At 29.7% G+C, this 230,686-nt stretch carries 196 protein-coding genes, 2 tRNA genes and 1 riboswitch (1 of these 199 cut by a window edge); of the genes, 112 read left to right on the top strand and 86 right to left on the bottom strand.

The genetic code is table 11. The annotated features are described in order from the left end of the window. The 3 genes in view from SY27_RS09825 to SY27_RS09815 are tightly spaced (at most 56 nt apart) and all read left to right on the top strand, a layout consistent with a single transcriptional unit that may run on beyond the window. Positions 1 to 95, top strand: the end of a protein-coding gene (locus SY27_RS09825; RefSeq protein WP_045969727.1) for a Crp/Fnr family transcriptional regulator. 487 nt of this gene lie to the left of the window's left edge; the window shows 95 of its 582 coding nt (coding positions 488-582); its start codon lies off the left edge, out of view; its stop codon occupies positions 93 to 95. Between the two features lie 56 nt (positions 96 to 151). Then, positions 152 to 490 (top strand): hypothetical protein, encoded by a 339-nt coding sequence (locus tag SY27_RS09820; protein ID WP_045969725.1) that lies wholly within the window; start codon positions 152 to 154, stop codon positions 488 to 490. 5 nt (positions 491 to 495) lie between these two features. Further along, complete coding sequence (locus SY27_RS09815) at positions 496 to 1,074, top strand: NAD(P)H-dependent oxidoreductase (RefSeq protein WP_045969723.1); 579 nt, start codon at positions 496 to 498, stop codon at positions 1,072 to 1,074. Positions 1,075 to 1,389: 315 nt separating this feature from the next. Here SY27_RS09815 and frr read toward each other — a convergent pair whose 3' ends face one another. The 3 genes from frr to SY27_RS09800 all read right to left on the bottom strand — a co-directional run bounded on the left by frr (position 1,390) and on the right by SY27_RS09800 (position 3,571). After that, positions 1,390 to 1,953 (bottom strand): ribosome recycling factor, encoded by a 564-nt coding sequence (gene frr, locus SY27_RS09810; protein ID WP_045969721.1) that lies wholly within the window; start codon positions 1,951 to 1,953, stop codon positions 1,390 to 1,392. A 60-nt stretch (positions 1,954 to 2,013) separates the two neighbouring features. Beyond that, complete coding sequence (pyrH, locus tag SY27_RS09805) at positions 2,014 to 2,721, bottom strand: UMP kinase (RefSeq protein WP_045969719.1); 708 nt, start codon at positions 2,719 to 2,721, stop codon at positions 2,014 to 2,016. 70 nt (positions 2,722 to 2,791) lie between these two features. Then, the gene (locus SY27_RS09800; protein WP_045969717.1) at positions 2,792 to 3,571 is read right to left on the bottom strand and encodes a patatin-like phospholipase family protein; all 780 of its coding nucleotides are present in this window, start codon (positions 3,569 to 3,571) and stop codon (positions 2,792 to 2,794) included. A gap of 65 nt (positions 3,572 to 3,636) precedes the next feature. On the opposite strand from SY27_RS09800, the gene SY27_RS09795 reads away from it, so the two are divergent. Continuing rightward, positions 3,637 to 4,248: a thioredoxin family protein gene (locus SY27_RS09795; protein ID WP_045969715.1), complete on the top strand. Its 612-nt coding sequence runs from the start codon at positions 3,637 to 3,639 to the stop codon at positions 4,246 to 4,248. On the opposite strand, the gene truB is transcribed toward SY27_RS09795, so the two are convergent. Beyond that, positions 4,245 to 4,949 carry a tRNA pseudouridine(55) synthase TruB gene (gene truB, locus SY27_RS09790; RefSeq protein ID WP_045969713.1) on the bottom strand — a complete coding sequence of 235 codons (705 nt, stop codon included), beginning with the start codon at positions 4,947 to 4,949 and terminating at the stop codon, positions 4,245 to 4,247. The genes SY27_RS09795 and truB overlap by 4 nt on opposite strands. Continuing rightward, positions 4,949 to 5,734, bottom strand: a complete 786-nt coding sequence (locus SY27_RS09785) for an undecaprenyl-diphosphate phosphatase (protein ID WP_045969711.1) — start codon at positions 5,732 to 5,734, stop codon at positions 4,949 to 4,951. Before SY27_RS09785 ends, truB begins: the two co-directional genes overlap by 1 nt. A 191-nt stretch (positions 5,735 to 5,925) precedes the next feature. Here SY27_RS09785 and SY27_RS09780 point away from each other — a divergent pair, with 191 nt between their 5' ends. Next, positions 5,926 to 7,509 (top strand): T9SS type A sorting domain-containing protein, encoded by a 1,584-nt coding sequence (locus SY27_RS09780; RefSeq protein WP_161794146.1) that lies wholly within the window; start codon positions 5,926 to 5,928, stop codon positions 7,507 to 7,509. A gap of 60 nt (positions 7,510 to 7,569) precedes the next feature. Here SY27_RS09780 and SY27_RS09775 read toward each other — a convergent pair whose 3' ends face one another. Further along, positions 7,570 to 7,806, bottom strand: coding sequence for a DUF3098 domain-containing protein (locus SY27_RS09775; RefSeq protein WP_045969707.1), 237 nt, complete (start codon positions 7,804 to 7,806; stop codon positions 7,570 to 7,572). 30 nt (positions 7,807 to 7,836) lie between these two features. Then, on the bottom strand, positions 7,837 to 8,712 hold the full coding sequence (locus tag SY27_RS09770; RefSeq protein ID WP_045969705.1) for an ABC transporter permease: 876 nt from the start codon (positions 8,710 to 8,712) through the stop codon (positions 7,837 to 7,839). 483 nt (positions 8,713 to 9,195) lie between these two features. Between SY27_RS09770 and SY27_RS09765 the strand changes: the two genes are divergently transcribed. Continuing rightward, positions 9,196 to 12,279, top strand: coding sequence for a leucine--tRNA ligase (locus SY27_RS09765; RefSeq protein ID WP_045969703.1), 3,084 nt, complete (start codon positions 9,196 to 9,198; stop codon positions 12,277 to 12,279). 377 nt (positions 12,280 to 12,656) lie between these two features. On the opposite strand, the gene SY27_RS18880 is transcribed toward SY27_RS09765, so the two are convergent. Then, the gene (locus SY27_RS18880; RefSeq protein ID WP_161794145.1) at positions 12,657 to 12,827 is read right to left on the bottom strand and encodes a hypothetical protein; all 171 of its coding nucleotides are present in this window, start codon (positions 12,825 to 12,827) and stop codon (positions 12,657 to 12,659) included. 280 nt (positions 12,828 to 13,107) lie between these two features. Between SY27_RS18880 and SY27_RS09760 the strand changes: the two genes are divergently transcribed. Both SY27_RS09760 and SY27_RS09755 read left to right on the top strand, forming a co-directional pair. Beyond that, a complete protein-coding gene (locus tag SY27_RS09760; RefSeq protein WP_045969701.1) occupies positions 13,108 to 13,707 on the top strand; it encodes a hypothetical protein in 600 nt (199 codons plus the stop codon). Between the two features lie 138 nt (positions 13,708 to 13,845). Then, the gene (locus SY27_RS09755) at positions 13,846 to 14,544 is read left to right on the top strand and encodes a zinc metallopeptidase (protein WP_045969699.1); all 699 of its coding nucleotides are present in this window, start codon (positions 13,846 to 13,848) and stop codon (positions 14,542 to 14,544) included. A 40-nt stretch (positions 14,545 to 14,584) separates the two neighbouring features. On the opposite strand, the gene SY27_RS09750 is transcribed toward SY27_RS09755, so the two are convergent. From SY27_RS09750 to SY27_RS09740, 3 genes are all read right to left on the bottom strand, one after another. Beyond that, positions 14,585 to 15,055, bottom strand: a complete 471-nt coding sequence (locus tag SY27_RS09750) for an Lrp/AsnC family transcriptional regulator (RefSeq protein WP_045969697.1) — start codon at positions 15,053 to 15,055, stop codon at positions 14,585 to 14,587. 97 nt (positions 15,056 to 15,152) lie between these two features. Continuing rightward, positions 15,153 to 16,523 (bottom strand): saccharopine dehydrogenase family protein, encoded by a 1,371-nt coding sequence (locus SY27_RS09745; protein WP_045969695.1) that lies wholly within the window; start codon positions 16,521 to 16,523, stop codon positions 15,153 to 15,155. 176 nt (positions 16,524 to 16,699) lie between these two features. Further along, positions 16,700 to 19,306 (bottom strand): zinc-dependent metalloprotease, encoded by a 2,607-nt coding sequence (locus SY27_RS09740; RefSeq protein WP_045969693.1) that lies wholly within the window; start codon positions 19,304 to 19,306, stop codon positions 16,700 to 16,702. 225 nt (positions 19,307 to 19,531) lie between these two features. Here SY27_RS09740 and SY27_RS09735 point away from each other — a divergent pair, with 225 nt between their 5' ends. Next, a complete protein-coding gene (locus SY27_RS09735) occupies positions 19,532 to 19,921 on the top strand; it encodes a DUF423 domain-containing protein (protein ID WP_045969691.1) in 390 nt (129 codons plus the stop codon). Positions 19,922 to 19,987: 66 nt separating this feature from the next. Then, positions 19,988 to 21,613 carry a phosphoenolpyruvate carboxykinase (ATP) gene (pckA, locus tag SY27_RS09730; RefSeq protein WP_045969688.1) on the top strand — a complete coding sequence of 542 codons (1,626 nt, stop codon included), beginning with the start codon at positions 19,988 to 19,990 and terminating at the stop codon, positions 21,611 to 21,613. A gap of 98 nt (positions 21,614 to 21,711) precedes the next feature. On the opposite strand, the gene SY27_RS09725 is transcribed toward pckA, so the two are convergent. Both SY27_RS09725 and SY27_RS09720 read right to left on the bottom strand, forming a co-directional pair. Beyond that, a complete protein-coding gene (locus SY27_RS09725) occupies positions 21,712 to 22,470 on the bottom strand; it encodes a uroporphyrinogen-III synthase (protein WP_045969686.1) in 759 nt (252 codons plus the stop codon). A 10-nt stretch (positions 22,471 to 22,480) separates the two neighbouring features. Next, a complete protein-coding gene (locus SY27_RS09720; protein WP_045970233.1) occupies positions 22,481 to 23,149 on the bottom strand; it encodes a DUF4271 domain-containing protein in 669 nt (222 codons plus the stop codon). Between the two features lie 104 nt (positions 23,150 to 23,253). Between SY27_RS09720 and SY27_RS09715 the strand changes: the two genes are divergently transcribed. Genes SY27_RS09715 through SY27_RS09705 form a run of 3 tightly spaced genes read left to right on the top strand, consistent with a single transcriptional unit; the run spans position 23,254 to position 25,745 of the window. Further along, on the top strand, positions 23,254 to 23,979 hold the full coding sequence (locus tag SY27_RS09715) for a polyprenol monophosphomannose synthase (protein ID WP_045969684.1): 726 nt from the start codon (positions 23,254 to 23,256) through the stop codon (positions 23,977 to 23,979). Beyond that, the gene (locus SY27_RS09710) at positions 23,979 to 25,322 is read left to right on the top strand and encodes a dihydroorotase (RefSeq protein ID WP_045969682.1); all 1,344 of its coding nucleotides are present in this window, start codon (positions 23,979 to 23,981) and stop codon (positions 25,320 to 25,322) included. The genes SY27_RS09715 and SY27_RS09710 overlap by 1 nt, the downstream gene beginning before the upstream one ends. 15 nt (positions 25,323 to 25,337) lie before the next feature. Then, positions 25,338 to 25,745: a DUF4296 domain-containing protein gene (locus SY27_RS09705; RefSeq protein WP_045969680.1), complete on the top strand. Its 408-nt coding sequence runs from the start codon at positions 25,338 to 25,340 to the stop codon at positions 25,743 to 25,745. Here SY27_RS09705 and SY27_RS09700 read toward each other — a convergent pair. Next, complete coding sequence (locus tag SY27_RS09700) at positions 25,720 to 26,712, bottom strand: NAD-dependent epimerase/dehydratase family protein (protein WP_045969678.1); 993 nt, start codon at positions 26,710 to 26,712, stop codon at positions 25,720 to 25,722. The two genes, SY27_RS09705 and SY27_RS09700, sit on opposite strands and share 26 nt — an antisense overlap. A 107-nt stretch (positions 26,713 to 26,819) precedes the next feature. Here SY27_RS09700 and tyrS point away from each other — a divergent pair, with 107 nt between their 5' ends. Next, positions 26,820 to 28,127 (top strand): tyrosine--tRNA ligase, encoded by a 1,308-nt coding sequence (gene tyrS / locus SY27_RS09695; RefSeq protein WP_045969676.1) that lies wholly within the window; start codon positions 26,820 to 26,822, stop codon positions 28,125 to 28,127. 1 nt (position 28,128) lies between these two features. Here the strand turns inward: tyrS and SY27_RS09690 are convergent, their stop codons facing one another. The 5 genes from SY27_RS09690 to SY27_RS09670 all read right to left on the bottom strand — a co-directional run bounded on the left by SY27_RS09690 (position 28,129) and on the right by SY27_RS09670 (position 35,702). Further along, positions 28,129 to 29,109 (bottom strand): acyltransferase, encoded by a 981-nt coding sequence (locus SY27_RS09690; RefSeq protein ID WP_045969674.1) that lies wholly within the window; start codon positions 29,107 to 29,109, stop codon positions 28,129 to 28,131. Between the two features lie 106 nt (positions 29,110 to 29,215). Continuing rightward, the gene (locus SY27_RS18210; RefSeq protein ID WP_052705253.1) at positions 29,216 to 31,096 is read right to left on the bottom strand and encodes a T9SS type A sorting domain-containing protein; all 1,881 of its coding nucleotides are present in this window, start codon (positions 31,094 to 31,096) and stop codon (positions 29,216 to 29,218) included. A 104-nt stretch (positions 31,097 to 31,200) separates the two neighbouring features. After that, complete coding sequence (locus tag SY27_RS09680) at positions 31,201 to 31,539, bottom strand: T9SS type A sorting domain-containing protein (protein WP_045969672.1); 339 nt, start codon at positions 31,537 to 31,539, stop codon at positions 31,201 to 31,203. 108 nt (positions 31,540 to 31,647) lie between these two features. Next, positions 31,648 to 32,790, bottom strand: a complete 1,143-nt coding sequence (locus tag SY27_RS09675; RefSeq protein ID WP_045969670.1) for a hypothetical protein — start codon at positions 32,788 to 32,790, stop codon at positions 31,648 to 31,650. A 143-nt stretch (positions 32,791 to 32,933) separates the two neighbouring features. Next, positions 32,934 to 35,702, bottom strand: a complete 2,769-nt coding sequence (locus SY27_RS09670; RefSeq protein WP_045969668.1) for a TonB-dependent receptor — start codon at positions 35,700 to 35,702, stop codon at positions 32,934 to 32,936. Between the two features lie 182 nt (positions 35,703 to 35,884). Between SY27_RS09670 and SY27_RS09665 the strand changes: the two genes are divergently transcribed. Beyond that, positions 35,885 to 36,568 (top strand): response regulator transcription factor, encoded by a 684-nt coding sequence (locus SY27_RS09665; protein ID WP_045969666.1) that lies wholly within the window; start codon positions 35,885 to 35,887, stop codon positions 36,566 to 36,568. After that, positions 36,568 to 37,608 carry a cell wall metabolism sensor histidine kinase WalK gene (locus SY27_RS09660; protein ID WP_045969664.1) on the top strand — a complete coding sequence of 347 codons (1,041 nt, stop codon included), beginning with the start codon at positions 36,568 to 36,570 and terminating at the stop codon, positions 37,606 to 37,608. Before SY27_RS09665 ends, SY27_RS09660 begins: the two co-directional genes overlap by 1 nt. Here the strand turns inward: SY27_RS09660 and SY27_RS09655 are convergent. Together SY27_RS09655 and SY27_RS09650 are read right to left on the bottom strand one after the other, a co-directional pair. Continuing rightward, positions 37,582 to 38,637 carry a glycosyltransferase gene (locus SY27_RS09655; RefSeq protein ID WP_045969662.1) on the bottom strand — a complete coding sequence of 352 codons (1,056 nt, stop codon included), beginning with the start codon at positions 38,635 to 38,637 and terminating at the stop codon, positions 37,582 to 37,584. The genes SY27_RS09660 and SY27_RS09655 overlap by 27 nt on opposite strands. Positions 38,638 to 38,658: 21 nt before the next feature. After that, complete coding sequence (locus SY27_RS09650) at positions 38,659 to 39,477, bottom strand: UDP-2,3-diacylglucosamine diphosphatase (RefSeq protein ID WP_045969660.1); 819 nt, start codon at positions 39,475 to 39,477, stop codon at positions 38,659 to 38,661. A gap of 102 nt (positions 39,478 to 39,579) precedes the next feature. On the opposite strand from SY27_RS09650, the gene trmB reads away from it, so the two are divergent. The 3 genes from trmB to SY27_RS09635 are packed head-to-tail and all read left to right on the top strand — an operon-like array spanning position 39,580 to position 41,226. Then, complete coding sequence (gene trmB, locus SY27_RS09645; protein WP_045969658.1) at positions 39,580 to 40,254, top strand: tRNA (guanosine(46)-N7)-methyltransferase TrmB; 675 nt, start codon at positions 39,580 to 39,582, stop codon at positions 40,252 to 40,254. A 1-nt stretch (position 40,255) separates the two neighbouring features. Next, positions 40,256 to 40,882: a LysE family transporter gene (locus SY27_RS09640; protein ID WP_045969656.1), complete on the top strand. Its 627-nt coding sequence runs from the start codon at positions 40,256 to 40,258 to the stop codon at positions 40,880 to 40,882. Between the two features lie 2 nt (positions 40,883 to 40,884). Continuing rightward, on the top strand, positions 40,885 to 41,226 hold the full coding sequence (locus tag SY27_RS09635; RefSeq protein WP_045969654.1) for an MGMT family protein: 342 nt from the start codon (positions 40,885 to 40,887) through the stop codon (positions 41,224 to 41,226). 15 nt (positions 41,227 to 41,241) lie between these two features. Here the strand turns inward: SY27_RS09635 and SY27_RS09630 are convergent, their stop codons facing one another. Both SY27_RS09630 and SY27_RS09625 read right to left on the bottom strand, forming a co-directional pair. After that, positions 41,242 to 42,573, bottom strand: coding sequence for a PAS domain-containing sensor histidine kinase (locus SY27_RS09630; RefSeq protein ID WP_045969652.1), 1,332 nt, complete (start codon positions 42,571 to 42,573; stop codon positions 41,242 to 41,244). A 1-nt stretch (position 42,574) separates the two neighbouring features. Further along, positions 42,575 to 43,924 carry a sigma-54 dependent transcriptional regulator gene (locus SY27_RS09625; RefSeq protein WP_045969650.1) on the bottom strand — a complete coding sequence of 450 codons (1,350 nt, stop codon included), beginning with the start codon at positions 43,922 to 43,924 and terminating at the stop codon, positions 42,575 to 42,577. A 226-nt stretch (positions 43,925 to 44,150) separates the two neighbouring features. On the opposite strand from SY27_RS09625, the gene SY27_RS09620 reads away from it, so the two are divergent. The 9 genes from SY27_RS09620 to SY27_RS09580 all read left to right on the top strand — a co-directional run bounded on the left by SY27_RS09620 (position 44,151) and on the right by SY27_RS09580 (position 53,861). Then, positions 44,151 to 45,392, top strand: a complete 1,242-nt coding sequence (locus SY27_RS09620; RefSeq protein ID WP_161794144.1) for an efflux RND transporter periplasmic adaptor subunit — start codon at positions 44,151 to 44,153, stop codon at positions 45,390 to 45,392. 37 nt (positions 45,393 to 45,429) lie between these two features. Beyond that, positions 45,430 to 46,131 (top strand): ABC transporter ATP-binding protein, encoded by a 702-nt coding sequence (locus SY27_RS09615; protein ID WP_045969646.1) that lies wholly within the window; start codon positions 45,430 to 45,432, stop codon positions 46,129 to 46,131. Positions 46,132 to 46,147: 16 nt separating this feature from the next. Then, positions 46,148 to 46,945: a head GIN domain-containing protein gene (locus tag SY27_RS09610; protein WP_045969644.1), complete on the top strand. Its 798-nt coding sequence runs from the start codon at positions 46,148 to 46,150 to the stop codon at positions 46,943 to 46,945. 50 nt (positions 46,946 to 46,995) lie between these two features. Then, entirely contained in the window at positions 46,996 to 49,422 is a 2,427-nt protein-coding gene (locus SY27_RS09605) for an ABC transporter permease (RefSeq protein WP_045969642.1), read from the top strand. Continuing rightward, positions 49,415 to 50,713 carry a TolC family protein gene (locus SY27_RS09600; RefSeq protein WP_045969640.1) on the top strand — a complete coding sequence of 433 codons (1,299 nt, stop codon included), beginning with the start codon at positions 49,415 to 49,417 and terminating at the stop codon, positions 50,711 to 50,713. Before SY27_RS09605 ends, SY27_RS09600 begins: the two co-directional genes overlap by 8 nt. Positions 50,714 to 50,901: 188 nt before the next feature. Continuing rightward, on the top strand, positions 50,902 to 52,044 hold the full coding sequence (locus tag SY27_RS09595) for an Mrp/NBP35 family ATP-binding protein (protein WP_045969638.1): 1,143 nt from the start codon (positions 50,902 to 50,904) through the stop codon (positions 52,042 to 52,044). 1 nt (position 52,045) lies between these two features. Then, positions 52,046 to 52,285, top strand: a complete 240-nt coding sequence (locus SY27_RS09590; RefSeq protein WP_045969636.1) for a NifU family protein — start codon at positions 52,046 to 52,048, stop codon at positions 52,283 to 52,285. A gap of 188 nt (positions 52,286 to 52,473) precedes the next feature. After that, positions 52,474 to 53,532, top strand: coding sequence for an NAD(P)/FAD-dependent oxidoreductase (locus SY27_RS09585; RefSeq protein ID WP_045969634.1), 1,059 nt, complete (start codon positions 52,474 to 52,476; stop codon positions 53,530 to 53,532). After that, positions 53,532 to 53,861: a 2Fe-2S iron-sulfur cluster-binding protein gene (locus tag SY27_RS09580; RefSeq protein WP_045969631.1), complete on the top strand. Its 330-nt coding sequence runs from the start codon at positions 53,532 to 53,534 to the stop codon at positions 53,859 to 53,861. Before SY27_RS09585 ends, SY27_RS09580 begins: the two co-directional genes overlap by 1 nt. Before the next feature lie 37 nt (positions 53,862 to 53,898). Here the strand turns inward: SY27_RS09580 and SY27_RS09575 are convergent, their stop codons facing one another. The 3 genes from SY27_RS09575 to SY27_RS09565 all read right to left on the bottom strand — a co-directional run bounded on the left by SY27_RS09575 (position 53,899) and on the right by SY27_RS09565 (position 56,939). Then, on the bottom strand, positions 53,899 to 54,798 hold the full coding sequence (locus tag SY27_RS09575) for a metallophosphoesterase (RefSeq protein ID WP_045969629.1): 900 nt from the start codon (positions 54,796 to 54,798) through the stop codon (positions 53,899 to 53,901). A 54-nt stretch (positions 54,799 to 54,852) separates the two neighbouring features. Then, positions 54,853 to 55,635 (bottom strand): DUF3050 domain-containing protein, encoded by a 783-nt coding sequence (locus SY27_RS09570; protein ID WP_045969627.1) that lies wholly within the window; start codon positions 55,633 to 55,635, stop codon positions 54,853 to 54,855. Positions 55,636 to 55,760: 125 nt separating this feature from the next. Beyond that, on the bottom strand, positions 55,761 to 56,939 hold the full coding sequence (locus tag SY27_RS09565; protein ID WP_045969625.1) for an acyl-CoA dehydrogenase family protein: 1,179 nt from the start codon (positions 56,937 to 56,939) through the stop codon (positions 55,761 to 55,763). A 472-nt stretch (positions 56,940 to 57,411) separates the two neighbouring features. Between SY27_RS09565 and SY27_RS09560 the strand changes: the two genes are divergently transcribed. The 4 genes from SY27_RS09560 to SY27_RS09545 all read left to right on the top strand — a co-directional run bounded on the left by SY27_RS09560 (position 57,412) and on the right by SY27_RS09545 (position 61,080). Beyond that, the gene (locus SY27_RS09560) at positions 57,412 to 57,597 is read left to right on the top strand and encodes a hypothetical protein (protein ID WP_045969623.1); all 186 of its coding nucleotides are present in this window, start codon (positions 57,412 to 57,414) and stop codon (positions 57,595 to 57,597) included. Between the two features lie 83 nt (positions 57,598 to 57,680). Further along, entirely contained in the window at positions 57,681 to 57,884 is a 204-nt protein-coding gene (locus SY27_RS09555) for a hypothetical protein (RefSeq protein ID WP_045969621.1), read from the top strand. 219 nt (positions 57,885 to 58,103) lie between these two features. Beyond that, positions 58,104 to 59,999 carry a LodA/GoxA family CTQ-dependent oxidase gene (locus SY27_RS09550; RefSeq protein ID WP_052705251.1) on the top strand — a complete coding sequence of 632 codons (1,896 nt, stop codon included), beginning with the start codon at positions 58,104 to 58,106 and terminating at the stop codon, positions 59,997 to 59,999. Then, positions 59,980 to 61,080: an NAD(P)/FAD-dependent oxidoreductase gene (locus SY27_RS09545; RefSeq protein WP_052705249.1), complete on the top strand. Its 1,101-nt coding sequence runs from the start codon at positions 59,980 to 59,982 to the stop codon at positions 61,078 to 61,080. Before SY27_RS09550 ends, SY27_RS09545 begins: the two co-directional genes overlap by 20 nt. Positions 61,081 to 61,185: 105 nt before the next feature. On the opposite strand, the gene SY27_RS09540 is transcribed toward SY27_RS09545, so the two are convergent. Next, on the bottom strand, positions 61,186 to 63,357 hold the full coding sequence (locus tag SY27_RS09540) for a carboxy terminal-processing peptidase (protein WP_045969620.1): 2,172 nt from the start codon (positions 63,355 to 63,357) through the stop codon (positions 61,186 to 61,188). 145 nt (positions 63,358 to 63,502) lie between these two features. Between SY27_RS09540 and surE the strand changes: the two genes are divergently transcribed. From surE to SY27_RS09505, 7 genes are read left to right on the top strand one after another with little or no spacing between them, the layout of a single operon-like run. After that, positions 63,503 to 64,273: a 5'/3'-nucleotidase SurE gene (gene surE / locus SY27_RS09535; RefSeq protein WP_045969618.1), complete on the top strand. Its 771-nt coding sequence runs from the start codon at positions 63,503 to 63,505 to the stop codon at positions 64,271 to 64,273. Beyond that, a complete protein-coding gene (locus SY27_RS09530; protein ID WP_045969616.1) occupies positions 64,270 to 64,542 on the top strand; it encodes a hypothetical protein in 273 nt (90 codons plus the stop codon). The genes surE and SY27_RS09530 overlap by 4 nt, the downstream gene beginning before the upstream one ends. Before the next feature lie 2 nt (positions 64,543 to 64,544). Next, complete coding sequence (locus SY27_RS09525; RefSeq protein WP_045969613.1) at positions 64,545 to 65,075, top strand: phosphoglycerate mutase family protein; 531 nt, start codon at positions 64,545 to 64,547, stop codon at positions 65,073 to 65,075. 9 nt (positions 65,076 to 65,084) lie between these two features. Beyond that, on the top strand, positions 65,085 to 66,200 hold the full coding sequence (gene lpxB, locus SY27_RS09520; protein ID WP_045969611.1) for a lipid-A-disaccharide synthase: 1,116 nt from the start codon (positions 65,085 to 65,087) through the stop codon (positions 66,198 to 66,200). Between the two features lie 31 nt (positions 66,201 to 66,231). Beyond that, entirely contained in the window at positions 66,232 to 66,876 is a 645-nt protein-coding gene (locus tag SY27_RS18205) for a C40 family peptidase (RefSeq protein WP_152640746.1), read from the top strand. A 6-nt stretch (positions 66,877 to 66,882) separates the two neighbouring features. Continuing rightward, positions 66,883 to 67,500 (top strand): C40 family peptidase, encoded by a 618-nt coding sequence (locus tag SY27_RS19080; RefSeq protein WP_045969609.1) that lies wholly within the window; start codon positions 66,883 to 66,885, stop codon positions 67,498 to 67,500. Positions 67,501 to 67,505: 5 nt separating this feature from the next. Next, positions 67,506 to 69,521, top strand: a complete 2,016-nt coding sequence (locus SY27_RS09505) for a ComEC/Rec2 family competence protein (RefSeq protein WP_045969607.1) — start codon at positions 67,506 to 67,508, stop codon at positions 69,519 to 69,521. A gap of 4 nt (positions 69,522 to 69,525) precedes the next feature. Here the strand turns inward: SY27_RS09505 and SY27_RS09500 are convergent, their stop codons facing one another. From SY27_RS09500 to SY27_RS09480, 5 genes are read right to left on the bottom strand one after another with little or no spacing between them, the layout of a single operon-like run. Continuing rightward, positions 69,526 to 69,993: a thioredoxin family protein gene (locus SY27_RS09500; RefSeq protein WP_045969605.1), complete on the bottom strand. Its 468-nt coding sequence runs from the start codon at positions 69,991 to 69,993 to the stop codon at positions 69,526 to 69,528. Positions 69,994 to 70,048: 55 nt separating this feature from the next. Further along, positions 70,049 to 71,854, bottom strand: a complete 1,806-nt coding sequence (locus SY27_RS09495) for a peptide MFS transporter (protein ID WP_045969603.1) — start codon at positions 71,852 to 71,854, stop codon at positions 70,049 to 70,051. Between the two features lie 4 nt (positions 71,855 to 71,858). Beyond that, positions 71,859 to 73,403, bottom strand: a complete 1,545-nt coding sequence (locus SY27_RS09490) for a peptide MFS transporter (RefSeq protein WP_045969601.1) — start codon at positions 73,401 to 73,403, stop codon at positions 71,859 to 71,861. Positions 73,404 to 73,438: 35 nt separating this feature from the next. Further along, complete coding sequence (locus SY27_RS09485; protein WP_045969599.1) at positions 73,439 to 74,968, bottom strand: peptide MFS transporter; 1,530 nt, start codon at positions 74,966 to 74,968, stop codon at positions 73,439 to 73,441. A 1-nt stretch (position 74,969) separates the two neighbouring features. Then, positions 74,970 to 77,141, bottom strand: coding sequence for a S9 family peptidase (locus SY27_RS09480; RefSeq protein ID WP_045969597.1), 2,172 nt, complete (start codon positions 77,139 to 77,141; stop codon positions 74,970 to 74,972). Between the two features lie 133 nt (positions 77,142 to 77,274). Here SY27_RS09480 and SY27_RS09475 point away from each other — a divergent pair, with 133 nt between their 5' ends. The 3 genes from SY27_RS09475 to SY27_RS09465 all read left to right on the top strand — a co-directional run bounded on the left by SY27_RS09475 (position 77,275) and on the right by SY27_RS09465 (position 85,606). After that, positions 77,275 to 83,232, top strand: coding sequence for a PAS domain S-box protein (locus tag SY27_RS09475; protein ID WP_045969595.1), 5,958 nt, complete (start codon positions 77,275 to 77,277; stop codon positions 83,230 to 83,232). Positions 83,233 to 83,264: 32 nt separating this feature from the next. Further along, positions 83,265 to 84,581, top strand: coding sequence for a hydroxymethylglutaryl-CoA reductase, degradative (locus SY27_RS09470; RefSeq protein WP_045969592.1), 1,317 nt, complete (start codon positions 83,265 to 83,267; stop codon positions 84,579 to 84,581). Positions 84,582 to 84,688: 107 nt separating this feature from the next. Continuing rightward, complete coding sequence (locus SY27_RS09465) at positions 84,689 to 85,606, top strand: GYDIA family GHMP kinase (protein ID WP_045969590.1); 918 nt, start codon at positions 84,689 to 84,691, stop codon at positions 85,604 to 85,606. Between the two features lie 46 nt (positions 85,607 to 85,652). Here the strand turns inward: SY27_RS09465 and SY27_RS09460 are convergent. Beyond that, positions 85,653 to 85,725 (bottom strand) — tRNA-Phe (locus SY27_RS09460). Positions 85,726 to 85,829: 104 nt separating this feature from the next. Here SY27_RS09460 and SY27_RS09455 point away from each other — a divergent pair. From SY27_RS09455 to SY27_RS09425, 7 genes are all read left to right on the top strand, one after another. Next, a complete protein-coding gene (locus SY27_RS09455; RefSeq protein ID WP_045969588.1) occupies positions 85,830 to 86,567 on the top strand; it encodes a type III pantothenate kinase in 738 nt (245 codons plus the stop codon). After that, positions 86,560 to 87,816 carry a hypothetical protein gene (locus SY27_RS09450; RefSeq protein ID WP_045969586.1) on the top strand — a complete coding sequence of 419 codons (1,257 nt, stop codon included), beginning with the start codon at positions 86,560 to 86,562 and terminating at the stop codon, positions 87,814 to 87,816. The genes SY27_RS09455 and SY27_RS09450 overlap by 8 nt, the downstream gene beginning before the upstream one ends. A 23-nt stretch (positions 87,817 to 87,839) precedes the next feature. Further along, on the top strand, positions 87,840 to 89,213 hold the full coding sequence (locus tag SY27_RS09445; RefSeq protein ID WP_045969584.1) for a hypothetical protein: 1,374 nt from the start codon (positions 87,840 to 87,842) through the stop codon (positions 89,211 to 89,213). Positions 89,214 to 89,220: 7 nt separating this feature from the next. Then, complete coding sequence (gene lptC, locus SY27_RS09440; RefSeq protein WP_045969582.1) at positions 89,221 to 89,778, top strand: LPS export ABC transporter periplasmic protein LptC; 558 nt, start codon at positions 89,221 to 89,223, stop codon at positions 89,776 to 89,778. A gap of 54 nt (positions 89,779 to 89,832) precedes the next feature. Further along, positions 89,833 to 90,015 (top strand): hypothetical protein, encoded by a 183-nt coding sequence (locus SY27_RS09435; RefSeq protein ID WP_045969580.1) that lies wholly within the window; start codon positions 89,833 to 89,835, stop codon positions 90,013 to 90,015. Positions 90,016 to 90,018: 3 nt separating this feature from the next. Beyond that, complete coding sequence (locus SY27_RS09430; RefSeq protein ID WP_045969578.1) at positions 90,019 to 91,287, top strand: hemolysin family protein; 1,269 nt, start codon at positions 90,019 to 90,021, stop codon at positions 91,285 to 91,287. Between the two features lie 99 nt (positions 91,288 to 91,386). Then, positions 91,387 to 93,489: a peptidylprolyl isomerase gene (locus SY27_RS09425; RefSeq protein WP_045969576.1), complete on the top strand. Its 2,103-nt coding sequence runs from the start codon at positions 91,387 to 91,389 to the stop codon at positions 93,487 to 93,489. Positions 93,490 to 93,547: 58 nt separating this feature from the next. Here SY27_RS09425 and SY27_RS09420 read toward each other — a convergent pair whose 3' ends face one another. Further along, positions 93,548 to 93,979 (bottom strand): hypothetical protein, encoded by a 432-nt coding sequence (locus tag SY27_RS09420; RefSeq protein ID WP_045969574.1) that lies wholly within the window; start codon positions 93,977 to 93,979, stop codon positions 93,548 to 93,550. Positions 93,980 to 94,134: 155 nt separating this feature from the next. Between SY27_RS09420 and greA the strand changes: the two genes are divergently transcribed. Together greA and SY27_RS09410 are read left to right on the top strand one after the other, a co-directional pair. Further along, positions 94,135 to 94,611 (top strand): transcription elongation factor GreA, encoded by a 477-nt coding sequence (gene greA / locus SY27_RS09415; protein WP_045969572.1) that lies wholly within the window; start codon positions 94,135 to 94,137, stop codon positions 94,609 to 94,611. A gap of 4 nt (positions 94,612 to 94,615) precedes the next feature. Further along, positions 94,616 to 95,005, top strand: coding sequence for an HIT family protein (locus SY27_RS09410; RefSeq protein ID WP_045969569.1), 390 nt, complete (start codon positions 94,616 to 94,618; stop codon positions 95,003 to 95,005). A 124-nt stretch (positions 95,006 to 95,129) separates the two neighbouring features. On the opposite strand, the gene SY27_RS09405 is transcribed toward SY27_RS09410, so the two are convergent. The 3 genes from SY27_RS09405 to aspS all read right to left on the bottom strand — a co-directional run bounded on the left by SY27_RS09405 (position 95,130) and on the right by aspS (position 97,431). After that, positions 95,130 to 95,330 carry a cold-shock protein gene (locus SY27_RS09405; RefSeq protein WP_045969567.1) on the bottom strand — a complete coding sequence of 67 codons (201 nt, stop codon included), beginning with the start codon at positions 95,328 to 95,330 and terminating at the stop codon, positions 95,130 to 95,132. Positions 95,331 to 95,405: 75 nt separating this feature from the next. Further along, a complete protein-coding gene (locus tag SY27_RS09400; RefSeq protein ID WP_045969564.1) occupies positions 95,406 to 95,639 on the bottom strand; it encodes a hypothetical protein in 234 nt (77 codons plus the stop codon). Positions 95,640 to 95,685: 46 nt separating this feature from the next. Next, positions 95,686 to 97,431, bottom strand: coding sequence for an aspartate--tRNA ligase (aspS, locus tag SY27_RS09395; RefSeq protein WP_045969562.1), 1,746 nt, complete (start codon positions 97,429 to 97,431; stop codon positions 95,686 to 95,688). 95 nt (positions 97,432 to 97,526) lie between these two features. On the opposite strand from aspS, the gene SY27_RS09390 reads away from it, so the two are divergent. Together SY27_RS09390 and SY27_RS09385 are read left to right on the top strand one after the other, a co-directional pair. After that, positions 97,527 to 98,531 (top strand): TlpA disulfide reductase family protein, encoded by a 1,005-nt coding sequence (locus tag SY27_RS09390; protein WP_045969560.1) that lies wholly within the window; start codon positions 97,527 to 97,529, stop codon positions 98,529 to 98,531. A gap of 155 nt (positions 98,532 to 98,686) precedes the next feature. Next, positions 98,687 to 99,031: a toxin-antitoxin system YwqK family antitoxin gene (locus SY27_RS09385; protein ID WP_045969559.1), complete on the top strand. Its 345-nt coding sequence runs from the start codon at positions 98,687 to 98,689 to the stop codon at positions 99,029 to 99,031. 84 nt (positions 99,032 to 99,115) lie between these two features. Here the strand turns inward: SY27_RS09385 and SY27_RS09380 are convergent, their stop codons facing one another. Then, a complete protein-coding gene (locus SY27_RS09380; protein WP_045969557.1) occupies positions 99,116 to 100,261 on the bottom strand; it encodes a PAS domain-containing sensor histidine kinase in 1,146 nt (381 codons plus the stop codon). Positions 100,262 to 100,433: 172 nt separating this feature from the next. Here SY27_RS09380 and SY27_RS09375 point away from each other — a divergent pair, with 172 nt between their 5' ends. From SY27_RS09375 to aat, 3 genes are all read left to right on the top strand, one after another. Then, positions 100,434 to 101,309: a flavin reductase family protein gene (locus SY27_RS09375; RefSeq protein ID WP_045969555.1), complete on the top strand. Its 876-nt coding sequence runs from the start codon at positions 100,434 to 100,436 to the stop codon at positions 101,307 to 101,309. 9 nt (positions 101,310 to 101,318) lie between these two features. Continuing rightward, positions 101,319 to 101,693, top strand: a complete 375-nt coding sequence (locus SY27_RS09370; RefSeq protein ID WP_045969553.1) for a DUF3127 domain-containing protein — start codon at positions 101,319 to 101,321, stop codon at positions 101,691 to 101,693. A gap of 108 nt (positions 101,694 to 101,801) precedes the next feature. Continuing rightward, positions 101,802 to 102,452 (top strand): leucyl/phenylalanyl-tRNA--protein transferase, encoded by a 651-nt coding sequence (gene aat, locus SY27_RS09365; protein ID WP_045969551.1) that lies wholly within the window; start codon positions 101,802 to 101,804, stop codon positions 102,450 to 102,452. Here aat and SY27_RS09360 read toward each other — a convergent pair. The 16 genes from SY27_RS09360 to rplM form a co-directional block, all read right to left on the bottom strand. Next, positions 102,436 to 103,146 carry a HesA/MoeB/ThiF family protein gene (locus SY27_RS09360; protein WP_045969549.1) on the bottom strand — a complete coding sequence of 237 codons (711 nt, stop codon included), beginning with the start codon at positions 103,144 to 103,146 and terminating at the stop codon, positions 102,436 to 102,438. The genes aat and SY27_RS09360 overlap by 17 nt on opposite strands. Positions 103,147 to 103,194: 48 nt before the next feature. Then, positions 103,195 to 104,331, bottom strand: coding sequence for a 2-iminoacetate synthase ThiH (gene thiH / locus SY27_RS09355; RefSeq protein WP_045969547.1), 1,137 nt, complete (start codon positions 104,329 to 104,331; stop codon positions 103,195 to 103,197). A gap of 53 nt (positions 104,332 to 104,384) precedes the next feature. After that, the gene (locus tag SY27_RS09350; RefSeq protein ID WP_045969545.1) at positions 104,385 to 105,155 is read right to left on the bottom strand and encodes a thiazole synthase; all 771 of its coding nucleotides are present in this window, start codon (positions 105,153 to 105,155) and stop codon (positions 104,385 to 104,387) included. Beyond that, entirely contained in the window at positions 105,142 to 105,765 is a 624-nt protein-coding gene (locus SY27_RS09345; RefSeq protein WP_045969543.1) for a thiamine phosphate synthase, read from the bottom strand. Before SY27_RS09345 ends, SY27_RS09350 begins: the two co-directional genes overlap by 14 nt. Next, on the bottom strand, positions 105,758 to 106,513 hold the full coding sequence (locus SY27_RS09340) for a hydroxymethylpyrimidine/phosphomethylpyrimidine kinase (protein WP_045969541.1): 756 nt from the start codon (positions 106,511 to 106,513) through the stop codon (positions 105,758 to 105,760). Before SY27_RS09340 ends, SY27_RS09345 begins: the two co-directional genes overlap by 8 nt. Next, complete coding sequence (locus SY27_RS09335; protein WP_052705295.1) at positions 106,486 to 107,076, bottom strand: thiamine phosphate synthase; 591 nt, start codon at positions 107,074 to 107,076, stop codon at positions 106,486 to 106,488. Before SY27_RS09335 ends, SY27_RS09340 begins: the two co-directional genes overlap by 28 nt. An 82-nt stretch (positions 107,077 to 107,158) precedes the next feature. After that, positions 107,159 to 108,982 (bottom strand): phosphomethylpyrimidine synthase ThiC, encoded by a 1,824-nt coding sequence (thiC, locus tag SY27_RS09330; RefSeq protein ID WP_045969539.1) that lies wholly within the window; start codon positions 108,980 to 108,982, stop codon positions 107,159 to 107,161. A 65-nt stretch (positions 108,983 to 109,047) separates the two neighbouring features. Continuing rightward, complete coding sequence (gene thiS, locus SY27_RS09325; protein WP_045969537.1) at positions 109,048 to 109,254, bottom strand: sulfur carrier protein ThiS; 207 nt, start codon at positions 109,252 to 109,254, stop codon at positions 109,048 to 109,050. 71 nt (positions 109,255 to 109,325) lie between these two features. Continuing rightward, positions 109,326 to 109,423: riboswitch (TPP riboswitch) on the bottom strand. A gap of 278 nt (positions 109,424 to 109,701) precedes the next feature. Then, on the bottom strand, positions 109,702 to 111,702 hold the full coding sequence (locus SY27_RS09320; RefSeq protein WP_045969535.1) for a T9SS type A sorting domain-containing protein: 2,001 nt from the start codon (positions 111,700 to 111,702) through the stop codon (positions 109,702 to 109,704). A gap of 137 nt (positions 111,703 to 111,839) precedes the next feature. Beyond that, complete coding sequence (locus SY27_RS09315; RefSeq protein WP_045970221.1) at positions 111,840 to 112,055, bottom strand: VF530 family DNA-binding protein; 216 nt, start codon at positions 112,053 to 112,055, stop codon at positions 111,840 to 111,842. A 29-nt stretch (positions 112,056 to 112,084) separates the two neighbouring features. Further along, on the bottom strand, positions 112,085 to 112,645 hold the full coding sequence (locus SY27_RS09310) for a DNA-3-methyladenine glycosylase I (protein ID WP_045970219.1): 561 nt from the start codon (positions 112,643 to 112,645) through the stop codon (positions 112,085 to 112,087). Further along, on the bottom strand, positions 112,635 to 116,285 hold the full coding sequence (locus tag SY27_RS09305) for a TraB/GumN family protein (protein ID WP_045969533.1): 3,651 nt from the start codon (positions 116,283 to 116,285) through the stop codon (positions 112,635 to 112,637). Before SY27_RS09305 ends, SY27_RS09310 begins: the two co-directional genes overlap by 11 nt. Positions 116,286 to 116,390: 105 nt before the next feature. Then, the gene (gene tsf / locus SY27_RS09300; RefSeq protein ID WP_045970217.1) at positions 116,391 to 117,215 is read right to left on the bottom strand and encodes a translation elongation factor Ts; all 825 of its coding nucleotides are present in this window, start codon (positions 117,213 to 117,215) and stop codon (positions 116,391 to 116,393) included. Positions 117,216 to 117,351: 136 nt separating this feature from the next. After that, on the bottom strand, positions 117,352 to 118,110 hold the full coding sequence (rpsB, locus tag SY27_RS09295) for a 30S ribosomal protein S2 (protein WP_045969531.1): 759 nt from the start codon (positions 118,108 to 118,110) through the stop codon (positions 117,352 to 117,354). Positions 118,111 to 118,286: 176 nt separating this feature from the next. Then, entirely contained in the window at positions 118,287 to 118,673 is a 387-nt protein-coding gene (rpsI, locus tag SY27_RS09290; protein ID WP_045969529.1) for a 30S ribosomal protein S9, read from the bottom strand. Then, a complete protein-coding gene (gene rplM, locus SY27_RS09285) occupies positions 118,673 to 119,128 on the bottom strand; it encodes a 50S ribosomal protein L13 (protein ID WP_045969527.1) in 456 nt (151 codons plus the stop codon). The genes rpsI and rplM overlap by 1 nt, the downstream gene beginning before the upstream one ends. Positions 119,129 to 119,346: 218 nt before the next feature. On the opposite strand from rplM, the gene SY27_RS09280 reads away from it, so the two are divergent. Further along, positions 119,347 to 120,372: a LacI family DNA-binding transcriptional regulator gene (locus tag SY27_RS09280; protein WP_045969525.1), complete on the top strand. Its 1,026-nt coding sequence runs from the start codon at positions 119,347 to 119,349 to the stop codon at positions 120,370 to 120,372. Here the strand turns inward: SY27_RS09280 and SY27_RS09275 are convergent. From SY27_RS09275 to polA, 3 genes are all read right to left on the bottom strand, one after another. Beyond that, complete coding sequence (locus SY27_RS09275) at positions 120,367 to 121,098, bottom strand: nicotinamide mononucleotide transporter family protein (protein WP_045969523.1); 732 nt, start codon at positions 121,096 to 121,098, stop codon at positions 120,367 to 120,369. The genes SY27_RS09280 and SY27_RS09275 overlap by 6 nt on opposite strands. Further along, entirely contained in the window at positions 121,098 to 122,411 is a 1,314-nt protein-coding gene (locus SY27_RS09270; protein ID WP_045969521.1) for a serine hydrolase, read from the bottom strand. Before SY27_RS09270 ends, SY27_RS09275 begins: the two co-directional genes overlap by 1 nt. A 632-nt stretch (positions 122,412 to 123,043) precedes the next feature. Beyond that, positions 123,044 to 125,866 (bottom strand): DNA polymerase I, encoded by a 2,823-nt coding sequence (polA, locus tag SY27_RS09265; RefSeq protein WP_045969519.1) that lies wholly within the window; start codon positions 125,864 to 125,866, stop codon positions 123,044 to 123,046. Positions 125,867 to 126,062: 196 nt separating this feature from the next. Here polA and SY27_RS09260 point away from each other — a divergent pair, with 196 nt between their 5' ends. The 3 genes from SY27_RS09260 (at position 126,063) to SY27_RS09250 (ending at position 129,285) form a co-directional block, all read left to right on the top strand. Further along, complete coding sequence (locus SY27_RS09260) at positions 126,063 to 127,526, top strand: hypothetical protein (RefSeq protein WP_045969517.1); 1,464 nt, start codon at positions 126,063 to 126,065, stop codon at positions 127,524 to 127,526. Positions 127,527 to 127,604: 78 nt separating this feature from the next. After that, entirely contained in the window at positions 127,605 to 128,837 is a 1,233-nt protein-coding gene (locus SY27_RS09255; protein WP_045969515.1) for a metallophosphoesterase, read from the top strand. 151 nt (positions 128,838 to 128,988) lie between these two features. Then, a complete protein-coding gene (locus tag SY27_RS09250) occupies positions 128,989 to 129,285 on the top strand; it encodes a co-chaperone YbbN (RefSeq protein WP_045969513.1) in 297 nt (98 codons plus the stop codon). A 1-nt stretch (position 129,286) separates the two neighbouring features. Here the strand turns inward: SY27_RS09250 and SY27_RS09245 are convergent, their stop codons facing one another. Both SY27_RS09245 and SY27_RS09240 read right to left on the bottom strand, forming a co-directional pair. Beyond that, the gene (locus tag SY27_RS09245; RefSeq protein WP_045969511.1) at positions 129,287 to 129,922 is read right to left on the bottom strand and encodes a polysaccharide deacetylase family protein; all 636 of its coding nucleotides are present in this window, start codon (positions 129,920 to 129,922) and stop codon (positions 129,287 to 129,289) included. A gap of 70 nt (positions 129,923 to 129,992) precedes the next feature. Beyond that, positions 129,993 to 133,199, bottom strand: a complete 3,207-nt coding sequence (locus SY27_RS09240) for a DUF2723 domain-containing protein (RefSeq protein WP_045969508.1) — start codon at positions 133,197 to 133,199, stop codon at positions 129,993 to 129,995. A gap of 149 nt (positions 133,200 to 133,348) precedes the next feature. Here SY27_RS09240 and SY27_RS09235 point away from each other — a divergent pair. Beyond that, positions 133,349 to 133,419 (top strand) — tRNA-Gln (locus SY27_RS09235). A 49-nt stretch (positions 133,420 to 133,468) separates the two neighbouring features. Here SY27_RS09235 and SY27_RS09230 read toward each other — a convergent pair. Next, positions 133,469 to 134,293: a universal stress protein gene (locus tag SY27_RS09230; RefSeq protein ID WP_045969506.1), complete on the bottom strand. Its 825-nt coding sequence runs from the start codon at positions 134,291 to 134,293 to the stop codon at positions 133,469 to 133,471. Between the two features lie 166 nt (positions 134,294 to 134,459). Between SY27_RS09230 and rimP the strand changes: the two genes are divergently transcribed. The 3 genes from rimP to infB are packed head-to-tail and all read left to right on the top strand — an operon-like array spanning position 134,460 to position 139,093. Next, entirely contained in the window at positions 134,460 to 134,927 is a 468-nt protein-coding gene (gene rimP / locus SY27_RS09225) for a ribosome assembly cofactor RimP (RefSeq protein ID WP_045970215.1), read from the top strand. Between the two features lie 13 nt (positions 134,928 to 134,940). Next, a complete protein-coding gene (gene nusA, locus SY27_RS09220) occupies positions 134,941 to 136,179 on the top strand; it encodes a transcription termination factor NusA (protein WP_045969504.1) in 1,239 nt (412 codons plus the stop codon). Positions 136,180 to 136,231: 52 nt separating this feature from the next. Beyond that, the gene (gene infB / locus SY27_RS09215) at positions 136,232 to 139,093 is read left to right on the top strand and encodes a translation initiation factor IF-2 (protein WP_045969502.1); all 2,862 of its coding nucleotides are present in this window, start codon (positions 136,232 to 136,234) and stop codon (positions 139,091 to 139,093) included. Positions 139,094 to 139,306: 213 nt separating this feature from the next. Here infB and SY27_RS09210 read toward each other — a convergent pair whose 3' ends face one another. Both SY27_RS09210 and SY27_RS09205 read right to left on the bottom strand, forming a co-directional pair. Continuing rightward, positions 139,307 to 141,508 carry a TonB-dependent siderophore receptor gene (locus tag SY27_RS09210; RefSeq protein WP_045970213.1) on the bottom strand — a complete coding sequence of 734 codons (2,202 nt, stop codon included), beginning with the start codon at positions 141,506 to 141,508 and terminating at the stop codon, positions 139,307 to 139,309. Positions 141,509 to 141,931: 423 nt separating this feature from the next. After that, positions 141,932 to 142,324, bottom strand: coding sequence for an SPOR domain-containing protein (locus tag SY27_RS09205; RefSeq protein WP_045969500.1), 393 nt, complete (start codon positions 142,322 to 142,324; stop codon positions 141,932 to 141,934). Between the two features lie 217 nt (positions 142,325 to 142,541). Between SY27_RS09205 and SY27_RS09200 the strand changes: the two genes are divergently transcribed. From SY27_RS09200 to SY27_RS09145, 12 genes are all read left to right on the top strand, one after another. Further along, entirely contained in the window at positions 142,542 to 143,846 is a 1,305-nt protein-coding gene (locus tag SY27_RS09200; protein ID WP_045969498.1) for a c-type cytochrome, read from the top strand. 36 nt (positions 143,847 to 143,882) lie between these two features. Continuing rightward, entirely contained in the window at positions 143,883 to 146,918 is a 3,036-nt protein-coding gene (locus SY27_RS09195; RefSeq protein WP_045969496.1) for a TAT-variant-translocated molybdopterin oxidoreductase, read from the top strand. 30 nt (positions 146,919 to 146,948) lie between these two features. Next, positions 146,949 to 148,358 (top strand): NrfD/PsrC family molybdoenzyme membrane anchor subunit, encoded by a 1,410-nt coding sequence (nrfD, locus tag SY27_RS09190; RefSeq protein WP_045969494.1) that lies wholly within the window; start codon positions 146,949 to 146,951, stop codon positions 148,356 to 148,358. A gap of 4 nt (positions 148,359 to 148,362) precedes the next feature. After that, positions 148,363 to 148,887 (top strand): DUF3341 domain-containing protein, encoded by a 525-nt coding sequence (locus SY27_RS09185; RefSeq protein ID WP_045969492.1) that lies wholly within the window; start codon positions 148,363 to 148,365, stop codon positions 148,885 to 148,887. An 8-nt stretch (positions 148,888 to 148,895) separates the two neighbouring features. Continuing rightward, positions 148,896 to 149,441: a cytochrome c gene (locus tag SY27_RS09180; protein WP_045969490.1), complete on the top strand. Its 546-nt coding sequence runs from the start codon at positions 148,896 to 148,898 to the stop codon at positions 149,439 to 149,441. A 30-nt stretch (positions 149,442 to 149,471) separates the two neighbouring features. Continuing rightward, positions 149,472 to 150,827, top strand: coding sequence for a hypothetical protein (locus tag SY27_RS09175; protein WP_045969488.1), 1,356 nt, complete (start codon positions 149,472 to 149,474; stop codon positions 150,825 to 150,827). A 19-nt stretch (positions 150,828 to 150,846) separates the two neighbouring features. Then, a complete protein-coding gene (locus tag SY27_RS09170; protein WP_045969487.1) occupies positions 150,847 to 151,995 on the top strand; it encodes a cytochrome c oxidase subunit II in 1,149 nt (382 codons plus the stop codon). A 40-nt stretch (positions 151,996 to 152,035) separates the two neighbouring features. After that, positions 152,036 to 153,805 carry a cbb3-type cytochrome c oxidase subunit I gene (locus tag SY27_RS09165; RefSeq protein ID WP_045969485.1) on the top strand — a complete coding sequence of 590 codons (1,770 nt, stop codon included), beginning with the start codon at positions 152,036 to 152,038 and terminating at the stop codon, positions 153,803 to 153,805. 78 nt (positions 153,806 to 153,883) lie between these two features. Further along, on the top strand, positions 153,884 to 154,906 hold the full coding sequence (ruvB, locus tag SY27_RS09160; RefSeq protein ID WP_045969483.1) for a Holliday junction branch migration DNA helicase RuvB: 1,023 nt from the start codon (positions 153,884 to 153,886) through the stop codon (positions 154,904 to 154,906). 9 nt (positions 154,907 to 154,915) lie between these two features. Then, positions 154,916 to 156,250, top strand: a complete 1,335-nt coding sequence (locus SY27_RS09155) for a cytochrome P450 (protein WP_045969481.1) — start codon at positions 154,916 to 154,918, stop codon at positions 156,248 to 156,250. A gap of 10 nt (positions 156,251 to 156,260) precedes the next feature. After that, a complete protein-coding gene (gene queG, locus SY27_RS09150; RefSeq protein WP_045969480.1) occupies positions 156,261 to 157,187 on the top strand; it encodes a tRNA epoxyqueuosine(34) reductase QueG in 927 nt (308 codons plus the stop codon). A 55-nt stretch (positions 157,188 to 157,242) separates the two neighbouring features. Further along, on the top strand, positions 157,243 to 160,245 hold the full coding sequence (locus SY27_RS09145; protein ID WP_045969478.1) for a T9SS type B sorting domain-containing protein: 3,003 nt from the start codon (positions 157,243 to 157,245) through the stop codon (positions 160,243 to 160,245). Positions 160,246 to 160,364: 119 nt separating this feature from the next. Here SY27_RS09145 and SY27_RS09140 read toward each other — a convergent pair whose 3' ends face one another. From SY27_RS09140 to SY27_RS09120, 6 genes are all read right to left on the bottom strand, one after another. Beyond that, positions 160,365 to 160,763 carry a hypothetical protein gene (locus SY27_RS09140; RefSeq protein ID WP_045969476.1) on the bottom strand — a complete coding sequence of 133 codons (399 nt, stop codon included), beginning with the start codon at positions 160,761 to 160,763 and terminating at the stop codon, positions 160,365 to 160,367. Between the two features lie 22 nt (positions 160,764 to 160,785). Further along, entirely contained in the window at positions 160,786 to 161,172 is a 387-nt protein-coding gene (locus SY27_RS09135; RefSeq protein ID WP_045969474.1) for a GreA/GreB family elongation factor, read from the bottom strand. Between the two features lie 34 nt (positions 161,173 to 161,206). After that, positions 161,207 to 162,487 carry a Glu/Leu/Phe/Val dehydrogenase gene (locus SY27_RS09130; RefSeq protein ID WP_045969472.1) on the bottom strand — a complete coding sequence of 427 codons (1,281 nt, stop codon included), beginning with the start codon at positions 162,485 to 162,487 and terminating at the stop codon, positions 161,207 to 161,209. Position 162,488: 1 nt separating this feature from the next. Next, on the bottom strand, positions 162,489 to 162,635 hold the full coding sequence (locus SY27_RS18875; protein ID WP_161794143.1) for a hypothetical protein: 147 nt from the start codon (positions 162,633 to 162,635) through the stop codon (positions 162,489 to 162,491). Positions 162,636 to 162,836: 201 nt separating this feature from the next. Beyond that, the gene (locus SY27_RS09125; protein ID WP_045969470.1) at positions 162,837 to 164,159 is read right to left on the bottom strand and encodes a sigma-54 dependent transcriptional regulator; all 1,323 of its coding nucleotides are present in this window, start codon (positions 164,157 to 164,159) and stop codon (positions 162,837 to 162,839) included. Next, positions 164,159 to 165,256: a sensor histidine kinase gene (locus tag SY27_RS09120; protein WP_045969468.1), complete on the bottom strand. Its 1,098-nt coding sequence runs from the start codon at positions 165,254 to 165,256 to the stop codon at positions 164,159 to 164,161. Before SY27_RS09120 ends, SY27_RS09125 begins: the two co-directional genes overlap by 1 nt. Before the next feature lie 209 nt (positions 165,257 to 165,465). On the opposite strand from SY27_RS09120, the gene SY27_RS09115 reads away from it, so the two are divergent. The 17 genes from SY27_RS09115 (at position 165,466) to SY27_RS09035 (ending at position 186,325) form a co-directional block, all read left to right on the top strand. Continuing rightward, entirely contained in the window at positions 165,466 to 167,760 is a 2,295-nt protein-coding gene (locus tag SY27_RS09115; protein ID WP_045969466.1) for an NADP-dependent malic enzyme, read from the top strand. A 38-nt stretch (positions 167,761 to 167,798) separates the two neighbouring features. Beyond that, the gene (ruvA, locus tag SY27_RS09110) at positions 167,799 to 168,380 is read left to right on the top strand and encodes a Holliday junction branch migration protein RuvA (protein WP_045969465.1); all 582 of its coding nucleotides are present in this window, start codon (positions 167,799 to 167,801) and stop codon (positions 168,378 to 168,380) included. Between the two features lie 3 nt (positions 168,381 to 168,383). Further along, the gene (gene sprA, locus SY27_RS09105) at positions 168,384 to 175,604 is read left to right on the top strand and encodes a cell surface protein SprA (protein ID WP_082084332.1); all 7,221 of its coding nucleotides are present in this window, start codon (positions 168,384 to 168,386) and stop codon (positions 175,602 to 175,604) included. A gap of 166 nt (positions 175,605 to 175,770) precedes the next feature. Continuing rightward, positions 175,771 to 176,151 (top strand): glycine cleavage system protein GcvH, encoded by a 381-nt coding sequence (gcvH, locus tag SY27_RS09100; RefSeq protein WP_045969463.1) that lies wholly within the window; start codon positions 175,771 to 175,773, stop codon positions 176,149 to 176,151. After that, the gene (locus SY27_RS09095; protein WP_161794142.1) at positions 176,129 to 176,497 is read left to right on the top strand and encodes a VanZ family protein; all 369 of its coding nucleotides are present in this window, start codon (positions 176,129 to 176,131) and stop codon (positions 176,495 to 176,497) included. Before gcvH ends, SY27_RS09095 begins: the two co-directional genes overlap by 23 nt. A gap of 56 nt (positions 176,498 to 176,553) precedes the next feature. Beyond that, positions 176,554 to 177,300 (top strand): energy transducer TonB, encoded by a 747-nt coding sequence (locus SY27_RS09090; protein ID WP_045969459.1) that lies wholly within the window; start codon positions 176,554 to 176,556, stop codon positions 177,298 to 177,300. Positions 177,301 to 177,396: 96 nt separating this feature from the next. Beyond that, positions 177,397 to 178,176 (top strand): energy transducer TonB, encoded by a 780-nt coding sequence (locus tag SY27_RS18200; protein ID WP_052705244.1) that lies wholly within the window; start codon positions 177,397 to 177,399, stop codon positions 178,174 to 178,176. Between the two features lie 85 nt (positions 178,177 to 178,261). Next, positions 178,262 to 178,999, top strand: a complete 738-nt coding sequence (deoC, locus tag SY27_RS09080) for a deoxyribose-phosphate aldolase (protein WP_045969457.1) — start codon at positions 178,262 to 178,264, stop codon at positions 178,997 to 178,999. 6 nt (positions 179,000 to 179,005) lie between these two features. Continuing rightward, positions 179,006 to 181,114: a gliding motility protein RemB gene (locus tag SY27_RS09075; RefSeq protein WP_045969455.1), complete on the top strand. Its 2,109-nt coding sequence runs from the start codon at positions 179,006 to 179,008 to the stop codon at positions 181,112 to 181,114. Positions 181,115 to 181,209: 95 nt separating this feature from the next. After that, the gene (gene cyoE, locus SY27_RS09070) at positions 181,210 to 182,112 is read left to right on the top strand and encodes a heme o synthase (RefSeq protein ID WP_045969453.1); all 903 of its coding nucleotides are present in this window, start codon (positions 181,210 to 181,212) and stop codon (positions 182,110 to 182,112) included. A gap of 1 nt (position 182,113) precedes the next feature. Then, positions 182,114 to 182,701, top strand: coding sequence for a cytochrome c oxidase subunit 3 (locus SY27_RS09065; RefSeq protein ID WP_045969451.1), 588 nt, complete (start codon positions 182,114 to 182,116; stop codon positions 182,699 to 182,701). A gap of 43 nt (positions 182,702 to 182,744) precedes the next feature. Further along, positions 182,745 to 183,713, top strand: a complete 969-nt coding sequence (locus SY27_RS09060) for a cytochrome c oxidase subunit 3 (protein ID WP_045969449.1) — start codon at positions 182,745 to 182,747, stop codon at positions 183,711 to 183,713. Positions 183,714 to 183,732: 19 nt separating this feature from the next. Beyond that, positions 183,733 to 184,083, top strand: a complete 351-nt coding sequence (locus SY27_RS09055; protein ID WP_045969446.1) for a cytochrome C oxidase subunit IV family protein — start codon at positions 183,733 to 183,735, stop codon at positions 184,081 to 184,083. Between the two features lie 88 nt (positions 184,084 to 184,171). Continuing rightward, positions 184,172 to 184,879 carry a hypothetical protein gene (locus tag SY27_RS09050; RefSeq protein WP_045969445.1) on the top strand — a complete coding sequence of 236 codons (708 nt, stop codon included), beginning with the start codon at positions 184,172 to 184,174 and terminating at the stop codon, positions 184,877 to 184,879. An 8-nt stretch (positions 184,880 to 184,887) separates the two neighbouring features. Continuing rightward, positions 184,888 to 185,514, top strand: coding sequence for an SCO family protein (locus tag SY27_RS09045; protein WP_152640745.1), 627 nt, complete (start codon positions 184,888 to 184,890; stop codon positions 185,512 to 185,514). Beyond that, a complete protein-coding gene (locus SY27_RS09040) occupies positions 185,515 to 186,048 on the top strand; it encodes a DUF420 domain-containing protein (RefSeq protein WP_045969441.1) in 534 nt (177 codons plus the stop codon). 16 nt (positions 186,049 to 186,064) lie between these two features. Then, positions 186,065 to 186,325, top strand: a complete 261-nt coding sequence (locus SY27_RS09035) for a hypothetical protein (RefSeq protein ID WP_045970207.1) — start codon at positions 186,065 to 186,067, stop codon at positions 186,323 to 186,325. Between the two features lie 67 nt (positions 186,326 to 186,392). Here the strand turns inward: SY27_RS09035 and SY27_RS09030 are convergent, their stop codons facing one another. Continuing rightward, a complete protein-coding gene (locus tag SY27_RS09030) occupies positions 186,393 to 187,784 on the bottom strand; it encodes a DUF4403 family protein (RefSeq protein ID WP_045969439.1) in 1,392 nt (463 codons plus the stop codon). A gap of 104 nt (positions 187,785 to 187,888) precedes the next feature. Here SY27_RS09030 and SY27_RS09025 point away from each other — a divergent pair, with 104 nt between their 5' ends. From SY27_RS09025 to tsaB, 3 genes are all read left to right on the top strand, one after another. After that, positions 187,889 to 189,208 carry a TolC family protein gene (locus SY27_RS09025; protein ID WP_045969437.1) on the top strand — a complete coding sequence of 440 codons (1,320 nt, stop codon included), beginning with the start codon at positions 187,889 to 187,891 and terminating at the stop codon, positions 189,206 to 189,208. Positions 189,209 to 189,214: 6 nt separating this feature from the next. Then, entirely contained in the window at positions 189,215 to 190,522 is a 1,308-nt protein-coding gene (locus tag SY27_RS09020) for an efflux RND transporter periplasmic adaptor subunit (protein ID WP_045969435.1), read from the top strand. A 111-nt stretch (positions 190,523 to 190,633) separates the two neighbouring features. Further along, a complete protein-coding gene (tsaB, locus tag SY27_RS09015) occupies positions 190,634 to 191,293 on the top strand; it encodes a tRNA (adenosine(37)-N6)-threonylcarbamoyltransferase complex dimerization subunit type 1 TsaB (RefSeq protein WP_045969433.1) in 660 nt (219 codons plus the stop codon). 7 nt (positions 191,294 to 191,300) lie between these two features. On the opposite strand, the gene SY27_RS09010 is transcribed toward tsaB, so the two are convergent. Together SY27_RS09010 and SY27_RS09005 are read right to left on the bottom strand one after the other, a co-directional pair. After that, the gene (locus SY27_RS09010; protein ID WP_045969431.1) at positions 191,301 to 192,119 is read right to left on the bottom strand and encodes a mechanosensitive ion channel family protein; all 819 of its coding nucleotides are present in this window, start codon (positions 192,117 to 192,119) and stop codon (positions 191,301 to 191,303) included. Positions 192,120 to 192,334: 215 nt separating this feature from the next. After that, on the bottom strand, positions 192,335 to 192,535 hold the full coding sequence (locus SY27_RS09005; protein WP_045969429.1) for a dodecin family protein: 201 nt from the start codon (positions 192,533 to 192,535) through the stop codon (positions 192,335 to 192,337). Positions 192,536 to 192,794: 259 nt separating this feature from the next. On the opposite strand from SY27_RS09005, the gene SY27_RS09000 reads away from it, so the two are divergent. Continuing rightward, positions 192,795 to 195,035 carry an inorganic phosphate transporter gene (locus SY27_RS09000; protein ID WP_045969427.1) on the top strand — a complete coding sequence of 747 codons (2,241 nt, stop codon included), beginning with the start codon at positions 192,795 to 192,797 and terminating at the stop codon, positions 195,033 to 195,035. 164 nt (positions 195,036 to 195,199) lie between these two features. Continuing rightward, positions 195,200 to 197,455, top strand: coding sequence for an inorganic phosphate transporter (locus SY27_RS08995; RefSeq protein WP_045969425.1), 2,256 nt, complete (start codon positions 195,200 to 195,202; stop codon positions 197,453 to 197,455). A gap of 64 nt (positions 197,456 to 197,519) precedes the next feature. Here the strand turns inward: SY27_RS08995 and SY27_RS08990 are convergent, their stop codons facing one another. Continuing rightward, positions 197,520 to 198,419: a NifU family protein gene (locus SY27_RS08990; protein ID WP_045969423.1), complete on the bottom strand. Its 900-nt coding sequence runs from the start codon at positions 198,417 to 198,419 to the stop codon at positions 197,520 to 197,522. A 521-nt stretch (positions 198,420 to 198,940) separates the two neighbouring features. Here SY27_RS08990 and SY27_RS08985 point away from each other — a divergent pair. Both SY27_RS08985 and SY27_RS08980 read left to right on the top strand, forming a co-directional pair. Continuing rightward, positions 198,941 to 199,945 carry a type IX secretion system membrane protein PorP/SprF gene (locus SY27_RS08985; protein ID WP_045969422.1) on the top strand — a complete coding sequence of 335 codons (1,005 nt, stop codon included), beginning with the start codon at positions 198,941 to 198,943 and terminating at the stop codon, positions 199,943 to 199,945. Positions 199,946 to 200,010: 65 nt separating this feature from the next. Then, on the top strand, positions 200,011 to 200,526 hold the full coding sequence (locus SY27_RS08980; RefSeq protein ID WP_045969420.1) for a gamma carbonic anhydrase family protein: 516 nt from the start codon (positions 200,011 to 200,013) through the stop codon (positions 200,524 to 200,526). Between the two features lie 82 nt (positions 200,527 to 200,608). Here the strand turns inward: SY27_RS08980 and murI are convergent, their stop codons facing one another. From murI to SY27_RS08940, 8 genes are all read right to left on the bottom strand, one after another. After that, positions 200,609 to 201,388 (bottom strand): glutamate racemase, encoded by a 780-nt coding sequence (murI, locus tag SY27_RS08975; protein ID WP_045969418.1) that lies wholly within the window; start codon positions 201,386 to 201,388, stop codon positions 200,609 to 200,611. A gap of 72 nt (positions 201,389 to 201,460) precedes the next feature. Then, positions 201,461 to 201,970 (bottom strand): OmpH family outer membrane protein, encoded by a 510-nt coding sequence (locus SY27_RS08970; RefSeq protein WP_045969416.1) that lies wholly within the window; start codon positions 201,968 to 201,970, stop codon positions 201,461 to 201,463. 27 nt (positions 201,971 to 201,997) lie between these two features. After that, entirely contained in the window at positions 201,998 to 202,990 is a 993-nt protein-coding gene (locus SY27_RS08965; protein WP_045969414.1) for an OmpH family outer membrane protein, read from the bottom strand. A gap of 119 nt (positions 202,991 to 203,109) precedes the next feature. After that, complete coding sequence (gene bamA / locus SY27_RS08960) at positions 203,110 to 205,761, bottom strand: outer membrane protein assembly factor BamA (protein WP_045970205.1); 2,652 nt, start codon at positions 205,759 to 205,761, stop codon at positions 203,110 to 203,112. Positions 205,762 to 205,768: 7 nt separating this feature from the next. Then, positions 205,769 to 206,509: an isoprenyl transferase gene (locus tag SY27_RS08955; RefSeq protein WP_045969412.1), complete on the bottom strand. Its 741-nt coding sequence runs from the start codon at positions 206,507 to 206,509 to the stop codon at positions 205,769 to 205,771. Positions 206,510 to 206,511: 2 nt separating this feature from the next. Further along, positions 206,512 to 207,195 carry a DUF6089 family protein gene (locus SY27_RS08950; RefSeq protein WP_045969409.1) on the bottom strand — a complete coding sequence of 228 codons (684 nt, stop codon included), beginning with the start codon at positions 207,193 to 207,195 and terminating at the stop codon, positions 206,512 to 206,514. Positions 207,196 to 207,319: 124 nt separating this feature from the next. After that, positions 207,320 to 208,198 (bottom strand): NAD kinase, encoded by an 879-nt coding sequence (locus SY27_RS08945; RefSeq protein ID WP_045969407.1) that lies wholly within the window; start codon positions 208,196 to 208,198, stop codon positions 207,320 to 207,322. 31 nt (positions 208,199 to 208,229) lie between these two features. Continuing rightward, positions 208,230 to 208,889, bottom strand: a complete 660-nt coding sequence (locus tag SY27_RS08940; protein ID WP_045969405.1) for a CBS domain-containing protein — start codon at positions 208,887 to 208,889, stop codon at positions 208,230 to 208,232. Between the two features lie 96 nt (positions 208,890 to 208,985). Between SY27_RS08940 and SY27_RS08935 the strand changes: the two genes are divergently transcribed. From SY27_RS08935 to clpX, 8 genes are all read left to right on the top strand, one after another. Next, entirely contained in the window at positions 208,986 to 209,699 is a 714-nt protein-coding gene (locus SY27_RS08935; RefSeq protein WP_045969403.1) for a pyridoxine 5'-phosphate synthase, read from the top strand. Then, positions 209,699 to 210,460, top strand: a complete 762-nt coding sequence (locus SY27_RS08930) for an alpha/beta fold hydrolase (protein ID WP_045969401.1) — start codon at positions 209,699 to 209,701, stop codon at positions 210,458 to 210,460. The genes SY27_RS08935 and SY27_RS08930 overlap by 1 nt, the downstream gene beginning before the upstream one ends. Before the next feature lie 118 nt (positions 210,461 to 210,578). Beyond that, positions 210,579 to 211,811, top strand: coding sequence for an OmpP1/FadL family transporter (locus tag SY27_RS08925; protein WP_200894148.1), 1,233 nt, complete (start codon positions 210,579 to 210,581; stop codon positions 211,809 to 211,811). A 17-nt stretch (positions 211,812 to 211,828) separates the two neighbouring features. Continuing rightward, a complete protein-coding gene (locus SY27_RS08920; RefSeq protein ID WP_045970203.1) occupies positions 211,829 to 213,490 on the top strand; it encodes a lipase in 1,662 nt (553 codons plus the stop codon). An 84-nt stretch (positions 213,491 to 213,574) separates the two neighbouring features. After that, positions 213,575 to 213,919, top strand: a complete 345-nt coding sequence (locus tag SY27_RS08915) for a phage holin family protein (protein WP_045969397.1) — start codon at positions 213,575 to 213,577, stop codon at positions 213,917 to 213,919. A gap of 100 nt (positions 213,920 to 214,019) precedes the next feature. Next, complete coding sequence (gene tig / locus SY27_RS08910; protein ID WP_045969395.1) at positions 214,020 to 215,345, top strand: trigger factor; 1,326 nt, start codon at positions 214,020 to 214,022, stop codon at positions 215,343 to 215,345. Between the two features lie 166 nt (positions 215,346 to 215,511). Continuing rightward, positions 215,512 to 216,171 (top strand): ATP-dependent Clp endopeptidase proteolytic subunit ClpP, encoded by a 660-nt coding sequence (clpP, locus tag SY27_RS08905; protein WP_045969393.1) that lies wholly within the window; start codon positions 215,512 to 215,514, stop codon positions 216,169 to 216,171. 69 nt (positions 216,172 to 216,240) lie between these two features. Then, positions 216,241 to 217,473, top strand: a complete 1,233-nt coding sequence (gene clpX / locus SY27_RS08900) for an ATP-dependent Clp protease ATP-binding subunit ClpX (RefSeq protein ID WP_045969391.1) — start codon at positions 216,241 to 216,243, stop codon at positions 217,471 to 217,473. A gap of 109 nt (positions 217,474 to 217,582) precedes the next feature. Here clpX and SY27_RS08895 read toward each other — a convergent pair whose 3' ends face one another. Next, positions 217,583 to 219,148, bottom strand: a complete 1,566-nt coding sequence (locus SY27_RS08895) for an OmpA family protein (RefSeq protein WP_045969389.1) — start codon at positions 219,146 to 219,148, stop codon at positions 217,583 to 217,585. Between the two features lie 344 nt (positions 219,149 to 219,492). Continuing rightward, positions 219,493 to 221,019: a GH3 auxin-responsive promoter family protein gene (locus tag SY27_RS08890; protein WP_045969388.1), complete on the bottom strand. Its 1,527-nt coding sequence runs from the start codon at positions 221,017 to 221,019 to the stop codon at positions 219,493 to 219,495. 100 nt (positions 221,020 to 221,119) lie between these two features. Between SY27_RS08890 and SY27_RS08885 the strand changes: the two genes are divergently transcribed. The 3 genes from SY27_RS08885 (at position 221,120) to SY27_RS08875 (ending at position 223,001) form a co-directional block, all read left to right on the top strand. After that, positions 221,120 to 221,911 carry a DUF2797 domain-containing protein gene (locus SY27_RS08885; RefSeq protein WP_045969386.1) on the top strand — a complete coding sequence of 264 codons (792 nt, stop codon included), beginning with the start codon at positions 221,120 to 221,122 and terminating at the stop codon, positions 221,909 to 221,911. A gap of 96 nt (positions 221,912 to 222,007) precedes the next feature. Beyond that, positions 222,008 to 222,367 carry a hypothetical protein gene (locus SY27_RS08880; RefSeq protein WP_045969384.1) on the top strand — a complete coding sequence of 120 codons (360 nt, stop codon included), beginning with the start codon at positions 222,008 to 222,010 and terminating at the stop codon, positions 222,365 to 222,367. Positions 222,368 to 222,473: 106 nt separating this feature from the next. After that, positions 222,474 to 223,001, top strand: a complete 528-nt coding sequence (locus SY27_RS08875) for a ferritin (RefSeq protein WP_045969381.1) — start codon at positions 222,474 to 222,476, stop codon at positions 222,999 to 223,001. Positions 223,002 to 223,053: 52 nt separating this feature from the next. Here the strand turns inward: SY27_RS08875 and SY27_RS08870 are convergent, their stop codons facing one another. The 4 genes from SY27_RS08870 to sppA form a co-directional block, all read right to left on the bottom strand. Further along, positions 223,054 to 223,311, bottom strand: a complete 258-nt coding sequence (locus tag SY27_RS08870) for a (2Fe-2S) ferredoxin domain-containing protein (protein WP_045969379.1) — start codon at positions 223,309 to 223,311, stop codon at positions 223,054 to 223,056. Between the two features lie 192 nt (positions 223,312 to 223,503). After that, positions 223,504 to 226,119, bottom strand: a complete 2,616-nt coding sequence (locus tag SY27_RS08865) for an AsmA-like C-terminal region-containing protein (RefSeq protein ID WP_045969377.1) — start codon at positions 226,117 to 226,119, stop codon at positions 223,504 to 223,506. A gap of 86 nt (positions 226,120 to 226,205) precedes the next feature. Further along, positions 226,206 to 226,916 (bottom strand): queuosine precursor transporter, encoded by a 711-nt coding sequence (locus SY27_RS08860; RefSeq protein WP_045969375.1) that lies wholly within the window; start codon positions 226,914 to 226,916, stop codon positions 226,206 to 226,208. 88 nt (positions 226,917 to 227,004) lie between these two features. Next, positions 227,005 to 228,771 carry a signal peptide peptidase SppA gene (gene sppA / locus SY27_RS08855; RefSeq protein ID WP_045969373.1) on the bottom strand — a complete coding sequence of 589 codons (1,767 nt, stop codon included), beginning with the start codon at positions 228,769 to 228,771 and terminating at the stop codon, positions 227,005 to 227,007. 116 nt (positions 228,772 to 228,887) lie between these two features. Here sppA and folK point away from each other — a divergent pair, with 116 nt between their 5' ends. Next, on the top strand, positions 228,888 to 230,027 hold the full coding sequence (gene folK, locus SY27_RS08850; protein WP_045969371.1) for a 2-amino-4-hydroxy-6-hydroxymethyldihydropteridine diphosphokinase: 1,140 nt from the start codon (positions 228,888 to 228,890) through the stop codon (positions 230,025 to 230,027). Positions 230,028 to 230,686 lie beyond the last annotated feature (659 nt).

Raw genomic sequence — 230,686 nt, 5'->3', positions numbered from 1 at the left:
TAACAAACAGAATCCCTTTAACGCATATTGCTTCTTATTTAGGAATTACGCTTGAGACTTTGAGTAGAATAAGAAATCCTAAAAACCGAATTTGATTTATATCAAATGATAACTCTTCCATTAAGAGGATTTTTGTAAAAAAAATAAAAAAATGGAAGAAAAAAACAAAAAATTAAAATCAATTTGGGGAAAATGGTGGGAATCAATTAGAAAATGGTTTTATCCAGTTTGGTTAGTGTACGAAACTTCAATTCGTTTTTATGATTATGCGCTAGGGGTTTATAATTATTTGGAGATGTATCAAGATGATATATTGCCTTATATTGGAAATATTGGAGTTTTAACTTTAGCTATTTTTTGTAGTGTTGTTACTTTTGTTGTTTGTACAATATTTTTAACAGTACCTACTTGTTTTGTTCTGTATAAATTCTTCAAAGTAGGTAATTTAACAGGGACTTCATTTGAAGAAAAAATAAAAATTTATTTCTAGAACAAATGAGAAAAATACTAATTATTAACGGACATCCTGATAAGGAAAGTTTCAATTTTGCACTTTCAAAATCGTATAAGTTAGGTGCTGAAAAAGTAGGTGCTGAAATAAAGGAAATTAATATTAGAGAATTGAATTTTAATCCAAATCTTCAATTTGGATATCGGAAAAGAACTGAGTTGGAACCAGATTTATTAGATGCGCAGGATAAAATAAAATGGGCTAATCATTTGGTTTGGATATATCCTGTTTGGTGGAGTTCTGTACCTGCAATAATGAAAGGCTTTTTAGATAGGATTTTACTTCCGGGATTTGCTTTTAATAAAAGAAAAGACTCATTGTGGTCAGATAAATGTTTGACAGGTAAAACAGCAAGACTAATTTGTACGTTGGATCAGCCTGCTTGGTATTACAAATGGATGTATAGAAATCCTAGTCATAATGCGATGAAAAAAGGAACAATGAATTATATTGGAGTGAAAAAGGTAAGAATTACAACTATTGGACCTATAAGGCTTTCTAAAGAAGAGTTTAGAATAAAATGGCTAAAAAAAGTGGAGAGATTAGGTGAAATGAATAAATAATAACAATTGTAAACAGGAAAAATCAGTTGACGATATGTTTTACAAGCATCTTTATGGATTTTCCTCTGGTTTGTTCTTTATTTAAGTAATAGAGGGTTTTAAAAAATAAACTTTCTTTTTTTTAACCATATTGCGTGTTAATTATAACAAAGCGTATAATGTTTTCAGTGTTATGATTTTTTTAATATAGAATATTATTTTCAATTTCTAGAATTGAAAGAGAATAGTTATCGGTTAAGAATATACTAATATAAAAGGGTTGTCTTTAATTAAGAACAACCCTTTTGTGTTATATTTATGTCTATTTTATAAATACTATACTTTCATTATTTCAGCTTCTTTAATAACTAAGTGTTCTTCAATTTTTTTAATATAAGTATCAGTTAGCTTTTGAACGTCTTCTTCTGCTTTTTTGCAAATATCTTCAGATGTTCCGTTTTTTTCTTCTTTTTTAATATCAGTGTTAGCATCTTTACGAGCATTACGAACACCTATTTTTGCATCTTCAGCTTCAACCTTTGCTTGTTTTACAAGATCACGTCTTCTTTCCTCAGTTAAAGCAGGGATGTTTATAATAATGTTGTCTCCGTTATTCATTGGGTTTAACCCTAAGTTTGCAATCATAATTGCTTTTTCTATAGGTTGTAACATTGGTTTTTCCCATGGAGTAACCGTTAATGTTCTTGCATCTGGGGCATTTATATTAGCTACTTGAGATAGAGGTGTTTGAGAACCATAGTATTCAACAAAGACACCGCCTAGCATTTGCGGAGAAGCTTTACCTGCTCTAATGTTTAAAAATTCTTTTTCTAAATGCGCTATAGAACCTTCCATTGATTCTCTTGCACTGTCAATTATAAAATTAATTTCTTCAGTCATCGTATGTCTTTTTTTTATTTTTAGACTTTCTGAATTCTAAATTCTGAATTCTAAATTTTGTTATATTGTTACAGTTGTTCCTATAGTTTGTCCTTCGCAAACTTTTAATAAATTCCCTTCTTTGTTCATGTCAAAAACAATAATAGGTAATTTGTTTTCTTGACTAAGAGTAAACGCAGTTGTGTCCATAACGTTTAATCCTTTTGCTAATACATCTTCAAATGAAATATAATCAAATTTCGTTGCATTTGTATCTTTTTCTGGATCAGCACTATATACTCCATCAACACGTGTTCCTTTTAATATAACATCAGCATTAACTTCTACTCCTCTTAAAACTGCTGCTGTATCTGTTGTGAAATATGGATTTCCTGTTCCAGCTCCAAAAATAACAATTCTTCCTTTCTCTAAGTGTCTTGTTGCTTTTCTTTTAATATAAGGTTCAGCGATTGCTTCAATTTTTAAAGCTGTTTGTAAGCGCGTTTGCATTCCTGCTTCTTCAAGTGCACCTTGTAATGCCATTCCATTAATAACGGTTGCAAGCATTCCCATGTAATCTCCCTGAACACGATCCATTCCATTACTAGCACCTGCTACACCTCTAAAAATATTTCCTCCTCCTATAACGATAGCAATTTCAACTCCTTTATCATGAATTTCTTTAATTTCTTGAGCATATTCGGCTAAACGTTTAGGGTCAATTCCATATTGTCTATCTCCCATTAAGGCTTCTCCGCTCAGTTTTAGAAGAATTCTTTTGTATTTCATCAGGTTGTTTCTATTTATATTTGTGATGCAAATATAATTATATATCTACAGAAAAAAAATGTTGTTTAAATTATGGGCTTAATTCTTCAAAAGTCTTTTTGGCTTCATCATAACCAATTTGAAAAATAGTTTTCATTTTTGTTTTGCTCGTTTCAAAAGTACTATAGTTTGCTAATTCTTTTGGCTCAATAATTATATCGCATAAACTAAACTTTTGATAATTTCCTTGCGCTGATAGTAAATCAAAGGCTCTTGATGTGATCGATTTTATTGAATTTAAATCTTTTGCTTCAATATTTTGAATAGGACTTACGTAAACCCCAATAATGCTGTCGCAGTTTCCTAAAAGCAAGTCGGTCGGAAAATGGTTTAAAATACCTCCATCACTATATAGTTTGTTGTTTATTTTATATGGGGTTAACATTCCAGGAAAAGAGGCTGATGCTAAAACGGCATCTGTTACTTTTGTGTCATCATTAAAAATTTTTAATTTCCCTTTTACTAAATCGGTTCCTGTAATTTTAATAGGAATGGGTAGTTCACCTATTTTAGTATCTCCAAATATTTGATTGAAATAAACTTTAAAAGAATCAGAATCAATGATACCTGGTTTTTTTAGGGTAAAATGTTTCCAATTAAAAAAGTAAATAGATTGAAAAAAACGCAGAATTTCATCTGGAGATTTTCCAAAAGCATATAAGGCAGCAATAATGGCTCCTGCACTTGTGCCAGATAATATGCTTGGCTTTATACCTTGGTCTTCTAAAAACTGAAGCGTTCCTGCATGAGCAATTCCTTTAGAGCCTCCTCCAGATAATGCAATCCCAATATTTTTTGATTTAAAATCCATTTGTAACTAAACTAACATTTAATATTCAAATTTAGTTTTAAATTTGTCAAATAAATATTATAAAGATGAAAAAAATAATAGAAAACGCACTTTTAAATTCATATACATACGTAGAATATAGAGAATTAGTTAGTCAATTAATAAGTGAAGGAAAATCTACAGGGCATACGCAGTCTGAAGATTTGTTAAAATATTCAGAGTTGAATGAAACAAGGTTAAAAAGATTAGATAAAACAATTGTTGTTAATGAAGAGTCTCTTTTTAGATTAGAAAATTTAGATAAGAAATATACTTGGTTGGTTCTTTCAGAAGGATGGTGTGGTGATGCAGCACAATTACTGCCTATAATAAATAAAATGGCAGAGTCTTCAAAAAATATAGATTTAAAGATAGTTTTGAGAGATGATAATGAAGAGTTAATGAATCTTTTTTTAACAAATGGAGGGAAAGCAATTCCAAAGTTGATTGTTTTAGACGCTGAGACGCATGATGTAATTGCAGATTGGGGGCCAAGACCAGAACCTGCTCGTAAATTAATTGCAGATTATAAAGCGGCTAATGGAGTAGTAGATGAGCCTGTGAAAATTGAATTGCAAAAATGGTATTTAAATGATAAAGGAAATACAACTCAAAATGAAATTATAAGTTTATTAAAAAAGGAAAAAGCACTTGTTTAAGTGCTTTTTTCTTTTAGAATATGCTGTTCAAATTGTTCTGGAGAAATAGCTTTATCAACTGAATAATCACCAATTTTTGTTCTACGTAAAGCTGTTAAATGCCCACCCGATTTTAGAGCTAATCCAAAATCATAAGCTAAAGAACGAATATAAGTCCCTTTACTACATTGTACTCTGAAATCAATTTCAGGTAAATCAATTCTAGTGATTTCAAATTCGTAAATAGTTGTTTTTCTCGATTGAACTTCTATCTCTTCACCAGCTCTAGCATGTTCATACAGTCTTTTTCCATCTTTTTTTATAGCAGAAAAAACGGGAGGTTTTTGGTCTATTTCTCCTAAGAATTGATGGGTAGTTTCGTTAATTAATTCTGGAGTAATGTGATTCGTTGGAAATGTAGCATTTATTTCGGTTTCTAAATCATAAGAAGGAGTTGTTGCTCCTATAGTTATTGTACCTGTGTATTCTTTGACTTGGCTTTGAATGTCAGAAATTGTTTTGGTAAATTTACCTGTACATATAATTAATAAGCCTGTAGCTAAAGGATCTAACGTTCCTGCATGACCTATTTTAAATTTTTTAGGTAAATTATAATGATGTTTTAATAAGTATTTCAGTTTATTTACTGCCTGAAATGACGACCAGTGTAATGGTTTGTCAATTAGTAAAACTTGTCCAGCTAAATAATCTTCTGCTTGCATTAAATAATAGTTAGTTTTTGCACAAAGAAATGAATAATTAAAATAGCAACTCCTGCAATGATTCTATAGTAGCCAAATATTTTAAAACCGTGCTTGGTTAAGTATCCAATAAAAGATTTTATAGCAATTAGAGCGACTATAAAACCTACAATATTTCCAATAATCAATAAGTTTAATTGATGATCTGTTATTTCAACTCCTAATTTGCTGTAGTCATATAATTTTTTAACAGTTGCGCCAAGCATTGTTGGAATAGCAAGAAAAAATGAAAATTCTGCGGCAGTTGTACGAGATAGTTTCTGGCTCATTCCACCTACAATACTAGCACCACTTCTAGAAACTCCAGGAATCATAGCTAAACATTGAAACAACCCGATTTTTAAAGCAGTAAGATAGGATATTTCTGTGTTTTCAGCATTACCAAACCAATCATCTACTTTTAAAAGTAAAAATCCACCAATAATAAGAGAAATGGCCACAACAATTGGACTTTCTAATAAATCATCTATAAAATCGTTTAGTAGTAGTCCAAAAAATACTGCTGGAATGAAAGCAACAAATAGTTTAAAATAGAAATCAATGCTTTGAAAGAAACGCTTAAAATACAGAACCACAACAGAGAGAATTGTCCCTAATTGTATAACAATGGTGAATAATTTTGTGAAATCATCTCCGGCAATTCCAAAAAAGGAAGAGGCAATAATCATGTGGCCTGTTGAAGAAACAGGTAGAAATTCAGTTATTCCTTCAATAATGGCAAGAATAATAGCTTGTAATGTGTTCATGCTACAAAAGTATATTTTTTTATAGAATAAAGATAATTGAAAAAAGGTTAATTGTTTTTTATAAATTTGTGACACCAGTTGATAAGAATCATTGTATTTTTTTGGCATTTAAAATTACTGCTATTAACCCCTGTTTTATTGATTTGTATAAAGTAAAACATGTAGGTTTTAAACATAACTTAAATATCATAATGAAAACAACTATCACGTTATTTGCACTTTTACTAAGTGTGCCTTTTTTTTCTCAAACACATTCGTTTAATAATCCAATTGTATTGGCTTATTTTCCATCTTATTCAGAAAATTGGACAACCACAAATCAAAATTCTAAATTAAGAGAAATACCGTCTTTTGTGAATTATGTTTTTCTTGCATTTGCAAAGCCAAATTTAACTTATACAAAAGATTCATTTGATATATCAGGAACAGGAATAGAAGTGCCTTATGATGGTTGTACTTTGAAAGAAAGTGTTTCAGCATTAAAGCAAAAAGGAGTTCATGTCATTTTATCTATTGGAGGAGAAACTTATTGGAATTCTAATGTTTATTCAGCTATTGATTATCAACAGATAAAAGATTTGGTCGATGACATAGGTTTTGTTGGTATCGACTGGGATTTTGAACCTAATGGTTCTTTTGGGGAAATAGGAAACGCAACAAATGTTCAACATTTTATCAATTTTTTCACAAATTCTAGAGCTATAATGCCTAAAAGTGAGGGGTATATTTTGGCATGTGCTCCAGCAGGAGTAGGAGCTTTAGGAGGACAAACAAATAATGATGTAATGTCTCCGTTTGCTTATGAAAATAGAAATATAGTAACAGGAGAAACAGATGCTAATTTATATAATGGAACAGCAGCTACAAATGGAATAAATCTTTTTGGATTTGCTTCTACAGGACACATGATTCCTGTAATTGAAGCTGTTGGAGATAAAATTGACATTATTGCGTTTCAAGGCTATAATACTGGAGGAAGTACTAATAGAAGTATAATGTATGACGCTTATGCATATTATGCAGAACAATATGGTTTTAAAGTAGCAGCAGGAGTGCATTATCCAAATGAACCTTGGGGACCTTATTATACTTACACACATCAAAATGTTGCAGATTTAGCAAGTCATATTCGTAATTATTCCACAAGAATAGGAGATCAAGATGGGATTATGTTATGGCAGCTATTGTTGGCCAATACAGGATTAAATAGTTCAGGTTATTCTTATATGAACGTTGCAAATAAGGTTTTAAACGGTATTCCAGTAAATACAGCTATTTCTGAAGCGAATGATTATTCTTTATCTCCTTATACAGGTGGAGCAGAAGGATGTTCTGGTCAAGGAGGAACACTTTTTTGTGGTTTTTCAGAATACATGTCCAATCAGTCATATCCAACTGCAAACACAACAGTTTACTATCAATGTAAAATTTGGGCAAATCAATGGTGGGCAAATGCAGGTGAAATTCCGGGAGAAAATTCAGTTTGGCAAGAAATTAATGATTGTCATGAAGGAACAGGTTGTACTTTAGATTTACAAGATTTTATAAATCAAGATATACAAATTGCAGTGAAAGAAACAATAATTGTTTTTGAAAGTCAAAATCAATATATAAACCAATTGTCAATATTTGATATTACTGGAAAAGAAATTTTTAAATTGAGAAATAAAACAAAACGAATAGAAATAGACAAAGCACATTTAGCAAAAGGAATATATATTGTTAAATGTGAAATAGAAGGAAAAACATTAAACAGTAAGTTTGTGTTAAACTAAATTGTATAAAATAAACAAACCTTTTTACTCTCAGAATAAAAAGGTTTGTTTCATTATTTCTTAGTCTTTTTTAAAGATAGAATAAATTGTAATTCCAAAACCAATTAAAACAGTAGTAGGTGCTAAACGAATTCTTCTAAAATCAAAAATAGCATCACTCCATACATTTGGGTCATCACTTCCACCACCAGTCATCAATATAAAACCTATTCCGATTACGGCTAAACCAATTAAAAGAATTTTATAATTTGCTTTGTCAAATAAAAATTCTGGTTTGTTATTTTCGTTGTTTTTCATCTTGTGTTGAAAATATTTTTTATAAATTATTTAATATAAATCGTCTGTTCTTAAATTTAGAAAACGTTGTGTTGCAAAAAATGTACTTACCCATGTAATAATGATTCCAATAAGTAATACACCACCAAAAACAATTCCTAAAGAAACATAATCTTTAGACAGTTTCAAAGAAGGCAATAGTTGATCAATGTAATAAACAGCTCCCATTAAAGCAATAATAGCTAGTAATGAACCAACAAGCCCTAGTTTTATACTTCTCCAAATAAAAGGTTTTCTAATAAATGATTTTGTAGCGCCTACCATTTGCATAGTCTTAATAGTAAAACGATGCGAATAAATAGAAAGTCTAAGCGAACTATTGATTAATAACATTGCTACAATACCTAAAAAACCACTAATAACAAGAATCCAAAAACTTATTTTTTTAACATTATCATTTACTAAGTCTACTAATTGTTTATCATAAATGATTTCAGAAACCATCTCATTCTTTTTAATATCTCTTTCAATTTTTTTAATGCTATCTGCTACAACATAATCTCCTTTTAAATTAATATCGAAAGAGTTTTGAAGCGGATTAAAGCCTAAAAATTCCATAAAATCTTTCCCTACAATATCAACATTGTTTTTTGCAGCACTATCTTTATGTACAAAAGCATATTCTTTTATGAATCGAGCATTTTTCATTTCAACATCAAAAGCCTTTAAAACACTGTCATTAGCTTCATTTTTAAAAAATACGGTCATAGGAATATTTTCTTTAAAATCATTTGTTATTTTTTTAGAGTTAATAACAAACAATCCTAAAGCTCCTAGTAAAAAAAGCACCAAAAAGATACTTACAATTACAGAAAAATAAGAAGAAATCAATCGTCGTTTTTGATAGGTCTCAAATGAAGATGCCATATAAATTTATAAATTATGCTGTAAAAATAAAAAAGAATTTTGGTAAATATAGAATATAACGTTCAAAGTTTTGACTTTCGTACAATAAACGTAAATTTGCAGCTTAATTTTTAAAAGCGAATGGATTAAGAATTTTACAAATCCATTTTCCCGCTTTCTGCTTTATCTTTTGATTGGCTCTATTATTTAACAAAAACAAATCAAAAGGATATCGCTACAATCGGGGCTAAAAAGAAACAAAAAGAATTTTTGTAATTAGAATAAAAAATGAAATTATTAGCGCTTGCAATAATAGCAAGACTTCTAATTAAAAAATAATAAAGGCGAATGACTTAAGCTTGCGACAGCATGAGTCCTTAGGCAAAAATAATAAAGACGAATGACTTAAGCTTGCGACAGCATGAGTCCTTAGGCAAAAATAATAAAGACGAATGACTTAAGCTTGCGACAGCATGAGTCCTTAGGCAAAAATAATAAAGACGAATGAAATACAATCCAAACGAAATCGAAGCCAAATGGCAACAATATTGGGCAGAAAACCAAACATTTGCTGCTACAAATAATTCAGAAAGACCTAAATATTATGTTTTAGACATGTTTCCTTATCCATCAGGAGCCGGATTACATGTTGGACATCCTCTAGGCTACATCGCTTCAGATATTGTAGCTCGATACAAACGTCATAAAGGATTTAATGTATTGCATCCACAAGGATATGATTCGTTTGGTTTGCCTGCTGAACAATACGCTATTCAAACAGGGCAACATCCAGACAAAACAACTAAAGAAAATATTGCTCGTTATAGAGAGCAATTAGATAAAATCGGATTTTCATTCGATTGGAGTAGAGAAGTACGTACATCAAATGCTGATTATTACAAGTATACACAATGGATTTTTATTCAATTATTCAATTCTTGGTATAATAACGAATCGGATAAGGCAGAAGACATCTCAACTTTAATTTCAATTTTTGAAAAAGAAGGAAACGCTACTGTAAATGCAGTTTGTGATGATAATATTATTTCTTTTTCGGCAAGCGAGTGGAACGCATTTTCATCGTCAGCACAACAAAAAATACTATTACAATATAGATTAACGTATTTAGCAGAAACAGAAGTAAACTGGTGTCCAGCTTTGGGAACTGTTTTAGCCAATGACGAAATCGTAAACGGAGTTTCAGAACGTGGTGGTCATCCTGTTATTCGTAAAAAAATGACTCAATGGTCGATGCGAATTTCTGCCTATGCAGAAAGGTTACTTCAAGGGTTAAACGATATCGATTGGACAGAATCGCTAAAAGAATCTCAAAGAAACTGGATTGGAAAGTCGGTTGGAGCAATGGTTTCTTTCAATGTGAAAAATCATGATGAGGTAATTGATGTTTTCACAACTCGACCTGATACTATTTTCGGAGTTACATTTATGACTTTAGCACCAGAACATGATTTGGTAGCTAAAATTACAACTCCTGAACAAAAAGCAGCCGTTGAATCTTACATTGAAGCAACTGCTAAACGTTCGGAAAGAGAAAGAATGGCTGATGTGAAAACTATTTCAGGAGTTTTCACAGGGGCGCATGCTGAACACCCTTTTACAAAAGAGCTAATTCCAGTTTGGATTGGCGATTATGTTTTAGCAGGCTATGGAACAGGTGCAGTTATGGCAGTTCCTTGTGGTGACGAACGTGATTATGCTTTCGCGAATTTTTTCAAAGGAACTAATGGAATGCCTGAAATTAAAAATATTTTTGACCAAGATATTTCGGAAGAAGCTTTTGGAGCTAAAGAAGGTTTCCAATTAGTAGATTCGGATTTCTTAAATGGTTTAGGTTACAAAGAAGGAACGAAAAAAGCGATTGAAGCTTTAGAAAATATAAAACAAGGTAACGGGAAAACAAATTATCGTTTGCGTGATGCTGTTTTTTCGAGACAAAGATATTGGGGTGAACCTTTTCCTGTATATTATGTAAATGGTTTACCACAAATGATTGACAAAAAATATTTGCCAATTGCTTTACCAGAAGTAGAAAAATATTTACCAACAGAAGATGGGCAACCACCTTTAGGTAATGCAACAGTTTGGGCTTGGAATACTGAAACCAATCAAGTGGTAAGTAATGACAAAATAAATAACACTAGTGTTTTTCCTTTAGAATTAAATACGATGCCAGGTTGGGCTGGTTCTTCTTGGTATTGGATGCGTTATATGGATGCTCACAATAAAGAAGATTTTGCAAGTAAAGAAGCTTTAGCCTATTGGCAAAACGTAGATTTATATATAGGAGGAAGCGAACATGCAACTGGACATTTATTATATTCCCGTTTTTGGAACAAATTCTTAAAAGATAGAGGTTTTGCCCCAACAGAAGAACCATTCAAAAAATTAATCAATCAAGGAATGATTTTGGGAATGAGTGCTTTTGCTTATAGGTTGAATCCATCAAGAATTTCAATTTCTACAATTGAAAGTTTAGAAGCTAAAAGCATATTTATTTCTAAGAATGATTATGTAAGTTTTACTAAAATAACTTCAAAACATAACATTAGAAGTTTAGAATTTGAATTTGCAGAAAATTCTTTTAAAATAATTTTATTAGATGACAATTTAAAAACTATAAATTCAGACAAGTTTTCAAGTGAAGAAATTAATTTAATTGAAAGCTTTGGTAATTCAATTAAAATTTTATCTGACACGAAAGTTATAAAAATAACTATTGATGTAGAATTTTTGTTTTTACCTATTCACGTTGATTTATCTGTAATAAATGATATTACAAATGAGTTAGATATTCAAAAATTTAAAGCACATCCGTTAAATAAAGATTATTCTGATGCAGAATTTATTTTAGAAGATGGAAAATACATTGTAGGTCGCGAAGTAGAAAAAATGTCAAAATCAAAATACAATGTTGTCAATCCAGATGATATTTGTAATGAATATGGTGCAGATACTTTGCGTTTGTATGAAATGTTTTTGGGACCATTGGAACAAGCAAAACCTTGGAATACAGCAGGTATAACAGGTGTTTTTGGTTTCCTTAAAAAATTATGGCGTTTGTATTTTGATGATAACGGTTCAATTGTAACCAATGAAGAGCCATCGGCTGAAATGTACAAATCGTTACACAAAACCATCAAAAAAGTTACAGAAGATATCGAGAATTTCTCATTCAATACTTCAGTGTCACAATTTATGATTTGTGTAAATGAGTTGGTCACTTTAAAATGTCATCATAGAGCCATTTTAGAACCGTTAGCAATCGTAATTTCTCCTTATGCACCACATATTGCAGAAGAGTTATGGAGTGCTTTAGGTAATGAAGGTTCAATAGCAACGGTTGCTTTTCCAATTTTCGAACCCAAATATTTAGTAGAATCTGAGAAAGAATATCCAGTTTCTTTTAATGGTAAAATGCGATTTAAAATTAATTTGCCTTTAGATTTAACAAAAGAGCAAATTGAAGAAATTGTAATGGCAGATGAAAGAACACAAGCACAATTACAAGGAAGAACACCTAATAAAGTAATTATTGTTCCTGGAAAAATTATCAATTTAGTGGGATAATAAAAGAGTTTTATAAAGCAAAGAGACTGTCTGGAAATTACTTTTTGGACAGTCTTTTTTTGTTTTAATCAGCATAATATAATCTTTAAAGTACGTGTGCAAAGAGAAGGAGAAACATTAAAACGGGTTAAAAGCATAAAACGCATAGATTTACAATTTGAGATTTCTAAAAAAGACAAATAAATTTCCATTAGCTCTAAGCTGCTATTTTTTTAAGAAATTAATCTTGTGATTTTATTTTCTTTTTGAAAAAAAATCACAAAAATATTGGACTTCTAAAACATTCCTAAAACGAAATGAACATAGTTAGAATATAAACATAAAAAGAGGCTGTCTTTTTAGACAGCCTCTTTTATTCTTGTTAAGAAATTACAAGATTAAAATTCAGCACATAATTTCCAATACTCACATCCGTATGGAGGATAAGGAGGAGAATCTGGTTTTATACAACATTTGTCCCAATCTCTAATGACACCACCTTGTATTTGTTTTTGCTCATTAGACGACAATTCTTTTGTCCCTTTTAAATTTAAAACTGTTTTTTTCATGTTTGTTTGTTTTATTGTTTCAATAAAGATAATAAATAAAATAGAAATAAATACATAATAATTGTCGCTCTTTTTTATAAAAATATCTTGTTTCTATATTCTTGTGCCTAGGATATTAATATGTTATTGATAATTTTTGTTCGATTTTTCTTCTTAATAAGTAAAAAAGATTTATAAAAAGCGTTAAAACTAAAATTTAATACAATAAAATCGGGTTTTTTACTTTCTTGTAAAGAAACAAACCAAATAAATTTTTATTAATTCCCCCAAATTTAAATCAATGAAGAAAATAACAAGAAAATCAGTTTTAGTAATGTGCCTTTTTTGTGCTAGCTTATTATCGTTAAATGCACAAGAAAAGAGTAAAAAAGTATCAAATGACTTAACTAGATTGCTAGATGTATCATCAAGCTATAAAAATTATAAAGTAATTGAAAAAGGAGCAATTAGTAATTTTCAATCTACATTAAATAATTATATACGACAAGAACAAAATACACAAGCTTCACTTAGAAAAGAATTAAAGGTGAATGAGGATAAAATTTTAGGATTGCAAAATCAAATGAATGAACTTAAAAAATCAAATGAAGTATTGTTGAATGAAAAAGCAAGTATTAGTTTTTTAGGTTTCTTAATAGATAAGAAAAACTATTCCATTGTAATGTGGACATTGTTTATTGGAACGTTGTTAGTATCTCTTGTTTTGCTTTTTAAATTTAAAGCAGCTAATAAAATAACGAATAATTCTAAATCGCTATTGAAAGATTTAGAAAAAGAATATGACTCTTATAGAAGGGTTTGTATTGAACGTGAGCAAAATTTAAGAAGACAGTTATTTGAGGAAGCAAAAAAGAACAAAGAACTTATGAACGCTTCATAAATTGAAACAGTCGCAATTGAGAGATTAAAAAACAAATAAATTTTAACATTTTTTTAAAAATGACAAACTGACATCTTTAAAATATTGGAATACAATTTGTTATTTATTTTGTAATTTTAAGAAATAAAAACAAAAACTATGGATTTTACATATTTAATATTAATTGGAGGAATAGCTCTTTTTAGTTGGTTAGTTAGTTCAAAATTGAAAAGTAAGTTTGCACATTATTCTAAAATTCATTTGAGAAATGGAATGAGTGGTGCTGAAATTGCAGAAAAAATGTTAGCTGATAATGGGATTAGAGATGTAAAAGTAATTTCTACTTCAGGGCAATTAACAGATCATTATAACCCGATTAACAAAACAGTAAATTTGTCAGAAGCTGTTTATAATCAAAGAAATGCTGCGGCTGCGGCTGTTGCTGCCCATGAATGTGGACATGCTGTTCAGCACGCACAAGCCTATAGTTGGTTAACCATGCGATCAAAAATGGTTCCTATGGTAAATGTTTCCTCAAGTATGTCACAATGGTTGATAATGGGAGGATTAATTTTAGGTTTTGCTTCAAAATCAAGTATCGGATTTTATGTTGCAGTTGCAGGATTAATATTAATGGCAATTGCTACAGCGTTTAGTTTTGTTACCTTGCCAGTAGAATATGACGCTAGTAATAGAGCATTAGCTTGGTTGAAAAATAAAAACATGCTAAGTCAAGAAGAATATGCAGGAGCAGAAGATTCATTAAAATGGGCAGCTAGAACTTATGTAGTTGCAGCGCTTGGAGCTTTAGCATCACTTTTATATTGGGCATATAGAATTTTAGGATCTAGAGATTAAAAATAAAGTAAAAACTCCGATTTTAAAATCGGAGTTTTTTTTATAATTGTATTTGTCGATCAATTTGCTGATCTAAGGAAATAAAAGTTTCAGTTCTTGAAACTCCTTTTATAGCTTGAATTTTTTTGTTTAGTAATTGCATTAAATGCTCATTATCTCTACATATTATTTTTATAAGAATACTCCAATTTCCAGTAGTATAATGACATTCTAATACTTCGGGTATTTTTTTTAATTCGCGAACAGCTTCTGCATTGCTAGATGCTTTGTCAAGATAAACACCTACAAAAGCCATGGTTGAATAACCCAAAACTTTGATATCGATAACGAATTTTGAACCAGATATTACGCCTGCTTGTTCTAATTTTCTTAATCGTTGATGTATTGCTGCTCCAGAAATACCAATTTTATTTGCGATTTGCAAAATGGGTTTTCGAGCATCATGCATTAAATCTCGTAGAATTTCTTTGTCAATTCCATCAATTTCAATTTGTAACTGATTTATCTTCATATTCTTTTATTTGTAAAGTAAAATTAAATAAAAGAATACTGTTTTAAAACAAAAATCCGAGAATTAATTGAAATTTTCGGATTTTAATGATTTTTAATTAGCTGCTAACATTTAAAGGATTGTAGCCCATATATTCTTTCTCAGTTTCATTAAATAGAACACCATATTCTTCTAATTCTTTTAAAATGGGAATATAAACTTCTTTAGCAATAGGTAGTTGTACACCAGGTGTTTTAATTTCTCCATTTAAAATTTTGATGGCTGCAATTGCAACAGGTAAACCAACTGTTTTAGCCATTGCGGTATAGGTTTGGTCATCTCCTATGCAAACCATTGTAGAATCTATTTGTTTTTTCTCACCATTTATTTCATATCCAAATTTATGATACATCACAATCATGTCTTTATCTTCTGGTTGTAATGTCCATTTTTCAGAAAGAATTTTTTCTAAAATTTGAGCAGGAGTCGCGTTTTTTAATTCTACTTTTTTGTTTCCGTTAAAAATGTCTAATTCTAAAAGTTTGTCCCAAATAATATCATCTTGGTCAATTTTTTGAGCATGTCTAAGTTTAATTTCAACAGTGTCAGTAGGATGATAAGGTAGAAATGAGTTTGTGAATTCACGATATGTCATCTCTTCAGAATTTTCAATGATATAAGAATCATCAGTCATTCCAAGTTGAACTAAAATATCCCAAGCTCTTGAATATCCTACTCTTCTAATAGTTCCTCTATAAACTGTTAAGGCATTGTCTAATTTGTAAACACTTCTATATTTTAGAGAGTCTCTATTCGCATATCCTTCAAAACGACCATATCCTTCAATTTCAAGAAACTCAGTTCTTCTAAATAATTTATTATATGGAATATATTTATAAGTTCCTTCTTGAATAAATTTTGCGGCACCACCTTGACCTGCTAAAACCACATTTCTTGGGTTCCAAGTGAATTTGTAGTTCCAAAGGTTATTATCGCTTTCTGGAGCAACAAGTCCTCCACAAAATGATTCAAAAAGCATTATCTTTCCACCATTGTCTCTAATCTCATCAATTACTTTCATGGCACTCATGTGATCTATACCAGGATCAAGTCCGATCTCATTCATTAGAACTAATCCATTTTCTTTGGCTAAATCATCTAATTCTTGCATTGCAGGACTAATGTAGGAAGCTGTAACCATATGTTTTTTATATGTAATACAGTCTTTTGCTACTTCAATATGCATGTGAGCAGGTAACATTGATATGATTATTGTAGCTTTTTGAATTTCTTCATGGCGCTGTTTTTCATTAAAAATATCAAATTCTATTGCTCTAGCATTTTTATGATTGTTCGCTTTTTTTTCGGCTAATTCTAGTGATAAATCAGCAATAGTAAGTTGTAATTGCTCTTTCTCTGACTTATCTAATAAATATTTTATTAATGAGGAAGCAGATCTTCCCGCACCTATTATTAATATGTTTCTCATGGTAGGTTTTGTAAAAATATCACACGAAGGTAGTGAAATGTTATATTTATAAAAAATATTTTAAGAATTACAATTGAAATATTTTTATTAAAAATAAGTTTACAATTGATAAGAGAATAAATAAAAAAACCGACTATCTTTTTTGATAATCGGTTGTCTTTTTTATAGAATATTGTTTATTTAACCTCTTCTAAGTTGTTATTGATTAAAGTAGTGATATATTCTTTATGTGCTTTTGTAGAGATGTCTACAGGAGTAGAAGGAGACATCATTCTTTTGATGTTTTTAATGTTATATAAAGCCATAGATTTTACAACATTAGAATACATGTTTTTCTTATCATCTTTTAATATGTTGATAAGTCTATTAGTATATTCAATTTGTAAATTCTGTCTAAATGTATTGATGTTACTATTAGTGTCTGCTTTAAATATTGCATTGTTTAAATCAGTCATAAACATTGATAGTTTGTATTGATTTCCATATAATTCAGAATCAACAATACGCTGTAGAGTATTAGGATGTAAAATATGGTTTAAAATATTATTTTGATAGTTTAATACTTGACTATGAATTTTCGGATCTTCAGGACCATTGAAAAAATTATATCCTCTTCTTTGTAAAGCTAAATAATTGTAAAGTTCATTAGGTGCTTTAAATGCATCAGGAGCAAATACGTATGTTTCCAATGCGTTCATTGCTCTTTTTTGGTCATCTAAGCTTACAGGAGTATAAGGTTGTGTAGCATTTATTTGCCCAGACATTGCTCTGTCAACATATACGCCTCCAATAAATCTAGAAATAACACCAGCGGAAACATTTTTCTGATTACTAAGTATATAATAAATTCTTCTTAACTCTTGATACGATTCTCCTGTTTTTGAAAATTTTGTTTTAGCATTCTTCATCATATTGTCAACAAGTTTGAATCGACCAATTGAATAAGAAATAGGATCATTTGATAAATCACCTATCATTACCCTTGGGTCAATGGCTTTTCCTGGTGCGCGCATATCATCTGCATCATTTCCGAAAATTAATTCAGGTTGAGTCGATTTATTAAGCAAATTAACTTTTTCTGATTCCGATTTGAAAGGAGTGTAACCAAATTGTATTGCCCAAATATCATAAGGCCCAACAGAAGTATCGTAGTATTGTCCTTGTTTTGTTCTGTCTAAAGTTATATTAATGTCAGCATAATCCATTACAGAACCCGTTAAAGCTTTCCCTTTTATAAAATCAGGATTACTTAATTCTTCAGGAGAGAATAAATGACTTGCTTTCATATTATGATTTAATCCTAAAGTATGACCAACCTCGTGCATGATTAATGCTATCATTGACTCTTTTTTCATTCTAGCCATTTCTAAATCAGAAGTAGCTGCTGAAGATAATAAGGCTTGACCAAACATTCTGTTTTCATGCATAACATGCCCTAGAGAACACATTTTTGGATTGTTTTTTTGAGAAGATATAGGATATGCTTCTGCTGAAGACGAAGATAAATCAAATATTTTATCATATAGTACTCTGTTTGTAAAGTGAACATATTCAAGCATGATATCGGCACCTAAGATTTCTCCTGTTTTTGGATTTACAAAACTTGGTCCGTAACCACCAAATGGAGGATTAGGAGATGAAGTCCATCTTAATACATTATATCTAATGTCTCCAGCATCCCATGTAGCATCATCAGGTTGCACTTTCACAACCATAGCATTTTTAAATCCTGCTTTTTCAAAAGCGATATTCCATTTTAATACACCTTCTGTTATGGTTTCTCTCCATTCAATAGGCGTTGTGTTTTCAATCCACCATGTTATTGGAGTTACTGGTTCAGATAATGCTGCATTAGGATCTTTTTTTACTAAATTCCATCTGTGAACTAAATCTCTATATGCTGTTGAAGAGGTAGACGTTTGATCGTCAACTTGAGTAGTGAAAAAACCAACTCTTGGGTCGTCAAATCGTACTTCATAATTGTTTTCTGGCATTGAAATTAAACTATGATATACTTTTATGCTTACGTTTCTTGCGTCAGACACAGCATTAGAACCGCCATTTAATACAGATTGATTGCTGTAAATATATTCAACTGCTATGTCTGTATTTTCAGGATAATTTCTAATTGAATTTATCTTTGTTTTGTCTTTATCTAAATTTCCAAGAGAAAAGGAATGTGGAGATGCTAATGGAGATCTTGAAGGTTTAATTTGTGAAAGTGTTTCTTTAAGGAATAGATCATTGGCTGATATTAAATATAATTTTTTATCACTATCATGAGCTAAAATCTTTTCACTAGACATATTTCCTTCACTCAAATTAGCCTTTTGTGATTTTGAAATAGGATTGTTTGGGTCAAAATAATAAGAAGTGTTTTGTGTGATAAATTCTATCTTATCGAAGTATTTTTGAATCTTAAATACCTTTGAGTCATTATATGAACCTCTAAAGCTTCCCGCATCAGATACACCATCTGCAATTTGATTAAAGTAAATATATTCTTTGTCAATTTGGTCTTCGTTAATTAACATTTGAATGCTACCTGTTACAGTGTCTTGATAAATAGTAAACAAGCCTTCAATTTTTTTGCTTTGTTTTACTAATTCTTCAATAGTCTTTTTTTCGGGCTTTTTTGCTTTTGCAGCTAATAAGCTCGCTTCTTTCTCCTTCTCTTTCTTTCTTTTACTTTGTGCTTCTATAGTTTGATTTTGGAATAAAAACAAACAAATTAAAAGTGTAGGGAAAAGGACTTTTTTTGTTTTAACAAAATTAATTTTCATTGTAATGTATTAGTTAATTTTAAATAGGTCACAATTTAGAAAAAAAGGATATGAGAATGAGTGCCTAAAAGTTAAAGTTTATTTAAAAAAAGAATCGTTAATTTTTTAGAGAGAGTGGAGTTATAAAGGATCTCTTATAGTTGGTGTTTAAAATAGAATTATTGCTTTTCTTTAACTTTAAAATACTCATTTATTATTTTTTATCTTTACACGAAAATAGAACTAATGGATAAGAAAATTCTTTTAACGGCACTTGTATTAGGATTGGTAGCAATAATATTAGGAGCGTTTGGTGCTCATGGATTAAAAAAAAGTTTAACAGCGGAAGCTTTGTCTACTTTTGAAGTAGGAGTAAGGTATCAAATGTATCATGCATTGTTTCTATTGTTTGTTTCCACTGCTAATTTTTTAAGTTTAAAAGAGAAAATGATTATTTTTTATTTAGTATTAATAGGTGTTTTGCTGTTTTCAGGGTCAATATATTTATTATCAACAAGTAGCATAACATTAATAAAAACAAAAGTATTAGGGCCTATAACACCTATTGGGGGACTTTTTTTAATTGCTTCATGGGGGTACATGTTTTATAGTGTTTTGGTAAAAAATAGCATTTAACACTTGATTCTAAAATTAAATTTATAATTTTACACCTTTAAATAAACACAACATAACTCATTTTTTATGAACAGTTACACCCAACCTGCGAAATCGATTTCGTTAGAGAAATATGGAATTAAAAATGTATCACAAGTTATTTATAATCCTTCGTATGAATTTTTATATAAAGAAGAGCTTGCAGAAGAATTAAAAGGCTTTGAAAAAGGACAATTGTCTGAATTAGGAGCTGTTAATGTAATGACTGGAGAGTTTACAGGTCGTTCTCCTAAAGATAAGTATATTGTAAAAGATGATACTACAAAAGATACTATTTGGTGGACTTCTGATAAAGCAGTTAATGACAATAAAGGAATTTCTCAAGATACTTGGAATGCATTAAAAGAAACTACAATCAATCAATTATCAGATAAAAAATTATATGTTGTTGATGCTTTTTGTGGTGCAAATGAGAATACTCGTTTAAAAGTTCGTTTTGTAATGGAAGTTGCTTGGCAAGCACATTTCGTTAAAAACATGTTTATTAGACCTACAGCAGAAGAATTAGAAAATTTTGGAGAACCAGATTTTATAGTTATGAATGCGTCTAAAACGTCTTTTAAAGATTATGAAAAACACGGATTGAATTCTGAGGTTTATGTGGCTTTCAATTTAACAGAAAGAATTCAGTTAATAGGAGGTACTTGGTATGGAGGAGAAATGAAAAAAGGAATGTTCTCTATGATGAACTATTACTTGCCTTTACAAGGAGTTGCATCAATGCACTGTTCTGCAAATAAAGGGAAAGATGGTGATGTTGCCGTTTTCTTTGGTTTGTCTGGAACAGGAAAAACAACACTTTCTACAGATCCTAAACGTGAATTAATTGGAGACGATGAACATGGATGGGATAATGATGGTGTTTTTAATTTTGAAGGAGGTTGTTATGCTAAAACAATTGATCTAAGCGCTGAAAATGAGCCAGATATTTATAGAGCAATTCGTAAAGATGCTTTGTTGGAAAATGTGACTTTAGATGCTAATGGTAAAATCGATTTTACAGATGGTTCTGTTACTCAAAATACACGTGTTTCATATCCAATCAATCATATTGATAATATTGTTAAACCCGTTTCTAAAGCAGGTCATGCAACAAAAGTAATTTTCTTAACAGCAGATGCTTTTGGAGTAATGCCTCCAGTATCTAAATTAACTCCAGAACAGACTAAATATTATTTCTTGTCTGGGTTTACAGCTAAATTAGCAGGAACGGAAAGAGGAGTTACAGAGCCTCAACCTACTTTTTCGGCATGTTTTGGAAAAGCATTCTTGTCTTTACATCCAACAAAGTATGGAGAAGAATTGGTTAAGAAAATGGAAGAGCATAATGCTACAGCATATATGGTTAATACAGGATGGAATGGAACAGGGAAACGTATTTCTATAAAAGATACAAGAGCTATTATTGATGCTATATTAGATGGTTCTATTGAAGAAGTTGAAACGAAAACAGTACCGATATTTAATTTTGAAGTTCCTGTTGTGTTAAATAAAGTTAACCCTGCAATTTTAGATCCAAGAGACACTTATGAATCGGCTTCTAAATGGGAAGAAAAAGCAAATGATTTAGCTGCTAGATTTATTAAGAATTTCGAACAATATACAGATAATACCGAAGGGAAAAATCTTGTTAAAGCAGGACCTCAATTATAATAATTATATTAGATTCTGTCTATAAAAAAAGCGTTCTAAAATTTTAGAACGCTTTTTTTGTATTATATAATATACTCTGTATAGGATAAACTTTTTGATTACTTTCCTTTGTTAACTTCAAGAATGTATTTTTCTAAAGCTCCTGTCATAGAAGGTGTTCCAGGAGTTGGAGCCATAATGTCAACTCTTAATCCGCTATCAAGAGCTTCTTTTTGAGTTGTAGTTCCAAAAACAGCAATACGAGTATTGTTCTGTTTAAAGTCTGGAAAATTTTTGAAAAGAGATTTAATACCTGTAGGACTAAAGAATGCTAAGATGTCATAATATACATCTTTTAAATCTGATAAGTCGCTCATTATTGTTCTGTAAAAAATTGCTGGAGTCCATGAAACTTTCAAGTTGTCTAAAGTTTGTGGAATATCATAATTTAGCTGATCTGAAGCAGGTAATAAGAATTTCTCATCTTTATACTTTTTGATTAAAGGTGCTAAATCAATAAAATCTTTCTGACCAACGTATATTTTACGTTTTCTGTAGACAACATATCGTTGTAGGTAAAATGCGACAGCTTCAGATTGACAGAAATATTTCATGTCCTCAGGAACTTTATAACGCATTTCCTCTGCAACTCTAAAGAAGTGATCAACAGAATTTCTGCTAGTTAATATAATAGCGGTAAAATTTTTTAAATCTATTTTTTGCGCTCTTACTTCTTTTGCAGGGACACCTTCTACGTGAATAAAAGTTCTGAAGTCAACTTTAACTTTGAGTTTATTTTGTAGTTCAAAATAGGGAGAGTTCTCTACCTTAGGCTCTGGTTGTGAAACCAATATTGTTTTCACTTTTAAATTTGACATACGTTTTGATCTAGTTTTTTGTAATAAAATAATACATAAAATAGTAAGGTGCTATTTCAAGGGTGCAAAGATATAAAATAAAATAAAATATTTTACGAATTACCAAATTTTGATATGTTTTTAGGGTTATAATGTAAATAATAAAATTTGTAATAATTATAATGGCAGCCAATGAAAGATAAACCCAACTTTTATTTGTTTCGGGGTTATAAAAAAGAATGATATTTATTGGTAAAAGTAGTAAACTGAAATAAGTTCTATAACTTACTTTTAAAAGATTAAATTGATCTACAAACTCTTCCATTTTAAAGGTTGTAGCTATGATTTTCTCAATTAAATATTTTGATAGGATAAAAACACCTAAAAAAGTAAAAATTTGTAAAAAAACTATTTTGTCACTGTTTTCGTGAAATATAAAGTGTTTTAGGAATAGTAATATAAAAAAAGAAAAAGAAAATAACTGCACAAAAAACATGGAAGCAGTGAAAGTGCTTCTCACATTATTACTGTCTTTGTAAATTTTAGTATATTTGTTAGATATTGCAAGTCTTATAAATTCGTTAAAACGAACTTCAAATATGTTTTTGTTAATTGCAATTATAACAAAGCTAAGGACAAACAATATCGTTGCCCAGTCTTTAAAATTTATAATCCTATCTTGAAATTGAATTGCTAACATGTTTGGCAAAATTACAAAAATTAATGTCATTAATATTATTATAATATTATTATGAAATAAACTTGATAAATAGTTTATTTTTGCATTCGAAAAAGTGTTGTAAAATGACAAAAGCAATAGTAGTAATACCTACGTATAATGAAATTGAAAATATTGAAAGTATTATAGATGCTGTTTTTTCTTTAACGACATCTTTTCATATTTTAATTGTAGACGACAATTCTCCTGATGGAACTTATGTAAAAGTTAAAGAGCTACAAACTAAATATAAAGATAGATTATTTTTAGAAGTCAGAAATAAAAAATCAGGATTAGGAACAGCCTATGTTCATGGATTTAAATGGGCTTTGTCAAATGAATATGAGTATATTTTTGAAATGGATGCCGATTTTTCTCATAATCCAAATGATTTAGAACGATTATTAGAAGCGTGTAAAGATAAAAATGCAGATGTAGCCATTGGATCAAGGTACTCAACAGGAGTTAATGTAGTTAATTGGCCATTAAATAGAGTATTAATGTCTTATTTTGCTTCTATATACGTGAAGCTTATTACAGGTATGAAAATTCACGATGCGACTGCTGGATTTATCTGTTATAAAAAAAATGTTTTAGAAAATATTAAGTTAGATAGAATAAAGTTTATAGGTTATGCGTTTCAAATAGAAATGAAATATAGAGCTTATGTTCAAAAATTCAATATTGTTGAAGTGCCAATTATCTTTACAGATAGGACAAAAGGAGTTTCGAAAATGAGCAGTTCTATAATCAGAGAAGCTGTTTTTGGAGTAATAATGTTACGTATAAGAAAATTATTTAATAAATTATAATGAGTACCTTTTTAATTAGAAATGCAAAGATTGTAAATGAAGGAGTTGTTTTTGAAGGAGATGTGTTAATTGAAGACGAATTCATTAAAGAAATAGCAGATAAAATTAGCCCTAAATCGTCAGAATGTATTATTATTGACGCAGAAGGAAGCTATTTGATTCCAGGGGCTATTGATGATCAGGTTCATTTTAGAGAACCAGGTTTAACACATAAAGGAACAATCGCATCGGAAAGTAGAGCAGCAATTGCAGGAGGAATAACATCTTTTATTGAACAACCGAACACTGTTCCGAATGCTGTTACGCAAGAACTTTTAGAAGAAAAATATCAAATAGCAGCCGAAACATCATTTGCGAATTATTCTTTTATGATGGGAGGAACAAATGATAATTTAGAAGAAGTATTAAAAACAAATCCTAGAAATGTTGCTGGAATTAAATTGTTTTTAGGATCTTCAACAGGAAATATGCTAGTTGATAATCAAGAAGTGTTAGAAAAAATATTTTCTTCAACTAAAATGCTTATCGCAGTTCATTGTGAAGATGAAGCTACTATAAAAAGAAATTTAGAAAAATATAAAGAAGAATATGGTGATGATATACCCATGAAGTATCATCATTTAATAAGAAGTGATGAAGCTTGTTATCTGTCTTCATCAAAAGCAATTGAATTGGCTAAAAAGACAGGAGCAAGACTTCATGTTTTTCATTTGTCAACTCAGAAAGAAATGAGTTTGTTTACAAATAAAATTCCGTTAGAAGAGAAACAAATCACTGCGGAAGTTTGTGTACATCATCTTTGGTTTTCAGATAAAGATTATGATACTAAAAAGGCTTTTATAAAATGGAATCCTGCTGTGAAAACAGAAGCAGATAAAGATGCTTTGTGGGAAGCGCTATTAGATGATAGAATAGATGTTATAGCAACAGATCATGCTCCTCATACATTAGAAGAGAAAAAGAATCCATATACTTCTTGTCCTTCTGGTGGACCACTTGTTCAACATGCTGTTGTAGCAATGTTTGAGGCTGTTCATAAAGAGAAAATATCAGTAGAGAAAGTAGTGGAAAAAATGTGTCATAATCCAGCTAAGATATTTAAGATTGAAAAAAGAGGCTTTATTAAAGAAGGATATTATGCCGATTTAGCTATTATAAATCCACATTTGCCATGGAATGTAATGAAAGAAAATATATTGTATAAATGTGGATGGTCTCCATTTGAAGGGACTAATTTTAAATCTAGGGTTACACATACTTTTGTTAATGGGAAATTGGTTCATGTAAATGGGAAAATAAAAGAAGTAAAAGCAGCAAAACGTTTGTTATTTGAAAGAGAATAAATAAAAGAATGTTAGATGAAAAAAATAACTTTTTTAATTTTTAGTATTATCCTTTTCTCTTGTTCAGAAAAACCAGTACCTGAACCTGATACTCTTTTGGATGAGAAAGTAATGGTGGATATCTTGTTTGATACAGCAATACTTCAAGCTTCGGAATCGTATTTACCAGATAAACTAACAGAGAATAACGTTAGAATAAAAAATTATATTTATACAAAATACAGTATTGATAGTACTACTTATTATCAAAATCAACGTTATTATGCTTCAGATTCTAGAAAATATCGAGACATGCATAAAGAGGTCTTAGAAAGAATTGATCAGTTAAAAGCGGAAACAGATACTTTGATTAAACACGAAGGAGTTAAAGGTGGGTTATTGAAAGAAAAGAACTTGACTAAAACTCTTGAGACAAAAGAGTAAGATAATTAGTCATGTCTAAAAAATTATAATCAAGCGTTTCAGTTATTTTTGAGTTACTGTAAATAGTAGTGGAATGTGATGATTTTGATGAGGTTTTTGTGAAGCCTCTTTTTCTTCCTGTTATTTTAGATAATAGCCAGTCTAATTTACAAGCAATGTTTGTAACTGTTTTATTAGCATACAAAAAAGGTCTTTTTGTATTCATTGCATCAGCAATTGTAAATAAAATAGATTCTAATGTAATGTTTTCAGAAACTATAGTATATCGTTGGCCGTTATAATTCTTATTTGTTAGTATTACAGCACAGTTTACGACATCTTCAACGGCAACAATTCCTATTTTTCCTTTTGTATAAAATGCAAGCCCTTTTTTTATAGAATTAAAGAAAGCACTACTTCCTTGTTTTGGAAAACCATAGCCAAAAATTACTCCAGGATTTAGAATAACTACTTTTAATCCTTCTTGAAAACCTCTCCATATTTCCATTTCTGCTCCATATTTTGAGATAGCATAATCACTATGAAATTTTTCCGAATTCCATTCAGTTTCTTCTGTTATAGTGTACTCGTTCTCTTTTGCGTCTCCAAGAGCTGCGATAGAACTTATGTAACAAAGTTTATCAACTTTAAAATCAATGCAACAGTTTACAATATTTGCTGTTCCTTCAATATTTGTTTTTCTTAATTCTTCCTCATCATTTGGATCAAATGAAATAAGAGCAGCACAATGGTATACTTGTCTTATGTTTTCAAAGGCTTTGTTAAGTGATGGAATGTCGTTTATATTGCCTTCTATCCAATTAATTTTATCAAATAAGTTCAATTGATTTTTATATCGAAAAACATTTCTTACTTTTTCTATATTTTCCTTATTTCGATATAAGGCTTTTACTACCTCATTCTCTTGAAGTAATTTCACAAGTAAGTGAGAACCTACTAATCCTGTAGCACCTGTAACTAATATCATTTTGTAAAGATAATTAGATTTTTTATTTAATGAAATTTCAATATCGCAATTACAATTGAATATTGTCAATGCTATTCAAATTGTTATATTTGTACAAATTTTAAAGAATGAAAAATCTAGTAGAAGAATTACGTTGGAGAGGGCTTATCCATGATATGATGCCAGGAACAGAAGAACAATTAGTAAAAGAACCAACAACGGTTTATATTGGTTTTGATCCTACTTCAGATTCACTACACATTGGAAGTTTAGTTCCTATTATTTTATTAATGCATTTAAGGAAATTTGGACATAGGCCTATTGCATTGGTTGGTGGTGCAACAGGAATGATTGGAGATCCATCAGGAAAATCAAATGAGCGTAATTTATTAGATGAAGTAACGTTAAATCATAATGTTAATGGTATAAAGGGTGTTTTATCTCGCTTTTTAGATTTTGATGCGAAAGATGAAACAGCGCCTATACTAGTAAATAATTATGATTGGATGAAAGATTTCTCTTTTATCAATTTTGCCCGTGATGTAGGTAAACGTATTACGGTTAACTATATGATGGCTAAAGATTCTGTAAAAAAACGTTTGAGTGGAGAAGAAGGAGGAGAAGGAATGAGTTTTACAGAATTTACATATCAATTAATTCAAGGATATGATTTCTATCATTTAAATAAAGAGTATAACTGTTTGTTGCAAATGGGAGGAAGTGATCAATGGGGAAATATTACAACAGGAACAGAACTGGTTCGTAGAATGAACGTAGATAACGAAGAGCGTTCTAAAGCATATGCTATGACTTGTCCTTTAATAACTAAAGCAGACGGTTCAAAATTCGGAAAATCAGAAGGTGGAAATGTATGGTTGGATGCTGATAAAACATCACCATATAAATTTTATCAATTTTGGTTAAATACGACTGATGTTGATGCTGAAAAATATATTAAAATCTTCACATTTTTAGATGAAGAAACGGTAGTTAAGTTGATTGCAGAACATAATGAAGCTCCACACTTGAGAGTGTTGCAAAAAAGATTAGCAGAAGAACTAACATTATTAGTGCATTCAAAAGAAGATTTGGAGAGTGCTATTTTTGCTTCTAATGCTTTTTTTAGCAAAGATATGGATGGATTAAATGCTTTATCTGAAAAAGCTTTATTGGAGGTTTTTGAAGGAATTCCAATGGCAGAAATTTCAAGAAAAGATTTTGAAGAAGGATTAGATATGGTTGCTGCATTGGCAACTAAAACTAATTTTTTAGCTTCAAATGGTGAAGCTAGAAGAGAACTAAAGCAGAATGCAGTTTCTTTAAATAAAGAAAAAGTAAAAGAAGAACGAGCTATAACAACAGATGATTTAATTAATAATCAGTTTTTGTTATTGCAAAAAGGGAAAAAGAATTATTATGTAATTAGAGTAGTATAGTTTACAAAACCATCAAATTACAACCTCTAATATCAGAATTGTCAAAACGTCCCAACACTTCGAAAGAATGGTTGGGATATTTTTTTCCTAAATCTTGTGTGGCAATAAAAGAGCATGAATTAATATTTGCTAAATCTATTACATTTACACCGCCAGTTTTTCCATAATCAATATAAGATAAAGCATCTTCGGTATCTCTAATTAAAATCTGCATCCATGGTGGACATTCAAAAATACCGTTTCCTAAAGAGTAAGCTTGTGATAATAATTCGGTCATGCCATATTCAGAATGAATCACAGGAACTCCAAATCCTTGACATAAGATTTCATGTAGCTCTTCTCGAATAATCTCTTTTCGTTTGCCTTTCATACCACCAGTTTCCATGACAATCGTGTTATTTAACTCAAATTGATGTAGTTCAATCAAATCTAATAAGGCATAAGTCACACCAATTAGAATTACATTTTGACCCGATTTATCTAGTTCAGCTAATTTGATTGCTAATTCGTTAAGATTATTTAAATAAAATCCTGAATCTGGATGGTTGCTACTTTTAATTAAATCATCAATCATGTAGATTAGTGAAGAGCCTTCACGCTCTAAATAAGATGGAAGTAAGGCTAAAACGCAATAATCTTCAATATTGCCATAAAATTCAGAAAAGGCATTGCGATAACTTTGCTCATAGATTGAAACATCTGTAACAAAATGATTGCTGGTTTGCATTCCAGTTGTTCCACTACTTGTAAATGTTTCTTGTATGGCTTCTCTGGAGCTTATGATATCATGACTTTTAAAAAACTGAATGGGAAGAAATGGAATATCTAATAATGATTTCACATTAGATTTATCTTTTTTTAGAAGATCACAAAAGTTCTTATAAAGAATATTGTTGTCATATTGATGTCTGAAAACTTTGAGCGTTAGTTTTTCAAAATCTTTTTTGCTTGAAATGGTAAAGATATCTTCTGTTGAAATCATAGTGTTTTTGTGTTGCTAAATAATTTTTAGAACAATGCAAAAATATAAAATAAAAAAAGCACCAACGATATGTTGATGCTTTTAAGAATGTATTTTTTAAGAAAAATTATTTAACAACTAATTTTCTAGTAGCTGTTTTTCCTTCTTCTGTAATTTTTACAATATACATACCAGCATTTAAGTTAGCTGTATTTATTGTGTTATTGATTACTTTAGTATTGATTACTTCTTTTCCTACGATATCAAAAATTTGAACACTCATGTTAGCATTTGCTGTAGAAGAAAAATGTAAAACATTTCCAGAAACTGGGTTTGGATACATTGTTAAGCCTTCAATTGTATTGAAAGAATTTGTTGATAAAAAGTCAGTATCATTAACTGTTATCTTTAATTCGTCAAATGTAATTGCAGGAGTATTTACATCAGCTTGTTGTCTCAATAAAAAACCTCCTAACTCAGTGATTGCAGCAGTAGGTGTATTTGTTAATGTTGCAGGTGTACTTGAGTTAAATGTTGATAAATCAGGATTAATCCATGCATTTAAAACATTACCTGTAAAATCATATCCAATAATGACATAGACCACATCGCCTTCATTTCTTAATGTTACATCATAATTTGTAGTTGTTGATGCTGAATCAAATCCTACTTGATATTGAGTACCTACTTTTTTTGTAAATAATCTTGCTTGGAATGATTGCGCTGCATCGGTCAAAACAGCAAAATATGTTTCATTAGTATCGGTTACACCAGATAAATCAGTTACGCTAAACATAAAACCAGCATAAAGTGTTCCATTTGTTGTACTCGTAAATGGTGTGAAACAGTCTATACCAGTTCCAGCAAATGATGCAGAGTTACCAGTACCAACTAGGCTTTCATAAGTTAAACTTCCAGAAGCAATTACTATATCATCACCAGTATTAACATTTGTCCACATTTGTTCTAAACCTAATGAGTTTCCAACTGTGTAATTGAATGGTTCATTGTAAGGAAGGGTGTTAATAGGTTTGCATTCCGGAGAAGAAATATTTTTCACTATATTGCAACCGCCAGAAATAGTTAATGTTATATCTGTAGTTTCTGTTACGCCACTTATGATGATGTTGCCTGAAGTAGAAGAGCTAGGATCATCACCACTAATTGTACCACTTGTCGTATTTAATGTATATGAAGCTGTTCCACCTCCTGTAAACGGGATGGTTGCTGTGTAAGTATCTAATGAAGTTGTTATTGCATCACAATTAGTTGATTCTGCATCAAGAACTAAATCACAAGGCGTCGTGTTAAACCAAGTTGAATACATTCTTAGACCATCTATAGTTAAATTTTGTGTAGCTGAATATTGTCTAAAAAAGAATCCAGAAATTGTTGCAGAACCCGATCCAGAATTAGTTACTTCAGGTGAGCCAGCAGCAACTTCAGTAGCAGGAACTCCAGAAGTTTTTACCCACATACTGTAACTCCCAGTAGTAGTTACATCATATTTTACAATAATTAAATAAGTTGTATTTAAATCGAAATCTGTTGTTGAATAATTAGCTGTTGAGGTGTTTGAAATACCAAAGTTTATTTTACCTGCTGTAGAAGATGGTTTTACAAATACTCTATTACCAAAAGTGGTTCCAGTGGTGTTTAAACCTGCAAAGTATCCAGTTGTTCCAGAATTTACATTTACAAGAAATGAATAATAAATAGCTCCACTTGTAACTGCGGTAAATGTTTTGTTGACATCTTCTCCAGTATTATCTAATTGAGCAGCATTTCCCTCGACAGCAGCAGTAAATCCTGTAGTTCCAGAATAATCTGAGTAAACAAGACCATTCGCTGTTCCTACATCAATTGATTGAGTTCCTGTACCACTAAATGCACTCCAGCCATTATTAGTTAGTAAATCCCCATCTGTATAATTGAAATCGTCTGATAATATTTGACTATAAGACAAAGAGGATATAAGAATTAAAGATAAAAAGTAAAGTTTTTTCATTTTTTTAAGTTTAAATTTTAATACAAATATAATAACTAATTTTCTTTTGAAAGAAAATAGCGATGTAAAATAAAGGTTAAGGTTTATATGGTTGTAAAACGTAATTAATTGATAATTAGTTTTCGTGTAGCAGAAGCTTCTGCTTCTCTTATTTTTACAATATACACACCAGGATTTAGTGTGCTAATGTTTATTTCTTTTGTAGTGGTAATTGTTTCAAACACTTTTTTTCCTAGTACATCAAAAATTTCTACTTTCTTTTCTAAAGAAAGTTTTGATGAAATATTTATTTTTCCTGTATTTGTAGGGTTTGGATAAATAGTTAAACCCTCAATAGTTAGCTCTTGAGTTCTGGTTGTGCCATTTTTTGAATCCTGAGAATAAGTATTCACAGAAAATAGAAAAGCACCGAAAAGAATAATATAAAAGTATTTTTTTATCACTGACGTAAGTATTTAAGTGTAAATATAATGAATTTTTTAATTACAATAACAATGCCAAATAAAAAAATCCCTCAACTGAGGGATTTTTAACTTTTTATATAGATTTTATTATAATCCTGTAGTCCAACCTTGTGCCCAAGAAGGTGTTTCTGCACCATTTCCTGCACCAGTATTATTCCCTTCTGTAAGGTATGTTGTGTTTGTTCCTGAATATTCAGATTTAGAACCAGCAACATTTACAAATTGTATTGGATTGAATATTACAAAACCATTATCTACATTTGTGTTTGCAGGAGCATCTTCAGCAGCAGGCTTGATTTTTATACCTTTACTAAAATCTTGAATATAAATATTTTGAGCATTCCATTTTCCTCCACCTTCTTTGATATACATTCCATGTTCCTCACCGTTTAAAGAACCTTTTAAGATTGTGAAGTTCTTTAAAGTTGCATTTGTAGTTGGTAATGCATCTCCATTATCTCCATTGTTAGAACCTTCAACACCAGCTTTTGCAACATCTTTTATGAAAACATTTTCTAAAGTTCCAGAATATCCGTCTGCAAAGTCAACAGCATCATCTTCACTATGTAAAGCGATTAAATATTTAGCGTTTACAGATCCACCGAAAAATTCGATTCCATCATCACCACTTTTGTAAGCTTGAACATATTCAACAGTTGTTCCAGAACCTACACCAAATAATGATAATCCGTTGAATTCTTTTTGATTTGTAAATGCAGCACCAGTATATTCAATTCTTAAGTAGCGAATGATACCAGAACTATCATTGTTGTCAGAACCACCATAAGTTAAATCAGAAACTTCTGCAGTTGCTGTTTCTCCATTAGCTCCACCTTTATTTGTTCTTGCTTTTCCGCAAACTACTAATCCACCCCAATCACCAGGAGCAGGATTTGTTTTTCCACTTGTCATAATAACTGGATTAGTCTCTGTTCCGTTGATGTATATTAAAGCATCTTGTGCTACAGCAATGTAAGAAGATGTTCCTCCTGTTGCTTCAATTCTAGTTCCTGCTGGTATTGTAAGAGTAGCATCTGCTTTAACTACTAAAGAACCTGTTAATTTGTATGTAACGGCTGGGTCTAATGTTAAAGACTGACCTGCTGTTAAAACACCTTTAAAGTTGCTTGGATCAAATGTTTGTGTAGTTTCATTAGAATCATCATCTCTTGAACATGAAGTCATCAATAAAGCTGTAATAGCTAAGGTTGATAAAAGTAATTTTTTCATTGTAATTGTGTTATTTAATATTTGAATCAAAAGTAGTAGGTATATGCTACTTGAATTTTATCTCAATGTTATTAGTGTGTTAAAAAGAAATAGGCTAGTTTTTATAAAAACTAGCCTATGTTTCTTTAATGTTAAAAAGATGTTTAGAATTCGTATTTTAACGAAAAACTATAATTTTGGCCTTTCTTATATGAATCTACTACTACGTTTTGAATGTCTTGGTAACGCTCAATTGTAGGGTTTGTAATATTTTTGACAGTAAAACCTAGGCCTAAGTTTTTGTTTAATTTATATTTTAAAACAAAATCGAATGTTCCTACTTTACTATCAATAAGATTCCCTTTTCCATAAGAACCAATAGCAAAGTTTCTATCTGAAAAATAACTAAAAGCTAATGTTGATTGTAGTCCAGAATCATTTTTAAAATCTTTACTAAAACTAATGTCTGAATTTATTAATAGATCTGAGGCACCTGTTAGTTTTCCTTCTTTTTCTGTGAACGCAACATTGATAGTTCCTTCTGTTTCATTTAAAACTTTTTCTTTATCAAAATCTTGATTTGTATTCATGTATGATATATTTAATCCAAAAGAAAGATCTGTTTTTTCATTTGTAGAAAGGTTTTCTCTTGAAAGAATATTTTTTCTGAATTCAATTTCAGCTCCTAATCCAATTGCTTTTTCGCCAGAGTTTACATAAGAAATATCATTTGTAGCAGAAGCAACAGTTACTTCGTTTATTGGATTTTGAATGTATTTTCCAAAAGTTGTTAAAGAGATAATTTCTCCGCTTTTAGGAAAAAATTCCCATTTTAAATCGAAATTGTAATCTGTAGAGTTATATAAATATGGATTACCAAAATATACTTGATTTACTTCTTCAAATTGGAAAGGAGCTCTTTCTTTAAACTGTGGTAATGTATATGTTTTACTTGCTGCAATTTTTAAGTTTTGTTTTTCATTAAGTTCATATTTTGCAGTAATCATTGGCAAATATTCCATTGTGTCAAAGTTCTTTTTTCCTCCTTGTGGAGCAAGAGCTGTTTTGTATTTGATATCTTGAATGATAAATTCAGAACGGAAACCTGCAATTACATATAGTTTTGGATTGAATTGATATTCAATAGCTCCATAACCAGCAGAAATAATTTGTTGGCCATTAAAATTTTGAGGGTTAAGAGCATTAGGATCTCCTAATCCACCATTAAACGTTTCTATCACAAATAACCCAGCATTGAAGTTGTTTTGATTGAAATAGCCATCAATGTTATTTAAGTCGATTGTTGGTTGCGCGACGGTTTGAATGTCAAAGTTAAATTGTGTTGCATCAAAATTTAATTTCTTATATCTTATACTATATCCTGCAATTACTTTTCCTTTGTATTTATCACCATCTTTACTGAATTTATAAGATAAATTAGCATTAGCAGCAACTTCATCATCAGTCATTTCTTGATAATATCTGTGGTTTTCAGATTGATTATTTTCAGCAACTTTTATATTTGACAAATCTCCATTATCATTAACAGGAATAAAAGTATTCTGCATTCTGTCTGGAACAATATTTTTCATCATGTTGTATGATGTTCCCCAGTTTAAATCAATTCTATCTGAAAATGTATGTTCTCCAAGTAGTTGATTTACTAATAAAGATGTTCTTTCAAAAGTAGAACGTCTAATAAATCCACCACCATTTGCAGCAATATCAAAAATGTCAATTATTCCTGTATATTCTTCGTGTTTTTGATTAGAAGAATTAATATACATGGAATTAAAGCGTAAATTGTTATTGTTGTTTATTTTATAATTGACGTTAGCCATCAAATTAGTGTTTGTTTGATAATTGTATGATTGCTTAAATAAATCTCTTTTTGCAACTCCTTGTACATTAACACTTCCTCTTGAAACTCCTTCTTTGAATGTATATCCATTGTCGAAAGAAGAATTGATAAAGAAGCTTAATTTTCCATTTTCACTTACTGAATATGAATCGCCTCCTCTTAAATAAAATGAGCTATTTATTGGTGTTTGAGCTCTTTTGTCCCAACTGGTATTAAAATTGTAACCACTAAAAGGGTTGTTAGGATATTTTTGATTGCTGAATCCATGAAAACTTGGACCATCTTGTAAATAGAATTTATCTTGTTTAATTGCATTTGAGTTTACTCCAAAACCAGTTCCTATTTCTAGTGTTCCGCTACCTTTGTAATTTTTAGAAACAATATCAATATTTGCTCCTGCAAAATCACCATAATTTTTGTAATTGAATGTTTTATCAATGCCAATATATTCAACAATATCTGTAGAGAAAATATCTAAGCTAATATTCTTTTTAGTTGGATTGTTAGATGGTAATGGCAATCCATTCATTGTAGTAGTATTATATCGATCTCCTAATCCACGAACATAAATGTTTCCTGAACCTTCTTGTTTTGTAATTCCTGTTGTTTTAGTTACTGCCGATGCTACATCGCTAATACCTTTTTTAGAAATCTCCTCAGCTCCTATCGCTTGTTTGATTTCAACCGCTTTTTGTTGCTCTTGTAGTAAAGCTTGCTCGCTTTCTTTAGTTACAGAATGTGTTATTACTACATCTTGTAATTGAACACCACTTGCTTCAAGTGTGTGATTAATTACTTTTTTTTCTCCAGCTTTAATTGTAAAAGGGATTTCTTTTGTTTCGTAACCTAGATATCCAATTTCTAAAACATAACTTCCTGGCTTAACAGATAGTGTATATTTTCCCATGTCATCTGTTGAAGTGCCAATTGTTGTTCCTTTTATTACTATATTAGCAAAAGGTAATGGCTCGTTGTTGAATTCTTTATCTAAAATAACTCCTGTTACTGTTCCTGTTTGGCCGAAAGAGTAAAGGCTAATAAATAAAAAGCTTAATAAAAATTGTAGTTTCATTATTGTGTTGTTGAAATTTGGTGCAAAGGAACTCTAACAAGATTATCAAACTGTTACTCTCAAGTTATAAAAAAGTTTTATAAACGTTACTTAAATGTTAAGTCATTAAATTATCGTTAAGAGCTTGATAGGTTTCATATTATATTTACCTTTACAATCAATAAAGAGAACTTTATTATATTATGAAAAAAAGAGAAATTAAGATTTTATTAGTTGATGATGAGCCAGATATCTTAGAGATTATTGGTTATAATTTGTCACAAGAAGGCTATCAAATTGTAACTGCTTCAAATGGAAAAGAAGCTGTTGCTAAGGCAAAAAAAGAGCTTCCACATTTAATAATTATGGATGTTATGATGCCTGAAATGGATGGTATTGAAGCATGTGAAAATATTAGAAAATTTTCAGAATTAGAGAATACAATCATCACTTTCTTGACTGCTAGATCTGAAGATTATTCTCAGGTTGCAGGCTTTGATGCAGGTGCGGATGATTATATTGCAAAGCCTATAAAGCCTAAAGTTTTGGTTAGCAAAGTAAAAGCGCTTTTAAGAAGGTTGAAAGATGATGTTTCTGCTACTGATACTTTAAAAGTAGGTGATATTGAAATTAATAGAGAAGAATATAAAATCATTCGTCAAGATGAAGAGATAGTACTTCCTAGAAAAGAATTTGAACTGTTTTACCTTTTAGCGACTAAGCCTGGAAAGGTTTTTACAAGAGAAGAAATTTTAGACAAAGTTTGGGGTAATGAAGTTGTAGTAGGAGGAAGAACAATAGATGTTCATATTCGTAAATTAAGAGAAAAAATAGGGGATGATTTCTTTAAAACTATAAAAGGAGTTGGTTACAAATTAGAGTTTTAATGGTCATTAATTTTAAAAAATCATACAAGTTTGCTGTTAAATCAGCAGTATATATAACCCTTTTTTCTTCAGGGTTATTGTATTTATTAAACTTTTTTTATTTAAAGGCAAGTGTTTGGTTCGTGGTTTGCTTTTCTTTTTCAGTATTTTCTTTTTCTTTTTTTGTTTTACAATATCGAGTTGAAAGATTCATATATAGAAGAGTAAAAAAAATCTATGACGATGTATCGCTATTAGAAAACGCATCTTTTAGAAATCAGCCTGTAACAACAGATATGGCTACTTTAACGAGAGAAGTACAAAAGTTTGCGAAAGATAAAAAGTTAGAAATAGAAACATTAAAGATTAGAGAAGAATACCGTAGAGAATTTTTAGGAAATGTATCACATGAATTAAAAACACCATTGTTTACTGTTCAAGGTTATTTACTAACTCTTTTAGATGGAGCAATGGATGATAAAAACATTCGAAAAAAATATTTACAAAGAGCAGAAAAAGGAGTTGAAAGACTTATCTATATTGTTAAAGATTTGGATTTAATAACAAAACTAGAAACAGGAGATATAAACTTAGAGCTTTCAGAATTTAATATTGTAGAGGTAGTTCAAAATGTTTTTGAACTATTAGAAATGAGAGCTTCAAAGAAAAACATATTACTGACTTTTGATGCCAAGTATAAACCCATTACAGTAATAGCTGATCAAGAAAAAGTACAACAAGTAGTTACAAATTTGGTTATGAATTCCATCAAATATGGAAAACAAGGAGGAACTACTGAGGTAAGTATTGAAGATTTAGTGAATAATAAAATAATTGTTAGGATTACAGATAATGGTGAAGGAATAGAGAAGCAACATATTTCTAGACTATTTGAAAGATTTTATAGAGTTGATAAAAGTGGTGCTAGAAGCGAAGGAGGATCTGGTTTAGGATTAGCAATTGTAAAGCATATTATTGAAGGACATAATGAAAAGATATACATAGAAAGCCAATTTGGAATTGGATCTGAATTTTCATTTACCTTGGAAAAGACTAAATAATTTTTTCCAGCTTATTTCAGTAGAAAAGTTTAAAAATCCTTTATAGCTATTTATTTGTTCAAGTTTTTCAATGCTAAAGTTATCTTGATTACAACTCGGAGCTATATTTTCTTGTTTAAGTTTCTTAGCTAAATATTCTTGTTCATATTGTCCTGGTGTTGGAATGAAAAATGCTTTTTTCCCTAATTGAGCTAAATCCATGATTGTTGTATAACCAGATCGACATAAAATAGTAGAACTTTCATTAAAAGCTATCTCAAGTTGCTCACTATTCATGAAGTTATAATAGGTAATATTTTTTTCCTCATAAGTGCTTTGTTTATCTTCAATAATACCTTTTATAAACAACGTTTTATGAGTATAGTTTTCTAACTCTGTTATCAGTTTTTTTTCTAATAATGTTCTTTGCGGTTCAGGTCCTGAAAGAATTACCATTAATTCATACTTGTTTTTAGTAACTTTTTTATGTAATCTGCTTAATGGACCAATATATTTTAAAGAACTGAAAGGATCTTCTAAATGGCCTAATTTTCCAGATAAATTTGGTTTTTTTTCCATATCAGGAACCCAGCATTCATTGTATTTTTTTATGTAATGATGATGTATTTTTGTACTTATCCAAGTAGTATTGCCTGTTAAAACATTTAATTGATGAGTAATGAAAACAGAAGGAATGTTTTTAGAATAAACACCTAATCTATTATCCGATATTAATCCAGAAATATTATATTCTTTAATTATATTTTCAGTGGCTATTCTTTCCGCTTTTATTGCTTTTATAATAGTAGGAAGTTGAGAGAAAAGTTTTATTTTAAAATTTTTTCCTTTTTCTGAATATTTTATTTGATATGAAGGTAATTCAAGTGTAATTAGATGAGCAAATTCTTTTTTTAATAATTCTAATGCAATTCCATCAGAAGCAATTACAGGTTCAAAGCCACTTTTTTCTAAAGCTCGAATTATGGGTATGCATCGAGTTGCATGACCCAATCCCCAGTTTAATGGTGCAACAAGGATTCTGTTTTTCATTGATGAAATCTTATAAATTTATTATTTTAGAACAGAAATAAATTGTTCAGCGAGTTTGTTTTCATATTCGAAAAAGGATTCTTCATTAGAAAAATCTTCAGTTGTCTTATGTTTATATAGCTTCCACTTTTTATTATTATATTCAAGTGAAGTTAGATTTTCTACCCAATCTCCGGAGTTTAAATATACAGTTTTTCCTTTAGTTGTTTCTATGTGCTCTATTTTGGGCTCATGAATGTGTCCGCAAATAACATACTTATAATTGTTTTCTATAGCTAACTCAGTGCAGACTTTTTCAAAATTAGAAATAAATTTCACAGCAGACTTTACATTGTTTTTTATTTTTTTAGATAGAGAATAAGGCTCTTTCTTCGCTTTGGCTAAAATCCAATTTAAAAAACGATTTATTAATATTAATAAATCATAACCCCAACCTCCTAATTTTGCAAGCCATTTTGCATGAGTTATTGAAGAATCAAATACATCTCCATGGAAAAACCAAGCTTTTTCTCCATCTAATTCTAAAACTAATTTATTTAATAAGCTTAGGTTTCCAAGATGCAAATCAGTAAATTTTCGTAAAAATTCGTCATGATTTCCTGTTAAATAATATACTTTTGTTCCTTTGGAGCTTAAAGAGATTATTTTTTTTATGACTTTTAGATGATTAGCAGGAAAATAAGACTTTCTAAATTGCCAAATATCTATAATATCTCCATTTAGAATTAAAGTTTTGGGTTTTATAGATGATAAATAGGCAAGCAATTCTTTTGCATGACAACCATAGGTTCCTAGATGAACATCAGAAATGACAACAACCTCAACTTTTCTTCTTTTCAAAATAAAATGTTTTTACAAAATAAAAAATTTTATCTTTAATTAAAGTTAATCAAAGATTATTAAAACTTTATTTCATTAATTTTACCAAAAATTATAAAACACGTGGGAAGTAAGAATAAACTTAAAAGATTTAAAGAGAATGAAACATTTACGAATGTTTTTCAACCTACAAGAGAAGAAGTAGTTTCAGATAGTTTTCCGTTAAAAGGAAAATGGAATAGTGAGTTTTTTAAAAATGATAATCCAATTGTGTTAGAATTGGGTTGTGGAAAAGGCGAGTATTCAGTAGGTTTAGCAGAAAAATATCCAAATAAAAATTTTATCGGAATTGATATAAAAGGAGCTCGTTTTTGGAGAGGAGCTAAGACTGCTGTTGAAAACGGAATGAAAAATGTAGGTTTTTTAAGAACGCAAATTGAACTTATCGAACATTGTTTTAATGAAAATGAAGTAGATGAAATATGGATTACATTCCCAGATCCGCAAATAAAATATAAGCGTACAAAACATAGAATGACAAATACTGAGTTTTTACAAAGCTATAAAAAAGTATTAAAAGCTGATGGGTTGATGCATTTAAAAACAGATAGTGAATTCATGCATGGTTATACATTAGGACTTTTACACGGAGAAGGACATGAAGTTTTATATGCGAATCATAATGTATATAAAAATGAAGGAGCTCCAGATGAGGTAATTAAAATTCAAACTTTTTATGAAAGTCAATATTTAGAGCAGAATAAGCCTATTACTTATATTCAATTTAAAATAAAATAGTATGACTTATTTGCTGCCTTTATTATTAGGCTTTCTAATAGCGTTTATAGGAATTATTCCGCCTGGTATGCTTAATATGATGGTGGCAAAAATAAGTGTAAATGAAAGTAAAAAAACAGGATTATTATTTGGATATGGAGCAGGATTCATTGTTTTAATTCAATGTTTTTTAGGATTATATTTTGCAAAATTTTTAGAAAGTCATCCTGCTATCAGTGATAATTTGAAGAAATTTGCAGTAGTTATCTTTATAGCTCTTACTTTGTTTTTTATATATGGAGGCTTTAGAGCAAAAAAGCCTAAAAAAGAAGTAGAAATTAAAAGTAAAAAAAACCGTTTTTTTTATGGAGTAATGCTATCTTCTTTAAACATGTTTGCTATTCCATATTATGTTTTTGCAAGTTTAACATTGTCATCCAAAAATATTTTTGATTTTTCAACCATTTCAAACTTGCTTTTTATTTTGGGTGCTGGTTTAGGCACTTTATTAGTTTTTTATATCTATGCTTCATTATTCAGAAAAATAGAACATAAAGTAGGTTTCTTAATTAGAAATATTAATTTTTTCATAGCTGCAATTACTGGAATTGTAGCAATTTCATCAATTTATAAAATGATATCAGGATAAAATTGACTAAAGAAAAATCAAATAAAGATAATTTTTTTGAACGAGTTTATGATATTGTTCGGCAAATTCCAGAAGGGAAAGTAACATCTTATGGAGCAATTGCAAAAGCAATTGGTGCTGTTCGATCTGCTAGAATGGTAGGTTATGCTATGAATGCAAGTCACGATATGGAAGATGTGCCAGCACACAGAGTTGTAAATAGAAAAGGGTTGCTCACTGGAAAACATCATTTTGACGGTACAAACTTGATGGCACAATTGCTCGAAAATGAAGGTGTAAAAGTTATAGATAATCAAATTATCAATTTTGAAAAGCATTTTTGGGAACCTGAAATTAGCAGTTAATAATTAGACTTGTAATTATTCCATCAGGCAAATTACAAAAGTAGTTTTACCATCATTATTCTGATACGTTAAATAACCACCATGAGCTTCAATTATATTTTTAGATAAAGTGAGCCCAATTCCTGCTCCTTCTTTTCGAGTAGTGAAAAAAGGTAGGAAAATTTTATCTTCAATTTCGGGCTCAACACCATTTCCTGTGTCAGTTATTGTAATAAAAAGTCTTTTTTCTTTAGTTTCGGCAGAAAGCGTAATTAGTCTGTTTGTTTTGTTAGACAAAGCATACATACTATTGGTTAATAGATTAATAAGAACTTGTTCTATTTGTAATTTATCAACAAAAAGCCAACGGTTAAATGAGACTAAATTTTGAACTTCAATGTTCTCTTTTTTGAATAATGGAGCCATAAGTTGTAAACCATTTTGAATAATTTCAGTTAACGCTACTTTTTCTTTCTGTGGAGTAGGTAACATAGCTAGTTTTCGGTAGCTTTCCACAAATTGTTGTAGATGATTACTTCTATTTAGCATTGTTTGTACACTTTGTTTCATGTCATCTAAATCTTCATTTGAAAGAGTTTCTTGTTGTACTAATTCATGTAAGTTTTGTGATAATGAACGAATAGGAGTTAATGAATTTAATAACTCATGAGAAATAACTTTCATTAAATTAATCCATGCCTCTTTTTCTTTTTTCTCCACTACTTTTTGAATAGAATCTAATAAAACTACATAATATTCTTGTTGAAAGGTTCTAGTTCGAGAAGATTGCATTACAAAGGTTTGCGTGTCTTGTTTGTTAACCCTAATCTGTAATGAAGTTTTAATTTCATTGAAATTTTGTTCTTCAATTATACTACAAAGTGAAGGTAGTTGATTTTTAAGATAATGCCATTTGGAAACTTTTGGGACTTTGAAATGAGTAGAAAAATAATCATTCATTAAAAAAATATTCCAGTCTTCCTTTTCCTTTTGTAATATTAAAATACCTGTTTCAATATTGTTTAAAATAGAACGATAAATAATATCTTTTGAAATTTGTTCGTTCTGGTTTTCTTTTAAATTTTCATATAATTTGAATAAACTAGCATAACTAGTAAAGGATTTGTGTTTTGAAAAATCAGCAGAAAAATCATTTTGTAAAATAGCCTGAATTGTCTTGTCGTAAAAAACAAAAGCATTTTTTATGTATAAATAAAGCTCTACAATAATTAAGAAAGTAACTACGCAAATGAAAATAGAAGTATATATTAAACCATATTGAAACACATAAGCACTACAACCAAAACAAATTAGAATAATTAATATTCGAACAAAGATTTGATTATATATTTTAAAGTTTGAGAACATATTAAGGTATTATTATGTTGTATTTTTCTATTCTTCTATACAAAGAAGCTCTTGATAAGCCTAATTCTTCAGCAGATTTACTTATATTATATTCATTTTTAAACAGTGCTTTTTCAATAGTGTTTTTTTCAATATCAGAAAGATGAAAATCATCCTGATTGTTATCATAAGGAGTAATTACTTCTAAATCTAAATCCGAAACTTTAATATTGTTGTTTTCACAAAGTATAATAGCCCTTTCAATACGATTTTCCATTTCTCGAATGTTTCCATTCCAAGCATGCTTTTTTATTTGTTCTAAGGCATTCTCTTCAAATGTGATATTGCTTTTTTCATACTTTATCATCATTTTTTCTAATAAAAATTGGGCTAATGGAATTTTGTCTACAACACGTTCTCTTAAAGGAGGTAATAAAATTTCCATAGTATTAATGCGATAAAACAAATCTTCTCGGAAATTTTTCTCTGTAACTTCTTGTTTCAAATCTAAATTAGTTGCAGTAATAATTCTTACATCCAAAGGTCTTGATTTAGATTCTCCAAGGCGAGTTACAGTTTTGGTTTGAATTACTTGTAATAATTTAGCTTGTAAATGAATTGGAACATTACCAATTTCATCTAAAAAAATAGTTCCTTTTTGAGCAGATTCAAATCGACCAGCAGTATCATTTTTAGCATCTGTAAAAGCACCTTTTGCATAACCAAATAATTCGCTTTCAAAAATATTCTCGTTTAATGATCCTAAATCTACATGGATGAAAGGATTGTCTTTTCGACTAGAAGTTAAATGGATATGATGTGCTAAAACATATTTTCCAGTTCCATTTTCTCCTAAAACCAGAACATTTGCATCTGTTTTAGCTACTTTTTCAGCTAAAGAATATGCTTTTTTAATAACTGGTGATGTGCCAATGAAATAACTAGAAACTTCATTTTTTTGAATATCTCTTTTTTGGCGTTTTCTCGATTCGTCAACTCCTTTTTTTACTGATTCTAATAATTTATCATTATCCCAAGGTTTTAAAACATAATCAAAAGCACCTGATTTTAAACCTTCAACAGCCGTTTCAACTTTTCCAAAAGCTGTCATTAAAATAACAATCGTTTTAGGAGATAATTTTTGTATTTCTTTTAAAAAAAATAAACCTTCTTTTCCATCTTCAAAACCAATACGATAATTCATGTCTAATAAAACTACATCAATAGTGTTGTTAGCTAAAAGTTGAATCACATTCTTAGGATCGTTTAGTGTATAAATAGTTTCAAAATGCTTCTTTAAAAGAATTCTTGCAGCAAAAAGAATGTCATCTTGGTCATCAATTATTAATATATTGGCTTGTGTTTTCTTCATTTTTATTGTTTTTCATCAGTCAAATGTTTCCATATTAATCTTTTATTAATGATTATTTTATAAAAGGACTGTTTTTGCAATTTTATAAAGTGTTCAGTATCGTACAAATGGTGTTCGAAAACGAACATTTTGTTTTTTGATTTAAATACAATATGTTTTAAATCAGTATGTTGTGGTCTTTAAATTTTTGGCACGAAATTGCTTCTGTTTTTAGAAAATTTAAATAATGGACACAGTCATTAAGCGTAAAAATAATAAAAAAAAGAAGTTACTTGTAGTTATACCAATAATTTTACTTTTGATTTATTTTGTGTTTACATCAATTACTAAAAAGAGAAGTTTGAATGTAAAAAAAGCAGAAATAACCATTAAAACAGTTTCATCTGATTTTTTTGAGGATTTTATTGTTTTTCAAGCCAAAGTAACTCCATTAAATGCAATGTTAGTTAATGTTATTGAAGGTGGAGCTGTTCAGGAAATTTATGTTGAAAATGGCGATTTAGTTAAAGAAGGGCAGCCTTTAGTTCGCTTGTATAATCCAAATACAGAATTGAATTATATGCAACAGGAAACAGCTATAATTGAGCAAATTAATAATTTAAACAAAGCAAAGCTCGATTTGCGCAATCAAGAATTAAATTTAGCAAAAGATTTAATTAGTATAGAACACGATTTTCAAGATGCAAAAAACTTATATGAATTAAATAAAAAACTATTCAATCAAGAAATTATTGCTAAAAATGAATGGATAGTAACACAAGAAAATTATCGATTTCAAAAAGAACGAATGGATATCATTAAGCAAAGTGTTACGAAAGAAAAACAAGCTAATCAAATTCAAATTAGTCAACTGAACCAATCAATTGGCATTATGAATCAGAGTTTATCTATTTTAAGAAAAAACAAAAACAATTTTTTAATTACAGCACCACTTTCAGGTCGATTATCATCGTTTGAGCCAATATTAGGAAAAACGTTTATACAAGGAAATAGTATTGGAACTATAGATGTAATGAAAGGATATAAATTGGTAGCTGATGTAGATGAATTTTATTTAAATAAAGTGTCAGAAGGTCAAAAAGGGTCAATAGATTTTAAAGGAAAACCTGTTGAAGTTCAGATTTCTAAAGTGATTTCTGAAGTGAAAGAAGGTAGATTTATAGTAGAATTGAATTTTATAAATAATGATAATCTAGAATTAAATCAAGGAATTTCTTTTGGAGTACGTATTAATTTATCAGAGAAAAATAAAACAATGGTGCTTTCTAAGGGAAGTTTCTATCGAGAAACTGCTGGGAAATGGGTTTTTGTAGTGAATGGGAATAAAGCTGAAAGAAGAACAATAAGCTTAGGTAGAGAAAACCCATTGTATTATGAAGTTCAAGAAGGATTACAACCAGGAGAAAAAGTAATTACATCTTCTTATAAGGATTATAAAGATGTAGCAATATTAAATATTGAGAATTAAGAAAAAGCTATAATTAACTAAAAACTAATTACTAAAAATGATACAAATACAAAATCTTTCTAAAGTTTTTCAAACAGAAGAAGTAGAAACAAAAGCATTAAACGAGGTTTCAATCACAATCAATCAAGGAGAGTTTGTAACTATAATGGGTTCTTCAGGAAGTGGAAAATCAACACTTTTAAATATAGTAGGGCTTTTAGATAGTGCATCGAGTGGTAATTATCAATTATTAAATCAGGAAATGATTGGTTTAAAAGAACAAGAAAAAGCAAAAGTGAGAAAGCAAAATATCGGATTTGTATTTCAAAATTTTAATCTTATTGATGAACTTTCGGTATATGATAATATAGAATTGCCTTTAATTTATAATGATATTCCAGCTTCTGAAAGAAAGAAAAAAGTGGAGAAAATTGCAGAAAGATTAGGAATCTCGCATCGATTAAAGCATTATCCTCAACAACTTTCTGGTGGACAACAACAAAGAGTAGCAGTTGCAAGAGCATTAATAAATGAACCTAAAATTATTCTAGCAGATGAACCAACAGGAAATCTGGATTCTAAAAACGGAAATGAAGTAATGGAATTATTGACTGATTTACACGCTCAAGGGGCAACTATATTAATGGTAACTCACTCTGAATATGATGCTTCATTTTCTCAAAAAACTATTTTCATGAAAGATGGTGTTATCCTTTCCGAGAAAAACAATAGTAAAAATGTAGATGTTTTCATTTCTTAATTAAAAATATAATACCATGATAAAAGTAATTACAACCATAGCTGTTTTTTTAATTGGATTGTTTTCAATAGCACAAGTTTCAGAAAATAGAAACGTAGGAAATTTTTCAAAGTTAAAAGCATCACATGCAATTGATGTGTTTTATACAGTTTCAAATGAAAGAAGTATAACTGTTACTTCGGATAATTTAGAAAAGGTAAGTTTTATTAAAACTGAGATAGAAGGTGAAACACTTAAAATTTATGTTGAAACAGGAGATAAAAAAGAAAAAATAACTAAAAAACAGACTAAGAAAAAATATGTTAATTGGGTAAATGGAGTTGAATTCCAAGTGCTAAAAGTAACTGTTTCAGGCCCTGCATTGAAAGGAATTAAAGTAAGTTCATCAGCCGATGTGAAACTTGAAAATGAAAATACAGTAGATAACTTAGAAATAGAATCTAGTTCATCTGGAAGCGTAACAGGAACTTTTAATTGTACAATGTTAACTGTTGATGCATCATCAAGTAGCACACTTGATGCAACAATTAAATCAAAAGAAATAAAAATCAAGACAAGTAGTTCAAGTGACGTTAAATTACAAGGGAAAGCTCAAAACATAGAAGTAAAGAGTAGTAGCTCATCTGAATGTGATTTGGAAGGATTGTATGTGGAAAATGCAAAAGTAGAAGCGAGTAGCTCTTCTGATATTATATTAAATGTATCAAAATCTATAAATGCAAAAGCATCATCAAGTGCGGATATTGTTTTTTATGGTAACCCAACCCAAATAAGTACAGAAAAGAGTTCGTCAGGTTCAATAACAAAAAAATAAAGTGGTATCATCAATCTAAAAAATCATATTAAATCAAAAAACGAATAGTTATGTTTAAAAATTGGACAAACCTTTTTATATATCATGCAAAAAACAATAAGCTTTTTACTTTTCTTAATATTTTAGGATTAAGTATTGGTATAGCTGGATTGATTTTCGCCATTTTATATTGGAACGATGAGCAAAGTTATAATGATTGGAATCCAGATAAAGATAAAATACATCAAGTAATTAGTGATTTGGGAGAAGATTTAATATGGGGTTACACAGCAAGTCCGTTATCACAATATCTAGATGAAATACCAGAAGTAGAATCATATTGCTACTTTAATACATGGTATTATAATGAAATAATAAATTATAAAGACAAAAAAGAATTAGTAGCGAAAATATTTGATGCTCAAAATAATTTTTTTGAATTTTTCCCTTTTGAATTTGTTAAAGGAAGTTCAAATATTAAAAATCATGATAACACAAGTATATATCTTTCAGAAGAAGTTGCTGAAAGAATATTTGGTAATGATGATCCAATAGGAAAGCAAGTTCAGTATTCTGGAAGAACATTAGTTGTAAGAGGTATTTATAAAATTGAAGGAAAATCATCAATTGCTCCAGAGGCAGTTACAAATATTATAGACAAGAAATTAGAAGAGAATAAAGATCAATGGGGTAATTTTAATTTTGGATTATTGTTAAAATTAAAAGATCCATCTCAAAAGACAAAAGTTGAAAAAGCACTAAACTCTCTTTTTCTTAAATATAAAATGTCTAAAGAAGCAGAAAGCGAAGGGATTTCAATAGAAGAATATCTAAAATTATATGGATCAATAAAAAATATTTTAGAACCACTTTCTACCTCAAGACTACATTCGAAAGCACATGGATATCCTGAAGGAAACGGGAATTATCAAATGTTATTAATTCTGATGGGATTATCTATTTTAATATTAATCCTGTCAGTAGTAAACTATATTAATTTAGCTACGGCTAATGCTGTTAAAAGAGCAAAAGAAGTAGGTATACGAAAAATAATAGGCGCTTCAAAAATGAATATCATTAAACAGTTTGTTTTTGAAACCATAATAATGGTGCTATTGTCAATACTATTGTCATTAGTAGTTGTAGAACTATCATTACCATATTACAATGAGTTTCTAGGAAAAGAATTAGTTATATATGGAAGTCAGTTCTATCAACAGTTAATAGTTGTTTTTCTATTAACAGTCTTATTCGCAGGTATTTTTCCAGCTATTTATGTGTCTAATTTCGAAACATTAAAAGTTTTAAAAGGTAATTTTGGACGTAGTAAAAGTGGTGTTTGGATTCGAAATGGGATGCTTATTCTTCAGTTCTCAATTGCTACATTTTTTATAATAGGATCATATATTGTATATGAACAAGTTCAATTTATGTTAAATAAAGATTTAGGATTTAAAGGCGAACAAGTATTAGAAATTTCGTATAGAAATTCATATGATTATAAAGAAAGAGATTATAGGCAAAAACTTATTACGCGCTATAATACAGTAAAACAAGAAATTTCTAAAATTAAAGGAGTAAAGCAAGTTTCTACAGGAGCGTTTAAATTTGGAGATGGAGCATCATCATCATCAAGTTTTAGATATAATGATGCAAATATTCAAGGGCAAAACATGGCAATCGATTTTGGAATGTTAGAAATGATGAAAGTAAATGTAAAAGAAGGACGACTGTTTTCTGAAAAATACGCATCAGACACTATAAATTCAATTATGATAAATGAAACAGCATTGAAGATGATGAATGAAAAAAATCCGATTGGAAAAGAAATAGATTGGAATGGTAATAAACTTAAAATTGTAGGAGTGGTAAAAGATTTCCATTTATATGGGCCACAAGCAGAAATTCCACCAATGTCATTTTTTCATTTCAAAACAATAGATTGGATACTTCAAAATGTAAACACAATTTATGTGAAAGTAGATGCAAATAATATGGAGCAAACTATTAATGATATTGAAAAATTTTGGGTAAATAAAGTAGACACAGAATATCCATTTGCGTATGATTTTGTAGATAAAAGCTATGCAAGAACTTTTGATCGTTTTGTTAAAATGAAAAACTTATTTTCATTGTTAAATATAGTCGTTATTCTCATAGCACTTTTTGGACTTTTCGCATTAGCATCTTATTCTATTCAAAGAAGAATGAAAGAAATTGCTATTAGAAAAACATTAGGAGCTAATACTAATACATTACTTAAAGAATTATCAAAACAATATATTACATTCTGTGTTATAGGATTTTTAATAGCGCTTTTCCCTATTTATTATCTTTTAAATTTATGGCTAGAAGATTTTGCCTATAGAATAAGAATTACAGTGCTACCTTTTATAATCGGTTTTATTGTTCTACTGTTGTTAACATTAGGAATAGTGCTATCTAGAGCTTATCAAGGAACCAAAGTAGATGTTTTAAAATACTTAAAATATGAATAAGAAAATAATTGTATGTCTCTTTTTCATAACAATAAGCTTTTTTGTAAAAGGCCAAGAAAATACTTGGTCTTTGCAAAAATGTATAGACACTGCTTTGGAGAATAATATAGAAATAAAGATAAGACAATTAGAAATAAAAAGAACTCAGAAAGCAAGAAATTCAATGCTGAATGAAATATTGCCTGTTGTGAATTTATTTGGAAGTCAGAGTTATAATTTTGGTTCCACAATTGATCCATCAACAAATGGAAGAGTAAGTTCAAACATTCAATACGATAACTTTTATTTAAATGCACAAATGAACCTTCTCGATTTTAATGCTATTGTTAATTCAAAAAGGAATAAAATTAGTATTGAAATAGCTAAAGCAGAAAAAGAAATTATTGAAAATGAATACAAATTACAAATTTTAGAAAGCTACTATCAAGCTCTTTTTACACAAGAGTTATTGAAAATTCAAAAAGAACAGCTTAAAAATACCATTTTTAATTTTGACAGAATATCTAAAGAAGTAAATACAGGAAGTAAACCTAAAAGCGATTTATATGATATTCAATTTAACTTGTCTCAAGAAGAAAAACAAGTTATCGAAACAGAACAATTATTTACAATACAGAAAACACAACTATTTCAATTGATAAATTATTCAAATATTATAATTGAAAATGTATCTTTAGAAAAAGCATTAGCAAGTAATGTTGAAACTGAAAAAGAGATAAATAATCCAAAAATTATTTCAGCAAAACTCAATTATGAACGAGATTTAAAAGAAGTAAGTCTACAAAGATCAAATAATTTACCTGTATTATCTGCTTTCTATCAAATATCATCGTTTTATTATAAGCCTTTAAATCAGCCCGACGTAATTGTAGATAGTTTTAATAATCAAATGGGGAATAATAAAAACCAACAAGTAGGATTACAATTAAATATTCCCATTTTAAACGGTTTCAAGAACAATAGAAAAATTAACGTGGCTAAAATAGAAAGTGAAAAATCAAATTTAAAAATAGAACAAGAAAATCAAAAAGTAGCACAACAATTAGAAATAGAAGAAAAAAATAAACAAAACTATTTAGCGCTACAGAAAAAATTAGATGAAGTACTAGCATTTGCTCATGCCTCATTTATTACTACACAAGCAAAATTTGTAGTAGGCAAAGTAGATACTTTTATTTATTCGTCAGTTAAAAATAACGTACTCACATCAGAATATAATGTTTTAAAAAACGATTTACAATTACAATATATTAATTTCAAAATGAATTTAATACGCTCAAATAACCTGTAAGTAGCGATTATAATTTTTTTCTATCTCACTATTAACAAACTTTAAACATATAAACTTTTAAACTTTTAAACTTCTGCCTATCTTTGCAATTCAGATTCAGTTTAAATAACGAAAAAATATTTAAACTTTTAAAAAATGACATCCTTGATAGTTTAGTTAAATAGTTAAAGGATTTAAACGTTAGTATAATGAAATTAGATAGAAAAGAAATTCTGGGAGCTTTAGAAACCATTTCTGTTGCAGGAGAAGGAAAAAATATGGTAGAAAGTGGAGCGGTTAAAAACGTAATTACATTTGGAGATGAGGTGGTTGTAGACGTTGTTTTAACTACACCAGCATTACATATAAAGAAAAGAGCTGAAGTTGATATTATTAAAGTTATACACGAAAAAGTGTATGAAAAAGCGAAAGTAAAAGTTAATATTAAAGTAGAAGCTCCAGAAAAGCCAGAAAATCCAAATCAAATTAAAGGGAAAGCAATTCCAGGAATTAGTAATATTATAGCAGTTTCATCAGGAAAAGGAGGAGTTGGGAAATCTACTATTACTGCAAACCTTGCAGTAACATTAGCAAAAATGGGCTTTAAAGTAGGAGTATTAGATGCTGATATCTATGGTCCATCAATGCCAATAATGTTTGATGTTGAAAATGCAAAACCAGTTTCAGTAGAAGTAGAAGGAAAATCTAAAATGCAACCTGTCCAAAGCTATGGAGTTGAAATATTATCTATAGGTTTTTTTACAAAACCAGATCAAGCTGTAATATGGAGAGGACCAATGGCAGCAAAAGCTTTAAATCAAATGATATTTGATGCTAATTGGGGAGAAATTGATTTCATGCTAATTGATTTGCCACCAGGAACAGGAGATATTCACTTATCAATTATGCAATCACTACCAATTACTGGAGCAGTAGTGGTAAGTACACCTCAAGCAGTAGCACTTGCAGATGCTAAAAAAGGAGTTTCTATGTTTGCAAATGAAAGTATCAATGTGCCTGTTTTAGGAATTATTGAAAACATGTCTTATTTTACACCAGAAGAACTACCAAACAATAAATATTATATCTTTGGAAAAGAAGGTGCTAGAAATTTAGCAATAGATTTACAAGTTCCATTCTTAGGAGAAATTCCATTAGTACAAAGTATTAGAGAAGCAGGTGATTATGGCCGTCCAGCGGCACTACAAACATCAACTCCTTTAGAAAAAGCTTTTGAAGATTTAGCTAGAAATGTAGTGCAAGAAACAGTAAGCAGAAATGAAAGTTTGCCTGCTACTGAAGCAATAAAAATAACGACAATGGCAGGTTGTTCTGCTGTTAAAGGAAAATAAGATGAATAAAGAAGAAATAATAGTAAATATCGAAAAAGCATTAGATGAAATTCGCCCATTCTTAAATTCGGATGGAGGAGATATTTCTCTAGTTGAGGTAATCGATGAGAAGCATGTAAAAGTCCGTTTAGAAGGAGCGTGTACAAGTTGTAGTTTAAGTGTGAGTACTATGAAAGCAGGTGTTGAAACTACAATTAAAAAATATGTTCCACAAATTGAAACGGTAGAAAATATTGCGTAACTATTTCAAAAAAGATTAATTACAAACTAAATATTTATTAGTTGATAATGCCTTTAAGGTTGGTTTTTGTTGTGTTTTTTATTTTAATAATAGAATATGCCTTCAACCTTTTTAAAATAGCTAAAACTGATAAAAATCATATTAAAAATCAAAGTAACTTCGTTATTTTGTAGCTTACAATTATAAACATGATAGAAACTGATATATTAATAATAGGAGCTGGTCCTACAGGACTTTTTACTGTTTTTGAAGCAGGATTATTAAAATTAAAATGTCACATTATTGATGCCTTACCTCAGCCAGGAGGTCAATTAGCTGAACTATATCCTAAAAAACCCATTTTTGATATTCCAGGTTATCCGGAAGTATTAGCAGGAGATTTGGTGACTAATTTGATGGAACAAATTAAGCAATTTCAACCTGGATTTACTCTTGGTGAGACAGCCGAAACTATCGATAAGTTAGAAGATGGAACTTTTATTGTCACAACAAAAGAAGGAACGAAACATAAAGCAAAAGCAATTGCAATTGCTGGAGGATTAGGAACATTTGAACCTAGAAAACCTCTACTAAAAGATATAGAGTTCTATGAAAAAGAAGACAGAGGAGTTGATTATTTTGTAAAAGATCCTGAAAAATATCGTGGAAAAAATATCGTGATTGCTGGAGGAGGAGATTCTGCATTAGATTGGAGTATTTTCTTGTCAAATGTAGCAAAATCAGTTACTTTGGTACATAGAAGAAATGAATTTAGAGGTGCTTTAGATTCTGTTGAAAAAGTTCAGGCGCTGAAATCTGAAGATAAAATAAAATTAATTACACCAGCAGAAGTGGTTGGTTTTAAAGGGGATGAACGTATAGAGTCTATAGATATTGAGGTTAATGGAGCTCGTATGAATGTGGAAGCGGATTATTTTATTCCTCTTTTTGGATTAACACCTAAATTAGGACCTATTGCAAATTGGGGATTAGAGATTGAAAAAAATGCAATCAAAGTAAATAATGCGCTAGATTACCAAACTAATATTGAAGGAATTTATGCTATTGGTGACGTTAATATTTATCCTGGTAAGTTAAAATTAATTCTTTGTGGTTTTCATGAGGCAACCTTGATGTGCCAAAGTGTATACAATAAGTTAAATCCAGGAAAACGATATGTATTGAAATATACAACAGTATCTGGTGTTGATGGTTTTGACGGTACACGAAAAGAAGCAGAAAAAGCAGTTGTAAAAGCTATAGACTAATGACAGACATTACTATAAAGATTACAGATCGTAATGGTATAATTCATGAAGTACAAGCTCCAACAGACATGAACATGAATGTTATGGAGCTTATTCGCTCTTATGAATTAGCAGAGGAAGGAACAGTAGGCGTTTGTGGAGGTATGGCAATGTGTGCTTCATGTCAATGTTATCTTTTAAATGACGTTTTGAAAACAGAACGGAATGACGATGAAGAAGCAATGCTTTCCGAAGCCTATCATGTTAAAGAAAATAGTAGATTAGGTTGTCAAATTCACCTTACTGAAGATTTAGATGGTCTTGAAATAGAAATTGCACCAGAGCAGTAAAAATAATAAAGCGAAGAATATTCTTCGCTTTATTATTTTATTTATAATCTTCCAAATTAGCCGGTCCTTCTAAGTATTCTTTCTTAATTTGTAATGTTCCATCTTCTTTAGTATCGATAAACCATTTTATTAAAGCAATTGCTCCATTTTCTATTTCGATGCCAGTTATGCTTCTAGGATGTACGCAACTTCCATCATTAAAATAGTGTAAGGCATTTTCACTAGGACTTGGAAAACGTGGTCTATGGGTATGTCCAGTAATTGTTATTTTATTGTTATTTTCAGCAATCCATTTTTTGATTCTACGTTCTACCTTTATAAGTTCAATATAATTTTTAGCAGGACTTGTGGGGTCTTTTATTCCCCAAACTTGTAAAGGTTTCCAAAGAATTCTAACTAAAAAGCGATTAATTTTCCACCCGACATAATTCATAAAATCAGCTTGATGTCCGTGTGTTAAAAACAACTCTTGGTTATCATTATCTGCGTTTTTTAAGACAATTCCTTCGTGAAATTTAATATTTGGGAATAACGGTATTTTTTCTCCTTTTCGTTGATCAAAATATTCACTTAAAGTTTTTTTTACAACATTTTGATTACGATATACCATGTCATGATTTCCGTAAATCATATGTAACCTATTGTTGTTGAAAAATTGCTGAAGAAGCATATAAACATTCTTATTTGCTTCAAAAATATCTTTAAAGAATAAGTTTTCCCATAATTCATCTCCATCTCCAAGCTCTATATATGTAAAGCCTTCTTTGTAATAATGTTGGAGTGCATGAAAATAAATGTTTCTATTATTAGCAAAATCATCTGCAAAACTAGAATCACCTCTGTGACAATCACTAAACAAAATAAATTTGTCCTTCTTTGTAAAGGATACTCTTTTAGCTTCTTTATATGCTTTTGTTAATCGAGTTTGTGAAGACATTTAGCATTTGTTTGTTTTGTAAAGATAAACAAAAACCACTTTTGTATTGTTTTGTTACAATGCTAATTCTTTTTTTCGAATTTGTTCTTCAATGGCATCCCATAATTTAATTCTCTTTTGAAGCGCTAATATGGCTGTTTCTTCAACTTCTTGCCATTTTTTATCATCATTTTCACATAATTCCTCAATCATTTTCATTGCCATTGGTCCATGTTCATCTGCATCTAATTCAATATGACGTTCAAAATAATAGATTAATTCAGATAAATCTATTTCAGGGAAGTTTTGTTGAAATTTAGTAAGAATTGCTGAAAACATATCAGGAATAAGATCTTCTCTTCCAAAGGTGAAAGCAGAAGCTATTTGATGAGGTTTTCCTTCCTCGATTACTCTAAATGTAAAATCTAAGAAAGCTTTTATATCATCATGTAAATCACTTTGTTTAATACTTACAAATATATTTTTCGTAGTGACAACATCTTCTAAAAAGTTTTTGATTATAGCTGTATTTGCTCCACAAGTTGCCATTGCGTCAATATATAGCTCATAATGACTTTTTCTATTTCCATTTATATCAACATCGGTTTCTTCTGCAACAACTATCTCATTTATTAAGTAACGAATTTCAGGATTACCAACAGGTAGCCAAGGAGTTGTTGTACAAGTTAATTTGTTTTGTAAGGCTTTTAATAAAGACATAAAATCCCATACAGCAAACACATGATTTTCAAGAAAACAATGTAAATCTTCAATGTTTTTTATTTCATTGTATAAAGAGTGATTTAATAATTGGTCTTTATACGATTGAATTCTACGGTTAATAGTTTGGGTTTTCATAATATTTTGTTTTTAAAATTATTTACGAAATCTATCTAAATATAGTTTTAGCAAATAATGTTCCAAAAATAAAAATGCTTCATCAAATAATGAAGCATTTTATATTATTTTTATCTATTATGGTATTATTTAAATGCTGAAAACCCAGTTACATCCATTCCAGTAATTAATAAATGTATATCGTGAGTTCCTTCATAGGTAATTACTGATTCTAAATTCATCATGTGGCGCATAATAGAATATTCTCCTGTTATACCCATTCCACCAAGCATTTGTCTGGCCTCACGAGCAATATGTATTGCCATATCTACATTATTACGTTTTGCCATAGAAATTTGAGCAGAAGTAGCTCTTCCTTCATTTCTTAAAACACCAAGTCTCCATGTTAATAATTGAGCTTTTGTGATTTCGGTAATCATTTCAGCTAGTTTCTTTTGTTGTAACTGAGTTGCACCAATAGGTTTGTCAAATTGAATACGCTCTTTAGAATATCTTAAAGCAGTATCATAACAATCCATTGCTGCTCCAATTGCTCCCCAAGCAATACCGTAACGAGCGGAATCTAAACATCCTAGCGGAGCTCCTAATCCAGATTTATTTGGTAATAAATTCTCTTTTGGAACTTTTACATTATCAAATATTAATTCTCCTGTTGCAGAAGCACGAAGTGACCATTTATTATGAGTTTCAGGAGTAGAAAATCCTTCCATTCCTCTTTCTACAATAAGACCATGAATTCTTCCTTCTTCATTTTTTGCCCAAACAACAGCAATGTCAGCAAATGGTGCATTTGAAATCCACATCTTTGCGCCATTTAAAAGATAGTGATCTCCCATGTCTTTATAATTTGTTGTCATTCCTCCTGGATTTGAACCATGATCAGGCTCGGTAAGTCCAAAGCAACCTATAAATTCTCCAGAGGCTAATTTTGGTAGATATTTCATACGTTGTTCTTCATTTCCATATTTCCAAATAGGATACATAACTAATGAAGACTGAACAGATGATGTTGAACGAACACCGCTATCACCACGTTCAATTTCTTGCATAATCAAACCATACGAAATTTGATCTAAACCCGCTCCTCCATATTCTACAGGAATGTATGGGCCAAAACCACCTATGTCGGCTAATCCTTTAATTATTTGTTTTGGGAATTCTGCTTTTTGAGCATATTCTTCTATAATTGGAGAAACTTCTCTTTTTACCCATGCACGAGCTGCGTCTCTTACTAATTTGTGCTCATCTGATAATAAATCATCTAATTGATAATAATCTGGAGCTTGAAATAAGTCTGGTTTCATAATTATGTCATTGCAAGCAACGCAATTAAGCGAAGCATTTGGTTATATTTTCTAACAAAAGTAGGTAAAGATTTTTAACAAATCAATCCTAAAATGTTATAATTTTAAATTTTATATCATAAAATAATTATAATCTTTCTGATTGAATAATCCTTAATTTAAAAACTTAGATGTAGGATTAATATTTGTCTTTGGTTTGATAAAATTATTTTGTGATTAAAAATAACAGAGGTTTTAATTATTAATAATATGTTAATTATTTTACAAAATTAATTTTTGTAAAGAAGATATTTTATATTTTTAGGTTAAATTTTATTTATAATATAACATTTTTATTAGTAATATCGTATTTGAATGTAAGATATATTGATGATAATTACTATTGTATTTTTTTAAATAGAGCAAATAAACAGACAAAAAATCCAAGTGTCTTTAAATGATTGGATATTAAACAATTTTTAAACCTAGTATTATGTTAAAAAGTATCTTAGAATTAAAAGGAACTCAAAAGTTAAGTAAAAAAGAACAAAAAACAATTAGTGGTGGAATTGGACCAATTTATGAAGATAAACGTTGTGGAGGAGACGGAAGCTTCATTTTTGTTAATGGAGTAAAAACATGTTGTTATATTCCTTCTCAGAATAATTATATCTGTTAATTTATAGTTATAAGAATTTTAATAAGAACTAATTTAATTAAAAACCTCTCTATTTAGTAAATGGAGATAAATAAAAATAAACAATGAAAAAATCAATTTTAAAATTAAAAGGATCTCAAGAGCTAACTAAAAAAGAACAAAAAAGCATTAATGGAGGTATAAGAATTCCAATTCCTGGAGACCCAATAGAAGAACCAAAATCTTGCGGAGGTGATGGAAGTTTTATATATGTAAATGGAGTAAAAACATGTTGTTATATTCCTTATAACAACACCTATTTCTGTTAATTAAAAAAATCAGTTTATTAAAAATAATTTACTGAAAGCAAACTAAATAAAATGAAAGAATTACTCTTATTGTTGCAATAAGAGTTTTGTTTTAAGGCTATCTAATTTAAAAGATAGCCTTTTGTGTATAAATAATTTAAGTAAAGAAAACAGGTATAATTACCTGTTTTTTTAATTCTCTATTTAGGTAATTTTGAAAAGAATCAAACAAACAAAAAGATGGAAAAAGATCAAGTTATTCAAAGTGTAGCAATTTATCCACCACTAGGAATTGCTAGAATTGGAAATTCTTCGGAATATTATTTTGCTTCAGATTTACCAAATACTATGGAAACACCAGATGGGGGATTTAAAGATAAAGAAGGGAAAGTTAAAAAGCAAGTTGCTCGGTTTAGAGTATACGGATTTAATGCTGCTGGAGAAGTTGTTAAAGAAATAGTAGCAAGTGAAGCACAAATAAATTGGAGAGTACATGTTGCCAATGTAAAATCAGCTTGGTATGAGTTCAATAATGCTTTAGATTTAGAAGGATATGCTATTCCTTCAACATATAGAAATGGAAATGTTAAAGGAGGTGATAGGGATGAATTGGTTATAAATCCAGGAGTCAAAAAGATAAATGGAATAAGTCAAAAAGATAAACCAGAATATGAGTTAACAGGAGGGAAGTTTTATGGGAAAGAAGTACCACTAGGAAAAATAGAAACAGATGATAAAGGAAGGCTTTTGTTTTTTGGTGGAGATGGAAACTCTGCTTCTTATGATAATAAACCAGCAACAACCTTTGCAAATAACGTAGGTTGGCATGATGATACTTCTGATGGTACAATTAGGGCAACTATTGTTCTCAATGGCAAAACATTTGAAGCAGAACCAGCAATGGTTGCTGTAACTCCTCCAAATTTTGGACCAGGGTTATTTGGAGTTGTAACCATGTATGATGTAGTGTTGAATTTATTTATTGAAAAATTCAATTATCCAGATCCAACTTCTAATGGTGTAAATTTTTGGGAGCATATTTATCCAGTTTTAGAACGTATGACAAATACACAATGGGTAAATCATGGATTTTTCATGCTTTTTGGGAAAAACTCTCCTTCTGATTTCACTAATCCAGAGTTATTGAATAAGTTGTCTGATCCTTCTGAATCTTCAAAAGAAGAAAGGGAAAGAATCTTTAATTGGTTAAGAAACCCAAATAGTAATGTAGCAGAACCTAAAAAAGTACCTCCTTTTTATGGGGATGGTTTTGGAGATTATACAAATATTGCCTTAGATGATTTACCAATTACAAATACACAATATAAATGGTTTGAAAAATGGGCGAAAGGAGATTTTAATAATGTCAAAGTAGATAAAATAAAATCTTTTAATGAATTATCTCTGGAAGAACAAATAGAGGCTTTAAATATAGCTCCATTTGAAGAATGTTTAGGAGGTCCTTTTCATCCAGGAATTGAATTAACATGGCCAATGCGTAATGCTTTGATGTGGGAAAAACCTTTTAGATTGAAAGTATTACCTGAAAATGAGATGCCAAATTTAGATTATGGAAGCTTATTAAGTCCTGCAATTGCTTTGTCTGAAGACGGACCATTGTCGGCAAGTGGACCAGGTTCTTTGACTAGATGGTTAGGTGTGCCTTGGCAAACAGATGAGGCAAGTTGCTTGTCTGGATATGATACTACAACTTATTTGCCTTTACCATCATTTTGGGCAGCAAGAGTGCCTAATCAAGTATTAAGTGAAGATAGTTATGGTAGAATGAGTGATACAAAAGTAAATATTGCACAGCGATTGAAACATTTTGATTATCGTCAAGATTGGTTACGTGAATTTGGTACACAATATTTACCAAAAATAAATAAAATGATTAGTGAATGGCATGATTTAGGAATTATTGCAGAGACAGAATATAAGAATCAAGAAAGTGATTTTTTACCAAATAGAGTTTGGAAGGAAACAAGAATGGCTTATACTTCAATTGATCCAACAATGGAACAAGTTCGTTATGCGGAAAGAGTAACAGTAGATGAAAAAATGTTAAAAACAACATTTGCTGAATCTACTAAAATAGCTAAGAAAAGACCATTTTATGGTAGAAATGAAAGATAATAACTTTTTTAATGTAATTATTATTGGAGGAGGTCCTGCTGGTATTGCAGCAGGATTAACTCTTAATTCTAGGAATATTTCAACTGTTATTGTTGAAGCAAATCAGTTAAGTAATCAAAAAGTAGGAGAATGTATTCCTCCTAACGCTTATCCATTATTTCAAAAAATGGGTTTAGAATCATTGCTTGTAGATGAAAAACATCATTTGTATTATGGGAATAAATCTGTTTGGGGAACGTCTGTTTTACATGAAAAATTATTTCTTTTTGATAGGTATAATAAAGGGATTCTTTTAAATAGAACTTATTTCGAAAAACAATTACAAGACATTTCTAAAAGAAATCAAATAAATTGGTTGGTAGATTATACATTATATACTATTAATAAAGAAAAGAATTTTACAAAAGTAGTCTTGAAATCGAAAACAGATGAGTTAACTCTTTTTTGTAATTATGTTGTAGATGCAACAGGAAGAAAAGCTTCTGTGTGTAGAAAATTAGGAATAGAAAAGAAAACACTAGATCAGCTTGCATCATTAAGTTTTAAATGTCAGATTAAAACAACTATCCCGTTTTATGTTCATACAGAAAGTTTTGAAAATGGATGGATATACGTGTCGCCATCAGAAGGGGATAATGTGATAGTCATGATTTTTACGGATTTAGATTTGATTCCGTCTAAGAATAAAGGAAAAGATTTTATTTTGGATATTATGAATAATTCTCAATTAGGTCAAAAAGTATTTAAAACTAGATTAGAGGAAGATAATATTTTTGATATAACAACAAGAATAGCAAATACAACATATTTAGAAAAACCTTTTGGAGGAAATTGGTTAGCTATAGGAGATGCTGCTTATTCATTTGATCCATTGTCTTCTTATGGTATTACCTCGGCTCTTGCTTCAGGATATTATGGCGGACATGCATTGGCAGATATACTCTTGAAAAAAGAAGAAGCATTAGATGTTTATCATTATATTATGAGAGATGTATTTGAAAACTATAAAGTTCAACTTCATGAACAATATGCTCTTGAGAGCAGATGGGCAAATTCAATTTTTTGGAGTAGAAGAAATTAATAAAACATTTTTGAGGTTATTATGTTTTGTTTATACAAGAATTATAGTTGAATTTAATGTATAAAAAAAATGAGGTTGTTAAACCTCATTTTTTATTTATAGTTTTTAATCTAATCTTTCAAATTTTCCCTTTTTGTTTCTAGAGTAAACAACACTTCTGAAATCAAGTTTTTCAATATCGCTTAAAACATTTAAAGCTTCGTCAACATAGATATCTTTTTGAAGTTCTTCATGCCAACGCTCTCTTTTCTCCTTTAAAATGTTGTCTTTTTGAGTAGCTTCAATTTCATAAGGAAGTGAATTGAACGTTAGATTGTTTTTATAATCAGCAAGTGATTTAAACTTTCTAAGTTTATTGTCAATAATCTCCATTTTTATTTCAAATTTTTCTAAGCTAAGTTCAAAATCATTATCATCTTTTCTTTCAAAAATCCATTTTGCATTTTCATCAATCAACTTAAATTGTTCGTTATTAGCTATTCTATCATTGCTTTTAGAAATAACAGATTCAAATCCTGAAAAAATAGGTTTGTATGGAGCAGCGTCAATTTTGTCCCAAGGTAAAGAATTTTTCTCATCTCTTTCTCCCATATCTAAATAAGCAAAACGATCTGGTAAAATAATATCGCTTAATACACCTTCTCTTTGAGTTGATCCACCATTAATTCTATAGAATTTTTGAGTAGTAGTTTTTAATGCTCCTAAATCTCCATAAGAATTACTTCTTACGAACTGATTTAAATCAATAAGGTTTTGAACTGTTCCCTTTCCATAAGTATGTTTACTACCTATAACAAGACCTCTTTTGTAATCTTGAATTGCTGCTGCGAAAATTTCAGAAGCAGAAGCAGAAAAATTATCAACCATTACTACAAGCGGGCCAGTCCATTGAACACCAGGATCTTTGTCGGATAAAATATCCTTTTTACTTCCGGATGATTTTACTTGTACTACCGGACCTTGTTCTATAAATAATCCCGTCATATTTACAACAGTTTCAAGAGAGCCTCCTCCGTTTCCTCTTAAATCCATTATAATACCTTCAATGTTTTCTTTTTTAAGTCTCTCAATTTCAAGAGCAACATCTTTGTATGCATCTCTTTCGTCTTTGTTGTCAAAACTAATGTAGAATTTTGGAAGATAAATAATTCCGAATTTTTTACCATCTTTTTCAACTACAGAAGATTTAGCAAATGTTTCCTCTGTTTCTACTTCATCTCTAATGATAGAAATTACAGAAATTGTACCATCTACTTTTTTAACAGTTAAACGAACTTCGGTTCCTTTTGCTCCTTTGATCTTTTTTACAACATCATCAAGTCTCATTCCTGCAATATCAAGAGGATCTTCACTTCCTTGAGCAACTTTTAATATTATATCTCCTGCTTCAAGTTCTTTTCCTCTCCATGCTGGTCCACCAGAAATTAATTCTGATATTTCAACTACTTCATTTTTCTTTTGAAGTTTTGCACCAATTCCTTCGAATTTTCCGCTCATACTAATGTCAAACTTGTCTTTTTCTTCAGGAGAAAAATAAAAAGTATGAGGATCAAATTGCTCAACAATTGAGTTTATAAATATTGAATACCAATCATTGCTATCAAGTTCTTTTTCAATAAAATCAAAATAATCATTTAATGATTTTAAAGAGCTTTCACGTGCTTCTTTTTCAATTTCTGAAAAACGCTTTTTAGTATAATTGGGATCTTTTTCTTTTTTGTCTTTTTCTAATTTTTCTTTATCAACGATAGTTGAAAGAACAGATAATTTTAATTGTCTACGCCATCTATTCTTTAATTCTTTATCATTTTTAGCATAAGGCTGTTTTTCATAATCAGTATTGATAACTTCATCAATAGTGAAATCAAAAGGTTTAGATAATATAGATTTATAAATAGATTCCGATTCTTTAATACGTTTTAATAATCGCGTATTAGTTAAGTAAAAAAACGACAAGTCTTTATTTTTGATCATGTCATCAATTACTTGCTTATATTGATCGAATTCTTTTATATCAGATTCTAAAAAGAAGCGTTTTGTAGGATCAATTCCATTCAAATACTTATTGTACACTTGTTTTGAGAAGCTGTCATTAATTTCAACAGGGCTATAATGTCCTTTTTCCAAGACATAAGTTAGTAGTTCCAAAAGTAATTTGTCTTTCTCTGGATCTTCGGTTTTTTTCGTAGGTATAAAACTCCATAGAACTGCTGATAAGGCAGTTATTAACAAAATAACCTTATAATTTCTTTTCATAAAATTAACAATTTGGGTCATTAAAAAAATTTTCAACTAAATTACATAAAAAATCATGCCATATCTCGCAATTTACGACAATTTTTTGTTAAAAATTAAAAACTTTATATTTATATTATTGAATTTGGTTTCCATTTAAATTATTTAAATTAGCAGAAAAAAATAAATGAAAAAACCACTTATACTTGTAACTAATGATGATAGTATAGTAGCACCTGGTATCCGTTTCTTAATTGATGTAATGAAAGAAATTGGAGAGGTAATAGTTGTAGCGCCTGATAGTCCTCAAAGTGGAATGGGACATGCGATAACAATAAATAATACACTACACATTGATAAAGTAAATTTAGATAAAGAAATTGAACATGAATATAGTTGTTCTGGAACACCAGTTGACTGTGTTAAAATGGCTGTTCATGAAATTTTAAAAAAGAAACCAGATTTATGTGTTTCTGGAATTAATCATGGATCAAATTCTTCTATAAATGTTATTTATTCGGGTACAATGAGTGCTGCTGTTGAGGCAGGTATTGAAGGAATTCCAGCTATTGGTTTTTCACATTTAGACTATAGTTGGGAGACAAATTTTGAACCGACAAGAGAATATGTTAAAAAAATAACACAAGAAGTTCTGAAAAATGGGTTACCTGAAGGTGTTGTTTTAAATGTTAATTTTCCTAAAGCTTCAAAAGGAGTAATAAATGGAATTAAAGTTTGTCGACAAGCAAAAGCAATGTGGGTTGAAGAATTTGATAAAAGAACAAACCCACAAGGAAAAGAATATTACTGGTTAACAGGGGAATTTGTAAATAAAGATGAAGGAGAAGATACAGATGAATGGGCTTTAGAAAATAATTATGTTTCTGTTGTACCAGTTCAATTTGATTTAACAGCTCATCAGGTAATAAAAACGCTAAATAATTGGGATTTAAAATGAAGAAAAAAGATTTATTCATAGGGTTAATAATTGGTTTATTAGGAGCTTTAATAGGAACTTTTATAGCGCTTCAGTTTTTTACAGAACAAGGTTTTGTAGAAGGATTTAAAATAATGAAAAGTGCAGGAATGATAGGAAAAGTTATAACACTAGGTGCAATACCAAATGTTGTTGTTTTTTTCTTATTATTGAAAAAGAATAAAGATTTGATGGCAAGAGGAATTATCTTGGCAATGTTTATTATAACAATTACAACATTACTTTTATAACAATGAAAAATATTATTTTTTTACTTATTATTAATTTTTGCTTTGCAAGCTTAGTTCATTCGCAAAATAATGTAAACTCTAAAGACTTTTCAAAAGAAAAGACGATAACAAAAATAATATTAGTTCGTCATGCTGAAAAAGAAAAGGACGGAACTAAAAATCCTGCTTTATCAATAGAAGGAGAAGAAAGAGCAAAAAAGTTAGCGTTTATGCTTAATGATTTTTCTATTGACAGATTGTATGCAACACCTTATCTAAGAACGCAAAAAACATTAGGAGTAATTTCAGATAAAAAGAAAATAGAAATTACTAATTATGATGCTAGAGATGTTGAATTTGCTAAGAATATAGTAAAGAAAGAACAAGGAAAAACCATAGTAATAGCAGGACATTCAAATACAATTCCTGCTTTGGTTAATCAATTTATAGGAAGTTACAAATATAAAGAGTTGAGCGAAGAAGAGTATGGCAAGTTGTGGATTATAACTTTTGTAAATAACGAATTAGTAGATTGTAGCTTATTTAATTATTAGAATTAAAGAATGAAATATTACATAATTGCAGGTGAAGCATCAGGAGATTTGCACGGTTCTAATCTGATGAAATCTATTTTTAAAGAAGACCCAAATGCCGAAATTCGTTTTTGGGGTGGAGATTTAATGCAAAAAACAGGAGGAACATTAGTAAAGCACTATCGTGATCTTGCTTTTATGGGATTTATAGAAGTAGTAATGAATTTGCAAACGATTTTGAATAACATCAAAGTATGCAAAAAAGACATCGAACAATTTCAACCAGATGCTATAATTTTTATCGATTATCCAGGTTTTAATATGAGAATTGCTACTTGGGCAAAGGAGAGAAAAATACCAACACACTACTATATTTCACCTCAAATATGGGCTTGGAAAGAAAATAGAATTAAAGCTATAAAACGAGACGTAGATTTTATGTACGTAATTCTTCCGTTTGAAAAAGACTTTTATGAGAAGAAGCATCATTTTCCAGTAAAATTTGTAGGTCATCCATTAATTGATGCTATACATAATAGAACAGAAGTAAATGAAGTTAATTTTCGAAAGGAAAATAACTTAGATGATAAACCTATAATTGCACTTTTACCAGGTAGTAGAAAGCAAGAAATTACAAAAATGCTTTCAGGAATGTTATCAATAGTAAAAGATTTTCCAGATTATCAATTTGTCATTGCAGGAGCTCCTAGTCAAGAATATTCTTTCTATCAAACGTTTTTAAAGAATGAGAATGTTCATTTTATATCAAACAAAACGTATGATTTATTGAGTGTTTCTCGTGCTGCATTAGTTACTTCTGGAACAGCAACATTAGAAACGGCACTTTTTAAAGTCCCTGAAGTAGTTTGTTATAAAGGAAGTTGGGTGTCATATCAAATTGCAAAACGTATTATCACTTTGAAATACATTTCTTTAGTTAATTTAATTATGGATAAAGAAGTTGTTACTGAGCTTATTCAAGATAAATTTAATTCCAAAAATTTAAAGAAAGAATTGAGTAAAATTCTTGATGAAAAAGGCAGAAAGAAAATGATTGAAGCGTACTCTGTTTTAGAAGAAAAGTTAGGAGGAACAGGCGCTAGTGATAAAACTGCTCAATTAATTGTTTCCTCATTAAAGAAATAATCTTTATTTTAGCAAAAATACACACTTAGGTTTGAAAAAAGGATTGCTATTACTATGCTGCTTGTTTATAATTAGTGGAAAAGCACAATCTGTTTTAACAGATGAAACTGCTGATAATGAGATTAAAAAAGTAGTTGTTTTTGATGATTATTTAGGTTTATTAAATCCTAAAAATAATATCAAAGCAGATAAGTCTGCCGTTAAAACCGAAAAATCATTTTTTCTAAAAAAACGATTTAAAGAAAAAGAGAAAAAAAGATTTGCAGAAGTTGTAAAAGATATTGACATTTTTCTTACTCGTATTAAAATTATAGATAGCGCAAGAGTTTATATTGGAACTCCATATCATTATGGTGGAATGAGTAAAGACGGAATAGATTGTTCTGCTTTGATTTATAAAGCCTATAAAAAAAATAATTTTTTACTTCCAAGAACATCTATAGAGCAAAGCAAATTAGGTGAAAAAATTAAAAGAGAAAAAGCAGATATAGGAGATTTAATTTTCTTTAAAACCAATAGGAGAAGAAGTATTTCACATGTAGGAATAGTAATTGAAAATTGTAAAGGTGATATTAGATTTATCCATGCGTCTTCAAGTAAAGGTGTTATGATTTCATCACTGATGGAAACCTATTTCAAGAAAAAATTCGTAAAAATTAAAAGATTAATATTATAATATATTTTGAAAAAAATACTCGTTTTTATCGTTTTAATTAGCATTGTAAGTTGTAAAACGCAATCAAATATTATTACTTCAAAAAAAGAAGCAAAAGAAAAAGGGATTTATAGTTATTCTGAAGATGGAAGAACTAAAACTGTAAAATCAAACAGAACTAAATCATCAGAAAAGAGAGAGAATGAAGAGATTGTTGATAAAGATGACAAAGGAAGAAAGCTAGAAAAAAAAGCTACAAATTCTTTAGCGAATAAAATTATTAATGATGCATTAGATAATTTAGGTGTTAAATATAGAACTGGAGGAACAACAAAAACAGGGATGGATTGCTCAGGACTTGTTTTTAGTACTTATGGGAATTATGATATTTCTTTGCCAAGAACATCTATTGATATGTCTAGACATGGTCAAAAAATTAAAAAAAATGAAGCACAACCTGGTGATTTAATTTTTTTCAAAACAAATGGAAGAAGCGTTATTAACCATGTAGGAATTATTACGGAAATTGTAAATGATGAAATTAAATTCATCCATTCATCTACAAAAAGGGGTGTTATTGTTTCTTCAACTTTGGATGCATATTATTCTAAAACATTTGCTCAAATAAATCGTGTTTTAGACTAATAAAGATGAAGCTACTTAAGTTCCCAATAATAACAATTACGGTCAGCTTTGTATTAGGAATTTTAGCAAATCATTTTTTAAGGTTACCATTTTTAGTAATCTTAATTTTTCTTTCAATCTCTTTTTTAGTTTTTGTTTATGCCTTTCTAAGAGCAAAAAAACAACTTTTTCAAAACATATTATTTGGAATTTGTTGTTATTCATTTGTAATCTCCTTAGGAGTGTTTTCTCATTATTTACATGAAGAAATACATTATAAAAATCATTATTCTAAGATAATGAAAAGTGAAAATAATGAATTGAGAGGTACTATCACTTCTGTAATAAAACCAAATAGTAAATACAATAAATATCTTTTAAAAATAAACCAGTGTAATAAAACAGAAGCATTAGGTAAAATTCTTTTATATTATTCAAAAGAAAACAAAGAACAACTCAGTGTAGGTCAGGAAATATGGATTAATAAAAAGATTCAACCGATACAAAAATCTCGTAATCCATATCAATTTGATTATTCAGAATATTTAGAAAAGCAAAACATATTTCACCAAGTATTTTGTAATAAAGGAGAGATTGTGAAAATTAAACTCACTAAGAACTTTGATTATTATATACAAAATTTAAGATTAAACTTAAGGAATAGTTTCACTGATCGCAAATATGATGAAACTATAAGATCAATATTAGATGCTTTATTATTAGGACAACGAAGTTATATGGATAGAGAAACTATTGATAAATATTCTAAGGCTGGAGTTATACATGTTTTAGCTATTTCTGGACTTCATATAGGTATTCTTTATTTCTTTCTAGCATTTGTTCTAAAACCGATTGAGAAGATTAAATATGGGAAAACTCTCAAAATGATAGCTATTTTAAGTTTTTTGTGGCTATTTGCTTTTTTAACAGGTTTGCCAGCTTCGGTAACAAGAGCAGTTACTTTGTTTACATTTGTTAGTATTGGTAGTTATTATAATCAACAAAATAATGTTTACAATGCAGTAGCAGTTTCAGCTTTAATATTACTCATTTTTAATCCAAATTTTGTTTTTGATATAGGATTTCAATTAAGTTATGCTGCTGTAATATCTATACTTTTGTTTCAACCATTTTATAAGAGATGTTATTTTACAAAGAATAAAATAGGAATTTATTTTATAGATATTATTCTAGTTTCATTAGCTGCTCAAATAGGTGTTTTGCCACTAAGTTTGTATTATTTTAATCAATTACCATTATTGTTTTTAGTAGCAAATATTGTTGTTATTCCTTTGGCTAGTTGTATACTAATTTTTGGAAGTTTCACATTGTTGTTGAATTTTATTTTTAAACCATTTGCATTGCTTTGCGGTAAATTACTTGTCATTTTTATATCTATAATGAATAGTTATATTACCATGATTTCAAAAATAAAGAATGGAATTGTGGAAAATATTTCATTTTCAGCATTTTTAACAGTTTTATTATATTTATTTATTGGGACTTTGATTTATTGGATATATAACCCAAAATGGAATACTTTTAGGAATTGTGCTTTTGCAATTTTAATTTTTCAATTGTCTTTCATTTTTATAAAAACAGAAGAGAACAAGGCTGATGAATTATTAGTTTTTAATAGTAAAAAAAGTTTAATATCTATAAAAGAAGGAAACAAAATAAATGTATTTACTAATTCTATAGAAGAAAATAAGGGATTAATAAACGATTATTCTCGTGGAACATTTACAGATAGTGTTCATATAATTCCATTACAAAATGTATTAAATTATAATGAAGAAAGGATATTAATTATTGATAGCATGTCTATTTATAAAACAAAATTGAAACCAGATGTAATTGTTTTAATTCAAAGTCCAAAAATTAATTTAAGAAGATTAATTAAAGAGGTAAAACCAAAGGTAATTATTGCAGATAATAGTAATTCTTTTTACAAAATAAAGAAATGGAAAGAAACATGTGAACAAGAAAAAATCCCTTTTCATACAACGGTAGAAAAGGGATTTTATAGGTTATTAAAATGATAGATTATTTTTCTTCTGTTTTAGAAACAATTCCTTTTGCCACAGTTAACCATTTTTCTGGTCCTCCAGCAACATAGCCAGTATTTCCAAGACCGCTTAAGTTCATTTTTCCTTCCTTTTTTTCAGGAGTAACAAACCAAACAGTAGGATAGCCCCTTACTTGAAACATATTTTGTAGTTGATGGTTTTGAGCTTTAATTGTTTCATCTTGAGGTGTTCTTTTTGGAAAATCTAGTTCTACTAAAACTACATTTTCTTTTGCCCATTTTTCAAATTCGGTCGTTTTTAAAACCTCTTTCTGTAAACGAATACACCAACCACACCAATCTGAACCAGTAAAAAACAAGAGCATAGGTTTTTTCTCTTTGATTGCTAATTCAGATGCTTTACTCATATCAGTATGCCATGTTAATTCCTGAGCATTGCTAATACTGAAACTTATAAAAAAGAGTATTAAGAGTATTTTTTTCATAATCATTTAATTTATTATAACAAAATTAGACAAAAAAGATGCCAAATTTTGTTTGTTATCTAACACCGTGCATTAGTTTTTTGATAACTGGCGTCATTAATATTGACAAAGCAGCCATTACTAAAGAAATTATTGTTAACATCCAGAAGAAAGAACTTAACCCTGATTCATTAGCAATTTTATCAATTTTTTCTCCAAACATACCCGCACCTTTCATACCAATTGCTACAGCTAAATACCAAACACCAAACATAAAAGCAATCATTCTAGCTGGAACTAATTTACTCACGTAAGACAATCCTACAGGAGAAATACACAGCTCACCCATTGTATGGAATAAATATACTAAAATTAACCAAATCATACTTACAGAAGCAGTTTTAGCACCTGGCTCAATTCCTGTTGCTCCAATTGCAACACAAGCCATTCCTAATGCTAATAATCCCATTCCAATACCATATTTCATATTTGCATTTGGATTGTATTTACTTTCCCACCATTTAGAAAATAATGGAGCTAATGAAATAATGAACAAAGAGTTTAATGTTGAAAACCATGTTGCAGGAACTTCTGTAATTGCTTTTGTAACTTTTTCAATTTTTAGCATCTCTAAAGTTGAATCTGACAATGTTATAAACCCTGCGGTGTAAAAATCTTTAATCAACATCCAAATTGCGATTGTCCAAATAATAACAAAACTGGTAGCTAAAATAATATTTGCAATTGCGTAATTTTTGAATGTTTGTTTGAATAATAAATATAAAACCCACGTTATAATTGCTAAAGGGACAATTGTAATTAATGTGTTAATAAATAGAAAGAATGTACTCCAATTACCTTCTAATACTCTATCTGTATAATCACTAGCAAAGATTGTTAATGAGTTTGGAGATTGTTCGAAAATTGCCCAAAAGAAAATGGTTAAAAAAGCAAAGAAAGTTACTGCAATTAATTTTTCTCTTGTAATTTGAGAATACTTCATTAAACGAGTCACTAATAAGTAAATAAACAATAATAGTGCTGTTACTATAGCAATGTTGTTTCCATTTTCTCCTAAAAATCCGAATATATTTACAGCTCCACCAGAAATTTTAGAAGCAGGATCGTTAATGATCCATAATAGACCTAATATTGAACAAACAGCAATAATACCTAATTCTAACTTAGTGAATGGGTTTCTTGCATCTGTGTCAGCAGCTTCAGATTTTGCTTTACTTTCTGCTGTTGGTTTTAATCCAATGTCTCCAAAGATGTTTTGAGATAACCAAAATTGTAACATTCCAAAGAACATAAAAATTCCAGCTAAACCGAAACCATAACTCCAACCTACTTTTTCACCTAAATAACCACAAAGTAGAATTCCAAAGAATGCACCAGCATTTACACCCATATAGAATAATGTGTAAGCACCATCTTTCTTTTCCGGTCTGTCTTTGTACATTTCAGAAATTATTGAAGTCATATTTGGTTTAAAGAAACCATTTCCGAAAACTAATAAAATAAGTCCTAAATAAATTGAAAATTCCGTTTCAACAGCCATAGAAGCATGTCCTAAAGTCATTAAAACAGCACCAACTACAACAGCCCATCTAAAACCAATAATTTTATCAGCAAAATATCCACCTAACATGGTTGATAGGTAAACTAAACCTACATAAGAACCAAAAAGTGCAGACGCATTTTCTCTTGTCCATTCCCAGCCACCACTAGTAAAAGAAGCTGTTAAAAATAATATTAATAGTGAACGCATTCCATAAAAAGAAAAACGTTCCCACATTTCTGTGAAAAATAATACAAATAGCCCTGCTGGATGTCCTAGGACAGGATTTTTAAAAAATTGATCTGTTGAATTTTGACTCATAATATTAATTGTTTAATTCTTTATCTACTCCGTGCATTAATTTTTTGATAACTGGAGAAAGAGCTAGTAATAAAACTCCAAATCCAAGTCCTGTATAAAATAAATATTCAAATAGTTTCAAATAACTTTGTTTTGCTAAATTTAAATCTGGTGCGGTTCCGTTTGTAGTATCTACAGAAGCTATGTTTGCTAATACAGAAGCTATAAATTCTGAACTAGCAGTTGCTAAGAACCAAACCCCCATCATGAAACCAACAATTTTTACTGGGGATAATTTAGTAACCGCAGAAAGTCCAACAGGTGATAAACTTAATTCTCCGCATGTATGTAAAAGGTAAGCTAAGATTAACCATATAGCAGCTACTTTTCCTAATCCAGAGACATTGATCCCCATTACTAAAGCGCCAAAACCTAATCCTACTAACATTAATGCTAATGAAAATTTAACGGCTGTATTTGGGTTATATTTTCCTAATTTTACCCATAACCAAGCAAAAACAGGTGCTAATGAAATTATGAATAAGGAATTGAAACTCAGGAATTGTCCTGCTGATAATTCAAAACCAAAGATATGTCGATCTAAAATTCTATCAGCAAAAAGGTTCATAGAAGTATAGGCTTGCTCAAACAGAGCCCAAAAGACAATAGTGAAAATGATTAAAATAGTTAATGCTATTAATTGTTCACGAGCTTTTCCGTCTAATTTTGTTGCAGCATAATATACAATATATAAAAATGAAACAGCACCAGCGACTTGTAAAGCTATTGAAACAGCATCATGATTTTGTACCATTTGCCAAAATATTAATGTAGATAAAATACTTCCAATATAAATTAACCACTCGTTTTTAAGTCCAAATGATTTTTGTTCTAAAAAGGCTGGATTGTTAGATTCTCCTTTACCCATTAATAATTTCTTACCTGAGATAAAGGTTAATAATCCGAAAAACATTCCAATTCCAGCAGCACCAAATCCATAACTCCAACCATAAGCTTCTCCTAACCATACACAAACAATTGTTGCTAAGAGAGAACCTAGATTTATACCCATGTAGAATAGTGTGAACCCAGAGTCTCGTCGTTTATCTCCAACAGTATATAATTCTCCTACTAAAGAAGAGATATTAGCTTTTAGAAACCCTACACCTAAAATAATTAAGGCTAGTGAAAAGTAAAAAATTTGTAAGGCCGTGTTATCTCTTATAATTTCTCCTGTAATAGATTGTGTGGCAGCATTTCCCTCATAAGCCATTCCTAAATGTCCTAAAACAAGCATAATTCCACCAAAAACAATAGCTTTTCTAAAACCTAAATATTTATCTGCAATAAATCCTCCAATAACAGGAACTGCATAAACTAATGCTGCATAACTTCCAATCAATAAATTTCCAGAATCATCAGAAAATAAGTGATACTTTGTTAGGTAAAAAATTAATAAAGCTTTCATTCCGTAAAATGAGAATCGCTCCCACATCTCTGTAAAAAATAAGATGAATAAAGCTCTGGGATGTCCAAAAAAAGTTTTCTCTTTTATTGTTGTATTGGTCATATTATGGTTTTTCTGGTTAAATTGTAGTTGTTTGATTAATGAACATTGCCCATTAATTTTTTCATTAATGGTGAAAAGATAAGGACTAATAATCCAGCTCCAAGAGAATATTTTGCTATTAAATCAAATCCATTAGTATAAATAGAAAGTGTTTCTAATCCTCCTACGTTAATATCTGTACTTTCAACAGCTAGTTGTTTTGAAATAAATCCTACAATTTGAAATGCGTAGGCAGAAGATAGAAACCAAATTCCCATCATGAAAGCGACAATGCGTTTTGGTGATAAATCGGTTATTTTGGATAGTCCAACAGGAGACATGAATAATTCTCCAATTGAAATTATAAAATACATTATTAAAAGGTATGAGAAAGGAACCATTCCATTCTCATCTGCACTTGCGCCACTTAATGAAAGAATATAGAAACTTAATCCAGCTAAGATTAGTCCAAAGCCAAATTTATAAGGTGTTCTAGGATTAAGGTTTTTCTTAGATAGATAAGCCCAAAGTAGTGAAATTGGAATAGAGAGGGCTATAATAACTAATGAGTTTAATGAATTTGTTTGACTAGCATTCATGATGCCATTTAAATTTACATTTCTGTCTGCAAATAGAGTGATTACACTTCCAGACAACTCATGGAATCCCCAAAAAAGAGTCATGAAAAATGTAATTAAGATAGCCATAATTAATTTTTTTCTTTCTTCTATACTTGAATTCTTAAGAATAATGAATAGGTAAATAAAAATTAATACTCCAATAACTTTAAATAAGATATTTACGATATTTTGGTCTCCTAAAAAAGAATCTTCTTTTCCAATAGATTTATAACTAGCTAATAAAAATGCTATTATAGGTGCGCATAAAAAAGCAACGATTGGGATAAATGTTTTTTGAGGAATTCCTAAAATTTTCTTTTCATAGATTTCTTTATTTGGTGGTAATCCTTTGTCTCCAAAAACATTCTTTTTTATTCCGCTCCAAAAGAAAAGTAATCCAGTAAGCATTCCTAATCCTGCTAAACCAAAACCATAATGCCAGCCATACGTTTGTCCTAGCCAACCACATAGTAGTGGTGCAGCAAATCCTCCAATGTTAATTCCCATATAAAAAATGGTAAATCCAGAATCTTTTCTTCTGTCTCCATCTTCGTATAATGAACCAACGAAAGTTGAAATGTTTGGTTTAAAAAAGCCATTTCCTACAACAATGAATGCTAATGCAAGGAAAAAAGCAATGTCATTTTCAATTGCTAAGACAAAATGACCTAGAGACATTAAAATTCCACCAAGAAAAATAGAGCTACGCATTCCTAAAATTTTATCAGAAATACGACCACCTATAACAGTTGAAGCGTAAACTAGTGAGCCATATGAAGCATAAACAGCAGCAGCAGCTACATCTCTTTCGGCTAAAGCTTTAAAGATTTCGTTAACCATGTAAAGCATTAGTAATGCTCTCATTCCATAAAAACTAAATCTTTCCCAAAGTTCTGCGAAGAACAAATAAAATAAACCTTTAGGATGTCCAAATAATTCAGGCTGTTTATCAGTAATACTGTTCATGTTATAGCTTTTCTAAGATAAAGTTAGTCATTTTTGTATATAGTTGAAGTCTAGTTTTTCCACCATAAATTCCATGATTTTTATCAGGATATATAGCCCAGTCAAATTGTTTATTTGCTTGTACTAAAGCTTCAATCATTTTCATGGTATTTTGTACATGTACATTGTCATCCGCAGTTCCATGAATTAATAGATAATTTCCTTTTAGTTTTTCAACATGATTAATAGGGGAATTGTCGTCATAACCACTTGCATTTTCTTGAGGAGTTTGCATGTATCTTTCTGTGTAAACACTATCATAATATCTCCAACTAGTAACTGGAGCAACAGCAATTGCTGTTTTAAATACATCATTTCCTTTTAATATACAATTACTACTCATAAAACCACCATAACTCCAGCCAAAAATACCAATTCTTGATTTGTCCACGTATGAATAGTTTCCAATTATTTTCGCAGCGTCAATTTGATCTTCTACTTCATATTTGCCTAATTCTTTATACGTAACTTTTTTAAATTCGGCTCCTTTGTAACCAGTACCTCTTCCATCTACGCAAACTATTATGTATCCTTTTTGGGCTAACATGTAATACCAATAATCATTTGATGAATTCCATTGATTCGCTACAGATTGTGATCCTGGTCCTGAATATTGATACATAAATACTGGATATTTTTTTGAAGTATCAAAGTTTTTAGGTTTAATCATCCATGCATTTAATTCATTTCCTTTAGAAGTAGTTAGAGTGAAAAATTCTTTTGGAGCAATATTGTATTGCGCTAGTTTTTCTTCTATTTCATTGTTTATTACAATTTGCTTTATTAATGCTCCTGTTTTTGATTCATTTAAAGTAAATGTAGGGGCATTTATTGCGCTAGAATAAGTATTTATGAAATATTGAAAATTAGGGCTAAAAATAGCATTGTTTGTCCCTGTTTTAGAAGATAATCTTGTTTTAGATTTTCCATTTATTTTAATGGAATAAACATCGCGATTAATTGATCCATTTTCAACGGATTGATAATAAATAGTTTTGTTTTTTTCGTCAAAACCATAATAATTGGTTACTTCCCAGTTTCCAGAAGTAATTTGTTTTTTTAGTTTTCCATTTTTATCATAATGATAAATGTGGTTATATCCATCTTTTTCAGAAGTCCAGATGAAACTATTATCTTCTAAGAAAGTAAGATTGTCAGTAACGTCTATATATGCCTTATCCTTTTCGTTTAGAATTATCTGAGTATTTCCAGAATTTGCATCAACAAAATGTAAATCTAGGTTGTTTTGATGGCGATTCATCACATGAACGCTTAGAGTATTATTGTCATTTGTCCATTTAATTCTTGGAATATAAAAGTCTGTATAATTTCCTAAATTAATTTTTTTAGTTGTATTTGTTTTTAAATCATAAATGTGTAGTGAAACAATTGCGTTTTTTTCTCCTGCTTTAGGATATTTGAAAACAGATTGCGTAGGATATAGTCCTTCGTTGTATAAATCCATTGAGAATTCAGGAACATTTGTTTCATCAAATCGAATAAATGCAATTTTTTCACCTGAAGTATTCCAGTCATAAGCTTTTACAAAAGCAAATTCTTCTTCATAAACCCAATCAGTTATACCATTGATAATAGCATTTTTCTTGCCATCATTTGTGATTTGTAAATGGGTTTGAGAAATTACATCATAAACATATAAGTTGTTTTCAAATGCATAAGCTATTTTTGAACCATCAGAAGAAAAAGTAGGCTCTTGAATTTTTTTATCAGTAAATTTTGTTAGTTTTTTTGATGAAATATCATACACAAAATAATCAGCGGTAAAAGAATGTCTAAAAATTGGATTAGAATTTGTAGCAATAAGAATTTTATTCTCTGTCTTATCAAAAGTGTAGCTATCTATAGATTGAAGTTCTTTGTGGTTTTTTGTGTCAATTATGTTGTTTACTTTTTCAAGAGTTCCAAAATCATATAAATCTATTTGCATCGACCTTGAACTTCTATCAAAATTTAAGATTGTATATTGATTTGTGTTTTTCATTGCATGAAGTTCATCCATCCCTTTTGTTCTAAAGGCTCCAGACCAAATTTCTTCAAGCGTAATGTTTTGTTGTGCAACAATTGAAAACGAAGCGACTAACAATAAAAAAGTAGTAATTTTCCTTAATGACATATTAAATCTTTTATTAAAAAACCCCCAATAATAGGGATTTTTTATGACATATGCATGAAATTTAACTTATTTTGGTGTCTATGCTTTTTTTTTATACTTTTATAGGGTTAACTGCCCCTACTATTTTCCAAATATGATTAAACTTTACCATTTAATTTTATTTTCATTTTTTTTGCTTTCTTGCCCTATACAAAGTCAGCAATATAATTTTGAAATAATTAATCAAGAGAAAGGATTTCCTTCTTCTTCTGTCAACAAAATATTTAAGAGTAGTGATGGGCTTTTTTGGTATGGAACCGAAGGAGCAGGATTAATACGTTATGATGGTAACCAATTTGTAAATTATAATAAATTTAAAGGCTTAGAAAATTTTTTCATTACAGATATAATTGAAAGTGATGACAAGAATTTAATACTTACCACAAAGTTTAGAGGGTTGTTGGTTTTTAATGGAAAAAAAATTATAAAAGGAATCAAATATCCTAGTTATAATGGTAGGTTAGATGTATTTAAAAAAATTATAAAAACAGATACTAAAATATATGGTATTACAACTAATCGTATTTATGAAATTGATGAAAATCTAAGAATTCATCCAATAATCGATATTGTTGATAAAAAAATATCTAGTATAAATACAGTAACACAATTAGACGAGAATAATCTTCTTGTTGCTACCAATAATGGACTCTATCAATTTTCAGACAGTAAATTTTTTATTTTAGATTTTACAGATAACGATGTTTGTATTTCAGGAAATAAAAATACATTTTATTATTTAGGAGATAATAAAGGAAATGTTTTTATAATTCAATTTGATAAGGGGAAATATAGATATAAACATAAGATTACAACAGTTAAGAAAGCAGATAATTCTAATTTTTATATTAATAATATTTATAAGACTAATTCTGGTGATATATGGGTATCAGGTAAAAACCTAGGAGGAATAGGGATTGTCTATGGAAAAGATAGTTATTTAATTATTGATGAAGAAAAGGGGTTTCCACAATCTGAAGTAAATACCATTTTTGAAGATAATGGGTGTTTGTTTTTAGGATCAAATTATTTAGGCGTAATTCAGTTTAGTGATCAGACATTTGTAAAATACAACCATCATTCTGGATTAAGTTCAAAGTCAATATTTGCAATTACGGAAAAGGGAAATGATTTATTTGTTTATAGCAGAGAAAATGGATTAAATATATTTACAGAAGAAAACACCTCTACATTAAAACATAAGAAGAAAATAGAATTTAATGAAAGGGTAAGTGTTTTAAAAAAGGCTAAAAATGATGTAATCCTTATAGGGGCTGAAAACGGATTATATAAATATCATGACAATAAAGTTATATCGCTTATTCCAAAAATTAATGTATTAGCAATTACTCAAGATAATCAAGATCGATTTTGGATTGCAACAAATGGAGATGGATTATTAATTGTTGATTCAAAATTTAATCTAGTTGCAAAATTATTTAAAAATTCAAAAGGAAGTGTTTGTTATAATTCAATTCAAATTGGAGACAATTCATGGCTGGTTTCTACATCATTAGGTCTTTGCGAAGTAAGTTATGATAAAAAACATTTTAAAGTTAAAAAAAAAATTATACATGATTTATTGTTTTTAGTAACAAAAGACAAATACAATACAATATGGTATAGTGGTACAAATAAAGTTTATTCATATAATAATGGCGTTGTAAAATCATTTGGAACAAATGACGGATTATCATCTACATTAATATATACTTTAACAGCAATTGAAGATAATGTATTGATTGGTTCTAATTTAGGATTAGAAAGAATTATTGCGGATAAAAACGGGAACATTCTTAATATAGAAAATTTGAGTTCAAGCAATATGTTTGATGGTATCGAAACGAATACAAAATCAGATTTTATAGATAAAAATGGGAATGTCTATTTAGGAACAGTAAAAGGGCTTTATAAGTATTATTTTAAAAACAGAAAATCTAAAATAGCAACACCAATTTTTATCACAAATTTATTAGTTAATAATAAAGATTACGTTGCTGAAGAAAATAAATACTTTAACGTTCCTAGAGAGAATATTAGTTTTACTCATAAAGAAAACACACTTTCTTTTCAAATAGGACAAATAAATAACTCTTTAGCAGAGAATAATTATTATTCGTATAGGCTAAAGGGATTAAATAAAATATGGACAAAACCAACAAAAAGCAAAGAAATTAACTATCATAATCTTCAACCAGGGAACTATACTTTTTATGTAAAAGAAGTTGATGCTCTAGGAAATGATTTAGGACATAAAACATCTTACACTTTTAATATTACACCACCTTTTTATACTTCTTGGTGGTTTGTTTTTCTTTTATGCTCATTAACAATAATTGCTTTTAATTATTTGATAAAAGATTCATCAAAATACAATAAAGATTTTGTTAAGAATATTTCTGAAAACGAGATGCAGTTCGACTTAAAAAGTTATTTTTTATATTTTGGAATTATTATAATTTTCACTCAAATTGCATATTATATATTTGAAACATATGATGAAAAAGAATTAATTGTTAAAACAATTTTAGGGTTCATATCGTTGTTTATTTACTTTCTTTCATCAATAAAAATAGTTAAAGGAAATCTAGATAAAATATTCACTTTCTTTTTTATAGCAATAACAGTTATTGTATTTAATAATCTAATTTATTCAGAAATCTCATTTGTCAACTTTTCAGAGTTTCTGTTGTTAGTGTTCTTTTCATACAATGTCTTTAAAAAATTCAGGAACTATATTATTTACATTCTTATTGTTTTGGCAACTCTATTGTGTTTTTTTATTATTGAAACAGAAAATAAAGGAGTTTACATTCAACTAATAAGCGCTACATTCATAATTGTAATAATCAATTTTTCTAGACGAATTAATTTTTTAAATACGTATGATAAATTAGTTTTTACAAACGATATTATTAATCAATCAAACTTTATTACCATAGCTTGTGATAAGTTTGGGAATGTTGTTTTTTGTAGTGATTCAATTATTAAGGTATTAGGTTATCAAATTGAAGAAGTAATGGGTAAAGGCTTCTGGAGCCTAACAAAGGATAGTGATTTTGAAGATGTCGACTATAATATAAAATATATTCCTAATTCTGTTTATACAAGAAAACTTAGAGCAAAATCAGGAGATTATAAATATATTCAATGGAGCGATTTTAAGTATTCTAGTAATTTATTTATTGCCACAGGACTCGATGTTACTCAGAAAATTATAGCAGAAAAAGAATACCAAACATTAATTGAAAATGCACCTGATATAATATATGATGCCAATAAAGAAGGAATTATTACGCTGATTAATGATGCTTCAAAAAGAGTTTTAGGCTATGATCAAAGTGAAATTGTAGGAAGGCATTTTGCAGAATTTTTATCTCCAAAGGAAAAAAAGAAAGTACAAGAGTTCTATAGACAAAAATTAGACAATCAAACAGATTTTGATTCTTATGTAATTCCTATAAGAAATAAAGACAAAGAGCTTTTATGGTTTTCGCAAAAAGTGAGGATTAAATATGATTTAGAAAACAAAGTATCTGGTTTTTCATGTGTTTTAAGAGATATTACAAAAACAAGAAAATTAGAAGATAGAATTATTTATAAAAACAATATTCTAACACAATTATCGCGATATACGAATAAATTAATTCAAAAAGAAAGTATAGATGATATTTTTGATGAATCATTAGGAAGTTTAACAAAAGCTATAAATGCAGATAGAATATGCTTCTACAAATATGAGCAAATAAATAATGTAGTGAATCAAAAATTTGAATGGTTTGTAAAAGGTAATGTTTTAAATTTAAACAATCCCAATTTTCAAAATTTTCAGGCAGATGAGTATGCAGATATGTTTAATACATTATTAGAAAACAAATCATTTAAAATTATTACAAGTAAATTAGAGAATACACTTTTGAAAGAAAGATTAAGAAAAAGAGGTATTCAATCAGTTCTATTAGTTCCTGTGTTTCATGTTGATGGGTTAATAGGTTATTTAGGTCTTGATAATTTTCATATAGATAGAAACTGGGATGATGAGGAAATCACAATTTTGGAAACATTGGCAAATAATATTGCAACAACTATAATAAGAATTAATAACGAAAAAGCGCTACAAGAAAGCGAAGAAAAGTTTAAACTATTAGCGAATAATATCCCAGGAGCAGTTTATTTAGTAAAATTTGACAAAAACCGATCTAAAGTATATTTAAACAAAGAAATTGAAAAATTAACAGGCTACTCAATGGCTGATTTTTTTGAAGGAGATGTTAAACTTTTAGACTTATATCATCCAGAAGATAGAGAAAAGGCTATAAAAGAAATTGATATCGCAGTAAAAAACCAAAAAGCCTTTTTAGTAACATCAAGATTAATTAAAAAAGATGGTACAATAATATGGGTTGAAGAGCACGGAGAAGCCATTCTAATAGATAATAAAATTGAATATCTAGAAGGAGTATTAATAGATGTTACAGAACGGAAAAAAGCAGAAGAAGCCATTTTAGCCAAAGAGTTGGCAGAAACTTCAAATAAAGCAAAATCAGAATTCTTGGCAAATATGAGTCATGAAATACGAACCCCTTTAAACGGAATAATAGGGTTTAGTAAATTATTGCTTAATACAAATATAACAGAAATACAAAGTCAATATTTGCAAACAGTAAATCAATCTGCCGAATCATTATTAGATGTTGTTAATGATGTGTTAGACTTGTCAAAAATAGAAGCAGGAAAACTAACATTAGATGAGAGTAAAACAAATCTGTATAATATAATTAATCAGTCTGTAGACATGGTTAAATTTACAGCACATCAAAAAAATATTGAAATAATTGTAAATGTAGAAGAGAATATTCAGTGCGTAATTTGGACAGATGAAGTTAGGTTAAAACAAATATTACAAAACTTATTAAGTAATGCTGTTAAGTTCACATTAAAAGGTCAAATAGAATTAAATGTAACAGCACAAAAAACAGAAAATGATACTTCAATTATCAATTTTCAGGTAAAAGACACAGGGATAGGGATAAAACCTGAAAATAAAGATAAAATATTAGAAGCGTTTTCTCAAGAAGATAGTTCTACAACAAGGAATTTTGGAGGAACAGGATTGGGTCTTTCAATCACAAATAGTTTGTTAAAATTAATGAATTCTCAACTACAAATAGAAAGCGATATTAAGAAAGGAAGTACTTTTAATTTTGAAGTAGAATTAAAAACAGAACTTTGTGAAAATCATACCATATTATACAACAATAGATTTAAAAACGCACTTGTTGTAGAAGATAATAGATTAGTATGTGATGTTATTAAGAGAATGTTCAAAAGTTTAGATATACCATGCAAAACAATATCTACAAAAAGTAATGCTGTAGAAATAATAAGAGAAGGAAAAGAATACGATTTAATCTTAGTTGATTATGAGTTTTTGTCAAGAAAAACCATTCTGGAAATTATAGATATTGTTAACCTTAGAAAGAAAACACACCTGTTGATAATGCAAAATTCAACATCAGACTTTATTGCAAGTAAAAACTTTAATAATATTCAAAATATAATAAAGCCATTAAAAATTCATGTTCTTCAAAACTATTTAAATAAAATAAATAACCCAATTAAAAGGAACGTTAAAGAAAAGCTAATAAACAAAGAATCATTAATAAACAAAATAAGCATCCTAGTTGTAGAAGACAATAAAGTTAATATGCTGCTTACAAAAACGTTAATCAACAGAAACTTTTCAAACATAATAATACACGAAGCAAACAACGGTTTAGAAGCAATAGAAATTTTTAAAAATACAAGTCCTGAAATTATCTTAATGGATATTCAAATGCCAGTGATGAATGGATATGAAACAACAGAAGAAATAAGAAAAATAAATTCTGAAGTAATTATTATTGCACTTACAGCCGGAGTCATAACAGGAGAAAAAGAAAAATGTTTAGATATAGGAATGAACGATTTTATACTAAAACCAATAGATAAAGAGCTTTTTGAAAACACATTAATAAAATGGATAAATACATTACAAAAAATATCCATTTAGTATCTTTGCAGTTATATTAAGAATATAAATTTATGACTCAAAATATAAAAGGGTTTTCAAAACTATCAAAAGAAGAGAAAATAAATTGGATAGTAGAAACCTATTTCTCAAATCCAGAAGAATCTAAAAAACTTGTAAAACAATATTGGAATGCAAGTGAAAACTTGCAAAAACTACACGATGAATTTATAGAAAACACCATAACAAATTTTTATTTGCCTTATGGAGTAGCTCCAAACTTCATTATTAATGGGAAACATTATACAGTTCCTATGGCTATTGAAGAAAGTTCAGTTGTGGCAGCCGCATCAAAAGCAGCTAAATTCTGGGGAGAAAGAGGCGGTTTTAAAGCTACAGTTATAAATACAGAAAAAATAGGTCAAGTGCACTTCTTATTTAAAGGAAGTGTAGAAAAATTACAAGATTTCTTTACTGAAATAAAACCAAAATTCTTTTTATATACTGAAAGTTTTACTAAGAATATGCAAAAACGAGGAGGTGGAATTTTGGATATTCAATTAATTGATAAAACATCAGAACTAGAGAATTATTATCAATTACATGCTACATTCAATACAAAAGATAGCATGGGAGCAAATTTCATCAATACCTGTCTTGAGCAATTTGCAAAAACATTAGAAAACGAAGCGCAAAACTTCGTTAGCTTCAATGAAGACGAAAAAAATATTCAAGTAATAATGAGTATTCTAAGTAACTATGTTCCTAATTGTCTTGTAAGAGCAGAAGTGTCTTGTTCAATAGAAAACATGAGTGAAGACGAGTTGATAGACTCTAAAGAATTTGCAGAGAAGTTTGTAAATGCTGTTAAAATAGCAGAAATAGAACCTTATAGAGCAGTGACACATAATAAAGGAATTATGAACGGAATCGATGCAGTGGTTCTTGCTACAGGTAACGATTTTAGAGCTATTGAAGCAGGAGTTCATGCTTATGCAAGTAAAACAGGACAATATAGAAGCTTATCTCATGCAGAAATAGAAAATGGAATTTTTAGATTTTGGATAGATATCCCATTAGCACTAGGAACTGTTGGAGGATTAACATCATTGCATCCATTAGTGAAATTTTCACTAGAAATGTTAGGAAATCCTAGTGCTGAAGAATTAATGAAGATTGTAGCAGTTACAGGATTAGCTCAAAATTTTGCAGCAGTTCGTTCCTTAACTACAACAGGAATTCAACAAGGACACATGAAAATGCATATCAATAACATTTTAAATCAACATCAAGCAACAAAAGAAGAAAAAACACAAGTGTTAGATTATTTTAAAAACACAGCTATTTCTCATAGCTTAGTGGTGGATTATTTAGATAATCTAAGAAAATAAAATATTTTTTAAGAAGCTTTTCCTGCTGTACGCTATATCTTTTTTATTTTAAATACATTTAATATAAAAAAGGATGTCGCTTCCATCAGGGCTAAAACATAAAAGTAATGCAAGAACAAATTTTTTATAGTAATGGAAAGCTGTTATTAACAGGAGAATATGTCGTTTTAGATGGAGCTCAAGCATTAGCAGTACCAACAAAATTTGGACAAAATTTAATTATTAATCAAGGAAAAAATAAGCAAATTAATTGGATAAGCTATGATTCAGACAAGAGTATATGGTTTGAAGATGTTTTAAGTTTTGAAGAAATAAAAAACAAACAAACTCAAGAAACCAATTCAAAAATAAAAAATACATTATTAGAAATTTTATATCAAGCTTATGTCCAAAATCCTACTTTTATTGAAAAATCAAGTGGATACGAAATAAAAACGCATCTCACTTTTCCAAGGCTTTGGGGATTAGGAACGTCATCAACGTTAATTAATAACATAGCGCATTGGTTACAAATAGATGCTTTTCAATTAATAAAGGAAAGCTTTGGAGGTAGTGGATATGATGTTGCTTGTGCACAAAATAATAAGCCTATTATTTATGCTATAGAAGCAAATAAACCAAAATATGAAATTGTAGATTTCAATCCTTTATTTAAAGAAAATATACATTTTGTTTATCTGAATCAGAAACAAAGTAGTAAATCAGCAATATCAAATTATATTACGAAACAACATAAAGTAGATAAAGTAATTTCTAAAATAAATAATATTACACAAGAAGCCTTAAAAGTAACAGAAGGAAGAGATTTTGCGTTACTAATGGAGAAACATCAAGCAATAATGAGTGATGTTTTAGAAACAGAAACAGTAAAAGAAATGCTGTTTCCAGATTTTAAAGGAGTTGTGAAAAGTTTAGGTGCTTGGGGAGGCGATTTTGTAATGGTGTTGTCTAAAGACAACCCTAAAGATTACTTTATTCAAAAAGGATATACTACTATTTTAACTTATGAAGAAATGGTGTTGTAATTCAAAAAAAAGTCTTGATTTCATTTATTAAATCAAGACTTTTTTGTGGTACCTCCAGGAATCGAACCAGGGACACATGGATTTTCAGTCCATTGCTCTACCAACTGAGCTAAGGTACCATTGCTTTGTTTTAGCGAGTGCAAATATAGGATGCTTTTTTAAATATCCAAAACATTTTAAAGAAAAAATCATTTCGTATATTTGCAAACCGAAAAAAATAATCATGCTTTTAACTATAGATATTGGTAATACAAGAATTAAGTGTGCTGTCTTTGAGAATAATATGATTCTATATCAAGATGTTTTCTTAAAAGAAGAAGCTTTAAAAAAAATTGAAAAAATTTTTAATGATTTTCCAAAAATATCAAATTCAATATCTTCTTCAGTCGGAATTTTAGATAATGATTGTTTTAATTTGATAAAAAACAACTCAGATTTAATGGTTGTAACTCCTCAGACGAAATTGCCTTTTTCTAATAAATACAGCACTCCATTAACTTTAGGAATTGATAGAATAGTTCTAATGGCTGGAGCAGCAATACAATTTCCAAATAAAAATTGTTTAATTATTGATGCAGGAACATGTATAACATACGATTTTATAGATGATGAAAATAATTATTTTGGAGGAGCAATATCTCCAGGGATAAATCTTAGATATAATAGTTTACACAATTACACAGCAAAATTACCGTTATTAAAAAAAGAACTTCCTGGTTTTTTTATTGGAAACTCAACAAATGAGTCAATTCATTCGGGAATTATTAACGGTGTGATTCATGAGATAGAAGGTTTTGCTTCACAATATTTTCATAAATATACAGATTTAACAATAATTTTAACAGGAGGCGATGCAGATTTTTTGGCTAAAAGATTAAAAAGCACCATATTTGCCAATTCAAATTTTCTAATTGAGAGTTTGAGCTTATTATTTACTTATGTACAAACAGAAAATGACTAAAAAATTAATAGTTTTTGTAGCGCTTATATTTAGTGTTATTGGTTACTCGCAAGAAAATACGTCTTCACCATATTCTTACTACGGATTAGGCGAGGTGAAATTTAGAGGGACACAAAGTTCAAGAGCAATGGGAGGTTTGGGTATTCAAGGAGATAGTATTAGTCTTAATCTGTTAAATCCTGCGTCATATTCGCATTTAAAATTGACAACTTTAGCTGTTGGAGGTACAACAACTTTTACGAATCTAAAGAATGAAACTGAAGATGGAAAAGCAAAAAGAACAAGTTTAGATTATTTAGCAATAGGTATTCCTATGGGTAAATTTGGAGCTTCGTTTGGGGTTTTACCATATAGTGCAGTAGGTTACAAAATTCAAAATGTAACAACAAATAATGAGGGACAACAAATAAAAAAGACTTTTTCAGGAGAAGGAAATGTTAATAAAGTATTTTTTGGAGGAGCATATTCGGTAAATAAAAATTTAAGTTTTGGTGCAGATGTTCAATATAATTTTGGTAATATTGAAAACGAAAGTATCGAAGGTCTTTCAATAGTGCAATTAGGATCGAGGGAGCGAAATATTTCAAAAATTTCTGGAGCATCATTTAACTTTGGAGGTTTGTATAATCGTAAATGGAATGAAAAAATAGATGTATATGCTAGCTTTGTATTTTCTCCTGAAGCAAGATTGAATTCTAGCAATGAAAGAAATCTAGCTACAGTTACTTATACAGCTAATGGAACAGAAGTTGTGAATGATGATATAGATATTAATGTGAATGACACTAAAATATCTATACCTACAAGAATGTTGTTTGGTTTAGGATTAGGAGAAAAAAATAAATGGATGTTAGGAACGGAAATTACTTTTCAAAGTAATAGTCAATTAACAAACAGATTTAATGATGCAGCCTCTTCTAATGTTACTTATAAAGACGGACAAAAATTTGTATTAGGAGGTTATTATATTCCTAAATATGACTCTTTTTCAAGTTATCTTAATAGAGTAGTTTATAGAGCTGGATTTAGATATGAAAATACAGGTTTAGTTATAAAGGATAAAGAAATTGATGATTATGGCATGAATTTTGGTTTAGGTTTACCACTAGGATTTTCAAAAATAGATATAGGTTTCGAAATTGGAGTAAGAGGAACTACATATTATAACTTAGTAAGAGAAAACTATTTTAACCTAAGTGTAGGTTTATCACTAAGCGACAAATGGTTTAAAAAACGTAAAATAGATTAATAAATTTTTAGAATTAGGATATAATGAAAACTAAATTATCTTTATTATTTGTATCAGCTTTAGGTTTTTTTGTAAATGCACAAAATAACGATGCTTGTACTGAAACTTTAAGTTTAATGGCATCTTCGGTAAAAGCGAAAGATCCAGCAGGATATGATTTCTTAACAACATTAAGAAAAGATTGCCCGTCTTTTGATAAAAGAGTGTATTCTTACGGAGAATTTGCAATCAAACAAAAAATTGACAATGCGGCTGATGAAGTGGAAAAAGAAAAGTATGTACGCGATTTGATGAGTTTCTATGATGAGAATTTTAAATATTTTCCAGAAACAAGTGGAAGTGTAGATATGAAGAAAGGATTAACATTGTTTAATTACAATGTTGGTACTAAAGATGAAATATATGCTTTCTTAGATAAAGCTTTTACAAATGACAAAGCTAATTTTGATTCAACAAGAGCATTATATGCTTATTTCGAAATCTTTGTTAAAGATTATGAAGCTGGAAACAAAGGAATCGCATTACAACAAGTATTTGATAAATATGATGATATTTTAGAGAAATTATCAATTCAAGAAAAGGAATATTCAGATGCAAAAGATGTTTTAATTGCAAAAGAAGAAGCAAATGAAACATTAGATACTAGAGAAGCTAAGGCAAAAGCACGATATGAAGCAAACTTAGAAGATATTGTAACTGTAACATCAAGTATGGATGCTATTATTGTTCAATTATCATCATGTGATAAATTAATTCCTTTTTATCAAAAATCATTTGAAGAAAATAAAGGGAACAAATTATGGTTACAAAGAGCAGCAGATCGTTTAGAAGCTAAAGAATGTGATAGTGATCCATTATTCTCTAAAATATCAGAGGCGCTTTATAAATTAGATCCTAGTGCAGATGCAGCATATAAATTGGGAGTTGTAGAATATCAAAAGAAAAATATTTCTAAAGCGATGGAATATTTTAACCAAGCAGCAAGTTTGTATACTGACAACACTAAGAAAGCAAATGTATACATGAAAATGGCTTCTATTTACACAAAATCAAGTAAAAGCCAAGCTCGTACTTATGCTAGAAAAGCACTTCAAGTTAAACCATCTTATGGTAAAGCATATTTGTTAATTGCACAATTATATGCGAGTAGTTTAAATGACTGTGGAGGAGATCAATTTGAAAGAAGAGCTATGTATTGGTTGGCAGCACAATATTGTGATAAAGCAGCATCAGTAGATTCTTCTTTAAAAGCATCAGCAAGTAGTAGAGCGGCAGGATATAGAGCTGCAGCACCTTCAAAATCTGAGATTTTCAGCAACCCTAAAGGGAATATGTCTGGTAAAAGAATTTCATTTAATTGTTGGGTAGGAGAAAGCGTAATCGTTCCTACTTTGTAATACGAATATGAAAAAAACTAGAAATAGAATATTTAATATAGTCACAGTAAGTATTATTGTGGCTATATTTTTTTCATGTGAAGGTTCATTAAAAGATGTGCAAAAATTTAATCGCTCTTCCTTTTTGCCTTCAGGAGAAGCAGATTCTATTAATTTGAAATACACAGATTCAGGAAAAATAAAATCTATACTTAGAAGTAAAAGAATGTTAGACTATAGTAATATAGAGAACGCTTTTACAGAATTTCCAGAAGGAGTTGTAGTTACGATGTTTGATGACAAAGGTAAAACAACTATCATAGAATCGAATTATGCAATCTCATATAAAAAAACAGAGATTATCGATTTGCAAGGAGATGTTACAATAACATCTAGTGATGGAAAAAAACTAGAAACTTCACAGTTATATTTCGATCAAAAAAATGAATGGTTCTTTACAGAGAAGCATTTTAAATACACAGATAATGAAGGAGGATTTCTTCAAGGTCCAGGCGTAGATTTTAGTAAAGATTTTAAAATCTTTAATATGCAAACCAGTAGTGGTGAGATCAATAGTGCAGAATAAAACAATTTCTTTTTTGTCAATAAATTTCCTTATTTTTGATGAAAATTTGATAAAATGAATTATTTAAAATTTATACAATATTTCTATTTAGCTTTTGGTGTTTTCTTTTTGTACGATGCTTTTACAAAGTATCAAAACAATGAGAATTATATTATGAGTATTGCAATTGCAGTAGTAGCAATAGGAATGTTTTTCTTTAGGAGACATTTTTATAATAAGCATAAAAATCGTCAATAATCTATGGAAATAGCTATAATAGTTATTTGTTTACTGCTTTCTGCTTTTTTCTCTGGAATGGAGATAGCCTACGTTTCATCAAACAAGGTGTATTTGTCAATAGAAAAAAAGCAACACAATTTTAACGCAAGAATCTTATCTAAGCTAACAGAAAAACCATCTCAATTTATTACCTCTATGTTAGTAGGTAATAATGTAGTGTTAGTGGTATATGGTATATATTCGGGTGATTTGTTGATGAATTGGATAACATCATTTAGCTATACTTTTTCACCATTTATAAACCTTTTACTTCAGACATTGCTTTCAACTGCAATAATTTTAATGACAGCAGAGTTTTTGCCAAAAGTATTCTTTCAAATATATGCAAATTCGTTTGTTAAATTATTCGCAGCACCAGCTTATATTTTCTACCAATTATTTTTTTGGGTTTCTAAATTTATTATTTGGATTTCCGATTTTATATTGAAAAAATTTTTTAAAACAGATGGAGATCAGGTTCAAGATTACTTTAGTAAAGTAGAATTAGGAAATTATATTAGCGAACAAATGAGTAGTATTTCTGAAGATCATGAAATTGACTCCGAGATACAAATTTTTCAAAATGCATTAGAGTTTTCTGATTTGAAAGCACGAGATATCATGACACCGCGAACTGAAATTTCAGGAGTAGATATACTGGATTCTGTTTCAGAGTTAAAAGAACTTTTTATAAATACAGGATACTCTAAAATTATAGTATATCAAAATTCAATTGACGATATTTTGGGATATGTTCATTCATTTGAGCTGTTTAAAAAGCCAAAAACAATCAAATCAGTAATGATGCCTATTGAATATGTTCCAGAAACGATTTTTGTAAAAGACTTATTGGATATCTTGACAAAAAAGAGAAAAAGTATGGCGGTAATTCTTGATGAATATGGAGGAACTTCAGGAATTGTTACCGTTGAAGATATAATTGAAGAATTGTTTGGAGAAATAGAAGACGAACACGATTTAGATGAAGAACTAATCGATGAAAAAATAGAAGAAAATGTTTTTTTATTTTCAGGCAGACTCGATGTGGAGTTTATAAATCAAAAATATAACTTATCAATTCCAGAAAACGACTCGTACAGTACATTAGGAGGATATATTGTTCATAATACGAAAGAAATACCTCAAAATGAAGAAAAAATAAAGATAGAAAATTTTGAAATCACCATCCATTCTGCGTCAAATAAAAAGATTGAATTGGTTAGACTTTCAATTCTAGAAGAAAAACAATAAGAAAAAGACAAAAAATTAATATAAATTATAACTTTTCTATTTTATTATTAAATAGATAATTGTATTTTCGCCCACTGAATAAAATTAAATTAATATAAAATGGCAGTTTTATCTAAAATTAGACAACGTTCATTCTTTCTAATCGTAATCATTGCTTTGGCTTTGTTTTCATTCGTTTTAGCAGATGTTATTAAAAATGGGAGTTTTGGTTCGGACTCAAGTAATGTAGGATCTGTAGACGGGACAGATATTGTTGCTCAGCAATTCATGCAAAAAGTAGCTCAAGTTGAAAAACAATCTCAACAACAAGGGCAAAATATGAGTTCAACACAAGCTATGAATAGCGTGTGGGAACAAGAAGTAAGAAGTGTTTTAGTAGGAAAAGAAATAGAGAAAATAGGACTAGGTATTGGTAATGAGCAAGTTATCAATGTTGTTAAAACAAATCCATATTTTTCTCAAAATCCTCAATTTTTAAATGACGCAGGAAAATTTGATGAAAATAAATTCAAAGAATTTGTAAAATCAATTAAAAATGATCCAAATCAAGACCGTTGGGTACAATGGAAGCAATTTGAAGAGGATGTTGCAAAATCAGCTGTAGAACAATTATATTACAATATGATTAAAGGTGGTGTATACACTACTAAAGCAGAAGGTAAATTCAAACATGAATTAGATAATAAAAAAATAGATTTTGATTATGTTACTGTTGGTTTTTCAACTATAAATGACGATCAAGTTAAAGTTTCTGATGATGAAATCATGGCATACATGAAAAAAAATCCTAAGAAATACAAGTCAGATGATACAAGAACTATTGATTATGTTTTTATTGAAAACAAACCATCTGAACAAGATGAAAAAGATTTAGAAACTAAATTTTACGGATATGTGAATGGAGTTGCTAATGGAAAAGATTCAATTCCAAGCTTTAAAGATGTTAAAAATGAAAATGTAATAGCTTTTGTGAACAAAGAATCAGAAATTCCTTTTGACTCTACTTATGTTACTAAAAAAGATTTACCAATAGATTCTCAAGAACAATTGTTTAATTTGTCTACTGGAGAAGTTTTCGGACCTTATGTGAATAATGAATACCAATCATTATCTAGATTAATGGGAAGAAAATCTAACGCAAGTGCAAAAGCAAGTCATATTTTATTAGCATATGAAGGAGCGCAAAATTCAAGTGCAACAAGAACTAAAGAAGAAGCGCAAGCATTAGCAAATAGTTTAATGGCTCAAGCGAAATCAAATCCAGCTAATTTCGCAATGTTAGCATCTACAAACTCAGATGATCCAGGTTCAAAAAATAATGGTGGAGAATATGATAATATCACACCAGGTCAAATGGTTCCTACTTTTAATGATTTTGTATTTAACAATCCAGTAGGAGCAATAGGGGTTGTAGAAACAGATTATGGATTTCACGTAATTAAAGTTTCAGCAAAATATGATGCAGTACAATTAGCGACAATTTCTCAAAAAATTGAACCGTCAAGCACTACAATTGATGCAATATATAATAAGGCAAGTAAATTTGAAGCAGATGCTAATGAGAAAAGCTTTGAAGAAGTGGCTAAAGCATCAAAATTGACAATAGTTCCAGCTTCTAATATTAAGCCATCAGATGAGTTTATTCAAGGATTAGGAGCGCAAAGAGAGATAGTTCGTTGGTCATTTAATGAAGATACAGAAATTGGTACTATTAAGCGTTTTGAAACACCAAAAGGATATGTAATTGCGACATTAAAAAGCAAAAATGATTCAGGATTACTTGCTATGGATGTTGCAAAAGAATCTGTAGGAGTAATATTAAGAAACGAAAAGAAAGCTGAATTAATCAAGAAAAAAATGTCAGGTTCTTCATTAGAAGATGTGGCTAAAGTTTCAGGAGGATCAGTTCTTTCGGCTACTAATGTTTCATTAGGAACTCCAGTAATTCAAAATGTTGGTTCAGAATCAAAAGTAGTAGGTACGGCATTTAGCTTAGCAGAAGGAAAAACTTCAAAATTGATTGTAGGGAATACAGGAGTTTTTATGGTAAAAGCTAAGAAAGTTGTAGCGGCTCCTGCTGTAGATAATTTTACTTCCTTTATCACTCAAGAGAAATCTCAGCAAGCGTCATCTTCACAAATTAGAGCATATCAGGCTATTAAAGAGAAATCAAAAATTAAAGATAATAGAGCTAATTTTTAATTAGAGATTTATAAAATAAAAAAATCCGATGTGAAATTTCACATCGGATTTTTTTATTTTAATTATATACTTTTAAGGTTCTGGAGTTAACTACTTGTACTCTGTATTGTTTCATTGGATATTCTTTTCCAGGTGCTTGGCCAGTGAAGAAACTATATTCCGTGTCGTCACATGAACAAAGTGCCTTAATTCCGTTTATTGTCATGGTTGAGCAATTGCTTAAAGGTTGATTCGGACAAGCGGCATCAAAAGCCACATAATTTCCGCCACCAGCATTAAAAACGAAAATACCTCTAATACCTGCTAACCCATTATTTACGTAAACAGCATTAGTGTCATACAGTAATTGATTGTATTGAGGTAAATTAAGGTTTAGTGTAACGTCTACTGGGTAATTAGGTAAATATGGGTTGTTGTTGTTCACTCGGTCATCTTTGCTACAACCTAGCGATACACCTAATAATATAAAAAATATGATACTTTTTTTCATTTTAATGGAATAAATTTAATATATCAAAATTAATTTATTTAAATTTGACTAACTATAAATATAGCAAAAAATAATTTTAAAATAATAATTACTACCTTTGTAGAAAGGAATCCCATTTCGATGGGATTCTTTCTATTTATATAAATAATGAACTTATGAGTACAGTATCTTATTACACAGCAGAAGGGTTAAAGAAACTTAGAGACGAAGTGGATCATTTAAAAAGTATTGAAAGACCAAAAGCATCACAAGCTATTGCAGAAGCAAGAGATAAGGGTGATCTGTCTGAAAATGCCGAATATGATGCAGCAAAAGAAGCGCAAGGATTACTTGAAATGAGAATTTCTAAAATGGAAGAACTTTTAGCAAATGCTCGTTTAATAGATGAATCACAATTAGATCTTTCTAAAGCACTTGTTCTATCTACAGTTAAAATAAAAAATAAGACTAATGGAATGGAAATGACATATACATTAGTTGCTGAAAGTGAAGCAGATTTAAAAACAGGCAAGATTTCAGTTACTTCTCCAATAGGAAAAGGATTATTAGGAAAGAAAGTAGGTGAAATAGCTGAAATTAATGTGCCAAATGGGACATTACAGTTTGAAATTATAGAAATTACAAGAAATTAATAATATGGCTTCTATTTTTACTAAAATTGTAAACGGTGAAATACCTTGTTATAAAATTGCAGAAGATGAAAATTTTCTTGCTTTTTTAGATGTTAATCCAAATGCTAAAGGACACACATTGTGTATTCCAAAGCAAGAAATCAATAAAATTTTTGACATGGAGGAGGAACTTTATCTAGGATTAATGTCATTCTCTAGAAAAATTGCAAAAGCATTAGAAAAAACAATTGAATGTAAGAGAATAGGAGTTGCAGTAGTTGGTTTAGAAGTTCCACATGTACATGTACACCTTATTCCGCTACAAGATATGGATGATATGCGTTTTCAGAGAAAAGTAAAACTTGAGAAAAGCGAATTTGAAGATTTAGCGAAAAAAATTCAAGAAAAAATATAAATAAAAATCCTACAATTGTAGGATTTTTTTATTTTATATAAAGAGATATTAAAAAATATAGCATACAAAAAATCCTGCAATTGCAGGATTTAATCTTTCTAGGTAACCAAAAAATAATAGTATATTAGTCTTCGATAACTACTACTTGAGCAGCTACTTTACCTTTTCTTCCTTCTTCTTCTTCGTAATTTACTCTTTCTCCTTGAGTTAATGACTCAACTCTCATTCCACTAGCGTGTACGAAAATATCTTTTCCTGTTTCTTCATCAGTGATGAAACCGTAACCTTTTTCTTCATTGAAGAATTTAACTGTGCCTGTTCGCATTTTGTAATATAAAATAATTAATAATATTCAAAGATATACTTATTTGTGAAACAAACACCTTTTTGAGTAAAAAAATTATTGATTTTCAGACTTTTCCTTTTTTTGATTGGTGTTTTTTAATACATAATCTTTAATATTTTTGTTACGATATCGATGATAAATGAATAAAGGCATTAATACTAAAGATAAGATTAGTACACCAATTCCAATCCATTTATCTCCATCACTATTTCCTGAATTTTTAAGAAAATAGCCATATCCTACAAGGGCAAAAAAGGATAGAAGTAATAATCGAAGTATGTATTTCATTTTTTAGTTATATTAAAAAGGACTCTAAAAAGAGTCCTAATAAGATTTATTTTAATTTAATATGTAATTCTTCTAATTGTTTATCATCAATTTTTGCAGGAGCATCAATCATAACATCTCTTCCAGAATTATTTTTTGGGAAAGCAATAAAATCGCGTATTGTTTCTTGACCACCTAAAATAGAAACTAATCTATCTAAACCAAAAGCTAATCCACCATGAGGAGGAGCTCCAAATTCGAAAGCATTCATTAGGAAACCAAATTGTGCTTCTGCCTCTTCTTTACTAAAGCCTAATAAATCAAACATTCTAGATTGTAATTCTTTATCATGAATACGGATTGATCCACCACCTATTTCGTTTCCGTTTAAAACCATATCATAAGCATTTGCTCTTACTTTTCCTGGTTCTGTTTCTATTAATTTAATGTCTTCAGGTTTAGGAGAAGTAAAAGGATGATGCATAGCATGATAACGAGCACTTTCTTCATCCCATTCTAATAGTGGGAAATCGATAACCCATAATGGAGCAAATTCATCAGCTTTACGTAAGCCTAAGCGAGTCGCTAATTCCATACGTAATGCACTTAATTGACCTCTTGTTTTATTTGCTTCACCTGAAAGGACTAAAATTAAATCTCCAGCTTTTGCATTGGTTGCTTCAGCCCATTTTTTTAAGTCTTCTTGATCGTAAAATTTATCTACTGATGATTTGAAAGTTCCGTCTTCTTCGCATTTTACATAAACCATTCCTAATGCACCTACTTGCGGACGTTTTACCCATTCAATTAGAGCATCAATCTCTTTTCTGGAATAAGAAGCACATCCTGGAACAGCAATTCCAACTACTAATTCAGCAGCATTAAATACAGGGAATTCTTTATGTTTTGCAATTTCATTTAATTCACCAAATTTCATGTCAAAACGAATGTCTGGTTTGTCATTTCCGTATGTTTTCATTGCGTAATCATACGTGATTCTTGGGAATTTATCTACATTTATTCCTTTAATTTCTTTTAATAAATGGCGAGTTAATCCTTCAAACATATCTAAGATGTCTTCTTGCTCAACAAAAGCCATTTCACAATCTATTTGTGTAAATTCAGGTTGCCTATCTGCACGTAAATCTTCATCACGAAAACATTTTACAATTTGAAAATATTTATCCATTCCACCTACCATTAATAATTGTTTAAAAGTTTGTGGAGATTGTGGTAAAGCGTAAAATTGCCCTTCATTCATTCTACTTGGCACTACAAAATCTCTAGCACCTTCTGGAGTAGATTTAATTAAATAAGGAGTTTCAATTTCACAAAATCCTTTATCTGAAAGAAATTTGCGAACTTCCATACTTACTTTATGACGAAATAATAAATTATTTTTTACAGGATTCCTTCTGATATCTAAATAGCGATATTTCATTCTAATATCTTCTCCACCATCTGTTTCATCCTCAATTGTGAAAGGAGGAAGCATTGCTTCGTTTAGTATTGTAAGTTCTGAAACTAGAATTTCAATTTCTCCTGTTGGAATATTTTTATTTTTAGACTCGCGCTCAATTACTTTTCCTTTAACTTGAATAACAAATTCTCTACCAAGTGATTTTGCTTTTTCAAAAACAGACTTATCCGTTCTCTCTTCATCTAAGATTAATTGAGTAATTCCGTAACGATCACGTAGATCTATCCAAACCATAAAACCTTTATCACGAGATTTTTGTACCCAACCTGCTAATGTTACTTCCGTATTGATGTGTGAAGCATTTAATTCTCCACAAGTATGACTTCTATACATTTTCTTAAATTTTATGCAAAAGTAATAACAAATATTAATTTTATAGCTTAAATTTATTAGATTTGATTTTTATTTTTTAACTCAATTTAGGATTTATGAAAAAAGTATTAATGTTATTTTTATTTGCTGTTTTATCTACTTACGGACAAAATAGTACTGAATTTGTTTTGTTTCAAGGGAAAATTGCAAATCGAAATTCAGATTCAATTGTTTTATCTTCAGGTAGAAGCTTCAAAAAAACAATAAAACTGAATAAAAAAGGAGAATTTAAAGATAAAATTGAAATTCCTGCTACTGGTTTATTTCGATTTTTCGATGGAACTGAAGGAACGTTATTATTCTTAAAAAACGGGTATGATTTAAAGTTAGCAATGGATGCAAAGCAGTTTGACGAATCTATTGTTTATAAAGGAGAAGGAGCTAAAGAAAATAATTATTTAGCGCAAAAAGCATTGTTGGATGAAGTTTTTCAGAATGATTTAGAAGCTCTTTTAGAAAAAGATGAAGCTATATTTGCTAACAGTTTAGAAAAGAAGAAAAGTGGAGATCTAGAAAAACTAGGTAATGCAGGAATAGATGAAGAACTAGCTAGTATTGTTAAATCAATTATTGAGCAAGAATCGGCTATGTTGACTCAATATTATAATCAAAAGAAAAAAGCGAATGAGATGAATGGTAAACCAAGTCCTTCGTTTAGTTTTGAAAATCATAAAGGAGGAATTACAAAATTAGAAGACTTTAAAGGGAAATATGTATATATAGATGTTTGGGCAACTTGGTGTGCACCTTGTAGAGCAGAAATTCCTTTTTTGAAAAAAATTGAAGAAGAATTTAAAGGAAAAAATATTGAGTTTGTAAGTATTTCTATTGATACTAAAAAGGATTATGAAAAATGGAAGAAATTTGTATCTGATAAAGAATTAGGAGGTGTTCAATTAGTTGCTGATAATGATTGGAACTCGGATTTTGTAAAAGCTTTTGGAATTAATGGAATTCCTAGATTTATATTAGTTGGCCCTGACGGGAATGTTGTATATTCTGATGCTCCAAGGCCTTCATCAGAAGGATTGTCAGCTAAATTAGAAGACCTTCTTAATTAATTTTTTTAAAAGAAAAGACATTAACCAATGCGTTTGCATTGGTTTTTTTATGATTCTTTTTCAATGTTACCAAATTGTTAAGTAAATGTTTTTTTAATGTAAAATATTTTGTTATATTTGTTATAGAATAATTTAACCTATTAAAAGACAGTCTTATGAAAAAGATAATAATTACAGGAGCTTTATTAATTTCGAGTTTTATTTTTGCTCAAAATGTTGAACCAAAATTTGAAGTAGTTGATAAAATGGTTAAAGCAACATATTATCATGATAATGGTCAGGTTAAACAAGAAGGTTTTTACTTAGATGGGAAATTACATGGAAAGTGGGTTTCTTATAATGATAAAGGAGTGAAAGAAACTATTGGAGAATATGATAAAGGAGATAAAGTAGGGAAATGGTTTTTTTGGAATGCAAATCAATTAAGTGAAGTAGACTTTTCTAACAGTAGAATTGTTGAAGTTAAGAAATGGTCTAGTGAGTCGCTAGTAAAAAATTAATATTATTTTTTGTATAAATAGTTAAAAAAAGAAGGATGGAAATTATTGCCATCCTTTTTTGTGTCATTATTTGATATAAAAAAACTACTTTAAATAGCTTACCTGAATAGTTGTTCCTTTACCTATTTCAGAAGCAATTACTTTTATTTTTCCGTTATGATATTCTTGTACAATTCTTTTAGTAAGTGAAAGTCCTAATCCCCAACCTCTTTTTTTGGTAGTAAATCCAGGTTCAAATATTTTTGTAAACTGATTTTTAGGTATTCCTTTTCCAGTATCTGATATTTTTATCTTTACAATATTGCCAGAATCTTCAATCATGATGTCTAACTTCCCTTTTCCTTTCATTGCATCAATTGCATTCTTAACAAGATTTTCAATAGTCCAACTATGTAATATAGAATTCATAGGAATAAGTATGGGATAATTTGGAGCAGAAAAGTTAAAAAGAACATGTTTTGATGTTCTGGATTTTAGATATTCAAAAGAATTTTTAGTTTCTTCTATGATATTTAGGTTTTCTAGAATAGGTTCACTACCTATCTTTGAAAATCTGTCAGTAATAGTTTGTAGTCGATTGATGTCTTTTTCTATTTCTTCAATAGTACTTTCTTCAACATTGTCTAATTTTAAAATTTCAAGCCAACCAATTAAAGATGATAAAGGAGTACCTATTTGATGAGCAGTTTCTTTTGCCATTCCAGCCCATAGTTTATTTTGAGTTGCCATTTTTGTGGCTCTATAAAAGTTATAAACAACTGCTCCAAAAAGAATAATAATTAAGATTAAGGCAATAGGGTAGTATTTTAGTTTGTTTAGTAAAGGAGAATTACCATAATATATTAAACGATAATTATCATCAGAAAGTGACATTTTGATAGGCTGGTTTTCTGATTTGATTTTTTCAAAAAGTTTCTTTAGTTTGATACTGTCTTTAGTAATTTCTTCCTCAATATTATTATGATTTAAGATAACTCCACTACCATTTGTTTCAATCATTGGATTAGAATTATTTGTACTTATAAGTTGAAAGGGTAAATCTACATCAGTAAATTCATTAGCATTTGCCAATGTTTTTTGAGCAGAAGCCCAAAGTTCCATTTTTGTACGTTCATCAGTTTTGAAAATTTGAAAAAAGGTATATGTATTCCAAAGTATAACAATTACAATGAGAAAAGAAGCTAATATAATAAACCAACGAGTTAATTCTCGCTTTTCAGAAAATCGCATAAAAAATATTTGTTAGTAAAAGTACTGAAAAAGTAACGAATCATTAACGTACAAAACGTTGCTTTTACATATATATTTTATTTTTTAAAGTAAAAGATAAAGATTTTATATAAATAGCTTTTCAATTTGGCACCATATTAAAATTGTGTAATTTTGTAAAAATCTTTTCAAAATGATATCAATAAATCCGAAAGAAATTTCATCTGCAAAATTACAAGGCTATTTACAAGGTGCTGTTGCTCCAAGACCAATTGCTTTTGCAAGTACAATAGATGAAAATGGAATTCCTAATTTATCACCATTTAGTTTCTTTAATGTTTTTAGTTCAAATCCTCCAATCTTGATTTTTTCTCCAGCAAGAAGAGTAAGAGATAATTCGATAAAACATACTTTAATAAATTCAAAGAAGACAAAAGAAGTTGTTATTAATGTTGTGAATTATGATATTGTACAACAAATGTCTTTATCAAGTACAGAATATCCAGATGGTGTAAATGAATTTTTGAAATCAGGTTTAACAATGATAAAATCAGATGTAGTAAAACCATTTAGAGTAGCAGAAAGTCCTGTTCAATTTGAATGTGTTGTGAATGAGGTTATTGCATTGGGAGACCAAGGAGGAGCAGGGAATTTGATTATTTGTGAAGTAGTTAAAATTCATATAAATGAAGCGGTTTTAGATGAAAATGGAGCAATTGATCAGTATAAAGTAGATTTAGTTGCCAGAATGGGAGGGAATTGGTACAGTAGAGCAAATAAAGGAATGTTTGAAGTAGAAAAGCCAATATCAACACTAGGAATAGGAGTGGATAATGTACCAGATTTCATAAAAGAAAGTTCTGTTTTTGAGGGTAATGATTTAGGAAAATTGGGAAATATTGAAGCGATTCCATCTGAAGAAGAAATTACTATCTTTGCAAAAGATAATTTTGAGATAAAAGCAGTTTTGAGTTCAGATGACGAATTAAAGAAACATGAATTAGCAAAAAAATATTTAGATAATAATGAAGTTTTAAGTGCTTGGAAAGTACTTTTGGCGAACAAATAAATTTTAAAAATGGAAGTAACAGGTAGAGTAAAAGTAATTAATCCAGTACAACAAATAAGCGCAACGTTTAAGAAAAGAGAGATAGTTGTAACAACGGAAGAACAATATCCACAACATATAATGATTGAGTTCACACAGGATAAAACAGATTTATTAAATAATTATAATCCTGGAGAACAAGTAAAAGTATCGATTAATTTAAGAGGAAGAGAATGGGTTAATCCACAAGGAGAAACTAAATATTTTAATTCAATACAAGGTTGGAGAATTGAGAAAGTGCAAGCAGAAGCACCATCAAATCAAGTTCCTCCTATGCCAGCTGCTGATGCTTTTGAGCCAGCAACGAACTTCAATGAAGAAGAGCATGACGATTTACCTTTTTAAAAGAAAAATAGAGTAAAGAGCAAAGAATAAAGAAAGCCATTCTAATTTTAGAGTGGTTTTTGTGTACTTATTCTTTTCTCTTTTTTCTCTCATCTATATTATATAAGAATGTATTTTCTAACAAAAGAACTTTATTTTCCGCCTGTTGATGAGGCAACGCCTGATGGTGTTTTAGCTGTTGGAGGTGATTTATCTATAGAAAGATTACAACTAGCTTATAAAAGTGGAATTTTTCCATGGTTTGAAGATGATGAGCCTATTCTTTGGTGGTCACCACCTGAAAGAATGGTTTTGTTTTTTGAAGACTTAAAAGTGTCTAAGAGTATGAGAAATGTACTCAATCAAAATAAGTTTAAGGTAACATTTAATACAGCTTTTAGAGATGTAATTACTAATTGTAAAAAAGTCATTAGAAAAGATCAACCAGGAACTTGGATTACTAATGAGATGGTGGAAGCTTATTGTAAATTACATGAAATAGGTATTGCAAAAAGTATTGAAGTTTGGCAAGAGGATGAATTAGTTGGAGGTTTATATGGAATAGATTTAGGTCATGTTTTTTGTGGAGAAAGCATGTTTTCCAAAGTCTCCAATGCTAGTAAAATAGCTTTTATTTATTTGGTAAAGCATTTAGAAAAAAATAACTATAGAATTTTAGATTGCCAAGTTTATAATGATCACTTAGCCTCTTTAGGTTGTGTGGAAATTGATAGGGAAGACTTCATGATGGTGTTGAATTACCCTAAAACTTCAACTTAATAAAACTCCATTCTAAAGTATTGAAAATAATCAGTTCATTGGTTAAACAAGGTAAATTAGTAATAATTTTTAAGGTTTCGTGAGCCATCATAGTACCAATAATTCCGGGTAATGTGCCTAAAACACCATTTAAACTGCAATTCGGGACATCCTCGGGATTGGGTGGTTCTGGAAATAAGTCGCGAAGGTTTTTACTGCCTTTATTATTGAAAACAGCAATTTGTCCTTCAAATTTTAAAATACTTCCATAAATTAAAGGTTTGCCCAATTTCAAACAGGTATCGTTAACTAAATAACGAGTGGCAAAATTATCGCAACCATCAACAATTACGTCAAATTGAGAAAGTATGCTTTCGCAATTAGCAGTAGTTATTTTTTCTTCGAAAGGAATGTAATTAACAGCAGGATTTAGATTTTTTAACACTTCTGTAGCTGTAGTTACTTTTGGTAATTCGATGTGGTTTTCAGTATATAAAATTTGTCGGTGTAAATTAGATAATTCTACTTGGTCAAAATCAACAATACCAACTATTCCCACACCAGAGCTAGCCAAATATTGAAGAATTGGACAACCTAAACCACCAGCACCAATTACTAAAACTTTAGCATTTTTTATTTTTTCTTGTCCTTCGTTACCAATTTCAGGGAGTAACATTGGTTTTGTATATCGTAAGTAATCTTGAATACTAAGCATTTTTCACTCTCAATTTATAAGTTCTTTTATATAGCAATTTTTAAGACTTTAGATTTTAGGATTTTGTACTTTATTACTAAATGTTTTGTCCCAATCTTTCCAAACGGGCTCGTAACCTTTTTCACGGATAATGGTTGCTATTTCAACAGCCGAACGGTCATCACTCGTTTCAAATTGTTCTAAAGATTGTTTGTCAACACTATAGCCACCAGGATTTGTTTTAGATCCTGCACTCATTGTTGTAGTACCAATAGGAATGATATTGTCTCTGAATTTTTCGTTTTCTCGTGTTGAAATAGAAATCTCTAAATCGGGATTCCAAATACGGTAGGCACAGATTAATTGTGTTAAATCCTTGTCATCCATAATAAAGTTGGGTTCAATGATTCCCTCTGCAGGACGAAGTCTTGGAAAAGAAACCGAATATTTACTTTGCCAATATGTTTTTTGTAAATAATCAATATGTAGAGCATTGAAAAAACTATCAGTTCTCCAGTTTTCTAAACCTAATAAAACTCCTAATCCAATTTTGTGAATACCTGCTTTTCCAATTCTATCGGGTGTTTCTAAGCGATATTCGAAGTTTGATTTTTTTCCTTTAGGATGGTATTTTTTATATACTTCTTTATGATATGTTTCTTGATATACTAAAACGGTATGAACACCAGCTTCATGCAAAGCCAAATATTCTTCTTCATCGAGTGGTTGTACTTCGACTGAAATATTAGCAAAATGTTTTTGAATTTGTTGAATCGCATTCAAAAAATAATGAATATTTACGGTATAGTTGGCTTCACCAGTAACTAATAGAATATGATCGAAACCAGCCTCTTTTAATACTGAAACTTCTTCTTTTATCTCGCTATCATTTAAGGTTTTTCGTTTGATTTTATTGTCTAGACTAAAACCGCAATAGGTGCAAATGTTCTGACATTCATTACTCAAATACATAGGAGCATACATTTGAATGGTTTTTCCAAAGCGTTGTTTAGTAAGGACATGACTTTTTTGAGCCATTACCTCCAAATAGTTTTGCGCAATAGGAGAGATAAAGTTTAAAAAATCATCAACAGTGCATTTGTTTTTGGAAAGACTTTGTTCAACTTCTTTAGCAGTAACTGAATAGATCTTTTTTTGAATGGAATCCCAATCGTATTTTTTGAATATTTCGTTGAATGTGTTCATATTGTATTGTTGATAATAGGAGACTAATTACTTTTTACTAATCACTAAGGACTCTATTCATTCAAAAAAGCCGTCAACGGACTCGATGCTTGTGCAAAATTAGAAACTGAACCCAATTGTGCTTTATACGCTTTTCGTCCAGCAATAACAGCTTCTTTAAAAGCTTCCGCCATTAATTTTGGATTCTGAGCCACAGCAATTGCAGTATTTACTAAAACAGCATCTGCACCAATTTCCATGGCTTTTGCTGCATCAGAAGGAGCTCCAATTCCAGCATCAACGATGACAGGAACATTACTTTGTTCAATAATAATTTCTAAAAAATCAATTGTTTTTAATCCTTTATTGCTTCCTATGGGAGAGCCTAATGGCATTACGGCTGCTGTGCCAACTTCTTCTAAACGTTTACATAAAACAGGGTCAGCATGAATATAAGGCAATACAATGAAGCCTAGTTTGGCTAATTCTTCCGTTGCTTTTAGGGTTTCAATAGGATCAGGTAATAAATATTTTGGGTCTGGATGAATTTCTAATTTCAAGAAGTTGGTTTCAAAAGCTTCTCTTGCTAATTGAGCGGCAAAAACAGCTTCTTTAGCATTTCTTGCACCAGAAGTATTGGGTAATAAATTGATATTCGGGTGTTTTAAATGCGAAAGAATAGTATCTGTTTCTGTTTCAAAATCCACACGTTTTAGAGCTACGGTTACCAATTCACTTTCGGAAGCTAAAATAGCTTCTTCCATTTGTTGATTAGAACCGAATTTTCCCGTTCCTAAAAACAAACGGGAACTGAATGTTGTATCTGAAATTTTAAATGTTGACATATAATTTTTCGTTGAGTGTTGTTATTACTGTTGGGTTTTGAGTTAATAGACTTGAAACGGCAATACCATGAATGCCTGTTTCTATAAGTAAAGTGATGTCTTCTAATTGAATGCCACCAATTGCAATAAGTGGTGTTGAGATATTATTCTTTTTCATTTGGTTTAGAATAGTTTGGTAGCCTTCTAAACCTAAAATGGGACTTAATTTTTCTTTAGTAGTAGTAAAACGAAAAGGACCAAGACCTATATAGTCGCATTCTTCATTAACTCTTTGCAAAACGTGTTCAAAAGTATTTGCTGTTCCACCTATGATTTTTTGGCTACCTAAAATAATACGAGCTTCTTTAATTGACATATCATCTAAACCTAGATGAACACCATCTGCATTTACTTGAGAAGCTAAATCTACTTTGTCGTTAATAATTAAAGTAGCTTTGTACTGTTCGCAAAGGTGTTTGGTTCTTTCAGCAACAGTTAAAACTTCCTTTGTGTTTCCGTTTTTAAAACGCAATTGAACCCAGTTGCAACCACTATCTAATGTTTGTTGAATATTATTCAATTGTTCGTCAATTGTATTTCCTTGTGAGATATAGTGTAATTTACTAATCATAATGATATCCTAATAAAGTATTGTTGGAATTAAGAAATTTTTCGATGTACATCTTAGCTTTTTTACAAGAAGGTTTAATATCAAAACCTAAAGCCAAGTTTGCTGTTATAGCGGAAGATAAAACACAACCTGAACCGTGTTTGCTAAAGATATTTTTAGTTTCTGGTAAAAGTGTAAATATCTCATCTTTCAAAAATAAGAAATCGGTTCCCAATGCTTCCGAATTGTGTCCGCCTTTTAAGAGAATTGCACAATGTTGAGAAATATTTTTTGCAATGGTTTCTGCATTGATTCCTTTGGTAGACAATTGCAAAATTTCTTTATAATTGGGTGTAATTAAATCCATTTGATTTAAAATGGATTTTAATTTTATTTGATTTTCAATGTCCATAAAGTTAAAATCTGTACTGGATCTTAAAACGGTGTCCCAAATGATTTTTGTCTTTTGAGAAAGTTTTTTTATTTGGAAAACAATTTGTTCTAAATACTCCAAAGTAGGAACAATCCCAATTTTTACGGCTTTAATTTCGTATTTATTAAAAAGAATAGTCATCGATTCAAGTACAAAATCAATTGTTATCCATTCCATTTTTATGAATTCATTTTCTGTTTGAATGGTGTTTCCTGTTATAATTGCAAAACCATAAACCTGATGTTGCTCGAATGTTTTTACATCGGTTAAAACACCAGCTCCACCAGAAGGATCAAAACCAGCAATGCTTAAAACGATTGGGCGATTGTTTGACATTTTTTAAAGTTTTCTATTGGGTTTTTGGTATTCCAAATGGCTCCAAGCAAAGCATAATCATCAAAATCATTATGCAATACTTCTTCAATATTTTCAACTGAAATTCCTCCTAAAGCAATCAATTTTGTATGATGATTGGTTCGTTTCTTTATTTCTTCAAAAGCATTTTTCGTTGGGACATAATTCTGTTTTGAAATACTTGAATAAATCGGACTTAAAAAGGCATAATTATAAACATTGGGTAAACCATTAAAATCTTCTATTGAATGTACCGAAGTAGATAGAAACCTGACAGATTTTTGAAACTTGTCAGGTATTTTGTTTAATCTATCTTTTTCTGTAAAATGAACTTTTTTGATCTGAAATTCTTCAGTTAACTCATGATGTTGATGCAAAACCAATTTTGAATAATAATTCGAATGTATTGCTAGCAAAAAAGAACGTAATTTTTCTATTGAATAATTTGGTTTTCGAATATGAAACAACTCCATACCTTCTTCAAAAAGAGAATTTATGATGCTTACTTCATTCACTATTTCCGTTGGATTTGAAATTACTATCATGATTTTTCTTTTATGAAATCTAAGTTCTCGATACATTTTTTATTCCGTTTCTCTCCATAAAAAACACTCGAATTGACGATTTCTACAAATAAATTTCTTTTCCGTTTTCGATAAATTCTTCCGACATGGCTTTCATGCCTTCTTCTGCAGCAGCAGAATCTCTAATTTCTTGAGAAATTTTCATTGAACAGAATTTTGGACCACACATCGAACAGAAGTGCGCTACTTTAGCACCATCTGCGGGAAGTGTTTCATCATGAAACTCTCTTGCAGTATCTGGATCAAGAGCCAAGTTGAATTGGTCTTCCCATCGAAACTCAAAACGGGCTTTACTTAAAGCGTTATCACGATATTGTGCTCCTGGATGACCTTTGGCTAAATCAGCAGCATGAGCTGAAATTTTATAGGTTATAACTCCATCTTTAACATCTTTTTTATTAGGTAAGCCTAAATGTTCTTTTGGTGTTACATAACAAAGCATCGCACAGCCATACCAACCAATCATGGCTGCTCCAATCGCAGAAGTAATGTGGTCGTAACCTGGAGCAATATCTGTTGTCAAAGGCCCTAAAGTATAAAATGGAGCTTCTGAACAATGTTCTAATTGTTTGTCCATGTTTTCTTTAATCATGTGCATAGGTACGTGACCAGGACCTTCAATAAAGACTTGTACATCGTGTTTCCAAGCAATTTTTGTCAATTCTCCTAAAGTTTCTAATTCAGCAAATTGTGCAGCATCGTTAGCATCGGCAATAGAACCCGGACGCAAACCATCTCCAAGAGAAAAAGCCACATCATATTGCTTCATGATTTCGCAAATTTCTTCGAAATGAGTGTATAAGAAGTTTTCTTTATGATGAAATAAGCACCATTTTGCCATAATTGAACCGCCACGAGATACAATTCCTGTTACACGATTAGCGGTTAAATGTATATATCTCAAAAGGACACCGGCATGAATAGTGAAGTATGAAACTCCTTGTTCTGATTGTTCAATTAAAGTATCTCTGAAAATTTCCCAAGTTAAATCTTCTGCAACTCCTTTTACCTTTTCTAAAGCTTGGTAAATAGGAACAGTTCCAATAGGAACAGGAGAATTACGAATAATCCATTCTCTAGTTTCGTGAATGTTTTTTCCTGTTGATAAATCCATAATAGTATCTGCTCCCCAACGACAAGCCCAAACGGCTTTTTCAACTTCTTCTTCAATACTAGAAGTTACCGCACTGTTTCCAATATTTGCATTAATTTTTACCAAGAAGTTTCTACCAACAATCATGGGTTCGCTTTCAGGATGGTTGATGTTGTTTGGAATAATAGCACGACCTGCTGCTACTTCGCTACGAACAAATTCAGGTGTAATTTTGGTTTTTGGTGTATTGGCTCCAAAACTTTCTCCTGTATGTTGGCATTGCATGGCCTTGGTTTGATTCTCTAGTTGTTCAATACGTTGGTTTTCACGAATAGCAATATATTCCATTTCTGGTGTAATAATGCCTTGTTTCGCATAGTAAAGTTGTGTAACATTAGCTCCTTTTTTAGCACGCATTGGTTTATGTAAGTATTCAAAACGTAGATGGTCTAAATCAGGATTGTGTAAGCGTTCTTTTCCATATTTTGAAGAAATTTCAGTTAGTTCTTCTACATCATTGCGATCTAAAATCCATTGTTCTCTTAGGCGAGGAAGCCCTTTTCGAACATCAATTTCAATATTTGGATCAGTATATGCACCAGAAGTATCATAAACAGTAACTGGTGGGTTTTTTTCAACACCTCCTTTAGCTAATTTTGTATCTGACAATGTGATTTCTCTCATTGCTACTTTTATTGAATGAATTTCCCCATCTATGTATACTTTTTTTGAATTAGGGAATGGTTGTCTGGAAATTTGTTCTTCGTTAGTCATCTTGTTATGGATTTGGTAATGTTTTTTAGGTAAATGAGGTACTATTAAATATTAACTATAGAAAATTATCCGCCTTGTGTAGCGGTAATAATTAAAATGTCATCGGAAGGAGAAAGAGAAAAAGTGTTCCATTGGTTTTTGGAAACCACAGTTTGATTTACAGCAACAGCAATCCCATTTTGTTTTGTGGGAAGTTCGAAATCGATAAGTTCTTGAATTGTAAGAGTGTTACAATCGAAAGTTTTGTGTTGGTTGTTGATTTTTAATTCCATTCCTTTTACTGAATTTAGTATATTATATAGTTATACTTTAGGAATGGCTATAATGGTACATGAGTGTACAATGAAGTCATCTTACTTTTCCCTACGCTAGTATGAACTAAATCAGGTTCAGAGGGTAAAATCTCAGCCTGTAAAATTACAGACACCCCTAAAGTGAATAACAAATGTAGTGAAATGAATTGAAAAATAATCTTAAAGTTAGAAAAATAACAAAAGTTGTAATCCGGTTACTTTTGATTTTTACTTTGTGGGTAAGGATTATAAATTTATGCTTCAGGGGTTTTATTAAATCAAAAGTGCAACAAGGCACCTTACTATAGTAACCCATACTAGTTACAAGTGTATTATAGTACTATGCTATAGTAACTCATTATAAATGTTTTATCCATAGGAATGTTCTTGTAGTTATTTCTAATTGTCAAGCGAATCCAATAAAGCTTATTTTTTCATAATTTTTTTAGTTGCAGTGCCCGCATCTGTTTTTACATACAAAAAGTATAGACCTTTTGATAGGCTAGACATATCTACTACATTTTTACCGTTTATTAGCTCTCCTTTTTGAATTACTTGTCCGTTTATAGTTATTAATTCGTAAGTAGCGTAAGTAGTAAGATTTACATTAATGCTAGAAGTTGTTGGATTGGGATAAATATCTGTTTCAGAAAGGATAAAATCTTCATTATCTAAAACATTATTTAAATCGTATATCTGCGTCCAATTTCCAGCATTATCTTCTAGGAATAAATATACATCAAAAGATGAATTTGTAGGTAAAGAAGAAACAATATTATTGACATTTCCATTTTGGACATTCATTAAGAAATTACCATTTGCAATTGCTCCAGTTCCATTAAGGATGTCATTGTGGGTTACTGTTCCTGCGTTGTTTCCTGGGAAAATAGCATAGTGAATTGTTCCTGTTTCTGGACCATTAACAATCAAAGTAAGCGCTGTAGGTGTCACATTTTCCGTTTGTGGATATTCAATATTTAAAGGCATCGCATAATGGTCTCCTCCAAAAATAACATAAGATTTCCCTATTTGTGTGGTTGGTGTATATGGACTACCTACAACAAAATCCGATATTCCATCTCCATTAATATCACCATTACCGCTAACAGGACGAGCTATATTGGTTGGGTTTAAACCTTCTATAATGAAACCATTTACTCCATTTAGCGTTGTCTCGTTTATTGGATTTGGAAAACCGCTAGTACTTCCAAAAACAATATATGCACGACCACTACTTCCATATACTGAAATGAAATCATCAATACCGTCCATATTTATGTCTCCTATTCCAGCAGATGTTAATTGTCCAGGAAGTGTAAATCCGTCTGTCCCGTTTAAACTACTTAAAGGAAAATGGGCAGGAAAAGGATCAGTACTTCCGTATATCGCATTTGTTTCTGAGAAAAAATCATCAATACCATCATTGTTAATATCACCTAAAGTACCTACAAAGGTTAAAAAGTTTCCTCCATTGTTATCAATACTGAATCCATCAGTTCCGTCTAAAGTTGTTAAATCCACCAAAGGAGAAAATGGTGTTCCTTTTCCAAAAAGTAAATAGCTAATAGCTGGGTTAGTTGAATCCCAATTTCCAATAAGAATATCTTTGAATCCATCATTATTTATGTCGCCTGCTCCTCCAACTTTGTAAGATGGTCTTGAGCCAGGAAAACTACTGGTTTTAAAACCTTTTGTGCCATCTAACCAAGAGGCATCAATTGATGTTGGAAAATTGCTTGAACGACCAAAAATAATCCATGCCTGTCCTGACCAATGTGGAGTGCCAATAATAAAATCGTTAATTCCATCACCGTTAACGTCACCTAAACCAGTTATTTGATTACTTCCAGGTGTATCAATTAAAAAGCCATTAGTGCCATTGATATCGTTGATTGTTATTAATGCTGGAAAAGAAGTTGTCCCATAAATGACGATTTCATCTGGAGAGGTACTGCTAGATCCGATGATTAAATCATCAATTCCGTCTCCATTAATATCGCCAGGTCCTGTTATTGTTGCTCCTCGTCTTTCATCATAAGCTATACCGTCTACAGTAAAACCATTGGATCCGTCTAAAGTAGATAAGTCAAACGGACTAGGGTAAGGAACACTAGATCCAAAAATAATATACGCTGCACCTGCATATTGTAAGCCACTTGCTGTTGCAGTTCCAGAACCAAATGCAATATCTTCTAGCCCATCGTTGTTAATGTCTCCTATAAACTGACTTTCTGCACCAAATTGTAAATTTGTTGAGAGTCCAGAAACTTCAAATCCATTACTACCGTTTAAAGTACTAAGATCAAATGTTGTTGGATACAGTTGATTTTGTGCTAGTATTTCATAGTTATGACAGTAAATGCAATATAGGAATGCAATAAAAGCATATTGTATCTTTTTTAATAGGTTGATTTTTAAGCTTTTCATGATAAATTAATGTTTTTTATTAAAAAGCAAATTTAATTCATCGATAAAAGGTTCACATCACTATAAATGATGATATTTCCTGATTTGGAAAAAATAGTATTTTCTATTATGTCATCTTTATAAAAGGCATTTTTTCTTTATGAAAATTTCGGCAATGTTCTCACATACAATTCTTCTACTTTTTTTCTTGCCCAATCCGTTTTTCGTAGAAAAGTTAAGCTTGATTTTACAGAAGGATTTTCAGTAAAACATTTAATATTGATTAATTCTCCTAAAGTATCAAAACCATAGAAATCGACTAATTGCTCTACAATTGCTTTTAAAGTTTTACCGTGTAATGGATCGTTACTCATTTTTTGTTTTTTTATTTTTAAATTCAAAACTATACTCTTGTAAAACAATCTTCAACATGGTCATTTACCATTCCAGTAGCTTGCATGTGAGCGTACATAACAGTTGATCCAACAAATTTAAACCCTCGTTTTTTTAAATCTTTACTTATTGCGTCTGAAATAGAAGTTGTTGCTGGAACATCTTTTAAGGTCTTCGGTTTGTTGTCAATAGGTTTTCCATTAACAAAATTCCAAATGTATTTTGAAAAACTACCAAATTCTTCTTGTATTTTTATAAATGCTTGAGCATTTGTAACAGTGGCTCTAACTTTTAGTTTATTTCTAATGATACCTTCATTTTGAAGTAGTTCTTCTATTTTAGATTCATTATACTCTGAAACTTTTTTCAAATCAAAATTATCAAATGCTTTTCTGAAGTTTTCACGTTTAGCTAAAACAGTGTACCAACTTAAGCCAGCTTGAAAGGTTTCAAGGATTAAAAATTCAAATAGCGAAGGGTCATCATATACAGGTTTTCCCCATTCGTTATCATGATAATCTCTATATAAATCATCTTTTTCGCACCAAGCACATCTTATTTTAGTAGTCATCATATAAGTAATTTACATCTGTTTTTTTATTTCTTTTTTCAAAATTAACTCTTAAATGAGATTCATTTAGGCTTTTTTTGATTAAAATTTCAAGCGTTTCATTTAATTTTTCTTCATCTGTAATTTTTGAAGTATTAAAATAACGATATGTATATAATTCTACATTATTATCATTTATTAAGAAGGCAAGTGAACATAGTTTGTCTTCATAATTTTTAGGTTCTTTTTCTGTTATTTTGTAGAAGAAATATGCAATTTTATGATTGTTGTGTTGGACAATTCTTTTTTCTAAAAATATAATACTATCGTTTTTTGAAACACTATAAAAATTATTTAATGCATTGTTTGCTATTTCTTCTTGAGAGAGATTGAATGTTTTATTCTCCAATTGCATTAATAAGAAAGCTTTTTTCGGATCTGCTAGGATTTCTTTTCTATCAGTATCAGTTAATGTATTGTTTAAACTAGCTAATCTCATTATTTCAATATCAAGTGCTAGAATATTTAGCTTTTTCAACTTTGTAATGAAGGCATTTGTTTCATTATTTTTTTTAAAATGTTCAAGTAAGTTTAAATAATCAATTAGAACATCTACAGGTGCATATCTTTCTTCAGAGATATATTCATCATTCTCTTCATCATTATATTCAGTGTTTTCCAATTTCCAGCTTAAAACTCTTTTGTATTCTAATTTTGCATTTGTTAGAATCATTTTTCTAAAAGATTTTAATTTTGAAGCAGAAGCGTATTTGTATTCGATTAATTCATTACAGAAGTTTATAATAGGATCATTGTATTCTGGAATACTATAAAATTGGAATATTTTTGGGAATAATACTTTACTGTTTTCTTTATCATTTAGGAATAAATAAAATAAATTACGAATGTCATATTCATTATTACTAAGTGGTAAATCATATTCTAAAAGCGTCATTATTGTTTCATATCCTTTTTTTGATTTTTGGAAAACAAGAGACTTTAAAATATTTATTTGTGTTTCCGCTGCTATTTTTTCTTTTTTGTAATAATTTTCTAAGAATGGAATTACTCTTTCATCATCGACTGAACCTAGTTTTTCTAAAAGCTCGCTTTGAGCGTTGATTTCTGTAGCTTTGAAATTAAAATCATTCAAAAATTGAATCACTTTTGGGATATCATTTTTAGAAAATTTTAGTTCATCTGTAGAATTTAAAGCAGAATATCGAACAGTGTCTTTTTTACTATAAGCATCTGTAATATAGTCATCTATTTTGCTTCTAAAAACATTGTCTTTAGGCTTTTTAATGAAATTTAAATTTGAATAAACAGTTTCAATAAAAGGATCATCATTTTTGTATTTTTTTGGGACTAATGTTTGTAATACAATATAAGCATCTTTTCTAAACAAAATATTTGTTTTGATAGCTTGATTACTGCCTTCTTTACTGATTAAGTAATTGATAGAAGTTGTATTCTGTTCTTTGTTGCTAGTAGTACTTTCTTTTATAATGGTATATTCTTTTTCTTCTTTTTTAAACAAAACCTCATACCAATTACTTTTTTTAAATCCTTTTTTATTATTGATATTATAATTTAAAATGGAAGTGCTGCTTGAATAGTCATAGTCTTCGTCATAATAATCTTCATCTGATGGATTATAAAATGAAGTAAAATAATCTTTGAAATTTTTTTGTATAGTATCTAAGTTGGGATAACTATTATACTTGTGAAATTTATAATATTCTAAAGTTATTTTATTTCCATTTTCAGCATTAATGGAAATGTATTTGTTTTTAATGTTAAAAATATTTTTGTTTTCAATATTATTTTCTCCTATTCCATAAAATAGTTTTTCATTTTCTTTTTTTGGAATTTTAACGGAGAAATTATTGATAGTATCAGTATAAACTTCCATTTCATTATTATAAACGAATGGTTTTTTCTGAAATGAATTAAAAAATGCATTTTTGTCTTTCTCAGGAGCATTCACAGCACCTAATAAATAATACTTGTTTCCAAAAATATAAGATTGTAATGCTATTTCTTTGCCGTTTAATACTGAAATACTTTGAGTTTTATTATTTGCGGTTTTAGTAAATGTAGGTTTTATTTCATGTTGGATGTAAAATTCTTCTTGAATCTGTTTTTCTTCAAACTCATTATCTTCTAATAAATTTATAGTATTTAAATTACGTTCAGTTACAAAATAATAACTTTCTGTATCATTATTATAAGCTTGAATTTCAATGTTTTCAGGAGTTCTAGAATCTTCACCATAGGTGTTGAAATAAGAGGGAATGAAAACGCTAAATCCTCCTCTTTTTGGAGAATAATTTTCCCATTTATTTGAAAATGATTTTAATTTTATAGGATCGAAAAAGATGCTTGTGTATAGTTTTGCATAATTTTTTGCGCCAGTTAATGATACTGAAATAATTTCTAAAGGAGTGATGTAGAAATTAAAATGTTGACTATTTCCTGTTTTGGTTTCGTTGTCTATTTCAAATTTCGAATAGTTTTTTTCAACTGTGAAGTTTTTGGATAATATTGTTCCAGGAATATTCTCAAAGAATAAACTGTCTAATGATTTTGGGTTGTATTTCCCTTTTTTACTTAAAAAATCATTTAAGGGTTTACGAATAATTTTAATAACACCTCCATTTGTATAATCGGGAGATCCAATAATGTATTTATCATTTACAACATATTCGTTCATTGGAATAGAAATCATTCTATCAGAAGTAGTATATGTTTTTAAATTTGGTTTAGGAAAATTAGTTTCTATTGTTTTTTTTAGATTGTCTCCAATGTTTGAGCGTTCTGTACTAACAGGTTTAACAGTGTATCCTTCTTTCTCTAAAAGAGTAAGTACTCCTTCGTCTCCTGCCAAATGGGCTGCACCAATTGCTGCAAATAATGATTTCCCTTGCATAATTTCAATCATGCTATTTACCATTACTTTATTACGACTTATAATTAATACATCATGGGCTTTTGGAGATATCATTAATTTATATAATGTATCAAGAATTACAATGTTTTTTTCTCGATATGATTCTTTAAGAAATTCATTTAGCGGTTTGTTTTTTAAAAGCTTCATTAGAAGCGGTTTGTTTTCTTCTTTTGGTTTCGCTTCTTCCTCTGTTAATTTGTATATAGGAATTAAAGACGTTTTGGCATCTTCTAATCCCATTATTGTTTTGTTGTATTTTTTTCCAGTTTGAAAAATAAACATGTCTAAAACAGTATCTTCCTGATAGTCTGCATTATAGTTGTTGTTTCCTGAAATAATATTACTAAAATAAGACGAGTGTGTGTTAAATAAAGTTTTAACTTCATCTTTTGTTATAGGGTCTAAATAAAATTCGGTGTATAATTTATAAGCATTGTTGAGTTCTTTCGAAAACATTAAGTTTGTTAATTCTCCCCAAGTTTCAGGGTTGCTTTCATTTGCAACTACATCTACATTTAATAAGGCTTCAAAAAAGGCATCAGAAAGGTGGTATGAAATTTTATCATTAACATGCATTGTGCCATATACATACGATTTTTTTTCAGAACCATTTTTTGTAATTTCCCAAAGTAAATTGTTTTTTTGTTGAGAGAATAGAGATACAATTGATAGTGTTAAAAGAATAAATGTACTAAATATTTTTTTCAAGGGGAAATAGTGTTAAGAGTGTATTTCAAATATAAAACAAAAAAACCTTAATTTGAATTTTCAAATTAAGGTTTTTATAAAAAGTATAAGTATATACTAATTAAATTATCCTAAAGATACTCTTTTGAATCCTGTAACAGTTAAATTAGAATCTACTGATTTTACGTATGCAGCAACATTCATAGAACCATCTTTGATATAATCTTGATTTACTAAAGTGTTGTCTTTATAGAAACGTTGGATTTTTCCTTTAGAGATATTATCTAACATTGCTTCTGGTTTTCCTTCAGCACGTAATTGCTCTTTTGCAATTTCAATTTCTTTTTCAATGATTGCAGAATCAACACCAGCTTCATTTAAAGCGATTGGGTTCATTGCGGCAGCTTGCATAGCTACGTTTCTAGAAGCTTCTTCAGCTCCTTCTACGTTTGCAGATAATGAAGTTAAAACAGCAATTTTGTTTCCAGCGTGGATATAAGAACCAACAAATGCTCCTTCTAATCTTTCAAAAGAACCTATTTCGATTTTTTCTCCAATAACACCAGTTTGCTCAATTAATTTTTCAGAAACTGAAATTCCATTGAAATCAGAAGCTAATAATTCTTCTTTAGTAGCATAGTTTAATGCTTGGTTTGCTAAGTCAGTAGCTAATTTCACGAAAGATTCGTTTTTACCTACGAAGTCAGTTTCACAGTTTAATGTAATAGTTACACCAGCTGTTTTGTCTGCATTTACTACAGCAATTGCAGCTCCTTCTGTAGATTCTCTATCAGAACGATTTGCAGCTACTTTTTGTCCTTTTTTACGAAGGTTTTCAATAGCTAAATCAAAATTTCCATCTGCTTCAACTAAAGCTTTTTTGCAGTCCATCATACCAGCACCAGTAGCTGTTCTTAATTTGTTTACGTCTGCAGCAGTAATATTTGCCATAACTTTATCTTTTATTTTTTTAAATGTAAAAATTCCAAAATCCAAAAACCAAATTCCTATTTTAAATTATTATCAACTTTATGTTTCTAATAGAATAGGAATTTGGTAATTGTTTTTTGGAATTAATATTCTATTATTATTCGTTAGAAGTAGTAGCTTCTGTTTTAGTTTCAACTTCTTTAGTTGGTTGCTCATCTTTTTCAGCTTTTCTATCAGAAAGACCTTCAACGATAGCAGAAGAAACTAATCCTAAAACTTTATCGATTGATTTAGAAGCATCATCATTTGCAGGGATAACAAAATCAATTGGACGTGGATCCGAGTTTGTATCAACCATTGCAAAAACTGGAATGTTTAATTTTTGAGCTTCTTTTATTGCGATATGTTCAGCTTTCACGTCTACTACAAAAAGAGCTGCAGGTAATCTTGTCATATCTGCAATTGAACCTAAGTTTTTCTCTAATTTTGCACGTAAACGATCTACTTGTAATTTTTCTTTTTTAGAAAGAGTATTAAAAGTGCCATCTTTTTTCATTCTGTCAATTGAAGCCATTTTTTTAACAGCTTTACGGATAGTGATGAAGTTTGTTAGCATACCACCTGGCCATCTTTCAGTGATGTAAGGCATGTTACAAGCTGCTGCTTTTTCTGCAACGATATCTTTAGCTTGTTTTTTTGTAGCTACGAAAAGTACTTTTCTACCTGAAGCAGCAATTTTTTTCAAAGCTTCGTTTGCTTCTTCTATTTTAGCTGCTGTTTTGTATAAGTTTATGATATGGATACCATTACGTTCCATATAAATATAAGGAGCCATATTCGGGTCCCATTTGCGAGTCATGTGTCCAAAATGTACACCAGCTTCTAATAACTCTTTAACGTCAATTTTGTTTGCCATTGTGTAATAGTTTACGTTCCGTGTTATAGCAATTATCAAGTAGTCACTTTCGTTAGTCTTGAAAATTTAGATGCTAAACTAATTCCCTTTTTACAAGGAATATCGGCAACTTTGTTTTAAATTCAATTTTAATTGTAAAAATATGTCTGAAAAAATATTCTGAAATATACAGGATATTAACGTTTTGAGAATTGGAATCTCTTACGTGCTTTTTTCTGACCAAATTTCTTACGTTCAACCATTCTAGGATCTCTTGTAAGTAATCCTTCTGGTTTAAGGATAGCTCTGTTTTCAGCTTCAACTTCACACATTACACGTGCTAAAGCCATTCTTACTGCTTCTGCTTGTCCTGTTGAACCACCTCCATAAACGTTTACTTTTACGTCAAAGTTTTCTGCGTTTTCTGTCATTGCTAACGGTTGCATTACTTTGTACTGTAAAGTAGCAGTTGGGAAGTAAGTTGTAAATTCTTTTTTATTTACGGTAATTTTACCTGTTCCTTCAGTAACATAAACACGTGCAACAGCACATTTTCTTCTACCGATTTTGTGAATAACTCCCATTACTTAAGATCGTTTAGGTTTACGGTTTTAGGTTTTTGAGCCTCATGTTTGTGCTCAGTACCTACATATACATTTAAATTTCGGAATAATTCAGCACCTAATTTGTTTTTAGGTAACATTCCTTTAACAGCTTTCTCTACTAATAGTGCAGGGTTTTTATCTTGCATTACTTTAGCAGTTAAACTTCTTTGTCCTCCTGGATAACCTGTGTGTCTGATGTACGTTTTGTCATCTAACTTGTTTCCAGTAAGGTTGATTTTTTCTGCATTGATAACTACTACGTTATCTCCACAGTCAACATGCGGTGTGTAACTTGGCTTGTATTTACCTCTTAATAGCATAGCTACTTTTGAAGCAAAACGACCTAAGTTATGACCTTCAGCATCTACAACAATCCACTCTTTTTGAGTAGTTGCTTTATTTGCCGATACTGTCTTGTAGCTTAATGTGTTCACAATAATTAATTTAAATTAAACATTCCATTCCCAATTAAGGGAGTGCAAAAGTACAATTATTTATCATAAATACAAATGGCAAGGACATAATATTTTCTGATTTTAAGGATTTTATTATTTTGACTTAATCTTTTGATATTAAATAGTTTCTGTATATTTAGGGAATCAGTCTGTTTTACCGTGATTAAATTGCTATTTTTACTTTTTAAAAATTCAATATGAGATCTAAAGCTACTCTAAAACAAATTGCAAAAGAATTGGGAGTTTCTATTTCAACTGTTTCTAAAGCATTGAACGATAGTTCTGAAATAAGTAAAGCAACAAAGGATAAAATTAAGGAGTTTGCTGTTTTAAGAAATTATAAGCCTAATTTGATGGCAAAAAATCTTAAACATCAAAAATCAAGCACTATTGGAGTAATTCTTCCAAATATTTTAAATTCTTTTTTTGCTAAAGTTTTTAGTGGTATTGAAAACGTAGCGAGAAATAGAGGTTATAATGTGATAACTGCTATTTCAAATGAATCATTAGATAGAGAAAAGCAATTGATGGAAATGCTTAATAATGGTGCTGTAGATGGATTTGTTTTGTCAATTGCAGAAGAAACTCAGATATTAAAAAATTTTGATCATTATAATGCAATAATTAGGACAGGTACCCCAATTGTGATGTTTGATAGGGTTACAGATTCTGTAAGATCAGATAAAGTAATTGTGGATGATTTAGACTCTGCTTTTGATGCTACACAGCATTTAATTAATATTGGATGTGAACATATTGCTTTGATTTCTACTATTGATAATTTAAGTGTAGGTAAGTTGCGTTTTGAAGGATATAAAAGGGCATTGGAATTAAATAAAATGGATTTTGATACAAATCTGATGCTAATTGGAGTTGAGGAAGAAGGTCTTGATGTGAAAATTGAAACACTTTTGCGTGCTAAAAAAGTAGATGGTATTTTTGCTATCGATGAGCATTCTGCAACTAGAGCTATGAAACTAGCGCTGCAAAAAGGATATAAAATACCTGATGAACTCAATATAATAGGTTTTGCTGATGGTGCTTGGTCTCGTAGATTAACACCAAGTCTTTCTACTGTAAGTCAACATGCTCCAGAAATAGGAGAGAAAGCAGCTACATTACTAATTGATAGATTGCAAGCTGAAAAAGCTGAAATATTAGATTATAGAACAATTGTTATAAAAACGGAATTGAGACAAAGAGATTCTACGAGAAAATTATAATTGTTTTTTCTGATCATCATTCCAAGTAATATATCCAATTATAGCATTGAAAAAATAAAATATGTATTTAGCTGTATTAGCAATATTTAGCAATAGCAGATTTTGAATAATTTTTGTAAGATTATAAAATTGCCATAAAAACCAATTGTCGGGATACATTCTAGCAGTATTGAAAGTACCTCCAAATGTTAGTCCAGCAGGAATTGAAATAGCAAAATAAAGTTTCCAATCGATTGTGTTGGTTGATAAATATTTAAAAGCAATATAATTAAGTAAAAAAGAAAAGAAGAAGCCAAGAATAATATTTTGGTAAAAAATTAAATCTATTTTTCGTAGTACTTTACTTTTTTTCCAAGAATTAAAAACAAGATAATTACCTATAAAAGAAACTGGATAGGTTAGTATTGCTCCGATATTTCCGAGTAAATAATCTATTGAACCACTCAAAAAAGTATTGCAAGTAGTTATGAAATTCCCAATATTATTTTTCTTCGTTACGAGTCTGTTTCCAATCATCGAAAAGCTAGTGTTAATAATAGAAACATAACCTAATAGAAACATATAATTTTTTCCATTGAAAGAAAAATTATAAACTGTTTTGTAATACCCTAAGATTATAGAAACTGTTATTACTATGATTAAGCCAATAATGTCTAGATAAGTACTATTTGTTATTGATTTAATTTGTGTTGTAAGTGTGTTGGAAATTTTTAGTTTAAAAATCATTATTCTTTTGTAAAATTGAATTTTCCACCTCCTTGGTGTAAAATAAAGGTATTTTCATCGAAAATAATTTCTATTCCAGCTTGTGCAAAAATAAATGTTCTTTCATCTTTTAGCGTTAACGGAAACGAACTTTGTCCTGTTGCCTGAGCAAGAAGCTCTCCGTTTTTTTCAAAGATATTTATTTTCAGCGGAATATCTTTAGAAGAATAAGTGCCAGAGTATTTTGAAATTAGCTCTGCATTTATCTTTTCAAAGTTCGGGAAAGGAAAAGGAATCTTGTAGTAAATACTTAGAATACCAATCATAATATCATTACGATTGTAATTGTCTCCGTTTACAATTAATGAAATCCCTAGATCTTCTGTTGGGTAATATCCTACAACTGCTCGAAAGCTTTCTATTCCTCCAGTATGACCATAAAAACGTCTTTCTCCAAAAGGGAATTGAATTAGAGCCATGCCATAGCTATCTTTTAATGTTTTCATTTCTTCAAGAGAATTCTTTTTAACTAGTTTTCCTTGAAATAAAGCACGCATAAAATTAGTTAAATCTGAGGGTGTTGAGACAATTGCTCCAGCAGCATAGGCTATATCATTTTTCCATTCGTCAATTTTTTCCCAAGACGATCCGCTGTATATATAAGAATAACTTTCATTATTTATGGTTTTAACACCTTCTTTTGGATAGAAAGTGTTTTTTAGTCCAATTTTATTAATAATTCTTTTTTCTATATTTTCAGAATAGGATTTTTTTGTGATTTTTTCTATAATACCACCAAGTAGATAATAGTTAGAGTTACTATATGCGTATTGGCTATTGGGTTCAAAAAGGGAGTTGTAGTTTTCGATTTTGTTAAAAATAGCTTCTTTTAAATTGGGAGCATTAAGTTCTTCCTTTGTGATTGAGTCTTGATTAATATAGTCTGGAATTCCTGTTCTTTGATGTAATAAATCGTTAATAGTTATTTTATCAGCATTATTTACTTTTGGATAAAAAACAGATAATTGAGTGTCTAGTTTTAATTTTTTTTCTTCTATTAATTGCATAATTACAATAGCTGTGAAGGTTTTTGTAATAGAGCCTATTTTGTATTTTGTTTCTTCATTAGCTTTTGTGTTATTTTCAATGTCACTAGCGCCGTAAGCTTTTGAAAAAACAATAGTATTCCCTTCTTGGATTGCTAATGAACCCATAAACTTATTGTTGACCTCTAAATAAGTTAGTAGACTATCTATTCTTTGAAATCTTGGTTCAGATTGAGCAAATGATGATAATATTATAAAACAGTATAATATGCAAAGAATTTTTTTCATAGTTTAAATAGATTCCATTAGGTGAAATGAATTTTTTATTTACTGCAAATTTAATAGATAGTTTTATTTTACAAGATGTTTTTTATATAAATATGAATGGGCTATTTTGGTGATTTTGTTGTAATAAAGGTTGGATAATTAGATGTATATGATAAAATTATTGAGATTGATCAGTTCAAATCCTTTGATATTAGTAGGGTTGTTAAAAAAAACAAAATTTTAACATTTAACATATTAAATATATAAAAAATGTTAATTATATTTGCCTATATAAAGTTCATTTAAGTATAAAATTTTTAATTTAAATGCTTTTTAGTATAATAATTGAAAATTTTAATATATCAATAAGTTGTTGATTAGTTGAGAGATAATGTGATTTGAAACGGAATATTGATTTAGAAAATTATAATGAATATTGATTTAGAATTTATGTTTGTTGTTTGTATTATTTAATCTTAGATAATTAAAAAGAAACAGCCTTTTAGATAAATTTATTGTATTAACCAGAGATTAAAGAATTAAAAACTTAAATATTATGTATATATTATTTAGGTTTTTTTTCTATGTAAAAAAATAAAAAAACAAGGAATCAAATTTTAAATTTGATTCCTTGTTTTTTTAAAGATATGTTTTTAATGCGCTTCAAGCCAATTTTTTCCTAATCCTAAGTCAACAGTAAGTGGCACTTCTAACTTAAAAGCACTTTCCATTTCATCTTTAATCATAGATTGGATTTTATCTAATTCGCTGTTGTGAACGTCAAAGACAAGTTCATCATGTACTTGTAAAAGCATTTTTGATAGCCATTTTTCATTTTTTAATCGTTTGTAAATGTTAATCATAGCTATTTTAATAATATCAGCAGCGCTACCTTGAATAGGTGCATTTACAGCATTTCTTTCTGCTGCACCACGAACAACTGCATTTGCAGAATTGATGTCTTTTAAATAACGTCTTCTTCCTGAAATTGTTTGAACATATCCATTTTTTCTTGCAAAATCAACTTGTTCTTGCATATATGCTTTTAATTTGGGGTAAGTTTTGTAATAAGCATCAATAAGATCTGCACTTTCACTTCTTGTTAAATCTGTTTGATTGCTTAATCCAAATGCAGAAACACCATATATAATTCCAAAATTTACTGTTTTAGCATTACTACGTTGTTCTTTAGTAACATCTTCTAAAGCTACATTGAAGACTTTTGAAGCAGTAGAACGGTGAATATCTTCTCCATTTTTGAAAGCTTCAATCATTGTAGTTTCTCCACTTAAAGCAGCTATTATTCTTAATTCTATTTGAGAATAATCGGCAGCTAATAAGGTGTGATTTTCATCTCTTGCAATAAAGGCTTTTCTAATTTGTCTTCCTCTTTCCGTTCTAATAGGGATGTTTTGTAAGTTCGGATTGTTAGAACTTAAACGTCCAGTTGCGGCAACAGTTTGCATGTAATCTGTATGAACTCGACCTGTTTTTATGTCAACTTGAGTTGGTAAAGCATCAACATAAGTATTCTGTAATTTAACAAGTTGTCGCCATTCTAAGATGTGTTGAACAATTTCGTTGTCTTTTGCTAAATAACTTAAAATTTCTTCACCAGTTGCATATTGACCTGTTTTTGTTTTCTTTTGCTTTGGCCCACCAATTTTAAGTTTGTCGAATAAAATATCACCTAATTGTTTTGGAGAAGCTAAATTGAATGTTTCGCCTGCGATTTCATATATTTTCTGTTCGAAGGTATTAATTTCAATTTGCATGTCTGTAGACATTGATTTAAGGAAATGAACATCTAGGTTAATTCCTTCACTTTCCATGGCTGCCAAGACTTCTACAAGAGGAATTTCTATTTCGTCAAATAATTTTTTCGTTCCGACTTTTTCTAATATAGGTTGGAAATGTTCTTTTAATTGATAAGTTATATCAGCATCTTCAACAGCATATTCTTTTATTTCTTCTAAAGTAACGTCTCGCATTGATTTTTGATTTTTTCCTTTTTTACCAATTAATGCTTCAATCGATTTTGGACTATATTTTAAATAGGTTTCTGATAATATATCCATGTTATGACGCATATCAGGATTTATTAAATAATGAGCAATCATGGTGTCAAAAAAAGGTCCTTTTACTTCAATTTCATAATTTGCTAATATTTTTAAATCATATTTTATATTTTGACCAATTTTTTCAATTTTTTCGTTTTGAAAGAAAGGAATAAATTTAGTTGCCAATATTTTGGCTTCATCTTGATTTTCTGGAAATGGGACATAAAATCCTTTCCCTTTTTCCCATGAAAAAGCAATTCCAACTAATTCCGCATTTAACGCATCTAAACCTGTGGTTTCTGTGTCAAAACAAACAGATGATTGTTTTTCTAAATTTTGTAAAAGTAATTTGAGAGCTAAATCACCTTGTATAATTTGGTAGAAATGTTCTGTAGTTTCTAGTGTTGCATAGAAGGAATTGTGAGTAATTTCAGTAGTATCTTCATCAGAAAAGCCAAATAAATCGAATTGGTTTTCGTTTTTTGGTGATGGTTTTTTTATTGGTTTTTCTGAGTTACCACTCTCTGAATCATTGGCTCCAAAAATTTTATCAAATTGAGTTTTCATTTGACGAAATTCTAATTCTTGGAATATCTCATCTGTTTTTTCTACATTTGGTTGTGAAAGCTCAAAATCTTTCTCGTTGAACTGGACAGGACAATCTAATAGAATTGTAGCTAATTTTTTAGAAAGAATTCCTTTTTCTTTATTCGCTTCAATATTTTCTTTCATTTTTCCTTTAAGCTCATGAGTATTTGCTAAGAGGTTTTCCATTGAGCCATATTGAGCTAAGAATTTTTTTGCTGTTTTTTCACCAACACCAGGTAATCCAGGAATATTGTCTATTGCGTCACCCATCATTCCAAGAAAATCAATTACTTGCAGTGGATTTTCAATTTCAAATTTGGCTTGTACTTCAGGAATTCCCCATATTTCGATACCATTTCCCATTCTAGCAGGACGATACATAAATATGTTCTCGGAAACTAATTGAGCAAAATCTTTGTCAGGAGTAACCATAAAAACTTGATAGCCTTCTTTTTCTGCTTGTTTAGCAAGTGTACCAATTAGATCATCTGCTTCAAAACCTGCTTTTTCTATGATAGGAATATGCATGGCTTTTAATAATTCTTGGATATATGGAACAGCTATTTTGATTGCTTCAGGGGTTTCATCTCGATTTGCTTTATATTCTTCAAACATTTCTAGCCTATAATCACTACCTCCTTTATCAAATGCAACCGCTAAATGATCTGGTTTTTCACGTTTAATTACATCCATTAGCGAATTCATGAAACCCATGATTGCAGATGTATCCATTCCTTTAGAGTTAATTCTAGGGTTTTTTATAAATGCATAATAACCTCTAAAAATTAAAGCATAAGCGTCCAGTAGAAATAATCGTTTTTGTGACATGAAATGTTATTTTGATTTAAAATGTAAAAATACGATTCTTCAAAGATTTAATTTCCTCATTAATAAAAAAAATAATAAAAAAGGAAGATATGAAATCTGTAATTGTTGTTAAAGTTAAGTTTTACAGGGGTTTATGTCGTTTTTGTTTGCTGTATATTTTGTATTTTTGAATTAAACGGATATAAATTATTTCCTTATGAAAAAGAATTGTACCTATAATTTGAAAGTCTTTTTACTGTTATTTGTTATATCTATAATATTTCAAGATGGGAATGCCCAAGTAGGAATTAATACTACTTCTCCTCATGCAAGTTCAATATTAGATATGTCATCTACAACACAAGGAATGCTTGCTCCCAGAATGACAACTGCTGAAAAGTTAGCCATTACATCACCTGCTAATGGGTTATTGGTTTATGATACTGATTTAAAGCAATATAGTTATTATGATTTAATAGCTACTACTTGGGTTGCCATACAGAGTGGTAGATCAAAATTTAAGCGTATTAAGTCTACAGATGTTTTAGCAAATATTTTAGCAACAGAGTTGGCTGCTGGAGGAGGTTCTAAATATTTATTAGATTCTCAAACGTTATATGAGATTAATGGAACAATACTTGTTGATTTCCCAATAGAAATAAATAATGCTTATATAATAGGTTTGGATTCTAGCGATGATAAGTTGGTTAGGGCATCGGGTGATCTTTTTGTGGGAACTACAGGAGGTTCTATGAGAGTGTTAACTCTTGTTGCTTCTTCGGGAAATGTGTTTAATATAAACGGAGGTGGTACTCAAAGTTTGATATTTAGAGACGCTATAATTGCAAATTCGGCAAATGTTGGCGTGATAGATAATTTTGCATTAGTTTTTACAAGTATAATTCAATATACAGGGAATGCTAATGGAATCATTTATAGAGATATTTCAAAATTATTGTTAAATAATCAAGGATGGATTGGGAATAATGCGGGAATTTATGAAAAATTTGAAGGGACATTCAATACACTTCAAAAACAAGGAGGATTTACAGAGTTGTATGGAGCAAGTATTGGTCTTGATGTGTCTTCAAATCCTACAATTTCTATTGATGCAACAATAGATAGTGTAGATTTTACAGGAACACCTACAACTGGTTTTTTTGTAAAAAAGTATACGGTAGGTTCTTATGCGGGTTTTAATTTTAATAATAAATGGGACGTTAATTGTTCAGGAATTCCAGTAGAGGGAGATAGAGTTGCTGTAGGGGATATTAATTTTGATTATCCTGTTGGTTCTGGAGCACTTACAACACTTTCTGGTACGCCAGTTAAGCTTTCTGGAGCTACTACTTCGAATAATTTATATAGATCTTCAAGAGGAGGAACGGATAACCGTATGCAATATTTAGGAAATAAAAAACGTTTTTTTAGAATTAGTGGTTCCGCATCGTTTCAAGCCACAGCTACGAGTACTATATATGTTTTTTATATAGCCAAAAATGGCACAGTGCTTAATCAATCAAAAGTATATGTGAATTCAAGTTCGACAACAGATATTTTAGCTGTACCTCTTCAAACTATAGTAGAATTGTCTCCCAATGATTATATTGAAGTTTTTGCTCAAAGATTTAGTGGGAGTGGTAATATCCTAACAGTTTCATTAAATCTTATAGCGGATTAAAAAAAGAAATTTGAGTTAAAATTTTAACAATTAATGTTTAGAGCTGATTCAATATTTGTTATTTTGTAAAAAAATAATATTATGTTACGTTGGTTAATACCACTTCTTATAATTCTAATTATTGAATTTTATTCCTATCAAGCAGTAAAGACAATTATAAAATCAAAATGGATAATAGGAGCTTATTTGTTGATCTCTTTAATTGTTATTGCATATATATCTTTTTTTATATTCACTCATAATAGAGGTGAAGGTCAAAATAGGCAATCTCTTTTTACAATAGGGCTGTTGTTAATAACAGTCTTGCCTAAAATAGTAATTACTTTAATTCTTTTTGGAGAAGATGTTTTTCGTTTTTTTGAAGCAATTATTATTTATTTTATGGGTGATAATAATGGAGGAAAATTTTTACCTGAAAGACGAACATTTGTAAGTCAAATAGCATTTGGATTAGCGGCAATACCATTTACTTCTTTGCTGTACGGAATGACTATAGGGAAATATAATTTTAAAGTTATAAAACAGACTATTTTTTACCCAGATTTGCCAGAAGATTTTGAAGGAACTACAATTACACATATTTCAGATATTCATAGTGGAAGTTTCGATAATCCAGAAAAAATACAATACGCAATTGATTTAATTAATGAACAAAACTCAGATTTAGTATTATTTACAGGAGATATTGTAAATACGCATGCTAAAGAGATGGATCCTTGGATTGATACGTTTAAAAAAATAGAAAATTCGAGTTTGGGTAAATTCTCTATTTTAGGTAATCATGATTATGGAGAATATTTTGAATGGGATTCTAAGGAAGAAAAAGAGGCTAATTTTCAGGCGATAAAAGATTTACATGAAAAAATTGGATTTAAACTCCTTTTAAATGAAAATGTGAGATTTAAAAAAGGAGAAAGTGAGTTAGCTCTTATAGGGGTTGAAAATTGGGGTAAACATTTTAAAAAAGCTGGAGATTTAAAAATAGCATCTGAAGGGGTTCATAAAAATGATTTCAAAATTTTAATGAGTCATGATCCTAGTCATTGGGATGCTGAAGTTCAACATGATGAAAATCATTATCATTTAACGCTTTCTGGGCATACGCACGGTTTTCAATTTGGGATTGAAATTCCGGGTTGGATAAAATGGAGTCCAGTTCAGTATGTGTATAAACAATGGGCAGGTTTGTATGAAAATCTTGGTAGATATGTATATGTAAATCGTGGTTTTGGATTTCATGCTTATCCAGGACGAGTTGGAATTATGCCAGAAATAACGGTTATAGAGTTAAAAAAAGGAGAAAAGAAATAAAATGTATTCTTTGTATTTGTATTGATTTTGCTTACTTGATGTAGGATGTCTAATATATTCTGATGAAAATGTAGCATAATTCAGTAAAAATGCTACATTTGTATATAGTTTTCGATTAGAAATTACTTTTTTTATTAAAAATTTCGATTATATGTCAAAATTTGGAGAGCTTATAGATGCACAAGTACCAGTGCTGATAGATTTTTTCACAGAGTGGAATGAATCTTCAGTAGCTATGAACGAAGTTATTCGTGATGTAGCTGCTGCACTTGGAGATAAAGCTAGAGTTATTAAAATTGATGTTGATAAAAACCGTGAGTTAGCAGAAGCTCTTAGAGTTAAAGGATTACCTACTTTGATGATTTATAAAGAAGGACAAATGATTTGGAGGCAAAGTGGAGAGATGGATGCAAATACATTAATTTCTTTAGTTACTGAATATGCTTAGTTCATATTGTACTAAAATTAAATCCTTTTTCTTTTAATATTTGTATTGCTTTCGGCAGTGCAAATTTGATATTTTGTTCTGCTTTTAAGCTATCGTGAAATACAATAATACTTCCACAAGAGATGTTGTTTATTACATTTTTTAAACATTTTTCATGACTTGTGTTTTTGTCAAAATCATAACTTAGTATATCCCACATTATTATTTTATATCCTTTTTTTCTAAGAAAAACAGCTTGACTTGGTTTTATTTTTCCATAAGGAGGACGAAATAGTTTATTGTTTTTTAAAGTGTTTTTTTGATGCTCAATTTCATAAAGATTAATGTTGTTGAGGTATTTTTCATTTTTTGTTTTCCAACCATTTAAGTGATTAAAAGTGTGATTGCCGACAGAGTGTCCTTCTGAGATTATTCTTTGAAATATTTCAGGATGTTTCTTAATATTGTCACCAATACAAAAAAAAGTAGCTTTTATGTTTTCTTCTTTTAAAATGGTTAAAACCCATTCAGTTACATTTGGAATAGGTCCATCATCAAATGTTAAGAAAATCTCATTGTTTGAATTAGGAATTTTCCAAATATAATTCGGAAATAATTTTCTAATGAATGATGGTGTTTTTACCCAAAATAATTTCATACTGTAAAGGTAAATAAATAAAAAATGTGACACTCTAGAGCATCACATTTTTAGTTATTTAGATTATAAATTATTCCATATCTCTGTCAAATTGAGGGAACATTTTATTATAGTTGTTGAATTTGTCCTTTTCTTTATTGTAAAGGTCAGTGTCTTTCGCTCGTTTCATTATTTCTAATAAACTACGATATCGTTCAATAGAAGAAATAATTTCTATGTAGATATCATTTTGCTCATCAAAACTTAAGCTTTTAAAATAAGTTAGTTCTTCATGGTATTTTGTAATCAATTTTTTAAGAATTTCTCTAGCTTTTTCTTTTTTCCCAATTTCATAATATCCTTCAGCAAATGGTTCAACTAAAGTGTAGTATTCAAATTGATCAATTGGCATTTTTTCCATTGCCAATTCAATTATTTTTTCTGCTTTATCATTTTTGTTTTCATTGATTAAAGCTTCCATTAATCGAGCAAGATTGGTTCTGTAAGTAATTCCATTTTTACGAGTTTCAGGATCATGATAGATGTCTTGGTTACCACTATTTCCCCAATCCCATTTTGTAACAATATCATACATTTTATCGGCATCAATAAGTCCCATGTTAAGTGGACTTGGTCCATTCTTACTGTTTTTAGTTTTAACAGGAACTAATTTAAAACACATACCATCTAATTCCAGATAATCTTTCATCCATAAATAATCGTCATCGCCAAAACTACCACCTGTAAAATAAATAGGTCTTTCCCAATTGTTTTCATTAATAATGTCTAGCATCATTAATCTGTTTTTATAGATTGCATCTCCTTTTATGGTAAATTCGATATAAGGAACAATGGAATCATGATATTTTGGAGAAACAACGTTGTTTTTAATAATGTTCTCTTTGTCAATAGGAATAATGATTTTATTTGACGGATAATAGTTTACTTTTTGACCGCTTCTTAAATCAATTTTAGCTCTCTCATCTTCTAAAGAAATAAACTGGATTAAATCTTGAAGTGTTATAGAATCTTTTGTTTTTTCAATATAAAAACTATAATCTCTATTGCTTCCTTTGTATAAATCTCTTGGCATTGATAATGGAATTGGTTCAGAATCATAAGCTTTACGTCTCATTTGATCTATATACCAATCAGTCATAAATAAACTAGTGTTTACTATTCTTATGTCGGTTCTGTAACCTTCAATTTCTTGTGCATACCATAAAGGGAAAGTATCATTATCTCCAATAGTAAATAAGATCGCATTTTTTTCACAAGAATCTAAATACGCTTTTGCGTTTGCCAAAGCAGTGTATTTATTAGCACGACTATGGTCATCCCAGTTTTGATTAGCCATTAATACTGGAGCGGCTAACAAGGTTAATGTTAGTACAACTGGAATTGTTATTTTTGGCTGTAAAAACTTTTTGAGCCCATCGTATATTGAATATACTCCAAAAGCAATCCACATTGCGAAAACATAAAAAGATCCAACTAAAGCATAGTCTCTTTCTCTTGGTTCAAAAGGCCTTTCGTTTAAGTATATTTTTAATGCTAAGCCAGTAAACAAGAATAAAACAAGTAATACATAAAAGCTTTTTATGTCTTTTTTAGCATGAAAAATCATTCCAATAACAGCTAGTATAAAGGGTAAAAAGAAATAAGTATTTCTCCCTTTGTTATTGAGCATATCAGATGAAAGATTATCTTGATTGCCTAATCTTATAGCGTCAATAAAATTAATACCGCTTATCCAATTACCATTAGTATTATCGTATTTTCCTTGATTGTCATTTTGACGACCAGTAAAGTTCCACATTAAATAACGCCAATACATATATCCAAACTGATATTCAAACATGAATTTAACATTGTTAATAAAACTAGGTTTTTCAACAATTAAATATTCTCTATATCCTTTTAAAAACTTGTCATAATCTTCTAAGTCTAATCGACCACTGTTGAAAGCGGTTCTAAATTGAGAAACAATCTCTATTAATTCTTGCTCACTTGCATATTCAGGTTTAATTCTAAAATCTAAAGGTTCGGTAAAACGCATGTAGTTTTCATTATGATCATTGCTCCACATTCTTGGTAAAAAAGCTTTGTGGTTATCATCAGAATTTTGATTTGCATTTACATAATTGTTAATAATGACATATTTTCCAGTTTTATAATCACGCTCATAATTTGGTTTTCCATCAGTGTACGGGTTTTCTTCATCTAATCCTGCGTATGCTTCAGAAAATTGAGGGCCAAAAAACAAATGTTGTTCACCATATTGTTCTCTGTTATAATAAGCTAAAACTTCGGCTGCATCAGAAGGTTTGTTTTCGTTGATAGGAGGATTAGCATTTGCTCGAATAGGAAGCATTAACCAAGATGAAAAACCAATCAAGATAAAAAGAATAGAAAGTATAATAGTATTGTAAAAAACATGTCCTTTTTCTTTTGTGTATTTTAATCCAAAATAAAATAATGCGATTAAAATTAAAAATGCTAAAATTGTTCCAGAATTAAATGGTAATCCAAGTGTGTTAACTGTGAAAATTTCTGTTTTACCAAAGAAGGCTAAAGTGTATGGCAAAAGAAGTTTAAAAATAAACAGTAATATAGCTATTATTATAACATTTGCTATTAAGAATGATTTTATAGTTATGTTTTTATATTTTTTAAAGAAATATAAAAGACCTATTGCTGGAAATGTTAATAATGCCATGAAATGAACTCCAAACGATAGTCCAATTACTAGTGAAATAATTAATAACCATTTGTTTCCTTTTGGATTATCCATATCTTGTTCCCAACGAAGACCTAACCAAAATAATAATGCTATTAAAAAAGAAGCCATTGCATAAACTTCTGCTTCAACGGCATTAAACCAAAAACTATCTGAAAAAGTAAAAGCTAATGAAGCAATAGCTGAACTTCCTAAAATCATTATGTAGTTGTTGTTTGTGTTTTCTTCTCCAGTAATAAAGACTCTTTTCATTAGAAGAGTTAAAGACCAAAACATAAAAAGTATGGTGAAAGCACTAGAAAAAACAGACATCATGTTAACCATTAATGCAATTTTTGATGTACTGGTAGCAAACATAGCGAAAAAAGCACCAAGCATTTGAAATAGTGGAGCTCCAGGTGGATGCCCAATTTCAAGGTTAGCTGAGGTAGCAATATATTCTCCACAATCCCAAAAACTCATTGTGGGTTCTACTGTTAATGAATAAGTTAATAGCGCGATTGTGAAAGTAATCCAGCCTATTAGGGTATTCCATTTGTTAAAATTAAATGCCTTCATATTTAATTAGTTTGTCTTTTTTAATATGTTTTACAAAGAAAGTACTTTTTTGGAATTAGTAGCAGAGAAAAAAAATTTTTAATATTTTTTTTAGAAAAATTTGCACATTAGAAAATATGTTCTAAATTTGCACTCGCATTCAGGAAATATGTCCCATGGTGTAATGGTAACACTCCGGTTTTTGGTACCGTCATTCAAGGTTCGAGTCCTTGTGGGACAACAAAAAAGCCTCTCATACGAGAGGCTTTTTTTATTTTATTTCTTTGTAGTTATATTTTAAAGGTTATAACAGGTCTTTTTGCGTGATTAACAAGGTCTTCGCTAATGCTGCCATTAAAGAAATGTGAAAGTCCTTTTCTTCCATGTGTACTCATTCCTATTAAATCAGCATTAATGCTTTTTGCAAAATGTAAAATACCTTTTTCAACGTTTATGTCGTTGTATATGTGGGTAGAGTAGTTGTTTATTTCAAATTCAGAAGTAAATTTGTCCATAATTTTTTGAGCTACACTGGTAGATTTGAAATTATTAGGAGTGTTTATATTTACTAAATGAATGTGTGAATTGAATTTATTTGCGAAATCAACTACTTTTTTGAATGGTTTTTTGATTTCATCAGAAAAATCAGATGCGAAAACAAAGTCTTTAGCATTGAAATCGTTTTCTTCTCTTTTGATTACTAAAACAGGAACTTCTGAGTTTCGAACTACTTTTTCTGTATTAGATCCAATAAACATTTCTTGAAATCCGCTTGCGCCATGTGAGCCCATTACAATTAAATCAGCATTATGGCTTTTTCCATTGTTCATAATACCGTCAAAAGCTAATTCGAATTGGATAACTTTTGAAACGGTAATACCATCAAGGTATGGTGCATTCATAAGATTATCTAATTTGGCAATTGCAACATTTTTAAAAAGCATTAATTCAGGAATTTCATGTGAAGATGAAATAGCATCGCTCCCAGTTGTAGGTAATTCGAGCATATGAATTATGACAATTTCACTGTTGTCTTTTTTGGCAATTTGTGCAGCAACTTTTAATGCGTATTCTGAATGTTTTGAAAAATCTGTTGGTACTAGAATTTTTTTCATAATTAATTTAAAGTTTTGAGAGTAAAATTTTGTTTTATAAATTTACTAAATTATATTAAGAAAAATACATTTTTTTTAATTAAAAAATATTATGTATATTTGCCTCGATTATTTAGCACGGATTTAAATAATGAGGCACGCAATGCGTGCCTCTTTTTATAAAAATATGACATTTAGAAGTAAAGTAGAAAAAGCATTAGAAGACGTATTGGTTGAAAGACCTCACTTATTTTTAATAGATTTAAAAATAGATGATGCAAATAAAATTAATATTGTTTTAGATGGAGATAATGGAGTTAATCTACAAGATTGTATAGATGTTAGTAGGTTGATAGAGCAAAATCTCGACAGAGAAGAATGTGATTTTGGATTAGAGGTTGCCTCATCAGGTTTGTCATCCCCTTTGAAGCTAGTTCGTCAATATGTAAAAAATATTGGAAGGAAACTGAAAGTTAAAACGACAACATTAGAAGAGATTGAAGCAGAGCTTGTTAATGCAGATGATTTAGGAATAACATTGCAATGGAAAGCTAGAGAACCAAAAAAAATAGGAAAAGGAAAAGAAACAGTTGAAAAATCTGTAAATTTGCCTTATTCGGAAATAAAAGAAGCGATAGTAGTAGTATCATTTTAAATAAAGAGTTGACATGGAGAATATTGCGTTAATTGAATCGTTTTCGGAATTTAAAGACGATAAACTCATTGATAGAGTTACCTTAATGGCAATTTTAGAGGATGTGTTTAGAAATGCATTGAAGAAAAAATATGGTTCAGACGATAATTTTGATATCATTATAAATCCTGATAAAGGAGATATGGAAATTTGGAGAAATAGAACGGTAGTTGAAAATGGAGAAGTAGAAGACGAAAATTCTGAAATTTCATTGTCAGAAGCAAGAAAAATTGAGCCAGATTTTGAAGTTGGAGAAGAAGTTTCTGAAGAAGTGAAATTATTTCAATTAGGTAGAAGAGCAATTTTAGCTTTACGTCAAAATTTGATTTCGAAAATTCATGAACACGATAATACTAATTTATATAAACAATTTAAAGACTTAATTGGAGATATATACACAGCAGAAGTGCATCATGTTAGACCAAAATTAGTAGTTTTGATGGATGATGATGGAAATGAGATAGTATTGCCAAAAGAAAAACAAATTCCAAGTGATTATTTCAAAAAAGGAGATAATGTTAGAGGAATTATTGAAAATGTTGAATTAAAAGGAAATAAACCACAAATTATAATGTCAAGAACAGCTCCTGAATTTTTGGAGAAGTTATTTGAGCAAGAAATACCAGAGGTTTTTGATGGTTTAATCAATGTTAAAAAAGTAGTAAGAATCCCAGGAGAAAAGGCAAAAGTTGCTGTTGATTCTTATGATGATAGAATTGATCCAGTTGGAGCATGTGTCGGAATGAAAGGATCTAGAATTCATGGAATTGTTCGCGAATTAGGAAATGAAAATATTGATGTTATTAATTATACGAATAACATTCAATTATATATTACAAGAGCTTTAAGTCCAGCAAAAGTATCATCTGTTAAAATTGATGAAGAGACTAAAAAAGCAGAAGTGTTTTTAAAAGTAGAAGAAGTATCAAAAGCTATCGGTAGAGGTGGATATAACATTAAATTAGCTAGTTTGTTAACGGGCTATGAATTAGATGTTATAAGAGAAGGAGTGGTAGAAGTAGATGATGTTGAATTAAGAGAATTCTCAGATGAAATCGAAGGATGGATTATTGAAGAATTTGAAAAAATTGGTTTAGATACAGCAAGAAGTGTACTAGGTCAGGATGTTGAAGATTTGGTGAGAAGGACTGATTTAGAAGAAGAAACAATATTAGACGTTGTTCGTATTTTAAAAGAAGAATTGGAAGACTAACTTTTATAAGATAAACAACACGCAAAATAAAAAGAATTAGAAAAAAGATTATATGTCTGATAAAAGAGTTATAAGAATCAACAAAGTTTTAAGGGAGTTAAACATTTCTCTAGATAGAGCGGTGGACTTTTTAAAAGAAAAGGATCATGAAATTGAACCTAGTCCAAATGCTAAAATATCTCAAGAAGAGTATGATGTCTTATGCAATCAATTTTCTGCTGATAAAGGAAAGAAAGTAGCCTCGCTTGAAGTTAGTGAAGAAAAGAAAAAGGAGAAAGAAGCACTTAAGAGAGAGCTAGAAAAAGAGGTTGAATTAAAACGTCAGCAGGAAGAAATTCAGAAACAAGAAGTAATCAAAGCAAAGGCTTCTTTAGCTGGTCCAAAAGCAGTCGGGAAGATTGATTTGAATCCAAAAAAGCAAGAACAAAAACAACAAGAAACTCCTATTGTTGAAGAGAAAATCAAAGTTGTTGCTGAAGTTAAAGAGGAAAAAACAAATGCTGTTTCTAATGAAAATCAGGTAAAGGAAGAAACTCCAAAAGTTGAAACTCCAAAGGTTGAAGTGGTTAAAGTTCAGCCAAAAGTTGAAATTCAAAAGAAAGTAGTTGAGCAAAAGCCAGTAGAAAAAACTGAAGCTAAAAAAGAAGAAGTTAAAACTGCCGAAGAACAAGCAGAAGAAGATAAGATTAAAACGAATTATCAAAAGTTATCAGGTACAACTTTTACAGGTCAAAAAATTGATTTGTCTCAATTTGAAAAAGTAAAAAAGAAACCTGAAGATAATAAAAAAGAGTTTAAAAAAGCTGGAGGAAACCACCAAGGAAATCAGAATAAGAAAGATGGTGGGGGAAATGATCCAAATAAAAATAAACGTAAAAGAATCACAAAACCTGTTCCTGGTAATGCTGGGAATAATGCAGGTAATGCTGCGGGAGGACCTAAAAAAGTTTTTTCTAAAGACCGTTTTAATAAAGGTAAAAAAGTTGTAGTTCAAAAAACAGAACCTACAGAAGAAGAAGTTAAAAACCAAATTAAGGAGACTCTTGAGAGACTTCAAGGTAAAGGTAAAAAAGGATCTAAAGCAGCTAAATATAGAAAAGATAAAAGGGATTCACACCGTCAACGTGTTGATGATGAATTACAACAAGCAGAACTTGAAAATAAAATTTTAAAAGTTACTGAGTTTGTAACAGTTGGTGAAATCGCTTCTTTAATGGATGTGCCTATTACAAAAGTAATTGGAACGTGTATGTCGTTAGGTATCATGGTTACCATGAATCAGCGTTTAGATGCGGAAACACTATCAATTGTAGCAGACGAGTTTGGATATGAAGTAGAATTCATTACTACTGATATTGAAGAAGCTGCGGAAGTAGTTTTAGATAAACCAGAAGATTTAAAACATAGAGCACCAATCGTTACGGTTATGGGACATGTTGATCATGGTAAAACATCGCTACTTGATTATATTCGTGAAGAGAATGTAATCGCTGGTGAATCAGGAGGAATTACGCAACATATTGGAGCTTATGGGGTTCAGTTAGAAAATGGTCAAAAAATCGCTTTCTTAGATACACCAGGTCACGAAGCTTTTACCGCAATGCGTGCTCGTGGAGCTCAGGTTACAGATATTGCAATTATTGTAATTGCGGCTGATGATGATATAATGCCTCAAACAAAAGAAGCAATTAGTCATGCGCAAGCAGCAGGTGTTCCAATGATTTTTGCAATTAATAAAGTAGATAAGCAAACAGCTAATCCTGAAAAGATTAAAGAGAAGTTAGCTGCAATGAATTTATTAGTTGAAGATTGGGGAGGAAAATATCAATCTCATGATATCTCAGCTAAAACAGGTTTAGGAGTAAAAGACTTATTAGAAAAAGTATTATTAGAAGCAGAAGTGTTAGAGCTTACTGCAAACCCAGATAGAAATGCAATTGGTACGGTTGTAGAAGCTCAATTAGATAAAGGACGTGGATATGTAACTACAATTTTAGTTCAAGCAGGTACTTTAAGAATTGGAGATTATATGTTAGCTGGAAAAAATCATGGAAAAATTAAAGCCATGTTTGATGAAAGAGGGCACAATGTTACGGAAGCAGGACCATCAACACCAGTATCTATATTAGGTTTAGACGGTGCTCCTACTGCGGGTGATAAGTTTAATGTATATGATGATGAGAGGGAAGCAAAACAAATTGCAGCAAAACGTACACAATTACAACGTGAACAATCTGTTCGTACTCAAAAACATATTACACTTGCAGAAATTGGTCGTCGTATTGCATTAGGTCAGTTTAAAGAATTGAATATTATTCTTAAAGGAGATGTTGATGGTTCTGTAGAAGCATTATCAGATTCATTCTCTAAATTGTCAACAGAAGAAATTCAAATTAATATTATTCATAAAGGAGTTGGTGCAATTACGGAATCAGATGTATTGTTAGCTTCAGCTTCGGATGCAATTATTATTGGATTTAATGTTCGTCCACAAGGAAACGCAAAACAATTAGCAGAAAAAGAAGAAATCGATATCCGTAACTATTCAATTATTTATGCAGCTATTGATGATTTGAAAGATGCAATGGAAGGAATGTTGTCTCCAGAATTAAAAGAAGAGATTACAGGAACTGCGGAAGTTAGAGAATTATTCAAAATTTCTAAAGTGGGTACTATTGCAGGATGTATGGTTACAGACGGTAAAATCTTAAGAAATGGACAAATTCGTTTAATTAGAGAAGGGGTTGTTATCTATACAGGAGAATTAGTGGCGTTAAAACGTTTCAAAGACGATGTGAAAGAAGTTTCTAAAGGATACGATTGTGGTATGCAAATTAAAGGTTACAATGACTTGAAAGAGTATGATGTAATTGAATGTTTCCACGAAGTTGAAGTGAAGAAAAAATTAAAATAAAATTTAATTTTATATATGAAAAATCCCAAGTGAAAACTTGGGATTTTTTGTTTAGAAATATTTCTAAACACTTTTGTTTGTAATAAAATAAATTAGAACTAAAAAAATAATTTTGTATATGAAAAACCAGTGAAATGTTATCCACTGGTTTTAACTAATTTATCGTAAAAAATGTCAATCTATTTTAGGATAACTCATATATAATGAAGGAAATTAAAAAGTATATTTTAATCCTCCATAAAAGTTTCTTCCAGGAGCATTTATTCCAGAAGCAAAAGCTCTGTATTGAGTATCTAAAATATTCTCAACACCAGCAAAAAGGCGAGTGTTTTTAAATATTTTATAACTTCCTTTTATGTTGTAAGTTTCCCATGCTGGCATTCCTCCTTCAGGCGCATATTGTGCATTATCTTCTCCATTAAAAAAGTAATCTTTACTGTGTTTTTTTCCGTTATATAACATGTAAGCATCAAATGCCATTTTGTTTTTTGAATAACTAAATCCAATTTTTCCATAATAAGGAGAAATGTGATCTAATGGTTGCTCTCCATCTTTTTCAATAATTCTACCATAAGTATAATTAAAGCTGGCATTAAATTGAAGTTGATCGAAAATATAGCCTCTTACATTTGTAGAGATTCCAGTTATAAATGCTTTTCCTTTATTTTGATTTGCTACAATTTGACTAATTGATCCATTATAATCAATAGTACTTTGTCCTTCATATTCAAAATCATCAGTAATAATAGCATCATATAAACGGGTGTAGAAAAAAGTGTGTTCTAATTTAAAACGTTTGGAATTTGATTGAATTACAAAACCAGCATCACCCGTAACTGTTTTTTCTGGATGAAGATTTTCATTTGGAACAATTAAAAAACCATCACCTGATTCAAATACTTTTGCAAAATCATCTATGTTTGGAACTCTAAATCCTGAAGAAATATTTGCTTTTAATGTTACATTATTAGAAGTATTATGTGTAATTCCGAGTGTTCCACTATATGTAAAATTCTCTTGAGAAATAGTTGAAAAAGGTAAAGGAAAATATGTATCATCCGCAATTGTACTTTTTAGTGTTGTGTACCCGATTCTAAAACCTGTGCTCCAAGCTGTCTTTTCTGTAGACTTTTCATTATAAGAAAAGTATAAATCATTTCTAAACATTGAATTGTCTCCATTAGGATAACGACTATCAATTCCTCCTCTTTCTCCAGTATTAATATCTTCTTTATAAGCAGAAGAACTTAATGTTTCAAAATAAGATTCGATACCATAGAAAAGTTCTCCTTTGTTGAATTTTTTATGTAAATCGGCACTCACAGAATACATGTTTACATTTTCTTTTCGGTGCTGTAAATTAGGATTTCCGAAACGTCTATTATGTCTACTTTCTTTCGCATTTTGATAGCCAAAATTTAATTGCAAATCACTTTTTAAAAAAACATTCTCTTTGTCTAAAGTATAAGCTGCAAGGATTCTCTGTTGCGGACCGTAATACCATTCTGAATTTTTTAGTCCAGTTGATGATGAGACATCGGTTAATCTGTCATACCTAGGAATGTCTGAAGTTGTAGAAAATTGAAAGTTTACGCTATGTTTAAAACCAGAAGCACTTTTATAAGTGAATTTTTGTAATGCATTATATTGTGTGTAGCCAGAGTTTTTTTGAATGTACTTATTGCTGTTTTCAACTAATTGATCGATTCCATTTATTGTTGCGGTATAAAATGGTCTTTCGCCAAAATAATCTGCATGATGATTTTTCTTTTTTCCCATTCTTAAATCATCGAAATCATTATAGGATAATATTGTTAATGCAGCAAAATTATCAGTAGCATAATTAAGATCAAATGAAATGGATTTTTCATTATTTACAGAGCTATATCGAGTATTTACTCCGCCTGATAAGGCATTCTTTGTTTCAGATAAGAATTTAGGGCTTTTTGTTGTCATACTAACAGTTCCTCCCAGCGCATCACTACCGAAGATTGTTGAAGTAGGACCATAAAATATATCAACATTTTCAAGCATGTTTTCATCAACAGTTATTACATTTTGTAAATGACCAGCTCTGAAAATTAAATTATTCATTCTAAAACCATCAACAAGTAGTAGAACTCTGCTGGCTTCAAATCCTCTAATTGCAGGACTTCCTCCTCCTTGTTGTGATTTTTGAACAAATAAGGATCCGGAATTAGAAAGCATTTCGGCTGTTGATTGGTAATTTTGGAATTCAATTTGTTTAAGATTTATAGATTCAATTTGATTAGGTAAAATCTTTTTGTTTTTTGGTATTTTATTTGAAGTTACAATTACCTCTTCCAAACTGGTTGTTTTAATTGAATCTTTTTCGGTTTGTGAAAAGCCAAAAAGACAATGTAAGGTGAAAACTAAAATTATTATTTTTTTCATTTGGGTGTTTTTTAATAATACAAAAGTATTCATAACAGAATTGTTATGAAAAGATAAACATTTTAAAATGTATTAAATAATAAGAGGTTCAATAAGTAGTCTTAATTATTGAAAAATCTTTTGTTTTTCGAAAAAGGAAAAGTCTTTTCTTCTTTATTAGGGTGGTTACTATATTTTCTTGTTGTATAGTAGTGTCTAATGTTAAATCAAAATTCTGTTTTAATTTGCTGATTTCTTTTGTTTAATTTATTAGTAATCAAATTAATACAGTATTTAAAGAAATTTTAATTGAATTATAGCGTCTTTTTTTCAATTATAAAGCGCTGCCTAATTAATAATAATTCCGAAAGTATGCTTTCGGAATTATCAAGGATTAAATTAATTCAGAAAAGAAATATAATATTGCTTTTCTGAAAAATATGGCTACTCTTTAGTAGATCTAATTAAAAGAGCTGTTGGGTACTTACTTTTAATGTCTATTAATGCTTTTTCTGCATGAATTCTTAGTTTGTAGTTTCCAACCCATACCTTATATGTGGGGTTCGTGTATTGAATAGTAGCTTCGGTGTCTTTAAAATTTCTTTTAAAAGTCATTAAACTTCTCTTCGCGTTTTCTTTCTCCCCATAGAAAATCTGTATTTTATAATTACCATCAATACTAATGTCGCTATTGATTTGTTGCTTCTCTTTGAGTAATTTTTCAAATCTAGAGTCTTGTTCTACTGTGGTTTTCGATTCTTGTGAAAAAGAATTTGTAATAAAAAAAAGACTAAATATAGTCAGGTAAAAAATGTTTTTAAAAGCTAATTTTCTCATTATGAATAAAATTTAAAGCAAAAATACAATTTATTAAGTGAAACGGAACAACTTGAATTATTTAGAATAAATATAAATTACATTTTAAGGTAAAGTTAAGGTTTTCAGAATAGTTCTAATATCGTATTTTTGTCGGAGTTTAAAATAAAGTGCGATATAGTTGTAATAATTTATATCTAAAATCGTACCAAATTTACTAGATAATCATTAATTAAATATGAAAAAGGTGGGTAACCATAAATCGTTTTCAAGGATTTTCTTCAGCTTAGCTTTAACGCTGTCTTTTTCTTTATCTGTGTTTTCTCAGGATGCTGCTGCTGAAGCGCCAGCTCCAACAGGTGCTGATCCTGTAAAAGGTAAAGAGTTGTTTAATACAAATTGTGCAGCTTGTCATGCTTTGGATAAAGAAATGACTGGACCAGCATTAAGACATGTTGCGGATAAGTATGATAAGGAATTTCTTCACAAGTGGATTAGAAATAATACAGAGCTTATTAAAGCAGGTGATGCAACAGCATTAAAAATTTTCAATGATAATGGTCAGAAACCAATGACTATTTTTCCACAATTATCTGATGGAGATATTGATGCTATTTTAGCGTATACTTCTCAAGAGAAAGTGGTTGTGGAACCACCTGTAAAAGAGGAAGGTACGGTTGAGTCTTCTGGAGGTTCAGGAATTTCAAACAATGTTATTTTAGGAGCTTTGTCTTTAGTTTTATTAATGTTAATTGTAATGTTGTTCTTGGTGAACAATGTGCTAACTAAAATAGCTAAGGCAAATGGGATTCAAGTTCCAGTAAGTGAAAAATCACTTCCTATTTGGAAAGCGTTTGTGAAAAACCAGTTCCTTTTAGTGGTATCTGCAATATTATTCTTATTGTTTGCGGCTTATTTTGCTTATGGATATCTAATGCAAGTGGGTGTAGATCAGGGATATGAGCCAATTCAGCCAATTCATTATTCTCATAGAATTCATGCAGGAGATAATGCTATCGATTGTAAGTATTGTCACTCTGCTGCAAGAGTTGGTAAGCACTCTAATATACCTTCATTAAATGTTTGTATGAATTGTCATAAAAACATTAGTGAAGTTGCTCCAGAAACTTTAGCAGAAGGAAACGAATTTGGTGTAAATTATAATGATGAAATCCAAAAACTGTATGATGCGGTTGGTTGGGATAAGTCAACTCAAAAATATACAGGGAAGACAACTCCAGTGAAATGGGTTAGAATTCATAACTTGCCTGATTTTGTGTACTTTAATCACTCACAGCACGTTTCTGTTGCAGGAGTTGAATGTCAAACATGTCATGGTCCTGTCGAAGAAATGGAAATTATGAGACAACACTCTTCTTTAACGATGGGTTGGTGTGTTAATTGCCATAGAGAAACAAATGTGAAAGTGGAAGATAATGAGTATTACACAAAAATACATGAAGAACTTTCTAAAAAGTACGGTGTTAAGCAATTAACAGCAGCTCAAATGGGTGGTTTGGAATGTGGTAAATGTCACTACTAATAAATAAAAATTAAGAAGCTAATATCAATATACAATATGGCATCAAACAAAAAATACTGGAAAAGTGTTGAAGAGCTAAACGAAAATAGCTCTATTGTTGAGACGCTAAGAAACAATGAGTTTGTTGAGCAGATTCCTGTAGATGAGTTTTTAGGAGACAAAGAAAATTTATCAAATACTTCAACTTCTCGTCGTGACTTTTTAAAATATGTAGGATTTAGCACTGCGGCTGCTTCGTTAGCTGCTTGTGAAGGTCCTGTTGTGAAATCTATTCCTTACGTAGTTCAACCAGAAGAAATTATTCCTGGTGTAGCAGATTTTTATGCTACGACTATAGCTGATGGATTTGATTTTGCTAATATTCTCATCAAAACTCGTGAAGGTCGTCCAATTAAAGTTGAAAACAATAATTTAGAAGGGTCTAATACAGGTGCAAATGCAAGAGTTCATGCTTCTGTTCTTTCTTTATACGATAGTTTACGTTTAAAGCAACCTAAGATTGAAGGTAAACCTGCATCTTGGGGAGAAGTAAATGCTAAAGTGAAAGCAAGTTTAGAAGATGCCAAAGCAAAAAATGCTTCTGTTGTTTTGTTAACAAATACATTAGCAAGTCCTTCAACGGATGCTTTAATAGCAGATTTGAAAATAAAATATCCAACAGTAAAGCATATAACTTACGATGCGATTTCTGAATCTAATGCATTAGATGCTTTTGAAGCAGTATATGGAGTTAGAGCTTTAGCAAATTATGATTTTTCTAAAGCAGATGTAATTGTTTCTGTTGGAGCTGATATATTAGGAGATTGGCAAGGTGGAGGATATGATGCAGGTTATGCTCAAGGACGTATTCCTAAAAATGGAAAAATGTCTAAGCATATTCAAATTGAAGCAAATATGTCTTTGGCTGGTGCTAATGCAGATAAGAGAATTCCATTGACAATTGCACAACAAAAGAATGCTCTTGCTGATTTGTATAGTGCTGTAGTAAACGGTGCTACGCCTAAAAATGCAGAAATTGCAAAAGTGGCTAAGCAGTTGATTTCTGCTGCTGAAAAAGGTGTTGTTGTAACAGGTTTAGATGATTTAGATGCACAATTAGTTGTTTTAGCAATAAACAATAAATTAATGTCTGCAGCATTTAATCCAAATGCTGCAAAGTTAACACGTAACGGTAATGCAAAAGAAGTAACTCAATTAGTAGCAGATATGAAAGCAGGAAGTGTTCATACACTTATTATGAGTGGAATAAACCCTGTTTACACATTGCCGAATTCTAAGGATTTTTCTGAAGCACTTAAGAAAGTTAAGCTATCTGTTGCTCTTTCTATGAAAGAAGATGAAACGGCTAAATTAGCTACGATTGCTGCGGCTGCACCTCATTATTTAGAATCATGGTCAGATGTAACAATTGCAAGAGGTCATTATAGTATCATGCAACCAACTATTCGTCCTTTGTTTGATACAAAACAATTTCAAGAAGTATTGTTGACTTGGACTGAAAATAGTGCAACGTATTATGATTATTTAAAAGGTTTTGCTGCAAATCAAATTGTTGGAAAATCTTGGAATCAAGTTGTTCATGATGGTTTTGCAACTACAGAAACGTATGCTTTAACAGCAAATATAATTGATGTTTCTGCTGCTGCGGCTAAATTAGGACAAACAAAATCTTCTGGATTAGATTTAGTTTTATATACTAAAACAGGATTGGGAGATGGACAACAAGCAAATAATCCTTGGTTACAAGAATTCCCAGATCCTATTACTAGAGTGTCTTGGGATAATTATGTAACGGTTTCTAAAAAAGATGCTGAAAAATTAGGATTAGAAAATTGGAATGTTGCCAATGGAGGTTTAAACGGAAGTTATGCTACGTTAAAAGTTGGTAGTGCGACACTAGATAAAGTTCCAGTAATAATTCAACCAGGTCAAGCAGTTGGAACAATTGGTTTAGCTTTTGGTTATGGTAAAACTGAAGGAATGAAGCAAGAAATGCAAGTTGGTGTTAATGCTTATACATTATATAGTAACTTAAATGCTAATCAATCAGTAACAATTACTAAAACAGATGGAGAACATGAGTTTGCTTGTGTTCAATTACAAAAAACATTAATGGGTCGTGGAGATATTATTAAAGAAACGACTCTTGAAATATTTAATACGAAAGATGCTAAAGAATGGAACCCAATTCCAATGGTGTCTTTAGATCATAAGGCAACTCCTGCAACAGAGGTTGATTTATGGACTTCTTTTGATAGAAGCACAGGTCATCATTTCAATTTATCGATTGACTTGAATGCTTGTACAGGTTGTGGAGCTTGTGTTATAGCTTGTCATGCTGAAAATAACGTTCCTGTAGTAGGTAAATCTGAAGTAAGAAGAAGTAGAGATATGCACTGGTTGCGTATCGATAGATATTATTCTTCTCAAGATACATTTAATGGAGATGTTGAGTTGAAAGAAAAAACTTCTGGATTAATGAATTCAATAAGTACTTTAGGTGCGATGGAAGATCCATCTGAAAACCCTCAAGTAGCATTTCAACCAGTAATGTGTCAACATTGTAATCATGCTCCTTGTGAAACTGTATGTCCAGTTGCTGCTACTTCACATGGTAGAGAAGGACAAAATCACATGGCATATAATAGATGTGTAGGTACTCGTTATTGTGCGAATAACTGTCCATATAAAGTAAGACGTTTTAACTGGTTCTTATATAATAAAAACACTGAATTTGATTACCATATGAATGACGATTTAGGTCGAATGGTATTAAATCCAGATGTGAATGTACGTTCTCGTGGAGTTATGGAAAAATGTTCAATGTGTATTCAAATGACACAAGCAACTAAATTACAAGCTAAGCGTGAAGGTAGATTAGTTAAAGATGGTGAATTCCAAACAGCATGTTCTGCGGCTTGTACAAGTGGAGCAATGATATTTGGAGATGTGAATGATAAAGAAAGTCAGGTTGCTAAATTAGTAGAAGACGAAAGAATGTATCATTTACTAGAGCATATTGGTACTAAACCAAATGTGTTCTATCACGTTAAAGTTAGAAACGATAAATAAGTATTAATTTAAGAAACAATATAAAGGATTATGTCGTCTCATTACGAAGCACCCATTAGAAAACCTTTAGTAGTAGGAAGTAAGTCTTACCACGATGTTACTGTAGATGTGGCTAGACCAGTTGAAGGTAGAGCTAATAAACAATGGTGGATTGTATTTTCAATTGCCTTAACAGCTTTCCTTTATGGTTTGGGCTGTATGATTTATACTATCACTACAGGTATTGGTACATGGGGATTAAATAAAACTGTTGGTTGGGCATGGGATATTACCAATTTCGTTTGGTGGGTAGGTATCGGTCATGCTGGAACCTTAATCTCTGCTGTATTATTATTATTCCGTCAAAAATGGAGAATGGCCATTAACCGTTCTGCAGAAGCAATGACAATTTTCTCTGTAATGCAAGCTGGATTATTCCCTATTATTCACATGGGTAGACCATGGTTAGGATATTGGGTATTACCTATACCAAATCAATTTGGATCATTATGGGTAAACTTTAACTCTCCATTACTTTGGGATGTATTTGCAATATCAACATATCTATCTGTATCATTAGTGTTCTGGTGGACAGGTTTACTACCTGATTTCGCAATGTTAAGAGATAGAGCAATTACACCGTTTACAAAAAGAATATATTCTACATTATCATTCGGATGGAGTGGAAGAGCTAAAGATTGGCAACGATTTGAAGAAGTTTCTCTTGTATTAGCAGGTTTGGCAACTCCACTTGTACTTTCTGTACATACAATTGTATCTTTTGACTTTGCTACTTCTGTTATTCCAGGTTGGCATACAACAATTCTTCCTCCGTATTTCGTGGCAGGAGCAATTTTCTCTGGTTTTGCAATGGTAAACACACTGTTGATTATTATGAGAAAAGTGTCTAACTTAGAAGATTATATTACTATTCAGCATATTGAATTAATGAATATTGTAATTATGATTACAGGTTCTATAGTTGGATGTGCATATATTACTGAGTTATTTATCGCTTGGTATTCAGGAGTAGAATATGAACAGTATGCATTCTTAAATAGAGCAACTGGTCCTTATTGGTGGTCATACGCTTTAATGATGTTATGTAATGTAATTTCTCCACAAGTTATGTGGTCAAAGAAAATACGTACAAGTATAATGGCATCTTTCATAATTTCAATTGTTGTTAACGTAGGAATGTGGTTTGAGCGTTTTGTAATTATTGTTACTTCATTACATAGAGATTATTTACCATCTTCTTGGACGATGTTCCAACCTACATTTGTTGATGCAGGTATTTTTATCGGAACAATAGGATTCTTCTTTGTATTATTTTTATTATATTCTAGAAGTTTCCCAGTTATTGCACAAGCAGAGGTTAAAACTATTTTGAAATCGTCTGGTGACAATTACAAAAGAGAGAGAGAATTAAACGATCATAATCATTCAGACAATCATTAATATCATGAGTAATAAAGTTATACACGCTATATATAATGACGATGATGTTTTAATGGATGCTGTAAAGCAAACAAGAGCAGCTCATCATCATATTGAGGAGGTTTATACACCTTTCCCAGTGCATGGTTTAGATAAAGCAATGGGGTTAGCTCCAACAAGAATTGCAATTGCATCATTTTTATATGGTTTAGTTGGAATATCAGTTGCAACAGCAATGATGAGATACATCATGATTGTTGATTGGCCACAAGATATTGGAGGAAAGCCAAGTTTTAGTTATATAGAAAATATGCCAGCTTTTGTGCCAATTATGTTTGAATTAACAGTCTTTTTTGCAGCACACTTAATGGTAATTACCTTTTATATGAGAAGTAAATTATGGCCATTTAAAAAAGCAGAAAATCCTGATGTGAGAACAACAGATGATCATTTCTTAATGGAAGTTGGCGTTCATGGCAATGAGGAGGATATGATTTCTTTCTTTAAGTCTACAGGAGCTGTTGAAGTAAAAGTAATAGAAAAGCATTAATACAAGATATGAAAAGCTTATATAAAATAGTAGCAGTAGTAGGGTTATCTTTCATGGCAACATCATGTTTTGATAAATCTAAACCAAACTATCAATTTTTTCCGAATATGTATGAAGCGGTTCCTTATGAAACCTATTCAGAACATGATGTGTTTAAAAATGGTGTAGAAGGTCAAATACCGGCTGAAGGTTCAATAAAGAGAGGTTTTGTACCTTATGAAATTCCAAATACAACGGAAGGATATGCTTTAGCTAAAGAAACATTAAAGTCTCCTCTAGATTCAATTTCGGTTAATCCTGAAAAAGGAAAAGAGCTATTTAATATTTACTGTGCTATTTGTCATGGTGATAAAGGAGATGGAAAAGGAAATCTTGTTAAAAGAGAAAAGTTCCTTGGAGTTCCTAGTTATAAAGATAGAGAAATAACTGAAGGTAGTATTTATCATGTAGTTACTTATGGATTAAATTCTATGGGGTCTCATGCTAATCAATTGACGCAAGAAGAAAGATGGCAAGTGACAGATTACGTTTTAAAACTTAAGTCAGAATTATAATTGTAAAACACTTTTTTGAAAATTATTAATATGTATACGTTTTCAAGTAAATTAAAAACTTTTTCATTAGCTCTAATGGTCTTAGGTATCATAGGGATTGGTATTGGCTTCATGTCAGTTCCAAATAAAGAGGAAGTTAAAGAGATGTTAAAACAGGGTCATGGTCATCATGAAAGTGCAACATCACATGATACTCATGAGTCAAAAGATAGTCATGTTAAGCAAAATGTTTCTCATGATACTCACAAGTCAGAGGAAGTTCATGCTGATAAAGAACATGAAGAGCATGTTGAGCATGTGTTACATCAACAACAAAACAAACCTTGGTCTGCATTTTATGTAGCTTGTATTTTCTTTATGCTTATTAGTGTTGGAGTTTTGGCATTTTATGCTATTCAACAAGCAGCGCAAGCTGGATGGTCTCCAATATTATTTAGAGTAATGGAAGGAATTACAGGGTACTTATTACCTGGGTCAATTATATTCTTTTTGTTTTTAGTATCTTCAGGATTCCATTTAAATCATATTTTTATATGGATGGATGAATCAGTTGTAGCTAAAGACCATTTATTACAAGCTAAAGTAGGATATTTAAATGTTCCTTTCTTCTTAATAAGAGCAGCAATATTTTTAGCAGGTTGGAATATTTATAGATATGTATCTAGAAAGAATTCAATTGCTCAAGATAGCGCTACTGACCATTCTTTCTATAAGAAAAATTTTAAATGGGCAGCAGGATTTTTAGTTTTCTTTATTGTATCGGAATCTATTATGTCTTGGGACTGGATAATGTCTGTAGATCCTCACTGGTATAGTACTTTATTTGGTTGGTATGTATTCGCAAGTTTCTTTGTGAGTGGAATTACAACTATCGCTTTAGTTACTTTGTATTTGAAATCTAAAGGATATTTAGAAAATGTAAACACAAGTCATATTCATGATTTAGCTAAATTCATGTTTGGTATTAGTATCTTCTGGACATATTTATGGTTTTCACAATTTATGTTAATATGGTATTCTGATATTCCAGAAGAAGTTACATATTTTGTTACTAGAATAGAAAACTATAATCTACCATTTTTTGGAATGCTTGTTATGAACTTTTTATTCCCATTATTAATATTGATAAATACTGATTTCAAACGTTTATCATGGATTATAGTAATGGCTGGTATCGTAATATTATTTGGACATTATATAGATTTCTATAATATGATTATGCCTGCAACTGTAGGAGATCAATGGTTTATTGGATGGTCTGAAATAGGTTCAATATTATTCTTCCTTGGATTATTCATATTTGTAGTGTTTAATGCACTTACTAAAGCACCATTAGTGGCTAAAGGAAATCCTTTAATGGAAGAAAGCAAACATTTTCATTATTAATATTTAAAGTAATAAACAAATGACAAGTTTATTGATATTCTTAGTTTTAGTTTTAATTGGAATTGCGATTTGGCAGTTAACTAAAATTTTCGATTTAACTCAAGTAGGCGTAGATTCAGATAATTCTGAAGTTGCTAATGATAAAGATAATAGTGTTAATGGTTATTTAATGTTTGCCTTTGTTGGATTCATTTATATCTTTACCATATATTCTTTATTTGAATGGAGTGATTTAGTTTTAGGTACTCCAGCTTCTGAACATGGTGTTGAAGTTGATAATTTGATGTATATTTCAATGTTATTGATCTTTTTTGTTCAGACTGTAACTCAGTTTTTACTACATTATTTTGCTTTTAAATACAGAGGTAAAAAAGGACAAAAAGCATTATACTTTGCTGATAATAATAAATTAGAAGCAGTTTGGACAATAATTCCTGTGATTGTATTAGCTGGATTAATTCTTTATGGCTTGTATACATGGAATAATATCATGTTCTATGAGGAAGATGAAGATGTTATCTATGTAGAATTATATGCAAAACAATTTAGTTGGGAAGCAAGATATGCAGGTGAAGATAATACATTAGGAAAAGCAAATGTTAGGTATATTGAGGGAATAAATACTTTAGGTGTTGACTTATCAGATCCAGCAGCTCAAGATGATAAAGTAGTAACTGAATTGCACTTGCCAAAAGGGAAGAAAGTAGTATTTAAAATACGTTCTCAAGATGTTCTGCATTCGGCTTATATGCCACATTTTAGAGCTCAAATGAATTGTGTTCCTGGTATGATAACTCAGTTTGCGTTTGTTCCAACAGTAACTACTGCTGAAATGCGTCAAGACGAAGCAATTATTGCTAAGGTTGATAAAATCAACAAAATTAGGGCTAAGAAAAGCACTGAATTAGTTGCTAAAGGAGAAGAAGCGTTAGATCCATATACTTTTGATTATTTATTGTTGTGTAATAAAATTTGTGGAGCTTCTCATTACAATATGCAAATGAAGATTGTAGTTGATACTCCAGAAGATTTCAAGAAATGGTTAAATGAAAAACCAGCTTTAGCACAACAATGGAAAGAGGCTAATGCACCTGCTGAACCAGAAGTTAAGCAAGATGTTACACCAGAAATGGTTATTGATTCTACACTTATTGTAGACAATCATTAATCATTAAAATTTGAAAGTTATAAAATTATAATATAAGATTATGTCAGCACACGAACACGGTCATCACAAAGAAACATTTATTACTAAATATATTTTTAGTTTAGATCATAAGATGATTGCTAAGCAATACCTTATTACAGGCTTATTAATGGGAATTATAGGAGTTTTATTATCTATATTTTTCCGTATGCAAATAGCTTGGCCAGAAGAATCTTTTGGTATTTTTAAATTCTTTTTAGGAGAAAACTTTGCACCAGGTGGTGTAATGAAAAATGATATTTATCTTGCTTTAGTTACAATACATGGTACAATAATGGTATTCTTTGTATTAACGGCTGGGTTAAGTGGTACATTTAGTAATTTACTTATTCCATTACAAATTGGAGCAAGAGATATGGCGTCTGGATTTATGAATATGCTTTCATATTGGATGTTCTTCGTTTCTTCTGTAATTATGGTTGCTTCTTTATTTATTGAATCAGGACCAGCATCTGCTGGATGGACTATATATCCTCCTTTAAGTGCATTGCCTCAGGCAATTGGTGGTTCAGGATTGGGAATGACTTTATGGTTAGTATCTATGGCTATATTTATTGCATCTTCATTAATGGGATCTTTAAATTATGTAGTTACGGTTATAAACATGAGAACAAAAGGTATGACAATGACAAGATTACCACTTACGGTATGGGCGTTTTTTGTTACTGCAATAATTGGTATTGTTTCTTTCCCAGTATTGTTCTCAGCAGCATTATTATTGATTTTTGATAGAAGTTTTGGAACATCATTCTTCTTATCTGATATATTTATTCAAGGGGAAGTTTTACATTATCAAGGTGGTTCACCAGTATTGTTTGAGCACTTATTCTGGTTCTTAGGACACCCTGAAGTATACATTGTATTATTACCTGCATTAGGTATTACTTCTGAAATTATAGCTACAAACTCAAGAAAACCAATTTTTGGTTATAGAGCTATGATTGCCTCAATATTAGCAATTGCTTTCTTATCAACTATTGTTTGGGGGCACCATATGTTCGTATCTGGAATGAATCCATTTTTAGGATCGGTGTTTACTTTTACAACGTTATTAATTGCAATTCCTTCAGCAGTAAAAGCTTTTAATTATATTACAACATTATGGAAAGGAAACTTGCAGTTGAACCCAGCAATGCTATTTTCAATTGGTTTAGTTTCAACATTTATTACCGGAGGTTTAACAGGAATTATTTTAGGAGATAGTACTTTAGATATTAATGTTCATGATACTTACTTTGTTGTTGCTCACTTCCACTTAGTAATGGGTATATCTGCACTATACGGATTCTTTGCAGGAGTTTATCATTGGTTCCCAAAAATGTTTGGAAAAATGATGAATAAAAACTTAGGATATGTTCACTTTTGGGTTACAGCGGTTTGTGCTTACGGAGTTTTCTTCCCAATGCATTTTATAGGAATGGCTGGTTTACCAAGACGTTATTATACAAATTCAGCATTTCCATTATTTGATGAGTTAGCAGATGTTAACGTGTTAATCACAATGTTTGCAATTGTAGGAGCAGCTTTTCAAATTGTTTTCTTTTGGAACTTCTTTTATAGTATGTTCTATGGTAAAAAAGCACCAAAAAACCCTTGGAGATCTAATACTCTTGAATGGACAACACCAGTTGAACATATTCATGGAAACTGGCCAGGTGAAATACCAGAAGTACACCGTTGGGCTTATGATTACAGTAAGCCAGGTCATGATGATGATTTTGTACCTCAAGTAGTTCCAATGAAAGAAGGTGAAGAAGAATTACATCATTAAGATTTTAAAATATACATTTAAAAAACCTTTCCTTTCAGGAAAGGTTTTTTGTTTTTAACTTTGCTTATATTTGTTACTATGAATGAGAATTTAGACCCTAATAAAGAGAGATTTACACCTCAAGATTTAGATATTGAGAAGGCTTTACGTCCTTTAAGTTTTGATGATTTTGCAGGACAGGATCATGTTTTGGAAAATTTGAAAGTTTTTGTTGAAGCAGCAAATCAAAGAGGAGAAGCACTAGATCATTCATTATTTCATGGTCCTCCAGGTTTGGGTAAAACAACATTGGCTAATATTTTGGCAAATGAATTAGGAGTTGGAATAAAAATCACGTCAGGACCTGTGTTAGATAAGCCAGGAGATTTGGCTGGTTTATTAACAAATTTAGAAGAAAGAGATGTCTTATTTATTGATGAGATTCATCGTTTAAGTCCTATAGTTGAAGAGTATTTATATTCTGCAATGGAAGATTATAAAATAGACATTATGATTGAAAGTGGGCCAAATGCAAGAACAGTTCAAATTCATTTGAATCCGTTTACATTGGTTGGTGCAACAACCCGTTCAGGATTATTGACTGCTCCAATGAGGGCTCGTTTTGGTATTCAAAGTAGATTACAGTACTATAATACAGAATTATTAGCTACAATTATTGAACGTAGTGCTACTATTTTAAAAGTTGAAATTGATCTAGAAGCAGCAATAGAAATAGCAGGAAGGAGTAGAGGAACACCGCGTATTGCAAATGCGTTATTGAGAAGAGTTCGTGATTTCGCTCAGATAAAAGGAAATGGTAGAGTTGATATAGAAATTACAAAGTATGCTTTAAAAGCACTAAATGTAGACGCAAATGGGTTAGATGAAATGGATAATAAAATTTTATCAACTATAATCGATAAATTTAAAGGAGGACCAGTTGGATTAACAACATTGGCTACTGCTGTTTCTGAAAATGGGGAAACAATCGAAGAAGTTTATGAACCGTTTTTGATACAAGAAGGGTTTATTATGAGAACACCTAGAGGAAGAGAAGTTACAGAGAAGGCTTATAAACATCTAGGAAAAATAAAAGCAAATATACAAGGAGGCTTGTTTTAATGTAAAAATATGAATTCCTCTAAAAAAATTCCTGAAGTAACTGTTTTTAAGTTTCTAAAACATTCATTATCGATTTTAAAAAATCCGTTACCTTTTCATAAAGCTAATTTTAATTTTCATGGTGATATCTTCAAATTAAATATTGGGTTTGGAAATTCTGTTATTTTTTCTAGAGATGCGAGTTTGTTGAGTTATGTGCTTCAAAAGAATCAAAAAAATTATACAAAGTCACCTATACAAACAAGAGATTTGGCTAAATATGTAGGAAAAGGACTTTTAACGTCAGAAGGAGAAAAATGGCAAAAACAACGCAAATTAATTCAGCCTGCTTTTCATAAAAGTCAATTATTGCTATTATTAGAAAATATCCAATCTATAATTGAATTTGAATTAGATAAAATAGTATGTAATAAACCGATTGATGTTTTTCCGATATTTAATGATTTAGCATTTCAAACAGTTGTAAAGTCATTGTTTAGTTCTGAAGTTAGTGATGATGAGATTAATAAACTTCAATATGTGACTGAGGTTACTCAACAAATGTTAGTTAAAGAATTGCGTCAACCTTATTTAGGTTGGTGGTTTAAGGCATCTGGAGACATTAAAAAACATTTAGGCTTAATAAATGAATCGAGAGACATTTTAAGAGGAATTGTAAATAAAAGAAAGCAGAATAATATTAAACAGAATGATTTATTAGAAATGTTGCTTAATGCTCAATATGAAGATGGAAGTATTATGGAAGAGCAACAATTACTAGATGAAATTTTAATTTTATTTGCGGCAGGACATGAGACAACATCAAATGCTTTAACATTTACAAGTGAATTGTTAGCTAGAAATAGTATTGCTCAAGATAAAATATTAGAAGAAGTTAAACGACTTAAAAAGGAATCTTCAGATATTATGTATTGGTTGAAAAATGCAAGTTATACCAAGCAAGTTATTGAAGAATCAATGCGATTATTTCCTCCAGCATATTTCATTGATAGAATTAATAAAGAAGATGATGAATATGAGGGATTTCATTTTCCTAAAGGATCAAGCATATTGTTTTCAGTTTATGAAATTCATAGACATCCTGATTTTTGGGAAAATCCAGAAGAATTTATTCCTGAACGTTTTTCAAATGAAAGTGTAAAGTTCTCTAAAAATTATTTTCCTTTTGGAGCAGGTCAACGTATGTGTATAGGAAATAATTTTGCAATGTATGAAATGATTTTAGCAATAATGACTATCGTTGAACGATATCAAATAATAGAAAAAACAACGCCAATTAAAATAAAGCCTTTAATTACACTTAAGCCTTTAGATGCTATATTAGAGTTTAAACTACGATTGTAAAATCTGTAAGATGAATAATAAAGAAAAATATTCATTATTAATAAAAGAAGAAGCTAAGCGATTAGGATTTCTTTCTTGTGGTATTTCTAAAGCAGAATTCTTAGAGGAAGAAGCACCTAGATTAGAAAATTGGTTAAATCATCAACATAATGGTCAGATGGCTTATATGGAAAACCATTTTGATAAGAGGCTTAATCCTACGCTATTAGTAGATGGTGCAAAAAGTGTTATTTCGTTGTTATTAAATTATTTTCCTTCAGAAAAACAAAATGAAGATTCATATAAGATTTCAAAATATGCTTATGGTCAAGATTATCATTTTGTAATAAAAGAAAAGCTAAAAGAACTATTAAATTTTATTCAAGAAGAGATAGGTGAAGTTTCTGGAAGAGCATTTGTAGATTCTGCACCTGTTTTAGATAAAGCTTGGGCTGCAAAAAGCGGATTAGGTTGGGTAGGAAAAAACAGCAATCTTATTACTCAAAAAGTGGGTTCTTTCTATTTTATTGCAGAGTTAATAGTTGATTTGAATCTGGAATATGATACTATAACTACAGATCATTGTGGCTCTTGTACAGCTTGCTTAGATGCTTGTCCTACAGAAGCTATAATAGCACCTTATATTGTTGATGGGAGCAAATGTATTTCATATTTTACAATTGAGTTAAAAGAGAATATTCCTTTAGAAATGAAAGGTAAATTTAATGATTGGGCATTTGGGTGTGATGTTTGTCAGGATGTTTGTCCTTGGAATCGATTTTCAAAACCACACAATGAACCTCTTTTTAATCCTAATAAAGAGTTGCTGTCTTTTTCTAAAAAAGATTGGGAAGAAATAACAAAAGATACTTTTAATAAAGTATTTAAAAATTCAGCAGTAAAAAGGACTAAATTAGAAGGGCTACAAAGAAACATTAGTTTCTTGTTAGGTAAATGATAAGTTAAGGAGATTGAAATATTTTATATATTTGGAACACTAAAATTCCAATACTGTGAAAAAACATTACTACCTATTACTTATTATTCATTTATCATTTTTTAGTTTTTCTCAAAATTTACCAAATGATTGTCAAAATTATATCCAAGCATGTGACAATCAAAATATTTCTTATAATGTTTCAGGAGCCGGTGTTCAAGAAATTATTCCAGAATCATGTAGCAGTAGTGAGCACAATTCACTTTGGTTAAGAGTTACAATAGATCAACCGGGAACTTTAGGTTTCACAATTGCTCCACAAAGTACAGATATAAATGAAGATTATGATTTTTGGGTTTTCGGACCAGTGTCAGATTGTAGTAATTTAGGAACTCCCATACGTTGTTCTACTACAAACCCTGCTGCTGCTGGACAAACCAATAATCATACAGGATTAAATGCTTCGTCAATTGATATAAATGAAGGACCAGGTGCTGATGGTAATGGTTTTGTAAGACAACTAACTGCTCTGTCTGGTCAAAGCTATTTTATAGTAATTGATAGACCAATAGGAAATTCTCCTTTCTCCTTGACTTGGACAGGAACTGCTACTATTTTGAATCCTTTTAAAAATATAAATTTTCCTGATTATCCTGATGTAGTTCTTTGTGATGAAGGCTTAGATAATTTAGAATTGTATGATTTTTCAGTTTTAGATAATACTATTTTAACAGGCCTAACAGATTTTTTTATAACATACCATAATTCTTTGCAAGACGCATCATTAAATAATAACCCAATTATTGGAGCAGCTAATTTAAATGAAGGGACATATTATGCTAGAATTTCATCATTAACAGCACAGTGTACTGAAATAAAAACAGTTAATCTAATTTTTGATAATATATCTACAAATGATGTAATAGAAACCGTTTGTGAAAACACAGCAGCAAATACAATTGATTATGATTTAAGCAATTCGAATAATAGTATTTATACAGGAACGCAAGTAGTAACGTATAAATATTTTACAAATTTAACAGACGCAAATAATAATGCAAATGAGATAACAAATTGGCAAAATAGAACATTGTCATTGGGTTCACATGAGTTTTATGTTCGAACTGAAAAAGGAACTTGTTTTGATACTTCAAAGTTAATCATAAATGTAATTCAAAGGCCAGTAATTAACCCTATAGTAGAATTAAAGCAATGTGATGATGATACAGATGGGTTTAGTGCTTTTAATCTTACGGAAGCAGAAGATCTAATTGTCGCTAATTCAACAGGTTTGACAATAAGCTATTTCCTAAATTTAACAGATGCACAAGACAATATAAATACGATTACAAATGTTACATCTTTTGTTAATCAAACTATAAACACACAAACTATATATTATAGAGTAACAAATACTAATGATTGTTTTAGAGTTGGTCAATTAGATTTAATAGTTTCTGCAACTCAAATTCCAACTACTTTTTCACCAATAGTCATTACTTCTTGTGATGATACTTTTGGAACTAATAATGATGGAATCGCAACTTTTGACTTTAGTGGAACTCAAACTGTAATAGCAGGATTGTTTACAGGGCAAGTGGTAAATGTAACGTTTTATGAAAATGTTCAAGATGCTTTAGCAGAAGTTAATCAAATTGATATAGCAAATGCTTCAGCATATACGAATGATAATTCACCAAATACGCAAGATATTTATGTAAGAGTTGATAGCGATTTGAATAATGATTGTGTCGGTTTAGGTAAGTATGTAAGTTTGCAAGTTGAAAATCACCCTATTGTTCCTCCAAAAGAAATAAGAGGTTGTGATGATGATAATGACGGAATAATAGATTTTATAACAACTGATATTGAAACAGAATTATTAAATGGATTAACAAATGTGTCAGTAACATATATAGATGCTAATAATGTAGTATATGATGATTTACCAAATCCATTTACTACAGCATCTCAAATAATGACAGTTACACTTAAAAATGACACGGCAAAAGAATGTCTTTTTGTAACAACGTTAGAATTTATTGTTGATAACAAACCAACAGCAAATCCAATTCAACCAGATTTACTTGTAAAATGTGATGATGATGAAATAAATCCATTGCAACAAAATGGTAAATTTAATTTTGATACATCAACTTTTGATAATATAATTAAAGGGACTCAAACTAGAGTCGTTATTGAATATTATGATGAGAATAATGATTTATTACCAAGTCCGTTACCAAATCCTTTTGAAATAGGGACACAAGATATAACAGTCAAAGTTATAAATGAAGATAATAATGATTGTTATGATACTATTGTTTTGTCGTTTATTGTAAATCCAGTTCCTAATATTTATATTGAAGGAGAGGAAGAGATTATTTGTACTGATGACCCTAGTGATTCACAAGTTTTAAATGCAGGATTAGTTGATGAAACAACCATTGACGATTATACATATCAGTGGTATTTTAATAATCAAATTATTGTTGGAGCAGATCAATATAATTTAACGGTTACAAATTCAGGAAATTATAGTGTAGATGTAATTGATAATAATTTGTGTTCTAGTACAAGAAACATTGTGGTAAATCCATCAAATATTGCTGTAATTAATAATATAGAAATTGTTGATTTGGTAGATTCAAATACAATAACAGTTTTAGTAACAGGTGATGGAAATTATCAATATAGTTTAGATGGAGAGAATTATCAAGAGAGTAATGTTTTCTATGACGTTCAAGCTGGATTAAAAACGGTGTATGTTTATGACTTAAATGGTTGTGGTATTACATCAGAAACAGTAAGTGTTTTATCTGTCCCAAAATATTTTACACCAAATGGAGATGGAATTAACGATTTTTGGAATGTTAAAGGGTTTAATGAAAGATTTCAAGAAAGCACTTTGATTTCTATTTTTGATAGATATGGAAAATTATTGAAGCAAATTTCGTCATTTTCTCAAGGATGGGATGGAACATTTAATACAGTAAATATGCCTTCCTCTGATTATTGGTATTCAATTGAATTATTAGATGGACGAGTTAAAAAAGGACATTTTTCATTAATAAGATAGAAAATATAAATAAAACACCAGTTTTTACACTGGTGTTTTAACTGCAAGCAACGAAAACGTTCTGCGAAAATGTAATTAATTTGAAGAATAATTAAATTTAAAAAAGCAGAATTTTTTATTTAAGTAAGGTTGTTTTGTTCATTTATTTTTAAATAAGCAAGCCTTTTTAATTTTTTATATTGAAATAGAAAAGATTCAATATTATTTTTAAAAAGGATGTGGTCATTTAAATAATAAGTTTCGCATTCAATGTCTTCACATTCTTTTAATCCGTCTGTTTTTCTAATGTAAAATATTAGATTTGCTAGTAAAATGTTATTTTCTTTTTCTTTTGTTTCTAGTTTTTCAATAATTTTACTATAGATGTCATTGTCTTTTTTGTTTTTTAAAAGCTGTTTAAAAAATACTATTTCGGCATTAATACAGTCTACTTCTTCTTTCCATAAAAGAATATCTTTATTGATAAATTGTCTCTCAATATCATCTTTGTCATAATGCTTTTTGACTAAATTATTCATCCTTTTAAGTATTTATAATTGTTTAATTTTTAACAGAGATTATCTCTATTGTGCTTATTCCAGTAGGGAACTGCCAATTGATTTTATCATTTTGAGCATAACCAAATAAAGCAAGGCCCATTGGAGCTAATACAGATATTTTATTATTTGCTACATCACTTTTTTCTGGAGTAACAATTTGATATGTTCTTTCTTTATCAAAAGCTGTTTTAATGGTTACAATAGAATTAAATCGAACAATGTCTTCAGGTATTTTTGCACTATCAAGTACTTTTGCTTCTTTTAATTCATCTATTAATTTTTCAAAAGACAATCGATATGTTTTATCATTTTTATTGTGAGAATTCGAAAAAAGGTGCTTTAAAGTTTCAAGTTCTTTTTTATCAATAATTATTTTTCCGTACTTCATGATTCAAAAATTAGTTTTAATTAATTGATCTTTATTAAGGGAAAATTCCTCTTTCAATATAGGCTGTTTCAATTCGACTAATAGCTATTGTATATGCAGCCGTTCTCCAATCAATTTTATTAGTATTAGCTAGTTTTTCAACTCTTTTATAGTTTATAGTCAGTTTTTTTTCTATTTTAAACATCACTTCGTCTAATGGCCATAATTCTCCATTTCTATTTTGAAGCCATTCAAAATAACTTCCTATAACTCCTCCTGAATTACATAAAATATCTGGTATTATGGTAACATTTTTATTAAGTAATATATGTTCTGCTTCATTGTTAATAGGGCCATTAGCTCCTTCTGCAATAATTTTAGACTTAATTTTGTCTGCGTTTTTTTCTGTTATTTGATTCCCTAAAGCAGCAGGAATAATAAAGTCACATTCTAAACCGAAAAAATCATCAGGATTCATTTCTATTGCACCTTCAAAACCTTTGGTAGAACCTTTTCTAGGTTTGCAATGTTCGTATAAATCTTCAACAGAAATTCCATTAGTATTAATTAGAGTAGCATGAGCATCTTGAGTCGCAATTAAAATAGCTCCATCATTATTTAAAAAATGAGAAGCCCAATAGCCAACGTTTCCGTAGCCTTGTACAATAAATTTCTTTCCTTTTAAAGTTTCGTTTCGTCCTTCAAATAACAATCTAAGAGTTAGATAAACACCAAAGCCTGTGGCTCTATCTCTACCTTCTAAACCGCCACTTCCAACAGGTTTTCCTGTTACAACATGTTTGTGGTTAGATCTTTCATTAGGAGATTTAGTAGACATGAATGTGTCTGCCATCCATGCCATTGTTTGTTCATTTGTGTTTACATCAGGTGCAGGAATATCATATTCAGAACCAATGTTATCACCTAATGCATAAGTAAATCGTCTTGTAATTCTTTCAAGTTCAGATAATGAATAGTTTCTTGGGTCAATTTGAATTCCACCTTTTGCACCACCATATGGTAATCCTGCTAATGATGTTTTCCAAGTCATCCACATGGCTAAAGCCTTTGCATCATTTACATCAACAGTTGGATGATATCTCAATCCTCCTTTATATGGACCTAATGCATTGTTGTGCTGTACTCTATAACCTGTAAATATTTCAACATTACCATTGTCCATTTTTACAGGGAAATGGATAATTATTTCGTTATTAGTGATAGACAAAATCTTTCTAATATTAGAATTAAGATTCATTGAATCTGCAGTTTTGTTAAACTGTTCTAATACATTGTCTAGCATTGTTTTCTGTTTTTTTACTTCTAAAATTTCCATATTATTTATATTCTTCACAATATTTTTTTTTATTTTCTATCCAAGTACAGAATATGTTATTTTCGCAATTTGAACAAATTCCAATAAGACTATTTGTAGTGCTTATTTCTTCAAGTAAAGAAGATTCAGGATCAAGTAAAGTTTCCATATTTTATAATTTAATATGAATCCTATTAATCAATCTGTGTGCCATATTTTTTTGATTTTATGTAATTGTTTAAAAATCAATTAATTGATTTTTATTTTTTGTTCTTGCTTTATTTTTAATATGAGTATATATACACCAAACGGGGTGTTTTACCCCGTTTTTTCCTTTGAAGCTATTAAGTGTGCTAAAAAAAGAATATTATTATTTTAGAAGCTTTTGTCTTAGTGTTTTTCGGTCTATTTGTAGAATTTCTGCAGCTTTTGTTTTGTTATTATTTACAGCAGCTAGAACTTTTAAAATATATGATTTCTCAATTTCATGTAAGGACTTCAGTTTTTCATGTTCTATTGGTTCTTTGTACTTTAATGATTTAGGTAATGAGTTGGTATCAATAATTTTATCGCTTAAAATAATAAGGCGTTGAATAATATTTTCTAGTTCTCTAATGTTTCCTGGCCAATTATGTCTAGTTAGAATGTCAATAGCTTTTTGAGTTATTTTAATATCGGGTTTTCCATATTCTTTTCCATATTTTTTCAGGAAAGTAGTAATCAACACAGGGATGTCTGTTTTTCTATCTCTTAAAGGCGTAGTTTCAATGTTTACGACATTAAGCCTATAGTATAAATCTTCTCTAAATGTACCATTTTCAATGGAGTTTTGTAGATTACTATTAGTCGCAGAAATAATTCTAACATTTATTTTTTGTGGCTTTTGAGAACCAATCATATAAATTTCTTTTTCCTGTAAAACTCTAAGAAGTCTAGTTTGAACAGAATGTGTCGCTGTTCCTATTTCATCTAAAAAGATAGTTCCGTTTTCAGCAGCATGAAATAATCCAGCTTTAGTTTCATTTGCTCCAGTAAATGCACCTTTTACATAACCAAATAATTCAGATTCAATCAGATTTTCAGGAATTCCTCCACAATTGACAGATATAAAAGGTTTTGATGCAAAATTACCATTATAATGAATTGAACGTGCAATTAACTCTTTTCCTGTGCCACTTTCTCCTTGTATTAAAACGGTTGCTTTATTGTTTTTTACTCTTTTTATGATGTCAATTAACTGTGTGTGTTCTTTAGATATCCCTACTAAATTAGTAATAAAATCATCGGAATCTTCTACTTTTTTATTTAAAGGATTCTTTTTTTTATTTTTAAGGCAATTATGGATTGATTTTTTTAATTCTTCAAAAGTAAATGGTTTTGTTAAATAGTCTAATGCTCCAGATTTTACAGCATTAATAGCAGTATCCACAGAAGGAAACCCTGTTATAACTAATTTAGGGATATTAGGAAAATGTTCATCAGCATATTTTATAAGCTCAATACCGTTTATTTCAGGCATTTGTAAATCTGTAATTAAGAGATCAATAGTAGAAGATTTTAAAATGTCTATAGCTTCAATAACAGAAGTGGCCTTATATGAATGAAAGTTTAGATCTTTTAAATTACGTTGTAGTAATTCTAGCATATCATAATTGTCATCTACAATTAAAATGTTTTCTTTTTTTAAACTCATCACTTTTCTTTTAGAGGTAAAATAATTTGAAAATTAGTCCCTTTAGGTTTGTTGTTTACTACTTTTATTTCGCCTTTATGACTTCTAATTATTCCATGAACAACGCTTAGTCCAAGACCTGAACCTTCACCTATTGGTTTTGTCGTAAAAAAAGGTTCAAATATCTTAGGTTTAATTTCTTCATCTATTCCAGAACCTTGATCTTTAATTTCAATTATAAAGTTTTCTTTTTTAGAGTTAACCAATATGTCAATTTTACTTTCAAATGGAGATACATAGATTGCATTCATAATAATATTGAAAAGTACTTGTGTTAATTGAATTTCGTCTATTTGTGCTTTTATATTATGATCTTTAAAAGTTACATTGCAAGTAATATTCGCTTTTTTGAAGTTTGGCCCTAATAATGTGACTGCTTGAAGAATAATAGGTTTTATTAATAAAATCTCTTTATTTTGAGGCATTTCACAAGAGAAAAACATTAATTTTTTTACAATTTCCCTAGAGTAAATAGCAGCATTAATAATTTTTGAAATATCCTTATCTATAGATTTTACTTTGTTTTCTTTTTTGATAAGTTCAGCAAAACCAAGAATATTTCCTAAAGGAGTGTTTAGTTCATGTGCAATTCCTGCGGTTATTTCTCCTAAAATTGAAAGTCTGTCGTTTCTTTCTGCCGATTGTTTTAGCTTTTCTTCTTTTTCTTTACGCTCTTTGTTTTCTAAAAACTGACTTGTTTCTACACTTATTTTTTCAAGTAGATTGTATTCTTCTTCCAAAAAATCATCTATAGATAATTTAGGAGAAGGATAATGGATTTTTATAAAACCAACTTCATTGTTTTCTATAAAGGTTTTACGATCAATATATACAGTTTTTTGAGGTAGAACATTCGTAAGTATTTTCAAATCTTTAAACACAATCTCTACTATGGCATCGTCAGAATATTTTAAAGCTTTTTCTAAATTTTGACCAATGTTAGTCAAAACCTCTTCAATTGTTATATTCTTTTGATTAATTATATGAGTTGTTTCGTATAAACAAACTAATTCTTTGATTCTTTCCTTTAGTCTTTCTTTAGTTGATAATGATGGCATAAGTGTTTGTTTTATGAAAAAATCGGGGAATTATTCCTCAACACAAAAGTATGTTTTTTTTATGCATAATTTGTTTTAAAAAAGAGTTAAAAGTTTAAGCATATTTATTAGTTAAATTAAAAATAAAAAAATGATTCAAAAGAGTTTCTTTAAAATTTCATTTTCTCATGAACTCTTATATCTTTGTAAGTTAGTATAAAAATAATTATATGCATAAGGATACAAAAAGAAGAGAGGCATTATTATATCATGCAAAACCGACACCTGGTAAAATACAAGTGGTGCCAACAAAAAAATATGCAACACAAAGAGATTTATCACTAGCATATTCTCCAGGAGTAGCAGAGCCATGTTTAGAAATAGAAAAAGATATTAATAATGTTTATAAATATACAGCAAAAGGAAACTTAGTTGCTGTAATATCAAATGGGACTGCTGTTTTAGGACTTGGAGATATAGGTCCAGAAGCATCTAAACCAGTAATGGAAGGAAAAGGACTTTTGTTTAAAATTTTTGCAGATATAGATGTTTTTGATATTGAAGTAGGAACAAAAGATGTTGAAGAATTTATTCAAACAGTAAAAAATATTGCACCTACATTTGGAGGGATAAATCTTGAAGATATAAAAGCTCCTGAATCTTTCGAAATCGAAAGGAGATTAGTAGAAGAATTGAATATTCCTGTAATGCACGATGATCAGCATGGAACAGCAATTATTTCTTCAGCAGCATTATTAAATGCTCTAGAATTAGCAAACAAAGAAATAGATAAAGTTAAAGTAGTAGTTTCAGGAGCAGGTTCAGCAGCATTAGCTTGTGCTAATTTATATGTTTTATTAGGAGTAAAAATTGAAAACATTTTTATGTTTGATAGAGCAGGAATGCTAACTACTTGTCGTGAAGATATTTCTGATTTACAAAAAAGATATGCAAAGTCTTGCGAGCCAAAATCATTGAAAGAAGCAATTGTAAACGCAGATGTTTTCTTAGGATTGTCAGTAGGAAATATTCTAACTTCAGAAATGTTATTGACAATGAACAATGATCCAATTGTTTTTGCAATGGCTAATCCAGTTCCAGAAATTGATTATAATGTTGCAATAAATACTCGCGAAGATATTATAATGGCTACTGGTCGTTCAGATCATCCTAATCAAGTAAATAATGTACTAGGTTTTCCTTATATTTTTAGAGGTGCATTAGATGTGCGTGCTAAAAAGATTAATGAAGAAATGAAGATGGCTGCGGTTAGAGCATTGGCTGAATTAGCAAAAAGCCCAGTTCCAGAACAAGTGAATGTGGCTTATGGTGAAACAAAATTAAACTTCGGTAGAGATTATATTATTCCAAAACCTTTTGATCCTAGATTAATTGCTGTTGTTGCTCCAGCAGTTGCCAAAGCAGCAATAGATTCAGGTGTTGCCCAAATTGAAATTAATGATTGGGAAAAATATGAATTAGATTTATTAGATCGTTTAGGTTCTGATAATAAGATGATTAGAATGTTGGTTAATCGAGCAAAAACAAATCCTAAAAAAGTAGTTTTTGCAGAAGCAGATCATTTAGATGTTTTAAAAGCAGCACAAATTGTTCATGAGGAAGGAATTGGAATTCCTATTTTATTAGGAAATAAAGAGATAATTCAAGAGCTAAAAACAGAAATAGGGTTTGATGCAGATGTTACTATAATAGATCCTAAAACAAAAGAAGAAGATAGTAGTAGAGCAAAATATGCTAAGTCTCTTTGGGAAGCAAGAAAAAGAAGAGGAATTACGTTATTAGATGCCGAAAAATGGATGAGAGAACGTAATTATTTCGGATTGATGATGGTTAATGCGGGAGAAGCAGATACAATGGTAACAGGATATTCTAGAAGTTATCCTTCTGTGGTAAAACCAGTATTGGAATTAATTGATAGGGCGCCAGGAGTTTCACGTATTGCAACTACAAATATGATGATGACTACGAGAGGACCAATATTCCTTTCAGATACAGCAATCAATACGAATCCAACAGCAGAAGAGTTAGCTAAAATTGCATTAATGACGGCAAAAACACTTAGAATGTTTGGTATGGAGCCAGTTATGGCAATGGTTTCTTTTTCAAATTTTGGCTCATCTGAGAGCGAGAATCCTAAGAAAATTAGAGAAGCAGTTGCATATCTTCATAAATATTATCCAGATTTAATAGTTGATGGAGAAATACAAACAGATTTTGCTTTAAATCCGGAAATGTTGAAAAGCAAGTTCCCTTTCTCTAAGTTAGTTAATAAAAAAGTAAATACTTTAATTTTTCCAAATTTAGATTCAGCAAACATTACTTATAAAATGATGAAAGAACTGAACAAGACAGACTCAATAGGTCCAATAATGTTGGGGTTAGATAAACCAGTGCATATTTTCCAACTAGGAGCTAGTGTTGAAGAAATGGTAAATATGGCAGCAGTTTCAGTTGTTGATGCACAAGAAAAAGAAAGAAAATTTAAACAGTCTATTAATAAATAATATTTTATATTTTTGACTATTAACATATTAAATATATAATGATAACTCATATCCAAGGGAAACTAGTTGAAAAAACACCAACAGAAGTAATAATAGATTGTAATGGAATAGGGTATCATATAAATATATCATTGCATACTTTTTCGCTTTTGCCAGATAGTGAGAATTTGAAACTTTTTACTTTTTTACAAGTAAAAGAAGATTCGCAGACTTTATATGGATTTGTAGAAAAAAAGGAAAGAGAATTATTTAAGCTATTAATTTCTGTTTCTGGAATTGGAGCTAATATTGCAAGAACTATGTTGTCTTCTTTAGATCCTCAGCAAATTATACAAGCTATAGCTTCAAATGATGTTCCAACTATACAAAGTATAAAAGGAATTGGGGCAAAAACGGCTCAGAGAGTTATTTTGGATTTGAAGGATAAAGTGTTAAAAGTTTATGATTTAGATGAAGTTTCTTTAACTTTTAACAATACAAATAAAGAAGAAGCGTTATCTGCATTAGAGGTTCTAGGTTTTGTTAGAAAAACGAGTGAAAAAGTTATTGATAGAATTGTAAAAGAATCCCCAAATGCAACAGTTGAGACCTTAATAAAACAAGCATTAAAAAACTTATAAGACTTGGAAAATAAATTTAACGAAAGTGTTTTTAATAGATTTAAAAAAGGACTAAAAATCATTTTTTTATGGTTTCCATTTTTCTTGTTTTCACAAGTAGATGGTCAAGAAAATGATTCTATTAAAAAAGGTGTAGATCTAGGTAAGATTAAAGTTCCTAACCCACAAAGTATAGTTGAAGCTTATACTTATGATTCTGTAACTGATAGATATATTTATACAAACACTTTTGATGGATTTAATGTAAACTATCCTTTAGTCTTAACTCCGCAGCAATATCAGGAATTAGTTTTACGTGAAGAAATGCGTAAATATTATAGAGATAAATCAGCAGCAATTGATGGAAAAAAGGATGGTAGTGAAGAAAAGAAAAAAGATTTATTGCCAAGATATTATGTTAATTCTAAATTCTTTGAAGCTATTTTCGGAGGAAATACTATTGATGTAAAGCCTACAGGTTCTGTAGAAATAGATTTAGGAGTACGTTTTACAAAACAAGATAATCCAGCATTTTCACCAAGAAACAGAAAGACAACCACATTCGATTTCGATCAGAGAATTAGTGTTGGTCTTCAAGGAAAAGTAGGAACGAGGTTAAATGTAAATATTAATTATGATACTCAATCTACATTTGCTTTTCAAAACCTTATAAAATTAGAGTATGGCTCAACAGAAGATGATATTCTACAAAAATTAGAAGTTGGAAATGTTAGTTTCCCACTATCTAATTCTTTAATTAGAGGTTCTCAAAGTTTATTTGGTGTTAAGGCTCAATTGCAATTTGGAAAAACAACCGTAACAGGTGTCTTTTCTGAACAAAAGTCGCAAACGAAAACCGTAACTTCTCAAGGAGGAGGAACACTTCAAGACTTTGAATTATTTGCTTTAGAATACGATTCTGATAGACACTATTTTTTATCGCAATATTTTAGAAATCAATATGATAAATCATTAGAAACGTATCCATATATTAACAGTAGAATTCAAATTACAAGAATTGAAGTTTGGGTTACGAACAAGCAAAATAGAATTAATTCAACTGAGAATAATTTAAGAAACCTTATAGCTCTTCAAGATTTAGGAGAAGCTCCTTTAACAAATTTGACACCTCAAGAAGTTGTAGGTGTAAATTTAGCTGGAAATCCATCCTTTTTTAACGTAGGGCCAGATACTCCTTCAAATAACCCAAATAATAAATTTAACCCAAATCAAATAGGAAGTAATTTTTTAACTCAAGCTATTAGAGAAGTTGCAACAGCAAATAATGGTTTTACAATTGGAGTAGATGAAGGGCTAGACTATGCGAAATTAGAAAATGCTAGAAAGTTAACAGCATCAGAATTTACATATCACCCACAATTAGGGTACATTTCGTTAAGTCAACGTTTAGCAAACGATGAAGTTTTAGCTGTTGCCTATCAATACACTATTGGAGATCAAGTTTATCAAGTTGGAGAATTTGGAACAGATGGAGTTGATGCTACACAAGTTGATAACACAGGTATTCCTTCTTCACAAGCTTTGATTGTTAAGTTGTTGAAAAGTAACTTAACAGCAGTTAAACAAAAGACACCAAATGAAGATTTAACAATGCCAACATGGAACTTAATGATGAAGAATATTTATCAAATTCCAGGTGGATATCAATTACAACAAGAAGATTTTAAATTTAATATTTTATATACAGATCCATCACCACTAAATTATATTACTCCATTTGTGGATAATTCAGGAAATATTCCTTTAGACTTGCCAGCAGGAGTAAAAGAAACACCTCTTTTAAAGGTTTTAAATGTAGATAAACTAAATTATACAAATGATCCGCAAGAAGGAGGAGATGGTTTCTTTGATTTTTATCCAGGAATAACAGTCGATCCTCAATATGGTAGAATTATTTTTACAACTAAAGAGCCTTTCGGAGAACATTTATTTGGAAAATTAAATACAGGAGGAACAGAAAATTATAATGATCCATTAACATATAATGTGAATCAGAATAAATATGTTTTTAGAAACTTGTATAAATCAACACAAGCTGCTGCACTTCAAGAAAGTGAAAAAAATAAATTTCAATTAAGAGGGCGTTTTAAATCTTCTGGAGGTGATGGTATTTCTATTGGTGCTTTCAATGTTCCACAAGGATCTGTAGTTGTAAAATCAGGAGGAAGGGTTTTGGTTGAAGGAGTAGATTATACAGTGAATTATCAACTTGGAAAAGTACAATTATTAGATCCTTCATTACAAGCATCAAATACTCCACTTGAAATATCAGTTGAAAATAATTCTGTTTTTGGTCAACAAACAAGACGATTTTGGGGTGTAAATGTTGAACATCAATTTAATAAAAACTTTTTAGTTGGAGGTACAATATTGAACTTGTCAGAAAGACCTTTTACAAACAAGTCAAATTATGGACAAGAATCTGTAAATAATACTATTGTAGGATTAAATACAAATTTCTCTACCGAAGTGCCATTTTTAACAAGATTAGTTAATAAACTACCAAATATTGATACAGATGTACCTTCTAATTTGTCTTTTAGAGGAGAAATAGCCTATTTATTACCAGGTTCTTCAAAAGCAGATCAATTTAATGGAGAAGCAACTACTTATGTAGATGATTTTGAAGGCTCACAATCTTCTATACCTTTAAATTCACCTGGACCTTGGACTTTAGCAAGTGTGCCACTAGAAGAAAATTTTGATGGAAATCCAGATGAAACAGAACCTGTAACAGATGATCCAGTTATTGGGTATAAGAGAGCGAAAATGGCTTGGTATACTATTGATCCTGTCTTTTATACTCAGCCACCAAGTGGAATTAATGATAATGATTTATCGTTAAATAGAACAAGAAGAATATACAGTCGAGAATTATTCCCAAATGTAGATATTGCACAAGGAAATTCAAATGTTATCAGTACATTAGATTTAACATATTTTCCAAAAGATAGAGGGCCATATAATTTTAACCCTTCACTTGCTACAACAAACCAATTTCCAGATACTGATATTGTAGATAATTGGGCAGGAATTATGCGTTCAATTAATTCAACTAATTTTGAACAATCAAATGTTGAATATGTTCAGTTTTGGATTTTAGACCCTTATTATGGAAATGCTCCAGATGTAGTTAGTCCTGCGAATACAGGAAAATTAGTGTTTAATTTAGGGGAAATTTCTGAAGATATTTTAAAAGATGGAAGAAAACAATATGAAAATGGATTGCCGGAAGTTGGAGCAACTACACCAGCGCTTCAAACCGGTTGGGGACAAGTACCAAGTTCTCAATCCTTAGTGTATGCATTTGATACAGACGAGGCAAATAGAAATCAACAAGATGTTGGTTTTGACGGACTTAATGATGCTGCTGAAGCAATAAAGTATAGTGCTTTTGCTGGTCAAAGCGATCCATCTGCTGATAATTATAGATTTTATTTAAATGCAACGGGTGGAGTTGTGGATCGTTATAGAGATTATAATGGTTTTGAAGGGAATTCTCCTGTAAATGTTACAGATACAAATAGAGGGAATGACACTAGGCCAGATGTAGAAGACGTAAATCGTGATCAAACAATGAATACGATTAATGCTTATTTTAAATTTGAAGTGCCTATTAATAATACTCCTCAAGTTGGCCAAAATTATGTCGTTGATGTTAGAACAGTATCAGAATCATTACCAAATGGGAGTAATGTTAGCGCAAGATGGGTTCAATATAAAATTCCAATTTTAGAATTTACACAAAATAATGTAGTAGGAGCTATTGCTGATTTTAGATCAATTAGATTTATGAGAATGTATATGACTGGGTTCTCAGAAGAGATTACACTTCGTTTTGGAACTTTAGATCTTGTCAGAGGAGAGTGGAGACGTTATACAAATTCATTAGAATTTAATGACCCTGATCCAACAGATGATAATACTGGTTTTGATGTTGTAGCAGTAAATATCCAAGAAAATAGTAGTAGATCACCAATTCCTTATGTTTCGCCTCCAGGAGTAACTAGAGAACAGTTATATAATAACAATACGGTTATTAATCAGAATGAACAATCTTTATCATTGAGAGTTTATGACAAAGATGGAGGATATAATGATGGTTTAGAAGCAGGAGATTCAAGAGCAGTTTTTAAAAATGTAAACGTAGATATGCGTCAATTTAAAAAGATGCGTATGTTTTTACATGCAGAATCATTGCCGCAACCAGATGAACCACAGCCACTTCAAAATGACCAAATGGTTGCATTTATTCGTTTTGGAAATGATTTTACAGAAAATTTCTATCAAGTAGAAATTCCTTTAAAGGTTTCTTCTCAAAACGCATCAACACCAGATGATGTATGGCTTTCTGATAATGAAATTGAATTACCAATGGAATTATTAACTAAACTTAAAATATTATCACTTAATAACTCTTCAACTATAATATATGGCCCTGATGGAATTGGTTTTGTAGAAGAAGAAGCCATTGGCTCCTCGAATAGTAAACTAACATTAGGTATAAAAGGAAATCCGAATTTTGGATTAGTTCGAACGTTAATGGTAGGGGTTAAAAATATAAGCAATCAAAATATTAGAGGTGAGGTATGGTTTAATGAACTTAGACTTTCAGACCTAGATAATAAAGGTGGTTATGCAGCGGTAGCAAATCTAGATACAAATCTTGCTGATTTTGCAACTGTTTCTGCAACAACTAGAGTAAGTACTATAGGATTTGGAGGAATAGAAGAAGGTCCGAATGAAAGAAGTAGAGAAGATGTTTTTCAATATGATATAGTTACTAATTTGAATTTAGGGAAATTGCTACCTAAAAAGTGGGGAATAACATTACCTTTTAATTATGCAGTTGGAGAAGAAACTATAACGCCTAAATACGATCCTTTTTATCAAGATATTGAATTAAATCAACTTTTAGATGTAACTACAGATGCAGAACAACGTTCAAATCTTGAAAATAGAGCAATAGATTATACAAAAAGAACAAGTATTAACTTTATAGGTGTTAGAAAAGAAAGAGGTGAAGGTCAAAAACAACATTTCTATGATGTAGAGAACCTAACATTATCATATTCTTTTAACGAAACCGAACATCACGATTATGAAATTGAGAATCTTGTTGATCAACAAAACAGAACAACAGTAGATTATGCTTATTCATTTAAACCTTTGACAATTGAGCCTTTTAAAAACTCAAAGAAATTAGATAAAAGCGGTTATTATAAAATGTTGAAAGATTTTAATTTTAATTTCTTACCATCAAATATTTCATTTAGTTCTAATATTATAAGACAATTTAATAGACAACAGTTTAGGTTAGTTGACGTAGAGGGAATTGGTTTAGATCCTTTATATAGAAGAAATTACTTTTTTAATTATCAATATGGATTCAATTATAATCTTACTAAATCATTACGTCTTAATTATACAGCAGCTTCAAATAATATAGTTAGAACTTATTTAGATGAAGAAAATAAACCGATAGACGGTCTAGATATTTGGGATGATTATTGGGATATTGGACAATCAAATCAGCATAATCAACAAATTGTTTTGAATTATGATTTACCAATAAATAAAATTCCTGCTTTAGCATTTGTTAAGTCAAACTATACCTATACAGGAGATTTTAATTGGCAACGTTCATCAGATGCTTTTTCATCAATTGTTGCAGATAATGGTATTAGATATAATTTAGGAAATACAATTCAAAATGCAAATTCCCATAAGCTGAATACAACATTTAATATGGATTTGTTATATCGTTATATCGGGTTGACAGGGAATAAAAAGAAGAAAAGTAAAAAAGAAAAAGATTCGAAAGATGCTTTACCAAAACCAGGGCAAAAGATTACAGCAAAAAGTAAAACAAGTAAGAATGACGGAAATGTATTTGTAAATGGTTTAATAGGAATAATTACAAGTATTAAAAATATACAAGTAAATTATACAGAAACAAATGGAACCGTTTTGCCAGGTTATACTCCAGGATTAGGTTTTTTCGGTTCTTCTAGACCATCACTTGGGTTTGTATTTGGTAGTCAGTCAGATGTTCGTTATGAAGCAGCAAGACAAGGTTGGTTAACTGAATTCCCAGAATTCAATCAAAATTTCACACAGGTAACAAATAAACAATTAAATTTCACTGCCCAAGTAGAGCCTTTTGCGGATCTTAAAATAGATTTGACAGCAGACAGAATGTATGCAGATAATTATTCTGAACAATATGATGTTTTGAATGGTCAGTATAACTCTCGATCGCCTTATAATTTTGGAAATTTTAGTATTTCAACTGTTTTAATCCAAACAGCATTTAGTCAAAGTGATGAGAATTTTTCAGAAGCTTTTGAAGACTTTAGAGCAAATAGATTAAAAGTAGCAAATAAACTAGCTTCTGAATATTATGGAAGCAATGTTTATCCAACTGATTTAGAAGGTTACCCAGTAGGCTATGGTAAAAATAGTCAACAAGTGCTATTACCTTCTTTTGTTGCTGCATATTCAGGAAAAGATATCTCTAAACAATCAACAGGTGTTTTTAAAAATGTTCCTTTACCAAACTGGACAATTAAATACACAGGATTAATGCGTTATAAATGGTTTAAAGATAAATTTAAACGTTTTTCATTACAACATGGTTATAGAGCAAGTTATAATGTAAACTCATTCCGTTCAAATCTAAATGAAGCGCCTGTAGATGCTAATGGAAACTTTTATGCGAATACAATTATTTCAAATGTAAACTTAACAGAACAATTTAATCCATTAATGAGAGTTGATTTTGAAATGAAAAATTCAATCAAAATTTTAGCAGAAATTAAAAAGGATAGAACATTAAATATGAGTTTTGATAATAACTTATTAACAGAAGTAAGCGGTAATGAATATACTATAGGTTTAGGATATAGAATAAAAAATGTTACAATAGTATCAAAATTAGCAGATAATCCGACAGGAGTAATTAAAAGTGATATCAATATTAAAACGGATTTCTCATTAAGGAAAAATAATACAATTGTTCGTTATCTAGATTATAATAATAATGAATTAGCAGGTGGACAAGATTTATGGTCTATTAAGTTATCTGCGGATTATTCGTTTAGTAAGAATTTGACAACGATATTCTTTTATGATCATCAGTTCTCACAAGCGGTTATTTCAACATCATTTCCAATAACAAATATTAGAGCAGGATTTACAATTCGATATAATTTTGGGAACTAGTTAGTCTATATGAATATAAAAAAGACTCACTTGTATATAAAAGTGAGTCTTTTTTGTTTTATAAATGTAACATTTTTTAATAGTAATAAGATAAAAAAAATTAAAAACCTATTTTGGAATTAAATTAATAAAACTACATTTGTGAAACCAATAAAAAAGAAATAAAATGAATATTCCAGCTAATTTAAAGTATACAAAAGACCACGAGTGGGTATTAATAGAAGGAGAAATTGCAACAATAGGTATTACTGATTTTGCTCAAAAAGAATTGGGTGATATTGTTTATGTAGAAGTAGAAACATTAGATCGTACCCTAGAAAGAGATGAGGTTTTTGGTACTGTTGAAGCAGTTAAAACAGTTTCTGATTTGTTTTTACCATTGAGTGGAGAAATTATTGAATTTAACGAAAACCTTGAAAGTGAGCCAGAAAAAGTAAATGTAGATCCTTATGGAGATGGATGGATGGTTAAAGTTAAAATAAATAACGCTTCTGAAATTGACCAATTGTTGTCAAATGATGATTATGCAGCGCTTATTGGAGCGTAAATATTTTTATTTTGCTGTTTTTTGGACGTTATTTATTACTTATATGAGTTTGGTAACGATAGAAAAAGTAAATACATCTATTATTAATATTCCAAACAAAGATAAAATAGTTCATTTTGTATTCTATTTTATCTTTGTCTTTAGTTGGATTAAGGTTTTTAATAGTGATAAAAATAAAATTAATTTAAAAATAGTTGTAATCGCGGTATTATATGGCATAATTATTGAAGTATTACAGTCGGTGTTCACTACTAATCGTCAAGCAGATATTTTTGATGCTATGGCAAATGCTCTCGGAGCGTTAACTGCGTTTCTTTTTTTGAGATATATTAAAAATAAATCTTGAAAAAATTTTAAAAACATCTTATTATTAATTATATTAGCGACCTTAAAAATAAAATTATGGAATTAAAGAAAAATCCTAATGTAGACCCTAAAAGAAATAGTAGATTGTTCTTTCAGATTGGTCTTGTAGCAGTTTTATTGCTTACTTATGTTGGAATTGAATTAAAATCCGAAGATCCAAGAATAGAAAAAGAAAGATTTACATTGACAGATAACTTAATGTTAGATGAAGAGGATGTGATTTTGACAATGCCTCCAGTTCAACAACTTCCACCACCACCACCACCTGCTCCAGAAGTAATTGAAGTGGTGAAAGATGAAATTAAGTTGGAAGAGAAGAAAATTGAAACTACTGAAGTTGAAGAAAATAAACCAGTTGTGGTTGTTAAAGCATCTGAAGTTGGAAGCACAGGACCTTCTTTAGATGATATTCCAGATGAGATGCCATTTGCTGTTATTGAGCAAATTCCTATGTTTCCTGGATGTGAAGGAGTGGCAAAAAATCAACAAATGGATTGTTTTAATGAAAAAATGCAAGCGCATATAAAGAAATACTTTAGTTACCCTGAAAGAGCTGCTGAAAACGGATCTCAAGGACAAGTTTCTGTACAATTCTTAATTGATAAAGATGGAGTTGTTAAAGATATTAAGGTAAGAGGAAGAGGAATTAAAAATGATGCTGAACTTTTGGAAAAAGAAGCAGAAAGAATTATTTCTAAATTACCTAAGTTTACTCCTGGTAAGCAAAGAGGAAAAGCTGTAAGGGTAAAATACGGTTTACCTATTACTTTTAAATTAAATTAAAAAAAAATCCCAATCTTTTTAGATTGGGATTTTTTTTTTGGCACATAATTTGTGTAGGTATTATTAACAATCTGTTAACATATAACCTATATAATTATGAGAGTAAAAAATGAATTTCAGAAAAAGGCAAAAAATAGTGTAATCTATTTTCAATTAGGTCTTATTGCTACAATGTTGGCTGTTTTATTTGTTTTAGAGTATAATTTTCAAGATGTAAAGAAGAAAGAAAAAGAATGGGTGTTTAAAGGTCCTATTGTTGATGAGCCTTTTGTGTATAATCCGATTGAAGTTAAACCAGAAGTTACAAAGCCTGTTTCTAAACCAGTTACTCCTGTTGAGACAAAGCCAGTTATCCCTCAAAAAGTAGTGACGGATTTTAAAGTGGAAGACGATAAAGTAGAAGTTGAAAAGGAAGATAATTTGGCTACTCAAGATAATACTACAAAAGCAGAAAATCCAACATCAAATAATTCTTCAACAGTTAATACGGGAGCAACAACCACACCTAATAGCGGTCCGGAAACTATTCTTTCTGTTGAACAATTACCAATGTTTAAAGCTTGTAAAGGATTAAGTAGAGCAGAACAAAAAGAGTGTTTCGAATCGGAATTAGCAAAAGTGGTTTCTAGAAATTTGATTTACCCTAAAGATGATTATGCAGATGGAATACAAGGAAGAACGTTTGTTGAATTTATTATTGACGAAAACGGAAATATAACAAATGTAAACTCTTTAGGAAGTGGGAATGCAACAAAAGAAATGAAATTAGCTGCTGAAAAAGCAGTAAAAAAAGTGCCAAAATTAATTCCTGCAAAACAAGGAGATAAGAATGTAAAAATTAAATATGTAATTCCAATTTCTTTTAAGATGAACTAAATTGAATTATTACAAAAAAAGAATCCCATATCAATGGGATTTTTTTATTTTTACCAAATTCTAAGAATGTAAAAAAAATCATAACATGAGACAATATCTAGATGCTACTTATTTAAAAACAGCAGAACAAGCAGGTCTTTCCAAGAAAGCGAATATGGAAGTTGTGAAAATGAACATCAAAGAAGCCATTGAAGAACAGTTTAAATTGATAATGATTAGGCCAGAATTTGTTTCTGTGGCAAAAGAAATGATTCAAGAATCTAATTCAAACTTAACAATTGGTACTGTGATTGATTTTCCAAAAGGAGACGGTTCTTTGGAAAGTAAATTGGCTGAAGCTGAAAAAGCAATTAAAGACGGTGCAGATGATTTAGATTTTGTTTTAGATTATGAAGCTTTTAAAAAAGGAGATGTTGATGTGGTAAAAAAGCAAGTTATAGAGTGTACAAAATTAGGATTAGAGCATAATAAAATAGTAAAATGGATTATTGAAATCGCAGCACTTAATAATCATCAAATCGTACAGCTTACAGTTTTGGTAAAAAATTGTGTAATTGCAAATTTTAAAGAATTTCAATATGAAAATGTTTTTGTAAAATCGTCAACAGGATTTTATCAAACGCATGACGGTTCACCAAATGGGGCAACTGTTCAAGCAATAAAGTTAATGATTGAAAATGCTTTTCCATTGTCTGTCAAAGCGGCTGGAGGAGTAAAGAATTATCAAGAGGCTTTGGAAATGATTAATTTAGGGGTAAAGAGAATAGGAACTTCTGCGGCAAAAGCAATAATATCAGGAGAACAGTTAAAATCTGAATATTAAAAAAACATGAAAAAGTATATAATATTTCTATTATTTTTATGGAGTATATTGAGTTATTCACAAAGTGCTTCTGAAACATTTCCTGTTTTTGAAGAATGTAAAAATGAAAACTTAGAGCGTTCTGGAAAATGTTTTTATAATGTTTTGGAAAAATTTGTGTTTTCAAATTTTGAAGTTCCAGACGAATTGAAAAAGAGTAATTATCAAGGTCAAATAATTACAATATTTGAAGTTGATACAGTAGGAGTGTTTAAGGTGCTTTATATTGATGCGGTTTCTAATGAATTAAAAAAAGAAACGCAACGAATATTTGATATCTTGCCTAAAATTGAACCTGCAAAATATTCAGGAAGACCAACATATTCAAAATTCACACTTAAAATTAGTATTCCTCTACAAGAGCCTAATCTTAATGAGGAAGTAATAATAGATTCAGAAGCAAAAACAAATGAGAAATTAATAGATAATTCAAAAGAATTGAATGAGTTTGAGAATATTGAAAAATCATATCAGGAATTTAAAAATCCTAGTTTTAAAAGTGATTTAAATATACCTTTTTCTCATTTAAATTATTATGAATTTGATGCTTTGCTTAATCAAGTAGGAAGTAATAATCACACAGCAACAAAGCCTTATTCTTATAATGAAGTTGCGAAATATTATGATTTTAAAATAGCAAGAACCAATGTATTGAAGAAAAAAACATCTTGGTGGGGAAGGAAATTTTGGAATGAAAATTTAGTGGAAATTCAAGGTGATGGATATTGGTTTAGTTTTAATCCAATTTTAGACTTAAGAGCAGGGAAAGATACAAAAAGTGAGCTTTCAAATACATTTGTAAATACAAGAGGAATTCAGATTCAAGGCGGACTTGGTAAAACTTTAACTTTTACATCTTCAATTTATGAAAGTCAAGGGAGATTTGCAGATTATTATAATGATTATGCAGCAAGTATAAAACCTTCGGGAGGAAATCCAGCAATTGTGCCTGGTATTGGTATTGCAAAAAAGTTTAAAGTAGATGCTTTAGATTTTCCTTTAGCAGAGGCCAATATTAAGTATAAACCAAGTGAGTTTATAGATTTGCAGTTAGGATATGGAAGGAATTTTGTAGGCGATGGCTATCGTTCTCTTCTTCAAAGTGATGCAACTAGTCCTTATCCATATTTTAAAATTAATACTACATTTTGGAAAATAAAATACACAAATACCTATATGTGGTTGAAAGATGTAAGGCCAGAAGCTACATTTGAAGGAACATATTCAACAAAGTATATGGCAAGTCATTATCTGAGTTATAATGTTTCAAAAAGATTAAATATTGGATTATTTGAAAGTGTTGTTTGGGCAAACACAAATGATAGAGGTTTTGATATGAGTTTTGTGAATCCAATAATTTTTTATAGAGCAGTAGAGTTTAATTCTTCTTCAAAAAGTGGGAATGCAGTCTTAGGAGCAACAGCAAAATATAAGTGGAATAATCAAATTAATTTCTATAGTCAATTTATTCTTGATGAATTTTCAATTGGAGATGTGAAAGCTGGAAAAAAAAGCTGGAAAAATAAATTTGGATATCAAATAGGGATAAAATATTATGATGCTTTTAAAGTAAAGAACCTTATGTTGCAACTAGAATATAATCAAGTAAGACCATATGTGTATTCTCATAGTAATCCGTTGACAAATTATGGGCATAACAATCAAAGTATGGGGCATGCTTGGGGAGCTAATTTTAGAGAAGTATTAGGAGTTGCGCGATATTTCAAAGGAAGATACTTTGGAGAAGCAAAATTAATTTATGGACAAAGAGGTTTTGATTTTAATACAACAAATGATGTTTCTAACTATGGAGGAAATATTTATTTAAATTATGAAGAAAATAGACCATTTGATAATGGAGTTTCTATTGCGCAAGGGAATAAAACAAATGTTTTAATAGCAGATTTGCAATTGGGTTATATAGTTAATCCAGCATCAAATATGAAATTTTTTGGAAGTTTATTGTATCGTAATTTTGACCCTAAAACTGAAACTGTTAATGTAAAAAAATCAAATACAGTATGGTTTTCAATTGGTTTAAGGGCTGACTTGTTTAATTGGTATTTTGATTATTAACATTTTTAAGGTGTTTTTTATCTCAGGAATAGGCTATAAATCAAAAATCTTATTTGTATCTTTGCGCCCAATTAAAACAAGGATATCTGTTTATTTTGGACACTGCAAATCATACCGTTTCTAAACCCACTCTCTTTTCGAGTTTTGTAGCGATTACAAAAGCAAGATTGGCTATAAGTGTAGTTTTTTCTACAGTGGCTGGTTATTTACTTGGAGTAAATTCATGGAGTAGTCAGAATTGGCTTACGCTATTGTTTTTAATTGTTGGAGGATATTGCATGGTTGGAGCATCAAATGTTTTTAATCAAATTATAGAAAAAGATTTAGATGCATTAATGGATAGAACAAAAAATCGTCCTTTACCACTTGGAACGGTTTCAAAACAAAATGCTTTTATTTTAGGTATAATTCTTACTCTTTTAGGCTTATCCATTCTTTATTATGTAAATGCAAAAACGGCAATGTTTGGTGCAATTTCAATTTTTATGTATGTAAGTTTATATACACCTTTAAAAACAATCACACCATTATCTGTATTTGTTGGAGCTTTTCCAGGGGCAATTCCTTATATGTTAGGTTGGGTTGCAGCTACAGGTAATTTTGGAATAGAAGCAGGAACATTGTTTATTATTCAGTTTTTTTGGCAATTTCCACATTTTTGGGCTATTGGATGGTTTTTATATGATGATTATAAAAAGGCTGGATTCTTCATGTTGCCAACAGGTAAAAGGGATAAGAAAACAGCTTTACAAACAATTCTTTATACTATTTGGATGATAATAGCTTCTATTATTCCTGCTTTTGGTTATACAGGTAAATTGTTTTTAACAAAGATATCGGCAGGAATAGTTGTAATGTTAGGACTGTGGATGTTGTTTTATGCAGTTAAATTATATAAAGAAATGGATGCAAAAGCAGCTAGAAAATTGATGATAGTAAGTGTATCTTATATTTCATTATTACAAATTGTATTTATTTTAGATAAATTTTTAAGATAGGATGGAAACAAAAATGACTTTAGAAGAGCATAATAGTAGAAAATCAAAAACGTATAAAATGTTATTGATTTTTGGAATGATAAGTATATTGATGATTTTCGCTGGATTAACAAGTGCGTATGTAGTAAGTAAATCACGACCAGATTGGTTGAGTGATTTTGAATTGCCTAATGCATTTTTAATGAGTACAATTGTGATGATTTTAAGTAGTGCTACTTTTATTTTAGCACTTAAGTCAATAAAAAAAGCAAATAGAAATTTAACAACTATATTCTTAATAACAACTTTTTTATTAGGTGTTTTGTTTGTAGTATTACAGTTTAAAGGATTTGGACAAGTAATAGACAGTGGTTACTTTTTTACAGGTAGCGAAAGTAGTGTTACAACTTCATTTTTATATATTGTAGTGCTAGTACACATGGCGCATCTTTTAGGAGGTTTTATTTCATTAATTGTAGTAATTTATAATCATTATAAACAAAAATATAATGCTTCACAAACCCTTGGTATTGAACTAAGTGCGATGTATTGGCATTTTATGGATTTTATTTGGGTATATTTGTTTTTATTTTTCTATTTTTTCAAATAGAAAAAAAGTAATAAATTTGGGAACTTTTTAACAATTAAATTTTATGGGAGCGACAGTTACAAATGACAATCACGCTTTGCTAGATGGAGGACCAGGACCAATGGGGGCAACCTATGGTAAAATGATGATGTGGTTTTTTATACTATCAGATGCTTTAACATTCTCGGGATTCCTTGCTGCTTATGGTTTTTCTAGATTTAAGTTTATAGAAACATGGCCTATTGCAGACGAGGTGTTTAATCACTTTCCTTTTGCACACGGTAAAGATTGGCCAATGATTTATGTGGCTTTAATGACTTTTATCTTGATTTTTTCTTCTGTTACTATGGTGTTAGCTGTAGATGCAGGACATCAAATGAAAAAATCAAAAGTTGCTTTCTATATGTTTTTAACCATAATAGGTGGTTTCATATTCTTAGGATCTCAAGCTTGGGAATGGAAAAACTTTATTAAAGGAGAATTTGGAGCAATAGAAACTAAAGGTGGAGCAATCTTGCAATTTGTTGATAAAGATGGAAAGAGAGTTGCATTACACGAGTTTTCAAAAGTTCTACCAGAAGAAAGAGAACAATTAAAACGCGATAAAGGGTTTTGGTTTATGGAAGAATCATCTCTTCCTTCATATTCGGTAAATGAAGTTATCGAAGGTTTTAAAGCTAATCCGAATATACTTATTAGAAGTGAAAAAATTGTTGATAAAAGAAAAGTTGTTCTTTCAAGAGAAGAATCTTTAATTAGAATCAATGATGCAAAATATGTTGTAGAAGGAGCTAACTTAGTTAGAAACGAGTACGGACATAAATCTTTTGGAGATTTTTTCTTCTTCATTACAGGATTTCACGGATTTCACGTTTTTACAGGAGTTCTTATTAATATCATCATTTTCTTTAATGTACTTCTTGGAACTTATGAAAAGAGAAGAAGTTATGAGATGGTTGAAAAAGTTGGATTATACTGGCACTTCGTAGATTTAGTATGGGTATTTGTATTCACATTCTTCTACTTAGTATAATTTATTAAAAAGAAATATTATGGCACACGCACACGAATCAAATACAAAAAGAATCTGGATCGTTTTTGGAATACTTTCATTAATTACAATAGTAGAGGTATTGTTAGGTATTTATAAACCAGATTCATTATTCAGAACACATGTTTTATCTAGTAGTTTATTAAACTGGATATTCATTATATTAACAGTTGTAAAAGCGTACTATATTATGTGGGCATTTATGCACTTAGAAGGAGAAAAAGCAAGTTTCCGTTGGTCAATAGTAGCGCCTTTAGTGTTCTTAATTCTTTATTTATGTTTTATCGTTCTTGTTGAAGGAGATTATATTTATGAAGTATTTAGAACTGGTCATTTAAAATGGATATTTTAACATCATATTAGATATACTTAATCCCGCTTTTAGCGGGATTTTTTTTACTTTTGCATTAAGAAATATGTAATCTAAATTTTTTTAATAGATGAAAAATAAATTAGTCTTAATACTTCTCTTTATTTTACCAATAATAACCTATCTTATCTTTGCTTCTGCTAAGCATAATTCTCTCTTTTTACCAATTTTATCTGAAAATAATACTGAAATTCCAAAAGAATGGAAGTCGCTATCTGGAGATAATGTAGAATTGAAAGATAAAATTACAGTTTTAGGTTTTACTGGTTCCGATATTCCTGAATTTAAAGCAAGAATGTTTAATTTAAATCAAAAGATTTATAATAAATTTTTTGGATTTGAAGATTTTCAAATTGTTATGATTGCACCTGAGGGAACTCAAGAAGAGATAAAGAAGAATGTCGTAGAGTTGGATAGAATTACCGAAGATATGAAAGGATGGAAATTTGTTTTTGCAAAACCAGAAGAAATAAAAAAATACCATCAGTCTCTTGAACTTATAAGTAACTTAGATAATAACTTTGGAACACCATCTGTTATAATTTTAGATAAAAATATTAACCTTAGAGGAAGAAAAGGAAAGAATAAAAAAGGAGAAGAAGAATATAGAGAAAGTTATAATACTATTTCTGCGGCAGAACTCCATAATGAAATGACAGATGATGTTAAGATTATATTGAGAGAATATCGTTTAGCATTAAAAAAGAATAAAAGAAAAGATGATTTTAGAGATAAAATCACAAATAAAGTAGAAGAAACATCTCGTAAAAGTGAATAAAAGTCATCATGAAAAATAAATCATATATAGGAATTACATTTATTATATTGATTTTTGGAATTTGGGCTGTACCAAAAATAATAGCTAAGTTTCAAAAATCAGATTTGTATGTTATAGGGAAAGTACCAAGTTTTGAGCTAACTGACCAGAATGATAAAAAAATTACAGATAAAGATTATTTAGGAAAAGTATATGTAGTGGAATTCTTTTTTTCAACTTGCCCTACAATTTGTCCAAGAATGAATCAAAATATGTTATTGTTACAAAATGAATTCTATGGAAATCCAGAATTTGGAATTGCCTCAATCACAATTAATCCAGATTATGATACGCCAAAAGTATTAAAAGATCATGCAGATCATTTAGGTGTTAAACATTACAACTGGCATTTTTTAACAGGAGAGAAAGACTATATTTTTAACCTTGCGAATAAAGGATTTAATATTTACACAGGAGAAAATAAAAATGTGGCAGGTGGTTTTGAACATTCTGGGTTATTTGCTTTGATAGATAAAGAAGGAAATATAAGATGTAGAAAAGATGAATTCGGAAATCCTATTTTATATTATGACGGATTAGAAGATGAAGGAGTAAAAGCAATTAAAGAAGATATTAAAAAATTATTAGAAGAATAAATGGAAAATAATATTGAAACAAAGTATAATAAACTAATTACTATTTTATCAATAGTAATTCCTTTAGCTGTTGCAGCACTTTTTGGCGTTAGCTTTAAACGTTTGGGATTTGATATTGAACCTTTTAGTTTTTTGCCGCCTATTTATGCTACAATTAATGGAATTACGGCAGTTTTATTAGTAGTTGCGGTTGTGGCTATTAAAAATGGTAAAAGAAAGTTACATGAAAACCTGATGAAAAGCGCTATAGCCTGTTCGGTTGCTTTCTTATTAATGTATGTTGCTTACCATATGTCATCCGAGTCAACTTCTTATTTAGGAGATTATAAACCAGTTTATTATTTTATATTAATATCTCATATTATTTTGTCAATAGTAATTATTCCATTAGTATTAATTACTTATGTAAAAGCACTAGCAAAAAGATTTGATAAGCATAAGAAAATAGCTAAAATAACATTTCCTATTTGGTTGTATGTTGCAATAACTGGTGTGATTGTATATTTAATGATTTCACCTTATTATGCTAATTAAGAGAAAAAAACAAAAAATGAAACAAGAGAAAAAAGAAAATGACTTTTTAGATATAAAGAAAAAAATCTTTTTAATATTATCTTTTTTATATGTTGTTTCTTCAGAAGCTCAATGTGCTATGTGTAGAGCTGCGTTAGAAAGTGAGGAAAGCGGAGTGCAAGCGCAAGCCATAAATGATGGAATTGTATATTTGATGGTAATTCCATATGTGTTAGTTGCAGCAGCAGCTTATGCTATTTATAAAATAAAATTTGCTAAGAAAAAGGAAAAAATATAAATATTTTTTTTAGAATTATATAAAAACAAAACCCTATTTTAATTTGAAATAGGGTTTTTTAGTTTATTTATTCCATTCCGTCAATAGTGATTTTCATTTTTCCACCAGTACTGATAAAAGCAATAATAGCCTTATCTGTTAATTCTACTTTTTCAAACTCAAAATCACTCATTGTTCCATTCACAAAAACACCTTTCATAGGAGAGTAGTTTGCTAAATACTTTTCCATACTTTTTTTCCCTTCTTCCATATTTTCTTGAATAGAATAGCGACAATTTTCTTGAATTTTTCTTAAAACAGTACCTTGCGCTAACCAATTTGCAGATTTTAATAAAACACTTTTTGTATTTAAAACATAATCTAATTGATCAAAAAAGATTTCTTTAGTAAAAGCGTTATATTGTGGATAACCAGATAAATAAATAGTTCCGTTTATAGAACCTAATAAGTCTAAAGCAATGATTAGTTTTCCTCCATTTTGCCAAATATCAACTTTTTGTACAGTCACTTTTTTGCTTCCAGAACCAAACTCTTGTCCCTGAAAATTCTTAGTAATTACTTTTGAAGCACTTTCATAAGTAGAAACAGCAGCAACAGCAGCAGAGAAATGATCAGGTATTTTAGTAACGGGTTTTAGTATCAATTTATCTTTGTCAAATGTATTCTTAGGTTCTCTCCCAATCATGGTTTGCATGTTGCATTTTAAACCCATATCCATTGTAATCTTGTTGTTTTTTAATTCAGCTTCTGTTACATATAATTCTATTGGAATTAGTTTAAACCACGCCTCATAACTTTCATCTGTTAAAAAAGGAGTACTTATTTTTTCCATTGTTTCTAACACCATAGGTTTAAAATCGCAAGATGAATCAATAGCATCATCAATCATTTTTGAAATTTTACTTTTAAATAAAGAAACAGTTGGGTTAATAATATAAGTAATAGGAATTTTTTTTCCTGCAACCATAATATTTGGACTTTCGCTCCATTCAAAATCTTTTATGGTAGAGTTTGTAGTCAATTTCCAGTTGTATAAATGAGCCTTACTGTTTAATGTGATTTTTCCGTTTAAATTAATCTCTCTCGTGTCATTTAAACCCATAAAATCGGTTCCATATTTTATTTTTGCCCAAATTTTTAAGGGAATTTCAGATATAATTTCACCATTTACTTCTGTCAAATGTATTGCAGAAGTTTTCCAAATCTTCATTTCTGTTTTATCATCAGAAATATCATTGTCTTCATAAATTAAACCAGTCATGTTTTTATTTAAAAGAGTTTCAATATCTTTTAAAGTAATTTCCGTAGGTAAAGAAATAAAAGAAGTTTTATTTTTAAAAACCATAGGGTTGTTATCTGAAGGCATTGGTTTTAATGCCTGAATTTTTTGAGTTGTTCCACAAGAAGCGAAGGATGATATAAAAATAATCACTAAAAGAAATCCGACTATATATTTCATTTTTTAAAATAATTTTGATGTAAAAATAAAATATTAAATGATTACTGTAACAAAAACTTATTTTTTTGGTCTTATAGTAAAAATTCATTTATAAATCATCAATAATGATAACTAAAAGAATACTCGTTTTTCTCTTATTTGTAGGAATTAACATCTTTGCACAAGAAAAGAAATGGACTTTGCAAGAATGTGTTGATTATGCGGTTAAGAATAATATTTCGGTAAAACAATCTGAGTTAGACTTAAAAACATCAGATATAGAAAAAATGGAAGCTATAGGTAGTTTTCTACCAACGCTAGGAGCAAATGCAAATTATAGTGTAAATACTGGAGCTAATATTAATCCAGCTACCAATCAATTTGAAAATACTACGTTTAAGTCGCTTTCTGCATCTGCAAATTCAAGTATTACTTTGTTTAATGGGTTAGCTAACTGGAAAACGCTTCAGCGTACTAAATTAAACAAAATAGCGAATACTTATAAATTAGATAAAATGAAAGATGATATTGCACTTTCAGTTGCAAATGCATACTTACAAATTTTATTTAATAAAGAGCAATTAAAGGTTCAGAAAAATCAAAATCTAATTACAAAAGAGAATATTAAAAGAACTCAAGAGTTAATAGAAGTAGGTTCTGTTCCAGCGGGAGATATTTATGAATTGCAAGCTACCGATGCTACTCAGGAACAACAAATTATAAGTACTGAAAATGCTCTTTTGATATCTAAAATTTCATTATGTCAAACATTGTTGTTGGAAAATTATGCAACTTTTGATATTTCTGATGAAGTAATAGAAGTACCTATTACAAATCTTGCAGATGAAAGCCAAGAGACCATTTTAGCTAAAGCAAAAGAATCAGTATATGATATAAAAATAGCACAATCAAATGTTGATATCGCGAAAAAAGATCTTTCTATTGCTCGTTCAGGATATTTACCAACGTTAAATGGATTTGTAGGATATAATACAAGATGGTCAGAAAGTACACCGTTTAGTTTTACAGATCAATTATCATTATTTGATGGTACTTCTATAGGACTACAATTAAGTGTGCCTATTTTAAGTGGATTCTCTACAAGAGGAAGAGTTCAACGCTCGAAAGTAAATAAAGAAAGAACAGAAATTCAATTAAAACAAGCCGAATTAGATTTAGAGAGAAATGTTTACCAAGCTTATAATGATGTTATTAATGCTAAGAAATCATTTGAAGCAGCTCAAAAAACATTAGAAGCAAGAAAGTTAGCATACGATTTTGCAAAAGAAAGATTTGAAGTCGGATTAATGAATTCATTTGATTTTTCGCAATCTTCAATTACATTAGAAAACGCACAATCAGAAGTATTAAGAACAAAATACGATTACATATTTAGAACCAAAATTTTAGAATTTTATTTCGGAATCCCATTAATTCAAAAATAATCAATCATGTCAAAGAAATCAATATATATATTATTAGCAACAGTAATAGGTTTAATTATAGTGTTGTTTGCTTTAAAGAAAGCAGGAGTTGTAGGAAATACTGATGACAGTAAAGAAGTTGAAATAGCTAAAGTAGACCAAATGGAAATTGTAGAAACAGTTTCTGCAACTGGGAAAATTCAACCAGAAATTGAAGTTAAAATATCTTCTGAAGTTTCAGGAGAAATTATTGAATTACCAATAAAAGAAGGTCAACAAGTTAAAAAAGGAGATTTATTAGTAAAAATAAATCCAGATATTTATGTTTCAGGTGTGAACAGAACAGCTGCTTCATTATCTACTACAAAAGCAGGTTTAAGCCAGGCAGAAGCCCAAGTAAAAGAGTCAAAAGCAAATTACGATAGAAATAAAAAATTATTTGATAAAGGAGTAATCTCAAAATCAGAATGGGATAAAATTGTTTCTGCTTATGAAGTAGCACTAGCAAATAAACAATCTGCTTACTTTAATGTTCAAAGCGCTTCTGCTACATTAACTGAAGCTAGAGATAATCTAGGAAGAACTACTATATATGCTCCAGCAGATGGAACTGTTTCATTGCTATCTGTAGAGCTAGGAGAAAGAGTTTTAGGAACACAGCAAATGGCTGGAACAGAAATTTTACGTGTGGCTAATTTAAATAATATGGAAGTTGAAGTAGATGTTAACGAAAATGATATTGTAAAAGTTACAGTAGGAGATTCTGCAAAAATTGAAGTAGATGCCTATTTGAAAAAAGAATTTAAAGGAATTGTAACGAGTATTTCAAATTCTGCAAGTTCTGCATTAACAGCAGATCAGGTGACTAATTTTAAAGTGAAAATAAGAATTTTAAAAGAATCATATCAAGATTTACTAGAAGGGAAAGGGCCAAATTACTCTCCTTTTCGTCCAGGAATGACTGCTACAGTCGATATTATTACAAATAAAAAAACAAACGTAATAGGTGTGCCAATTAGTGCCGTAGTGATTAAAGAAGATACTACTTCTGTAAAAAAAGATATAGTTGCTGAACTTGAAAAAGAAGACAAGCAAAACAAAGGAACATATAAACCAGATCAAAAATTTGAATGTGTTTTTGTAAAAGTTGGAGATAAAGCAAAATTAAGAGTAGTAAAAACAGGAATTCAAGATGATACTAATATTGAAATTAAAGAAGGACTGAAAAAAGGAGAAGAGATTATTACAGGATCTTATTTGATGGTTTCAAAAGAGTTAGAGACAAACGATAAAGTAAAAATAGCAGCAGAAGATAAAAAAGACAAAAAGAAATAAAAATACGTTAATTGGGTTATTTTTTTAAAAAGGGCGTGAATCTTATTCGCGTCTTTTTTTGTGGGATTAAGTTTTAAAACATTGTATTTTTGCAATCATATAATTTTATTCATGTCAGTATTATTAAACATAGAAACAGCAACTAAAAATTGTTCAGTTTCAATAGCAAGAGAAGGTAAAACTATTTTATGTAGAGAAATTGCTGAAGAAAATTTTTCTCATGCAGAAAAATTACATGTTTTCATTGAAGAAATTCTACAGGAAAGCAATTTGTCTTTTAAAGATTTAAAAGCAGTAGCTGTAAGTCAAGGTCCTGGTTCTTATACTGGATTGAGAATAGGAGTTTCTTCTGCAAAAGGCTTTTGTTATGCTTTAAATTTGCCAATGATTGCTATTGATACCTTAGAGCTTTTAGCAAGAAAAATTTCTATAAATGAAGGGATTATTATTCCTATGATTGATGCTAGAAGAATGGAAGTGTATACTGCATTTTTTGATAAAAACTACATAAAAACAAGACAAATAGAAGCTGAAGTTATTAATGAAGAATCATATAAAGAAATTAATTCAACGATTCATTTAGTAGGTGATGGAATAATGAAATTCAAAGAAACATTAGTTCAGGATAAATTTATTTTTCATCATGATGTTGTATTTCCTTCGGCAAATGAAATGAGTTATTTGTCATTTGAAAAGTACAAAAAAAGCGACTTTGTAAATGTCGCTTATTTTGAACCTTATTATTTAAAAGATTTTGTCTTAAATAAATAAAAAAGTATTATTTCTTTTTAATTTCTACTTGATGTGGATATGGAATTTCAATACCAGCAGCATCAAAAGCAACTTTACAGTCTTCAAGTGTTTGACTATGAACAGAGAAATAGTTTTCTGAATTTGTCCATGGTCTTACAGCAAGATTTATAGAGCTATCTGCAAGTTCCCAAACTAAAATTGTAGGCGCAGGATTCTTTAAAACCATTGGGTTTTTATTTAAAACATCTAGAATAACATCTTTCACTTGTTTTAAATCTGAATTATAATCTACACCAATCATTAAATCAACTCTTCTAATTCCTTCTTGAGTGTAATTTTTAATAACACCATTTGATAAAGCTCCATTAGGAATATACACTGTTTGATTGTTTCCAGTTAATAACTTTGTGTTAAAAATTTGAATTTCTTTTACAGATCCTATTTCTCCTTGCGCTTCAATTACATCGTCTAGTTTAAATGGTTTAAAAAGGATAATTAAAATTCCTCCTGCAAAATTAGAAAGAGATCCTTGAAGTGCTAAACCAACAGCTAAACCTGCTGCTCCTAATATAGCAACAAAAGAAGATGTAGGGACTCCAAGATTTGAAATTACCGTTATAAAAACTAAAATACGTAATGTCCAAAAGACGAAATTACCTATGAAATTTGAAAGAGTAGTATCTATTTCTCGTTTAACTAATATACGTTTTAGGGTTTTTGTAATAATACTTGTCAGCCAAAGTCCTACAAATAATATGATAATGGCCGTAATTACTTTTGGAGAATATTCAATTATAATGTTTTTAATAATAGTTACATATTCTTCTACTTTTTCGCTAGTCATTTTTACTTTATTTTTATGATTTTTATTGTATTCAAGAAAAGTTTTCCTTGAGAGTGCAAAGATAAAGAAGTCTTTTGCGTTATCAAACCTATTTCAATAAATGTAAAAGAAGTGTTTCTTGTTTGTTTGATTTTTTGTAAGAATAGATAGTAATTATGTTTAAAATAAAAAAAGCGTTCAATTGAACGCTTAGGAATAATTAAATGATTAGCTAATTATTCAATTTCAAAAGTAACTTTCAAATTAACTCTAAATTCTGTTACTTCATTATTTTTTACACTTGCACTTTGATCTTGTACGTATACGGATCTAATATTTTTTAAAGACTGCGAAGCTTTAGTTACAGCTTTTCTAGTTGCATCTTCCCAACTTTTTTCTGAACTTGATAAAACTTCAATAACTTTTAATACTGCCATAATATATTGTTTTTACGTTAGATTATAAAGTTAGTTAAAAAATAGAAATATTCCAAGAAGTGATTTTTTGTTAAATATTCATTTAGGATTAAAATTAGAATAAATATTTAAAAGACATTATCTGAAAAAAAAATGAAAAAGCTTAAAATATAAGGGGTTTGCAACTTTGTTAATCCTTGTTAAAATCCAATTGATAACATTAAATTAACGTTGGACTAGCTAAAATATGACAACTTTGCATCGTTTTAAAATTAAGAATATGGAACAAATTTATGTGATAATGCTTGTGGCATTGGGAATTCTTGCAATTATTGATTTAGCTGTAGGAGTTAGTAATGATGCGGTTAATTTTTTAAACTCTGCAATAGGCTCAAAAGCGGTTTCACTTAGAACAATTCTTATTGTTGCAAGTATTGGAATTGCTGTAGGGGCTGTGTTTTCAAGTGGAATGATGGAAGTGGCGAGAAAAGGAATATTTATGCCAAGTGAATTTTATTTTAATGAAATTATGATAATTTTCATGGCAGTTATGATAACAGATATTCTGCTTTTAGATTTCTTTAATACGCTAGGAATGCCTACATCAACAACAGTATCGGTTGTTTTTGAATTATTAGGATCGGCTGTTGTTATTTCAGTAATTAAAATATTAAATAATGGAGATTCATTAGGTATAATTGGAAAATATATTAATACAGAGAAAGCAACAGAGATAATTATAGGAATTTTACTATCCGTTGTCATTTCTTTTTCAATAGGAGCCATTGTACAATATATTTCTCGTTTATTACTTACATTTAATTATGAAAAAAAAGCGAAATGGGTTGGCGCTGTTTTTGGAGGAATAGCATTAGCGGCAATATCATATTTCATTATAATTAAAGGATTAAAAGGAACAGAATTTTACGGAAAAATTAAGCCTATAATAAAAGATAAAACATTTTTAGTGCTTTTAGTTAGTGCAGCTTTTTGGACACTTTTTTCTTTTGTTATTATTCAAGGATTCAAAAAAAATATTTATAAACTAGTAATTATAGTAGGAACATTTGCATTAGCATTAGCTTTTGCAGGGAACGACTTAGTTAATTTTATTGGTGTGCCTATCGCAGCTTGGCAGTCTTATGGGGCTTGGGTAGATTCAGGAGCTCCTGCAACTGGATTTGCAATGAGTGTTTTGGCAGAAAAAGTAGCGACTCCTACATTATTATTGATGATTGCAGGTGGAATAATGGTAATAACACTTTGGATTTCTAAAAAATCAATGAATGTTTTAGAAACAGAGCAAAATTTGTCACGTCAAGGCGAAGGTTCTGAAAAATATTCTTCAAATATAATATCTAGAGGTATAGTTAGAGGTGCGGTTATTTTGAGTAATGGGATTAGTTTCTTAATTCCTAAATCAGTTCAAGCAACTATAGATGGTAGATTTTTAGCTGCCGAATATAAAGGAAAAAGAAGTGAACAACCTATGTTTGATATGGTTAGAGCATCTATTAATCTAGTTGTAGCAGCAGTTTTAATTTCTATAGCAACATCTATGAAATTACCATTATCTACTACATATGTAACTTTTATGGTAGCAATGGGTACTTCATTTGCAGATAGAGCTTGGGATAGAGAAAGCGCTGTTTATAGAATTGCAGGTGTTTTAAATGTTATAGGAGGTTGGTTTTTTACTGCATTTGCAGCATTTATCTCTGCGGGAATAGTAGCATATCTATTATATGTTGGAGAAATCTATGCATTTTTTGGGTTAATGATTCTTGTAGCTGTCTTGTTTTATAGAAGTAATCAAGTTCATAAGGCAAAAATGACTGAAAAAGAAGAAATTAAAAAACTGAATAAAGAAGATATCGTTAGTATTCATGAAGTAATAAATGAAAGTTCAGATCAAATTTCTAAAATTGTAAGTAAGACTAATAAAATTTATAGTGGAATTGTAGCAGGATTAAGTTTACAAGATTTGCCTTCTTTGAAAGAAAATAAAAAAGCAGTTAAGAAATTAGAAAAACAAGTAGATGAGTTAAAGAACAATGTTTATTATTTTATTAAGAATTTAGATGAAACTTCAGTAGAAGCAAGTAAATTTTATGTATTAACATTAGGACATTTACAAGACATTGTGCAGTCTATTAGTTATATTTCTCAAAGTAGTCATTCACATATAAACAATAATCACAAACAATTAAAGTTTAATCAAATTAGAGATTTAAAAACAATTGAATTAGAAATATTAGAATTGTTTAAGGATATTGAAGACATTTTTAACTCGAAAAACTTTAGCAGTATTGATAGAGCTTTAACAGAAAGAAAGAAAGTTTTAGAAACGATTTCTGATTTAATTCAAAAGCAAATAACAAGAATTAGAACGATTGAAAATAGTCCTAAAAACAGTAAATTATATTTCGGATTATTATTAGAGACAAATGATTTAGTAAAAGCAACAATGAACTTGTTAGAACTTTTTAAAGAGTTTAATGAACATGTTGAGAAAAAGTAAAACTCGTTTACAGACTAACAAAAAAGGGCTATTCAATTGAATAGCCCTTTTTTGTTAGTCTCAATTAAAATTATTATCTTTTACAATTATTTAACTTAACGTTAGCTTAACATTTTATTTAAGAAATTGTAACAAATTTGCCCGATTTTTAATTTACAATAATTATGGAACAAGTTTATGTTATTATGCTTATTGCATTAGCGCTTTTAGCTATTATCGATTTGATGGTAGGAGTGAGTAATGATGCAGTGAATTTCTTAAATTCAGCAATTGGATCTAAAGCAGTTTCGTTTAAAACAATCATGATTGTCGCTAGTATTGGAGTTGCAGTTGGAGCGCTATATTCTAATGGAATGATGGAAGTAGCAAGAAGTGGGATTTTTACGCCAAGAATGTTTAGTTTTAATGATGTCATAATGATTTTCCTAGCAGTTATGATAACAGACGTATTATTACTCGATGTATTCAATACATTTGGATTACCTACATCTACAACTGTTTCCATTATTTTCTCTTTGTTAGGGGCTTCAGTTTTTATTGCAATTTCAAAAATTTATGTTACAAATGGAGATATTAGTTCTTTAGGAAGTTATATAAATACAAAAAAAGCTACAGAAATAGTATATAGCATATTATTATCTGTTCTACTTTCATTTGTTTTAGGAGCCATTGTACAATATATTTCTCGTTTATTATTTACGTTTCATATAGAAAGAAGATATCGCTTTTTTGGAGCTATTTTTGGAGGGTTTGCATTGACCGCTATTTCTTTTTTTATCTTAATAAAAGGATTAAAATCGGTTACATTTATTTCTAGTGAAACAAAAGATTTTATAAAAGGGAATCAATTAATGATTATTGGGTATTGTTTTGTTTTTTGGACAATAATGTCTCAAATTGTTATGAGTGTTATAAAGTTTAATATTTTTAAACTTATTATTATAGTTGGAACTTTCGGTTTAGCATTAGCTTTTGCAGGAAATGATTTAGTAAACTTTATAGGAGTTCCAATTGCTGCTTTTCAATCGTATGAAATGTATGCTGAAGTTGGACAAACTCTTAATGCCAAAGAATTTATGATGGTAGGGTTAGAGGGAGAGAATCTTCCCGCACCATTCATATTTTTAGCATTAGCAGGGGCAATTATGATTTATACATTATGGACTTCTAAAAAAGCAAGAAATGTAATTGAAACAGAACAAAATCTTTCAAGACAAGGAGAAGGCTCAGAGAAATATAACGCAAATACATTGTCTAGATATATAGTTAGAGGAGCAATGTATATGGGAGGATTAATAAATTTTATTCTACCTAAAAGTATTCAAATTAGTATTGACAAACAGTTTGTTCTGCCGGAATATACTGGGAAAAGAAGTGAGCAGCCTATGTTTGATATGGTTAGAGCATCGGTTAATTTGATTGTCGCTGCGGTGCTTATCTCTTTGGGAACTTCAATGAAATTACCTCTTTCAACAACTTACGTAACCTTTATGGTAGCAATGGGTACTTCATTTGCAGATAGAGCTTGGGACAGAGAAAGTGCAGTTTATAGAATAGCAGGGGTTTTAAATGTTATTGGAGGATGGTTTTTTACTGCCATAGCAGCATTCATTGCATCAGGAATTATAGCATATATCTTATATGTAGGGGAAGTTTTTGCTTTTTTTGCTTTTATGATTATTGTTGCTTTGTTCTTTTATAGAAGTAATCAAAAACATAAGAAAAAAGTAAAAGAAGAAGAGGTTATAAATGAATTAAAACGAGAAGATATCATTACAATTCATGAAGTAATAAACGAGAGCTCTTCTCAGATTTCTAAAATTATTTCAAAAACAAATACTGTTTATAGTAGTATTATTTCAGGACTTAGTTTGCAGGATTTACCATCGCTTAAAGAAAGTAAGAAAACAGTTAAAAAACTAGAAAAACAAGTAGATGAGCTAAAAAGTAATGTGTACTACTTTATTAAAAACTTAGACGAGACATCTGTTGAGGCGAGTAAATTCTATATCCTAACATTAGGATATTTACAAGATATTGTACAATCTATTACTTACATTTCTCAAAGTAGCCATTCACATATAAATAACAATCATAAGCAATTGAAATTTAATCAGGTTAGAGATTTAAAAACGATTGAGCTAGAGATATTGGAACTTTTTAAAGATATTGAAGGTATTTTTAATTCTAAAAACTTTAATAGTATTGATAGAGCACTATCAGAAAGGAAAAAAGTTTTAGAAACAATTTCAGATCTAATTCAAAAGCAAATAACAAGAATTAGAACAATTGAAAATAGTCCTAAAAACAGTAAATTATATTTCGGATTATTATTAGAAACAAATGATTTAGTAAAGGCAACAATGCAATTATTAGAATTGTTTAAGGAATTCAATTTATATGTTTCAGAGAAGAAATAGTAGAGTTTCAAAAATAAAAAAAGAGCCTTAAAAAGCTCTTTTTTTATTTTGAATTGTAGCAGAATTATGCGTTTATTGCTTCAACTATAATTTCATTATCATTAAGCATTTGACGAAGCATATTTTCAATTCCATTTTTTAGTGTAAAAGTTGAAGAAGGACAACCACTACAGGCACCTTGCAAAATAACTTTAACTCTTTTAGAATTATCATCGTAAGATTCAAACATAATATTTCCTCCATCACCTTGAACAGCAGGCTTAATGTATTCTTCAAGAATATTTATAATTTGTTGAGAAGTTACATCAAGTTTGTCAAAATAATCTTCTTGCTGTTTTGTATGAGTTTCTGTTTTTTTAATTAATGACTCGTCAACAACAATGTTTCCATTTTCAATATATTCTTTTATGAAAGAACGTAATTCCATTGTTATTTCATTCCAATCTGCAATTTCATATTTAGAAACAGAGATATAATTTTCATCAATAAAGACTTCTTTAACGTATGAAAATTTAAATAACTCTTTTGCAAGTGGTGATGCTAAAGTATCATCAATATTTTTACATTCTAATAATGTTTTTGTAAGAAGCTTGTTGCATACAAATTTTTGTACAGCAGGATTTGGAGTTGTTTCTGCATAAATTGTAACAGGTGTTTTCTTAGTAGAATTTTCCTCAGCTTTAATAATTTCACCACCATTCTTAATAAAGTCCTCAATTTGTTGAGCTACTTCATCTTGTACATCTGGCCATTCAACTATTGAAAATTTTTCTATCGCAATAAAATTGCCAGAAATGTAGACTGTTTTTACAAATGGTAAATAAAATAATTGCATTGCTAAAGGTGAATTTTTAGTTTCATCAATATTTTTATATTCAAAATTTTGACCTCTAGTAATTTGATTTTCCAGTTCAAATTTAAGTATTGAAGGATTGTTGGTGTTTTTTATCGATATTTTTAACATTATAACGTGCTTTTTGCAAAGATACGAACAAATTATTTTTGATTATATATATTTGTTTTTTAACAAAAATTTAATTAGAAAACAGAACTGTCTTATTGATCTAAGGTTCATGTTTTTATAAATAATAATTGTTAATTTATTAAGTGTTTGATTTAGTGCTTTTAACCTGTTTTTTTATTTTAGTTTTAATTTTTTTAAAATTTAGCTTTTGGCAATTAAAGATAATTTTAAATGTGTTTTTGATAAAATTTTATTATACTAATTCCATTTTGTGCTTTGAATAACTATTGAAATAGAGATTCTTTGAATATTATATGCTTAGATGATAAAACTTTCACAAAAATTTATATCTTTGGCCGGTATGGTAAAATAACAAGGTGAAGAGGTTCACTAACTTATACTGTAGTAATAAATATGTTATATCGGAATAGTTTTAGATGATAATATATCATCCAGAATATGAAGAAAACCAACAAAACAAAATATTTAAAGCACATTTTTCATTAAAACGATAACCTACAATGAATTTAAAAAAAAGTTATTTAATTATAGTGTTGTTTCTAACACAATTATCTTTCTCTCAAGAAGGAGTTGCAGTTTATTCAGATTATTTATCTGATAATTATTATTTAATTCATCCATCAATGGCAGGAGCTGCTAATTGTGGAAAAATACGTTTGACTGGACGCCAACAATGGTTTGGACAAGATGATGCGCCTTCTTTGCAAACAGTAAGTTTTAATACATCAGTTGATGAAGATGGTAAATCTGGTATTGGTGCCATAATTTTTAATGATAAAAATGGTTACCATTCACAAAGAGGAGCAAAATTAACTTATGCTCATCATTTAAGATTTTCTAGAGGAACTACAGATTTAAATCAATTATCTTTTGGTTTAAGTGCTGCTTTTGTTCAAAGCCAATTAGATGAAACAGAATTTGTAAATCAACCATTTGATCCATTTGTTTTTGGTGGAATTTATCAAAAAGATTCATATTTTAATGTTGATTTAGGAGTTTCATATCATTATTTGGATTTCTTTACTCATTTCACAGTTAAAAATTTCTTAGCAAATAGAAGAGAAATTTATACTGAAGGAATTGAATCTGATAACTTGAGAAAGTTATTATGGAGTGCAGGAGCAGTTTTTGGAGATGAAGATCGATTATTATGGGAGCCATCTTTTATGTTTCAATATACACAAGAAACTACTGAAAAGGCAATTGACCTAAACTTGAAAGTTTATAAAGGAATGGATTTTGGTAGAATATGGGGTGGATTATCATATAGAAGAAGTTTTGATGGAGCTGAATATCTTAATGGAAGTGCTGTTGACGAACAAAAATTACAATATATAACGCCAATTTTAGGGGTAAACTATAAACAATTTATGTTCTCATATACGTATTCTCATATCATTGGAGACATTAAATTTGATACAGGAGGATTTCATCAGTTAACACTAGGTTTAGATATATTCTGTAAAGCTAAAGAGTGGGATTGTAATTGTCCTGCTGTTAACTAAGAAATTAGAAAAAAATTATACATTTGTGTCCCGATTATATCGGGACATTTTTATATATAAAAGTTATGATAATAAAAGAAGTGAGAGGGAAATATCCTCAAATACCAGAAGATTGCTTTATTGCAGATAATGCAACTATTGTTGGAGATGTTACTTTAGGAGATAAATGTAGCGTTTGGTTTAATGCAGTAATTAGAGGTGATGTAAATGCTATTACAATAGGTGATAAAGTTAATATTCAAGATGGAGCGGTTATTCATTGTACATATCAAAAACATCCTACAGTAATAGGAAATAATGTATCAATTGGGCATAATGCTATAGTTCATGGTTGTGAGGTTAAGGACAACGTTCTTATTGGTATGGGGGCAATTGTTATGGATAATTGTGTAATTGAAAGTAATTCAATTGTAGCAGCAGGATCCGTTGTAACTCAAAATACAACTGTTGAATCAGGAACAATATATGCAGGAATTCCAGCAAAGAAGGTTAAGGATTTAAATAAAAGTGATTTTGCTGGAGAAATAGAACGTATTTCTAATAATTACGTAATGTACTCAGGTTGGTTTAAGGAAGATTAGAAAGCTTTTTTGAGTGTTGTTACCATTGCTAATAATCAAGAATTAGAATAATATAAGGATTTGTATTAACAAGTCTTGTAGTTTAAAAATCTCTTTGAATAACATTTTTATTGTCTTTTAAAATCTTTTTAAGAACATCTGGATTTATATTCGTATAAAAAAAGTGACTACTTTTTTTATTTTCAGTATTTAATAAGTTGTACTGGTTTAAAACGTTTTTAGTTTGTTTTGCAACAGCTTCACCGGAATCAATGATTTTAATGTGGCTAGGGAGTATTTTTTTTATCTGTGGAAGAAGATAAGGGTAGTGGCTACAACCTAGTACTAAATAGTCTATATTTTGCTCTATCATTGGATTTAAATAGCTTTCTAGTAGTTCCGTTATTTCAATAGAGTCTATGGCTCCATTTTCAATGAGTTGGACTAATCCATGACCTATTTGTTCAATAATTTTTACATTAGGATAACTTAGTAGTTTTTCATGGAACAATTCGCTAGTTAATGTTCCTTTTGTAGCAAGAATACCAATTATATCGGTTTTAGACATATTAGCAGCAGGCTTAATCGCAGGTTCTATTCCAATAAAAGGGACGTCATATTTTGCTCTTAATTCTTTAATTGCATTTGTCGTTGCAGTGTTACAAGCAACAACAATTAATTTGCAATTGTAATTAAGAAGAACTTCAGTGTTTTTACATGATAAATCTATAATTTCTTCCTTTGATTTAAAACCATAGGGAGCATTTTTACTATCTGCTAAATAAATTGTATTTTCATTAGGTAAGAGTAAATGAATCTCTTTCCAGATAGATGTTCCGCCTATTCCAGAGTCAAAAAGGCCTATAGCATTTTCGTTTATCATAAAACAAAAATATAAAAAAAACTGCTCAAAATTTCTAATTGAGCAGTTAATGTTTTATTTATTTTAGGTTAATTAGAAGCCTAATTCTTTTTTAACATCGTTTAATAAATCAGTTCCTTTAGCAACTAATAAACCACTACCTTCAGTAGCATCTAATACATATTCAAACCCTTTAGCTGTAGCTACTTTTTGAATAGCAGTTTGTGCTTTTTCCATAATTGGTTTTAATAAGTCTAGCTCTTTTTGTTGTAATTCTTTAGTAGCTGTTTGTTGATACTGTTGGATACGTTGTCCCATTTCTTGCATCTCTTTTGAGCGAGTTTCATTTACAGCTTCAGTTGCAGTTCCGTTTTCAGCTTCACGTTGGTATTTTTCAAGTTTTCCTTGGTATTCTTGTACCATAGTTTTATACTCTTTGTCGTATGTTTCCTGAATTTTTTGTAATTGCGTTTGAGCAGTTTTCATTTCAGGCATATTTGTCATTAAAGTTTTTACGTCAATATGTGCCATTTTTGACTGTGCAGATACTTGTGCTGAAATAAAAAGTACTAATGCAATAGCTAAAGTTTTTAAATGTTTCATTTTTAATTTTTAATTTAATTTTGGTTATTATTCTCCTTCGTTTTCTTTTTTGTTTTCTTTTTTTCTTTGTTCTTCTAATTTTGCCTTTTTAGCAGCTTCTCTTTCTGCAATAATTTTTTTTCTTTTTTCTTCAATAGCCTTTCTGCGTTCCTCGGCAGTTGAAGCAGTTGTAGTGGTCGTTTTAGGCTTCTCTACTTTTTCTCCTGTTTTTGATTCTTCGGTTTTATCTTCTGTAGTATCCTTTTCAATTACTGTGCCATTTTTTTCAGCTTCTTTTTCATCAATCAATTTTTGCCTTTTTTCTTGAGCTGCTTTTTTGCGATCTTCTATTAGCTTTTCTCTAGCTGCTTTTCTTTCTTCTAAAAGTTTTTCTCTAGCTGCTTTCTTTTCATCTAATACTTTTTGCCTTTCAGCAAGTGCTGGATTTTCATCTTGTAAATCTTCAATTGCTTCTTTTGCATCTTGAGCTTTTTGTTGTTTTTTAGTTAACTGCTCTCTTTTTTCAGCACGCATTATTACTCTAACAACCTGATCACTTATATCATGTCTTTTATCTGCAAATAGAATAGTTAAGTCTGATGATTTATCTAATATAAAATCGTAGTTTTTTTGTTCTGCAATGTCTTGAATAGCAGTGAAAACTTGATCTTGAATAGGTTTAACTAAAATTGATTTTTGAATAATTAAATCACCTCTTGCTCCAAAACGTTTTTCTTGATAATCAAAAAGGTCTTTTTCTTGAAATGCAATTTCTTCTTCACGTTCTTCAATAAGTTCTTTTGTCAATAAAACTTTTTCTGAGGCTAAGCTTTCTTTTAATTTATTGATTTCATTTTTTCGTGCTTCGATATCTTCTTTCCATTTTGAGGCTTTTTGTTCTAGTTGATTTTTAGCTTCTGCATAATCAGGAGCTTTCTCTAGAATATATTCCATATCGATATATCCAATTCTAACACTTGCCGTTTGTGAAAAACCGTTAAAGCAAGTAAATAATAATGTAACAAATAATAATTTTTTCATCTGTTTGTCTAATTTTAGTTTATATTTTCAGATGTAACCCAAAAAACTGTCCGAAAGATAAGAAATGTTTTTATAAGTTCGATTTTCATCTGTATATTTTAAACTAAACGTTAAATGTACTAGAATTGTTGTCCAATGATAAAATGTGTTTGCCAACCACTCTTTGTTGATTGCCCTGGAACAGCATCAAATCCATGTGCAAAATCAATTCCTAATAAACCAAATGCTGGCATGAATACACGAAGGCCAAATCCTGCTGCACGTTGCATTTTAAAAGGGTTGTAGGCTTTGAAATCATCAAATGCAGCACCAGCTTCCAAGAATGTTAATCCGTAAATTGTGGCAGCTTGTTTTAATGTTATAGGGTATCTTAATTCTAATGAAAATTTATTATAAATTGTTCCTCCATCTACAGATGATAATGAGTTGTTAGGATAACCTCTTAATTGAATGGTTTCTCTACCATCTAATGAGTAATTTGCTAAACCATCTCCACCAAGGTAGAAACGCTCAAATGGAACTAATCCTCTTTCTTGGTTATATGCACCCATGTATCCAAATTCTCCTAATGAACGTAGTACTAATTTGTCATAAATACGAGTATACCAATCTGCTTTGAATTTTATTTTGTAATATTCTAACCAGTTATATCTTTTTTGATCATATTTTGCTACATCTAAATCAGCATCACTTGCACTAACTTTTTCATAAATTCCAGAATTAGCCGAAGTCTGTGCTATATAATCACCCTCTTGTACAATTTCACCATTTGAATTTGTTTGAGTTTGAATTCCACTTCCTGATTTGTATCTTAATTTGTATTCATCAGACTCTTTTAAGTCTCCATAATCGATTCCGTTAAATAGAGAATATGGAAGTGTGAATCTACCAGAAACACTAAATTCAGAACCATATGTTGGATAAATTGGGTTTAAACCTTTACTGTTTCTACTTAATCCAACTGTGTAAGCAAAGTTTCTTGAAGACCCATTTCCAAATGTAAATAATCCAGTGTTGTAATTGTTTAAGTCATAATATTGAAATGATAAACTTTGTGATAATACAAAATAATCATCCGGTACACTTAATTGTTTTGCAATTCCAACAGATAATGATGTAATATTGAAACTTTGATCACGAGTTACATCTCTTGTTTGGTAGTTGTATAAGAATTGTTTACTATGTGATAAGGAAGTAGAGAAACTTACTGGTTTTCTTCCTCCAAACCATGGCTCAGAAAAAGATAAGCTATACGTTTGGAAATATGAACTACCTTGTAAACGTAATGCCATTTTTTGTCCATCTCCCATAGGAAGTGGTTTGTAAGAATCTTTTTTGAATATATTTTTTGCTGAGAAGTTATTGAAAGACAATCCTAGTGTTCCAATAAATCCACCACCACCATAACCACCTTGTAATTCTATTTGGCTAGCTCCTTTTTCAACGACATTATATTCGATGTCTACGGTTCCTGATTGAGCATCAACATTTTTAAAATCGGGTCTTATTGCTTCAGGGTCAAAGAATCCAAGTTGACCAATCTCTCTCACAGAACGGATTAAATCTTCTTTGCTATATTTTTGACCTGGTTTTGTTCTTAATTCTCTGTAGATTACATGGTCATTTGTTCTATCATTACCAACAACTGTAATTTTATTGAAATAAGCTATAGGTCCTTCAGTAATTCTAATTTCAAAATCAATAGTATCATTTGAAGTTTTTACTTCAACTGGATTAATACTTGAAAATAAATAACCATTGTTTTGGTATAAGTTTGTTAAATCTTCGGCATCAGGACTACTATTGTCTGCTATTCTTTTTTGTAACAATACGCCATTATAAACATCACCTTTTTTAATTCCTAAAATTCTTGATAATTGTTGGTCTGTATAAACGGTGTTTCCTAAATATCTAATATTTCCAAAGTAATATTTTTTTCCTTCTTCGAGATTAACTTTTATGTTAATTAAATTATCTTCTTTATTATACGTTATACTGTCAGAAATTATTCGAGCATCTCTAAACCCTTTTTCTTTGTATTTATCAATTACAGTTACTAAGTCTTCTTTGTATTTTTCTTTGATGTATTTTGAAGCTTTAAAAATACGTATAGGGTTTTTCTGCTTGGTGTTTTTAAAGGCTTTTCTTAATTTAGAATCAGATAATTGTGAGTTTCCTTCAAAATCAATGCTCTTTATTTTTACTTTATCACCTTTATCAATATTAACAAGCATTTTTACTTCTGTTTCAGTTGAATCTGGAGTAGTGCTTATGAATACTTTAGTGTTGTAAAAACCGTCTTTTTTGTATTTATTTTCAATGTAATTTTTAGTTGTTGTTATAAGGTTTTCGTTAACGATTTTTCCTTTTTTAAGGTCAATTTCTTTGATTAAATCTTCCGATTTTCCTTTTTTAATTCCTTGTATTTTGATGTCAGATAGTTTTGGGGATTCTATTAGATTTAATTCTAAGAAAATACTATCTCCTTTAATGTTGTCTACATAGAAGTTCACATCATTGAAGAGACCAAGTTTCCATAATTTTTTTATAGCAGAACTAATATCTTCTCCAGGAACTAATATTTTTTGACCTTTTTCAAGTCCTGAAAAAGTAACAACTGTTTGTTCGCTATATTTACTTTTTCCAGTTACGTTAACACCTCCTAAGATGTATTCTTTTCCGTTTTCTAATTTTGTTTCTTGAGCAACTAACTTTGTACTACTACCTATAATTATAAAGGTGAAAAGTAATTGTAAACCTTTTTTTAACATTGTTTTTTTATGAAATTTGTTCACTTGTTTTTCCAAATCGTCTTTCTCTACTTTGATAACTTTTAATGGCTTCCATTAGATCTTCATCTGTGAAATCGGGCCATAATACATCTGTAAAATAAAATTCTGCGTATGCAATTTGCCAAAGTAAGAAATTACTTATTCTATGTTCACCACTTGTACGTATTACCAAATCTACATCTGGTAAATTATGCGTGTAAAGATGCTCATTAATAATTGATTCGTCAATAGCGTCATTAGAAATTATATTATTTTTAACTTTATCTGAAATTTTTTTAACAGCCTGAATGAGTTCTTCTCTAGCTCCGTAACTTAAAGCTAAAGTCAATGTCATTCTAGTGTTTTCAGATGTTTTTTGTATTACTTCGTTTAATTCTTTTTGAACTTTGGATGGAAGATTTGTTAAATTTCCAACCGCATTTAAACGGATATTATTTTTCTCTAAAGTCTTTAATTCTTTCTTTAAAGAAGAAATTAAGAGTCTCATTAGAGTGTCAACTTCTAATTTTGGCCTGTTCCAGTTTTCTGTTGAAAAGGCATAAAGTGTTAAATGCTTAATACCTAGTTTGGCACAAGATTCAACGGTTGTTTTAACCGATTTTGTCCCATTTTCATGTCCTAATGAACGTAATAAACCTTTTTGTTTTGCCCATCTACCATTTCCATCCATTATAATAGCTAAATGGTTTGGTAGATTATTTATGTTTATTTTTGTTTCTATACTCATAGTTAATTTGCACAAAAACATGGGTTTTCCCCAAATGTATAGGTTAATGTTATTCCTGAAAAAACATACCAATCTTTACTGTTTAAGTTTCCGAATTGAAATGATCTTAAATTATTGTTTCTAGGATTACTCCCATCTAAATTGTCAGTAAAAGAGTATCGAGCTCCTATTTCTGCTCCAAGTATAAAATTTTGAAATAATCTGGTTTTTAAACCAACAATCATTGGAATAGCAAACTGACTATGTCTGTAATCAAGTTTATCTGTTTTGTTAACGATGTAATTTTCGTTATATATAAAATAGTTTATACCTGTAGAAACATATGGAGTCATTGCCCAATCAAGTTGGTGCAAATCAAAATCGAAGAAATTAAATTCTAACCCAATAGAAAACTCGTCTACATTATTTTCAAAGTCATTACCTCTTAAATTTCTACCAGGAACATCGCTGTCTAAATCATTTGATCCTAGTTCTCCATGTATATATGAAAAACGCCAAGAATGTCTAGGGCTTCTATTCCATTTATATATAATACCAAATGCCGGTTTGTTAGGCGATATATAATCCGTTGGACCAACATCTCCAATGTAATTAGATCCACCAACAAAAACACCTAATTCATTAATTTGTGCATTGATAGCTAATGAACTAAATAATAGGAATATGTATATAAAATTATGTCTCATTTTTGAAAATAGTTTGCAAATATAACAATATAGATTTCTTTACCATGTTTAAATAGAAATTTTATTCCTAAATATAATGGTTTAATACAAACGCAAAAAAAAGTTAAAAGTTATGTTTTGTAAATTAATTTCTTCTGTCTTCACCCCAAAGTAGTTTTTTTCTTATTGTTTTTAAAAAGCCTTCTTCAGAAAATTCAATCATATTTATTTCAAAAGGAGTTTTTTTAATTTTTAGAAGTGTTTCATTTGTTACTGATGTAATTCTAGAATCAAGAGAGACTAAATACTGTTCTTCTCTTCCAGAGACTTTTAATTCAATTTCAGTGTCATCGGGAATTACTAATGGTCTTGCGTTTAAGTTGTGTGGAGCAATAGGTGTAATAACAAGGCTTTTTACTTCAGGAGTTAATACAGGTCCACCGCAACTTAAAGAATAACCTGTTGATCCTGTTGGAGTTGATATGATTAATCCGTCTGCCCAATATGATGTTAAATATTCTCCATTTAAATATGTGTCAATTGTAATCATAGAAGTAGTATCTTTTCTGGAGACTGTAACCTCGTTTAAAGCAAAATTTAAATCAACTAAATCAGGATTTCTGGGTGTACATGTTAAACTTAGAAGGCTTCTTTTTGAAATAGTATATTCCTTAGATAATATTTTAAGTAGTAAAGGTTCAATGTTTTTAATTTGCACAGTTGCTAAAAAACCAAGCCTTCCAGTGTTGATTCCAACAATAGGTATTTTTTTGTTACGAACATATGTTACCGCTCTTAATATTGTTCCATCTCCACCAATGCTGATAAGTGCTTCAATATTATCTTCTAATTCGTCATGATTAGCATATGTATTGCATTTGTTCTTCAAAGAAGTTGTTATGCTGTTGAAAAATTGTTCCTCAATGATAATGTCTACATTGTTGTCAATTAAGACTTGTAAAACTTTTTCAATAATCTCGTCTGTGGCGGATTGATAATATTGGCCAAATATTGCAATTTTCATAATGTTTCCTTTTTTGATGTTGACAATTTGGTTATATATTTAAATACTTATCAAGATAATCAGAACGGTCTTTTAAATTTTTTAAGTAAGTGTCTTCTTGATGCTCTGATATTATTTCATATTCATATCTACGAAATGTTTGTATAATATCGTTTAATCCGCCTAAGTTGATTTTTAAAGTAAATTCTATAAAGTTGTTGTCAATTTTAGAAATGAAAAGACCTAAAAGTTTTGCATTATTGCTTTCTACAATTTGAGCAATTTGACTCATAGAGAAATTATTTGCTTCTTTTCTTATTATTAAAAGGTTTCCTGTTTCTTTTAAAAATGGAGTTTCATGGAAAAATTTAATAACATCTTCCAATTCATAATAACCAATATATTTATTTTGATCATTTAAAACAGGTAGAATATTTGTTTCGTTTTTTGCAAATTCTTCTAATACATCTAGCCAAATCATCTCAGAACGCACATAAAAGCGTTTGAAATCATAACGGTTATCGCCTATTGAGGCGTTAGAGCTTAATGTTTCAGAATCATCTTTAGTTATGCATCCAATGTATATACTGTCTTCAGTTACAGGAAAATGAGTATATGGGAATTCAGAAAACAACTCTTGAGCATCGATAATCTTTTCTTCACTCTTTAACGGTTTTATGTCGTTGTTTAAAAAGTCAATTAATGAGTTCATTGTGTATATTAAGCTTATTTTTAATGCAAAATAATCAAAAATAGGTTATCAAAGCTATTTATACTTTGTATTTTTGTAAAGTTAATAAAAAAGAGAATGACAAAGTTATCAGTAAATATCAATAAAATAGCAACTCTAAGGAATTCTAGAGGAGGTAATGTGCCAAACTTGTTAGTGGTTGCAACCGATGTACAACGTTTTGGAGCAGAAGGAATAACAATACATCCAAGACCAGACGAAAGACATATCCGTTATCAAGATGCTAGAGATTTAAAACCAATAGTTTATACAGAATATAATATTGAAGGAAATCCAGTGAAGAAATTTATGGATTTAGTTTTAGAAGTTAGGCCAACTCAAGTTACTTTAGTTCCAGATGCGGACGATGCATTAACTTCAAGTGCAGGATGGAATACTATAAAACATAAAGATTTTTTGGTTGAAGTGATTTCGGAATTTAAAAGAAATAATATAAGAACGTCAATTTTTATTGATCCAGTTGTTGAGATGATTGATGGTGCGAAAAATACAGGAGCAGATAGAATTGAATTATATACAGAAGAATTTGCGCATCAATATTCATTAGGAAATGAAAAAGGTATTGAGGCTTATGTGAAAGCCGCTTTGAGGGCAAATGAATTAGGGTTAGGAATTAATGCAGGACATGATTTGAGTTTGGATAATATTAAATTTTTTAAAGATAATATCCCAAATTTATTAGAAGTATCTATTGGTCATGCTTTAATTTCGGAATCTTTATATTTAGGTATTGAAAATGTAGTAAATATGTATCTTCAAAAATTAAAATAATGATTTTTTCTAAAATAGAAGGAGAAGGAAAACCGTTTTTGATAATTCACGGTTTTTTAGGGATGTCTGACAATTGGAAAACACTAGGTGTTCAGTTTGCAGAACAAGGTTTTCAGGTACATTTGTTAGATATGAGAAATCATGGAAGAAGCTTTCATTCAGATGATTTTAACTATCAGTTAATGGCAAAGGATGTATTGGAATATTGCAACTTTCATCAATTGAAAGATGTTGTTTTGTTAGGACATTCAATGGGAGGAAAAGTTGCTATGGAATTTGCTTGTTTGTATCCAGAATACGTTAATAAGTTTATTGTGGCAGATATAGGACCGAAATATTACGCACCACATCATCAAGATATCTTGGCAGGATTGAGTGCAATTGATTTTGAAACAAAACCAACAAGAGGTGAAGTAGATGAAATATTGTCAAAATATATATCCGATTTTGGAACAAGACAGTTTTTACTAAAAAATCTATATTGGAAAGAACAAGGGCAGTTAGCATTTCGCTTTAATTTGAAAGCACTAATTGCTAATATTGTAGAAATTGGAAAGCCTCTTTTCGATGCTGCAAAATTTGAAAAAGAAGTGTTATTCATAAGAGGAGGGAATTCTAAATACATTTTAGATGAAGATGTTCCTTTGATTGAGAATCAGTTCCCAAGTATGAAATTAAGGACTATTGATAACGCAGGTCATTGGTTGCATGCTGAACAGCCAAAAGCATTTTATGATTATGTTATCGAATTTATTAAATAAAATAAAAATATTATGCATTCATAATATTTTTGGATAAAAAATTGTAGATTCCATATTTTATTATAATTTTGAAAGATAGATGATAATAAAATCAAAGAAAACTAACACATTTTAAATTATGAGAAAATTACTTTCTTTAACATTAATGGCTTTAGCGAGCTCAACTGCTTTTGCGGGCGGTTATAGAGTAAGTATTCAAGGTCAAAAGCAATTAGCTATGGGACATACAGGTGTTGCTGTAGTGAATAGTGCTGAGGTTGCTTTTTTTAACCCAGCAGGTATGGCATACTTAGACAAAAAGTTTAACTTGTCAGTAGGAGCAAATGCTTTGTTCTCAAAAACTAGATTTCAAAATTCAGAATATAATTGGACAGCTAGTAGTGATAATGTTGGAACTCCTTTTAATGTTTATGCAACATATAAATTAAACGATTGGTTAACGGCTGGTTTAGCAATTTATACACCTTATGGAAGTGCTGTAGAATGGGATCAAGATTGGCAAGGAGCACATTTAGTAAATAATATTGATTTACAAGCAATATTTATTCAACCTTCGATATCTATAAGAGTTGGAGAGCATTTTAGTATTGGTGGTGGACCAATTTATGCAACAGGATCGGTTAATTTTAATAGAAATCTTCAGCCTGCTGGTGGATTTTTAGGAAATGCAGATGTAACTATCGATGGTACAGGTATTTCTGCATGGGGATATAATGTTGGTATGATGTTTAACCCAACAGAAGATATTAGATTAGGATTAAACTACCGTTCAGAGATCACAATGGAAGCTCGTGATGGGGATGCTACTTTTGCAGATGTTCCAGCGGTGGCTCAAGGTATCTTTTCAAATACAAAATTTGATGCTGATTTGCCTTTGCCTGCTGAATTAACAGTGGGATTCTCTTATAAGGTAACTGATAAGTGGTTGGTTGCATTTGATTATAATTACGCTTTATGGAGTGCTTATAAATCATTAGATGTTGATTTTGAAAAGCCAGAAATTCCAGATTCACATAACCCTAGAAATTACAAAAACGCTAGTACATATAGATTTGGTACTCAGTATATGGCTAATGATAAATTTACTTTTAGAGCAGGGTATTACATAGATGAAAGCCCAGTTCAAGATGGTTATTTCGCTCCTGAAACACCAAGAAATGATTCAATGGGATTCACAGGTGGATTAACGTATCAATTTACTAGCAAATTAGGAGTTGATTTATCATTCTTATATTTACATTTTGATGAAATTGATAATTCTTACGATTATTATCCTGATGGAAGTACTTTTGGAGGTACTTATAAATCATCAGTTTTTTCTCCAGGAGTAGGTGTAACATATAATTTCTAATCTTAAACAAAATGAAAATGAAAAATAAATTTATATATTTAGCTGTTCTGGCGGTTGGTTTTACATCATGTGAACCAGAATTTGAAAATGATGTAGATGCAGATTATACTTCGGGTGAAGCAGATTTCTCTTCTTATGTTGCTATTGGAAATTCTTTAACTGCTGGTTATATGGATGGAACAGTCTATAAAAGTGGTCAAATGAACTCTTTTCCTAATTTATTGGCGCAAAAATTTGCTTTAGTAGGTGGTGGTGCTTTTACTCAACCGTCTTATGAAGATGATGTTAATAATTTAGGAGGATTTGTTTTAGGAGGAAATCCTATAGTTGTAGGTGGAGTTAATCAATTTAAAACAAGATTGGTTATCGATGCTTCTGAAGGAAGACCTGAAAATATAAACGGAATGTCTACTGTTGAAATTTCTGATTTGCAAACAACGGCTTATAATAATATGGGAATTCCTGGAGCAAAATCATTTCATTTAGGAGTTCCTGGATATGGAAATATCGCAGGTGTAGCCTTAGGTCAAGCTAATCCATATTTTGTTAGACATGCAACTTCTGCGAGTGCAACTGTTCTAGGAGATGCAATGACTAAAAACCCAACTTTCTTTACAAACTGGATTGGAGCAAATGATGTGTTATCTTATGCTACAAATGGTGGAGCACAAGCTGACGGAATGACTGCTGCAATTGATAATAATGAAACTAATAATACTAATCCAACAACTTATGGAGGAAATGATATTACACATGTAGGTGTTTTTGCAAGTGTATACACAGGAATAATAAATACTTTGACTTCAAGTGGAGCAAAAGGAGTAGTAGCAACAATTCCAAGTGTAACATCTATTCCTTATTTTACTACCGTACCTTACGCACCTTTGACAGCTCAAGGACTGGGTAAGCCTTTAGTTCCTCCTGGAAGTGATCTAGCAACTCAAATTGCAGCAGGGACAGCAGTAATAAATCAATTAAATGCTCAATTGTATGGACCTTTAGATGGAATTTTTACTGCATATGGAGAGCCAAATAGACTTAATCTTTTATCAACGACTTCTGTTAGTCCAATATTGATTTATGATGTTGATGCAACTGATAGATCAAATGAAATTACAGCAGCTTTAACTCCTACTTTTGGTCCTGCTCTTGCGGCTGAAATAGGACAAGCTTTTGGAAAAGCACGTCAAACTACAGCTAATGATTTGCTTGTTTTGCCAGCTTCTTCTGTAATTGGTACTCCAAATGCAAATGCTTCTGGAAATTTAGCAGGATTAAATTTAAATTTAAACGGTGTGTCATATCCGATTGCAAATAGATGGGTGTTAACAGCTAATGAAAAAGCAAAAGTAGCTAGTGCAATAACAGGATATAATAATGCAATTGTGTCTATTGCGGCTTCTAAAAATTTAGCAGTTGCAGATATGAATGCAATTTTAGGACAATTAGTTACAGGTCTTAGAGTAAGTTCAGGACAAATTTATACAGCAAATTATTTCAGTGGTTCTGCAACTGAAGGTGGTGTTTTATTCTCGTTAGATGGAGTGCATCCTAATGCTCGTGGTTACGCAGTTATAACTAACGAAATTATTAAAGTAATAAACCAACATTATGGTTCAAGACTTCCTTTGTATTATGTTTCTAGTTTTAATGGGATCAATATAGTTCCTGTGAATTAAATAAAGTATAAAATTAGAATTAAAATATTTTATAAAAAGAGACATCGTTTAGATGTCTTTTTTTTGTATCTTTAAAATAAAAAAATGAATTTAATAGTACGACTTTTGATAACAACAATACTGGTTGTTATTATTGGAAATTTTTTACCGGGAATAGAAGTAACAAATTATAAGACAGCAATTGCAGTGGCAATTGTTTTAGGATTGTTAAACGTTTTTCTAAAGCCATTACTAGTGTTACTTACTATTCCAGTTACTATTATTACCCTAGGATTATTCTTATTGGTCATAAACGCATGTATAATTTTAATAGGAGATTACTTCATAGATGGTTTTCATGTGGCTGGTTTTTGGAGTGCATTTTTATTCAGTATTATCTTGTCAATTGGTCAATCAATCTTAAATAGTATATTTATAGATAAAAAATAAAATTTAGATAATTGAAATTCAATTAATTAAAAACTTGTTTGGGTTGTAAAAAATATATAATTTTGCAACCCAAATTTCATGACATTTAAATAATAACATAATGAATATTACAAGAGAGCAAGTTGATGCTTTAAATGCAGTTGTTACAGTTGCAGTTACTAAAGAAGATTACGCAGAAAAAGTAGAAAAGATATTAGCAGATTATAGAAAAAATGCTAATATTCCAGGATTTAGAAAAGGAGCTGTACCAATGAGTTTAATTCAAAAACAATATGGTAAAGCGGTTCTTTTAGATGAGGTTAATAAAATATTACAATCTTCATTAAATGATTATTTAGTAGAAGAAAAGTTAGATATATTAGGAAATCCACTTCCAAAAGTAACGGAAGACTTTAATTGGGATAAGGAAGATTTTACTTTCGAATTCGAATTAGGATTAGCACCTGAATTCTCAGTTGATTTAACAGAAAAGTCAAAAGTGTCAAAATTTGATATAGTTGCAGATGACAAAATGTTAGAAGAACAAGTTGAGCGTATTCAAAAGCAATATGGTAAAATGATTTCTCAAGACAAAGTAGCAGAAGACCATACTTTAAGAGGAACATTTACAAACGAAGAAAAAGGAATTAATAATACTACAAATATTACATTAGATGTTTTTGCTGATAAAAAAGTAGTAAAACAGTTTGTAGGTAAAAAAGTAGGCGATGTTGTTGAATTATCAACTAAAGGACTTTTTGATGATGATCATAAATTAATGGATTATTTAAAAGTATCTCATGATGATGTTCATGGACTAGATGTAATAGTTGCGTTTACTATTGAAGAAATTAATTCAGTAGAAAAAGCAGAATTAAACCAAGAGTTATTCGATAAATTATTTGGAGAAGGAACTGTGACTTCTGTTGAAGAATTAAAAGCAAAAATAAAAGAAGATGCTGAAGTTCAATTTGCACAACAAGCAGATCAAAAATTCTTAAACGATGTTATTGAGTCGCTAATTGAGAATACTAAATTTGATTTACCTTCTGAATTCTTGAAAAAATGGATACAAACTGTAGGTGAAAATCCATTGTCTATTGAGCAGGCAGAAGAAGAATATGTTAAATCAGAAAAAGGATTACGTTACCAGTTAATTGAAAATAAAATTATTGCAGATAATAATCTACAAATTCAATTTGAAGATTTAAAAGCACATACTTCTGAATTAATCAAGAAGCAAATGGCTCAATTCGGACAATTAAATCCTACTGACGAAGAAGTAGAAGGAATAGTTGCACGTGTACTTTCTAATCAGGAAGAAACAAAACGTTTATCAGAACAAATTATGAGCGAAAAAATGCTTGCTCTATTTAAAGAGAAGATAAATGTAAAAGCTAAAAAAGTAAACTATCAAGAGTTTATCAAAGAAATGTATGGAGAATAATATCTCATAAAAAATAATTATCTTTGAGCGTCAAACTAGTTTTGGCGCTTTTTTGTTCTAAAATAAATTTAGAATCTTTAAAGTTTTATTAAAAATTCTTATCATTGAAAAATAATTAAGAACTTTAAACTTTATAAACAGTAAACTTTTAAACTATTCAAAAGAAATGAATTACGGAAAAGAATTTAAAAAATATGCTACAAAGCATCATGGAGTAAATAGCTTGTATTATGATAAAATTGTAAGCAGTATGACTCCTTATATTATTGAAGAACGTCAATTAAATGTAGCGTCTATGGATGTGTTTTCACGTTTAATGATGGACAGAATTATATTTTTAGGAACTGGAGTAGATGATTATGTGGCAAATATAATTCAAGCTCAATTATTGTTTTTAGAAAGTGTTGATGCTTCAAAAGATATTAGTATTTATATTAATTCACCAGGAGGAAGTGTTTACGCAGGATTAGGAATTTATGATACAATGCAATTTGTAAAACCTGATGTAGCAACAATTTGTACAGGAATGGCAGCGTCAATGGGAGCGGTTCTATTATGTGCTGGTGCAGAAGGTAAGAGATCAGCATTACCACATTCAAGAGTAATGATCCACCAACCATCAGGAGGAGCTCAAGGAGTTGCAACAGATATGGAGATCAATTTGAAAGAAATGTTGAAGTTAAAAGAAGAATTATATCAAATCATTGCGAAACATTCAAAACAATCTTATGACAAAGTATATAAAGATAGTGAAAGAGATTATTGGATGATTGCTGCTGAAGCAAAAGAGTATGGAATGATTGATGAAGTGTTAATTAGAGAATAAATTTAGTATCCAGTAGTAGTACTTAATGTTTTTATTGTACTATAAACTGTTTACTGCTAACTAATAAGAATGGTAAAAGAAGTATTAGAATGTTCATTTTGTGGAAGGAAAAAGCCAGAAACTAATTTGTTAATAGCAGGGATAGATGCCCATATTTGCGACAGATGTATTGAACAAGCACACGGAATTGTTTTAGAAGAATTAAAACAAAATGGTAAAAGTGATCTTTTATCAGAATTAGTATTGCTAAAACCAAAAGAAATTAAAGCATTTCTTGATGAATATATAATAGGGCAAGATCAAACTAAAAGAGTTATGAGTGTTGCTGTATATAATCACTACAAAAGGTTAATGCAAAAGCAACTCGATGATGAGGTTGAGATTGAGAAAAGTAATATTATAATGGTAGGTCAAACGGGTACAGGAAAAACATTAGTTGCAAAAACAATTGCAAAAATGTTAAACGTACCATTAGCCATTGTTGATGCAACAGTATTAACAGAAGCAGGTTATGTAGGTGAAGATGTTGAAAGCATTCTAACTCGTTTGTTGCAAGCTGCTGATTATGATGTGGCAAAAGCAGAAAGAGGAATTGTTTTTATTGATGAAATAGATAAAATTGCCCGTAAAAGTGATAATCCATCAATTACAAGAGATGTTTCAGGAGAAGGAGTGCAACAAGCTTTGCTTAAACTTTTAGAAGGAACCGTTGTAAATGTTCCACCAAAAGGAGGAAGAAAACATCCAGACCAAAAATTTGTTGAAGTAAATACTCAAAATATTTTATTTATTGCTGGTGGTGCTTTTGATGGAATTAATAGAATTATCTCGAAGCGTTTAAATAGACAAGCAGTAGGATATAGTTCATCAAAAGATACTAATGCAATTGATAAGGAAAACTTGTTACAATATGTAATTCCTAAAGATTTAAAAGACTTTGGTCTAATTCCAGAGATTATAGGAAGATTACCTGTTTTAACACACATGGATCCTTTAGATGCAGAAACATTAAGATCTATTTTAACTCAGCCTAAAAACGCTTTAATTAAGCAATACAAGAAGCTTTTTGAAATGGACGGTGTTGTTTTTTCAATAGAAGAAGATGCACTTTTGTTTATTGTTGAAAAAGCATTAGAGTATAAATTAGGAGCTAGAGGTTTAAGATCATTATGTGAAGCTATTCTAACAGATGTGATGTTTGATTTACCAAGTTCATCTGAAAAAGAATTAAATGTTACTAAAGAGTTCGCAGAAAATAGTTTAAATAAAAATTTATTAAGACGATTAAAAGCTGCTTCATAAATTGTGACTAAAAAACGTAGATAAAAAAATCCCGATAAAATATTTATCGGGATTTTTTTTAGCATAAAGCTTATGAACAACTTGAAATAAAATATTTAAATGGTTTGCCTTAATTTATATTTATTTTAAATTCAACTCGTCTATTTTCTTGATCTTGCACTTTAGTACAAACATTACATTTGTTTAAAAGTTGAGACTCTCCAAACCCTTTAAATGTTAATCGTGATTTATCAGCTCCTTTGTTAATAAGGAAATCATAAGTAGATTTAGCTCTTTTTTCAGATAGAGTTTGATTGTATTTTTCAGGTCCTTTACTGTCAGTATGAGCATTAATTGAAATTTTCATATCTGGATTTTCATTTAATAAAGAAACAACTTTAAGTAAAGTAACTTGAGACTCTTTTTTAATTGTAGCTCTATCGAAATCAAAGAAAATTTTATCTATTGAAAGATTATTGTCAATAGGCTTGATTTCAGATCCTTTAACTTTTAAAGCAATAACTTCATTTATTTTAGGATTGCTTATTGATGGTGTTATTGTTGTTGTTTCAGTGTTGTAACCATCTTTGTTAGAAACAATTTTATATTGAGTTAAAGGGCTTGATTTTATTGTAACCTCGCCATTCTCATTTGTTTTTGTTTCTGTAATTTTATTTCCAAATTCGTCTGTAATTAAAACATCTACATTTGGTAGTTTTGTGTTTAAATTATTTTCAACAACAGAAATAGTTAGTTCTTGTTCTTTTTGTTCAGTTGTAAAACGATAAACATCAAAATCTTCTCTATTGTCAATTTTGTTAATAGATATGTATCCTTTATTTGGTTCTGCCAAAATAAATGAAACCTCGTCTTTTTTAGTATTTAAACTAGGACCTAAATTTACAGTGTTAGTGTAATTGTTATTTGTAATAGAACTTCTGAAAACATCATATCCACCATATCCATTATGTCCTTCAGAAGAAAAATAGATATATTTATTATCAGAAGATATAAAAGGATATTTCTCGTTACTACTTGTATTTACATTGTTCCCAAGATTTTTTATGTTAGTGATGGTTCCGTTTTCAGTAATATCAGCCGAATAAATATCATAACCGCCATAACCACCAGGCATATTAGACGAAAAGTATAACTTGTTGTCAGAATGATTTAAAAAAGGAGTTTCAACAGAGTAATCATCAGTTGTAATCTTTAATTCGGTGATATCTTTCCAATATCCTTGAATGTCTACATCTAAAGAAGCTTTGTAAAGTTTAAAATTGCTCGATTCTCCGTCTGTTTGAGTATAGTATATTGTGTTTTCATCTTTAGAAAAAGTCATAGCTCCTTCATTGTTTTCAGAGTCTAATACTTTAGAAAATTGAAGAGGATATGATAAATCCAATTCTTTGTCTACATCTGTACAATAGATATTATTATTGTAGGTATTTAGAGATTTGTTAAATGTAGTTTTTGTATGTCTTCTTTTTTTATTAGATATAATTAAAAACTTATCTTTAAAAAAAGTAGTTCCAATTTCAGATAACTCTGAGTTTATTCCAGTTTCAGATAGTGTGAAATGTAATAATGAGTTTGGATTTAGTTCGTCCTGATTTTTTGTTGAATTGTTGGTATTGTTATTTTGTGATAATCCTATGAAAGGAATACTTAGTACACAAAAAAATAATTTTTTCATATTATTTGGTTAATTTAATCCTTAGCGGGTGCAAATATTAAGGTTTAAATTTTAAATATAGAAGGATTATCGGTTAATTGTTAAAAAAACTCGTTATATAGTAGTGCTGTGAAAATGAAAGTCTTTTTTTTAGATAATCAAGCTTATAGTGTTGTTGTTCAGTGATTTAGTTGCTTTAGTGTTTTTAAAACATAAATCAAAATTTTCACTGTGTTTTTTTTGTAGATTTATATCTACATTACATCTTCTATATGGTCCACATTTATATCTTCTTGGCCCACATGATGTAAAAAAAAGAGTAGAGAAGACTATGATGAGTAAAGATTTAGATTTTATTTTCATTTTCAATATTGTTGAGGGATTTGTATCTTTAATAATTCTTCTAAATACTTTCTTTCATTAGAAAGCCTAGGTATTTTGTGTTGACCACCTAATTTATCATTCTCTTTTAGCCAGTCGTAAAATAAATTAGGTCTGGCTACATTAATAATTAACGGATTTAAGGTCATATTATTATAGCGTTTAGCTTCATAGTCAGAGTTTAAGAGTTGTAAATTTGTATCTAATAAAGTTGAAAAAGCATCTATATCATCAGGTTTGTTTTTAAATTCAATAATCCATTCGTGTGCTCCTTTTTCTTTATCTTGCATAAAAACAGGAGCAACGGTGTAGTCAATTACCTCACAGTTAAGTTCGCAACACGTTTTAGCAATTGCTTTGTCTGTATTCTCAACCATTAACTCTTCTCCAAAAACATTTATGTGATGCTTTGTTCTTCCGCTTACAATAATTCTATATGGATCTATTGAAGTAAAACGAATAGTATCGCCTATTAAATATCTCCATAATCCTGAATTTGTTGTAATAACTAAAGCATAATTTTTATTGAGTTCTACCTCATGTAATGGAATAACTCTCTGGCTCAGAGTGCCAAAAGTATCCATAGGTATAAATTCATAAAAAATACCATAATCAAGCATTAATAAAAGTTCATTTGAATTGTTCTGATCTTGTATAGCAAAGAATCCTTCAGATGCATTATAAATCTCATAATAGCGGAAATTATCTTTTGGGAATAATTTTTTATACTGTTCTCTATAAGGATCAAAACTTACTCCGCCATGAAAGTAAACCTCGGCATTTGGCCAAATATCTAAAATATTGTTTTTTCCAGTTTCTTCAAGTGTTTTATTAAGAAGAACCATTAACCAACTAGGAACTCCAGCCAAACTAGTTACGTTTTCTTGTATAGTTTCGTTAATAATTGCAGGTAATTTTGTTTCCCAATCACCCATCAAAGACGTTTTATTGCTAGGTGTTGAACTAAATTCCGCCCAAATAGGCATATTGTCAATTAAAATAGCAGATAAATCTCCAAAAAAAGTATTGTTATCTTCATACAATTGTTTGCTGCCACCTAACCGAAGGCTTTTTCCAGTAAAAAGCTGAGAATTTTCATTGTTGTTTAAATATAAACATAATAAATCTTTACTCGCTTTATAATGACAAAGATCTAATGCTTCAGTACTTACAGGTATGAATTTGCTTTTAGCATTGGTGGTTCCACTAGATTTTGCAAACCATTTTATAGGGCTATTCCAAAAAATATTCTGAGTACCTTTTCTGGTTTGTTCAATTAATGGCTCTAAGTCTTCATAACTTGAAACAGGAATTCTTTCGGAGAAAGTTTGATAATTTTTAATACTTGCAAAATCATATTGTTTACCTATAATCGTGTTTTCTGCCGATTTTAATAAGCTATATAGTAATTCTTCTTGTACTTCATGAGGATATTTTAAAAACAATTCCATTTGATGAATTCGTTTCTTTAAAATCCAAGACGCAATTGAATTTATTAATGGAAGTGGCATTTTTTAGAATTACAAATTATGAATTATAGAATACGAATGATAACTTTACCAAAAATAACATTTTTTTTAAATCTTTTACTCATTAAAATTAAAAAAGCGCATGACTTATAGAGGTGTCCTTCAAAAAATGCAAACTGAATTAACGAGCCCTATTCAATATTATTTAGTTTTTGAAGATAGTTTTTTAAATGTAAATCAACTGTTAGGAAAAGAGATAGAAATCCAATTTGAAGGATTTCAATGTCTTAATTGCGGAAAGCAAAAAAAAATTTTTAGACAAGGTTTTTGTTATGATTGTTTTATGAGTAGTCCAGCAGTAGGAGATTGGATTATGAAACCCGAATTGAGTACTGCACACTTGGATGTTGAAGATAGAGACTTAGATTATGAAAAAAGAGTACAATTACAACCTCATATTGTATACTTAGCTTTGTCAAGTGAGGTAAAAGTGGGTGTAACTCGAAAAACACAGGTTCCTACACGTTGGATTGATCAAGGTGCAATACAAGCAGTACCTATTGTGGAAGTTCCAAATAGATATTTAGCAGGAATAACAGAAGTAGCTTTGAAAAATCATTTTGCAGATAAAACTAGTTGGCAAAAAATGTTAAAAAATGATGTTTTGATAACTGATCTGCAAGAAGAGAGAAAGAAAACCTTCAATTGGATTCCAAAAGAAGTACAACAATACTTTCCAGAAGAAGCAATGCTCTACAATTTAGAGTTTCCTGTTTTGCAATATCCTAAAAAAGTAAGTACTTTAAATCTTGATAAAACACCTTTGTATACAGGAAAAATAACTGGAATTAAAGGACAGTATTTATTGTTTGAAGACGGAACTGTTTTTAATATTAGAAGTAATGAAGGTTATGTTGTGAAAATTAATGTATAGGTAAACAATATTAACGCGTTGTTTATTTAGATTAAATATGAATAATTTTGTAGTTAAAATATAAGTTATTAAATTTGCATCAAATAATTGAGGTTTATGGTTGTAAATAATAATTTTGAAAGCGATATTTTGTTTGAAAGTAAAAACGGATATAGTTATCAGTGTGATATAACAAATAGCATAGTAATTAATTTTGGAGGCATAACGTCAAAATATAAAGTTCAAGATTTTTTAATTTTTCAAAGAAAAGTAAATAGTGTTAATATCTTAGATATGCTATATGACTTATCTGATACATGTGATTTTAAATTAATTGAAGCTACTCAAAAAAAGTTTTCTAGAAATCTTACCATTTGTGAAATTGTACAACTAAGAGAATTGTTAAACGGAACAAAATTTACATTAGTTCTTAATTCTATGCTTAATGAAGTGTTAAGCGATGTAACTATTTTGTAGTTTTAATTGCGACTATTTTATTTAGATTAAATTCAAATTTTTAAAGGAATTATTAAAGTAGGGTTTATTTTCGTAAATTTATGTTTAAATATAAAAATTGCGAGAAATGAAAGATTTATTGAGAAGAAATTCATCATTACATGAAGGAGTTGAAAAATTATTAAACCTACAATCAAAGATAGAAAGTGATGCATCTACTAAATATTTAGCAATGGCAGCATGGCTAGATAGAAATGGATTTGAAGAGACAGCTGCTTATATGTATAAGCAATCTGAAGAAGAACGTGAACACTTCCTTAAAGTGTTTAAATATATTACCGAAATGGGAGGAATTGCTATAACTCCAGAAGTATCACAAGTACAACAAGAATTTGATTCATTTAGAGAAGTTTTTGAAATTGCTTTGCAGAATGAAATTGCCGTAACAAATACAGTAAACAAAGTAATTGCAAAGTGTAGATTAGAAAATGATTATGCTACAGAAGAATTTATGATGTGGTATGTTAAAGAACAAAGAGAAGAAGAAAAAAATGCTCGTAGAGCATTAGAACTTTTTGATTTAATTGATGAAGATTCTGCTTGCGGTAAATTTGAATTAGATAAGCAAATTGCAAAAATTGGTTCAAACGAATAATAGTTTAAAGAACAAGAAAAAGCCCTTTATAATTAATTATAAAGGGTTTTTTTTATAGAATCATCTTATTGATTATGCTTTTTGCTTTGTCTAAATCTACTTTTTCGAACCATTCATTTTCAGATTGACAATACAATATTGGAGCATTTTTACAGCGATCTGAACATTCCATTTTGAAAATCTCAATTTCTTTTTTTAAATGGTTTTCTTTAATAACTGTTTTAAAATGCTTTCGTATTTCTTTATGCTTTCCACATTTACTCCCATTGCAAAGAAATAAAGCTTTTGCAGGAAATTCAATCTTACTCATAACTTATGAAGTTTAAAAGGACAAAGATAAATGTTAATATTCTAAGTTTAGAAATTTTAGCTTAAATTTTAGCTAATGATGTCTAAATGAAATAAATCAGTTCTTAGTTCCACAATTGATTGAAAAGAAATTTAGATAAAAAAAGGTTGCCAAAAAAATGACAACCTTAGATTTATTAATTTATTGTATGATTTATTCTTTCTTTTTCTTTCCACCTAATAGACCACCTAAAACATTTTTTACTTCATTTTTAATATCTTCTTTTGGAGTGGTTGTTTTTGTAGAATCTGTAGCTGAGGTAGTAGTGTTGTTTTTGTCACCACCTAATAAATTACTTAAAGCACTTGTGCCTTGACCAACTAATTTGTCTTTTTGCATTTTTACTATTTGTGAAGCCAAATTAGTAGTAGCTTGCTTTAAGTCTGTTTTAACGGTTGGTTTGCTAAAGTTTCCTCCTAAATTAGCAGTAATAGGGATATTTTCTAATTTTTGTTGTTCTTCAGGTGTTAATTTAGATAATAAAGAAGAAACTTCTGTGCCTAAATATTTCGCAGGAACATCAAATTTTACATCATAGTTCATTGATTGATCAAAACCATGTGTTCCACCTACAACCATATTAATGTCTTGATACTTTAAATTCATTGGTTTTAAAGCTACTTTACCATCTTTAAATGATAATGATGCTTTGATGTCGTTTAAGTTTAATTTACTAACGTCTAAGAATTTTACATTAGAACTTAAAGCAGTTAATAAAGTTGAGTTTTTTTCGTTTACAGTAGCCGATAATAATTGACCTACTAAATCTCCAGAGATTGTTTTTAAATCAGGAGTCATATCATTCGTAAGATTTCCTGATAATTTTATAGTAGAATTTAGTTTTCCATTAATTGTATTTGCAATAGGTGCAATACTTTTAAGCATGTCTAATTGTGTGAATGATTCTGCAATATTAACAGAATTTAATCCTAAATCCATATTGAATTTTGGCTGATTTCCTTTTGTAGAAACTGTTCCAGTTAAACCAATGTTTCCACCAAAAATATCCATTTTTAAATTGCTTAATGTGATCGCTTCATCTTTGATGGCTAAATTACCAGAAACATTTTTTAAATTCAAATTGTCATATATTACAGTACCAGCATTAGCGGTTAAATTACAATCTAAGAAAGAAGGGATTTTTATAGCTTCTGTTGTTTTTTTGCCATCTTCAGCAGTAGTTGTAGTTGGAGCCATAAAATCAGAAACGACTAATTTTGTCGAATTCATATTAAAGCTTCCTTTTAAAACTTGTTTTTTAAATAAGAAGCCATAAAAATTATCTAAACTTCCAGCTACTTGAATATCTGAATCACCTGTTTTAGCATCAAATTCATTTAATCTAATTTGGTTTGGATTGAATGTTATAGAAGTGTTTTTAATTTCGAATGGTTTAGCCATTTCTGGTCCTTCATATTTAAATCCACTTAGGGAAATATTTCCTGCATTTTGTATGTTTTGATACTGACTTGTTTCAACTGATTTCATGTCGAATTTTGTGGTTACATCAGCTTTTAAAATTCCAGATAATGGTTTGTCTAATTTCACAGGATAAGCTTTTGTAACATTAGCAAGGTTTATAGTCCCTTTTAAAGCAGCATCAACTAATGCATTTTGCGTTAGGTTTCTAATATTTGCTTTAGCATTAAATATATCTTGATCTATGGTAAACGATAATTGATCTAAATTTACATATGTATCATTCATTATGCCTGTTTCGTTTACAATGTGAGTGTCAATTACAATGTTTTTTACTGATTTTGGTAAATCAGGATATTGGAAAGAGGCATTGTTTGAAGCTAATTCAATATTAAACTTAGGAATTGTAGTTTCGGTAAGCTTACCATCTACTTTTCCAGATACTTTAAATTCTCCTGTTGTTTTCACTTGATTTATATTTCCAGCATAAGCTTCAGGAATTAATCCTAAGAAATTTTTAAAATCAGAGGTTGGGGTTTTAAATGTTAGATTGTATAGTTGTCCTTCTTCCAGTAATTGAATGAAACCATCAAATTCTAATGGAAGTTGGTTTATTAAAGCTTTATTGTTTTTAAATTCATATTTACTATTGTCTAAATCAATACCCAAAACAGCATCTAATGATAAAGCAATGTTTTTAATGAAACTGGTTTTATCCATTTCAAAAGATACTTTAGTCGTTGTTTTAGTATCTAAATCTAATTTTTGAGCTGCAAAATTTCCTTTTCCTTCATGGTTAATGCTATCTAAAACCATTTTCATTTTTGATCCTTCATCAACAAAGGTAAAACGCATATTTTTTACACCATATTCTTGTATGTTTAAAGCAAATGGCTTGCTCTCTTCCTTTTTAGAATCTTCTTCTTGGTTTTTTAAAGCAATATCAAAATTACCTAATCCATCTTTGTTAATAATTACATTTACAATGGCGTTATTACTGCTAAAACCTTGTAAATTCATGGGTTCATTTTCGCCTTTAAAAAGTTCTTTAATGCTCATTTTTAAATTTAATTCTCCAGAATAAAACAAAGTATCACCTTCAAAAGGGGCTTTGTTTATAATGCTTAATTTATCGATGGTAACATTAGCATTTGGAAAATTTTTAAATAGGCTTAAATCTACATCTTCAAATGCAACTTTAGCATCAACATTTTCGTTTATAGATTTTAAAACTAAAGCTTTAATTTTATCTTTAAATAAAAAGGGAATAGCCGCTAAAGCTATAACTGAAACTAGAACAAAGATTCCTAGTCCTTTAAGTATTTTTTTGAAGTTGATTTTTTTAGACATAATTACTTATTTTTTCTAAATTATATTTATTATATCACAAATGTAATACCAAAATATTGAAAATTAGATCCTTTAAGATAAAATTATTAATTGTCTATTTGGAGTTCTTCATTTGGTTTTAAATTGAACTTTTTTCGAAATAAATAAACGATTAAGTATAGAAATGGAGTATCTATAAGTGCAATAAATGTTTTGAAGGCAAAACCACTAATAAATAATTTTCCAAAAAGATGCCATGGTAAAATTTTAAAATAGCATAATAATAAAAGAACGGAAAGTGTATCTACTGCTTGAGAAGTAATGGTAGAAAAATTATTGCGTAACCAAAGCATTTTACCATTAGTTAGTTTTTTCCAAAAATGGTATATTTGAATGTCGACATATTGTGCTGCTAAATAGGCTAGCATAGAGGCTAAAACAGCCAAGGCTGTTTGTCCGAATACTTTAGTGAAAGTTTCATTGTTAATAGGGGAATTTTCTATTGCAGGAACATAGTTAGCAATATAAACAATACCTAAGGAAAAGACAGAAGCAAAAATACCAGTTGTAACAATCTGATTGGCTTTCTTTTTCCCGTAGATTTCAGATATAATATCTGTTACTAGGAATGTAATAGGATATGGTATTATTCCAACTGATATTTCAAATAATTTAGCACCAAAAATTGTTGCGTCTCCAAAAGGATACCAGTAAAAAAATTTTTGAAAAATAAGATTGGAAACCACTAATGAACAGATGAAAAGACCTGCTAAAGTAAGGTAAATACGTTGTGCTAAAAGTTTATCTTTAATACTCATGTATCAAATGTAAGAAACGCAAGGATAATAAAAAAGCTATTTCAAACAATGAAGTTGAAATAGCTTTTAAAAATAGTAATAATAAATACTAATTTATTTTCAATTCAAAAGGCATAATTGCTTGAATTCCTTTTAATTGATTTGCTCTCTTTATTTGTTCTAATAATTGATAACCTTCTTCACCAATTTGCTCTTTTAATAAAGCATCTTTTGATTTAAACATTGAAATTCCTGTAAAGTTTCCTAAAAGATCTTCGAAACTTTTTTCATATTCAGGATAATTCTCAATTCTATAATCTTTGATTTTAGCAATTTTAGCGGCATATTTTAATGCTTCGTCAAGTCCTCCTAATTCGTCAACCAAACCATTTTTTAAAGCATCTGTTCCTGTCCAAACTCTACCTTGTGCAATTGCATCAACTTGTTCTGTTGTCATTTTTCTACCAGTTGCTACTCTGTTTAGGAATGTAGCATATACATTTTCAATGCTTTCTAATGTTTGATTTTTGAAATTCTCATCCATTGGTTCAAATAAACTATATCCAGCAGCATTGTCGTGTGTTTTTACTTGTTCTGCATTAATACCAATATTTTTAGCTAGTTGATTCATGTTTGGTAGCATTCCAAAAACACCAATTGATCCAGTTATTGTACTTGGCTCTGCGAAAATTCGATCTGCATTACAAGCAATATAATAACCACCAGAAGCAGCAACATTACCCATAGATACCACTACTGGTTTTACTTTTTTTGTAATTTCAATTTCTCTCCAAATTAATTCAGAAGTTAGAGCGCTTCCTCCAGGACTATCAACACGTAAAACAATGGCTTTTACATCATCATCATTACGAGCTTCTTCGAGAGATCTTTTAATAGAACCTTCTCCAATAATATTTATATCTCCTTCACCACCTCTTATTTCTCCTTGAGCATATATAACGGCAATAATTTCTTTTTTAGAATAATCAGAAGTGGATGTTCCTACTTTTTTGGCATATTTTAAAATGCTGACTTTATTATAGTCGTCATTTAATTTTATTTTTAAATTCTTTTTTATTGCATTATGGTATTCATCTTCATAGCTAACTTTATCTACTAAGTTTTTTGCTAAAGCAAGTTCAGGAGTTCTAGCACCTAAATTATTTGCAACTGCATTTAAACTGTCAATTGAAATTTTTCTACTTTTAGATATATCAGTAACAATAGTATTCCAAACAGAATTTAAAAGAACGCTAATTTGTTCTCTGTTTTCAGGACTCATTTCTTGGTTTAAGTAAGGCTCTACAGCACTTTTGTACTTTCCATGACGAATTACTTCCATTTTTATTCCTGTTTTTTCTTGTAGTTCTTTCATGAATAAAATTTCAGAAGAAAGTCCTTTAAAATCTAATTCTCCTACAGGATTTAAATATAAAGTATCTGCAACAGAGTTTAAATAATAATTACGTTGTGTTAAAAAGTTAGAATAAGCAACTACAAATTTTCCTGATTTTTTAAAATCTTCTAGTTTATCACGCAATGCTTTACTTTGAGCTAAACCTAATTGTGATTGATTGTTTAAAATAGAGATTCCTTTTATTTTATTGTCTTTTTTTGCTGCATTAATAGCATTCAGTACATCAATTACACCATCATGGTTTGTTTCAAAATAGTTAAAATCTTTAAAATTAACTTTTCCAGCATAATCTAGCGAAACAGTTGATAAATCTAGTTCAATAACAGTATTGTCTTTTACATTAACAGCATCTTTGTCACCGCCCATTATAGCTCCTAAAAAGATTAACCCAAAGAAGAATACCATACAAAATACAAATATTCCAATAACGGTGGCCAGTACATTTCCTAAAAATTTCATTTTCTACTCATTTAATTTAATACATAAGTCTTATAAACGATTAAAATGTTACATGTTCATAAAAAAAACTAAAAACCTAAATAAGAAAACTAAAAATGTTTGTTATTTTGCCAAAGATGAAAAAGCAACATCAAGTTATAGTTTCTATAGGAAGTAATCAAGGGAATCGACTAGATAACCTTATTACTGCTATTTATTTTATTCATAAAGAAGTAGCTACCGTTATTAAAGTTTCTAAAGTGTATGAAACGCCTTCTTGGGGCTTTGAAAGTGAATCTTTTTATAACGGTGCATTATTATTGCATTCGTTTAAGCCTGCACAAAAGATATTGACGCAATTACTTGCAATTGAAAAAAAAATGGGACGTGTGCGTTCTGGAGAAGAAGGGTATCAAGCTAGAATTATAGATTTAGATATCATAGCTTTTGATGAGGAGGTTATAGAAACAAAAACATTGCAAGTTCCTCATAGTCAAATGCAAAACAGGAAGTTTGTTTTGTTTCCAATGCATGATTTAAAATTAGATTGGATACATCCTGTTTTAAAAAAATCAGTAGCTGAATTAATTGAAGAAACATTAGATAATAGTAATTGTGAAATTGTAACAGAAATAGTTTCTCCAATTGATAAAATAGGATTAAAAAAGTATAATTACATTGCAATTGAAGGCAATATAGGAGCAGGAAAAACAACATTAGTAAATAAAATTGCAGAAGATTGTAATGCCAAGCTAGTCTTAGAACGTTTTGCAGATAATCCATTTTTACCTAAATTTTATAAAGATCAGAATAGATATGCTTTTCCTTTAGAAATGTCTTTTTTAGCAGATAGATATCAGCAATTAACAGATGATTTAGCGCAGTTTGATTTGTTTAAGGATTTTATTGTAGCAGATTATCATAATTTTAAATCGTTGATTTTTGCAAAAATCACACTTCAAGAAGATGAATATCGTTTGTATAAAAACATGTTTGAAATAATTCATAGAGAAACACCAAAACCTGATTTGTATGTTTATTTATATCAAAATACTGATCGTTTATTAGAAAATATAAAAAAAAGAGGGAGAAGCTATGAACAAGATATTCAAGCAGAATACTTAGAAAAAATTAATAGAGGATATTTAGATTATATTAAAACGCAGACTAATTTAAAAGTATTGGTTATTGATGTTTCTACTTTAGATTTTGTAAAAAAACAAGAAGACTATGTTTTTTTATTGGAAGAAATTCAGAAAAAAATAGAGAGTGATTGATTTGAGGAGAGTTATACACACAGACTTGTTAATCTTCTTAACAGTAAAATAGTAGCCTTTTTTTGTTGCAATACAATAGTCTCACATTTTATATTCTTGTGATAAAATATCTTTCATTTTTCACTAAAAACCGCAAAAGAAAATAAGCCATAGGGTACCACAACTACTACTTTGATAAGGGGTATATACGGGGTTGATAGGGAGTATATAGGGAGTATCACCGTCTTTGACTCGTCCTAAAATAGCTATACAGTTTATTAAATTAATCCTGTTTTAACTATACAAATATAGTTTTTAACCCTCCATTTACTCTTGTGATCTTTTTTTTATTTTCAAAATAAAAATCACAACATAAAAACAACACGGAATTCATGAATTCCGTGTACTACTTTAAAAAAAAGGATGCTTCATTGTATTATTCTAACTATTTTTAAAAAAAATAACATTTGACGCAACCTTTTTTACWTTTTGATACTCTATAAGAATAAGRTTATTAAAAAAAAGATAAAAAAAAGGCAYGGTCTTTGTAACTTTTTTATACGATTAATCGTATAAAAAGTATAGAACAGTTAAAAAGTACGTATTTATACGTACAAAAAACATTGAAAAATACGTATTTATACGTATTGACCGGTATCTTTTTAAAAACTAGCTTTGAC

The sequence above is a fragment of the Flavobacterium sp. 316 genome (assembly GCF_000967805.1).
Lineage (GTDB): Bacteria > Bacteroidota > Bacteroidia > Flavobacteriales > Flavobacteriaceae > Flavobacterium > Flavobacterium sediminilitoris.
The sequence above is the reverse complement of the archived record's forward strand: the minus strand, read 5'-3'. Positions and strand labels throughout refer to the sequence as shown.

Bases quoted from the DNA above. Each gene is read 5' to 3' on its own strand.
- SY27_RS09820 (WP_045969725.1), top strand. From the start codon at position 152: ATGGAAGAAAAAAACAAAAAATTAAAATCAATTTGGGGAAAATGGTGG.
- SY27_RS09815 (WP_045969723.1), top strand. From the start codon at position 496: ATGAGAAAAATACTAATTATTAACGGACATCCTGATAAGGAAAGTTTC.
- frr (WP_045969721.1), bottom strand. From the start codon at position 1,953: ATGACTGAAGAAATTAATTTTATAATTGACAGTGCAAGAGAATCAATG.
- pyrH (WP_045969719.1), bottom strand. From the start codon at position 2,721: ATGAAATACAAAAGAATTCTTCTAAAACTGAGCGGAGAAGCCTTAATG.
- SY27_RS09800 (WP_045969717.1), bottom strand. From the start codon at position 3,571: ATGGATTTTAAATCAAAAAATATTGGGATTGCATTATCTGGAGGAGGC.
- SY27_RS09795 (WP_045969715.1), top strand. From the start codon at position 3,637: ATGAAAAAAATAATAGAAAACGCACTTTTAAATTCATATACATACGTA.
- truB (WP_045969713.1), bottom strand. From the start codon at position 4,949: ATGCAAGCAGAAGATTATTTAGCTGGACAAGTTTTACTAATTGACAAA.
- SY27_RS09785 (WP_045969711.1), bottom strand. From the start codon at position 5,734: ATGAACACATTACAAGCTATTATTCTTGCCATTATTGAAGGAATAACT.
- SY27_RS09780 (WP_161794146.1), top strand. From the start codon at position 5,926: ATGAAAACAACTATCACGTTATTTGCACTTTTACTAAGTGTGCCTTTT.
- SY27_RS09775 (WP_045969707.1), bottom strand. From the start codon at position 7,806: ATGAAAAACAACGAAAATAACAAACCAGAATTTTTATTTGACAAAGCA.
- SY27_RS09770 (WP_045969705.1), bottom strand. From the start codon at position 8,712: ATGGCATCTTCATTTGAGACCTATCAAAAACGACGATTGATTTCTTCT.
- SY27_RS09765 (WP_045969703.1), top strand. From the start codon at position 9,196: ATGAAATACAATCCAAACGAAATCGAAGCCAAATGGCAACAATATTGG.
- SY27_RS18880 (WP_161794145.1), bottom strand. From the start codon at position 12,827: ATGAAAAAAACAGTTTTAAATTTAAAAGGGACAAAAGAATTGTCGTCT.
- SY27_RS09760 (WP_045969701.1), top strand. From the start codon at position 13,108: ATGAAGAAAATAACAAGAAAATCAGTTTTAGTAATGTGCCTTTTTTGT.
- SY27_RS09755 (WP_045969699.1), top strand. From the start codon at position 13,846: ATGGATTTTACATATTTAATATTAATTGGAGGAATAGCTCTTTTTAGT.
- SY27_RS09750 (WP_045969697.1), bottom strand. From the start codon at position 15,055: ATGAAGATAAATCAGTTACAAATTGAAATTGATGGAATTGACAAAGAA.
- SY27_RS09745 (WP_045969695.1), bottom strand. From the start codon at position 16,523: ATGAGAAACATATTAATAATAGGTGCGGGAAGATCTGCTTCCTCATTA.
- SY27_RS09740 (WP_045969693.1), bottom strand. From the start codon at position 19,306: ATGAAAATTAATTTTGTTAAAACAAAAAAAGTCCTTTTCCCTACACTT.
- SY27_RS09735 (WP_045969691.1), top strand. From the start codon at position 19,532: ATGGATAAGAAAATTCTTTTAACGGCACTTGTATTAGGATTGGTAGCA.
- pckA (WP_045969688.1), top strand. From the start codon at position 19,988: ATGAACAGTTACACCCAACCTGCGAAATCGATTTCGTTAGAGAAATAT.
- SY27_RS09725 (WP_045969686.1), bottom strand. From the start codon at position 22,470: ATGTCAAATTTAAAAGTGAAAACAATATTGGTTTCACAACCAGAGCCT.
- SY27_RS09720 (WP_045970233.1), bottom strand. From the start codon at position 23,149: ATGTTAGCAATTCAATTTCAAGATAGGATTATAAATTTTAAAGACTGG.
- SY27_RS09715 (WP_045969684.1), top strand. From the start codon at position 23,254: ATGACAAAAGCAATAGTAGTAATACCTACGTATAATGAAATTGAAAAT.
- SY27_RS09710 (WP_045969682.1), top strand. From the start codon at position 23,979: ATGAGTACCTTTTTAATTAGAAATGCAAAGATTGTAAATGAAGGAGTT.
- SY27_RS09705 (WP_045969680.1), top strand. From the start codon at position 25,338: ATGAAAAAAATAACTTTTTTAATTTTTAGTATTATCCTTTTCTCTTGT.
- SY27_RS09700 (WP_045969678.1), bottom strand. From the start codon at position 26,712: ATGATATTAGTTACAGGTGCTACAGGATTAGTAGGTTCTCACTTACTT.
- tyrS (WP_045969676.1), top strand. From the start codon at position 26,820: ATGAAAAATCTAGTAGAAGAATTACGTTGGAGAGGGCTTATCCATGAT.
- SY27_RS09690 (WP_045969674.1), bottom strand. From the start codon at position 29,109: ATGATTTCAACAGAAGATATCTTTACCATTTCAAGCAAAAAAGATTTT.
- SY27_RS18210 (WP_052705253.1), bottom strand. From the start codon at position 31,096: ATGAAAAAACTTTACTTTTTATCTTTAATTCTTATATCCTCTTTGTCT.
- SY27_RS09675 (WP_045969670.1), bottom strand. From the start codon at position 32,790: ATGAAAAAATTACTTTTATCAACCTTAGCTATTACAGCTTTATTGATG.
- SY27_RS09670 (WP_045969668.1), bottom strand. From the start codon at position 35,702: ATGAAACTACAATTTTTATTAAGCTTTTTATTTATTAGCCTTTACTCT.
- SY27_RS09665 (WP_045969666.1), top strand. From the start codon at position 35,885: ATGAAAAAAAGAGAAATTAAGATTTTATTAGTTGATGATGAGCCAGAT.
- SY27_RS09660 (WP_045969664.1), top strand. From the start codon at position 36,568: ATGGTCATTAATTTTAAAAAATCATACAAGTTTGCTGTTAAATCAGCA.
- SY27_RS09655 (WP_045969662.1), bottom strand. From the start codon at position 38,637: ATGAAAAACAGAATCCTTGTTGCACCATTAAACTGGGGATTGGGTCAT.
- SY27_RS09640 (WP_045969656.1), top strand. From the start codon at position 40,256: ATGACTTATTTGCTGCCTTTATTATTAGGCTTTCTAATAGCGTTTATA.
- SY27_RS09630 (WP_045969652.1), bottom strand. From the start codon at position 42,573: ATGTTCTCAAACTTTAAAATATATAATCAAATCTTTGTTCGAATATTA.
- SY27_RS09625 (WP_045969650.1), bottom strand. From the start codon at position 43,924: ATGAAGAAAACACAAGCCAATATATTAATAATTGATGACCAAGATGAC.
- SY27_RS09620 (WP_161794144.1), top strand. From the start codon at position 44,151: ATGGACACAGTCATTAAGCGTAAAAATAATAAAAAAAAGAAGTTACTT.
- SY27_RS09615 (WP_045969646.1), top strand. From the start codon at position 45,430: ATGATACAAATACAAAATCTTTCTAAAGTTTTTCAAACAGAAGAAGTA.
- SY27_RS09610 (WP_045969644.1), top strand. From the start codon at position 46,148: ATGATAAAAGTAATTACAACCATAGCTGTTTTTTTAATTGGATTGTTT.
- SY27_RS09605 (WP_045969642.1), top strand. From the start codon at position 46,996: ATGTTTAAAAATTGGACAAACCTTTTTATATATCATGCAAAAAACAAT.
- SY27_RS09600 (WP_045969640.1), top strand. From the start codon at position 49,415: ATGAATAAGAAAATAATTGTATGTCTCTTTTTCATAACAATAAGCTTT.
- SY27_RS09595 (WP_045969638.1), top strand. From the start codon at position 50,902: ATGAAATTAGATAGAAAAGAAATTCTGGGAGCTTTAGAAACCATTTCT.
- SY27_RS09590 (WP_045969636.1), top strand. From the start codon at position 52,046: ATGAATAAAGAAGAAATAATAGTAAATATCGAAAAAGCATTAGATGAA.
- SY27_RS09585 (WP_045969634.1), top strand. From the start codon at position 52,474: ATGATAGAAACTGATATATTAATAATAGGAGCTGGTCCTACAGGACTT.
- SY27_RS09580 (WP_045969631.1), top strand. From the start codon at position 53,532: ATGACAGACATTACTATAAAGATTACAGATCGTAATGGTATAATTCAT.
- SY27_RS09575 (WP_045969629.1), bottom strand. From the start codon at position 54,798: ATGTCTTCACAAACTCGATTAACAAAAGCATATAAAGAAGCTAAAAGA.
- SY27_RS09570 (WP_045969627.1), bottom strand. From the start codon at position 55,635: ATGAAAACCCAAACTATTAACCGTAGAATTCAATCGTATAAAGACCAA.
- SY27_RS09565 (WP_045969625.1), bottom strand. From the start codon at position 56,939: ATGAAACCAGACTTATTTCAAGCTCCAGATTATTATCAATTAGATGAT.
- SY27_RS09560 (WP_045969623.1), top strand. From the start codon at position 57,412: ATGTTAAAAAGTATCTTAGAATTAAAAGGAACTCAAAAGTTAAGTAAA.
- SY27_RS09555 (WP_045969621.1), top strand. From the start codon at position 57,681: ATGAAAAAATCAATTTTAAAATTAAAAGGATCTCAAGAGCTAACTAAA.
- SY27_RS09550 (WP_052705251.1), top strand. From the start codon at position 58,104: ATGGAAAAAGATCAAGTTATTCAAAGTGTAGCAATTTATCCACCACTA.
- SY27_RS09545 (WP_052705249.1), top strand. From the start codon at position 59,980: ATGGTAGAAATGAAAGATAATAACTTTTTTAATGTAATTATTATTGGA.
- SY27_RS09540 (WP_045969620.1), bottom strand. From the start codon at position 63,357: ATGACCCAAATTGTTAATTTTATGAAAAGAAATTATAAGGTTATTTTG.
- surE (WP_045969618.1), top strand. From the start codon at position 63,503: ATGAAAAAACCACTTATACTTGTAACTAATGATGATAGTATAGTAGCA.
- SY27_RS09530 (WP_045969616.1), top strand. From the start codon at position 64,270: ATGAAGAAAAAAGATTTATTCATAGGGTTAATAATTGGTTTATTAGGA.
- SY27_RS09525 (WP_045969613.1), top strand. From the start codon at position 64,545: ATGAAAAATATTATTTTTTTACTTATTATTAATTTTTGCTTTGCAAGC.
- lpxB (WP_045969611.1), top strand. From the start codon at position 65,085: ATGAAATATTACATAATTGCAGGTGAAGCATCAGGAGATTTGCACGGT.
- SY27_RS09505 (WP_045969607.1), top strand. From the start codon at position 67,506: ATGAAGCTACTTAAGTTCCCAATAATAACAATTACGGTCAGCTTTGTA.
- SY27_RS09500 (WP_045969605.1), bottom strand. From the start codon at position 69,993: ATGAAAAAAATACTCTTAATACTCTTTTTTATAAGTTTCAGTATTAGC.
- SY27_RS09495 (WP_045969603.1), bottom strand. From the start codon at position 71,854: ATGAGTCAAAATTCAACAGATCAATTTTTTAAAAATCCTGTCCTAGGA.
- SY27_RS09490 (WP_045969601.1), bottom strand. From the start codon at position 73,403: ATGACCAATACAACAATAAAAGAGAAAACTTTTTTTGGACATCCCAGA.
- SY27_RS09485 (WP_045969599.1), bottom strand. From the start codon at position 74,968: ATGAACAGTATTACTGATAAACAGCCTGAATTATTTGGACATCCTAAA.
- SY27_RS09480 (WP_045969597.1), bottom strand. From the start codon at position 77,141: ATGTCATTAAGGAAAATTACTACTTTTTTATTGTTAGTCGCTTCGTTT.
- SY27_RS09475 (WP_045969595.1), top strand. From the start codon at position 77,275: ATGATTAAACTTTACCATTTAATTTTATTTTCATTTTTTTTGCTTTCT.
- SY27_RS09470 (WP_045969592.1), top strand. From the start codon at position 83,265: ATGACTCAAAATATAAAAGGGTTTTCAAAACTATCAAAAGAAGAGAAA.
- SY27_RS09465 (WP_045969590.1), top strand. From the start codon at position 84,689: ATGCAAGAACAAATTTTTTATAGTAATGGAAAGCTGTTATTAACAGGA.
- SY27_RS09455 (WP_045969588.1), top strand. From the start codon at position 85,830: ATGCTTTTAACTATAGATATTGGTAATACAAGAATTAAGTGTGCTGTC.
- SY27_RS09450 (WP_045969586.1), top strand. From the start codon at position 86,560: ATGACTAAAAAATTAATAGTTTTTGTAGCGCTTATATTTAGTGTTATT.
- SY27_RS09445 (WP_045969584.1), top strand. From the start codon at position 87,840: ATGAAAACTAAATTATCTTTATTATTTGTATCAGCTTTAGGTTTTTTT.
- lptC (WP_045969582.1), top strand. From the start codon at position 89,221: ATGAAAAAAACTAGAAATAGAATATTTAATATAGTCACAGTAAGTATT.
- SY27_RS09435 (WP_045969580.1), top strand. From the start codon at position 89,833: ATGAATTATTTAAAATTTATACAATATTTCTATTTAGCTTTTGGTGTT.
- SY27_RS09430 (WP_045969578.1), top strand. From the start codon at position 90,019: ATGGAAATAGCTATAATAGTTATTTGTTTACTGCTTTCTGCTTTTTTC.
- SY27_RS09425 (WP_045969576.1), top strand. From the start codon at position 91,387: ATGGCAGTTTTATCTAAAATTAGACAACGTTCATTCTTTCTAATCGTA.
- SY27_RS09420 (WP_045969574.1), bottom strand. From the start codon at position 93,979: ATGAAAAAAAGTATCATATTTTTTATATTATTAGGTGTATCGCTAGGT.
- greA (WP_045969572.1), top strand. From the start codon at position 94,135: ATGAGTACAGTATCTTATTACACAGCAGAAGGGTTAAAGAAACTTAGA.
- SY27_RS09410 (WP_045969569.1), top strand. From the start codon at position 94,616: ATGGCTTCTATTTTTACTAAAATTGTAAACGGTGAAATACCTTGTTAT.
- SY27_RS09405 (WP_045969567.1), bottom strand. From the start codon at position 95,330: ATGCGAACAGGCACAGTTAAATTCTTCAATGAAGAAAAAGGTTACGGT.
- SY27_RS09400 (WP_045969564.1), bottom strand. From the start codon at position 95,639: ATGAAATACATACTTCGATTATTACTTCTATCCTTTTTTGCCCTTGTA.
- aspS (WP_045969562.1), bottom strand. From the start codon at position 97,431: ATGTATAGAAGTCATACTTGTGGAGAATTAAATGCTTCACACATCAAT.
- SY27_RS09390 (WP_045969560.1), top strand. From the start codon at position 97,527: ATGAAAAAAGTATTAATGTTATTTTTATTTGCTGTTTTATCTACTTAC.
- SY27_RS09385 (WP_045969559.1), top strand. From the start codon at position 98,687: ATGAAAAAGATAATAATTACAGGAGCTTTATTAATTTCGAGTTTTATT.
- SY27_RS09380 (WP_045969557.1), bottom strand. From the start codon at position 100,261: ATGCGATTTTCTGAAAAGCGAGAATTAACTCGTTGGTTTATTATATTA.
- SY27_RS09375 (WP_045969555.1), top strand. From the start codon at position 100,434: ATGATATCAATAAATCCGAAAGAAATTTCATCTGCAAAATTACAAGGC.
- SY27_RS09370 (WP_045969553.1), top strand. From the start codon at position 101,319: ATGGAAGTAACAGGTAGAGTAAAAGTAATTAATCCAGTACAACAAATA.
- aat (WP_045969551.1), top strand. From the start codon at position 101,802: ATGTATTTTCTAACAAAAGAACTTTATTTTCCGCCTGTTGATGAGGCA.
- SY27_RS09360 (WP_045969549.1), bottom strand. From the start codon at position 103,146: ATGCTTAGTATTCAAGATTACTTACGATATACAAAACCAATGTTACTC.
- thiH (WP_045969547.1), bottom strand. From the start codon at position 104,331: ATGAACACATTCAACGAAATATTCAAAAAATACGATTGGGATTCCATT.
- SY27_RS09350 (WP_045969545.1), bottom strand. From the start codon at position 105,155: ATGTCAACATTTAAAATTTCAGATACAACATTCAGTTCCCGTTTGTTT.
- SY27_RS09345 (WP_045969543.1), bottom strand. From the start codon at position 105,765: ATGATTAGTAAATTACACTATATCTCACAAGGAAATACAATTGACGAA.
- SY27_RS09340 (WP_045969541.1), bottom strand. From the start codon at position 106,513: ATGTCAAACAATCGCCCAATCGTTTTAAGCATTGCTGGTTTTGATCCT.
- SY27_RS09335 (WP_052705295.1), bottom strand. From the start codon at position 107,076: ATGATAGTAATTTCAAATCCAACGGAAATAGTGAATGAAGTAAGCATC.
- thiC (WP_045969539.1), bottom strand. From the start codon at position 108,982: ATGACTAACGAAGAACAAATTTCCAGACAACCATTCCCTAATTCAAAA.
- thiS (WP_045969537.1), bottom strand. From the start codon at position 109,254: ATGGAATTAAAAATCAACAACCAACACAAAACTTTCGATTGTAACACT.
- SY27_RS09320 (WP_045969535.1), bottom strand. From the start codon at position 111,702: ATGAAAAGCTTAAAAATCAACCTATTAAAAAAGATACAATATGCTTTT.
- SY27_RS09315 (WP_045970221.1), bottom strand. From the start codon at position 112,055: ATGAGTAACGATCCATTACACGGTAAAACTTTAAAAGCAATTGTAGAG.
- SY27_RS09310 (WP_045970219.1), bottom strand. From the start codon at position 112,645: ATGACTACTAAAATAAGATGTGCTTGGTGCGAAAAAGATGATTTATAT.
- tsf (WP_045970217.1), bottom strand. From the start codon at position 117,215: ATGGCAAATATTACTGCTGCAGACGTAAACAAATTAAGAACAGCTACT.
- rpsB (WP_045969531.1), bottom strand. From the start codon at position 118,110: ATGGCAAACAAAATTGACGTTAAAGAGTTATTAGAAGCTGGTGTACAT.
- rpsI (WP_045969529.1), bottom strand. From the start codon at position 118,673: ATGGGAGTTATTCACAAAATCGGTAGAAGAAAATGTGCTGTTGCACGT.
- SY27_RS09280 (WP_045969525.1), top strand. From the start codon at position 119,347: ATGAGATCTAAAGCTACTCTAAAACAAATTGCAAAAGAATTGGGAGTT.
- SY27_RS09275 (WP_045969523.1), bottom strand. From the start codon at position 121,098: ATGATTTTTAAACTAAAAATTTCCAACACACTTACAACACAAATTAAA.
- SY27_RS09270 (WP_045969521.1), bottom strand. From the start codon at position 122,411: ATGAAAAAAATTCTTTGCATATTATACTGTTTTATAATATTATCATCA.
- polA (WP_045969519.1), bottom strand. From the start codon at position 125,866: ATGTCACAAAAACGATTATTTCTACTGGACGCTTATGCTTTAATTTTT.
- SY27_RS09260 (WP_045969517.1), top strand. From the start codon at position 126,063: ATGAAAAAGAATTGTACCTATAATTTGAAAGTCTTTTTACTGTTATTT.
- SY27_RS09250 (WP_045969513.1), top strand. From the start codon at position 128,989: ATGTCAAAATTTGGAGAGCTTATAGATGCACAAGTACCAGTGCTGATA.
- SY27_RS09245 (WP_045969511.1), bottom strand. From the start codon at position 129,922: ATGAAATTATTTTGGGTAAAAACACCATCATTCATTAGAAAATTATTT.
- SY27_RS09240 (WP_045969508.1), bottom strand. From the start codon at position 133,199: ATGAAGGCATTTAATTTTAACAAATGGAATACCCTAATAGGCTGGATT.
- SY27_RS09230 (WP_045969506.1), bottom strand. From the start codon at position 134,293: ATGAAAAAAATTCTAGTACCAACAGATTTTTCAAAACATTCAGAATAC.
- rimP (WP_045970215.1), top strand. From the start codon at position 134,460: ATGACATTTAGAAGTAAAGTAGAAAAAGCATTAGAAGACGTATTGGTT.
- nusA (WP_045969504.1), top strand. From the start codon at position 134,941: ATGGAGAATATTGCGTTAATTGAATCGTTTTCGGAATTTAAAGACGAT.
- infB (WP_045969502.1), top strand. From the start codon at position 136,232: ATGTCTGATAAAAGAGTTATAAGAATCAACAAAGTTTTAAGGGAGTTA.
- SY27_RS09210 (WP_045970213.1), bottom strand. From the start codon at position 141,508: ATGAAAAAAATAATAATTTTAGTTTTCACCTTACATTGTCTTTTTGGC.
- SY27_RS09205 (WP_045969500.1), bottom strand. From the start codon at position 142,324: ATGAGAAAATTAGCTTTTAAAAACATTTTTTACCTGACTATATTTAGT.
- SY27_RS09200 (WP_045969498.1), top strand. From the start codon at position 142,542: ATGAAAAAGGTGGGTAACCATAAATCGTTTTCAAGGATTTTCTTCAGC.
- SY27_RS09195 (WP_045969496.1), top strand. From the start codon at position 143,883: ATGGCATCAAACAAAAAATACTGGAAAAGTGTTGAAGAGCTAAACGAA.
- nrfD (WP_045969494.1), top strand. From the start codon at position 146,949: ATGTCGTCTCATTACGAAGCACCCATTAGAAAACCTTTAGTAGTAGGA.
- SY27_RS09185 (WP_045969492.1), top strand. From the start codon at position 148,363: ATGAGTAATAAAGTTATACACGCTATATATAATGACGATGATGTTTTA.
- SY27_RS09180 (WP_045969490.1), top strand. From the start codon at position 148,896: ATGAAAAGCTTATATAAAATAGTAGCAGTAGTAGGGTTATCTTTCATG.
- SY27_RS09175 (WP_045969488.1), top strand. From the start codon at position 149,472: ATGTATACGTTTTCAAGTAAATTAAAAACTTTTTCATTAGCTCTAATG.
- SY27_RS09170 (WP_045969487.1), top strand. From the start codon at position 150,847: ATGACAAGTTTATTGATATTCTTAGTTTTAGTTTTAATTGGAATTGCG.
- SY27_RS09165 (WP_045969485.1), top strand. From the start codon at position 152,036: ATGTCAGCACACGAACACGGTCATCACAAAGAAACATTTATTACTAAA.
- ruvB (WP_045969483.1), top strand. From the start codon at position 153,884: ATGAATGAGAATTTAGACCCTAATAAAGAGAGATTTACACCTCAAGAT.
- SY27_RS09155 (WP_045969481.1), top strand. From the start codon at position 154,916: ATGAATTCCTCTAAAAAAATTCCTGAAGTAACTGTTTTTAAGTTTCTA.
- queG (WP_045969480.1), top strand. From the start codon at position 156,261: ATGAATAATAAAGAAAAATATTCATTATTAATAAAAGAAGAAGCTAAG.
- SY27_RS09140 (WP_045969476.1), bottom strand. From the start codon at position 160,763: ATGAATAATTTAGTCAAAAAGCATTATGACAAAGATGATATTGAGAGA.
- SY27_RS09135 (WP_045969474.1), bottom strand. From the start codon at position 161,172: ATGAAGTACGGAAAAATAATTATTGATAAAAAAGAACTTGAAACTTTA.
- SY27_RS09130 (WP_045969472.1), bottom strand. From the start codon at position 162,487: ATGGAAATTTTAGAAGTAAAAAAACAGAAAACAATGCTAGACAATGTA.
- SY27_RS18875 (WP_161794143.1), bottom strand. From the start codon at position 162,635: ATGGAAACTTTACTTGATCCTGAATCTTCTTTACTTGAAGAAATAAGC.
- SY27_RS09125 (WP_045969470.1), bottom strand. From the start codon at position 164,159: ATGAGTTTAAAAAAAGAAAACATTTTAATTGTAGATGACAATTATGAT.
- SY27_RS09120 (WP_045969468.1), bottom strand. From the start codon at position 165,256: ATGCCATCATTATCAACTAAAGAAAGACTAAAGGAAAGAATCAAAGAA.
- SY27_RS09115 (WP_045969466.1), top strand. From the start codon at position 165,466: ATGCATAAGGATACAAAAAGAAGAGAGGCATTATTATATCATGCAAAA.
- ruvA (WP_045969465.1), top strand. From the start codon at position 167,799: ATGATAACTCATATCCAAGGGAAACTAGTTGAAAAAACACCAACAGAA.
- gcvH (WP_045969463.1), top strand. From the start codon at position 175,771: ATGAATATTCCAGCTAATTTAAAGTATACAAAAGACCACGAGTGGGTA.
- SY27_RS09095 (WP_161794142.1), top strand. From the start codon at position 176,129: ATGCAGCGCTTATTGGAGCGTAAATATTTTTATTTTGCTGTTTTTTGG.
- SY27_RS09090 (WP_045969459.1), top strand. From the start codon at position 176,554: ATGGAATTAAAGAAAAATCCTAATGTAGACCCTAAAAGAAATAGTAGA.
- SY27_RS18200 (WP_052705244.1), top strand. From the start codon at position 177,397: ATGAGAGTAAAAAATGAATTTCAGAAAAAGGCAAAAAATAGTGTAATC.
- deoC (WP_045969457.1), top strand. From the start codon at position 178,262: ATGAGACAATATCTAGATGCTACTTATTTAAAAACAGCAGAACAAGCA.
- SY27_RS09075 (WP_045969455.1), top strand. From the start codon at position 179,006: ATGAAAAAGTATATAATATTTCTATTATTTTTATGGAGTATATTGAGT.
- SY27_RS09065 (WP_045969451.1), top strand. From the start codon at position 182,114: ATGGAAACAAAAATGACTTTAGAAGAGCATAATAGTAGAAAATCAAAA.
- SY27_RS09060 (WP_045969449.1), top strand. From the start codon at position 182,745: ATGGGAGCGACAGTTACAAATGACAATCACGCTTTGCTAGATGGAGGA.
- SY27_RS09055 (WP_045969446.1), top strand. From the start codon at position 183,733: ATGGCACACGCACACGAATCAAATACAAAAAGAATCTGGATCGTTTTT.
- SY27_RS09050 (WP_045969445.1), top strand. From the start codon at position 184,172: ATGAAAAATAAATTAGTCTTAATACTTCTCTTTATTTTACCAATAATA.
- SY27_RS09045 (WP_152640745.1), top strand. From the start codon at position 184,888: ATGAAAAATAAATCATATATAGGAATTACATTTATTATATTGATTTTT.
- SY27_RS09040 (WP_045969441.1), top strand. From the start codon at position 185,515: ATGGAAAATAATATTGAAACAAAGTATAATAAACTAATTACTATTTTA.
- SY27_RS09035 (WP_045970207.1), top strand. From the start codon at position 186,065: ATGAAACAAGAGAAAAAAGAAAATGACTTTTTAGATATAAAGAAAAAA.
- SY27_RS09030 (WP_045969439.1), bottom strand. From the start codon at position 187,784: ATGAAATATATAGTCGGATTTCTTTTAGTGATTATTTTTATATCATCC.
- SY27_RS09025 (WP_045969437.1), top strand. From the start codon at position 187,889: ATGATAACTAAAAGAATACTCGTTTTTCTCTTATTTGTAGGAATTAAC.
- SY27_RS09020 (WP_045969435.1), top strand. From the start codon at position 189,215: ATGTCAAAGAAATCAATATATATATTATTAGCAACAGTAATAGGTTTA.
- tsaB (WP_045969433.1), top strand. From the start codon at position 190,634: ATGTCAGTATTATTAAACATAGAAACAGCAACTAAAAATTGTTCAGTT.
- SY27_RS09010 (WP_045969431.1), bottom strand. From the start codon at position 192,119: ATGACTAGCGAAAAAGTAGAAGAATATGTAACTATTATTAAAAACATT.
- SY27_RS09005 (WP_045969429.1), bottom strand. From the start codon at position 192,535: ATGGCAGTATTAAAAGTTATTGAAGTTTTATCAAGTTCAGAAAAAAGT.
- SY27_RS09000 (WP_045969427.1), top strand. From the start codon at position 192,795: ATGGAACAAATTTATGTGATAATGCTTGTGGCATTGGGAATTCTTGCA.
- SY27_RS08995 (WP_045969425.1), top strand. From the start codon at position 195,200: ATGGAACAAGTTTATGTTATTATGCTTATTGCATTAGCGCTTTTAGCT.
- SY27_RS08990 (WP_045969423.1), bottom strand. From the start codon at position 198,419: ATGTTAAAAATATCGATAAAAAACACCAACAATCCTTCAATACTTAAA.
- SY27_RS08985 (WP_045969422.1), top strand. From the start codon at position 198,941: ATGAATTTAAAAAAAAGTTATTTAATTATAGTGTTGTTTCTAACACAA.
- SY27_RS08980 (WP_045969420.1), top strand. From the start codon at position 200,011: ATGATAATAAAAGAAGTGAGAGGGAAATATCCTCAAATACCAGAAGAT.
- murI (WP_045969418.1), bottom strand. From the start codon at position 201,388: ATGATAAACGAAAATGCTATAGGCCTTTTTGACTCTGGAATAGGCGGA.
- SY27_RS08970 (WP_045969416.1), bottom strand. From the start codon at position 201,970: ATGAAACATTTAAAAACTTTAGCTATTGCATTAGTACTTTTTATTTCA.
- SY27_RS08965 (WP_045969414.1), bottom strand. From the start codon at position 202,990: ATGAAAAAATTATTATTTGTTACATTATTATTTACTTGCTTTAACGGT.
- bamA (WP_045970205.1), bottom strand. From the start codon at position 205,761: ATGTTAAAAAAAGGTTTACAATTACTTTTCACCTTTATAATTATAGGT.
- SY27_RS08955 (WP_045969412.1), bottom strand. From the start codon at position 206,509: ATGAGTATAGAAACAAAAATAAACATAAATAATCTACCAAACCATTTA.
- SY27_RS08950 (WP_045969409.1), bottom strand. From the start codon at position 207,195: ATGAGACATAATTTTATATACATATTCCTATTATTTAGTTCATTAGCT.
- SY27_RS08945 (WP_045969407.1), bottom strand. From the start codon at position 208,198: ATGAAAATTGCAATATTTGGCCAATATTATCAATCCGCCACAGACGAG.
- SY27_RS08940 (WP_045969405.1), bottom strand. From the start codon at position 208,889: ATGAACTCATTAATTGACTTTTTAAACAACGACATAAAACCGTTAAAG.
- SY27_RS08935 (WP_045969403.1), top strand. From the start codon at position 208,986: ATGACAAAGTTATCAGTAAATATCAATAAAATAGCAACTCTAAGGAAT.
- SY27_RS08930 (WP_045969401.1), top strand. From the start codon at position 209,699: ATGATTTTTTCTAAAATAGAAGGAGAAGGAAAACCGTTTTTGATAATT.
- SY27_RS08925 (WP_200894148.1), top strand. From the start codon at position 210,579: ATGAGAAAATTACTTTCTTTAACATTAATGGCTTTAGCGAGCTCAACT.
- SY27_RS08920 (WP_045970203.1), top strand. From the start codon at position 211,829: ATGAAAAATAAATTTATATATTTAGCTGTTCTGGCGGTTGGTTTTACA.
- SY27_RS08915 (WP_045969397.1), top strand. From the start codon at position 213,575: ATGAATTTAATAGTACGACTTTTGATAACAACAATACTGGTTGTTATT.
- tig (WP_045969395.1), top strand. From the start codon at position 214,020: ATGAATATTACAAGAGAGCAAGTTGATGCTTTAAATGCAGTTGTTACA.
- clpP (WP_045969393.1), top strand. From the start codon at position 215,512: ATGAATTACGGAAAAGAATTTAAAAAATATGCTACAAAGCATCATGGA.
- clpX (WP_045969391.1), top strand. From the start codon at position 216,241: ATGGTAAAAGAAGTATTAGAATGTTCATTTTGTGGAAGGAAAAAGCCA.
- SY27_RS08895 (WP_045969389.1), bottom strand. From the start codon at position 219,148: ATGAAAAAATTATTTTTTTGTGTACTAAGTATTCCTTTCATAGGATTA.
- SY27_RS08890 (WP_045969388.1), bottom strand. From the start codon at position 221,019: ATGCCACTTCCATTAATAAATTCAATTGCGTCTTGGATTTTAAAGAAA.
- SY27_RS08885 (WP_045969386.1), top strand. From the start codon at position 221,120: ATGACTTATAGAGGTGTCCTTCAAAAAATGCAAACTGAATTAACGAGC.
- SY27_RS08880 (WP_045969384.1), top strand. From the start codon at position 222,008: ATGGTTGTAAATAATAATTTTGAAAGCGATATTTTGTTTGAAAGTAAA.
- SY27_RS08875 (WP_045969381.1), top strand. From the start codon at position 222,474: ATGAAAGATTTATTGAGAAGAAATTCATCATTACATGAAGGAGTTGAA.
- SY27_RS08870 (WP_045969379.1), bottom strand. From the start codon at position 223,311: ATGAGTAAGATTGAATTTCCTGCAAAAGCTTTATTTCTTTGCAATGGG.
- SY27_RS08865 (WP_045969377.1), bottom strand. From the start codon at position 226,119: ATGTCTAAAAAAATCAACTTCAAAAAAATACTTAAAGGACTAGGAATC.
- SY27_RS08860 (WP_045969375.1), bottom strand. From the start codon at position 226,916: ATGAGTATTAAAGATAAACTTTTAGCACAACGTATTTACCTTACTTTA.
- sppA (WP_045969373.1), bottom strand. From the start codon at position 228,771: ATGAAATTTTTAGGAAATGTACTGGCCACCGTTATTGGAATATTTGTA.
- folK (WP_045969371.1), top strand. From the start codon at position 228,888: ATGAAAAAGCAACATCAAGTTATAGTTTCTATAGGAAGTAATCAAGGG.